A 224072-nucleotide genomic window follows, 5' to 3' on the forward strand; every position below is an offset into this window, starting at 1 on the left:
CTGGATTGCTTCGCTTCGCTCGCAATGACGAGCATAACCAGCCAGCGAAAGCCACCCCATGTCCGTCCGCATCGTCGACGTCCGCGAGATCACCAAGCCGATCTCCTCGCCGATCCGCAACGCCTATATCGACTTCACCAAGATGACGACGAGCCTGGTTGCGGTCGTCACCGACGTGGTGCGCGACGGCAAGCGCGTCGTCGGCTACGGCTTCAACTCCAACGGCCGCTACGGGCAGGGCGGCCTGATCCGCGAGCGCTTTGCTTCGCGCATCACGGAAGCCGATCCGAAGTCGCTCTTGAATGCCGCCGGCGACAATCTCGACCCCGACAAGGTCTGGTCCGCGATGATGACCAACGAGAAGCCAGGCGGACACGGCGAGCGCTCGGTCGCGGTCGGCACCATCGACATGGCGGTGTGGGATGCGGTGGCGAAGATCGCGGGAAAGCCGCTGTTTCGTTTGCTCGCCGAACGCCACGGCGTCAAAGCCAATCCGCGCGTGTTCGTCTACGCCGCCGGCGGCTATTACTATCCCGGCAAGGATCTCTCGATGCTGCGCGCCGAGATGCGCGGCTATCTCGATCGCGGCTACAACGTCGTCAAGATGAAGATCGGCGGCGCGTCGATCGAAGACGATCGCACCCGCATCGAGGCGGTGTTGAAGGAGATCGGCAAGGACGCGCAGCTCGCGGTCGACGCCAACGGCCGCTTCAATCTCGAGACCGGCATCGCCTACGCCAAGATGCTGCGCGACTATCCCTTGTTCTGGTACGAGGAGGTCGGCGATCCCCTCGACTACGCGCTGCAGGCAGCACTCGCCGAATTCTATCCGGGCCCGATGGCCACAGGCGAAAACCTGTTCAGCCACCAGGACGCCCGCAATCTGATCCGCTACGGCGGCATGCGCCCCGACCGCGACTGGCTGCAATTCGACTGCGCGCTGTCCTATGGCCTGTGCGAATACCAGCGCACGCTGAAAGTACTGAAGACGCACGGCTGGTCGCCCAGCCGCTGCATCCCCCACGGCGGCCACCAGATGTCGCTCAACATCGCGGCGGGGTTGGGTCTCGGCGGCAACGAAAGCTATCCCGACCTGTTTCAGCCCTACGGTGGCTTCCCAGATGGCGTGCGCGTCGAGAACGGCCACATCACCATGCCGGATCTCCCCGGCATCGGTTTCGAAGGCAAGTCGGATCTTTACAAGGAAATGAAGGCGCTGGCGGAGTAGCGCCTGGACCTCGCCAAGCCTTCCACGGTCATGCTCCGCGAAGGCGGAGCATCCAGTACGCCGCGGCGGATGTAGCGGCAGCGAGCTCTTCAACGCCGGCCGCTGGAATACCGGATCGTCCGCCTTCGCGGACGATGACAGCGGTGTATGCGCCCTACGACAACCGCATATCCAGCAGCCGTCGCCCTTCGCCCTTCAGCAGCTTCTTCACCGCGCTCGACGCCACGACCTCGCCGTCATTGGCATAGGCCTCGTGGTTCTTCTCGATGTCGTCGAGGCGGTAGAGGTAGTTGACCATGACGCCGGCCGACTCGCGCACGCCCTTCGGCGAGAGGTCACCGAGCCAGTTGATGCGTTCGAGCCGGGCGCCGTTGCCGAGATGGAAGCGGGCGACGGAATCGATCAGCTTGCCCTTCGGCGTGCGCGCCTTCAGGAAGTAATGCGCCGCAAGCGGCTCGATCACGGCGCGCAGCAACGTGGTCGTCTCGGGGTTCTCGAACCATTTGGGATCGTCGAGGCGCTTCAGGACCTCGCGATCCTCGTCCGTCAGCGGCAGGTCCTTGTCCTGCTTCACCCACTGCATGAAGCCGGGCACCGGCGATAGCGTCACGAAGGTGTCGAGCTTCGGCAGTTCGCGGCGCAACTCCTCGACCACCTGCTTGATCAGGAAGCTGCCGAACGAGATGCCGCCGAGCCCGCGCTGGGTGTTGGAGATCGAATAGAACACGGCGGTGCGGGCGCGCTCGATCGGCAGGTGCTGGCGATCGACGGCGAGCAGCGGTTGAATCGCGCCGGGGATCGTCTCGGTCAGCGCCACCTCCACGAAGATCAGGGGTTCGTCGACCATGGCGGGATGGAAGAAGGCATAGCAGCGGCGATCGACCGGATCGAGGCGGCGGCGCAAATCGTCCCAGTCGCTGATCTCATGAACCGCTTCGTAACGGATGATCTTTTCGAGGATGTTGGCCGGCGTCGACCAGTCAATCCGGCGCAGCACGAGAAACCCCCTGTTGAACCACGAAGACAGCAGATGCGAGACGTCGCGATCGAGCGCGGCGAAATCGGTGTGGCCTTTCATCATGCCGAGCAGGTCCGCACGCATGGCGACGAGATCGCCGGTACCGCCGGGCGCACGGTTGAGGCGGCGGATCAATTCCTGCCGGCGCGGCTCCGAGGCGAAATGCAGTGCGCTTGCGTCCTCGTCGCTCGGCTTGGCGCGCCACTTCTCGATCGCTTTGGACAGGCGCTCGCGATCCGGGCCGAAATCGCGCACCAGTCCGTCGAAGAAGGCGCGGCGTCCCGCCTCATCCAGCTCCCGGTAGATGTCGAGCACCTCACGCGCGATGGCAATGCCCGATGCCTCGCCCCGGCCCGACAGCAGCGCATCGCAAAGCTCGATCAGCCCATCGGCATCCCGTCTGGAGCCGGCGGAATCGCCGCGACGAAGCAGCGTGCGTCCGCGCTCGGAGATGGTGGCGAGCAGGTCGGAGAAAAAGGCGTTGGCCATCGGGACTTTCGGATCAAGATTGTGCGTTGCGGTAGCTTACACGCGATTTGGGCGGAAGCCGATCACAATCCAGCGGAGGAAATGCGGCAACTTTAGTCGGGCCGTGCGTTTGGAGAATGGCGGCATGCCGTGGCGCGGCGTCGCGTTCGGCCACTGGTGTCATGCCCCGCGCAGGCGGGGCATCAGGTACGCTGCGGCCCATCGGTCAATCACAGTCGCTTCGGAGTCCTGGATCGCCCGGTCAAGCCGGGCGATGACACCGAGTGTGTGGCAAACTCCGTCGGCGTCCGCCCCGTCACCTGACGGAACGCGGCCGAGAACGCCGGCACGCTGGCGTAACCGAGTTGGGTCGCGAGCTGCTTGACCGACACGCCGGCATCCGTCGACAAGCGCTGGATCGCGGCCGCGATCCTGGCGCGCTGGCACCAGCTCTTGAAGCTCAGCTGCGTCTCCGTCGAGAACAGCCGCGACAGCGTGCGCGCGGAGGTTCCGACCTCGCGCGCCAGCGTGTCGATGTCGTGCAGGCCGGTGGGATCGTCGAGCACGATCATGGCGGCGCGGCGGCAGCGCGGCTCGTGCGGCAGCGGCACGAAGGTCGCGGAATCCTCAGCCTGGTGCAATTCCAGCATGACGAGCCGCACCAAGAGCTCGGTGCGCTCTTCGGTGTTGCGGGCGTCGAACAGCGCGAGGATCGCCTGGTTGAGCAGCGGCGACACCCGCACCACGAATTCCCGGGTCAGGCCGTCATAGCGCTGCTCGCGCTTCAGCCAGGACAGGTCGAAATACAGCGTGCGCATCTCGATGTCGGCGAGCAGGTCGATGGCGTGCTCGAGGCCGGCCGGCACCCATACGGCGCGGTCCGGCGGCACCAGCCAGCGGCCGCCGGGCGTCGTCACCTGCATGGTGCCCCTGGCCGCATAGATCAGCTGCGCCTCGCGGTGCAAATGCGGATCGATCCGCATGCCCCTGGGATAGTCGCGCGCAACCAGGTGGACGCCCGCGGGCGAACGGTGGTTGCTCCGGACCTCCCGCAGGGTTGGCGTTTCCAAGGTTGGCCTTTCCAAGACAGTCATTGGCAGCATCCCGTCATGGGGAGGAGATATAACTCATTTCGGAGCAGGAGAGGATTCGGGAAATGAACAGCCCCAGCCGGGTCATCGGTTTCGTCAACGCAGGCCATTTCATCGACCATTATGCGATGCTGATCTTCGCCGCCGCCGTCATCATCATGGGGCCGGCGCTCGGCATGGCCTATTCGGAACTTTTGCCTTATGCGACGCCCGGCTTCGTGGCTTTCGGGGCGGGCTCGCTGCTCACCGGCTGGCTCGGGGACCGCTGGAGCCGCCGCCACATGATGCTGATCTTCTTCGTCGGCATCGGTGCGTCCATGATCTCGGTCGGCCTGGTGCAGACCCCGGCGCAACTCGGCGCAGCGCTGCTCGCGATCGGCATCTTTGCCTCCATCTACCATCCCGTCGGTACCGCCATGATCGTGTCCTATGCCGACCGGCTCGGCCGCGAGATGGGCATCAACGGCGTCTGGGGCAATCTCGGCGTGGCCTCCTCGGCGCTGGTGACAGGCGTGATCGGCCAGTATTTCGGCTGGCGGTTTGCCTTCGTCGTGCCCGGCATAGTCACCATCCTGATCGGCATCGCCTTTGCGATGCTGGTCGTGCACGAGGACCGCAAGGGTTCGAAGCAGGCGGCGGCGCAGGCGCGGGTGGCCAAGCAGGACATGTGGCGCGTGGTGCTGTCGCTGCTGATCGTGGTGATCGCGATCTCCACGACGTTCAACGCCGTCACCGTGGCCCTGCCGAAGCTGTTTGCGGAGCGGCTGGCGGATCTGACCAGCAGTCCGGCGCTGCTCGGAATCATCGCGGCCTGCGTCTACGTGTTCGGTGCCATGACGCAGTACACGATCGGCCGTCTGCTCGACCGCTACTCGCTCAAGACGGTGGCGCTGCCGCTGTCCTTCATGCTGGCGCCGTTCCTGTATCTGGCCGCCAGCCTGAACAATCTGCCGCTGATCCTGGTCTCGATCGGCATCGTCATGGGCGCGTTCGGGCAGGTTACGGTCAACGACGCCATGGTCGGCAAATACACCAGCGAGGAATGGCGCTCGCGCGCCTATGCGGTGCGCTATTTCATCGGCTTCACCGCCGCCGGCGCCTCGGTCGGCCTGGTCGCCTGGCTCTACGAGCAGGGCGGCTTCGTCACGATGCTGCACGCCTTCGCAGCGCTCTGCCTGCTGGCCATCGCAGCCGCCATCATCCTGCCGCGCGAGATCCGGACGCCGCAGCCGGCGTGAGGTCCTGTCATTCCGGGGCGCGCGTAAGCGCGAACCCGGCATCCATCGGGCGGCAGAGACTGCAGAGAAATGGATTCCGGGCTCGTCGCTGCGCGACGCCCCGGATGACAGGAGACTGAGCGGCACGTCACGCACGCCGCCGATCATGAACTCTACCCCTGTTTTGCCCGACGACGCAAATTGCTTCGCCAAAGCCGAAATTTTCTCAAGCCTTTTCAACGCCGTCGCTACTGTGCATGGGGTTGTTTTCGCACTTTTTGCCTTGGCGCCGGTCGCTCGGCCGAAGAGCGGGAACTCCCCGTGGCTCCGGCGGTTTCTCTCCCCAGTCGCTCCCCGGCACCCTGCTGGCTGGAGATGCAGGGGAAAAGCCACCTCGATGCCATCGCGCCTGCTCCGATCCGTCGGCCTCGTTCTCGCGGCGCTTGTCTTCACCACCATTGCGGCTAGTGCGGAGGCTGGCAAAGCGTCCGGCCCGTCCGAATTCCTGCTGATCGTGCAGATCGTGCTGCTGATCGCGGTCGGCCGCGGCCTCGGCGAGATCATGCAGCGGATCGGCCAGCCCTCGGTGATCGGCGAATTGCTCGCCGGCATCATCCTGGGCCCGTCGTTGTTCGGCTGGATCTGGCCGGAGGCGCAGCACGCGATTTTCCCCAAAACGCCCGAGCAGAAGGCGATGATCGACGGCATCGCGCAGGTGGGCATCCTGTTGCTCCTGTTGCTGACGGGCATGGAGACCGACCTCAAGCTGGTGAAGAAGGTCGGCAAGGCGGCGATATCGATTTCGATCGCCGGCATCCTCGTGCCGTTCGCGTGCGGCTTCGCGCTCGGCGAATTCCTGCCTGACGCGCTGCTCCCCAACCCGCAGGCCCGGCTGGTCGCCTCGCTGTTCATGGGCACGGCGCTGTCGATCTCTTCGGTGAAGATCGTCGCCGTCGTCGTGCGCGAGATGAACTTCATGCGCCGCAATGTCGGCCAGATCATTATCGCAACTGCCATCATCGACGACACCATCGGCTGGATCATCATCGCAGTCATCTTCAGCCTCGCCTCGCACGGCACGCTCGACATCGCTGCGGTCGCCAAGGCGGTGCTCGGGACACTGGCCTTTCTCGCCGTCAGTTTCACCGTGGGGCGCTGGCTGGTGTTCCAGCTGATCCGCTGGGCCAACGACACGCTCGTCAGCACCGCCCCCGTCATCACCGTGATCCTGCTGCTCATGGGCGGCATGGCGCTGGTCACGCATCTGATCGGCGTGCACACCGTGCTCGGAGCCTTCGTGGCCGGCATCCTGGTCGGGGAGTCCCCGATCCTGACGCGGCAGATCGACGAGCGCCTGCGCGGATTGATCTCGAGCTTCTTCATGCCGGTATTCTTCGGCCTTGCCGGACTGAGCGCCGATCTCTCGGCGCTCCGCGACCCCTATCTGCTGGGGCTGACCGCACTGCTCGTTCTGATTGCCAGCGTCGGGAAATTTGGCGGCGCCTTCGTCGGCGGCACCGTCGGAGGCCTGAACACGAGGGAATCGCTCGCGCTGGCCAGCGGGATGAATGCGCGCGGCTCGACCGAGGTGATCATCGCGACCATCGGCCTCACCATGGGAGTGCTCAGCCAGAACCTGTTCACGATGATCGTGACCATGGCGATCGTGACGACCATGGCGATGCCGCCGATGCTGCGCGCAGCGCTCGCCAGATTGCCGATGAACGAGGAGGAGAAGGAACGGCTCGAGCGCGAGGAGTTCGAGAAGCGCGGCTTCGTCGCCAATCTCGAACGTTTCCTGCTGGCGGTGGACGAGAGCGTCAACGCAACCTTCGCAGCCCACATCGCAGGTCTCATCGCGGGCATGCGCGGACTGCCGCTCACGGTGCTGCATATCGGGAGCCGCGTGAAAGAGCAGGGCGACGAGGACAGCCACGAGGCGGTGGTGAAGAAGGCTGCCGAGAAGGTGGCGGCGGATGGAGACAAGGATGCAGGCAGCGTCGACGTCACCACCCGGGTTCGGAAGGCCGCGCTCAGCGAGGCGATCGGAGACGAGGCAAAGAAGGGATTCGATCTCCTGGTGGTCGGCGTCGACAAGGTCACTGCCACCAAGGATCGTTTCGACCGGAGCATCGAGGACATCGCGGCGGAGTTCGATGGCTCGCTCGCAATCGTGGCGGTTAAAGGCAAGCATCTGAAGCAGCCGAAGCCTGACGCCCTCAACATCCTCGTTCCGGTTTCCGGGAGCAGTGTGTCCAAGCGCGGCGCCGAAGTCGCCGTCGCGCTGGCGCAGGCTGGATCGGGCTCGCTTCGCGTGATCTATGTGGCGACGACGCGCGACAAGGGTGCGCAGCGCGGCGCTTCCCGAGGCCTCAGTCAGGAGGAGGGCATCCTGAAGGATACCAGCGACCTCGCGGCCCGCTACGAGGTCGACATCACCACGACCTTGCGCGTCAACCGGGCGCCCGAGGCTGCGATCCTCCGCGAGATCGACACGACCGACGTCGACCTCGTGATCATGGGCGTCGACCGGATCCAGGCCGATCATTTGTCCTTTGGCGGAGTCGCCGACGCCGTGCTGCGGCAGTCGAAAGCCTCCGTGCTGTTGGTGTCCAGCGGCGAAACGCGGAAGGCTTCTGCGGAGAAAGCCTAAGGCTTCACCTCAGCCACCGCCTCAGGCTTCGGCGCCTTCTTCGAGGCGCGCCAGTTTTCGAACCGCTGCACCACCACGAAGAAGGCCGGCACGAACAGCACCGCCAGGCAGGTCGAGGCGAGCATGCCCGAGAACACCGTGATACCGATCGATTTGCGGGCGCTGGCGCCGGCGCCGGTCGCGAGCACCAGCGGCACAACGCCGAGGATGAACGCAAAGGACGTCATCAGGATCGGCCGGAACCGCGCCCGCGCCGCCTCGATTGCGGATTCCAAAACCGGCTTGCCGTCGCGGCCATGCAGCTCGAGCCCGACCTCGACGATCAGGATCGCGTTCTTGGCCGACAGCGCGATCAGCAAGATCAGGCCGATCTGGCAATACAGGTTGTTGTCGATCTTGAGCCCGGAGAGGATCAGCATCGGCCCGAGCAGCGACAGCGGCACGGCGAGGATCACCGAGATCGGCGCGTACCAGCTCTCATACTGGCCGGCGAGCACGAGATAGACCAGCAGCATGGCGAGCCCGAACACCCAGTAGATCTGGTTCGAGACCGCCTTCTCCTGATAGGACATCGCGGTCCATTCATAGCCGGTGCCAGGCGGCAGCGTCTTGTCGGCGATCTCCTCCATCAGCTTCAGCGATTGGCCGGACGAATAGCCCTGCGCCGGCAGGCCGATCACGGTCGAGGACGGATAGAGATTGTAGAGGCTGATCAGCGACGGCCCCGTGGCCGGCGTGATCTTGGCGACGGTGCCGATCGGGATCATGTCGCCGTTCGAGTTGCGCACCATCATGTTGGCGATGTCGCGCTCGGTGACGCGGAAGGCAGGATCGGCTTGGGTGTAGACCTGGAACACGCGGCCGAACTTGTTGAACTGGTTGACATAGGACGAGCCGAGATAGGTCGACAGCGCCGAGAACACCTGGTCCGTCGTCACGTGCAGCGTCTGGGTCTTGACCCGGTCGATCTCGACGTTGAACTGCGGCACCGACGAGCGGAACGAGGACTGAACGCGCTGCAGCGCGCTTTGGCTCTGGCCGTTCGAGACCATCGCCCCTGTGATCGCCTGCAGCTTGGCGAAATCGCTGTTGCCGTCGCGCAGCTCGACCTGCATCGAGAAGCCGGCGGCGTTGCCGATGCCCTGGATCGGGGGCGGCGGCAGCACGATGGTGCGAGCCTCCATGATGGTCGCGAGCTTGTCGTTGAGGCCATAGACCAGCGAACGCAGATCCTCGCCCGGCCCTTTGCGCGCGTCCCAGTCCTTCAGGATGATGTAGGCAACGCCGGCATTGGCAAGGCTGGCGCTGTTGTCGAGTGCGGAGATGCCGGCGATGGTGATGACCTGCTGAACGCCGGGTGTCTCCTTGATGATCTCGCTGGCCCGGTCGAGCACGGCTTGCGTCCGCTCCAGCGCGGCGCCGTCCGGCAGCTGCACGGCGGCGATCAGATAGCCCTGGTCCTCGATCGGCAGGAAGCCCGTCGGCACCCGCGAGAGGCCATAGCCGCTGGCTCCGATGACCAGCAGCGCGAACGAGACGGAGATGGTGGCGTGCCGGCACAGGAAGGTAATCAGCCTTGTATAGCCGCGCTCGACCTTGTCATAGACCGCGTTGAAGCCGCGATAGAAGAAATTGCGCTGCTCCGGCGGCACCGTCGGCCTCAGCCACAGCGCGCATTGCGTCGGTTTCAGCGTCGCCGCGTTGATGGCGGACAGCAGCGCGGTCGCCGCGATCACCAGCGCGAATTGCGAATAGATGCGCCCGGTCAGCCCGGCGAGGAACGAGGCCGGCAGGAACACCGAGATCAGCACCAGCGTGATGCCGACGATCGGCGCGAACAGCTGGTCCATCGCCTTGATCGCTGCATCGTGGCCGTTCATGCCCTGCTCGATGTTGTGCGCGGCGCCTTCCACCACGACGATGGCATCATCGACCACAATGCCGATCGCCAGCACGATCGCAAACAGCGTCGACATGTTGATGGTGAAGCCGAGTGCCGCCATCGCGGCGAAGGCGCCGATGATGGTGACAGGCACTGTGGTCGCCGGCACCAGCATCGCGCGCCAGTCCTGCAGGAACACCAGGATCACGACCAGCACCAGCAGGCCGGCCTCGATCAGCGTCATGTAGACCTCGTGCACCGAGGCCTCGACGAACTTGGTGGTGTCGAACGGGGTGTCGTATTTGATGCCTTCGGGGAAGCGCTTGGCGAGGTCCGCCATCTTCTTCTCGACGGCCTGCTCGACCTGGAGCGCGTTGGCGCCAGGCGACTGGAATACGCCGATGCCGACGGCTGGCTGCTTGTTGAGCGAGAAGATCTGGCTGTAGGTCTGGGCGCCCAGCTCGACCCAGCCGACGTCGCGGACGCGCGTGACGTCGCCGCTGCTGCCCGACTTGACGATGATGTTCTCGAACTGGCTGGTGTCGTCGAGCCGTCCATTGACGTTGAGCGTGTACTGGAACGCCTGGCCTGGCGGCGTCGGCGGCGCACCGACCTGGCCGGCTGCGACCTGCTGGCTCTGCTGCTGGATCGCGTTGATGACGTCCTGCGGCACGAGGCCGCGGACCTGCAGCTTGTTGGGATCGAGCCAGACCCGCATCGAATACTGGCCGGCACCGAACACCGTGACGTTGCCGACGCCGGGCAGACGCGAGAGCTCGTCGCGGATGTTGATCGTGGCGTAGTTGCTCAGATAGAGGCTGTCGAATTTTGAGTCCGGCGAGGTCAGCGTCACGAACAGCAGGATTGATGTCGACCGCTTTTGCACGGTGACGCCTTGGTTCTGCACGGCGCTTGGCAATTGCGACAGCGCGCTGGAGACGCGGTTCTGCACCAGCACCTGCGCGAAGTTGAGGTCGGTGCCGATCTTGAAGGTCACGGTCAGCGTATAGGTGCCGTCGGAGCCGCTGTAGGACTGCATGTAGAGCATGTCCTCGACGCCGTTGACCTGCTGCTCGATCGGCAGCGCGACGGTGTCGATCACAGTCTTGGCGCTGGCGCCGGGATAGCGGGTGGTGACCTGCACGGTCGGCGGCACCACATCTGGATATTGCGCGATGGCGAGATTGAACAGCGCGACGCCACCGATCAGGATCATCAAGAGCGCGATGACGTTCGAGAGGACCGGCCGCTCGATGAAGAACTTCGAGATCATGGCTGCGGCCCCTTACTTGTTCGAGGCTTGCGGCTGCTCGATCTTCGTCACCTGCGGATCGATCTTCTGACCCGGGATCACCCGCAGAAGCCCCGCGATGACGACGCGGTCCTCCACCTTGAGGCCGCCTTCGATGACGCGCAGCCCATTGTCGACCGGGCCGATCTGCACCTTGCGCTGCTCGACGACGTTGTCGCCGTTGACCACCAGCAGATAGCGGCCGCCCTGGTCGCTGCCGAGCGCGGTATCAGGGACGAGCAGCGCGGTCTTCTCCTGGTCGAAGGGCACGCGGACCCTGACGAAATAGCCGGGCAGCAGCACCCGCTTGTCGTTGGGCATGAGGCCGCGCACCGCCAGCGTGCCGGTCGATTGATTGAGGGTCGGCGCGACGTAGTCGAGATGGCCCTCGTGCGGATAGCCGGCTTCGGTTTGGAGGCCGATCTGGATTGGGAACTGCTTGAGGTTGGCCGGCGTCAATCCCCGGCGGTTCGCTTCGGCGCGAATGCGCAGCACGTCCTGCTCGTTGACGGTGAAGTTCACGTAGATCGGATCCATCGCGACGATGGTCGCGAGCTGGGTCGGCGAGGAGACGCCGACGAGCTCGCCGATCGAGACCATGTGGGCGCTGACGATGCCGTCGAACGGTGCCGTAACCTTGGTGTACCCGTAATTGACCTCGGCGAGCTTGGTGTTGGCCTGCGCCTGCTGCAGATTGGCCTGGGCGTTGTCGCGCGCCGAGGTGGAATTTTCGAGTGTGGCCTGCGAGACCGCCTGGCGCTGCACCAGCTCGGCCTGGCGCTTGTAATCGGCTTCCGACTGCCGGAGCGAGGCCTGTGCGCCGGCCTCGGCCGCCTGCGCCTGCTCGAGCTTGAGCTTATAGGTCTCCGGCTCGATCGTGAACAGCTGGGCGCCCTGCTTGACGAAGGTGCCGTCCTGATAGTCGATCGATTGCAGGAAGCCTTGCACCCGCGCGACGAGGTCGACGCTCTTGACCGGCGCGGTGTTGCCGGTGGCCTCGATGTAGCGCGTCACGGCGCGCTGCACCGGCGTTGCCACGTCCACCTTGGGCGGCGGCGGTGCCACGAACGTGTTCTTGTCCTCGCAGCCCGCCAGCGCGACCATGGCCGCAGCGGCGGCCAGAGTATTCCGCCCGGCCAGTCTCCACGCTCCATTGCGCCGCGCCGGAGAGGCGGGATTCGATGAGGTCATTCGGTAGCCCCCGAGTATCGTCTGTCGGTGCGGCAGGCTATCAACAAATGTCCGGCCGTGGAACACCATAGCCATGGCAGTCTCCGGCCTTGCGCTGCACAGGGTGGTGTGGCCTTTGACAGAATTTTGTCATGACAAATCGCTTTTCACTGGGCGCACGATCGACCACAATTGTCTCAAAGGCCGCATGAGCCAGCCGGGAAAAGCCAAGAAGAAAAGGTGAGGAGACCATGAGATGCCAACGTCCCTTCAGTCGGCCCTTGTCGGCCTCGGTCTCGCAGCGATGGTCGCCATGCCGGCGCTAGCGGACGGCTTGAAGGACGAGATCGCACCGACCGGCAGACTGCGGGTCGCGATCGCCATCAGCCCCGCAGGCGGGGCGTTCTGGTCGACCAAGACCGAAGCTGGCTATGCCGGCGTCCCCGTCGATCTCGGCAAGGCGATGGCCGCACAGCTCGGCGTCCCCGTCGAATATGTCGCGCACCAGAATTCCGGGCAGATCACCGATGCGGCCGGCAAAGGCACTTGGGACGTCACTTGGCTGCCCAAAGATCCCGAGCGTGAGACCAGGATGATGTTCGGCCCGATCTACGAGGTCGCGGATGCCACCTACATCGTCAAGCCCGGCTCGAACGTCACCAGTTTTGCGACGCTCGACCGACCAGGCATCAAGGTGGCCGCCGTCAACGCCACGACCACCATGCGCGGTGCCATCGCGCATCTGAAGCATGCCGAGGTCACGGGCTATCAGACCTATGACGAGATCTTCGGGCTGCTCAGGAGCGGCGAGATCGACGCTTTCGCATTGTCGCGCGATCAGCTCAACAAGATGGCCCGGAAGATTCCAGGGACAAAGGTGCTGGACGAGACGTTCAAGAAGACGGTGACCGCCGTCGCCGTCCCGCTCGGCCACCAGCAGGCATTGACCTTCGTCACAAAGTTCATGACGGACGCGACGACGAACGGCACGCTGCGCAAGGCCTATGACGATAATGGCCTGAAGGACACGCCGATCCGGACAGAGTAGGCTTGAGTGGGGCGAGACGCGCGATCGGTCGCCTTGTCTTTTACTGTCATCCGCAGGATCGCTTCGCCCGGACGAGAGTTCTCCTTGTCTCGGACTGGATGTGATCCAAGATCGACTTCCTCTCGTTCTAGTCACCGAGGGAAGCTGTCCTATGAACCAGACGTCGCTTGCGAAGATCTGCCAGGAAATGGCCGGCCGGGTGCTCGAGCTTCAGCGTGGCCTCAACACACCTGAGCGGCGGTTGGAATTGGCCGATGAATTTCAAGCTACGATCGAAAAATACCTCGCGTTCGAAAAGCGAAAGAACCGTTTTTCGGTGCGTAAAGACAGATAGCGCTGCCTCTGCCAAATCTGGGTTCCGAAATGTTCGGCACGCCGGCGCCGTGCTTCATTGATTTATTTCGGCTTTTCGCTCTGAAAGTTTAGAGCTGGGAGGAACTCTCGTGGCCTAACGTCCAGTATGTCCGTGTTTTCACGGTTACAGCGAAGCGCCGCTCAATGGTGTCTAGTTGTTATGGCATTTCAGCCCAAGGGGACCAGACATGAAAAAAATAATGCTTGCCGGTGTCGCAGTGGCGGCACTGGCGTTGAGTACCCAGGCTCACGCCGCTGATATGGCGGCAAGGCCCTACGTTAAAGCGCCGCCGCCCGCGGTCGCGGCGGTTTACGATTGGAGCGGCTTCTACATCGGCGGCAACGGGGGATACGGCACCAGCCGCAACTGCTGGGACTTCGTGAGCTTCGCAGGTGTGCCCGCTGCGGCAAGCGAGGGATGTCACGATGCAGACGGCGCCGTCGCGGGCGGTCAGGTTGGATATCGCTGGCAGTCGGCGTCCTGGGTGTTCGGATTGGAGGCGCAGGGTGATTGGGCCGACTTGAACGGATCGCGGGTGTCGTCGCCTGCCTTCGTGTTCGCGCCGGGCGACCTCACCATCAATTCCCGGGTGCGTGCCTTCGGTCTTTTCACGGGCCAAGTCGGTTGGGCTTGGAACAACATGCTGCTCTATGCGAAGGGCGGCGCGGCCGTGGTGGATAGTCGCTACACCCACACCTTCACGGCAACCAATGCGTTGATCAACTCCAGCAGCGACACGCGGTGGGGAGCTACCGTCGGCGCCGGCGTGGAGTACGGTTTCGCTCCCAATTGGTCGGTTGGCGTGGAATATGATCACATCTTCCTCGATCGTCGGACTCTGGGCTTTGCGGCCGCCCCTGCCGGGGTTGCCACGACCAACAGCATCGGTCAGGACCTCGATATCGTCACTGCGCGCATCAACTATCGCTTCGGCGGGCCGGGCTTGTCGCGTTACTGAGGACCACTGGTCCGGCCGCGGATTTGTCATCATTGATCCCGGCGACGTGAAAATGGGGAGGAGGGCGACCGGTCAAGCCGGTCGCCCTTCGCACGAACGGCCATGGCAAACCGGCAAGATTCCATGGCGCGATACTACCGCCCCCTGATCTCCGCGTATTTCGCCATCGCTTTCTCGAACTTGCGGTTGAACAGCCACATCGCCGCGAGGATCTCGCGGTAGCTGGCCGAGGTTTTCGCCCGGTCGGCCTGTCCAAACGCAAAGATGCTGTTGTTGCGCAGGTGCTTCATGACCGTGGGGCTCGAGACCCCATAGTTCAGGAGATCACCCGACTTCAGCGCCGCGCGCGTCGGCGTCGGCACGATCTGGATCAGCTCGAACAGCTTCATCTGGTCGATCGGGTCAGGCAGCGTCTTCACGATTCCAGGAATCTCGCGGAACACATCCGCATGCGCGTTCATCAAGCCGTCGCGCACGTTGGTCCAGTGGTTGAAGCGGAGATCGGTGCCGCGGGCCCGGGCCTCCTCCTTCTCGTCGCGCGCGCTCAAGGCCGGATCGATCGCGACGATATCGCCCTTGATGGCCTGCCATTTCCTGTAGCCGTTGCGGTCTTCGGAGGGCCCGGTCTGGAAGCTGCCCATATAGGTGTTCGAGCGGCCGTTGCGGGCGTTCTGCTTGCCGTTGGTCTCGGCAAAGAACAGCCCGAGGCTGATGCGCCCCGCGGCTGCTGCGTGGTCAGGCGCAAGTCCCTTGGCGCGCGCGATCACCGTGGCGAGATCGACGACGTCCTTGAACGGCGTCGCCGAATTCTGCGCATTGGCCGGCGGCGCCTCCATGACGTCGAACAACTTCGAATATTCGTCGATCAGGGGCTCGATCTCGGCGTCGAAATAGGCCGGCGGAATCTCGAACTTGTTGGGCCGCCCGATCCGCGACGGAATGGCATCGGTGAGATCCTTGTAAGTGCTGATCACGGCGACGCGGGCGAGATAGAGCGCCTGCCCGGGCAGGTTCGGCAGCGGCTGCTTCGCCTCGAGCTGGCGCCGCCGCTCGGCGAGGACCGACTTGAAGTCGGCGAGCGCCCGCTCATAGGCGGCGAGCGCCTCGGATTGCTTCGGTGTAAGTGCGCGCTGTTGTGCGACGGCGGGCCCCGCGACGAAGAAGGCAACAGCCGCGAAGATTGCGAGACATCTGGATCCCATGGCTGTTCCTGTCGATTCGATGGCCAGGGAGATCGTAAGCGTCAGAGGCAAGGGCTGGCGAGATGCAAATCCCGCTCAGCCGGAATTCTTATGCCGCCCGGTACTCCGGCGCCGTCGCCAGGAATTTCGCATAGGCGTCCGCATCCGGCGGCTGGAAGTGTCCTTTGAGCCCGCCGCGCTTCTGGTTCTTCGCACCGATGTCGGCCATCAGCTCGTCGAAATGGCGGTAGTGATAGGGCGCGACGCAGAGGCCGCCATAGACGCCAGCGGCCGGCCGTTCGACGCGCTTGAAGTGCAGCATCATCTCGATGTTGTCGTGCATCTGACGCGCCGTCGGCTGGTTGGCGAGCTGGCCGTCGGCATAGCGAACCAGCCAGTTGGCAGCGAGGTCGGCGCAGAGCACGGTGCAGAACGAGGAGTTGAAGCCGACGAAGCCGAGCTCGGGCAAATCAGGATTGGCGATCAGGCGGTAGAGCCGGTACTGCCCGTCAGCATCGACCAGCTTCTGCTTGTAGGCCTCGGGCAGGAACGGAACGCCGAGCTTGTAGCCGATCGCGAGTACCGCGACGTCCGCGCCCACGCGCTCGCCGCCGCTCATCACGATACTGTCGCCGTCATAATGGTCGAACGTGCCAAACACGGCCCTGATGCGGCCGTCGGCGACCATCGGATAGAAGCCGGGCGTTGCGATCGGCACCGAGCAGTTGACGCCGTCCTCGATCCGCTCCTTCGGCCCCCTGTTGCAGCGGCCGAGCTTGAGCTGCGCCTTCAGCAGGCTCTCCAGCCCGCGCCAGTTCGCCCACACCAGCGGCGCGGCGATGCGATACGCGAGCCGTCCCATCGCGCTGATGCCCCAGCCCGGAAACATCTCCTCCTGCGCGCGGATGTAGAGGATGCGCTTGAAGTTCACGAGGCCGCCGATGAAATAGGGGATGCGCCAGACCGGCTCGCGCATCACGATGGTCACCTCGCGCGCGCCCGATTTCACCGCGTTCACCGCGATGTCGGTCGCGGACTTCGAACCGCCGAGCACGACGATGCGGCGTCCTTTCGCCAGCGTGGGATCTCCGTATTTCGAGGAATGCAGCATCTGGCCGCCCTGTGCGACAAACCCGTCCTCGCCCGGGCAATGCAGCTCGCGCGGCTCGTTGAATTGGCCGGTGCAGACCGCGACGAAATCGAAATCCACGCTCGTGCTCGTGCCGTCCTTGGCCTTCAGCGCCAGCGTCCAGCCCGGCTTGCCGTCGGCGCGCCGCGCCATGCCGGCGACCTCGGTGCCCAGGCGCAGCATGCGGTCGAGACCAAAGCTCCTGGCGTAGTCGGCGAGATAGGCGTGAACCTGCGGCCCGGTCGGCCATTCCGGATAGGCCTCCGGCATGGCGCGGTCGGTGTAGCGATAGAGCTCCTTGGGACTCTGGGTCTGCACGTCGGGGTAGGAGCGCGCCGGCTCCCAGACGCCGCCGAGATCGCCACTGCGCTCGACGATGGTGACGCGATGGCCGCGGCCGGAGAACGCCTTGGCGGCGGCAAGGCCGGAGACGCCGGCGCCGATCACGCAGACATGCTTGGGGCTGACCATGGGATTGCTCGCAATCGATGTGTGTGTTTCGCGCGCAAGCGGCCTCGTTCGGCCGCAAGGTGCGGCCGGCGGTGCTGCGAGCCGATGAATGGAGAGGAGGCTAGTCGTTGGCCTCGGGCGGCAGGAAATCGACCTCGTGCAGCGCCGAGATGCGCACGACCTCGGCAGGGTCGGTCAGATTGTGCAGTTGCTCGAACAGCGCCTCGAGCTTCTGCATCGGCGAGACCCAGAACAGCGCGCGGGCCGGCTTGTCGGACTTGTTGAAATAGCCGTGCGGAATGCCGCGCGGCAGGCGCACGAGATCGCCGGCGTGAGCCTTGACCCAGACGCCGTCGAGCTTGAGGTCGAGCGTGCCTTCCTGCACCAGGATGAACTCGTCCTGGGTCGGATGGATGTGAACCGGCACGAACTGGCCGGGATCGCTGTTGGTCTCGAACGCGAAGGTGGAGTCGGTGACGGCCTTGGGGAAATAGACCTGGCCCAGAATGTTCCAGCTCTTGCCGCCATAGCCCGTGCCGTTAGCGGTAATGCCTTTTTCGAGTGCAGTCATCGCATGCTCCCATTGGATTCCGGCGAGGTTGGAGCTTCGGCCATCAAAGGGGCGCCTGTCTATCCGCTAAACGAATCCGCGAAGAGCCTGCTGCCGTGCAGCATGACGATTTTGCCGACGCCGCCCTTTCCGGATCCGGGGGATTATTATAGGCTTAAAGCAATTCCGTGACGCGAAGCGTGGTCGACCATGTCCGCAGCCGTGCTGGAAATGAGCGCAAGGACTCCCGCGGCGGAACGGCTCGCGGATTTCGCCCGCGTCACCACCGACGATGTCGACGAGGCGGCCGAGCAGATCGGACGCATCTTCTGTCCGCACGATCTCAAGCCGGCACGGCTGCGCGCCTCCGGCTTCTCCGCCCGGCACAATTGCGCCGGCTTCGACGGCTTCTCCATCAATTACGTGGCCTATGGCGGATCGGTCGGCATCGATCCCGGCTGCCTCGAGCGCTTCTTCCTGGTGCAAGTCCCACTCGCGGGCACGGCCTGTATTCGCGCCGGGACGACCGGGCTCGAGGCGGTGCCGGGGCGGACAGCGTCGCTGCTGTCGCCGACGATCCCGACGCGGATGATGTGGCGCGACTGCGCGCAGGCGATCCTGCTGTTCGACCGCCGCATGGTCGAGCAGCGCGCCGCGGCGCTGTCGGGCAGGGTGTCGGGCACGGTCGAGTTCGGTCCAATGATCGATTTGGACGCGCCGGGCGGGCGGGCTCTGCGAACCAGCCTCGCCGAGCTGATGATGCTTGCCGAGCGTCTCGGCCCTTCCGGCCGGCTGTCGGCGGTCGCGATGGCCGATTGGCGGGAGCTGCTGCTCGATCGCTTGCTCAACGGCCAGCGCCATGGCCTGTCGGATGCTATTCAAACGTTCTCCGGGCAGGCCGAGCGGCTGCCGCGCGCGCTCCGCACGGCGCGCGACCATCTTGCCGACAATGCCGGCGAGCCGCTCGACCTGGCGCAGCTCGCCTGCGCCTCCGGCATCGGCATCCGCGCGCTGCAGCTCGGCTTCCGCCGTCACTTCGGCCTGTCGATCTCGCAGATGCTGCTCGATATGCGTCTCGCCGGGCTCCACGCCCGCCTCGCGCAAGGATCGCCCGACACCTCCATCACCGACATCGCCTTCGATCTCGGCTTCACCCATCTCGGCCGCATGGCCGGCGCCTATCGCGAAAAATTCGGCGAGACACCCTCGGCGACGCTGCGGCGGCGGATGAGCTGAGGAGCTAGCTTTTCCAGATGATAAGCGCCGAAGGTTGGAGCTAGATTATACAGATCATCTAAACATTGTCGCTTGGTTCACGTCGCCCCAGCAATATTGACCGTCGCAGTCCTTGAACTTGTCGTTGATTGACCATTCGAGCATGCCACCTCGTGTCGGGATCCTGACAGTTACGTTCCGCTTTTCATCCCACAATGTCAGAAATTGCGGCGTAAAGTTTGTCTCTGTGTATTTATACATAATGGAGTTATCCCGCAGGAGCTTTTCCTGCCAGACACCGTTCGGCAGTCGCTCTATGGTGCTTTTCGGAAGATCATAGCGCTTGATGGAATCGAGGAATTTCTTTGAACCCGTGTCTTCTGCAATTGATATCTGCAGTGGCCATCCGAAGAGGATCGACGACATGATCGATGTCGCTCCCAAGATGAGAGCGACGGTCGCAAACCACGATAAAACCTTCACTTGAAGCTGCGCATTCTGGGCAAGAGGATTGGTGCTGGCTATTGTGGTCGTTCCAATTTCCAAGTTGACCACGATGAACATCAACAAGATGAAGAATAACAGGCCAGCCATCGCGTAACCGGCAACTTCGGGGACTATGGACAGCGCGGCCGTAGTCGCCACCGCGACCAGACCACTTGCTCCTAGTGCCCACTTATAGGTGTTCGGCGTTTGCTCCTTAAATTGTTGCATGTTCGTCTGGCTATTTTGGTCAGCGACGCTCGTCATGGGCTGATCCTTGAATGATGCTGAATAAAAATTTGGATTCTATAAGGGGTGGCATCCGAAATAGTAGATTGGCGCCATACAATATTCAGGGCGCTCGCAAAGGTTGCAAGAGAAAAATCGTGAATAGGCAGGCGCCGATACGCTTCGGGACCGTGGGCGGAAATTTATGTCTTTCTCGGCTTCCTCGTGCCGTCGTCCTCCGCCGCCTGCCTGCGCAGGAACGCCTCGACATCCGCCTGCACCGAATAGGGCGTCGGGATGGCGTCGCCTGCGGAATCCACCGCCGTGTCGAGGCAGCGGCGCAGCATGCGGGCGAGTTCGGCCTTGCGATAGGGCTTTCGGAGCAGCGGTGCGCCCATGGTGGCGCGGCCCTGCGTGTGCAGCGAATCGTAGGCGTAGCCCGAGGTGAACAGCACGCGCAGTGACGGCCGCGTCGCCACCATCTGTTCGGCGAGCTCGCGTCCGTTCATGCCGCCGGCCATCACGATGTCGGTGAAGAGCAGGTCGAACGGCGTGCCTTCGGCCGCAATCGCGAGCGCCTCGGTCGCATTGGCGGCCGGGATGACCTTGTAGCCGAGGCCTTCGAGCTGGACCATGACGTAGTTGCGGACGTCGCGGTCGTCCTCGACGCAGAGCACGGTTTCCTTGCCCCCCACGATCTTGCGGTCGTCATAGCCGGTCGGGCGCAGAGCGCTCACCTCCGCCTTCGGCAAATAGAGTGTGAAGATGGTGCCGCGTCCTTCTTCGGACGCGACCTTGATGCCGCCGCCGGACTGCTTGACGAAGCCGAACACCATGCTGAGCCCGAGCCCCGTACCCTTGCCGACCTCCTTCGTCGAGAAGAACGGATCGAAGATCCGCTCCAGGATGGTCTGGGGAATGCCGCTGCCGCTATCGGCGATCTCGATCTCGACATAGTCGCCGGCATAGCCGGCGCCGACCGCGACCGCCTCGCGCACGCCGAACACGACGTTGCGTGTCGTGAAGGTCAGTCTGCCGCCGTCCAGCATCGCGTCGCGGGCGTTGATGGCGAGGTTGAGCAGTGCCGAGCTCAGCTGACCGCGGTCGGCGTAGGCGAGCCAGACGTTGCGGTCGAGCCGGGTGACGATCTCGATCTTCTTGTCGAAGGTCGCCAGCAGCAGTTTTGCGAGCTCTTCGAGCAATTGGTTGACGTCGATCTCGGCCGGCTGCAGCGCCTGCTTGCGGGCAAAGGACAACAGGCTCGACGTCAGCGCGGCGCCGCGATCGGCGGCCTCGCTGATCAGCTTGGTGATGGTCGCAAGCGGCGGGTTGTCCCTGACGGCGTCGGCGAGGATCTCGATCGTGCCTGTGATCACCGTGAGCATGTTGTTGAATTCATGAGCGATGCCGCCGGTGAGCTGCCCGACCGCCTCCATCTTCTGGGACTGCACCAACTGCTCCTCGGCCGCGCGCTTCCGGGTGATGTCCCTGACGAAGGTGTTGACGATGACGCGTCCGCCCAGCCGCAACACCGTGCTGGACGCCTCGGCCAGGATCTGGTCGCCGTTCCTGTGGATCAGGTTGAGCTCGAAGCGCAGGCCGGAAGGTGCGTCCGACAACTCCGGAACCAACCGCGCCATGCGCTGCCTCAAGGCGGGACGCAGCGGCCCGGCGACGATGAGATCGACGACGTCGGCGCCGAGCGCCTCCTGGCGCGTCCATCCGGTCAGGGCTTCGGCCTGAAAGCTCCACTCCAGCACGGCGCCGCTGTCGTCGATCTGAATGAAGGCATCGAGCGCTGTCTTGATGACAGCTTGCATCATCTGTGCGGTGTCGCTGCGGGCCTGCGCCAGTTCGGCCGATTGCGTGGCGGCGCGCTTGTCCTCCGACCGCTCGATCGCGCGTATGCAGAGCCGCACGAGCACAATTGCAACGGCGGCGCTTGCGATGAAGGCCGCGACCTGGGCAATGCCGAACCCGGGTCCGGACACGGCATAGGAGGCGAAGAGGGCCGCTGCGGTCACGACGACCTGTGCAGCCATCGCGAGTGTCAGAAGCCCCCTGGGTCTCATGGTCTCCTACCAACGACGTCCGGTACGGACCCCCATGTCCGCCCGGCAGACGACTCCGGTCTCACGTGAGCTACAGATTCAATGGGGCGGCGTCGAGGGTAAATCCGGCGGTACCGGGCGGCAGCGATTCAACCTGCGGGCGAGTCGGTCTGGCGCAGCGTCGTCACCCAGATCGCGCGCGCGACCTGCTGGGTCGGGTTGTCGAACATGTGCGGCACGGTGCTGGGAAAGCGGAAACTGTCGCCGGCTTCCAGCACATGGGCCTGGTTGTCGAGCCACAGCCGCAGGCTGCCGGAGAGGATGTAGCCCGCTTTCTCGCCGGTGTGCTGCAGGAAGTCGGTGCCGGAGGAGGCGCCCGGATTGAGCGTGAGCTCGTAGAGCTCGAGCTGGCCTTTGTCCGCCGGCGTCAGCGCTTCCTTGACCACGCCGCTGGCAGTGAGCCGCAGCAGCCGCCGGCTGTTCTTGCGCACGATATAGCGTTGCACGTCGGCGGGATCGCTGGTCTCGAAGAAGTAAGAGATGGGAACGTCGAGCGCGATGCTGAGCAGGCGCAGCGTGCGGATCGAGGGCATGGCGCGCGCGCGTTCGAGCTGGCTGATCATGCCGTTGGAGAGGCCGGTCCTGGTGGCGACATCCTGGATCGAAAGCCCGGCGCGCTGGCGCAGCAGCCGCACGGTCTCGCCGAGGCGCTGGTCGACCGTATCGTCGGCCTCGATCGTCGGGGCGTCCTTCGCACCGTTGGTATCGCCGCGACCATCCATGCCGCTCTCCCATGCATCATCATGGCCCGGGCCAGATCGGTCCAGGGCTTTAGTCGGAGTGAAAACGTCGTGCATCCTAGCAATGTGATTGACAGCTGTATTTAGTCATGATGAACTTTTGAAGCAAAAATTTAGAAGCACTAAAGCCCACTCCTGTCCCTTTGCCGGGGTTTTCGGGGGCGCGGGAGACGGTGCCGCGTGCGACAACGGAGAGTGGTCATGGCAGACGACACCGGCAAGTTCGGCGTTGGGGCACTGCATCTCGGCATTCCGAATCGCCGACAATTCTTTCAGCTCGGCGCTGGCGCCGCCGCAGGATGGAGCCTTTCAGGCAGCGCCTTTGCGCAGACCGAGCGTCCCTCCAATCCGCCGGACAAGCCGCGCGGACAGGTGATTGCGGCGCTGTCGCAGGAGCCGACCGTCTTTCATCCGCTGATGCCTGGCATCGAGGTCGACCAGGGCATCTGGTGGCAGGTGTTTTCGCCGCTCTGGTACATCGAGCCCGACGGCAAATTCGTACCCGACCTCGCGCGCGAAGTCCCGACCATCGAGAATGGCGGACTGTCGGCCGACGGCCTGACCTGGAAGCTCAAGCTGCGCAGCGACGTGAAGTGGCACGACGGCACGCCGTTCACGGCCGAGGACGTCAAGTTCTCGCTGGAGTTGATCAACAATCCCGATTTCCGCGTGCGCAACCGCGTCGGCCATAGTCTCGTCAAGGACATCAAGGTCGTCGCGCCCGACGAGATCCACTGGCGGATGGAAGCGCCCTATTCGCCCTACATGTCGATCCTGTCGCTCACCTTCATCGTGCCCAAGCACATCCTGGAGAAGCTGTCGGATCCGAATGCCTCGCCGTTCCACAATGCGCCCATCGGCACCGGGCCGTTCCGCTGGGGCGAGCGCGTGCCCGGCGACCACATCCAGTTGAACGCCCATGCCGGCTATCACGGCAAGGGACCGTACGTCGAACGCGTGGTCTTCAAATACATTCCGGATCTCACCGTCCTCTACACCCAGTTCCGCACCGGGCAGGTCGACTACACCGGCCTGCAAGGCATCCTGCCGAACTTCGTGCAGGAAGCGAAGACGCTGAAGGGCCGCAAGATATTCGTCTCCTCGACGTCGTCGGTCGAGCACATCGCGCCCAATCTGGAGTTCGGCCCCTTCGCCGACCGGACGGTGCGCGAGGCGCTCTATCTCGCCATCAACAAGCAGGCGATCATCGACGCGCTGAATTACGGCCTGCCGACGCAGACCGAGAGCTGCGTGCCGCAGCAGGCCTGGTCGTTCCAGCAGGGGCTGCCGCAGCACAAATACGATCCCGCCAAGGCCAACACGTTGCTCGATGCGGCGGGGTGGACGCGCGGCTCCGGCGGCGTGCGCGAGAAAGGCGGCGTCAAGCTCGAATTCACCAATTCGACGACCTCGGGCAATGCGGTTCGCGAGCAGACCCAGCAGCTCCTGATCCAGGACTGGCGCGCGATCGGCGCTGCGATGCGCGTCAACAACATGCCGGCTGCGGTGATCTGGGGCGACTTCTGGCAGCAGTCGAAGTTCAATTCGGTGATCGTTGGTGTGAACTTCATGCTAGGCAGCGATCCCGACGTGACGCCCCGCTTCGGCTCCGGCGCGATTCCCGCCAAGGGCGGCCGCGGCTATAACACCTATCAGTATAAGAGCCCCGAAGCCGATCGCCTGCTGGCCGAAGGCGCCAGGCAGTTCGATATCGCGCAGCGCAAGACCATCTATGGCGATCTGCAGAAACTGATCCGCAACGACCTTGCGATCCTGCCGCTGTTCCAGGGCTTCATCGCCGAGGGCGTGAAGGAGGGGCTGCAAGGCTTCCGACCCAACATCAACACCTCCAGCAACTGCTGGAACATCCGCGAATGGTATTGGGCCTGATGCACAGGGTTCGCTGGGCAGCCTGAGATGGCCCGATACGTCGTCAACCGCCTGGCACAGGCGATCATGCTGCTGGTGATCGTGTCCGCGATCGGCTTCGCCATCCTGCATCTGGCCCCGGGCGGGCCGCTGTCGCAATTCGCGGCCTCCGCGCAGATGACGCAGGAGGATCTCGACCGCGTCACCAAACAGCTTGGGCTGGATCGGCCGCTTCCGGTCCAGTATCTCGACTGGTTCGGCCGCATGTTGAAGGGCGATTGGGGCAAGTCCTATCGCGACGGCGAGGCGGTGCTGGCGGTGATCTCCTCGCATCTCGGCGCCACGCTCGAGCTGATGGCGACGGCGACGATCATCGCGGTGCTGCTGGGATGCTGGATCGGTATCCTTGGCGCGCTGAGGCGATACTCGCTGTTCGACACGCTCGCGACCGTCGGCGCCATGATCGCGCTGTCGATCCCGACCTTCTGGTTCGGCCTCGTCACCATCTACGTGTTCTCGGTCAAGCTCGGCTGGCTGCCGGCCGGCAACCGGCAGACCGTCGGCGACGGCTCCTTCCTCGACCTGCTGCATCATCTGATCGCGCCGGCGATGGTGTTGGCGCTGGTCGAGACCGCGATGTGGGGCCGCTTCATGCGTTCCTCGATGCTCGAGGTCATCAACCAGGACTACATCCGCACCGCGCGCGCCAAGGGCATACCGGAATGGCGTATCCTCACCGTGCACGCGTTGCGTAACGCGCTGCTGCCGATGATCACCGTCGCGGGCCTGCAGTTTCCGACGCTGCTCGGCGGCGCGCTGGTGGCCGAGACCGTGTTCACCTGGCCCGGCATGGGGCGGCTGTTCCTCGATTCCATCGGCTATCGCGACTATCCCGTGGTGATGGGCATCCTGATGTTCTCGGCGACGATGGTGCTGATCGGCTCGCTGCTCGCCGACATCCTCTATGCCGTCGTCGATCCGCGCATCCGGGTGGGCTAGGCGATGGCGACCGCAACCCTCTCCACCGTCCAGCTCGCGCCCGGCCAGGCGGCCTGGCGGCGTTTCCGCCGGCATCGTCTGGCGCTTGCCGGCGCCGTCATCATTCTGGTGCTGGTGCTCGGCTCGGCGTTCGGCCCGTATCTGCTGCCGTTCGACGACACCTATATCGACATCATGAAGCGGTTCGCGCCGCCGCTCTCCGGCGCGCACATCCTCGGCACCGACGAGCTCGGCCGCGACGTGCTGGCGCGGCTGATGATGGGTGGACGCGTCTCGCTATCAATCGGCATCGTCGCGATGGTGATGGCGATGGCTGTCGGCATCGTCGTTGGCGCTTTTGCCGGCTTCTATGGCGGCGTGGTCGGCGCGGTGCTGATGCGGCTCGTCGATGCCGTCCTGTGCTTCCCGACCATCTTCCTGCTGCTGGCGCTGGCAGCGCTCACCGAGCCCGGTCTCGTCACCACCACCGTGCTGATCGCGGCGACGGCCTGGATGGCCGTAGCCCGCGTCGTCGCGGCCCAGGTCCGTTCGCTGCGCGAACGCGAATTTGCCGTCGCCGCACTCGCCTTCGGCTCGTCGAACCTGCGCATCATGTTCCGCGAACTGGTGCCCAACGCGATCGCGCCGATCGTGGTGGCGGCAACGCTGAACGTGGCGAAAGCGATCCTGCTGGAATCCTACGTCAGCTATCTCGGCTACGGCATCCAGCCGCCGGCGGCGAGCTGGGGCAACATGCTCAACAACGCGCAGATCTATCTCACCAGCGCGCCGTGGCTCGCGATCGCGCCGGGTCTCGCCATCACGCTGGCGGTGACCAGCTTCAACTTCCTCGGCGACGGGCTGCGTGATGCGCTCGATCCGCGCATGAACATCCCGTGATCTGTAAACTCATGACGAGCAAAGTCTCGGTCGAACTGAACTCCAGGAGTGCCCATGTCCCCGCCGCTCAACCGTATAAACAGCGACGAACGCCTGCCGACACAGATGGATGTCGTCGTCATCGGCGGCGGCGTGATCGGCGTCTCCGCGGCCTATCATCTGGCAAAGAAGGGCCTCTCCGTCGCATTGGTCGAGAAGGGCCATGTCGGCGGCGAGCAGTCGAGCCGCAACTGGGGCTGGTGCCGTCAGCAGGGCCGCGCGCGCGAGGAGATTCCGCTGGCGCGCGAGGCGCTGCGGCTGTGGGAAGACATGCAGAACGACGCCGGCGTCGATGCCGGCTTCCGCCGCACCGGCGTGCTGTTTCTGACCAAGAACAAGGACGAGCTTGCGAGCTGGGAGCGCTGGGCCGCGGTCGCGCGTGAGATGCAGGTGCACTCCACCGTGCTGACGCCGGCCGAGGTCGCCGAGCGGATGCCGGGCAATACCGACACATGGGTCGGCGGGCTGCACACGCCGAGTGACGGCCGGGCCGAACCGTCGATGGCGGTGCCCGCGCTCGCCACCGCCGCGCGAAAGCACGGCGTCACCATCCATCAGGGCTGCGCCGCGCGCGGGCTGGAGACGACGGGCGGGAAGGTCAGCGCCGTCGTCACCGAGAAGGGCACCATCCGCACGCAGTCCGTGCTGCTGTCGGGCGGCGCGTGGTCGTCGCTGTTCTGCCGCCGTCACGGCATCGAGCTGCCGATCGGTCTCGTCAACGCCACCGCGTGCCGGACCACGCCGGGTCCGGAGATCACCTCGGGTGCGCTCGGCACCGACTTCTACTGCATCCGCCGTCGCCTCGACGGCGGCTTCACGCTGGCGCTGCGCAACCGCGGCACTGTCGAGCTGTCGCCCGATCTGTTCCGTTATGCGCGCACCTTCTGGCCGACCTATCTTCATCGCAAGAACGGATTGAAGCTGTCGCTCGGCAAGTCTTTCCTCGACCAGATCATGCGCGGCACCAGTTGGAGTTTCGACAAGCCGTCGCCATTCGAGACCGAGCGCGTGCGCGATCCCGCGCCCGACATGTCGCTGGTCAACGCTGCGCTGGCGTCGCTGATCAAGGCCAATCCCGAACTCAAGGACATCGAGATCGCGGAAGCCTGGGGCGGCACCATCGACTGCACGCCGGACACGATCCCGGTGATCTCGCCGATCGATGCGCTGCCCGGCTTCTTCCTCGCCACCGGTTTCTCCGGCCACGGCTTTGGCATCGGCCCCGCCGCCGGCAAGCTTGCTGCCGACATCGTCACCGGCGCGACGCCGCTGGTCGATCCCGAGCCCTACAGCCACAAGCGCATGATCGACGGCCGGCGGCTCGCGCCGGTCAGCCCGTTCTGAGGGCCGCATGACGGTTCTCTACAAGGCCAACATGGTTCGCGGTGCCGAGTGGGCGCGCTTCTTCGCGGAGCGCGCACCCGACGTCCCGTTCCGGCTCTGGCCTGACATCGGCGATGCCGCCGATGTGCGCTACCTCGTCGCATGGGTGCCGCCGGACGACATCGCGACGACGTTCCCCAATCTCGAACTGGTCTTCTCGGTCGGCGCCGGCGTCGATCAGTTCGACGCCACGAAAGTTCCGGCGCACATTCCGCTGGTCCGCATGCTGGAGCCCGGCATCGCCGAGACCATGGTGGAGTACGTCACCATGGTCGTGCTGGCCCTGCATCGCGACCTCCTGCACTTCATCGATCAGCAGAAGCAGCAGCTCTGGCGCGAGATCCGGATCACGCCGGCGAAACGGCGGGGTGTCGGCGTCATGGGGCTCGGCCAGCTCGGCCAGGCCGTGCTCGAACGCCTCAAGGCGTTCGGCTTCCCGCTTCTGGGGTGGAATCGCTCGCCGCGCGACATCGCGGGAGTGACCTGTTACGCTGGCCCTGACACCTTGCCGGATTTCCTGGCGCAAAGCGACATTCTGGTTTGCCTCTTGCCGCTGACCGACGAGACGCGCGGGATCCTCAACGCCGATTTGTTCGCACGCCTGCCGCGCGGTGCGTCCCTCGTCAATGTCGGCCGCGGCCCGCATCTCGTCGAGGCCGATTTCCTTGCGGCGCTCGACAGCGGTGCGTTGTCAGGCGCCGTGCTTGATGTCGCCGATCCTGAACCGCTGCCTGAGGGACATCCGTTCTGGAGCCACCCGCGCATCCTGCTGACGCCGCACAATGCCAGCATGACGACGCCGGACACGGCCGTCGATTTCGTGCTCGACGTCATCGACCGTCACCGCCGCGGCGAGGAGCTGCCGGGGCGTGTCGATCGTAGTCGCGGCTATTGAGGTCGAGATGATGGTCGTAACATCGGTGCAGCCCCGGGCTCCTCTTACCTCTCCCGCTTGCGGGGGAGGTCGGCGCGAAGCGCCGGATGGGGGCTCTCTCCTCTTGGCGGCCCTCGCTCGTGGAGGCACCCCCACCCCAGCCCTCCCCCGCAAGCGGGAGAGGGGGCGCACCGTCTTTGCGGCAAGGGTCGGGCACTTTTCATGAGCAACGGCGCAACCAAGCCCGACCAGACCCAAAACCACGCCCAAGACCGCGCGTCGGTGCTGTCGGTCTCCGGCCTCACCACGTCCTTCATGCTGGAACGGCAATGGCTTCCCGTCGTCCGCAACGTCTCCTTCGACGTTGCTCCCCGTGAAACCGTTGCGATCGTCGGCGAGTCCGGCTCCGGCAAGAGCGTCACTGCGCTGTCGATCATGCGGCTCATTCCGAAGGAGATCGGCCGCGTCGAGGGCCGCATCATGCTTGCCGGCCGCGACCTGCTGGCGCTGCCGGAAGCGAGCATGACGGACATTCGCGGCAACGATGTTGCGATGATCCTCCAGGAGCCGATGACGAGCCTCAATCCGGTGCTCACCATCGGCTTCCAGATTGCGGAAGCATTGATCCAGCATCGCGGCCTGTCGCGGGCGGCGGCGGAGGCCGAGGCCATCCGGCTGCTCGATCGTGTCCGTATCCCCGCGGCCCAGTCGCGCTTCCACGAGCATCCGCATCGCTTCTCCGGCGGTATGCGCCAGCGCGTGATGATCGCGATGGCGCTCGCCTGCAGACCAAAACTCCTGATCGCCGACGAGCCGACCACCGCGCTCGACGTCACCATCCAGGCCCAGATCCTGGAACTGCTGAAGGAGCTTCAGCAGGAGGAGGGGATGGCGATCCTCTTCATCACCCACGACATGGGCGTGGTCGCCGAGATCGCCGACCGGACTGTCGTGATGTATGGCGGGCAGGCGGTAGAGCTCGATGCGACCTCACGCATCTTTGCCGCGCCCTCGCATCCCTACACACGCGCGTTGCTCGCCGCCGTGCCGCGCTTGGGCTCGATGGACGGACGGGCGCGGCCGATGCGCTTTCCCATCGTCGACAAGGTGACGGGGACCTCGGACGAGCCGACGGAGACGCCCGATACGGTCTCGCCGGCCGAGCGACCGCTGCTCGAAGTCGCAAACCTCACCACACGCTTTCCGATCCGCTCGGGCCTGTTCGGCAGGGTCTCGGGCCGGGTCCATGCGGTCGAGAACGTCTCCTTCACCTTGCGCGCCGGCGAGACGCTGGCGCTGGTCGGCGAGTCCGGTTGCGGCAAGTCGACCACCGGCCGTTCCATTCTCAAACTGACGGAGCCCGACAGCGGGACCGTCCTGATCGACGGCCAGGACGTGCTGGCGATGTCCGGCCGCACCTTGCGTGACGTCCGCAAGCAGATGCAGATCGTCTTTCAGGATCCGTTCGCAAGCCTCAATCCGCGCATGTCGATAGGCACGGCGATCGCGGCACCCCTGCTGGCCAACGGGCTCGCCTCGGCGTCGCAGGCCCGGGACAAGGTCGCTGACCTCCTCGTCCGCGTTGGTCTCGCCGCCGACATGGCCGCGCGCTTTCCGCATGAATTCTCCGGCGGCCAGCGCCAGCGCATCTGCATCGCCCGGGCGCTCGCGCTTGGGCCGAAGCTGATCGTCGCGGACGAGGCGGTCTCCGCGCTCGACGTCTCGGTCAAGGCGCAAGTCGTCAACCTGATGCTCGATCTTCAAGCCAGCATGGGGCTCGCCTATCTCTTCATCTCCCACGACATCGCGGTGGTCGAGCGCATGAGCCACCGCGTCGCCGTGATGTATCTCGGCGAGATCGTCGAGATCGGACCGCGCGTGGCCGTGTTCGGCAATCCGCAGCACCCTTATACTAAGAAGCTGATGGCCGCCGTGCCGGTGCCGGATCCGGCGCGTCGCGCCACGAAGCGCGAGGTCGCATACGACGAAATCAGAAGCCCGGTGCGTGCGCCCAACTACCAGCCGCCGGTGCGGCAATATCGTGAAGTCTCGCCCGGCCACGTCGTGCAGGTCTGGGGCGAGGAATGGTCGGCCTGAGGCGCCTCACGAATTGACGTGCACGAAATCCCGCAGCAGCGGATAGATCTCGTTATTCCAGCGCTTGCCTGAGAACACGCCGTAATGGCCGACGCCGGCCTGCATGTGGTGGACGCGGCGATAGGCGCGCACGCCGGTGCAGAGGTCTTGTGCCGCCAGAGTCTGGCCGATCGAGCAGATGTCGTCCTTCTCCCCTTCGACCGTCATCAGACCCATCCGGCCGACGGCCCGGGTGTTCACGGGACGCCCGCGGTGCATCAGCTTGCCTTGCGGCAGGAGATGCTCCTGGAAGACGTCGCGCACGGTCTCGATGTAGAATTCGGCCGGAAGGTCCATCACGGCGAAATATTCGTCGTAGAAGGTCTTGATGGTCGCAGCCTTGTCCTTCTCGCCCTTGGCGATGTGGTTGGCGAGATCCATGTGCTGCTTGATGTGGCGCTCGAGATTCATCGAGACGAAGGCGGTGAGCTGCACGAAGCCGGGATAGACTTTCCGCAAGGCGCCGCGGCATTGCATCGGCACGTAGTTGATCAGGTTCTGCTCGAACCATTCGATCGGCTTGCTTTTGGCGAAGTCGTTGACCTTGGTCGGCTGGATCCGCGTGTCGATCGGCCCCGCCATCAGCGTCAGCGTCGCCGGGCGCGCGGGATGATTGTCCTCGCACATGATCGCGGCGGCCGCGAGCGCCGACACCGAGGGCTGGCAGATCGCCACCATGTGCGGGCGCGGGCCGAGCTGCCCGAGGAAATCGATCAGGTGCTCGGTGTAGTCGTCGAGCCCGAAACGGCCTTCACTGCGCGGAATGTCGCGCGGATTGTGCCAGTCGGTGATGTAGACGTCGTGGTCCTGCAGCAGCGTCTTCACAGTGCCGCGCAGCAGCGTGGCGAAATGGCCCGACATCGGCGCCACCAGCAGCATGCGCGGCTGCTCCGACACGCCCTCTTTCCTGAAATGCAGCAGCGAGCCGAACGGTGTCGCGTAGGCGATCTCCTCGGTGACGGCGATTTCGCGATTGCCCACCGTCACGCTGTCGATGCCGTAGGCCGGGCGATGATAGGTGAGGGTGGAGCGCGAGATCAGCTCCAGCGCCGCCGAGAGCCGGTTGACGACCTGGCCCGGCACGCCCTCGGGCACCAGATTGAGGAATTTGAGCGCGGAAGACGCCCCGGCCCGCCATGGCGCGGTCAGGTCCATATGGTTCTGAAAGGCCTGATAATACATCGACATCATACTGAAATGCCCACCTTCCCCTGCTGTCATGCAATATCGACGCCAGACGGGAGCCAGATCGCCCCCGAAAATTGGCACGTCGCTTGCTGCTCATTTCGCAGAAAGTACGGGTCACGGGCGCACGCGCGAGCCGGGCGGGGTGCAGGTCACAGGGAAGGGCCGATATGGCGAAGGCGACACTGACCATCAGCAGCAAGAACTATTCGTCCTGGTCGCTGCGTGGCTGGCTGCTGACGAAATTCTCCGGGCTCGATTTCGAGGAAATCGTCACCGCGCCGGATGATGCGTCGGCGCGCGCCGAAATCCTCCTGCTGTCGTCGTCGATCCTGGTGCCGTGCCTGCGCCACGACGGCGCCACGGTGTGGGATACGCTGGCGATCGCCGAATATCTCAACGAGGTGATGCCGTCAGCCGGACTGCTGCCAGATGACCGCGTGCAGCGCGCGCATTGCCGCTCGATCTGCGGCGAAATCCACTCCGGCTTCACCACCTTGCGCGCCTCGCTGCCCGTCAATCTGAAGGGCCATTTTCCCTGCTTCAAGATCTGGTCGCGCGCGCAGGCCGACATCGACCGGGTCTGGTCGATCTGGCGCGACTGCCTGGAGATGTCGGGCGGCCCGTTCCTGTTCGGCGAGCGGCGCACCATGGCGGATGCGATGTACGCGCCGGTGGTGACGCGTTTCGTAACCTATGACGTCAAGCTCGAGCCGCAGCTGAAGGCCTATGCCGATACCATCATGGCGATGCCCGAGATGAAGGAATGGATCGCCGCGGCGCGGGAAGAGCCGGCCGAGATCGAGGAACTCGAGGTCGAATATTAGGCAGGCATTCCATGGCCCTGCCTGTTTCGGGGGCGGGGACCGGCTACAGCGGCTCCGGCGCCCATGCCCTTGTCGCGATTAACCTTTGGCGCCCGTGTTCGGCCCGCACGCTGCACAGATATTGTACGCGCCGACAGAGCTACATCGACATCTAGCCGTGAACAGCTGCGTACGCGGCCGTTCGGCTGATTCGGACGTGATTCGTTCGAGCCGCGTTCCGAAGGTTAAGGCGGAGCGCGGCCCCGTTGCATTTTGAAACAGATGCAGGCGTCAGGCCGCCCCGCGCTGCCTCACGCGCGGCAGGCGCCAACCGATGACGGTCGCTTCGACCGCGATACCGGCCTCGTGGTTCTGCCATCGTCCCTCGACGTAACGGCAGGCGAACGGCAGCTGGTACGTTCCGCTGTGGTCCTCGCACAGCACTTCCAGTGCGAGGCCCGGCGGTGGTTCTCCGGCGCCGTCGAATTCCGCCAGACGTCTATCGCGCGTTGCCATTCCAAAAATCTCCCCTAAACAAAGCCGCGGAAAGAGCGCCCACTTCTTCCGCGCGCGGATCATCGTTCCCCGTCCAAGGGAACGATACAAGCTCAACGCGAGAATGCGGTACGAGTGTGGTAGCCTTTGGTGACTGTGCGCAAACAGCGCACATTGCCGTGATCATTGGATGAGGAACCTGCATGCTGCTTCGAAACGCCGGCCTTTGTTTCGCGATGTTACTGCTCGCAACGCTGGCGAATGCGCCGACGCACGCGCAGGACGTGCCCGGCATCGAGATCTGCACGGTCGAGAAGACCATGGAGCGGCGCACCAGCTGTCTGCAAAGCAATGTCGACTTCCTGCAGAAGACGATCACCAAGCTCACGCTCGACCATCAGCAGAAGCTGGACGCGGCCAACCGCCAGATCGACGCGCTGAAGACGAGCCTTGCCGGCCTGCAGAAGACGCTTGGCGATCTCCAGGCCGCGCAAGTGAAGACGACCGAGGACCTGAAGAAGAAGCAGGACGCGCCGCCGGCGAAGGACGCGAAATAAGCGCGCCGGTCACGTCACGCGATATCGGTCCATCACCTCTCGATCGGGCTCGTAGCCGAGCCCCACACCCGAGGGCACCGCGACATGGCCGGTGGAATCGCTATCCGCGCGGCCGCCCCAGAGGCAGGCTTCGCGTTTCAGATAGAACAGTTCGACGAGACCATCGTCGCGCGTCGCCAGCAGATGCAGCGTCGCGAGCAGGCCCGGGCCGAAATACGGCGAGTGCGGCACGATCTTGACGCCGAGCCGGTCGGCGAGCGCTGCGACCTTCACGAATTCCGTGATGCCGCCGACCTTGATCACCGACGGCTGGGCGTGGCTCACCGCGCCGGCCTCCATCATCTGGCGGAATTGATACTCCGTGCAGGCATTCTCGCCGGCGGCGATCCCGAGCCCGCCTTTGCTGCGCACCTCGGCGAGCGCGTCGAAGTCTTCCGGCGGCCACACCGGCTCCTCCAGAAACATCGGCCGCGCGTCGCGGCAGGTCATCGCGAACGCGATCGCCTGCTCGGCCGTCAGGGGGCAGTTCATGTCGACCATCAGCGGAATGGCCGGCCCGATCGCCTCCCGCGCGGCGAATACCGCAGGCGCCGTGGTCTCGTGCAGCTTGATCGCGCCATAGCCGAGCGCGAGCGCCTTCTTGCATTCGCCGGCGATGTTCTCGGGCGAGCCGATCCGCAGCAGGCTCGCATAGGCGGGAATGGCCGTGCGCCTGGTCTCGCCGAGCAGGCGATGCAGGGGCACGCCCTCGACCTTGGCGGCAAGGTCCCAGAGCGCGATGTCGAGCCCCGAAATCGCGAACATGGTGATGCCGTAGCGGCCGAACAGATGCAGGTTGCGCTGGATCTGCTCCATCACGGCGGGGATGCCGGCCGCATCGGGCACCTTCAGCCCGCGGGCCTGCGGTGCGATCATCTCCGCGACGGCGCTGCGCGTGGTGCGCGGGCAGACATAGGCGAACGCGTCGCCCCAGCCGGTCAGTCCGGCATCGGTGGTGACCTCGACCAGCACCATGTCGAGCGCGGAGATCGCGGACGCGCCCTGACGGAAGCTCGCGACACCGGCATCATAGGGGATGCGGATATGATGCGCACGCACATCGGTGATTTCCATGGCGCGGTTCCTCCGGGCTTTCTGGTGAGCGGTTCTGCGGAGTGTAGCCACGAACGCCGGCTCGTTGCCAGTGGCCGTTCAGGCGCGGTCTTGTCGCGGCGCCGAAAGAATGCGCGCAACGCTGGCATACCATCCCGCTTGCTTGGCAAGCCGAGGCGACTTTGCCATAACCGCAGGCAAATCTTGCGTGTGGGGCCCGTGCCGGACATCCCGTGCAAGTCATAACAAGCAGCTGGGAGGGTCCCACAATGTCCAACGTTCGCGTTCTCGCCACCGACCTCGAATTTCCCGAAGGGCCGGTCGTGATGCCTGACGGTTCGGTGGTGCTGGTGGAAATTCGCGGCCAGCGCCTGACGCGCGTTTATCCCGACGGCCGCAAGGAGATCGTCGCGAAGATTCCTGGCGGCCCGAATGGCGCGGCGCTCGGCCCCGACGGCAAGATCTACATCTGCAACAATGGCGGCTTCTCCTGGATCCCGACCCGCAACATGATCATGCCGGGTCCGCAGCCCGACGATTATCTCGGCGGCTCGATCCAGCGCGTCGATCTGCAATCCGGCAAGGTCGAGACCGTCGTTACCAAATGCGGCGAGCACGATCTGCGCGGGCCGAACGATCTGGTGTTCGACAAGCAGGGTGGCCTGTGGTTCTCCGATCTCGGCAAGCGCCGCCATCGCGAGATGGACGTCGGCGGCATGTACTATCTCAAGCCCGGTATGAACGAACTGGTCGAGGTCGTGCACGGCATCCTGCCGGCCAACGGCATCGGGCTGTCGCCGGATGAGAATACCGTCTACATCGCGGAGACGCCGACGGGCCGGCTCTGGGCCTACGAGCTCTCGGCGCCCGGCACGCTGAAGCCGCGCGACGTGATCTATCGCGGCGAGCGGGGAAAACCGATCTGCGGCCTCGGCGGCTACCAGATGTTCGACTCGCTCGCGGTGGAAGCGAACGGCAATGTTTGCGTCGCCACCCTCGTTTCCGGCTGCATTTCGGTGATCGCGCCCGACGGCACGCTGGTCGAGCAGGTCCCGACCGGCGACCGCGTCACCACGAACATCGCCTTCGGCGGCCCCGAGTTGAAGACCGCCTACATCACGTTGTCAGGCAAAGGCGAGCTGGTCGCTATGGACTGGCCGCGCGGTGGATTGCCGCTCAATTTCCTGAACAAGTAAACGGTGCTAGTGACCGTCATTGCGAGCGAAGCGAAGCAATCCAGGAATGCGTCCGCGGTGACCGTCTGGATTGCTTCGTCGCTCCAGTGCAAAATTGCCCTGCAATTTTGTCACGAGCTCCTCGCAATGACAAAAGAGAGAGTCCCGAATGCCCTGGCCTGATCCCATCACCCTGCGTGGACAGCACGCCCGTCTCGAGCCGTTGTCGCAGCAGCATTACGACGGGCTGGTCGAGGCTGTGAAGGACGGCGAGATCCACAAGATCTGGTACACCCTGATCCCGACGCCGGAGAACGTGGCCAAGGAGATCGACCGCCGCCTGGGCCTGCAGGCCGCGGGCTCGATGCTGCCGTTCACCGTGTTCGACGCCGGCGGCAAGATCGTGGGACAGACCACCTACATGAACATCGATGCCGCCAACCGGCGCGTCGAGATCGGCTCGACCTGGTACGGCAAGAGCGCGCAGCGCGGCCCGCTCAACACCCAGTGCAAGCTGCTGCTGCTCACCCATGCCTTCGAGACGCTGAACTGCATCGCGGTGGAATTCCGCACCCACTTCTTCAATCATCAGAGCCGCAATGCCATCGAGCGCCTGGGCGCCAAGCAGGACGGCATCCTGCGCAGCCATCAGGTCGCGCCGAACGGTACGCTGCGCGACACCGTGGTCTACAGCATCACCGCGGCCGAATGGCCGACGGTGCGGACGCATCTCGAATATCAACTCAACGAAAAGCCGCGCTGAGCGGCGGCCGAGGCACCATGGACAGATTCGATTATGTGATCATCGGCGCCGGCTCTGCCGGTTGCGTGCTCACCAGCCGGCTGAGCGAAGACCCCTCAACCAGCGTCTGCGTGCTGGAAGCGGGGCCCTCCGACTGGCATCCCTACATCCATCTGCCGGCGGGCTTCATCAAGACCTTCCACATGAAGAGCATCAACTGGGCCTACCAGCAGGAGCCGGGGCCCTGGACCGGCGGGCGCAGCATCTACGCGCCGCGCGGCAAGACGCTCGGCGGCTCCTCCTCGATCAACGGCCACATCTACAACCGCGGCCAGCGGATGGATTTCGACACCTGGGCGCAGATGGGCAATCGCGGCTGGGGCTATGCCGACGTGCTGCCCTACTTCAAGCGGCTGGAGAAGCGGGTCGGCGAGGGCGACGACACGTTCCGCGGCCGTGACGGCAAGCTCACGGTCACCACCATGGATTGGCGCGATCCGCTGTGCGAAGCCTTCATGGAAGGCGCGGTGTCGCTCGGCATTCCCCGCAATCCCGATTACAACGGCGCCATACAAGAGGGCGTCTCCTACTGCCAGCGCACCATCGACAAGGGCTTGCGCGTTTCCGGCTCGACCGCGTTCCTGAAGCCGGCGATGAAGCGGCCAAACGTGCATGTGCACACCCACGCGCATGCGACCGAGATCATCTTCGAAGGCAAGCGCGCCGTTGGCGTCCGCTACACCAAGGGCGGACGTGGCGGCACGCCGATCGAGGTGCGCGCCAACAAGGAAGTCATCCTGTCCGGCGGCACCTACAACTCGCCGCAGCTGCTTCAGCTCTCCGGCATCGGCTCGCCCGATCTGTTGCAGCAACACGGTATCGCCGTGCGTCACGCGCTGCCGGTCGGCGAGGGCCTGCAGGACCATTACGCCCCGCGCACGGTGGCGCGGGTCAAGGACATCAAGACCATCAACGAGCTTCGCCGCGGCGTCTCGCTCTGGATCGAGGCGCTGAAATGGGCGACCGCGCGCCGCGGCCTGCTGTCGCTGTCGCCGACCATGGTCTATTGCTTCTGGCATTCGGGCGAGAGCGCCGACTCATCCGACCTGCAGCTCACCTTCACGCCCGCGTCCTACAAGGAAGGCGTGCAGGGCCAGCTCGAGGACGAGCCCGGCATGACGGTGGCGTCCTGGCAGCAGCGCCCGGAGAGCCGCGGCTATGTCCGTATCCGTTCCAGCGATCCGTTCGCGCCGCCGATCATCCAGACCAACTATCTCGACGCCGAGCTCGATCGCCGCGTCATTGTCGGCGGCATGAAGCTCGCGCGCCGTCTTTTGAAGTCCGCGCCGCTGTCGCCCTATTACGCCTACGAGGATTTCCCCGGCCCCAACATCAACACCGACGACGAGTTTTTGGCCGCGGCCACCGAGCGCGGCACCACCACCTTCCACCCCGGCTGCACCTGCCGCATGGGCCCGGCGGATTCGAGCTGGGCTGTGGTCGATGACCAACTCCGCGTCCACGGCCTCGAAGGCCTCCGCGTCATCGACGCCTCGGTGATGCCACGCATGATCTCGGCGAACCTCAACGCGTCAACGATGATGATCGCCGACCGCGCCTCGGACCTGATCCGCGGCAAGCAGCCGATGGAAGCCGCGCGCATTCCGGACGCTGCGGTGGCGTGAGGTTTCGTAGGGTGGGTTAGCTGCGCGATTGCGCGAAGCGCAACTCGCGCGGCGTAACCCACCGCTTCTGCCGATGCGGAAACGAAAGAGGTGGGTTACGCTGACGCTAACCCACCCTACGGCCACTGATGGACAGACTGCAAATGCAACCAGGCGCCGAGCGGCAGTCAGTTGGTCAGATTGCTATCTGCGGCCTCGTCTTTGCCCGCACGGCTATTCCGGTTGGCCTGCTACTGCGCGAAGGCTGGCGCGATTAGACGCTCTTCGCCGGCCTCTGGGTGGTCATGTACTTCCTGGGCGGGATCGGATGGTTTCCTCGGGGTACACCAGTTCGAAAGGCATTTTCGTATGGCGTGCTTGTTGGCACCGTACTGCCGGCTCTGGAGTGGATGTTGACGCTGCGAGGCTCGTGACCCGTCGGGCAAAACACCCCGCACCCCGTCAACCCCTCCCTGCAAAAATATTCCACTTTACCGAAATTCGGAATTGCGGCATACATCGACGCAGCCCGGCCCGACGAAGAGGGGCGGTTCGCGAGTCGTTCGAAACGCGGGCCGGGTTGCGGTGGACGCAGCAGCGTCGGCACGAGAGGTGCGGGCAGGGCGGGTAGCCCCTGTGAGTCCGCGGCCGCGTGAAGACGAACGGCGCTGTTGCGTACGGCAAAACCGTGTGGTCCTGGCCGTCGTTGCCACGGTCAAGCCTGTCGCGGAGATGTGCGCGAGCCCAACCGGGCGGACGGCATCGGCAATTCGCGGGGCGAGGGAGGCCAGAAGGAAAGTTCGGCTCCCGGGAGATCACGGCATAAGCCGTCCGACCATCGCGCAGGGAAGGCCGGGCGTTCGGCCACACCTGTATGCTGCTGTGCGGTTTTTGTTGCGTGTGCTTTGCGCAGCAGACCGCGGGTGCCGGTCGGCGCCCGGCCTTCCCTGCGCCCTCTTTCACAAGAGGACGTGCAAGTTGAAGCAGAGCTCGGGCGCAATGCGCCGCGAGAATGCGAAGGTGCGTCCGCGATTTATGAGCGTCGGGCCAAACACTGCTCTCGTGCCCCGGACGCAGCGCAGCGCTCTCGCGGTGCGCTGCAGAGCCGGAGCCCATGTCTCCGAGCAATCAGTGTCGCCTTCTGGTCCCGGCTCCGCGCCGCAGCGTTGCACGCTGCAGCGCGTCCGGGGCACGAGAAGCCTACACTTCCCGTCGGCTCAAGAACGCCAGCCGCTCGAACAGATGCACGTCCTGCTCGTTCTTGAGCAGCGCGCCGTGCAGCGGCGGGATCAGTTTGCGCGGGTCGCGCTCACGCAACTGCTCCACGCTCATGTCCTCGTTGAGCAGCAGCTTGAGCCAGTCCAGAAGCTCCGAGGTAGACGGCTTCTTCTTCAGCCCGGGCACTTCGCGCACCTCGAAGAAGATGCGCAGCGCTTCCTCGACGAGGCGCTTCTTGATGCCGGGGAAGTGGACGTCGACGATGCGGCCCATCGTATCGGCGTCGGGGAACTTGATGTAGTGGAAGAAGCAGCGGCGGAGAAAAGCGTCCGGCAGCTCCTTCTCGTTGTTGGAGGTGATCATCATGATCGGGCGCTGCTTGGCCTTGATCGTCTCGCCGGTCTCGTAGACATGGAATTCCATGCGGTCGAGCTCGAGCAGCAGGTCGTTCGGGAATTCGATGTCGGCCTTGTCGATCTCGTCGATCAGGAGCACCGGGCGCTGCTCGGCCGCGAAGGCTTCCCACAGCTTGCCGCGCTTGATGTAGTTCTTGATGTCGGACACGCGCGCATCGCCGAGTTGGCTGTCGCGCAGACGCGACACCGCGTCGTATTCGTAGAGGCCCTGCTGCGCCTTGGTGGTGGACTTGATGTGCCAGGTCAGCAGCGGCGCGTTCAGAGCCTTCGCCACTTCCTCGGCCAGCACCGTCTTGCCGGTGCCGGGCTCGCCCTTGATGAGCAGCGGGCGCTCCAGCACGATCGAGGCATTGACGGCGACCTTGAGATCGTCGGTCGCAACATAGTCCTTGGTGCCGGTAAATTTCATTGCGTGTCCTTGGGTAATCGTCGGCGCGAGGTGCGGCCCCGGTCGCGACAAGCGAACGGCCGCGCACGGCGGCCGTTCCTGGTTCGGTCAGGCTTTCAGACCCGTTTTATCAGCGAAAGGATGACGAGCACAATCACCGCGCCGATGGTGGCGTCCACGATGGCGCCGACCGTGCCAGTTGCCAGCTGGATGTGCAGCTGGGGCAACACCCAGCTTGCGACCAGCGCGCCGATGATGCCGACGACGATGTTGCCGATCAGTCCAAATCCCGCCCCGTGGACAATCTTGCCCGCAAGCCAGCCTGCGATCGCGCCAATGATGAGCGCTGCGACAATTCCCATTGCAAACGTCCCCAAAACAACCCCGTGAAGGCCCCAATTCTAGAGCAAAAAGCTTCCCGGTCCAGCGCCCCGCGGCGGTCTCCGCCCCTTGACGTTCGTCCCCCGACGGGCAATCTGTCACCCATGTTCCTGCAATTCTTCACTTCTCTGCGCGATGCGCAGGTCCCCGTGACGCTGCGCGAATACCTCACGCTGGTCGAGGCGCTCGACGCCGATCTGGCGGATTATTCGGTCGAGAATTTCTACTATCTGTCGCGCACCGCGCTGGTGAAGGACGAGCGCAACCTCGACAAGTTCGACCGCGTCTTCGGCACGGTGTTCAAGGGGCTGGAAAACCTGCTCGACGCCATGGAGAAGGCGGAGATCCCCGAGGAGTGGCTGAAGAAGCTCGCCGAAAAATACCTGACGGAAGAAGAGAAGAAGCAGATCGAGGCCATGGGCTGGGACAAGCTCATGGAGACCTTGAAGAAGCGCCTCGAGGAGCAGAAAGGGCGGCACCAGGGCGGCTCGAAATGGATCGGCACCGCCGGCACCTCGCCGTTCGGCGCCCACGGCTACAATCCCGAGGGCGTGCGCATCGGCCAGGAGAAGAACCGCAACAACCGCGCCGTGAAGGTGTGGGACAAGCGCGAGTTCAAGGATCTCGACGGCAATGTCGAGCTCGGCATCCGCAACATCAAGGTGGCGCTGCGCCGCCTGCGCAAGTTTGCGCGCACCGGCGCGCCGGACGAACTCGATCTCGACACCACCATCCGCGAGACCGCCAATCACGGCTATCTCGACGTCCACATGCGCCCCGAGCGGCGCAATGCGGTGAAGCTGCTCGTGTTCTTCGACATCGGGGGCTCCATGGACATGCATATCGAGCAGGTCGAGGAGTTGTTCTCGGCGGCGAAGAGCGAGTTCAAGCACATGGAGTATTTCTACTTCCACAACTGCCTCTATGAAGGCGTGTGGAAGCAGAACAAGCGCCGCTTCACCGACCGCACCCCGACCTGGGACGTGCTGCATAAGTATCCGCACGACTACAAGATCGTGTTCGTCGGCGACGCCTCGATGTCGCCTTACGAGATCATGGTGCCCGGCGGCTCGGTCGAGCACGTCAACGAGGAGCCGGGCTCGGTCTGGCTCGACCGCATCATCCGCACCTATCCGCATGCGGTGTGGCTGAACCCGGTCGCACAGAAGCACTGGGATTATTCGGAATCCACCACCATCATCAAACGCATCTTCGCGAACCGGATGTATCCGATCACGATTGAAGGGCTGGAAGGTGCGATGAAGGAATTGACGCACTAGCTTATGACCAGCCCGGTGCGATCGGCAACGGAAGTGCGCTCCCTGTCCCGCTTGCGGGGGAGGGCTGGGGAGGGGGTGTCGCCGCGGGCGACGCTCCCCAAGAGGAGAGAGCCCCCACCCGCGTCGCTTCGCGCCGCGACCTCCCCCGCAAGCGGGAGAGGTTAGACCGAGTATGCGGCGAGTGAGTGCCGTACCAACAGCCATAAAATAACGAGGGAGAACCATATGCCCCAAAACATCACCCGCGGCATCAAGGCGCTGATCGACGAGGCCAATGCCGAGATCGAGACGCTCAACGCCAAGGACGCCATCGAGATCTCCAAGAACGGCGACGTCGTCATCGTCGACATTCGCGACCCCCGCGAGATCGAGCGCGACGGCCGCATCCCCGGCGCGTTCGCCTGCACCCGCGGCATGCTGGAATTCTGGATCGATCCGGAGAGCCCCTATGCCAAGCCGGTGTTCCAGGAGGACAAGAAGTTCGTGTTCCACTGCGCCGGGGGCTTACGCTCCGCGCTCGCGGCCAAGACCGCGCAGGACATGGGCCTCAAGCCGGTCGCCCACATCGCCGGCGGCTACGCCGCCTGGCGCGATGCCGGCGGGCCGACTGAACAGTGGGTGCCGAAGAAGAAGGGGTGAAACTTGTCACACGCGGGCTTGACCCGCGTGTCCATCATCTCAAGAAGGATGGATTGCCGGGTCAAGCCCGGCAATGACGATTGGAGAGTACAGAAGCATGACCACCGCCACCGACCCCCTCGTCTCCACCGAATGGCTCGCCGCCCATATCAACGACGCCAACGTCAAGGTCCTCGACGCCAGCTTCAAGCTCCCTGGCGTGCTGCCGCTGCCGAAGGACGATTATCTCGCCGCGCATCTGCCGGGCGCCGCGTTCTTCGACGTCGATGCGGTGTCGGACCATTCCAACCCGCTGCCGCACATGTATCCGAGCGCCGAGCAGTTCGGCCGTGACATCGGCAATCTCGGGATCTCCAACGCCGACACCGTCGTGCTCTACGATGCCGGCGGCTGGGTCGCAGCGCCGCGCGCGTGGTGGATGTTCCTGGCCTTCGGCCATAACAACGTGCGCATCCTCAACGGCGGCTTGAAGAAGTGGCGCGCCGAAGGGCGAGCGGTCGAAGCCGGCGAGGTGAAGCCGAAACCCGCGAGCTTCAAGGCGAACTATGATTCAAAGCGCGTGCGCAGCATGCAACAGCTGATCGCCAACGTCGAAAGCCGTGCCGAGCAGGTGATCGACGCCCGCGCCGCCGACCGCTTCGAGGGCCGCGCGCCCGAGCCGCGGGCGGGAATCCGCTCCGGTCACATCCCCGGCGCCCGCAACGTGCCCTACAATCAACTGTTCGACCCCGCGACCGGCGAGATGAAGCCGCTCGAGGATCTGCGCGCTGCCTTCACCAGTGCCGGCGTCAAGCTCGATGCGCCGATCGTGACGAGCTGCGGCTCGGGCGTGTCGGCCGGCGTGCTGACGCTCGCACTGTATCGCCTGGGGATCACCGACACCGCGCTCTATGACGGCTCCTGGTCGGAATGGGGCCAGGAGGGCGGCCCGGCCATCGCGACCGGGGCGGCGTAAACGCAGTAGCTAAGACGACGGTGCGCCCCCTCGCCCCGCTTGCGGGGAGAGGGTTGGGTGAGGGGGAGTCTTCACGGGGACGGTGACAGTGGGAATCGCGGAGAGTCCCCCTCACCCGTAATCCGCGCTTGGCGCGAATTCCGGCCTCTCCCCGCAAGCGGGGAGAGGCGAAGGAGGCGCGTCACCGCGTGCGCGGGGCGGTCGTCGCGAAGGTCTGTGGCTGGCCGAACGGATCGAGCTGCTGTTGCAACTGCTGAGGCGGCGGACGTCGCACCACGCGATGCCGCTTCTTGGCCTTCGCTTTGCGCTTGGTCGCCTTGTCGGCCTTGCTATCGGGCTTGCTCTCAGCCTTGCTCTCAGCCTTGGCCTTCGCCGGCGCATCCTTCACGGCCGTCGTCGCCGGCTCGTTCAGAGCGGCCAGCCTGGCCGAGGCGACGTCGAGTGCGGACGAGGTTAGCGCCGCACTGTCCGCCGGCGCCGGCTCGCCGACGGTCGCGGCGGGCTCGGGTGCGGGGATCGACGCCGTGGTGTCGGCCGGGGTGAGCGTATCGGCGGGTGCCGGCGCGGCGGCCTCTGTCGCCATCTCGGAGTTGGCGGGTTCGGCGCCCGGGACGTCGGCCGGAGGTGTGGCAGCCGGAGGCTGAGCCTCGGTCGTCAGCGCGGCGATCTGCTCGGGCTCGCTTCCGGGCAGTCCAATGGTCGGCACCTGGTCTCGTAGTGACGGCTCGGGCTCGGCCGCTTCCGGCTCCGCGCGCAAGACCGCGAGCACCGGCTCGGGAGCTTGCGCGAACATCCGCTCCTGCGGGCCGTTCCGCCAGGAGGGGTTGCTGACATACTGCTCGTGGCTCGCCCGCAGCAGTGCGGCGGCGCCCAGACCGAACACCAGGATGGAGGTTGAGAGCAGGATCGCGGCAAACAGGAAGCGAAAGCCGGGAAGCATCGAAGGATTGCGAATTTCCGCCCCGGCGGCGAAGTAGCCAGGGCCCATGAGCCATCTGAACGCGGTGACGGTACTGCTTTGCCGCGTTCGCCACGCGGGGATCGGGAATTCAAATGGGTGGCGAATCAGGCTGATTCGAACATACCGCAACGATTCCGAGCCGTTCCCTTAAATTCGGAGGCGAAGACTGCGGCAATTGACGGCATGAGTTGATTTCCCGCTCCGTGATGCAACGGGGCAACGGTAGTCTTGCGGGATCACAAATCGGCAAGTCCTGCGCAAATAAGCCTGATATGTCTTGAATGTGCCGCTATCTTCGGCCATCTGGCCGTTGTCGGTCCTGACGGGCCCGGGGACACTGCAAGAGCGATGATGATCAAACATTTTCTGACGATATGCGCTGCCGCAACAGTCGCTGCGGCGGGAACCTCGCTCGCACAGGCTCAGAGCTATCCGGTCCAGCAGGCGCCGAGCTACGGCGCCCCGGCTGAATATCGGCCCGGCGACCGCGCGCCGAATTTCGACGCGCTGGACGATGACGACGATGCGATGCCGCACACGTCGCTGCCGCCGCCCGGCCCGGCCGACGATCCGCGCTATGGCCGCCCGGTCGGCGCTCCCCCGGTCTACTCGGCCGCGCCGCCGCAGGGTCCGGTGATGTCGCCGGATGATCCGCGTTATGGCCGCCCGGCTGGCGCTCCGCCGGTCTATTCGGCCGCGCCGCCGCAGGGTCCCGTGATGTCGCCCGACGATCCCCGCTACGGCCGCCCCGCCGGTCCGCCGCCGGTGATCTACGCCAATCGGCCGGGCCAGCAGGGACAGGCTCCCGCCGGTGACGGCCTTCGTCCGCCGGAAGCCGTTGGTGGTCCCGCCGCGACCGGAACGGTTCAGGCCGGGCAGCCGCCTGTCGGTGCCGATGGCCGGCCGATGACGATGGCCGCGCTGCCCCCCGAGGAGCAGCCCGATGCTGCGCCGGTGCAGTTGCCGCCGAACCTGCGCCGCCAGGAGGTTTCGTTCCAGACCAAGGAGCCAGCCGGCACCCTCGTGGTCGATACGCCTAACACCTATCTCTACTACGTGCTCGGAGGCGGCCGTGCGATCCGCTACGGCGTCCGCGTCGGCCGCGACGGCTTCACCTGGACCGGCGTCCAGAAGATCACCCGCAAGGCCGAGTGGCCGGATTGGCATCCGCCGACAGAGATGATCGAGCGCCAGCCCTATCTGCCGCGCTTCATGGCAGGCGGCCCCGGCAATCCGCTCGGCGCCCGCGCGATGTATCTCGGCTCGACGGTCTATCGCATTCACGGCACCAACCAGCCATCGACCATCGGCAAGTTCGTCTCGTCCGGCTGCATCGGCATGCTGAACGAGGACGTCTCGGACCTGTTCGATCGCGTCAAGGTCGGCACCCGCGTGGTGGTGATGCCGGGTGGCCCGCCGCCGGGAACGGCGACCGCTTCCGCTGCGCCGGCGCCGGGCGCTGCTCCCGGTCCCGCTCCGATGGCCGCTCAGGCCGGCCCGGTCCCGGGCACGCAGCCGACCGTGGTGCCGCCGCTGCCCGCGCCGGTCACCGTGCGCTGAGCGTCGACCGACAATTCAGAATTGCGAAGGGCGTGCCACCGGCGCGCCCTTCCTCGTTTCAGGCCAGCTTGCGCGGCAGCTCACCGCCTCCGGTGAAGGCGTCGATCGCCTCGACCATCTGGCCGTAATGGATGCGCAGGCCGTCCTCGGTGGCGTAGCCGAGATGCGGCGTCAGCACGAGATTGTCGAGCTTGCGGAAGGGATGGTCGACCGGCAGCGGCTCGACTGCGAACACATCGATGCCGGCGCCCGCGATCTTGCGCTGCTGCAACGCTTCCAGCAGCGCCTGCTCGTCCACGATCGGCCCGCGCGCGGTGTTGACGAGAAAGGCTGTCGGCTTCATCCGCGCCAGATCGGCAGCGCCGACCAGCCCGCGCGAGCGCTCGCTCAGCACCACATGAATGGTGACGATATCGGCCTTGGCGAACAGCTCCTCCTTGGTGGCATATCCGACCCCGGCAGCCTCGCATTTCGCCGGCGTGAGGTTCGGGCTCCAGGCGATCACGTTCATGCCGAACGCCTTGGCGATCCCGGCCATCCTGCTGCCGAGCTTGCCGAGCCCGACGATGCCGAGCGTCATGCCCTCGATCTCGACGCCGGCAAAGGTCTGCCAAGGCTCGCCGGCATGCATGCGCGCGTTCTCGCGGCCGATGCCGCGGGTCAGCTCCAGGATCAGGCCCATGGTAAGCGGCGCCGTTGGATCGCGCGAATATTGCGTGCCTGCGACGGTGATGCCGCGCGCCTTCGCGGCTTCCATGTCGATCGCGGCATTGCGCATGCCTGAGGTGAGCAGCAGCTTCAGCTTGGGCAGCTTGTCGAACAGGCTCGTCGGGAATGCCGTCCGCTCGCGCATCGCGCAGATGATGTCGAAATCGGCCAGCGCGCTGGCCGCGGCCTGCCCGGAGGCGAAGGGATGGCTGAACACGGTGACATCGAGGCGGTCGGACAGTTTCTGCCAGTCAGCGACGTCGAGCGCGAGGTTGAAATAGTCGTCGAGAATTGCACAGCGCAGCCGGCTCATCGGTGGTCATCCATAGCGAGAGGGGACGGCGCTGGGCGCGCGCCATCGTCGAAACCAGGCCATGGTTGCGCGCAATCAGGACAGCGCGCAAGCCGCTCGCGCCTTCAAAACTCCGATAGCAGGAGATGGGCTCAGAGGTCGCGGGGCTTCAGGCGGAACGGCGCGTTCATGCCGTGCTTGGCGCGCCAGGCGGGGCCGGGGCCGCGCATGTAGTGCAGTTCGGGCCGGTAGGGATTGAAGGCGGTGGCGAAGAAGCGCTTGAAGAACCCCTTGATCTCCGAGCCGAGCGCAGAGGAGCTGCCGGCTTCGGCCGGAACAGGGAGTGAATGGGTGTCGATCAGAGCCATGACGCTGTCTCGCTATGCTCTCGCTTGTTCTGAGCGGGTGGCGCTGTTGCCGCGCGAGACCGAGCATTCGGCCTGATTGATTAAAAGATGGTTTCAATTGTCCGGATCTGGCCCGGATGGTGTCCGTTCCGTATTCATCCGTGGTGAACGGACGGAAAACATTGCCCTTTGGGGGCGGGATCGCTACATCGGCGGCAGCAAATCTCCTCAAATTGAAGGTGTCACGGGACCCATGGCGCGCCAGTTCATCTATTTCATGCAGGGCCTGACCAAGAGCTACCCGACCCGCAAGGTGCTCGATAACATCCATCTGTCGTTCTACCCGGACGCCAAGATCGGCGTGCTCGGCGTCAACGGCTCGGGCAAGTCGACGCTGCTCAAGATCATGGCTGGCCTCGACAAGGAATATAACGGCGAGGCCTGGGTCGCCCAGGGCGCCCGGGTCGGCTATCTCGAGCAGGAGCCGCATCTCGATCCGGCACTCAACGTGCGCGAGAACGTCATGCTGGGCGTCGCCAAGCAGAAGGCCATCCTCGATCGCTACAACGAGCTGGCGATGAACTATTCCGAGGAAACCGCCGACGAGATGACCAAGCTGCAGGACGAGATCGAGGCCCAGGGCCTCTGGGATCTCGACAGCAAGGTCGACCAGGCCATGGACGCGCTGCGCTGCCCGCCTGACGATGCCGACGTCACGAAGCTCTCCGGCGGCGAGCGCCGCCGCGTCGCGCTGTGCAAGCTGCTGCTCGACCAGCCAGAGCTGCTGCTGCTCGACGAACCGACCAACCATCTCGATGCGGAATCCGTGTCGTGGCTGGAAGGTCATCTGCGTAACTATCCCGGCGCGATCCTGATCGTCACCCACGATCGCTACTTCCTCGACAACGTCACGAGCTGGATTCTCGAACTCGACCGCGGCAAGGGCATTCCCTACGAAGGCAACTACTCGTCCTGGCTGGTGCAGAAGCAGAAGCGGCTGGAGCAGGAGGGCCGCGAGGACGCCGCGCACCAGAAGACGCTCGCGCGCGAGCAGGAATGGGTCGCCTCGTCGCCGAAAGCACGGCAGGCCAAGTCCAAGGCGCGCTACCAGCGCTACGAGGATCTGCTCAAGCAGGCGAGCGAGAAGCAGACCCAGACCGCGCAGATCATCATTCCCGTCGCCGAGCGGCTCGGCGCCAACGTGGTCGACTTCGAAGGTCTCAGCAAAGGTTTTGGCGATCGCCTCCTGATCGACAATCTCACCTTCAAGCTGCCGCCCGGCGGCATCGTCGGTGTGATCGGACCGAACGGCGCCGGCAAGACCACGCTGTTCAAGATGATTACCAAGCAGGAGCAGCCGGATTCAGGCACCATCACGGTCGGCGAGACCGTGCATCTCGGCTATGTCGACCAGTCGCGCGATGCGCTCGACGGCAACAAGAACGTGTGGGAAGAGATTTCCGGCGGCAACGAGCTGATCCTGCTCGGCAAGAAGGAAGTGAACTCGCGCGGCTATTGCTCGGCGTTCAACTTCAAGGGCGCCGACCAGCAGAAGAAGGTTGGCGCGCTCTCGGGCGGTGAACGCAATCGCGTACATCTCGCCAAGATGCTGAAGTCGGGTTCGAACGTTCTGCTACTCGACGAACCGACCAACGACCTCGACGTCGACACGCTGCGCGCGCTCGAAGAGGCGCTGGAGGATTTCGCCGGGTGCGCCGTCATCATCAGCCATGATCGCTGGTTCCTCGACCGTATCGCGACCCACATCCTGGCCTTCGAAGGCGACAGCCATGTCGAATGGTTCGAAGGTAACTTCCAGGATTACGAGAAGGACAAGATGCGCCGGCTCGGCCAGGACAGCGTCATTCCGCACCGCGTGAAGTACAAGAAGCTGACGCGGTGATGTCGGCATGATGCGGCGGGCGCTCATCGCTGCGGTGATCGTGGTCGCCTGCGGCTGGTCGTCCGCCCGCGCGGCCGATGCCGCCTTCACGCAGTTCATCGCCTCGCTCTGGCCGGAGGCGGAGGCTGAAGGCGTCTCGCGCAAGACGTTCGACGAACAGACGCGCGGGCTCGAGCCGGATTACAAGCTGCCTGACCTGATCCTGCCCGGCCGCCCCGCGCTAGGTGCGCCTTCGCAGGCCGAGTTCGTGCAGGTGCCGGCCGACTACGTCAAGGAAGCCTCGATCGCGCGGCTTGCCGGCGAGGGGCAACGGCTGCTGCAGAAATATCGCGCGTCGCTGAGCGAGATCGAGAACAAGTCCGGCGTGCCCGCGACCGTGATGCTCGCAATCTGGGGCCGCGAGACCGACTATGGCCGCTACACGCTACCTTACGATTTGGTTCGCGTGCTGGCGACGCAGGCCTATGTCGGGCGCCGCAAGGATCAATACCGCACCGAGTTCATCCTCGCGCTGAAGATCCTCAGTGAGGGCGTGGTGACGCGCAAGGACATGCGCTCGTCCTGGGCAGGTGCCACAGGGCTCACGCAGTTCCTGCCATCCGAATATTACAAGCACGGCGTCGATTTCGATCGGGATGGACGCATCGACATCTGGCATTCGGTGCCGGATGCGTTGGCCTCGGCCGCGCAACAGCTCGTCAACAAGGGCTGGCAGAGCGGCGTGCGCTGGGCCTACGAGGTGCAGGCGCCGGCTAAAGTCGATTGCACCACCGGCGTGCCGGAGGTGACGAAGCCGATCGGACAGTGGCTGCGCGAAGGTTTCGTGCCGGTGCGCGGTCAGAAGCTCAGCGCCACCGAACAGGCGCAGCCGGCCTCGCTGCTGCAGCCGGAGGGCATCTACGGCCCGTCATTCCTGACCACGAAGAACTACTTCGTCATCAAGGAATACAATTTCTCCGACCTCTATGTGCTGTTCGTCGGGCACCTGGCCGACCGCATGACGAGCCCGCTGCCGTTCGCAATGCCCTGGGCGGCCTCGAAGCAATTGCGCACGAAAGACGTCGAGACGATGCAGCGTGGGCTTACGCGCGCCGGGCTCTACAAGGACAAGATCGACGGCAAGGCCGGCATGCAGACGCGCGCCGCGCTCGGCGCCTATCAGAAGTCGGCGGGCCTCAAGGTCGACTGCTGGCCGAGCGAAGAGGTGCTGCGCGCGATCCAGGCGGCGCGATAGCGCGAGAGCAAAGAAAAAGCCCGGCCGAGATGCTCGGCCGGGCTTCGATCGCGACGCTCACGAGCGCCGGTGCGATCGGATCAGTAGCAGACGCGAACCGGGCGAACGACCCAGCCGTAGCCGTCCCAATAACGCTGACGCTGCCAGTAGCAGGGCGGGGGCGGCGGGCCGGGCTCGGCGACGTAAACCGGGCCGCCATAGGCGGGCCGGCTCGACGCGATGGCGCCGCCGACGATCGCGCCGCCGATCAGGCCGGCCGCGATACCGGCGCCGATGTTGTCACCGGCTTTCGCCGGCGGGGTTGCTGTCACCAGCGAACCGGCGACCGTCGCAACCGTGAGGGCGGCAACCAAAGTCTTCTTCATGCTCTTGGCTCTCCTGGGAGATGGGTTCCTCTTGTTAGAGGCGCCCGGGTTTCAAAGGTTCACACACGCTGGTGGAATTGGCCGTGCAGCTAGGAAGCGCGCAATTGGTCAACCCACGGTAAACGCACACGGAGCTGTGACGAGAAAAAGCGGTCTTTTTCGGGCTCTGAGATGAACGGCGCATCCGTAGTGAACCGGTCCAGAGCTGCGCGTCGCGGTGAACCGGTTCGAGGCGCGTTAGCCGCAGACCCGAACGCGGCGGACGCGCCAGGCATAGCCGTCCCAGAAGCGATGCTTCTGCCAGACGCAGCCGCCGCCGTAATAGCCGTCGGCGACATAGCCGGGCGCCGGCGCATAGTAGCGGGGCGGGTAATAGCCCGGCTCGTAATAGCCGGGGCCGGGTCCGTAATAATACGGAGAGGCCAGCGCGCCGCCGACAATGGCGCCGCCGATGATGCCGGCCGCCACGCCGGCCGCGACGCCACGCTGCGCATGGGCCGGTGTTCCGGCCGAAAGGGCCATGGTGGCGACGGCGGCGACCGCCAGGAGCGACTTCTTCATTGGCTTGACCTTTCGTACAAACACGCGGGAACGCTTTGGGGCAGAGTTCCATACTTCGTTTGAATGATCAATGAACGGCGCCTTTGCCGGGCGCGACCAATCGATATCGGTCGCAGCTCGGCTTGGAGACGATGATGGGTAGCGCGATGGTCAATGCATTGATTGCCGCCGGGGTCGTGTCCGCGATCGGCTACGGACTGGTCGCCCATCTCCAGAACCGCGGCCAGCGGCGCTCCCGCGCGGGGGCGGGCGGCGATGGCAGCAGCGGCGGCGCCACCTCTTCGGGGAGCAATGACGGCTTCTCACTGGGAAGCTGGTTTTCCAGTGACAGTTCGGGCAACGCGACCGACAACGGCAGCTGTTCCAGCAGCGATAGTGGCGGCGATTGCGGAGGCGGCGGCGACGGTGGGGGAGGCGGCGGCGATTAGATCTCCTCCAATCTTGATCCAGCGCAACACTGAAATTTAGAGCCGTTCTAGGCTGCTTCGGGGCCAGTTTGGAATAGCTTCAAATACCGCTTTTTCCTTTTGCATCCGGCCGGCCCGTTAAATATCGATGATGACGCATCACCGAAGGGCCTGCCGGTTCCATGATCGTTTGTTCCTGTAACGTGCTGAGCGATGACGATATCCGCGCCGCCGTCGCCGAGTCCGACGACGCCGTGCGCCATGCCAAGCAGGTCTATGGATGCCTGGGCTGCAGCGCCGAATGCGGTCGCTGCGCCCGGACGATCAAGACCATCATCGACGAAGCCCTCGGCCCCTGCGCTCAATCCTGCTGCTCGGGCTGCCCGCATAACCACACCGTGGCTGCCAATGATGAGGCGGCTGAGCCCGCCCAGTTCGCCCTCGCGGCCTGTTGAATCTTCCGCCAGCCATGGCTGAGCTTTTCCCCGGCTGCGTCTGTGTAGCCAGTTGCCCTCATTCGTAAACTGACTTAGAAGCGTTCTAAATTCGGTTAGTGCCGATTTGGACTGCAAGAGCTGGAGTGAACCATGCAGGGCGACGCAAAAGTCATCGACTATCTCAACAAGTCACTGCGTCACGAACTGACTGCGATCAACCAGTACTGGCTGCACTACCGCTTCCTCGACAATTGGGGCCTCCTCGACATGGCCAAGGTCTGGCGCAAGGAGTCCATCGAGGAGATGGAGCATGCCGACAAGCTCACCGCGCGCATCCTGTTCTTGGACGGCTTTCCGAACATGCAGGTGCTCGATCCCTTGCGCATCGGCCAGAACGTCAAGGAAATCATCGAGTGCGACCTCGCCGCCGAGATGAGCGCGCGTGCGCTCTACCAGGAAGCGGCGACCTACTGCCACGGCGTCAAGGACTACGTCACGCGTGACCTGTTCGAGAAGCTGATGAGCGACGAGGAGCACCACATCGACTTCCTCGAAACCCAGCTCGACCTGATCGGCCGCATCGGCCTCGAACTCTACACCCAGAAGCATGTTGGCGGGCTCGAGGGCGAGGGGCACTAAGCTCCGGCCCGCTCCCTCCATTCCTCATGGCCGGGCTAGACCCGGCCATCTACGTGTTGCCGCACAACGAAGACGTGGATGCCCGGGCCTTCGCCTCGCCGAAGCCGCTTCGGCCGCGCAGGCGGGACAAGCCCTGGCATGAAGTCGTGCGCGGGACGACGCCCCACCTACAACTGCGTCTTGTAGATCTCTTCCACGGCCTCCTGGCTCGCGGGCTCTCCAAGCCCGGTCTGTTCGTGAACGACCGTGACGATGCTGGGCATCACCGAACGCTCCACTTTCTCGGGCGACCATAGCTTCGAGCGCATCAGCGCCTTGCCGCAGTGGAAATAGACCTCGCTGACGGCGACATTCAGCACCGCGCGCGGCGGCTTGCCGAATTCGACCATTGCGGCGAGCAGATCCGAATCGGCCGACAGCGTGCCGCGTCCGCCGACGCGTAGAGTCTCGTCGATCCCGGGCACGAAGAACAACAGATGCACGAAGCCCGAGCCTTCGACGACGTTGCGAAAACTGTCGATCCGGTTGTTGCCGGAGCGGTCCGGCATCAACAACTGGTTGGGGCCGGCGACGTGGACGAAGCCGATGCCGCCGCCGCGTGGCGAGGCATCGACGCTGCCGTCCGCGCCCGACGTCGCGAGCACGCAGAACGGCGACATCTCGATGAACTTCTTCGCATGCGCATCGATCGCGGGCCGCGCTTTCGCGATCACACGCGGGCTTGGCTCGGCATAGATCGTGGCGAGGTCTTCGGCGCGAAGCTGGGTCACGAAGGTCTCCTTGATTGACGCGCCGAGACTATCATTCTCCGGCCGCCCCGCTATCCCCTTTGTCGCCGCCATGGCCATGCGATCACGTCGGCGCAGTAGAGTGCCCACCAGATCAGCACGGGCTGAAGCATCAGGCGCGGTCCATGGTAAAGCCAGCTGTTGGGGATGGGCGGAAGGTCGATGCCCTCCAGCGCGTGCTTGATGTTCGCCGGCCAAACGCAAAGCGCATAGAGCGCCAGGGCCACGCCTGCCCACCGGCGCAGTGGCGTCGTCAGCAATGCGATCGAGCCCGCGATTTCACAAACGCCGGCAACGAGAATGACCTCTATCGGGAACGGAACCCAGGACGGCGTGATCGCGAGAAACTTGGCGGGGATGGCCAGATGCGCAAACCCGGCAGCGATATAGAGTGCGGCAAGAGCGAAGCGCATCACCGCGCGCCTGCGGTCGGGTTCGGACGCCATTCCTCGAACTAGCACGCGCGGAACGAGGACGCCATCGTGCGCTAGACTGCGTCCGCCGGCACGAAGCAACTGATGATGATGGCGCCACGGTGGTGGACATACCACACCACGGCCTGGCCGACCGGATTGCCGCGATCGCGGATGATGGCGCGTTCGGGAACCTCCATCCATTGTCCTTCGATCGGCACCCAATAGGCGCCGCCGCGCACGTCGTAGTCGGTACGATGCCCGTCGGAGACGTCGCAGCAGGGAACGCCGTTTGGCGCGATGACGCTCTTGAACCATGCGCGGATGTCGGGCGGGACGTGGTCGTATTGACCGTTGTCGAAAGCGAGTGCGGCGCTGGTCAGCGCCGTCATCGCGACCAGCCAGACGCACAGTGCGAGCCTGTGCATGCGATCCCTCCTCGTCGCGTCCTGCTATTCGCGCGCGCGTCTTGCCCGCGTCGATTCCATCGTTGACGCGATTAAGCCCGAGCTGTCGGCGCATTGCATGCCCAAATAATATGCGGCTCCGAGGCGCCGCACATGATGCGATGCAAAATCAGCGGCGTGCCGATTCGATCATTCGCTGCGGCGTGCTCTCCAGCAATTGCCGGACCTGCTCGCTGTAGAATTTCGCATTGCCGGTGGTGCCGTGGCCGCGCGTCTCGGCGCTCGCCGGGATCAAATAGAGGCGGCCGTTCTTGACCCGCTTCATGGCCGCGTCCGTGATGCCGGTCTCGGGCGGGTTGCGCTCGTCGTCGGCGGAATTGATCAGCAGCAGCGATGCTTCGATGGCTTCGAGCTTATCGCCAGCATTGTAGTCGTGCGAGGATTCCCACTGGTAGACGAAGTCGTTGGCGTCCGCCGTGATCGGCGTCGCCAGCCGTTCATCGACGATCTTGTCGGCCTTGGCCGCGGTCGGCGCCTGCGATTGATAGGCCAGCGTGCCGCCGATGCTGGCGATGCCATAGGCGGTGGCTGCGTATTTCATCATGCGCGGCTGGCTGGTGTAATTGCCGCCATTGTAGTCGGGATCGTTGCGGATGGTGTCGAGCATGATCCGCCGCATCATCCAGTTGCGCGAGGCCATCTCGGTCGGCTGCGAGGCCATCGGGACCAGCGCGTCCATCGCGGTCGGATACTTCTCGCCCCATAGCCAGGTGTGCATGCCGCCCATCGAATTGCCGATCACAAGCCGCAGATGCTTGACGCCGAGGCCTTCCGTCACCAGGCGATACTGCGCCTCGACCATGTCGTCGTAATTGTATTTCGGGAAACCCGTCTTCATCCCGTCGGAGGGCTTCGACGATTTGCCGTGGCCGATGCCATCAGGAAGGATGTAATATTTGGTGGCATCGAGCGGCTGACCCGGACCGAACATCTCGCCACCGAATGTCGGTCCCAGCATGCCGGTGCCGGAGCCGCCGGTGCCATGCAGCACCAGCACCGGTTGGCCTGAGGGCTCGCCGACCGTGGTGTAGTGCAGCTTCAGCTCCGGCATGGTCTCGCCGGTGTGAAGCTTGAAGTCCCTGGCGATCCAGTCGCCCTGCCTGAGTGCCGGATAATCGGCGGCGAAGACCGGCGTCGAAAAGGTCAGGACGACAGCTGACAGTACGGCGTAGCAAGCCCTCATGTTTCTCTCCCCAGTGCGGCTCATGGTCGGCGGCCGCGTTGCGGCGGAACTTAGCAGAACTGCGCGGACGGATGTAGGATTTTGGCTCCGTCGATCGTCTTCAAGGAAACATCCGGAGGAGGCCCCTGCATGTGCCGCAACATCAAGACGCTGTTCAACTTCGAGCCGCCGGCGACGGAGGATGAGATCCACGCCAGCGCGCTCCAGTTCGTGCGAAAGCTGTCCGGCTTCAACAAGCCGTCGCAGGCCAACGAGGCGGCGTTCGACCGCGCAGTGGCCGAGGTCTCGCAGGCCGCGCGAAATCTCCTGACCTCGCTGCACACCCATGCGCCGGCGCGCGACCGCGAGGTCGAGGCGGAAAGGGCCAGGGAGCGCTCGCGGCTGCGATTTGGCTAAGGGGCTGCAGCTTCGCGTTTCTGTGATTTGGCTCACGGAATGAGGCGCCACGCTCTGCGATGATGGCTTCCGGGGTTTTTGACAGCCCGGAGCAGGACCATGAGCCGCCCCCTTCTTCCCTTGAAAGCAGGTGCCATCGTCTTCACGCTGCTATGGACCGCGTGGATGATGTGGTGGAGCGGCTCGTTCTCGAGCGCGAACGTGGTGATCCTGGCCTTGTGCGGCGCAGCGGTCGGCTATCTCTGGTATCGCGCCATGCGCTGGCAGTTCGAGCGCATGGGCATGCTGCCGCACAAGGACGATTCCACCAGGGCGTCTTGATCCTCCAGCGCGTCCCGTACGCGCTGCAGCGCGTCGAAGCCACTAATCCTTGTGGCCGTGCTTCTTCTTTTTCTTCTTCTTCCTTTGCTCGTCGCCTTCGGCGTCGTCGCTCTCGCCGTCGAGCATTTCCTCGTCGGTCTCCCGCACCGCGGCTTCCAGCGCGGCGCGCTCGGCGGCCTCCAGTGCCTCGCGTTCGGCGGCGTCGCGCTCGCGCTTGCGGCGGCGCTCGTCCCAGGCGTCGAACAGCTGCTCGAGCCACGGCAGCACCTGTTCGATCGAGGGCAATTGACCGGCCGGCCCCGCCTCGCCGCGCGGGCCTTGCGGCCCCGCCGGCCCCTGCGGTCCGGCAGGTCCTTGCGCTCCGGCAGGACCCTGCGCGCCGGCGGCGCCGCGCGGGCCAACCTCGCCCTGCTTGCCTTGCGGACCGGGCTTGCCCTGAGGTCCTGCCTTTCCGATCGGCCCCGGTTTGCCCTGCGGCCCCGGCTTGCCGCGCGCGCCATCGGGTCCGCGTCGGCCCGGATGACCCTGCGGTCCCGGCCGTCCCGGCTCGCCCTGCCGTCCGCGCGGACCCTGAGGTCCCTGCCGCTTCTGTTCGTCTGCCACGCCGCTGCTCCCTTGACCGGAAGCAAGCTACTTAGCGGCGTTTGACGACAGCAGCAATTCCGCCGGGACAGCTCACCACGCTTGATCAACATGAATCGGCGGCATGCGCCGCTGTGTCATCGATGGTGCGGCCAGCTGCTGCGATGGTCGCGCTTGCGGTCATCATCGGCGGACTGATTCAGCGGCGCGTCCTCGAACGCTAATCCTGATAGGCGGGCACGTCGATGCCGGACGCCGCGTAGATCCTGATCTTGTTGCGCAGCGTGCGCACCGACAGGCCGAGCACGCGCGATGCGCGGGTGCGGTTGCCGTCGCAGCGCGCGAGCGTCTGGAGCACGAGCTCGCGCTCGACCTCGTCGACGGTGGCGCCGATCAGCAGCGGCACGATCTGGTGAGGGGCGAGGAATTGTGCGCCCGGTTCGGACGCGGCGACATGAACAGTGGTCATCGACATACTCCCCGATCAACGCCCGCTGCCACCGTTGGAAGCGGATCGAGAACAAACGACCCCCAAGCCGTAGATCTACGGTGCGCGGCTTTGGTTAACGAGAGGTTAACCAAAGCCGATCGCACCAGATGACCTCGGGAAAGCCGCGAAGCCGCCGCGATTGGCGGCGGCTCAGTGATGGCCCTCACACCGTGCGGTAGCCGCCGTCCACCATCACGATCGTTCCCGTGACATAGGCCGACAGATCCGAGGCCAGGAAGATCGCGGGACCCACGATATCCTCGGGCTTGCCGGTGCGCGCCAGCGGGGTGTGGTCGACGAAGGCCTGCACCAGCGCCGGATTGGTCGCGCGCACATTGGCGTTGATGTTGGTCTCGATGAAACCCGGCCCGATCGCGTTGACGCGCACGCCTTCCTTGCCGAGCTCGGCCGCGAGCGCCTTGGTGAAGCCGAGCACGCCGTGCTTCGAGGTCGTATAGGCCGCCGAGCTCGGCGTGCGCAGATGCACGAAGGACTGGATCGAGCCGATGTTGACGATGCGGCCTTTGCTCGCGCGCAAGGGTGCGAGGAAGGCCTGCGTCACGTTGAAGACGCCGTTGAGGTTGAGCGAGATGATGTCGTTCCAGTCCTTCGCCACCGTCTCGGTCTCGGCGGTGAAGGCGTTGCGGCGGGTGATGCCGGCATTGTTGACGAGGATCGAGACCTGCCCGACCTTGTCGGCGACTTGGCTGGCCAGCGCGAAGCAATCCTCGCGCCTGACCACGTCGAGCGCAAAACTCTCGGCCTTGCCGCCCGCCTTGTGGATCTCCTGGGCCGCCTCCGCGACGGTGTCGGCGTTGACGTCGAGCAGCACCATTTGCGCGCCCTCGCGGGCATAGCCGGCGGCGATCGCGCGGCCGATGCCGGAGCCGGCCCCGGTGACGACGGCGATATGGTTTGCGAGCAATGCCATGACATATTCCTCCCGATTTCGTTTCGAAGTTTCACGAAACGCTAACTCGAAATTAAGGGGTCGGAAACGGCGGCCTTGGCATACTGATCTTCATTGCTAAACGTTGCGCGCATGATGGAACGGCTCGACAACCGGCTCGACTCCTGGAAACCCGCCCTCGAACGCCTGCGGTCGGCGCATTCGGCCGATTGGGCCGAGGCGGGGCGGCTCGTGGCCGAGATCGCGCGGATGAGCCCGGATGCCACGCTGCGCCAGGCGGCCGAGCAGGCGCTTCCGGTGCTGCGCCAGGCGGTCGACAATGACGATCACGGCGTCACGCTGGCGGCCCAGCGCCGTCTCGGCGTGGTGCTCGAAGTCGTTCATGATCTGACCGCGCCGCGCTTCGGCCGCCGCAACGCCACGCCGAAGCAACTATCCAGCGAGGATCGCGCCCGCAAGGTGCTCGGCCTGCCGCTTTCGGTGCAGCTCACCTGCGAGGACATCAACCAGGCCTATCGCCGCGCCGCCAAGGGCATGCATCCCGACCGCGGCGGCAGCGCTCAAGCCTTCATCGACCTCGCCGCCGCACGCGACCTCCTGATCCATCCCGGCGCGCATAGGGACGCGTGAGAGCGTCTCGGCTGCTCACGTAGCGATGTCGTAGGGTGGGCAAAGGCGCGAAGTGTCGTGCCTACCATCTTCGTGGTGGATGGAATTGGTGGGCACGCTTCGCGTCGCCCACCCTACGGCCTTCGCTCATCCGGGCTACGAAAACAAACGGGCAAGGACGCATGCCCGCGTCCTTGCCCGCTCTTCGTCCGCCGATCGATTATTTCACCACTTGCAATGGCCGTACTTCAGCGCGGCATCCTTCAATCCGAGTGCGTCGATGAAGGTCGGCACGGTTGCGCTGGCGCGATGATAGCCGGCCGGCCACGGCGTGGTCGGGATGCTCTCGTCCCAGATCTGGCACAGGCCGGTGTCCTGCCAGCGGATCAGGTGATAGCTGGCCTGTGCAGGGCTCGCCGCGACGAAGGCGGTGACGGCAAGGCCGGCGGCAGCGCACAGCACGGAAATACGACGCATGATCAGCTCCTCAAATGAATGATGTGATGCGCCTCCCGGCAATCACGGGGAGGGCTTGGTGCCGGACGCTTGGGGATGCGCGCCGGACAAGATGTGAGTAGTTCCGCGTGCTGATCAGGTTCAAAGCGCGCGGACGGGAAATGGCTGATCTCGGCCGGAAAACGTGCGGTCCCGCAGAAAGAAGAAGGCGGGCCGCTCGCGCGACCCGCCTTCGAAATCCGGTTCGTTGCGAAAGCTCAGAGCGTGCAGCGACGCTCGGCGCGCAGCTTGATCTGGACGTCGGAAGCGGCCTGGAAGGTCGGGAGCGGCTTGCTGACGACCTTGTAGGTCGACACGCCAAACTGGAACGGCTTGTACTTCAGGTCTTCGTTCCAGACCTGGCAGATGCCGGTGTTGTCCCAGCGGATCACGTAATAGCCGACGGCCGCCGAGGCCGGCACGGCGAAGACGGAGGTGGCGATGCCGGCAACGGCACAGAGGGCGAGAACGCGACGCATGAAATATCTCCTTGAGGGACGTACGATCTCAAAATTCGTGCGGTAAAAGCAGGTCCTTGGCAAGCCGGGGAGCTGCCGTTCACGGACATGTCAGCTGTTCCCCGGGCATTTGGTTGGGCCGCGTGCCCGACAAGCCACACGCGAAGGTCGCTCACTTCGCCAGCGAGGCCACCGCCTCGATCTCGATTAGCATCTTCGGATCGGGCAGGGCCTGCACCACGCAGGTCGTGCGCGCAGGGTAAGGCGGCGGGCCGAAGGCGCCGGCGTAGAGCGCATTCATGGCGGCGACGTCGGCGGCGCGGGTCAGGAGCACGTTGACCTTGGCGAGGTCGCGGAAGGTGGCGCCGGCCTCGTCCAGCACGCGCTTGATGTTGACGACGACATTGGCGAACTGCGCCTCGAAACTCCCGGGCAGCGCACCGTTGGCGTCGAAGCCGGGAATGCCGGAGACGAACAGGAGATCGCCGACGCGCGTCGCAAACGACAGCGGCGGCGCCTTGACGTGCGGCGGGGGCGCGAAATGCTGGATCGGCATGGGATCACCTCGAACAGTGTTCTCGTGGTCCATGAGCGTAGCGGCAGGCGAGGGGGGCTCAAACCAAAAAATGCGAAAACAACCCCATGCACAGTAGGGATGATGCGGAAATCATTGAGCTTTTAGGATTCGGAAATCGAGAAAAACTCACGTTGCTCCGTCGGGCAAAACAGGGGCAGAATGAGATCATGGCTACGTTGTGTGTGCGGCCCTGATCTCTGCTGTCATGCTCCGGCTTGACCGGGCGATGACTGGGGGATGCTAAGTCCGCGACCCACGTCCTCCGCCCCATCATGTTGCCGCCCCGATCCATCCTGTACATTCGCTGCGTCTGATTCGAATCCTCCCCTTAAAAAAATAGCCCCCGGAGACACCCATGACGTTCGCATCCACTTGTCGCGCCGCGCTGGTCGCCATCGCCGCCCTGGCCGGCCTCTCGACCTCGGCGCTGGCCGACGGCGGCACCGTGGTGCTGACCATCTACAAGGCGGGCTGGATCATCGGCGGCTCCGGCGGCTCGGGCACGCTGAACTTCCGCGGCCGTTCCTATGCGCTGTCGACCGGCGGACTCGATTACGGCCTGGTGTTCGGCGGTTCCAAGACCGTGCTGCGCGGCCGCGTCTCCAACATCAACCGTCCCTCCGACGTTGCCGGCGTCTACGGCGCCGCCGGAGCCGGCCTCGCGATCGGCCGCGGCGCCCGCGCCATCGTGCTCTCCAACCAGAAGGGCGCCGTGCTGGAGCTGTCGGGCACCCAGACCGGCCTGATGGCGAATGCGGATCTGAGCGGGCTTGCGATCACGATGCGGTAGCGCAGGTCGCGTAGGGTGGGCAATGGCGCGCAAGCGCCGTGCCCACCATCGGTGCCAGTACGACACGAAACAGTTGGTGGGCACGCTTCGCTTTGCCACCCTACGAGATACGAAGCCCGGACTACGATCCACTCACCGCCGCGTGAATCCGCTCGCAATGCGCGACTAGATTTGCGTGCGCGTCGACGAAGGCCTTCAGCGGGGTCGGGATCGGAAAGTAGTAGATGTTGGCGATGAAGCCGTAGATGCCGGCATCGGCGCTGGTAGGCCGCTCGCGGTGCACGAAGCCTGTCGCCGGCACGATCTCGGCCAGCACCTGCAAATCGGCGAGCCCTCGCGCGTAGGCCTGATCGGGCGTGTAGCGGCCGATGCCCTGATAATGATAGCGCTGTGAATTGTACGCCTTCGCCTTCTCGAATCCTTCCGCATCGATCTGCGGATGCTGCGCGATGAAGCCGTCGCGGAACGCCGGATAGAAGCGCTCGTCCTTCCAGCGCGAATACGACATCACCCAATAGAGGTCGTCGAGCATGCGCGTGACGAAATGATTGGTCCGCCTCTGCTGCTCAGTTAGCGCCGCATCGATGGTGAGACGATATTTTGCGATCGCATGCGCGATGATGGTCTCGCTGTCGCCGATGGTCTCGCCGTCGTCGACGACGTAAGGCAGCTGCCCCCGCGGCGCGGCGGAAGCATCGAAGACGTGTTCATGCACGAATGGCACGCCGGCGAGCTTCAGGAACGCGTAGACCTTGAGGCCGTAGCCGTTGTTGTCGGCGACGCCGAACAGTTCGGGATAGGAGTAGAGGGTCAGCATGGGACGCTCCTCTGCGCTGGGGGCAGCATGCAGGGGAGCCGTGGCGGACGCAATGAGGGAGTGCCCTACGAACGAGACGCCGCGGTGAACACCGCCAGTTGCGCATCGAACGCCCGCCTGAACGCCGGCCGCGCCTCGCCGCGGGCGGCATAGGCGGAAAGATCAGGATATTCGTCGAGCAGGCCCGATATGTGCAGCCGGCGCAGCACCGTCACCATCATCAGATCGCCGGCGCTGAACGCGCCGTCGAGCCAGTCGGCACCGCCGAGGCGGCGGGACAATTCGCCGAGCCTGGTACGGACGCGATCCCCGAGCATGGCCAGGCGCTCCGCGAACCAGCTCCTGTCGCGCTCGAACATCGTGGCCATCCCGAGCTCGACGATCGGCGGCTCCAGCGTGTTCAGCGCGGCGAACATCCACGCGATCGCGCGGCTCCTGGCGTTGGCGTCGTCAGGCAGCAGCCCGGCATGGCGTTCCGCGAGATGCAGCACGATCGCGCCGGACTCGAACAGGGCGAGGTCGCCGTCCTCATAGGTCGGAATCTGCCCGAATGGATGCACGGCGAGATGGGCGGGCTGTTTCATCTCGGCGAATGAAACGAGGCGGACATCGTAAGGCTGCCCCACCTCTTCGAGCGCCCAGCGCACCCGCATGTCGCGGGCCTGCCCCCTGCCGCGGTCGGGCGAGTTTGCGAAGGCGGTGATGGTGGGGATCATCGGGGGCTCCATTCGTCGTCATTGCGAGCGTAGCGAAGCAATCCAGACTACCACCGAGGAGACGGTCTGGATTGCTTCGTCGCAAGGGCTCCTCGCAATGACGGGGTTGCGGCCGCGTGCCGCTCGATTTCGCATTTGCCTTCGAAGGACGAATGGCCGGCGCGGGTTCCGACAGCAGGGGCCGTAAAAAATTCGGCGACCGTGTCGGAACACCGTTCTGCCGCACGTCCTTGGAGCGATGATGCGGCAGTCGCGCGTCCCGCCCGAGGCAAAAGGATCAAAGTCCATGACGTCAATCACGCCGTTTCTCTGGTTCGACAACAACGTTCCGGAGGCTGTCGCCTTCTACAAATCGGTGTTTCCCAACGCGGAGGTCGAGACTGTCAGCGACTTCATGGCGGTATTCGAACTCGAAGGCCAGCGCTTCAACGCGCTCAACGGCGGGCCGCAATACAAGTTCAACGAAGCGGTGTCGTTCTTCATCAGCGTGGAGACGCAAGCGGAAGTCGATTATTTTTGGAGCCGGTTGATTGCGGACGGCGGTGAAGAGTCCCGCTGCGGCTGGCTCAAGGACAAGTTCGGCCTGTCCTGGCAGGTGGTGCCATCGGCGCTCGGCCGCTATCTCGGCGACGCCGATCGAGCCAAGGCGAACCGCGTCATGCAGGCGATGATGGGGATGCGGAAGATCGTGATTGCGGACCTCGACAAGGCTATGCGAGGTGAGGGAATGACGGTGCCGTAGGGTGCAAAGGCGCGCCCCTCGCGCGCCGTGCCCACGCACTGCCGGGAATTACGGACAAATCGTGGGCACGGCGCTGACGCGCCTTTGCCCACCCTACAAGGCAATCCACGCCGCCAACTCGCGCCACGGCTGGATCGTCCAGTGCCCGGACGCCGCGCCCGACGGCGACGGCAGAACGAATATCTCCGGTAGGCTTGCATCGCGCGGCTGCCGCCCCAGCGCGATCGCTGACGACGGCCGGCCGTAAAACAAGCTCGCCGCCTTCTTGCTCGTGAACGCAATCGTCCGCGGCTGGTACTTCTCCATCTTCGCCCTGAAGCCAGCCACGTCGATCGTCTCCGCCGCGATCTGGTGATCCATCCCGGCGCCGGTCTTGGAGAGATCGGTGAAGCCGATCCCGAACTCGATCAGCGCTGCGAACTCGCCCGGCTGATAGCGCCGCGGCGTGATCCCGGCCTCATGCAGCGCGCGCCAGAAGCGATTGCCGGGATGGGCATAGTAGTGCTCGAGCTCGGCCGATCGCGTCGAGGCGGCGGTGCCGACGAAAACGAGGCGGAGGTCGGGGCGGAACTGGTCGGGGAGGCGGTGGGGGGTGGGCAAGAGCAAATCAGACGTTTTTGGCGTCGCGTCGGCGACCACGATTAATTGGCCTTGTGAAAGGAAGTGCGATGCAGCCCAATTGCTGCCTCTGGTCTTCCCTTTTCTCCAGACTTCGTCCTTCCGGGTTCAGTAAGCCTTCGATTAAGTGGTTTAGGGGCTTGTCCTTGGCGTTGATCCGCGATCGCTCAAGAACAACGTGGTAACGCTCACCGGACCGAGCCAAGGCCAAGGCAGCCAAATCGACATACTTATTCTGCATCCCTTGGATTGCTTGCGGAGCAGGCTTTCAAATATCAACGATCTGAAGAGAACGGATCCCCATTCCATCAGTTCTGCTCATGCGGCGGTCATAATACTCGATGTCTTCATCGATGATCTTTTGCAAAATGGGGAAACGAAAAAGGCTCAAGCCATCTTGATGAGCTTGTTCTACGTCATTCGGGACCGGAATTTGGGGCGGCCGTCGCAGACAAAATTTCAAGTTGATCCCTTGTCGATACTGTTAAAGTATCGACTAGACCTTCGCTTGGACAACAGATGGCGGTCCCACCAGCTAGCTAATGCAATCAGTCGCCTTCGAAAGAAGATGGATCTAAATGCCTAGCGGAAGGGCGATCCGCCGCCCTTCCGACGTGCAATCCAAATCGCAATTCAACTCGTTTACAGCACCCGATTACTCTCCTTCACCTTCTCCGCATCCAGATACACGCTTGAGCCCATCTCCTTGAACTTCGCGCTCATCTGCTTCATGCCATCCTCAGCCGTCCCGCTCATCGACATCCCCACCGCCGCCGGATCGTTCAGCGTCGCCGCGTAATCCCGCACGTCCTGCGTGATCTTCATCGAGCAGAACTTTGGGCCGCACATCGAGCAGAAATGGGCGACCTTGTGGGCTTCCTTCGGCAGGGTCTCGTCGTGGAAGTTTTTCGCGGTCTCGGGGTCGAGGCCGAGGTTGAACTGGTCGCTCCAGCGGAAGTCGAAGCGGGCGCGGGACAGCGCGTCGTCGCGCAGTTGGGCGGCGGGGTGGCCCTTGGCGAGATCGGAGGCGTGGGCGGCGATCTTGTAGGTGATGACGCCGACCTTGACGTCGTTGCGATCGGGCAGGCCGAGATGCTCCTTCGGCGTGACGTAGCAGAGCATGGCGCAGCCGAACCAGCCGATCATGGCCGCGCCGATGCCCGAGGTGATGTGGTCATAGCCCGGCGCGATGTCGGTGGTCAGCGGTCCAAGCGTGTAAAACGGCGCTTCGCCGCACTCCTTGAGCTGCTTGTCCATGTTGATCTTGATCTTGTGCATCGGCACGTGGCCGGGGCCTTCGATCATGACCTGGCAGCCCTTGTCCCACGCGATCTTGGTGAGCTCGCCGAGCGTCTCCAACTCGGCGAACTGTGCGCGGTCGTTGGCATCCGCGATCGAGCCCGGACGCAGGCCGTCGCCGAGCGAGAACGAGACGTCATACTTGCGCATGAGGTCGCAGATCTCGTCGAAATGCGTATAGAGGAAGCTTTCCTTGTGATGCGCCAGGCACCACTTCGCCATGATCGAGCCGCCGCGGCTGACGATGCCGGTGACGCGGCTGGCGGTGAGGTGGATGTATTGCAAGCGCACGCCGGCGTGGATGGTGAAGTAGTCGACGCCCTGTTCGCACTGCTCGATCAACGTGTCCTTGTAAAGCTCCCAAGTCAGCTTGACCGGATCGCCGTTGCACTTCTCCAGCGCCTGGTAGATCGGCACGGTGCCGATCGGCACCGGCGAGTTGCGCAGGATCCATTCGCGGGTGGTGTGGATGTTGCGGCCCGTGGAGAGGTCCATCACGGTATCGGCGCCCCAGCGGATCGCCCACACCATCTTCTCGACCTCTTCCTCGACCGACGACGTCACCGCGGAGTTGCCGATGTTGGCGTTGATCTTGGTCAGGAAGTTGCGGCCGATGATCATCGGCTCGAGTTCACTGTGGTTGATGTTGCAGGGGATGATGGCGCGGCCGCGCGCAATCTCGTCGCGGACGAACTCCGGCGTGATGAAGGCGGGCACCGCGGCGCCGAAGCTTTCGCCGTCGGCGAGCGCTGCTTCCGCGCGCTCGAGCTGCTGCTTGCGGCCGAGGTTTTCGCGGGCGGCGACGTAGATCATCTCCTTGGTGATGACGCCGGCGCGGGCGAATTCGAGCTGGGTGATCTTGTGGCCGTCGAGGCCGCGCAGCGGCTGGTGATAGGCGCTGAACGCGCGCGCGGCTTTGTCGGTGGAGAGGTTGCCGTTGTCCTCAGGCTTGACCTGGCGGCCCTGATATTCCTCGACGCCGCCGCGCTCCAGCACCCAGGCCTGACGGTTGCGGGGCAGGCCGGCGTTGACGTCGATCGTCACGGACGGATCGGTGTAAGGGCCGGAGGTGTCGTACACCGGCAGGTTCGGCTCGCCGGCGCCCTCGGAGAGGATGATCTCGCGCAAAGGCACGCGCAGATCGGGCGCGGCGTCGGGGGATGCGAAGATCTTTCGCGAGGAGGGAAGCGGGCCGGTGGTGACGGCGGGGACGGTTTTGTCGGGGTTGGAGCGGATGTTCATGGGAATCCTCCGGTTTAATTCGTTGATGTCGCTGAGCGTGCGTCGATAACAGGTGTCATCCCCGCGAAGGCGGGGATCCAGTACTCCGAGGCGGTGCGGCATGAATCGAGGAGCTGCGGCGTACTGGATCGCCCGGTCAAGCCGGGCGATGACAGCGAGGGTGGGGTGGGAGCGAGGCGCATCATGCCACAGCCTTCGACTCACCGAGCCATTGCCGCACGCGGGCATCGGGGTCGGCATTCTGGGTGACGTCGCTGACCACCGCGATCGAATCCGCGCCCGCCGCAAAAATCTCCGCGGCGTGCTCGAACTTGATGCCGCCGATCGCGACCAGCGGGATGGTGCCGATGCGCTTCTTCCACTCCGTGATCTTCGGAATGCCCTGCGGCTCGAAGCGCATCGATTTGAGCGTGGTGAAGAAGATCGGGCCTAGCGCGACGTAGTCGGGCTTGGCCGCGAGCGCGGTTTCAAGCTCGGCATCGTCATGGGTGGAGATGCCGAGCGAGAGGCCGGCCTCGCGGATGGCCTCGAGGTCGGCATCGGCAAGGTCCTCCTGGCCGAGATGCAGATATTTTGCGTCGGCGACGATCGCTGCGCGCCAGTAGTCGTTCACGACCAGCCTGGCTTGCGAGCCCTTCGTGATCGCCAGCGCGTCGCTGACGATCTGCAGCGCGTCGGCGTCGTTGAGTTCTTTCGCGCGCAGCTGGATGGTGCCGACGCCGAGCTTGGTCAGGCGCTCGACCCAGGCCAGGCTGTCGACGACGGGATAGAAGCGATCAGGATACGGCATGCCAGAAAGGTGTCCCAACGACAGGGGTGGAAGGGGAGGCGAAGTCGCGGGCGTTCATCAGCCCGGCTTCGTATGCAGTGCGGCCGGCCTCGACACCGAGGCGGAAGGCGTTGGCCATTGCGATCGGGTCCGCGGCCTTGGCGATTGCGGTGTTGAGCAGCACGGCATCAAAGCCGAGCTCGAGTGCCTCGGCGGCGTGGCTGGGGGCGCCGAGGCCGGCGTCGACCACCAGCGTGACATCGGGCAGTCGCTCGCGCAGCAGCTTCAACGCGTCGCGATTGGTGATGCCCTTGGCGCTGCCGATCGGAGCGGCCCACGGCATCACCACCTTGCAGCCGGCATCGACCAGGCGGTTCGCGACCGAGAGATCCTCGGTGCAATAGGGGAATACGTCAAAGCCGTCCTTGATCAAGATGCCGGCGGCTTCGACCAGGCCGACAACATCGGGCTGCAGCGTGTCGTTGTCGGCGATGACCTCGAGCTTGATCCAGCTCGTGCCGAACAATTCGCGCGCCAGCTTGGCGGTGGTCACGGCCTCGCGCACGCTGCGGCAGCCGGCGGTGTTCGGCAGCACGGTGACGTCGAGCTCGCGGATCAGCTTCCAGAACGCATCGCCGGTCTTGCCGCCGGCGGATTCGCGCCGCAGCGATACCGTGACGATGTTGGAGCCGGACGCGCGGATCGCGTCCTGCATGATCGCGGGAGACGGGTAGAGCGCGCTGCCGATCAGCAGGCGGGAGGCGAAGGTCTTGCCGTAGAAGGTCACCATGTGGGAGGTGTCTCCTTAGAGGTAGCTGTCATCCCCGCGAAGGCGGGGATCCAGTACGCCGCGGCCGTGCGGCAGGAACCGAGACGCTGCGGCGTACTGGATCGCCCGGTCAAGCCGGGCGATGACAGCGGAGAGTGTGGAGAGAGCACCATCCTCACCCTCCCTGCCGCGGCGTGATGATCTCGATTTCGTCGCCGGCCTTCAGGCTCGTCTCGGCCCAGCGGCTTTTCGGCACGACGTCGTAATTGAGCGCGATGGCGAAATGGGTGCCCTCGTAGTCGAGCTCGGAGAGCAACGCGTCCACGCTGGCCGCATTGATTTCGCGCTGCTCGCCGTTGACGATCACGCGCATCGCATCACCTCGTTGTCGATCTGGCCGCGCTCGACAAAGGCCAGCGTCAGCTCGGCGAGGGCCGGCGCGATCAGGAAGCCGTGGCGGTAGAGGCCGTTGACGGAGATCGTGCTGCCGCGAATGCCGATGCGCGGAAGGTTGTCGGGAAAAGCGGGACGAAGGCCCGAGCCGAATTCGACGATGCGGGCCTCGCCGAACGCCGGATGCACCGTGTAGGCGGCGCCCAGGAGTTCGAGCGCGGAGCGGACGCTGACGCCGCTGTCCTCGGTCTCGATCGAGGTCGCGCCCAGCATGAACAGATTGTCCTCGCGCGGGATCACGTAGAGCGGCCAGCGCGGATGCATCAGCCGCACCGGGCGGGCCAGCTGCACTTCGGCTGTCTCGATCAGGATCATCTCGCCCTTGACGCCGCGAAGCTCGGGTTGTTCCTCGCGGGCGCCGAGGCCGCGGCAGTCGATCACGATGCCGTCGGTATCCCCAGCGAGATCGCTCACGGTGACGTCGCTCGAGAATTTGATGGTGCCGCCGGCGGCGCGGATGCGATCATGCAACTGCGGCAGCACGCGGCGCGGCTCGACATGGCCCTCCGCCGGGAAGAACAGCGCATCGCGAAAGCGGCCCTCCAGCGATGGCTCGAGTGCGGCGAGGCCTGCCGCATCGAGCCGGCGGTGCTCCTCGGTCATGCGGGCAAAACGCTCGAAATCGTTGCGCTCGCGCGGATGTGCCACGACCAGCGAGCCGTTGAACGGCGTGTCGGGCAATTCGCGCCGCCAGAGGTCGAGCGAGCGCAGCCCGAGGCGGCTGATGATGGGTTCGGCGACCTCGGCCTCGCAATAGGGCGCGAGCATGCCGCCGGCCCAATGGCTGGTGGCGTCCGTCATCGCCTCGTCACCGCGCTCGTGCAGGGTCACGGCATGGCCGGCCTGCGCGAACAGCAGGGCCTGCCAGGCTCCCGCAATGCCTGCGCCGATGATGGATACCGGAGACTCCGGTCGCTTGGTCGTTTGCAACATCCCTGTCCCTTCGCCGGCATGACCCGGATCAGGTTCAAAGGGTCACCGCGGTCCTGGGCGGTATTGCCCATTTAGCGGTATCTCAGCTCCTCCTCGGAGCACCCCTCGGAACAGGTCTAATGTAGGACAGTGGGGGCTAGTGTCAACGCGTTACAGACGGAACCCACCGCCCGTGCCCCGGACGCGATGCAGCGCGCCGCCTCTTGGCGGCGTGATGCGTCGCAGAGCCGGGGCCCGTTTTTGCGTCGGATAGGCTGGGTCCCGGCTCTGCGCAGCAACGCTACGCGTCGCAGCGCGTCCGGGACACGCGAGCTTACTGCGCCGCCTGCGCCCGCGCATTGCGGACACGTTGGGCCATTTTCCGGTGCGGGACGTTGCCGAACATCGGTTGCGGATTGCCGTTCGACTCGAGCCAAGGTTGACCCATGGTGTCGCCCATGTTGGCGACCTGCACCGTCTCCTGCCGCTGGCGCTTGGCGGCGTAGTAATAACCGCCGGCGAAATAGCGCACGGCCCGGGCGTGGTCGCCGTTGGCGGCGCGATAGGCGCCGGCGAGGTATTTCACGGCATAGGTGAGGTTGGCGTTGGGATCGCGCAGGCCAGCGGCATCGCCGGTGTAGCCGACCCCGCGGGCGGTCGCGAGCTTGATCTGCATCAGCCCGATGGTGCCGCCACGGCCGACCAGGTGCGGCTGATAACGGCTCTCCCGCATGATGACGCGGTGCACCAGCGCTTCCGGCACGCCGTTGGCGCGGGCATGGGCCGCGACCATCTCGGCATAGTCCGCTTCACCCGCGAAGGCCGCCTGCGGCAACGTCAATCCGGCCGCGAGCAGCGCGGCAATGCGTAAAAATTTCATCAGATATTCCTGAGGTCCTATGAAGTGACCTGCGCCCGATGGCCGATAGGCCAGTCGAACGCGGCGATGATATGACCAAACGCCGCCGTTAACGATTTGGCGGCGCCGAGCCGTTGTTACGACTCAATGCCGGGCTACGGGTTCCCTCAGGCGGATGCCCGCTCGCGGCAGCAAGGCTGTCTAGTCGCGCGAGCCCGCGAAAGCGAGTAGGAAGCGGCAGCAAATCGGGAGAGGTGCCATGACAAAAGCAATCCTCAGAGAGACCCCCAGGCAAAACCCCTGTGCCCAATGCGGCACGCCGATCCCGCGGCCCGACTGGATCGAGCCGGGCGAAGGGCGCGTGTCCTATATCTGGACCTGCCACGCCTGCAATTATCGCTTCGAGGCCGTGGCGATCTTCGACGAGGTCGCCGTCGAGCGCCCGCCGCTCGCGGCGTGAATTAGGCCGCCAGCCGCGGCTGCTGCCAGAGCGGCAATTGCATCCGCACGATCAGTCCGTGCGGCTCGCGGTCGTGCAGCGACAGCTCGCCGCCATGGGCGAGTGCGATGGCGCGCGCGATCGACAAGCCAAGCCCGAAGCCGGTGGACTCGTCCATGGTGCGCGCATCGTCGCCGCGCACGAACGGCTCCAGCATCTCCTGCTTGCGCGCGTCCGAAATGCCCGGGCCGTCGTCCTCGACGTCGATGACGAGCATGGTGCCCGATATGTCGAGGCGGATCGTCACCTCGGCGCCGAAGCGCACCGCGTTCTCGACGAGATTGGTGATGCCGCGATGCAGATCGTCGGGCCGCGCGGCGGCGGTCGCGGACGCCGGCCCATCGTAATGCACGACATGGCCCATGTCGCCGAACTGGTCGGCTATGAGCTGCAGCGTGCTGGCGATGTCGACCAGCGTCACCGCCTCGACTTTGCGGTCGTTGCGCAGCAGCGACAGCACACTTTCCAGCATCGATCGCATCTGGTCGAGATCGATCAGCATGCGCTTGCGGTTGCCTTCGTCCTCGATGAACTCGGCGCGCAGGCGCAGCCGCGTGATCGGCGTGCGCAGATCGTGGCTGATCGCGGCCAGCATCCGGGTGCGGTCCGACATCAGCCGCGCGATCCGCTCGTGCATGCGGTTGAGCGCGCGCGCCACCGAACGGATCTCCTCGGGGCCTCGCTCCGGCAGCGGCTCCGCTCCGCCGTCGACGCTGAAATTCTCGGCGGCCTTGGCGAAGGACGATAGCGGCGCCGCCAGCGCGCGCGCCGCCCACAGCCCGAGCACGCTGACGCAGATGAAAGCGGTCATCAACGCCATCAGCCACGGGCCGCCCCAGAACCATGGCCGCGGCCCGCCCTCGACGCGTCCGGCGATCATGGTGCCGTCGGGCAACTCGACGCCGACGCGCGATCCTGCAACGCTCGGGGTCAGAAGCACCGCCTTGTAGTCGCGCCCGAGATGACGGCGCATCCCGTGCAGGTGCGGGTTGTCGCTCTCCTCGACGCTTGCGGTGCCGGGCGCGAGTACTTCGATGCCGAGCTTGGGGAAGGCGCGGGCGAGATCGGCGACGAGGCGCGGACGTTCGCCGGCCTCGGCCGAACCGAGCAGCAGCGCGGCATCGGCCAGCTGATGCGCGCCGTCCGGCGGCGTGTCGGAGCGGTCCGGCCGGCTGATTAGGAACGCGGTGGTGACGACGAGATGGAGCGCGACGGTCGAAGCCAGCACCAGCGCGGCGATCTGCCCGCCGATCCCCTTGAGGTGGAAGAACCCGAACGACTTCATCGTCGGCGCCCCCGTCAACTGCTCAGGGGCGCCGCAACCGCTTCATTGCCTGCCGTCAGAGGGCTCGCAGCCTGCGTTCTCGGCGTGAACAGATAGCCGCCGGAGCGGACCGTCTTGATGAGGATGGGATCGGCGGGATTGGGCTCGATCTTGCGGCGGATGCGGCTGACCAGCACGTCGATGGACCGTTCGAACGATCCGGTGTTGCGCCCTTGGGTGAGGTCGAGCAGGCTGTCTCGCGACAGCACGCGGCCGGGCCGTTCGCAGAACGTGCGCAACAGATCGAATTCGGCGCTGGTCACCGCGACGCGCGCGCCTTCGGGATTGCGCAGCTCGCGCAGCCGCAGGTCGATGTGCCAGCCCTCGAAGGTGAGCGTGGAGACGCCTTCGATCGAGCTTGCCGCTCGAGCTGCGGCCTGCCTGCGCAGCACCGCGTTGATACGGGCGAGCAGCTCGCGCGGGTTGAACGGTTTCGGCAAATAGTCGTCCGCGCCCATTTCGAGGCCGACGATACGGTCGACGTCCTCGCCGCGCGCGGTCAGCATGATGATGGGCGTCTGTGCCTCGGCCCGCACCTTGCGGCACAGGCTGAGACCGTCTTCGCCGGGCAGCATGACGTCGAGGATGATCAGGTCGATGCGGTGATCAGCCATGGCGCGCGACATCTCGCGGCCGTCGCCCACGGCGGTGACGTTGCAGGCGTTGTTGCGCAGGTACTTCGCAATCAACGTCCGGGTTTCGCGGTCGTCTTCGACGACCAGGATGTTGGGATTGGGAATGGCCATGCGCTTTGTTTGTCCAAGATTCGGGCCAAATGGCGAAGATTTTTGTTTCGGACTGTTTCTGTCTGGCTTTCCGCAACAAGCGGCAATCGCCGGGTTGCCGAGCGGCAAGGTCTCGTTAAGGCCGTTAACCATACCGTGGCGTGGTCCGCGACGAAACCCGCAAGATTCACGGAGCCATCATGACCTCGATTTCGGCGGCCTCCGCCGGCAACCACCAGTCGCCGCTGCAGAGGCTGCAGCAGGAATTGCAATCGGAAGTGTCCGCAGGCACGATCTCGTCGTCGGACCAGTCGGCGCTCTCGACGGCACTGACCGACATCGACACCGCACTCCAGCAGAGCCGGTCGAGCGACCAGTCGAGGGGCACGCGCCCCTCCAAGGACGAGATGCAGTCGAAGATCGACGACCTCATCTCGAACCAGGTGTCGAACGGGACGCTGACCTCGGACCAGGCCGAGGAGCTGAAGAATGTGTTTCAGTCCGCCTTCGCGAGCGGTCCGGGCGGGGCGGGCGGCCCCGGTGGTGCAGGCGGACCTCCGCCCGGTCCGCCGCCGGACGACAGCTCTTCGGATTCGGCGTCGTCCACGGACTCGACCGGCAGCACGTCGACCGATGCCACCACCGCCGAGATCCTCCAGCAGTTTCTCCAGGCGCTGCAGCAGTCGCAATCGTCGAGCTCGTCCTACGGCGCCAACGGCGACTCGTCCGGCAATTCCGACTTCTCCGCGCTTCTGATCGACTACAAGAGCTGACCCTGAGCGGCGCGGGGCGGTGCGGGTCCTCGCCGCGATCGTGCTTCACCCATAGTGCATGATTGCCGGTGGGGAACCGTGCGCCGCAAATGTTCCTGGGTGACGCAGGAACAGTTCTGGCAAAATTGGCGCATTCGCGAATCGCGCGACGAAATTGCGGCGCGCACGGAACTGCGGGTGGTCATCGCTGTTTTCTCAACACGAGTTTTTTGAGAAGGAGAGGACAATATGATGAAATCGATCGCCGCCGGTCTTGCCGGCACTGCCCTGCTTGCTACCGTTGCGTTCGCACAATCGCCGACCGCGACCACCGACAAGACCCCCACCGCTGCCACCACCGCCACGACGACCACCACGACGGCGTCGGGCCAGTGGCGCACCTCGAAGATGGACGGCCTGAAGGTCTACAACGACGCCAACGAGAACATCGGCACGATCAGCGACCTCCTGATGGACAAGAGCGGCGACATCAAGATCGCCGTGATCGGTGTCGGCGGCTTCCTCGGCTTGGGCGAACATCTGGTCGCCGTGCCCTACGAGAAGCTGAAGTTCGTCAACGAGGCCGTGGCTTCGACAACCACCACCAAGCCGGCGACCACGACCACCACGACGGGCGCCGCGACCGGCACTGAAAAGACCACGACGATGGCCCCGGCCGCTTCGACCACGGCGACGACCTCGAAGTGGTACCCGGACCACGCCGTGTTCAACGCCACCAAGGACGAGCTGAAGAACATGCCCGAGTTCAAGTACTCCGAGTAATGCGGCTCACCTAACTGTCTAAGCGAAGCGCGCCCGGTTCTCACCGGGCGCGCTGTCGTGTCTTTTCTGACCTTGCCCGCTCGTCACCGCTCAGTGCGTCACCAGCGGACAGCCGCCCTTGTCGAGCGGACGGAACGCCTCGTCGCCGGGCACGGTAGCAATCAGCTTGTAGAGGTCCCACTCGCCCTTGGACTCCTCGGGCTTCTTCACCTCGAACAGATACATGTCGTGGACCATGCGGCCGTCGATGCGGATCTTGCCGTTCTTGGCGAAGAAGTCGTTGACCGGCGTGGCGCGCATTTGCGCCATCACCTTCGGCGCCTCGTCGGTCTTGATGGCGTCGATCGCCTTCAGATAGTGCATGGTCGCCGAATAGAGCCCGGCCTGGATCATGGTCGGCATGTGGCCGACCTTCTCGTTGAAGCGCTTGGAGAAGGCGCGGGTCTCTTCGTTCATGTCCCAGTAGAACGCGTCGGTGACGATCAGGCCTTGCGTCGCCTTGATGCCGAGCGAGTGCGTGTCGGTGATCTCCTGCAGCAGCGCGATCATCTTCTGGCCGCCCTGCACCAGGCCGAACTCGGATGCCTGCTTCAGCGCATTGGTGGTGTCGCCGCCGGCATTGGCGAGCGCGACCACCTTGGCCTTGGAGGCCTGGGCCTGCAGCAGGAATGAGGAGAAGTCCGACGAATTGAGCGGATGGCGGACCTCGCCGAGCACCTTCCCGCCGCTTTCCTTGACCACGTTGGCGGCGTCGCGCTGCAGCGCCATGCCGAAGGCGTAGTCGGCGGTGACGAAGAACCAGGTGTCCTCGCCGCGCTTGACCATCGCCTTGCCGGCGACGTTCGACAGCGCATAGGTGTCGTAAGTCCAGTGCACCGTGTTGGGCGAGCAGGCGGTGCCGGTGATGTCGGACGAGCCGCCGCCGGAATTGATGTTGATCTTGTTCTTCTCGCGCGTCAGCGCGGAGACCGGCAGCGCCACCGAGGACGTCGGCACGTCGAAGATCGCATCGACCTTGTCGTTGTCGTACCAGTTGCGAGCGATATTGACGCCGACATCGGGCTTGTTCTGGTGATCGGCGGCGACCACCTGCACGGGCTTGCCCGCAACCTTGGCGCCGTAATCGGCGACCGCCATCTCGACGGCGGCGAGCGACCCCTTGCCGGTCGCGTCCGCATAGAGGCTCGACATGTCCGTCAGCACGCCGATCTTGACGACATCGTCGGAAATCTGCGCCTGCGCGGCGCCGGATGTGGCGGCGAGGGCAAGGCCGGCCGCGACGGTGGCGATGAGTTTTTGCATGGTTGTTCTTCTCCCTGTGTGTTGTTGTTTGGGCTTTGTTGCGGGGACTGTTCTAGCGACAAACGGTCGCGGGGGCAAAGCCAAGGAAGGGTGAGGAGGAATGAGAAATAAGTAGGGGTATCTGTCGTCAATCCGGCGCGCGCCCTGACGCGCATTTGCGCATCCGAGTATCCATTCATCCACTGTCGCTGCGGCCCGATTCCGGGCTCGCGCTGCGCGCGCCCCGGAATGACAGGGGGGCCAATCAGGCGCTGGTGCCCTTCAGCCGCTCGTTGCGTCGGCGCAGGCCTTCCAGCGTCGCGAGGAGGATCACCGACACCGTCGTCAGGATCACCGCCGCTGCGGTGATGGTCGGGCTGATGTTCTCGCGGATGCCGCTGAACATCTCGCGCGGCAGGGTGCGTTGTTCCGGACCTGCCATGAACAGCACGATCACGACCTCGTCGAAGCTGGTCGCGAAGGCGAACAGCGCGCCCGAGGCTAGGCCGGGCAGGATCAGCGGCAGGATCACGCGGCGGAAGGCGTAGATTGGCGAGGCGCCGAGCGAGGCGGCGGCGCGCGCCAGATTGGTGTCGAAGCTCTGCAGGGTCGCGCCGACCGTGATCACCACGAAGGGCGTCGCCAGTGCGGTATGGGCCAGGATCAGGCCGAGATAGCTGCCGGTGAGTCCGATCGGCGCGAAGAAGAAATACAGGCCGACCGCGGTGATGACGCCGGGCACGACCACTGGGGACAGCACGAACGCGAGCACGAGCGGCTTGAACCGGCTCTTCCATTGCGCCAGCCCCAGCGCGGCCAGCGTGCCGAGCACCATGGACAGCGCCGTCGAAGCGACGCCGATGATCATGCTGTTCTTCAGCGCATTCATCCAGCGCGGCGAATTGATGAAGTCGTCGTACCAGCGCAACGACAGGCCTGGTAGCGGATAGGTCAGATACGAGCCCGAGCTGAAGGACAGCGGCATGATCGCCAGGATCGGGGTGATCAGGAAGATGAACACCAGCGTGGAGACGGCGATGGTCGCGGTCCACGCGATGCGCTGGCTGGGCGTTCGGAGGGAAGCATTGTCGGTCAATTCTTCATCCCTCCCGTGACCTGCTGCCCCTGCACCAGCTTGCCGTAGACGAGTGCCAGCAGAAGGGTGGCCAGCAGCAGCACCGCCCCGAGCGCTGAAGCAAGTCCCCAATTGGCTGTTTCGGTGGTGTAGAGCGCGATGAAGTAGCTGATCATCTGGTCGGCAGCGCCGCCGACGAGTGCGGGTGTGATGTAATAGCCGAGTGCCAGGATGAAGACGAGCAGGCTTCCCGCGCCGATGCCGGGGAGCGTCTGCGGCAGATAGATCCTTAGGAAAGCGGTCAGGGGCGGCGCGCCGAGCGAGGCGGCGGCGCGCATGTAGGCAGGCGAGATCGCCTTCATGCTGCTGTAGAGCGGCAGGATCATGAATGGCAGCAGCACGTGGGTCATCGCCACGCAGACGCCGAAGCGGTTGTAGATCAGGCGCAGCGGCTGGTCGATGATGCCGAGCCACAGCAGGCTGTCGTTGACGACGCCCTTGCTCTGCAACAGCACGATCCAGGCGCAGGTGCGGACCAGCAGCGACGTCCAGAACGGCAGCAGGACGAAGATCATCAGCAGGTTCGATCTGGCAGGCGGCAGCGTCGCCAGCAAATAGGCCACCGGAAAGCCAAGCATCAGGCAGAGAACGGTGACGCTGAGGCTGATGACGAAGGTGCGGGTGAAAACCTCCCGGTAGATGGCCTGGTCCGGCGGTGCTGCGATGATCGCGCCGTCGACGTTCCGCGTCAGGTCGAGCGCGGACAGAAGGTAGAAGCCGGTGAGGGGACCGCCGGCGTCCTTGATCGTCGTCCAGGTCGCGCGTTCGCGCCAGGCCGCATTGATCTTGCCAAGCGTCTCCTTCGCGGCTCCTCGCTCGGGCGCGGCCTTCAGGTTGCGTGCCGTGCTGGTCAGGATCGTGCGAAAGCCGTTCAGCGCGTAGTTCAGCCGCTTGGCCGCGGTCGCGATGGTGCCGGCGGCGCGCGCCGCCAAAATGTCGCTTGCGAGCGCCGCAAAGGCGTCTTCATTCGGCAGGTCCTTGCCGTCCCAATCAGCGAGAGCCGCAACCGTTTGCGGCAGAACCTGACGCACCTCCCGGTCATCGACCGCGCGCCACAGCATGCCGGCGATGGGACCTGCGAAGGTGAAGAGCAGGAAGACGAGGAGCGGCAGCACCAGCGCCAATGCCTTGACCTGGCGGGCGCGCTCCGCACGCCTCAATCGGCGCTTGAGCGGCACTTCTGTCCGGGCGTCGGCGCCGGTCAGGGACGCGTCCGTCATGCTTTGAGCCGTGCGGGGCCGCGCGCTACCTTGCGGCCCATTTGTTGAAGCGCTCGGTCAGGCGGTCGATGTTCTCGAGCCAGAAGCCGACGTTGATCTCGACCGCGTTCTTGATGTTGTCGGGGGCCGTCGGCAGGTCCTTCAGAAAGGCCGGTGCGATCAGAGCGGCTGCGCCCTTGTTCGAGGTGCCGTAGGCGATATTCTCCGACAGTTTCGATTGGTTCTCCGCCTTGCCGGCGAAGTCCAGGAACTTGTAGGCGGCGTCCTTGTTCGGGCTGCCCTTGAGGATGACCCAGCTGTCGAGCGTGAACAGCGCACCGTCCCACACCATGCCGAAATTCTTCTTCTCGTTCTTGTTGGCGGTGTCGATGCGGCCGTTGTAGACCGAGGTCATCGTCACCTCGCCGGAGGCGAGCAGTTGTGGCGGCTGGGCGCCGGCCTTCCACCAGACGATGTCGCCCTTGATGGTGTCGAGCTTCTTGAAGGCGCGCTCGATGCCCTCGTCGGTCGCCAGCACCTTGTAGACGTCCTTCGGCGCGACGCCATCGGCCATCAGCGCGATCTCGAGCGTGGTCTTCGGGCCCTGACGCAGGGCGCGCTTGCCCGGAATCTTTTTGGTGTCGAAGAAGTCGGCCCAGCCTTTCGGGGCCTCCTTCAGCTTGTCCTTGTCGTAACCGAGAACGAAGTCGTAGAGGATGGCGCCGACGCCGCAAGGATTGACAGACGGCGGGATGTAGGCGGCCTCACCTCCGATCCTGGTGTAGTCCAGCTTCTCGAACAGGCCTTCCTCGCAGCCGACTGCGAGTTCGTCGCTCTCGACCTGGACGACGTCCCAGGTGGCGGCGCCGCCTTGCACTTTGGCACGCAGCACTCCGACGCCGCCGTCCCAGGACTCGTCGTTCATGGCAATTCCGGCCGCCTTCTTGAACGGCTCGAAATAGACCTTCTTCTGGGCATCCTGATAGGCCCCGCCCCACGACACGATGGTGAGATCACGCGCCTGCGCGACCGTAGCCAGCGCGGCGCTGGCGGCGAAGGCCGCGGTGAAACCCAGAGCAATCTTGCCAATCTTGCGCTTCAGCATGGTCCTTGTTCCTTCTTCATATGAGTTGCGTTGATGTTGATCGCCGGATCAGACCGGATCGAGAGCAAGGCAGTCCTCGGGGCGAAAGGTGACGAATACGTCTGCACCATGTGTCAGGCTGTCATGCGCGCCCGGCTGAAGCTTGACCATGAACTCGGCATTCCCCGAGACATCGAGCACGGCCAGCGCGTGGTCGCCGAGATAGATGGTGTTCTGCACCGTGGCCGGCAGGCGGTTCGGTCCGTCACTGGAGGCGCCGCCCGGAACGATGGTGATCCGCTCCGGCCGTACCGACAGGGAGGTCGATGTGCCCGCGCCTGACACATTGACCGTCCGTGCGGTGACGGCCCCGCCGCCGGCCAGCGCGACGCGGCAATAATCCTTGTCGACCGTCTCGACGGTGCCTGAGAGCACGTTGTTCTCGCCGATGAAATGGGCGACGAAGCTGTTCACCGGATGCTCATACAGCGCGGCGGGCTTGTCGATCTGATGCACGATGCCGTTGTTGAACACGGCGATGCGGTCCGACATCGTGAGCGCTTCACTCTGATCGTGGGTCACGTAGACGACGGTGATGCCCATCGTCTCGTGCAATTGCTTGATCTCCAACTGCATCTGCTCCCGCAGGCGTTTGTCCAGGGCGCCGAGCGGCTCGTCCATCAGCACGAGTTGCGGATTGAAGACCAGTGCGCGGGCCAATGCCACGCGCTGCTGCTGGCCGCCGGACAGCTGCCCCGGCCGCCGGTGCGCCATTGTCTCCATCTTGATCATGCGCAGCGCTGCATTGACGCGCTCCTGCGCGTCCGCCTTGCCGATCTTGCGAACCGACAACGGGAAGGCGATGTTCTCCGCGATCGTCAGGTGCGGAAACAGGGCATAGTTCTGGAACACCATGCCTATATCGCGCTTGTGCGGGGGCATGTTCTTGATCGGCCGGCCTGCGAGGTAGATCTCGCCTTGGGTCGGAACCTCGAAGCCGGCCAGCATCATCAGCGTGGTCGTCTTGCCCGAGCCCGACGGGCCGAGCAGGGTGATGAACTCGCCCTTCCTGATGTCGAGATCGAGGTTCTTCACCACGAGATGCTCGCCATCATAGGTCTTCTGAATGCCGGAAAAGCGCACCAGTGCCGGCGCAGGCGTGACCATGCCGGCTTCCATGTTGACCTCGCGTTACCCACTATCGTGCTGTCAGCACCTCATTCGAGGTTGCGAGGATCAGCTTAGCACCCTCCGATCAGAATGCCAGCGGCGCAACCGATCGAGAGGCACCCAGCCGCGGCGAGTGAAGGCGAGCTACATCCCCGACAGCTTGCTCACAAACACATTCAGCGAGCCGCCGGCTTCCGCGACCACGCGCAGCGTCTTGGAATCGAAGGCGATGTCGGCCAGCGTCAGGCTGTCGATTTTGGCGTCGACCTTGACGCCGTCCTCGCTTTTCTGGAAGTCTGCGATGACGCCAGCGATCTTCTCGCGCGCGTTGGCGGCGATCGGCTTCAGGTCAAGCGAGGCCCTCTGCAGCAGTGCCTGCTGCATCTGCGGCACCGCCGCGCGCGCCGCCGCGCCGAGCAGTCCGAAGGCCGCTTCGGACTCGACCGCTAGCTGGATGTCGGTGAGCCGCAGCGTCTGCTGCGCCTGGTCGAGCACGGGCCGGCCCCAGATGTGCACGGTCGCCTCGGCGCCGAGACCGAGCCAGCTCTTCTTTTCCTTGGCGCGCACCAGCAGCGAGATCAGCAGGCGCTCGCCCGACGGGACCACGTTGACGCTCTTGACCGTGACATCGACGGGGCCGGAGCCGTCCTCGGGATAGGTGCGGCCAACCATCTGCGCGGCGATCAGCTTGTTGATCTCGGTGAAGGGCACGTCGATGGGCACGCCAATGTTCACGCCGGTGCCGCTCGGCGGCACAATCGAGATCTTGTCGGGGAACGGGCAGTCCGGCTTGGTCTGCGTCGACGTCACGCGCGTCTCCGCTTCCAGGCCCATCAGCAGCGTCACGGCCTGGGCATCGACCCGCGGCTGCGCGGCGATGGCACGGATCGGCTTCATCTCCAGCCAGAGCGGCGGCAGTGCGGCCGAGGCGCCCGAGCCCTGCAGCGGGATCGAGCGGCAGGCCTTGGCCCATTGCTGCTTGGCGTTCTCGCGCAGGCCCGGATCGTTGCGGATCCGCTCGGAGACGATGTTGATCTGCTCGCCGACATTCTTGTCGATCAGCGGCTTCACCTGTGCCGGCACGTTGACCTTGGCGCCGGCGACGTTGAGGTTGGTGTCGCCGAGATTGACCTGGGCGCCGAGATTGGGCTCGAGATGCCAGTTGGCCGCGAGCTTCGGGCGCGAGGTGACGACGACGTTGCCCCTGATCTCGGCGCTGGCGTTCAAATTCTTGATGTTGACGGCGCCGATCCGTTTCGCCGCGTCACCGCCGAGCACGCTGCCGAGCGCGTCGCCGAGCGCGCCGGTGGCTTTCGAGGACAGCGAGCCCGTGACGTTCAGCTTGCCGTTGAGCGGCGTCGAGATCGTCAGCACGTCCCTGTCGCCGGCAGCCGCCATCGGTCCGCGCACGGCGGTCCAGCCGATGTCGGCGTTCTCCAGGATCTGCGAGATCGGGTTGTCGGCCTTCCCGGCGAAATTGCGCGGCGCGGCCTTCTCGGCCTGGTCGCGGATCGCCGACAGCGCGATGGCGACCGGCGCGATCACGATCGAGCTCTTCGACGCCGGCGGCAGCGGAGGCAATTGCGCCACGGGTGGTGCCGAATTCGTCGCGCGCGGCGACAGCAGATCCATCGCCTTCAAGCTGATGAAGAACGACGCCGCGAGCACCGCGACGGCGATCATGATGGTCTTCAGATTCAACGTCAGTCGCATCGATCCCCCAGGCCGCCCCGGCAGGAATTCTACAGGGCAGGCGCGGAGGGCGCTAGAGCGTAACCGTGGGGTGGAATTGGGGCGAATGGGTTAACGGCACGACCGATCGTTGCTGCGCATTCAGACCATCGTCAGGTCTAGCCTTGCCGGGGACGGCGGACCGCTCTCACATTGCCGTTAGCACCGCCGCCGCAGAAGAAGCGATCGCCGCCGTCGGATTCCAACCCTGACACCATGGTCCCGGCAGGCAGGTCGAGCTGCTCGAGCACTTTGCCGGTTTCCGGGTCGATCCGCCTGATATCGCTGTCCTCGCCTTCCCAGGTGCCGTGCCAGAGTTCGCCGTCGACCCAGGTCACCCCGGTCACGAAGCGCTTGCTCTCGATGGTGCGAAGGACCTTTCCCGTATCAGGATCGACCTGGTGGATCTTGCGCTCGCGATATTGCCCGACCCACAGCGAGCCTTCGGCCCAGGCCAAGCCGGAATCGCCACCGCCGCCCGGCGCCGGAATGCTGGTGAGCACCTTGCCTGAGGCGGCGTCGATCTTCTGGATGCGATCCTCGGCGATCTGGAACAGGTGCCGGCCGTCGAACGCGGTGCCCGCATGGGCCGCGACTTCGAGGGAGCGCGCGACCTTGCCGCTCTCCGGATCGACCGCATTCAGTTTGTCGCCGGACGCGAACCAGACATGGGTGCCGTCATAGGTCACGCCATGCACGGCCTCGACGCCGGCAAAAGGTCCGTACTCCCTGACGATCTCGGCGGCTGAACGCTTCATGTGCTCGCTCCCTGTGATGTGCTCCTACCTTACGTCTTCAGAAGCGGTCCCGGGAGTAACAAGCCTGTCGGGAAACCCGGGACGGGCGGCATCATCCAGCGCCGCGCCCGCCCATGCCCGAACGACTGCACCTTTTTCGATCGCGCCAGCTCGTCGAGGGCCCGCTGCACCGTGCGCGCGCTGGTCCCGAGCGCTAGCGCGAGCGCCGAGCTCGACCATGGCTCGCCGTCGGAGAGGAAGGCGAGGACAGCCGCGTGCTTCTCCTCGACTGGCCGCGCCAGCACCAGGACCTGTCGCGTCTTGCGCGGCGTCAGGGCAAAACCCTGCTTCGTCGCGGCCACATCGGCGAGTGGCCTGAGCTTGGCGCGGAGCCGGCCGATCTCCACCCGCAGGCGCGCTCGGTGCGATTCATCGACGTGTCTCGCCCGAAACGCCGCTGCCATCAGCGCCTCGCGCGTGACGTCCGTGGGCCAAGCCTGCGCCAGGATGCGGGCGAGCGCGAACAGCACCGGGCGGGTCCCGAGCGATACGATCTTGTCCCGCCTGCGCACCGCATGATGGAAGGCGTCCACGACCAGTGCGTCCGAAGCCGCGAGCTCCTCGACCTGCTCCAGCAGCAACGGACGTTCGTCGCCACGCGTGATCAGGCGCGCTGCCGGCGTATCGAGCACGCGGTTCGTGCTCTCGACCTCCGCTGTAAGCCCGGGGATGCCTGCCAGGCTCGCTGCGCGAGCCGCCCGGGCAAGCGCCGCGCGCGCATCTTTGGTTCTGAGCCGCCGGATTGCGATGCCGGCGACCACGAGCTCACGGATGACCTGCGGGGCAGGCGGCAGCGGGGAGGGGCCGAGCTCGGCGAGGATACGCTCGGCTTCGTCGAGCCGTCCCACGAGAAGGAGGCGGCGCGCCTCGATGTGGCCTGCGTGCGTAGCATTGGCGACATCGCCGTGCTTTTCGAGCGTCGTCCGTGCCGCCGCGAGCATTTTCGCCGGCCAGCTCAGGTCGCGCGAGACCAGTGCAATCTCGGCTTCGGCCACCACGCATCTCGCGCGCGCCACCGCCTCGCGCGGACCGAACGCGCGCGCCGCGCTGCGCAGCAGCGTCTTCGCCTTTGCGAGGTCGCCGAGCTGCGCCATCGCGATGCCGCGCAGCGCCAGCGACGGCGCGTCGTTGCGCAGCGCGACGCGGTTCAGCGCGCCGAGCGGATCGCCGGCCTCGAGCGCACGTGCTGCGGCATTGATCAGCGACTCCATGTCAATCCCGCCACACTTGTTACTCTCACCGCGCAACTGCGAGGTGCCAGAATTCGTTGGCAGGACGTCGAGCAAGAGGTTTGGAGAGCCATGATGACATCAATAGACAACGCCGGGACGAACGGACAGGCCGCCATGCAGACGCCGCCGGTGGTGTCGCTGCAGGACTGGGAGGCCGCCCGTCAGCAACTGCTGGTGAATGAAAAGGCGCATACCCGTGCCCGCGACGCGCTCGCCGCCGAGCGCCGGCGCATGCCGTGGATGGAAGTTGCCAAAACCTATGCGTTCGGGGGGCCCGGCGGCAAGGTCAGCCTGATCGACCTGTTCCAGGGGCGACGGCAGCTGATCGTGTACCGCGCCTTCTTCGAGCCCGGCGTGTTCGGCTGGCCCGATCATGCCTGTCGCGGCTGCTCGATGGTGGCCGACCAGGTCGCCCATGTCTCGCATCTGAATGCCCGCGACACCACGCTGGTGTTTGCCTCGCGGGCGCGGCAGGCCGACATCAGTAGGCTGAAGAAGCGGATGGGCTGGACCATGCCGTGGGTCACGATCACCGACAGCTTCGACGCCGATTTCGGCGTTGACGAATGGCACGGCACGAACGTGTTCTACCATGACGGGACGCGAATCTTTCGCACCTATTTCGTCAAGAGCCGCGGCGACGAGCAGATGGGCGGCACCTGGAACTATCTCGATATCACCCCGCTCGGCCGCCAGGAGGTATGGGAGGATTCGCCGAAGGGCTATCCGCAGACACCGACCTACAAATGGTGGAACTGGCACGACAGCTATACGGAAGGTGCTGCGCCCGACCAAAAATGGGTTGAGATCTCCGATGCCGGCGAGAAGGCCTTTCGCGAGGAGGCAGCGGAAGGGCGTGACTAGTCCCGTCAGCATAACTGCCGGCGCTGGCCGCGACGGCGTGGCGGCGGCGCGCCGTCTCGCCGGGTGGCTTGGTCTGGCCGCCTCGCCGACCTTTGCGATGATGGCGCTGCTGACGGCCGTGGTCGGGAGTGGGCCGGCGGACATGCTGTGCGCCGGGCAGGGCTCTCTGCTCGGCGGCATGGTGCCGATGTATCTTCTGATGAGCGCGTTTCACTCGGCCGCGTGGCTGCGGGTGATCGCGGAGCGGCTGCCGTCGGAATGAACGCCCCATCCTTCGAGACGCGCGCAAGGGCGCGCTCCTCAAGGAGCCCGCTGAAGGCGGGCGTCTCGAGGATGCACCGCGATTTCCAACGCAAGTCAAAGCGTTGCGTCAGGGCCGCTATTGCCCGCCCGCCGCCTGCAGATATGCCACCACCTTCGCCGCCTCCTCTGCCGAGATGCCGCCATAGGGCTGCATCTTGTTGCCGGACACCACCTCGTCGGGCTTGACCATGAAGCGCGTGAGCTTGTCCTGGTCCCAGACGAAACCGGCATCCTTCATTGCGGACGAGTAATTGTAGTCCGGCAGCGAGCCGGCCTTGCGTCCAAGGATCTTGTCGAGGTTGGGGCCAAGGCGGTTGTCGCCTTCCTTCACGGAATGGCAGGTGCGGCAGGAATTGTTGAAGGCTTGGTGGGCCGACTCGTCGCCCGCAGGCTGCTGCGCGCGCGAGGAGGGGGTGGAGAGAAGCAGTGTTACCGCTCCGGTGGCCGCGATCGTGCGCAGCCATGAACTTCGTGGCGTCGGCAGGCGTGATTGCATCTGCGCCTCTATCGGAGTTCGCGCCGCAACACGCGAGCGCACCGGGATGTCGAGGGCAAACGGAAACGGCCCCGGTAGGTTCCGGGGCCGTTTGCGTCACAATGTCCTGTCGCGTTAGCGCGTCGCAGTTCCGAGCTCGGCTCTCCGTTCCGTCATCGGCAGCACGATCACCTTGGTGCCGACGTTGACGCGGGAATAGAGGTCGGAAACGTCCTCATTGGTCAAGCGGATGCAGCCGGAGGAGACGCGCTTGCCGATCGTGTCGGGGGCGTTGGTGCCGTGGATGCGGTAGATGGTGCCGCCGAGATACATGGCGCGGGCGCCGAGCGGATTGCCGGGGCCACCGGCCATGTGGCGCGGCAGATAGGGCTGGCGGGCGATCATTTCCGGCGGCGGAGTCCAGGCCGGCCACTCGGCCTTTCTGGTGACGGACTGGGTGCCCGACCAGGTGAAACCATCGCGGCCGACGCCGATGCCGTAGCGCAGCGCCTGGCCGTTGCCGAGCACGTAATAAAGATAGGTGTTGGGCGTGTCGATGATGATGGTGCCCGGCGCCTCGCGCGTCGCGTAGGAGACGGTCTGGCGGCGGAAGCGCGCCGGCATCTCCACGGCGTCCTGATCTTCGGACGGCTCGGTCTGATAGGTCGGCGCCTGGTAGGGCTGGTAGGGCTGGAGCGGCTGCGGCGCAGCGAACGGCGGCAGCGGCTGGAAGAAGGGGAAGAGCTGCACCGGCGCGGCCTTGGCTGCACCCGCGAATGCGATTGCGGAGACCGCGACTGCGCCAAAAGCAACGGCGCGCGAAAAAATCCTGAACGTGTCCAGATTGAACATGTGATCGCCCCTGTTTGCTCGGTGGTCTCGGCCACCGCGGCACCATTGCGGTGCTCCGTTGCCTGGATCACTAACGGCAAAACGTTTCGGGACATTTGCGCGGAAAACCGAAAACGGTTTCGTCGCGGAAAGGATTGTTTCATGACAGTTTCGTGGCCGCAGGCGCTCGTTGACGAACAAAACGGTGGGCCGACACTTCTGTGACGTCACACGCCTGAAATATCCTTCGTTGATGGTCGGAAACCGAGAATCATCAAACTCTCGGGATTTTCCGATGCGGGTATTAATCGCGACTGACGCCTGGCATCCCCAGGTTAACGGTGTGGTCCGCACCCTGACCTCGCTGGCGAATGCCGCCAAGGCGCTGGATGTCGAGATCGACTTCCTGACGCCGGACGGCTTTCCGTCCTGGCCGTTGCCGACCTATCCGGGCCTTCGCATCGCGCTGCCGAGCGGAAAGGAGATCGCGCGGCGGATCGAGAAGGCGGCGCCGGACGCGCTGCACATCGCGACCGAAGGCCCGATCGGCTGGGCGGCGCGGGCCTATTGCCGCCGCAACCGGCTCGCCTTCACCACCTCCTATACGACGCGCTTTCCCGAATATGTCGCGGTGCGGACCGGCATCCCCGCGGCCGTCGGCTATGTCGTGCTGCGCCACTTCCACGATGCCGCCGCGATGACCATGGTGGCGACGCCCTCGCTGCGGCAGGAACTCGCCGAGCGCGGCTTCAAGCGGCTCGGCTTCTGGACGCGCGGCGTCGATACCGAGCAGTTCCATCCCGACGATCCCGCCAGCCTCGATCTGCCGGGCCCGATCTTCATGACCATGGGCCGGGTCGCGGTCGAGAAGAATCTCGAAGCGTTTCTTTCGCTCGATCTGCCCGGCACCAAGGTCGTCGTCGGCGATGGCCCGCAGAAGACGGCGCTCGAGAAGAAATATCCGGATGCGGTCTTCCTCGGCGAGAAGAAGGGCGCCGATCTCACCGCGCATCTCGCCGCCGCTGACGTGTTCGTGTTTCCGAGCCTGACCGATACGTTCGGCGTGGTGCAGCTGGAGGCGCTGGCCTGCGGCACGCCGGTCGCGGCGTTCCCCGTGACGGGGCCCAAGGATGTGATCGCCGGTCATCCGATCGGTGCGATCGACCACGATCTGCGGTCCGCGTGCCTGCGCGCGCTCACCATCTCGCGCGAGACCTGCCGCAACTTCGCGCTGGAGCGCTCCTGGGAAAACAGCGCGCGCCAGTTCGTCGGCAACCTCACCTCACTTCAGCCCAGCCGCGTCTTGCGCGCCACGCCTCGGGTGGCGCGGCGGCCGGTGCGCGGCTGATCCATTCTTTGACCCACAGCGAGAACCTCATCGATGGCTAAGATCATGAACCTTGACGGCACCCAGCAGCTCGATCTCACCCGTGGCACGGTCGAGCAGGCTTACGATCGCTGGGCGCCCGTCTACGATCTCGTGTTCGGCGGCGTGTTCGCCAAGGGCCGGCAGGCTGCGATCGCGGCCACCAATAAGATCGGCGGCCGCGTGCTCGAGGTCGGCGTCGGCACCGGCATCTCGCTGCCGCTCTATGCGCCCAACCTGCGCATCTTCGGCACCGACATCTCGGAAGCGATGCTGGACAAGGCGCGCCAGCGCGTCGCCGAGGGCAAGCTGAAGAACGTCGAAGGCCTCGCGGTGATGGACGCCGAGAAGCTCGAATTCCCCGACAACTCCTTCGACGTCGTGATGGCGCAATATGTCGTCACCGCCGTACCGAACCCGGAAGAGGCGCTCGACGAATTCGCCCGCGTGCTGCGTCCGGGCGGCGAGCTGATCATCCTCACCCGCGTCAGCGCCGATGCGGGCATGCGCCGCTTCATCGAGCAGAAGCTGCAGCCGGTGGTTCGTCCGCTCGGCTTCCGGACCGCCGAGTTCGCCTGGTCGCGCTATGCCAAATGGCTGGCCGGCGCCCATGGCATGGAGCTCGCCGAGCGCCGCCTGATTCCGCCGCTCGGTCATTTCTCGCTGGTGCGCTGCCGCAAGGTCGACGTCGCGAAAGCGGCGTGAGCTGAAGCTTGCGCCTCGCATGCGCATCGCGCCGCTGCGCATCGTTACATGACAAAATGATGATGTCACACGGCCTACATCGAATCCCCGTAATCCCGTACCCGAAAGCATTTTGGGGGAGAGCATGATCAAGAATTATCTCGAACAGCTGCGGATCCAGCGCTGGGACGACCATCGCTACTATCACCACAGCCGCATCAATCAGAGCTTGCACTTCATCAGCGCGCTCAGCTTTCTCTTTGCCTATGTCTGGCTGTTCATCGATCCCGTCGTCTCCGCGCTGGTCGGATGGCTGGTCTCAATGACCTCGCGCCAGGCCGGTCATTTCTTCTTCGAGCCACACACGTACGATCACGTCAACCAGGCGACCCACGAGTACAAGGAAGAGATCAAGGTCGGTTACAATCTGCAGCGCAAGGTGGTGCTGATGGCGATCTGGGCACTGTCGCCGCTGGTGTTGATCGCCGATCCCACGCTGTTCGGCCTGTTCACGCCCTGGGCAAGTGCGACCGACTTCATGCGTCAGGTTGCCAAGATCTGGCTCGTGGTCGGCGGCGGCGGTCTGCTGTTCCGCACCGTGCACCTGTTCTTCATCCGCGACGTCGAGACCGGCCTCGTCTGGATGACCAAGATCCTGACCGACCCCTTCCACGATCTGATGCTGTATCGCAGCGCGCCGCTCGCCTTGATGCGCGGCGAACTGATGGATCCCGGCCTGCACCTCAACCCCGAGCACACGCTGGGCCTCATCGGCGAGCCCACGCTCGAAGAGCAGCACGCCTGAGCGCATTGCGCAGAGCCAACACTCCGATGTCTGATCGTTACGTCATGCCCGGGCTTGTCCCGGGCATCCACGTCTCGGGGCCGTCGTGTGGAAACACGTGGATGGCCGGGACAAGCCCGGCCATTACGGCGTTGGCGAAGAAAGCTTCAGCGCCCAAAGCGCTTGGCCAGCATCTCTTTCAGGATCTGCCGCTTGATGTTCTTGTTGGTGAGCACGCCGTCGTGCCACCAGAAGCCGTCGGCTTTCATCTTTTCGGCGGCGCGGACGAAGCGGTCGGCGACTTCGGTGAAGTCGGCGTCGGTGTAGTTGAGGCTGAAGATCAGCCGTCCCGTGCCGACCCAGCTCAGCTCCAGGCCTTCGGCGCGCAGGTAAAATTGCAGCATCCAGTTGTAGCGGGACGGTTTAGTGTATTGCACCGTCCAGATCGACGAGAAGTTTGCGAACCGCACCGGCAGGCCGGCATCGGTCATCATCTGGTTGAGCCTCTCGGCGCGGCCGTTCCAGGTTTCCTCCAGTCCGTCATAGACAGCGCGGAAATTCGGGCTGGCGAGCCGGCTCAAAAACTCGTCCATCGCCGTCATGACGTAGGGGTGCGAGTTGAAGGTGCCGCGGGCAAAGCAGATGTCGGCGGGACGATCGTCGCGGAAGCGGCGCATCAATTCCTTCTTGCCGCAGACGACGCCGACCGGCAGGCCGCCGGCGAGGCTCTTGCCGTAGGTGACCATGTCGGCCTTGACGCCGAAATATTCCTGGGCGCCGCCGGCGGCGAGACGGAAGCCGACGAAGACTTCGTCGAAGATCAGCACGATGCCGCGCTCGGTGCAGACGTCGCGCAGCCTCGCGAGCCATTCGGTGTAGGCCGCGCGATCGAAGTGGCCGCGGCGGGACGAGTCCACCAGCGAGGAATCACCGGGCGCGTTGCCGTTCGGATGCAGGCCTTGCAGCGGGTTGACCAGCACGCAGGCGATGTCGCGGCGCGTGCGCAGCACGTGCAGCGTCTTCTCCGACATCTCGGCGAGGGTGTAGGTCTCGTGCGCGGCAATCGGATTGCCGACGCCGGGCTGCACGTCGCCCCACCAGCCGTGATAGGCGCCGGCGAAGCGAACCAGATGCGTGCGCTTGGTGTGGTAGCGCGCCAGCCGCACCGCCTGCATCACGGCTTCGGTGCCGGACATGTGGAACGAGACTTCGTCGAGGCCGGAAATCCGGCAGAGCCGCTGCACGTTCTCGAGGATAACGGGATGATAGGGGCCGAGCACGGGACCCAGCGCATGCGCGCGCTTCTCGGCGCCCTCGATGCACTCCTTGTAGAAGTCGTTGCCGAAGATGTTGACGCCGTAGGACCCCGTGAGATCGTACGACGTGTTGCCGTCGACATCGGTGACGGTGACGCCGCTCGAGGAGTCCACGAAGGTCGAGGTGCCCAGATGCTCGCGGACGAGGCGCGAGAACTGGAACGGCACGCGATAGGTCTCGGTGAAGTGCAGGTCGGAAATCTTTTCCGCCGCTTCCTTCGTCATCGCGCGGCCCTTGGGGTAGCGCTGGGCGTAAAGCCTGGCGAGGCGGAAGAAGGCATTCTTGCGCTGCGCCACCACATCATCAGGCGCGCCGTCGCAGCTGAAATATCTGTCGCCTTCGAACTCGTAGAACGGCAGCAGCTTTGCCACCCGCCGCGACATCTTGGAGTGCCCGGCGAGCGAGCGGTGCTTGGCGCGGGACAGTTCGACCCGCGCCTTGATCTTCGGGAAGACGGCGGCAGCAGACACTGCGGCGGCCACGGACATCGAGAGAATCGGGAGTGTCGTTTCCATGACAACAAGCGCTAATACTGTGAGCTGACAGATTCATGACAGTCAAAGCCCTCATCGCCTCTTTCACCCAGCAGGAAGACCTCAACTTCCTGTTGACCAACCGCATCCCCCGCGCGGCCCTGACCCGCTTCATGGGCTGGTTCTCCAAGGTCGAGAACCCGCTGGTGCGGGACGCCTCGATCGCGCTGTGGAAGCTGTTCTCCGACCTCGATCTGTCGGAGGCGCGGAAAGATCATTTCACGAGCCTGCACGATTGCTTCACCCGGGAGCTCAAGCCGGGCCTGCGTCCCTTTGATCCGGATCCGTCCGTCGTCGCCAGTCCGTCGGACGGCATCGTCGGCGCGCATGGCCGGATCGCCGACACCGAGCTTTTTCAGGTCAAGGGAGCGCCCTATTCGCTGCTCGACCTGCTCGGAGATTCCGCGCTGGTTGACCAGCACCGCAACGGCTCCTTCGTCACACTGCGGCTGACCTCGAGCATGTATCACCGTTTCCATGCGCCCTACGACGCGCATATCGAGCGGGTCACGCTGATCAATGGCGACGTCTGGAACGTCAACCCGATCGCCTTGAAGCGGGTCGAGCGTCTGTTCTGCAAGAACGAGCGCGCGGTGATCCGGACGCGTCTGTCGACCGGCGAAGCCGTGACGCTGGTGCCGGTCGCCGCGATCTTGGTCGCGAGCATCCGGCTGCACTTCCTCGACATGGTGCTGAACGCGCAGACCCGCGGCCCGGTCAATTTTCCCTGCGACGTCGACGTGAGCAAAGGCGAGGAGCTCGGTTGGTTCGAGCACGGCTCGACCATCATCATCCTCGCGCCCGGCGATTTCACCTTCTGCGACGCCATTGCCGAGGGGACACGCATCCGCGCCGGTCAAGCGCTGTTGAAGCGAAACTAGCCTTCAATCCGCCGTCCCCGCAGCCTATATCCTCAGTGGGGATGACAGATCGATACGGATTCAGGTGATGGCGCGGGCGCCGGTCATGGCGGCGGGTGGTATTGTGCTGCGGCGTGGTGCGCCGCCGCTGATCGCGGTCGTGCGCCAGCGCAAGCGCAACGAATGGGTTTTGCCCAAGGGCAAGCTCGACAACGGCGAAACGCCGAAACAGGCTGCGCACCGCGAGGTGCTCGAGGAGACCGGGCATGACGTCGCCATCCATGAATTCCTGGGCACGCTGGTCTACCAGTCCGGCGGGCGGTCCAAGGTCGTGCATTTCTGGCGCATGGAAGCCGAGGGTGGTCCGGTCCACAAGCTGATGAACGACATCAAGGCGGTCGACTGGCTGACGCTCGACGACGCGCTTGCGCGCCTGTCGCGTGAGTATGAGCGCGTGTTCCTGACGCAGATCGGCCCGATCGCGCTTGCAGCAGCGCGGCTGGCGTCGTCCCCCGAAACCGAGCCGACGCCGACGCTTGCGGCCGACGATATCGACGCAACGCTGCAGACTTTGACGCCGGCCGAAGCCGCCTCCGTCGACGAGATGCGGCATGGTCTGCTGCAGAAGGTGAAGGCTTGGCTGCGCGGCGAGGCGTGAGTTTTCTTCAGGTGACTCTGCTTGCGGGTTTGGAAACATCCACGAGTTGGTATGATTCGTGGGAGCCTTAGCTCTCTCGGTCGTCATTGAGAGCACCGCGAAGCAATCCAGAGTCCCTCTGCGGAAAGATTCTGGATTGCTTCGCTGTGCTCTCAATGACGGAGGAGAGAGCGGAGCGCGCGACGTCGACCTTCAAGGGGTGAGGAGCGGCACTATCACCGCCGCTCCTTCTCCTTCTGTGGCGGCGCCGGCCTGCGCGGCGCGGCGGGGCGTGGTGTGGCGGGGAGGCGCTGCTGGAAGCCGCCTGGTCGCTGTACGCCCGGCTGTTGAGCCGCGGGCGGTTGGCCCGGCTGCAATCCGCTGCGCGGAGTTTGTGGCTGTGGCGTCGTAGCCGGCTGCGGCGGCAGGGTCCCGCGGGGTTGCACGTTAGGCTGGCCGGTGCGTGACGGCGGCGTCTGCGGCGCGCCGCCGGGCGGCGTGCCTGGTCCGGTGCGCGGGACGCCTGCCGGTTGTCCTGCGCCTTGCTGCTGACCGCGTTGCCGTTGGCCCTGTTGCTGCTGACCCTGGCCTGCACGCGGTGTGTCCGGTTGCACGGCGCCGCCTTGTCCTTGCCGTTGCGGCGGCTGGGCGCCCGGCTGCGATCCTTGCCGGCCCGGCGTGCCCGGTTGCTGCTGACCCGGACGGTTGTTCTGGCCGGGCTGTCCGTTCGGCCGCTGCGGCTGTCCCGGCGCCACGTTCGGCCGCAATTGCTGTTGCTGCGGCGGCTGAGCCGGCCGCGGAATGCGGCTGATCGCGGTCGGATTGGCGCGGCGGAAGTCGCGCTGCTCGGTGACGATTTGGCGGCCCGTGGTCTGCGCCAGATGCACCTGGCCGACGAAACCGCGGTCGCGCGCGATCTGCTGCGCGGGAATCGTGATCGGCACCGCGGCGAAGCGCATGATTCCGGCAGTGGCCGCGCCGGGCCGGATCGCAAAGCCGCTCGCGCCTTGCGTCAGCGCGCCGAGCCGCGTGCCGCTGCTGCGGTCGTCGACGTCGATGTGGCCGACGCGGCCGTCCGCATCGGGATAGAGCTTGATGTTGACGTTGCGCGAGCTGCTCGCCGCCGCGCCTTCAGGCACGTCGACGACGCCGGTGGTGCCGCGGATGCCGAGCGTCGCGGTCGGTGTCGTGATCTTCATGTCGCCGGTCTTCGCCACGGCAGCCGCGACGAAGGCGACCGTGCCTTTGCCGACGTCGAAGATCGCGGAGTTCTGCTTGCCGCCGTCCTCGTAGACATAATTGTCGATGGTGATCTTCGAAGAGGCGGAGAGATTGAACGTGGTGGCGTCGTCGAAGGTGATGCCGAGCGAGGAGTTCGACGAGGTCTGCACCACGTCGTTGAGATAGATGTCGTCGCGCACGCGCAGCGGATAGGAATTCCTGTCGCGGATCACGGTCGCGATCCCCGTGACGGTCGCAACGTTGCCGATCGGCTCGACGGCGGCGGGTTGTGCGTCCGCGGCAGGCGCTGGCGAGGCCGAGGGCGTCGGGGAGGGGGAGGGAGCCGGCTGGGCTTGTGGCTGTGTCTGCGCGAGCTCGATTACCTCGGATGCGCAAGCCATGCTGCTGCCTGCCAGCGGCAAAACCGGCAGCATGAGCGCGAACACGAAGCGGCGCCAAGCCAGCATTGATGTCACGAAGAAGTCCCGGTGAGAACGCGAGGCGAGATCGGCCGATTTCAGCCGGGGGGACCTGAATGGCGGATGAACATCAGTCGCATGAAGGAGGGCCTGACATTGAAACGGAGAGCTGTAGAAGCTTGAGGCGAGCTATCCCCACGGCGTCATGGCCGGGCTTGTCCCGGCCATCCCCGTCTTAATCGCGGAACGTGGATGCCCGGGACAGGCCCGGGCATGACGAAGATTTGTGCGTGTATTGGAGATGACGCCTTCGGCCTCAGCTCACGCGCTTCCAGGTCTGGCCGCCGCAGAACATGCCGCCGAAGGCGCAGCCCTGCACGCGCATCGCATTCGGACCCTTCATCGCGATGGTCGAGTCGTAATTGCGGCCGGAATCGGGATCGTGGATGCGGCCGCTCCACTTCGAGCCCTCGGGCTTCATGTTGATCAGGATGCGCTGATTGGTCTTCTCGGCGTAGCCGCAGAGGTTGACGCCGCACTGCTCGACGCGAACGTTGCCCTTGTTCTCTTCGGTTGCCCAGACACCGATCGGTGTATTGGCGACGACCACAGGCGCGGTGGCGACCGGAGCCGGAGCGGGAGCAACGGCGACGGGAGCGGGCGCAGCGACGGGGGCAGGAGCCGCAACGGGCGCCGGCTGCGTGGTGTCGAAGCCGACCGACGGCGCGGCGGCAGCCGTTGTCGCCGGAGCGGCAGGAGCAACCGCGGGGGCGGTCGCCTGGACCGGCGCCTGCTGCACGGGCGGCTGCTGCACAGGAGCCGGTGCGGGCTGCGCGGTCGTCGTCGCAGGAGCCGGCGTATTGTCGATGTCATCGTCCTTGGAGCCGCCAAGGCCCTTGAGGTTGATGTTGTTCAGCTTGATCGGCTTGTCCGACAGGCCTGGTGCGACGATGGTCACGCAGTTGAGCGAAGCGCAGTTGCGCGGCGTCTCGATGCGGATGTGCTGGCCTTCGATCTGGAACGAGATCGTGTTGCCGCCGGCGTGGGCGGTAGCGGTCGATGCCAGAAAGAGCGTGGTGGCGGCGATGGCGAGCTTGTTCATGACAACCTCCGAAAATGGCGCGGTCCCGATATGGACTGGTGTCGCCGGTGGATGAAACGTGGTTCGACCCTACGTCGGACCGGTCGGGCCTTCCGTGATGGATGTCACAAGGGGTTGCCTCCGCTGGGTGAGGCAGCGCACATTCCGCCACCGTGCATCCCGCGTAATCTCGTCGCGACACAGAGGGGAGGGGTCGATGACGCGTCTTGTGACTTCGCTTGGCATCGTGATCGCATTGATGGCGAGTGCGCCGGCGGCCCAGGCCGGCTCCTACTCCTTCTCGATCGGCGGTCACCGGTTCCATGTCGACGCACCGCGCAATTGCCGGTCCAGTTCCTGTGTTTCGATCTCTGGTCGCAGCCTGCGAATGACGGAAGATGTCGGCACGGCCCCGCCGCCCGCGCCCGTCGTGCAGGCGCCGCAACCGATCGCTCCGGTCAGTCCAGCGCAAGCGACTGTCGCCGCTCCGCCAGCGGCGCCGCCGGCCCCCGTCCTTGCCGCCACGACTTCGCAGCCCGTTTTGCCTCCGCCAGCGCCGAGACCCGAGGCGTCAAGGATTGAACAGCCGAGCCCCAATCCGCCGCGGGTTGATTTGCAACGCGTCGATACGTCGAAGATTGTTATGCTCGATCCGCCGCGGATGGAGCCGCCTGTCGCTGCTCCGAAGCCCGAGATCAAGCAGGGCACGACCATCGCACAACGCAGCGACGAGGAGCCGGCTTATTCGCCGCTCGGCGAATGGGAGAGCACCGGTGCCAAGGGCACCGTTCGCATCGAACGCTGTGGACCTGCGCTTTGCGGTTTCGCGCTCACGGAAGCCTCCGACCGGGGTGAGAGTGTACTCGTCAACATGAAGCCGAAGACGCACGACGTCTGGACCGGCAGCATCTACAGCCGCTCCAGCGGCAGCACCTATTACGGCCGGATGACGTTGACGTCTTCCGGCAAGCTCCGCGTCGAAGCCTGTGCGATCGGCCGCTTCTGGTGCTCTGGCAATGACTGGACGCGGGTCGAGGAGCAGCGGGAGCAGTTGGTCACGACCTCGCGCCAATGGAATGGAGCGCGGTCGTAGCTCCGCGCAGGTCTTGGCGGCATTTAGTCGATCGTCGTTGCTAGATCATGCCGAGCACGATGGCGCCGACGAAGGCCATGGCGAGGTACGCGGTGACTACGCTCAGTCTCCCGGCGAACGTCATGAGGTCGCTTCCTCCATCCGCGCCGCTCTGCGCGAGGGCATGGTTAACAGAGAGTCTCCCCGCGAAAAAGTCAGCCTCGCTGTCGCTCGGTCCTGCCGGCGTTTAAGCGCTCGCGGGCCCGTATGGTTAAAGAACCCTGAAATCAACGTGTTGAAGAGTCTTTAAGTAAATTCACCGAACGTGCGTGCATGACGCGCGGAGTTCGTTTGTATCTCGTCGGCTCCATCGTCCTTGTTTCGCTAGCGGGTTGCGGACGCGGCTTCTTCCAGGCCGAACGCGAACCTTGGCGGGCCGAGGCTGAAGCCGCTTGCCTGAAATCGGGCGCGGTGAAGGAGGGGCCGGACCTCGTCCGCATCGACCCGATCTCCGGGCCGGGCATGTGCGGCGCCGAGTTTCCGCTCAAGGTCGCCGCCATCGGCGAGGCCTCGAGCAGCTACGGCTTTGCCGACGAGGAACTGCGACCGCCGGGCAGCGTCGGCGGCCAGCCGCGCTGGCCGGTGACACAGCCGCGGTCGAATTATCCGGCATCGTCCTATCCGCAACGGTCGAACTATCCTGAAACCGCAGTGCGGCAGCCCGCCGGCTATGGTGCATCGTCGGGGCCGGTTTCGCTGAACGCGCCCGGCGTGGCGGCGCAGGAGGACGAGATCGACCTGCCGCCCGATGGCACCGATGCCGCGGGCGCGGCGCGCTACATGAATTCGCCGAGCTATCCGGCGCGACCGGCGCCTTACTCGCAGGCTCCTGCGCAGCAGCCGCCGCCGCGCCTTGGTCCGGCGCAGGGCAATCCCGTCACGGCCGTCGGTCCGGTCGCGATCAAGCCGACCGCGACGCTCGCCTGTCCGATCGTGTCTGAACTCGACCGCTGGCTCGCCGACACGGTGCAGCCGTCTGCGATGCGCTGGTTCGGCGTCCGCGTCGCCGAGATCAAGCAGATCTCCGCCTATTCATGCCGCGGCATGAACGGCAATCCGCATTCACACATCTCCGAACACGCCTTTGGCAACGCGCTCGACATTGCCGCCTTCGTGCTCGCCGACGGCCGTCGCGTCACCGTGAAGGACGGCTGGCGGGGCATGCCGGAGGAGCAGGGATTCCTGCGCGACGTGCAGTCCGGCGCGTGCGCGCATTTCACCACGGTGCTGGCGCCGGGCTCCAACGTCTATCACTACGACCACATCCACGTTGATCTGATGCGACGAGCCAGCCGCCGCCTGATCTGCCAGCCCGCCGCCGTTTCCGGGGAAGAGATCGCCGGGCGCGCGCAGTCGCGCCGCCCCTATGCGAATGCGCACGAACCGTCAGTCACCGGCTCGCTCGGCGCGCGCAAGAGCGCGACGCGCAAGCGCGAGGAAGACGACTACGCCGACGATTAGGCGGCATGCTTGCCGGGCTACGATCTAGGTCGGCTTCGTCGGTGCGGGAACAAGCCCCATGCAGAGCTGCACTTCGCCCGGGACGCTGTAGGCGCGCATGATGTGGCGGCTGTCACGCAGGCCGGACGCCTCACGCTGCACCACGAACATCCAGAGCGCCTGGCCGGCCTCCATCACCAGCTTGCGCCTCGCCGTTTGCTTTGAGGTCGGCAGCTCCGAGAGTGCATGGGCAGCGTCGAACTCGCGCAAGCGTGTCAGCGCCTGTTCGAGTGTGCGGCCCATCCGTCCAAGCGCCGAGGCCTGCTCCTGAACGATTTCGTAGTGGAGGATATCGACGGGCGGGCGGAGGTCACGGGACATGGCCGCAAATATAGTGCGGCCCCACCCGTCCGCGCAACGCGCAGCTACTTCGCCCGATACGCTGCCAGGAACATCCGCGTCGCACTATTGACCACCTCGGTCATGCGCTCCTCCGACGGCGCGGGCGCGGCCTGGAAGACGAACGGCAGGAAGAGGGACGCCTTGCACAGTTCCATGAACTGTGAGGCGGCAAGGTCGCAATCGTCGATCTCGAGATTGCCGGAACCAACGCGGGCCTGGAGATAGGCGGAGAGGCGGTTGATGCTTTTGTCGAGCACGCGCGCATAGTAGCGGCGGCCGACATCCGGCATGCGTTCGGCGATCGCCATCACGGTGCGGATCGCCGATCCGCCACCGGGCCGGCAGACCAGGTGAAGGTAGGCGAGACCGAACTCCTTCAGCGTGGTCTCGGCATCGCGCGCGGGATCGAAATTGAACACGACCTGGCCGTGCTGAAGCGCTTCCTGTTCGAGGATGGCTTCGAACAGCGCGCATTTGTCGGCGAAGTAGACGTAGAGCGTGCCCTTGGAGACCTGCGCGGCGCGCGCGATCTCGCCCATGCTGGCGCCGTCGAAGCCGAGATCCATGAATACTTTGCGGGCGCCGTCCAGGATCTGGCGACGCTTGGAGCCGTCCTCCTCCTGGATGACGTGCAGATGATCGCGGCCGGCTACAACCATTGGTTCAGGGTCTCGGAAGGTTTTCGAGTCGGGTCTGCGGCCATGAAACCCAAATATAGGATTCTCGTCATTAGGGTCCGGCCGGGAATATTATGTATATTGACCGAACCGTTCGGTCAATGATATTTGATTGGCGAGAGGGAACAGGCCGCACGCCGGCCGTCTCCTTGCTCGCGCTATTTTTGGGGAGGCCTTTATGGCCGTATCGAGAGACCAGGCTGCGCGCGTCCTTCGCCAGGAAACGGTAGAGGATCACGCGGATGGTAGCGCCGCGATCGAGAACGCTGTGCCCCTTGCCGAGCAATTGCGCTCTCATTCGGCCGAGGAAGCCAAGCGCCGCACCGCCGAGGCGCCGGAGAAACCCGTGACCGACAAGCCGGCCGCACCAGCGCCCAACGCACCGGCCGCCGGAGCTCCCAAATCCGGCAAACGCAAATTCGTCCTGATGGGCGTCGGCCTCGTGCTGGCGCTCGCAGCCGCGAGCTATGCCGGCTACTACACGCTGGTCGGACGCTTCTATATCTCCACCGACGACGCCTATGTCCGCGCCAACAACACCATGCTGGGTGCGCGCGTTGCCGGCCACATCGCCTCGATCCTCGCGGGCGACAACACGACCGTGCGCGCCGGCGACATCGTCTTCCGCATCGACGATGGCGACTACAAGATCGCGGTCGATGCCGCCGCGACCAGGATCGCGACCCAGCAGGCTACCATCGACCGTATCGGCCGCCAGGTCGCCGCGCTCGACAGCCAGGTTGCGCAGGCCAAGGCGCAACTCGTCTCGGCCGAAGCGGGCCTCAAGCGCGCCGATCTCGATTATGAGCGCCAGCAGGCGCTGAGCAACAAGGGCTTTGCTTCGCGCGCCACCTTCGAAAGCTCGGAAGCCGGACGCGACCAGGGCGCCGCTGCGGTCAAGGCCGCGCAGGCCGCCTACGACGTTGCAAACAGCAACGTCGACGTCGCCAAGGCACAGCAGGCCGAAGCGCAGGCCCAGCTCGCCGAGCTCAAGACCACGCTCGCCAAGGCGGAGCGCGACCTCGGCTTCACCGCGGTGCGCGCACCGGTCGACGGCACGTTCTCGAACCGTCTGGTCAGTGCCGGCGACTTCGTCGCGGTCGGTCAGCGTCTCGGCAATGTCGTGCCGCTCGACAACGTCTATATCGACGCGAACTTCAAGGAAACACAGCTCAGGCGCATCCGTCCCGGCCAGCCGGTGACGATCAAGGTGGATGCCTACGGCATGCGCAAGTTCAACGGTGTCGTCGACAGCATCGCGGCGGGCGCGGGCTCGGTGTTCACACTGCTGCCGCCCGACAACGCCACCGGCAATTTCACCAAGATCGTGCAGCGCGTACCGGTCCGCATCCGTGTGCCGAAATCGGTGGCGAAGCAGAACCTGCTCCGAGCCGGCATGTCGGTCTATGCGACGGTCGACACCAACAAGGGCGCGGCCGACGCCGACAGCGAGATCGATCTCGACGATCCCACCACGGTCCATCCGCAATAAGCGCGCTCTCGAGCGCCGCGAGGTCAGACCATGGCGAACGCCACCACCGCCTCACCCGATATGATGGCGAACCCCGCTTCGGATCGCATTGCGCCGAAGCGGCTGTTCGCCTTCATCATCATGGTGTTCGGGATGTTCATGTCGATCCTGGACATTCAGATCGTCTCGGCATCCCTCAGCGAAATCCAGGCCGGCCTGTCGGCAAGCTCCAGCGAAGTCGCCTGGGTCCAGACTGCCTATCTGATCGCCGAAGTCATCGCGATTCCGCTGTCGGGGTTCCTGTCGCGCGCCTTCGGCACGCGGCTGTTGTTCGCGATTTCGGCGGCGGGCTTCACCGCATCGAGCCTGCTGTGCGGCTTTGCCACCACCATCGAGGAGATGATCCTCTGGCGTGCGCTGCAAGGTTTCCTGGGCGCCGGCATGATCCCGACGGTGTTCGCCTCGGCCTACACCGTATTCCCGCGCTCCAAATTCCACATCGTCGGTCCCATCATCGGTCTCGTCGCGACGCTGGCACCGACCATCGGGCCCACGGTCGGCGGCTACATTACCGACCTGATGTCGTGGAACTGGCTGTTCTTCATCAACGTCGTACCCGGCATCGGCATCACCATCGGCGTGCTGGCGCTCGTCGACTTCGACGAGCCGCATTTCGAACTGCTCGACCGGTTCGACTGGTGGGGCCTGACATTCATGGCCGGATTCCTCGGCACGCTGGAATATGTGCTGGAGGAAGGTCCGCTTCATGAATGGATGCAGGACACGTCCGTTGCGATCTGCGCCTGGATCTGCGCGATCTCGGCGATCGCCTTCTTCTGGCGCGTGTTCACGGCGGCCGAGCCGATCGTGAATTTGCGCACATTCTCAAACCGCAATTTCGCAATCGGCTGCGTGCTGCAGTTCTGCATCGGCATCGGTCTCTACGGCCTGACCTACATCTATCCGCGCTACCTCGCCGAGGTGCGCGGCTACAGCGCGCTGATGATCGGCGAGACCATGTTCGTCTCCGGAATAACCATGTTCCTGGTCGCGCCGCTGGTCGGCCGGCTCATGGTGAAGGTCGACATGCGCTACATGATCGCGTTCGGGCTGATCGTGTTCGCGATCGGCTCCTACCAGATGACCTGGATCACCCGCGACTACGATTTCTACGAGCTGCTGGTGCCGCAGATCCTGCGCGGCATAGGCATGATGTTCGCGATGGTGCCGACCAACAACATCGCGCTCGGCACGCTGGCGCCGGAGCGCGTCAAGAACGCCTCGGGCCTGTTCAACCTGATGCGCAACCTCGGCGGCGCCGTCGGCCTCGCAGTCATCAACACCGTGCTCAACGACCGCACTGATTTGCACATCACCCGCCTCCAGGAGCGCGTGACCTGGGGCAATGCGACTGCGACCGAAACGCTGACCATGTTCATGCAGAAGTTCCAGGGGCTCGGCGATTCCACGCTGATGGCGATGAAGCAGCTCTCCCAGCTGGTGCATCGCCAGGCCGTGGTGATGAGCTTCGGCGACGCCTTCTTCTTGCTGACGCTGTTCTATCTCGGCCTCACCCTGCTGGTGACGCTGCTGAACAAGCCGGCCTCGATGACCGGCGGCGGCGACGCGCACTGATGGTGCTTCGCGTGACGTCCTTCGTTCGAAGGAGCGAACCAAATTGCAACACTCGTCCGTGATCTCGCGCGGGCCCCGTTGCAAACTGCAAAACGCACATCTATAAAGCGCGCCTCATTCATTCGAACCGGGGAGAGATTTGCATGATTTCGTCGCATTCGCAGATCGTACGCCCGCGCTCGATGATCGCCTGGTTCGGGATGTACACGGCCTGCTAGAGGCCTCTTCCGCCAGCTTCGATTGGACCCGGGTTTAGACCACGCGTTCCGATCGCTTCTATTCCCAAGTCAAAAGTCAACTTTAGGTGACGCCGTCTCGGCCCTCGTGGCCGCTCGGCGTCCGTCGATGGAGCCGGCCCGCCGAGCGGCCGGATGATGTCATGACCATTTCGTCAAAAAAGCCCGCGGCGATCCGCCTGGTGCTGCCCTTCGTGTTCCGGCATTGGCTGAAGCAGCCGGGACGGGGCCTGATCGTGGCCGGCGGCTTGCTGGGTGCCACCATCGCCGACCTGTTCATGCCGGTCTTCTCGGGTCGGCTGGTCGATGCGCTGACGCGCGGCCCGTCCGATCCCGATGCGCGGCATGCCGCCCTGATTGCCTTCGGCGCCATCGTGGCGTTGGGCGCCGCGTCCGTGGTGCTGCGGCTGACAGGGCTGCAGGCGATCGTGCCGTTCACGCTCAAGACCATGTCGGACGTCGCGCAGGAAGCCTTTACGCGCGTGCAGCGCTTCTCCACCGATTGGCACGCAAACTCCTTCGCGGGCTCGACCGTGCGCAAGATCACGCGCGGCATGTGGGCGCTCGACCTGCTCAACGACACCATCCTGATGGCGCTCGCGCCGTCGCTTCTGGTGTTGATCGGCTCGGTGATCCTGATCGGATTGCATTGGGTCTCGTTGGGCGCCGTCATCGCGCTCGGCGCGATCTTCTACGTCACCATCACCGTGGTCTTCTCGACGCGCTACATCGCGCCGGCTGCCCGCGTTTCCAATGCATGGGATACCAAGGTCGGCGGTACGCTGGCGGACGCTCTCACCTGCAATCCGGTGGTGAAATCCTTTGGCGCCGAGTTACGCGAGGATGCGCGGCTGGCGCGTGTCGTAAGTCGCTGGCGCATGCGGGTGCGTCGGACTTGGTTGCGTTACAACTACACCGCCATGGCGCAGCTGACACTGCTGCTGTGCTTGCGCGCGTCCGTCATCGGCGGCTCGGTGCTTTTGTGGATGTACGGGCACGCCTCGCCCGGCGACGTTACCTACGTGCTGACCAGCTACTACATCATCCACGCCTATTTGCGAGACGTCGGCATGCACATCAACAACCTTCAGCGCTCGGTCAACGACATGGACGAGCTGGTGGCGATCCATGCCGAGCCGATCGGCATCGCCGATGCGGCCGTTGCGCGGCCGATCGCGATCGAGGGCGGCGAGATCGTGTTCGAGGACGTGACGTTCCACTATGGCGGCCATCGCGCGCCGCTCTACGACGGGCTGTCGGTGACGATCCGGGCCGGTGAACGTGTCGGCCTGGTCGGCCGCTCCGGCTCCGGCAAGACCACCTTCATCAAGCTGGTGCAGCGGCTCTACGACGTCACCGGCGGTCGCGTGCTGATCGACGGGCAGGACATCGCATTGGCCACACAGCAATCGCTGCGCAGCCAGATCGCGATCGTGCAGCAGGACCCGATCCTGTTCCACCGTTCGCTGGCCGAAAACATCGCCTATGGCCGTCCCGGGGCCAGCTTCGAGGCGATCGAGCACGCGGCGCGGTTGGCCAACGCGCACGACTTCATTCTGCGCCTGCCGAAGGGTTACGGCACGCTGGTCGGCGAGCGCGGCGTGAAACTGTCGGGCGGCGAGCGGCAGCGGGTGGCGTTGGCGCGCGCTTTCCTGGCGGACGCGCCGGTGCTGATCCTGGACGAGGCGACTTCGAGCCTCGATTCGGAATCGGAGGCGCTGATCCAGGAGGCGATGGAGCGCCTGATGAAGGGCCGCACGTCGATCGTGATTGCGCACCGGCTGTCGACGGTGCGCAGCCTCGATCGCATCCTGGTGTTCGACCGCGGCGAGATCGTCGAGCAGGGCACCCATGCCACGCTCGCGGGCAAGCCGGGAGGCATCTATCGCGGCTTGTTCGAGCGCCAGGTGATGGAGCTCGGGCACGCCGCAGCGGCGGAGTGAGGCGGGCGGCTGCGGGACGAAACTCCCGCAGCCACGTCGCCCATGATTCGCCAAGGCATGCGTCAAGGATGGAATGAGATGAAAGACCTGACGAACGGCTCCATCGTGAGACACATCCTCGTCATGACGCCGCCCATCATGGCCGGCATGATCTCGATCATGATCTGCCAGCTGGTCGATCTGTATTTCGTGTCGGGATTGGGCGATGCCGCCGTCGCGGGTGTCGCTGCGGCCGGCAATGCCGGCTTTCTCGTCAACGGGCTGATGCAGGTGCTCGGCGTCGGCACGGTCGCGCTGATGGCGCATGCCGTGGGACGCAAGGACCGGGCTGACGCCAATCTGATCTTCAACCAGGCGGTCGCGCTGTCGGTGCTGTTCGGCCTGTTGACGCTGGTCGCGGGAGCGGTGCTGTCGCGCCTTTATATGCGTTCAATCGCTGCGGATCAGGCCACGATCAAGGCGGGGACCGTTTACCTGCTGTGGTTCATGCCGGCGCTCGCTCTGGAGTTCGTCATGCAAGTAATTGCGTCCGCGCTCCGCGCGACCGGCATCGTGCGCCCCGCCATGTTGGTGCGGGTCGTCGCGGTCGTCATCAACATCGCGCTGGCGCCGGTGCTGATCTCGGGCTGGGGCACCGGCTACGCGCTCGGCGTCGCCGGTGCCGGACTGGCGAGTTCGATTGCGGTGGCCATCGGCGCTCTGATGTTGCTGGTGTATTTCCGCAAGGTCGAGCGCTATGTCGCTTTCAATCCTGCGCAATGGCGTCCGCAGCCGCACCATTTGAAACGCATTCTCAACGTCGGCCTGCCCGCCGGCGGCGAGTTCGCGATGATGTTCATCTTCATGGCGGTTGTCTATTACGTGCTGCGTGATTTCGGCCCGGCGGCGCAGGCCGGCTTCGGCATCGGGCAGCGCGTGCTCGGCCTGATCAACATGCCGGCGCTTGCGGTCGGGCTGGCGGCCGGGCCGATTGCCGGCCAGAACGTCGGCGCAGCCAACGCTGCGCGCGTGCGGGAGACTTTCGTCAAGGCCGCTTTGATCGTCACGATCGTGATGACCGGCTTCATGACTCTCGCGCAAGTGAAGCCGGAGCTTCTGCTCGCCGGATTCTCGAACGACCGCGAGACGATGGAGATCGCCTATCTGTTCCTGCGGATCATCTCGTTCAACGTGGTGGCGCAGGGGCTGATCTTCACCTGCTCGAGCATGTTCCAGGCCCTCGGCAACACCAGGCCGGTGCTTTGGAGTTCAGCGACGCGGGTGTTCACCTACTCGCTGCCGGCGATCTGGCTCTCGACGCGGCCGGGCTTTCGCATGGAGTACGTCTGGTATTTGTCGGTCGCGGCGACAATGTTGCAGGCGGGCTTGAGCCTGTGGCTGCTGCACCGCGAGTTCGGGAAGCGCCTGACTACGTCGCCGAAGGAGAATCCGCCAGAGCAGGAGAGCGCCGAACCCATTGCGCCTCTCGCCCGCGAGCCTGCGTAACGGTAGCTTGTTCCATCCTGGTCGCTCCGGCTAATTTGCCGGGCTGTGAGGTTGGTGGCTGCAGAAGGGCCAATGACCGGAGTGACGAACGAGCCGCAGGCGGCGTCATGGCTCTCCGCGATCTGGGCGGCGCGCTATCGCACGCCGGCCCGCTTCGTCGCGCTGATCGCGCTGCTGCTGCCGTGGACCACGACCGGGCTGATTTTCGCGCTCATACCCTGGCTGATCGCCTTCGCCTTCCTCGATCTGCGGGCATTTCCGCGCTCGCTGCTTCGCCCGGTCTGCCTGCTGCCGATTGCGCTGGTCACGCTCGCCGCCATCGGCACGCTCTGGTCGGATGCGCCATGGCCGGACCGGATCCACGCGATCGGGCCGTCGGCGAAGCTGCTGGTCATCCCGCTCCTGATTTACCAGTTCGAGCGTTGGCCGTACGGCCATTGGGTGTTTTTCGCCTTCCTCGCGTCCTGCGCCGCGTTGATGCTCTATTCCTTTGCCGTCGCCACCGACCCCGCACTCTCGCTGAAGCTCTATTTGTCGCGCGGGCCCTACAGGGTCGAAAGCGGGATCGCGGTGCGCAACTATATCGACCAGAGTCAGGAATTCGCGCTCTGTGCGGTCGCGCTGATCTATCCGATCGTGTCGCTGCTGCGACAACCCCACATCGGCATCGCGGCGCTGTTCGCGGCACTTGCGATCGGGTTCCTCGCCAACATGATCTTTGTCGTGGTGTCGCGTACGGCGCTGGTGACGCTGCCGATCCTGGTGGTGGTGTTCGCGTTCCTGTATCTGCGCCTGCGCGCGGCGCTGCTCGCGGCAGGCGCGATGGCGCTGGCGGCCGTGCTGCTCTTTGGCGTGTCGCCGCATCTGCGCACGACTGTTGCGAAATTTCAGGCCGATTATGAGGCGAGCGAGGATGGCCAGGTCAGCGGCATGGGGGCACGGCTGGAATATTGGCGAAAGTCGCTGGGCTTCATCGCTGATGCACCACTGGTCGGTCACGGCACCGGCGCGATCCGCAGCCTATTTGCAAACGCGGCCGTCGATGCACGCGACGACCCGCTGCGCGGCGAAATCGTCGGCGATCCGCACAATCAGACCCTGAGCGTGGCCGTGCAGTGGGGCGTCGTCGGTGTCCTGATCCTCTACGGGCTATGGTTTGCGCACCTGTCGATGTTTCGCGGCGAGGGGCTGGCCTGCTGGATCGGCCTGCTGGTCGTGGTGCAGAACATGCTGACCTCGCTGCTCAACACCCATCTGTTTGATTTCACGCCCGGCTGGATCTATGTACTCGGCGTCGGTGTCGCCGGCGGCATGGCGCTCGCAGGAGGGCGTAAGAGCTAGAGCGCGCCGAGACTGTTCCAGACGAGAGTCAGGCCCGACAGGAACAGCAGGCCGAGCACGACGTCGCCGAAATGCTTGTCGTTCAGCGCGTGATAAACGCGCGCGCCGGCCCAGGCGCCGATCAGCGTGCCTGGAAAGGCGACGGCTGCGAGCCAGATCACCTTGAACTCCACGATGCCGGACACGGTCTGCATCACGAGCGCGGCCGCGAGCACGATGAAATTGAAGAGCTGGAAGATGCCGCGCCGCTCATGCTTGTTCCAGCCGCGGATGTTGGCCCAGAGGATCGGCAGCGGCCCGGACAATCCGGCGAGGCCGCCGAGAATGCCGCCGGCAAAGCCGATCGCGCCGTCGGCGAGGCGGCCGCCGAATTTGATCGCGAGCGGCCTCTTGTTCAGATAGAGCGCGCTCGAGAAGACCAGAATTAAAATGCCGACGCTCAGCTTGAACACCTTCGGATCGGCGGAGGCGATCAACATGGTGCCGAGCGGCACGCCGATCAATCCCCCGATCAGGAACGGCCACACCAGCGACAGGTCGAAGCTCTTCCACATCGACGGCAGCGTCGAAGTCTGCGCGATCACCGAGCAGATCAGCACCAGCGGTACCGCGAGCGAGGGCGGCAGCACGTAGAGCCAGATCCCGAGCGCCATCAGCGCCGTGCCGAATCCGGCGAGGCCCGAGACGAAGCCGCCGGCCAATGCGCCGAACAGCAGCAGCGCGTAAGTGGACGTTTCCAACCGATGATCCCTGCAGCAATGGGCGATCCCGAACTGTTGATCGCCACTGCCCGCATAGCACGGCTTCGGCGGTGGAGGTCAATTTCAAAACCGCACGCAAGCGTGATCTCCGGGATCAGTCAGGGACGGGCGTTCGCGGAAGACGCGCCTACATGATGGCCGTACTTCAATCCGGGGGCATGCCAACGCCAATCGATGCGCTCGCCTGTCCGGAACCAGAGGACGGAGAAGAACGATGTCCCGTACGAAGATTGCCGTTGCGGCCGCGCTGTTGTCGGCGGCTTCCTTGATGCCGACCATGGCGCAGGCGCAGTTTTCCGAACCTGCGGCCTATCAGGCCGCCCATCCCGATCGCGACGTGCTCAATGGCGGCCAGCTCACCCCGGCGGGGCGCGCGGCCCGCGGTGAGACGGTGGCGCCGAGCGAGGCCTATGCAGCCTATCCATCAGGTGTGACGCCCGTCGTCCGCCCGCGCCATCGCCGTCATCATTAGGTTTTACTAAACGATCTGCCTTGTGTCGGCGGGCCTGTGCAGCGCGCCGACCAGGATGCGCAGCGCTTCTGTCAATTCGGCCCTGTTGCGCGCGGCACCCAGTGAGACGCGTGCCGCGTTGGGCGGCGTTCCGTCGACGGTGAAGGCATCGCCGGCGACGACCGCGAGGCCATCGCGCAAGAGATGGCCGGCGACGTCGGGCCGATTCTCAGGCAGTCGCAGCCAGAGATGATGCGCGGCGGGTTTTGCCAGAAACTGAAATCCCTTCAGGGCGCGCTGGGCGAGCTGCTGGCGGCCGACAGCTTCATTGCGGATCGCAGTGATGATGCGATCGGCGATGCCGGTCTCGATCCAGTGCGTCACCAGCGCGACCATCAACGGCGCCGGCATCTGCACGGTCGCCTGCAGGCAGGTCCGCATGTCCTGCTGCGCGGCGTTGTCGGGCGTCACGAGATATGCAACGCGCAGCGCAGGTGCGATGCATTTTGACAACGTGGTTGCGAGATAAGTCCGCTCCGGAATGAGATTCGCGATCGGCGAGGCCGCACGGTCGAGCAGGCCATAGGCGTCATCCTCGATCAGCACCGTGTCGGCATCGCGGACGATCTTTGCAATCGCGTTGCGCCGCTCGGCCGACAGCGTCGCCGTGGTCGGATTGTGCATCGTCGGAATGAGATAGACGGCCTTCGGATTGTGCGTGCGGCATGCTTTGGCCAGCGCATCGGGCAGGATGCCGCCGTCATCCATGGCGACGCTCACGAGTTTGACGCCGAGCTGTGCCGCGGCTGCCTTGATGCCGGGAAAGGTGAGAGCTTCGGTCAGCACGACGTCGCCGGGCCAAGCAAGGTGCGCGAGCAGGTTGAACAGGATGGTCTGCGCCCCGGGAAAGATCACGAGCCTGTCGGCATGTGCGTGGGGCACGCGGGTGCGCATCCAGCGCGCCGCGACCTCGCGCTCGTGGGCACTGCCGCCGGCCGGCTGGTAATTCAGGAAGGCAGTCAGGCCCGATTGCGCGCGCAGGGCCTCCATGCCGGCGATGATGCGTTCGTCGAGCTGCGCCTCCAGCGGATGCGGCGGCACGTTCATCGACAGGTCGATCGCGACCGGATGCGGCAGGTCGACAGCACGGCGCGCGCTGGTCTCCGACACGAACGATCCCTGGCCGACGCGCGCTTCCATGATGCCGCGTCGGCGCGCCTCGGTGTAGGCGCGCGTCACCGTGGTGAGGTTGACGCCGAGCGCCTTTGCCAGCGCGCGCTGCGTCGGCAATTGCTGGCCGCGCACCAGCCGGCCGGCGCCGATGTCGGCTTCCATGGCCTCGACGATGCGCTGATAGCGCGGCCCTGACAGCTCCGAGATTGTCGGGGTCCAATCCATGCAATTTAGCCCCAAATCCTTTGAATGTATGGATGCGGCATATTATTGTATGGATCAGTGAAAAGGAAGGTGCTGTCATGGCAACCGGTTCGATCTCTCTGGCGAAGGCAATGTGGCGCGGTTTCCGGGGTAAGTGCCCGAACTGCGGCGACGGCCATCTGTTCGGCCGTTTCCTGAAGGTCACGGGTGCTTGCGACCATTGCGGCGAAGATCTGTCCCACCAGCGCGCCGACGACTTTCCCGCCTATCTCGTGATTGTCGTGGTCGGCCACCTCGTGGTGCCGGCGATCCTCGCGGTCGAGACCGCCTATGCGCCGGCGGTCTGGCTGCAACTGGCAGTGTGGTTGCCGGTGACGTTGTTCGCTTCGCTCGCGCTGCTGCAGCCGACCAAGGGCGCCATCGTCGGGCTGCAATGGCAGATCGGCATGCACGGTTTCGAAGTGAGCAAGCAGCGGCGCGAGGCCGCCGAGCTCGCGCCCGTGCTGGTGAAAGCGGACACGCGTGCCGCCTGAGGCGGGACGACATTGAGGCGTTGCTGACAATGGTGAGGGGTTCGATGCGGTCGGCATCGAACCCCTCGTTGCTTGCTGAGCAAGGCGCGTTTTCTTGACGCGAACCGGAAACCCACTTCGCACGAAAACGCTTTAGAATATCAGCCGGCCTGTAAGCCGGGTTCTGTAAGGCACCGTCTGCTTGCGCGAACGATACGTGACGGCCATTCCTCTGGGACCATGTTTGCACATGGCCTCGAGCAACCTACCCGGACGGCGGGCCTGACATCGCCCCGCGGCGTTATCGCTTCCGCGAACAGCCCGCTACGCCGTCCCTATTCGGTTTTGCTCCCGGTGGGGTTTGCCATGCCGGCTCCGTTGCCGGACCCGCGGTGCGCTCTTACCGCACCTTTTCACCCTTACCCTGCGAAGCCCGAAGGCGAAGCAGGGCGGTTCGTTCTCTGTGGCACTTTCCCTGGGGTCACCCCCGCCGGACGTTATCCGGCACCGTATGTCAAGGGAGCCCGGACTTTCCTCCCCGGCGGCCTTTCGACCGTTGCCGGAGCAGCCGTCCGGCCGACTGACGGGGGTAGGCATGGGCATTTGTGACGGTTTCGTCAAGCCGAGATCGTCGCGCGCGCGACCTGCGAATAACTTATCCTGAAGATGTCGTTTGGAGCGTGAGCCGTTCGACTGGATGTCGGTGATCCCCCAACAACTGGAGTTGAACAATGCAATATCTGATGATGATCTACCAGAACGAGGTCGAATACGCGAAGAACGACGCCGCCACGGCCCAGAAGCTGATGGCCGAATACCAGACCTTTACCCAAGGCATCATCCAGAGCGGCAATTTCAAGGCCGGCGATAGGCTGCGGCCGACCACGACCGCGACGACGGTACGTGTGCGCGACGGCAAGACGCTGACGACCGACGGGCCGTTTGCGGAGACCCGCGAGCAGCTTGGTGGCTACTATCTGATCGAGGCCAAGGATCTGAACGCCGCGATCGAGATCGCGGCGCGGATTCCGAGCGCGAGGATCGGCTCGATCGAGGTGCGGCCGATCTGGGTCTACGACAAGTAAAGCCTGGCCCGCGCATCGACACATGACCCCTTCCGAGATCGACAAGATCTTCCGTGACGAGGCGGGGCGGGCGCTGGCCACGCTGATCCGCCTCGTCGGCGATTTCGATCTGGCCGAGGACGCGCTTCAGGATGCTTTTGCCGTTGCGCTGGAACGCTGGGCGGCGTGCGCGGCCCCCGACAATCCACGCGCCTGGCTGGTCAATGTCGCCAGGAACAAGGCGATCGATCGCGTCAGGCGCCAGGCCGTCTTCCGCGGCAAGCAGCAGGAGCTCCTGCACGAGATCGAGCTCAACGCGCAAGCGGCCGACGAGCCGCCGGCAGTGCTCGACGACGACATGCTGCGGCTGATCTTCACCTGTTGCCATCCGGCCTTCGCGGCCGAGGTTCAGGTCGCGCTGACGCTGCGCACGGTCTGCGGACTGTCGACCGCCCAGGTCGCGCGCGCCTTTCTCGTCGGCGAGGAAGCGATGGCGCAGCGGCTGGTCCGCGCCAAGCAGAAGATCAGGCTCGCTGGCATCCCCTACGAGGTGCCCGAGCGCGACGCGCTGGCGCCGCGGCTCGATGGCGTGCTCGCGGTGATCTATCTGGTCTTCACCGAGGGCTATGTCGCGACCGAGGGTGCGGATCTGATGCGGCCCGATCTTGCGATTGAGGCCATCCGGCTCGGCCGCTTGCTCGATCGGCTGATGCCGGACCGCGGCGGCATCAAGGGCTTGCTGGCCCTGATGTTGCTGCACGATGCGCGCCGCGCCGGACGCGAGACGTCGGCCGGCGATATCGTGCTGCTCGAGGAACAGGACCGCACGCTATGGGATCGCGCTCAGATCGAGGAAGGCTTGCGTCTGGTCGAAGATGCGCTGCGCGTCCCCGGCCGGCCGCAGCCTTATGCCGTGCAGGCCGCGATCGCCGCGCTGCATGCGCGTGCAACGAGCTTTAAGCTGACCGACTGGCGGCAGATCGCCGGGCTCTACGAGGTTTTGCTGCGCATCGCTCCCTCCCCGGTGATCGAGCTCAACCACGCTGCTGCCTTGTCGATGGTCGACGGGCCGGCACGTGCGCTCGATCTCGTCGATGCGGTCAGCGCCCGAGGCGGGCTGCGCGGCTATGAGCTGTTGCCCGCAGTACGCGCCGATCTGTTGCGGCGGTTGGGGCGCAAGGATGAAGCGTGCGAGGCGTATCGCGCGGCGACGGAAGCGACACAACTGGAGCCGTTGCGGCGGCTCTATGCGCGGCGGGTGAGGGAGATGGGGTAGGAGCTACAAACTCCGTCATTGCGACGAAGCAATCCAGACTGTTCCCATGGAGGCAGTCTGGATTGCTTCGCTTCGTTCGTAATGACGGGGCAGCCATCGCCGTCACTTCGATGCGACGGCCGTGCCCTCTGCCGGCAAGCTCGCCAGCAGCGCCTGCAACGTCGACAACGTTGAATGGTCCGCGACACCATCCAGCCGTGCCGGCCGGAAATGGCGCTGGAAGGCGGTGACGACTTCCATGGTCGCGGCGTCGTATTTGCCGTTCAGCGGCACGCCGTAGCCGTATCTGGCGAGCGCCTGCTGCAGGCTCAGCACCTCGTCGCTGATGGTGCCGAGCATCAGGGTCTCGCCGCGCACGATCGGGGCGGGCGTGACCCAGTGACCGACGCCGGAATTGGCCAGCGAGTGCCACGGAAACTTTTCGCCGGGGTCCTTCTTGCGCGCGGGCGCGACGTCGGAATGGCCGAGCACCCGGTGGGCCGGCACCTTGCGGCGAAGCATGATGCCGCGGCACAGTGCGATCACGGCGGCGATCTGGCGCAGCGGATATTCCGGATAGCCCCAGTCATGGCCGCGATTGATGATCTCGACGCCGATCGAGCAGGAATTGATGTCGTCCTCGCCGGCCCAGGACGAGACGCCGGCATGCCAGGCGCGCTTGACCTCCGACACGCATTGCACGATGCGGCCGTCCTCCAGCACGACGTAATGCGCCGAGACTTCGGTCCCTGCCGTGCACAGCCGCGCCAGCGCGCCCTCGACATCGGGCATGCCGGTGTAGTGCAGCACGATCATATCGGGCTGCCGCGCCTTGTTGCGCTCGCCATAGTTCGGCGAGGGGATGATGTCGGACACGATCGAGGAATCCGGCTCGAACGCCCTCATGCTCGCCGCGGCCTTGGGAACCGGGAGAACGCGTTGACGCTTCGAATCAGAACCAGACGGTGTGGACGAACCGGACGGCGGCATGGACAAACCAAGGTGGGGCGGAGAGTGGGCCAAGCCCTTCTCTTTACTATTCCTTTACCCTCCACCGTGCGCAATCGCGCGGCGCGGTTAACGGATGCATTTTGGCGCACTGTGTGGATGAAGCATCACCGCCTCATCAGCTTTTCGACTTGTGAGCAGCCGAGCAACGCTTTCTTAACGCTAAGGGTCGTTACTGAGGGATGAAGAGCCGACCCGCGTCCGGAGGCGGCCAAAGCGTATTTTGGCTCGAAATCCCATGGCTGCCCGACAAATTCCGCTGGGAACACTCGGTTTGCGGTCCGGGACGATCGGGCTCGGTAACCATACTGGACTGGGGCATTGTCGTGGAACCGCCGCGACGCGGAATGATTCGAGGCGTTATGGGCTTGTTCGTCCCCGATCTCGCTCGGACGTCAGGGGCCGTCGGCATGCTTTGGGTCACAAGGCTTGGCGCATGAGCTCGGCTCCGCATATCCCCGTTCTCGGTCGCGAAGCCGTCGACCACCTCGCCCCACGCGCGGGCGGTATCTATGTCGACGCCACCTTCGGCGCCGGCGGCTACAGCCGCGCCATTCTCGACGTGCCGGGAACCCGGCTTATCGCCATTGACCGCGACCGCACCGCAATCGCCGCAGGTGCCGAACTGGTCGAACGGTCCGCGGGCCGGCTGACGCTGGTCGAGGACCGATTCTCCAATCTCGCCGAGGTCTGCGCCGCGCAAGGCGTGGACGCCGTGGACGGCGTCGTGATGGATGTCGGGGTGTCCTCGATGCAGCTCGACCAGGCCGGCCGCGGTTTCTCGTTCCGCCTCGACGGCCCGCTCGACATGCGGATGGGGCAGGCGGGGCCGACCGCCGCCGACGTGATCGCGCGTGCGTCCGAAGGTGATCTCGCCGACGTCATCTACCAGCTCGGCGAGGAACGGCAGTCGCGCCGCATCGCCCGCGCCGTCGTGGCCGACCGGCAGGAGACGCCGTTCACGACCACATGCGCGCTGGCTGATCTCATCGGCAGGATCGTGCGCTCCAAGCCCGGCGACATCCATCCGGCAACGCGCACGTTCCAGGCCCTGCGCATCCTCGTCAACGAAGAGCTCGACGAACTTCAGGCCGCGCTTGCTGCGGCAGAGCGCGTGCTCAAGCCTGGCGGCCGCCTCGTCGTGGTCTCGTTCCATTCGCTGGAAGACCGCATCGTCAAGAATTTCCTCTCCGAGCGTTCGAAGACGGGCGGCGGCTCGCGGCATCTGCCGGAAGTGGCTCAAGTTCCACCGAGCTTCCAGCTTCTCACGCGGCGGCCCGTGGTCGCCGGCGACGACGAGGTCGCGCAAAATCCCCGCGCGCGCTCCGCCAAGCTTCGCGCGGCCGAGCGCACCTCGGCGCCCGCGCATGACGAGGGCGAACCATCGTCCTGGCCAAGACTCTCCGACGTGATGAGGGGAGGCTAGCGGATGCGCATCATCCACCTCCTCGTCATCGGCGCGCTCATCTTTGCGGCGGCCTATGTCTACCGGATCAAGATGGACTCCACGGCGCGCACCGAGAAGGTGTTGCGGCTGCATGCGGAGATCCGCGAACAGCGCGACGCGATCGCCTCGCTGCGATCCGAATGGGCCAAGCTCGATGCGCCGCTTCGCCTGCAAGGCCTGTCCGACCGGCATCTGCAGCTCAAGCCGGTCACCGGCACGCAGTATGATTCGCTGAAGAACCTGCCGGAGCGTCCGCCGCGGATGTTCCGACCGGGCGAGCCCGACCCGATCGGGGCGATGCTCAACACCATCGAAGCCGCGAGCGATCCTGACAATGTGACGGGCTCCGTGCCTCAGCCCGAGGACAAGCAATGAGCGCTGCGACTCCGGCCAAGCCTACGGAACCCTGGCGCCAGCGGCTGATCCGCAGCCTGCTCTACGGGCGCAACGTCGACCGCGCCGCGAAGGCGCGCGCGCGCGTGGGCCTTGCCATACTCGCCTTCGCCTCGGTCTACGCCCTGATCGGCGGCCGTCTCGTGATGTTTGCGATCGGCGCCGATGCGCACGGCGCACGCCGCGCCGCGGCGCAGGAGGTGGTGGCGACAGCACGGCCCGACATTGTCGACCGCAACGGCGCCATCCTTGCGACCGACGTCAAGGCGGCGAGCCTGTTCGGCGAACCGCGCCGCATCATCGACAAGGACGAGGCGATCGAGCTTCTCACCGCGACCGTGCCGGATCTCGACGAGGCCGAGGTGCGCGAGCGCCTGAGGACGCGCAAGGGCTTCGTCTGGCTCAAGCGCGAGGTTACGGCGAACCAGCAGCAGGCCATCCACAAGCTCGGCATTCCCGGCATCGGCTTCCTGCGCGAGAACAAGCGCGTCTATCCGACCGGCAACGAAGTTGCCCACCTCATCGGTCTCGTCAACATCGACAACCAGGGCATCGCCGGCATCGAGAAGTGGCTCGACAATCAAGGTCTCGCCGATCTCCACCGTGCGGGCTTTGCTACAGACCGGCCGCAAAAGCCGATTGAGCTCTCGGTCGATCTGCGCGTCGAGCATGCGCTCCGCGACGAATTGCTGAAGGCCAAGGACAAGTTCCACGCCAAAGCCGCGTCCGGCATCGTCTCCAACGTGAAGACCGGCGAAATCGTCGCAATGGTCTCTCTGCCGGACTTCGATCCGAACAACCCGAAGGAAGCGCACGACCCCGACCGTATCAACCGCCTGACCACCGGCGTCTACGAGATGGGCTCGACCTTCAAGGCATTCACGCTGGCGATGGCGCTCGATTCCGGAAAGATCAACCTGAACACGATGTGGGACGCGCGAGGAAACCTGCACTACGGCAAGTTCACCATCCACGACAGCCATCCGCTCGGGCGTTTCATCAACACCAAGGAAGTCTTCACCTACTCGTCCAACATCGGCGCGGCGCGGATCGCGCTGGGGCAGGGCGTGGAGGCGCACAAGGCGTTCCTCGCCAAGATGGGACAACTGACGCGTCTTCGCACCGAGCTGCCGGAGAGCGCGGCGCCGCTGATCCCGCGGCGCTGGAGCGAGCTCAACACCGTCACCGCCGCGTTCGGCCAGGGCCTGTCCGTGGCGCCCCTGCAGGCCGTGATGGGCATCAACGCCCTGGTGAACGGCGGCTATCTGATTCCGCCGACCTTCATGAAGCGCACGCCGGAAGAAGCGACGGCATTGGCCAAGCGGGTCGTCAGAACGGACACCAGCGACAAGATGCGGTATCTCATGCGGCTCAACGCCGAGATCGGTACTGCCAAGACCGCAGACGTCAAAGGTTATTACGTCGGCGGCAAGACAGGCACGTCCGAGAAGGTCATCAACGGCCGCTACGCCAAGAAGCGCGTGCTCAATTCGTTCACCGCGATTCTGCCCTGCGATGATCCGAAATATCACGTCCTGATCATGCTGGACGAGCCGCAGGCGCTGCCCGAAACGCACGGTTTCATCACGTCCGGCTGGAACGCGGTGCCCACCGGCGGCAAGGTGATCGAGCGAATCGCGCCGCTTCTGGGGCTCGAGCCGCGGTTCGACCTGCCGCCTGCGGACCGCCTTATTCTTGCGGCATCCCGGACAACCCAGTAATCAATCGGGTGGGCCGTAGCCGCTGCTGAGTCGGGGATTTCCCTCGAAATTCGGCTCTCCGGTACGGCGACTGGAAGTCCATGAAGCTGCGCGACCTCTTAGGCCAAGACGCCGCGATCGAGCCCGCAATCGCGGCGCTCGAGGCGACGGGCCTTGCGCTCGACAGCCGCGTGGTCAAGGCCGGCGATCTCTTCTTCGCACTCGCGGGCAGCAAGACCGACGGGGCGCGCTTCATCGATGCCGCGGTGGCCGCGGGCGCCGTGGCTGTCGTCGGTGACCATGCACCGACCGGCAGCAAGGTGCCGTTCATCACCGTCGCCAATCCGCGCCGCGCGCTGGCGCTGGCCGCGGCGAGATTCTTCCCTTCGCAGCCCGCGACCATCGCCGCGGTGACCGGCACCAGCGGCAAGACCTCGGTCGCGGCCTTCACGCGTCAGATCTGGGAGCGGCTGGGCCATGCCTCCGCCAGCATCGGCACCATCGGCCTCGTCTCGCCCAAACGTACAGTCTATGGCTCACTGACGACGCCGGATCCGATCGCTCTGCATCGACAGTTGGATGAGATCGTGCGCGACGGGGTGACGCATCTCGCCTTCGAAGCATCGTCGCACGGGCTCGATCAGTATCGCCTCGACGGCGTGCGCGTCTCCGCCGGAGGCTTCACCAATCTCTCGCGCGACCACATGGATTATCATCCGACCGTCGCGCATTATCTTGCGGCAAAGCTTCGTCTGTTCCGCGAGCTCATCCAACCCGGAGGCGCGGCGTTGATCTCGGCCGATCATGATTGCTCGGCGCAGGTGATCGAAGCGGCGACATCGCGCGGCCTGCGCGTGATGGCGGTCGGCCGCAACGGCGACGGGGCCGGCGAGGGCATCCGTCTTGGCGGAGCCACCGTGGAAGGTTTTTCACAAGTCCTTGAGCTCGAGCATTGCGGCAGGCGGTATGCGATCCGGCTGCCGCTGGTCGGCGAGTTCCAGATCGAGAACGCGCTGGTGTCGGCCGGCCTTGCGATCGGTACCGGCAGCGACGCAGCCGATGTGTTCGCGAGCCTGGAGCATCTCGAAGGCGCCAAGGGCCGGCTCGAGCGCGTCGGCGAGCGCAACGGCGCGCCGATCTTCGTCGATTATGCGCACAAGCCCGATGCGCTCGCGAAGGCGCTGCAGGCGCTGCGGCCCTATGCGAAACGAAAGCTGGTCGTCGTGTTCGGCGCCGGTGGTGACCGCGATGCCGGCAAGCGTCCGATCATGGGCGAGATCGCGGCCGAGAATGCCGATCGCGTCATCATCACCGACGACAATCCGCGCAGCGAGAAGCCCGAAACCATTCGCGCCGAAATACTCGCAACCGCGAAGGGCGCCCGCGAGATCGGCGACCGTGCCACGGCAATCCGAACCGCGATCGGGGAACTTCAGGAAGGCGATGCACTGCTCGTCGCCGGCAAGGGCCACGAGACCGGGCAAATCGTCGGCGGCGAGGTTCTGCCCTTCAGTGATCACGAGGCGGTCGCCGCCGCATTAGCGTCAGGGGTTGCATGAGCGCGCCGATATGGACGGTTGCCGAAGTGGCGCGCGCGCTGGGCGCGGACGGATCATTCCCGGACACCCCGATCAATTTCGTCACCCAGGACAGTCGCTTGGTGAAACCAGGCAGCCTGTTCGTGGCGCTGAGCGGCACGCCGAGCGGCGGCTTCGTCTCGGCCTTCGCCAGCGCGCGCGACGGCTGGGAGTTCGCGGACAAAGCGGAAGCCTCGGGCGCGGTCGCGATGATCGTGCCGCACGAGATCGCGGGCATCCGGATTCCGCAGATCGTCGTCAAGGACACGCTGATCGACGGCCTCTGGGGCCTCGCCCGCGCCGCCCGCGCCCGGTTCCATGGACCTGTGATCGGGCTTACCGGCAGCGCGGGCAAGACCAGCACCAAGGAATTCCTGGCGGCCTATCCGAACGCCTATGCCAGTCCGTCGAGCTTCAACAATTTCTGGGGCGTGCCGCTGACGCTGTGCAATGCGCGCACCGATGCCAGCCTCTGGGTTGTCGAGATGGGCATGAACCAGAAGGGCGAGATCGCGCGGCTCAGCGAATTGACCCGGCCGACGGTAGCGCTGGTCGTCAACGTCCAGCCCGTGCATCTGGAGAAGCTCGGCTCGCTCGAAGCCATCCGCCGCGAGAAGGTCTCGATCGCCCTCGGCCTGCCCGAGGACGGCGTGCTGGTGCTTCCAGCCGGGCTCAAGGCGTCGGAATGGAAAGGCAAGGTGGTGCGCTTCGGCGAACATGCCGAGGTGCACGAGGTCGCGCACGCGCCGCATGGCGAGAGCTGGCAGGTCGTGGCCATGATCGGCAAGAAAGAGATCGCCTTCAGCCTGACGCCGGGGGCGCCGCATCGCGTGCAGAATGCGCTGGCGGCGCTTGCCGCCGTCCGTGCCGCGAACCTCGATGCATCGACGCTCGCCATCAAGCTCGACCGGGTCGGCATCATGACCGGCCGTGGGGTCGAGCAGGCTGTCGGCGGCATCACCGTGATCGACGACAGTTTCAACGGCAATCCGGCCAGCGTGGCCGCTGCGCTGCAAAGCCTGCAGGCGCGTCACATGAACGGCGGCCGCCGCATTGCGGTGCTCGGCGACATGCTGGAGCTGGGCGATGACGCGCCGGACTATCACACCGGCCTTGCCAAGCATCTCGACGGGATCGACGGCGTCTACTGCGTCGGCCCTCTGATGCGCCATCTCTATGACGTGCTCCCGGCCGGCATGGGCCTCGGCTGGCACGACGATCCCGCCACGCTGAAGCCGAGTGAGGTCGCGAACCTGCTGAAGGCAGGCGACGTCGTGGTTGTCAAGGGCAGCAAGAAGATGTTCTGGGTCAACAAGTTTGTACCGGGCCTGATGGCCGCCTTGCAGGCAAAGGCGTAAACTGCTTGGAAGCGCTGTTCCCGAATCCCACCCTTTGCGGCGCGCCGCCGTCCGGTTTCCCAGAGGTCGCGCGATAGGACCCGTCTGAATGTTTTACTGGCTGATCGACCTTTCCAACACATTTACGGGCCTCGGTGCCGTTCGCACCTTCTTGAACGTGTTCCGCTACATCACGTTCCGCACCGGTGGCGCCGTCGTCACCGGCGCGCTGTTCGTGTTCCTGTTCGGGCCCTGGATCATCGATCACTTGCGCATCCGCCAGGGCAAGGGCCAGCCGATCCGGGCCGACGGTCCGCAATCGCATCTCGCCAAGAAGGGCACGCCCACGATGGGCGGGCTGATGATCCTGTCCGGCCTCACGGTCGGCACGGTGCTGTGGGCCAATCCGCTCAATCCCTATGTCTGGATCGTGCTGGCGGTGACGCTCGGCTTCGGCTTCGTCGGCTTCTATGACGACTACCTCAAGGTGACCAAGCAGACCACGACCGGCTTCGGCAGCAAGCTGCGCCTGTTGATCGAGGCGGCGATCGCGCTGGTGGCGTGCTACGCGCTGGTGCGGTTGAACCGGGATCCCGCATCGACCGCGCTGACGATTCCCTTCCTGAAGGACACCGTGCTGCATTTCGGCTGGTTCTTCGTCATCTTCGGCGCCTTCGTCATCGTCGGCTCCGGCAACGCGGTGAACCTCACCGATGGTCTCGACGGCCTCGCCATTGTTCCCGTGATGATCGCGACCGCGAGCTTTGCGATGATCGCCTATCTCGCCGGCAACGCGGTGTTCGCCGAATATCTGCAGATCAAATATGTCGCCGGCACCGGCGAGCTCGCGGTGCTCTGCGGCGCGCTGTTGGGCGCCGGCCTCGGCTTCCTCTGGTTCAACGCGCCGCCGGCCTCGATCTTCATGGGCGACACCGGCTCGCTCGCGCTCGGCGGCATGCTCGGCGCCATCGCGGTCGCGGTGAAGCACGAGATCGTGCTCGCGGTGATCGGCGGCCTGTTCGTGCTGGAGGCGGTCTCCGTCATCGTGCAGGTGGTATCGTTCAAGCTCACCGGCAAGCGGATATTCCGGATGGCGCCGATCCATCATCATTTCGAGCAGCTTGGCTGGACCGAGCCGCAGATCGTGATCCGCTTCTGGATCATCTCGGTGATGCTGGCGCTCGCCGGCCTGTCCACGCTGAAGCTGCGGTGATCCTCGATGATCCCCGTCACGTCCTTTGCCGGCAAGACCGTCGCGGTGTTCGGCCTCGGCGGCTCGGGGCTTGCCTCCTGCCACGCGCTGAAGGCCGGTGGTGCCGAGGTGATCGCCGCGGACGACAATGCCGAGAATGTCGCCAAGGCCGTACAGGCCGGCTTCATCACCGCCGATCTGCGCAATGTGTCCTGGGCGAATTTTGCAGCACTCGTGCTCGCGCCCGGCGTGCCGCTCACCCATCCGGCGCCGCACTGGAGCGTGCTGAAGGCGCGCGAGGCAGGCGTCGAGGTGATCGGCGACATCGAGCTGTTCTGCCGTGAGCGCCGCCGCCACGCACCCAACGCGCCGTTCGTCGCCATCACCGGCACCAACGGCAAATCGACCACGACGGCGCTGATCGCGCATCTCACCAAGTTCGCGGGCTACGATACCCAGATGGGCGGCAATATCGGCACCGCGATCCTGTCGCTGGAGCCGCCGCGCATGGGCCGCGTCCACGTCATCGAGATGTCGTCCTACCAGATCGACCTCACGCCTTCGCTGGATCCCTCCGTCGGCATTCTGCTGAACGTCAGCGAGGACCACATCGATCGCCACGGCACCATCGAGCACTATGCCGCGGTGAAGGAGCGCCTGGTGGCCGGCGTGCAGGACGGCGGCACTGCGATCATCGGCGTCGACGACGGTTTTTGCCGCGACATCGCCGACCGGCTCGATCGCGCCGGCAAGACCGTGGTGCGCATCTCCGTCAAGAATCCGCTGGCCTCAGGTCTCCATGTCGAGCACGGCAATATCGTGCGCACCTCGGGCGGTGCCCGCAGTGAAGTCGCCGCACTCGGCGGCATCGGCTCGCTGCGCGGCCTGCACAACGCACAGAACGCGGCTTGCGCGGCGGCCGCCGCGCTCGCGATGGGCATCAGCCTGGAAGTGCTGCAGAACGGCCTGCGCAGCTTTCCGGGCCTCGCCCATCGCATGGAGCAGGTCGGCCGCCGCGGCAACGTGCTGTTCGTCAACGACTCCAAGGGCACCAACGCCGACGCTACCGCGCACGCGTTGTCGTCCTTTGCCGACATCTTCTGGATCGCCGGCGGCAAGCCCAAGGCCGGCGGCATCACTGGCCTGACCGGCTTCTTCCCGCGCATCCGCAAGGCCTATCTGATCGGCGAGGCCGCGCAGGAGTTTTCGGGAACGCTCGGCACGGTGGCGCATGAGATCAGCCAAACCCTCGACGTCGCCGTCGAGCACGCCGCGCGCGATGCGGAAGCATCGGGCCTCACCGATGCGGTCGTTCTGTTGTCGCCGGCATGCGCCTCTTTCGACCAGTACCGCAATTTCGAGATCCGCGGCGCCAAGTTCCGCGATCTGGTGCAGGCGCTGCCGGGTGTGAAGCCGGTGGTGTGAGCGTGAACCGGTATCGGGCGCAAGTCTCTCTCAAACTGAAACATCCGACCCGCGATCTTTCGCGTGTGTGCAAGGCTCTTGGATTGGAGCCAAAACACATTTGGAAGATGGGGGATGAACGACGAACCCCGAAGGGAAATCCGCTTGGGGGCAACCGTGACAGCTCTTACTGTTTAATTGAACTTGGGCCTACCTCACGAAAATCATTGGCGAAGAAAATCGAGTCCGCGCTGGGGCGGCTTCAGAGTCACCGAGCGCTGCTACGGAGGCTGTCATCCACGGGTGGGAAGGTAACTTTTTCTGTCGGATGGTTCCTTGACGAACATTCAGGCGAAACATTCAGCGGCGACTCACTGAAGTCGATGGCCCGCCTGCAAATCGGATTAGAGCTGCACGCCTACCTGCCTGATGCGAACGAGCCCCTTAGATCAAAGCCTATCTCGAAAAGATAACGGCCTTCTTAACCACCCGGTAACCAACCTCGGCGACCAATGGACCGACCTCTGTCCGAAAGCGGCCGCCCATGCTCTCCCGTGAAGAACGCACCCCCTTTTCCGAGTGGTGGTGGACCGTCGATAAGCCGCTGATGGGCGCGATCCTGGCGCTGATGCTGACCGGTGTGATCCTGTCGTTGGCGGCGAGTCCGCCGGTTGCGACCCGGATCGGGCTCGATCCCTTCCACTTCTTCAGCCGCCACGTGATGTTCCTGCTCCCGTCGTGCCTCGTGCTGCTCGGGGTGTCCTTCCTGTCGCCGCGCGCGATCCGCCGCTCGGCCCTGATCATCTTCGCGGCGAGCATCATCCTGATCGTGCTGACGCTCGCGATCGGTCCTGAAGTGAAGGGCTCGCGGCGCTGGATCACGCTGCTCGGCGTCAACATCCAGGCCTCCGAAATCGCAAAACCCTCCTTCGTCGTCATCGCCGCCTGGCTGTTCGCGGAATCGACCAAGCGGCCGGAGATGCCGGCGACCTCGATGGCCGTGGTGCTGCTGCTGATGCTGGTCGCGCTGCTGGTGATGGAGCCGGATTTCGGCCAGACCATGCTGATCCTGATGGTGTGGGGCTCGCTGTTCTTCATCGCGGGCATGCGCATGATCTGGGTGTTCGGGCTGGCGGGCCTCGGCGCGGCCGGCCTGTTCAGCGCCTATCTGTTCGTCCCGCACGTGGCGGGGCGCATCAAGCGCTTCATGAATCCGGCCTCCGGCGACACGTTCCAGGTCGATACCGCCATGGAAGCCTTCTACAACGGCGGCTGGTTCGGCCTTGGGCCGGGCGAGGGCATCGCCAAGCGCAGCCTGCCCGACAGTCACACCGACTTCGTGTTCGCGGTCGCCGCCGAAGAGTTCGGCATCATCCTGTGCCTCGCCATGCTGGCGCTGTTCGCCTTCGTCGTGATCCGCACGCTGTCGCGCGCCTATGCCAACGAGGACATGTTCTCGCGCTTTGCGGCGTCCGGACTTGCGATCCTGTTTGGCGTGCAGGCCGCGATCAACATGTCGGTGAACCTCCAGCTGATCCCCGCCAAGGGTATGACGCTGCCGTTCATCTCCTATGGCGGCTCCTCGATCGTGTCACTCGCCTACGGCGTCGGTATGATGCTCGCGCTGACACGGCTGCGCCCGCGCACCGAGGTCGAGGCCAGCGGCCATGCCGACGCAATGCGGAGTTACGCGTAATTTTCGTCATTGCCAGCGTAGCGAAGCAATCCAGAATCCCTCTGCGGGGACAGTCTGGATTGCTTCGCTGCGCTCGCAATGACGGCGGAGGCCTTGTAAAAGGGCACTTATGGACACTTCCCCCCTGATTCTTCTCGCCGCGGGCGGTACCGGCGGTCATCTGTTTCCGGCCGAGGCGCTCGGCGTCGAGCTGATCCGGCGCGGCTTCCGCGTCCGCCTCGTCACCGACGAGCGCGCGCTGCGCTATAGCGGGCTGTTCACCAAGGACATGATCGACGTCGTCGCGAGCGAGACCGCGCGGGGCCGCAATCCGCTCCAGCTCGCCTATGCCGGCCTCACGCTCGCCGCCGGTACGCTCTCTGCCTACAAGTTGATCAAGCGGTTGAAGCCTGTCGCCGTCGTCGGCTTTGGCGGCTATCCGACGCTGCCGCCGCTGGTCGCGGCCAAATTCGCCGGCGTGCCCGGCATTATCCACGACGCCAATGCCGTGCTCGGCCGCGCCAACAGGTTTCTGTCGAGCCGCGTGCGCGCCATCGCGACGTCCTTGCCCGGCGTGCTCGATCGCGATCCCGCACTCTCAGGAAAGACCACGACGGTCGGCACACCGATGCGGCCCGCGGTGCTCGCCGCGGCTGCCATGCCTTATGCCGCGCCCGAGGTGAACGGTCCGCTGCGCCTGCTCGTCGTTGGCGGCAGCCAGGGCGCGCGCATCATGGCTGACATCGTGCCGGGCGCGATCGAGCGGCTCGAGCCTGCCCTGTGGAGCCGGCTGATCCTCACCCAGCAGGTGCGCGACGAGGACATGGCGCGCGTGCGCGCGGTCTACGACAGGCTCAAGATCCAGGTGGAGCTGGCGCCGTTCTTCACCGATTTGCCGGCGCGGCTCGCCTCCAACCATCTCGTGGTATCGCGCTCCGGCGCCGGCACAGTCGCCGAACTCGCGGCAATCGGCCGGCCCTCGATCCTGGTGCCGTTGCCGGGGTCGATCGACCAGGATCAGTTCGCCAATGCCGGCGTGCTGGTCAAGGTCGACGGCGCGATCCGCATCCCGCAGACCGAGTTCAGCTCCGACCGGCTGGCCTCCGAAATTTCCGCCTTCGCCGCCGAGCCCGCGCGCCTCGCCGCCATGGCCGCAGCCGCGAAGGGGGCAGGTCGGCTCGACGCCGCCGAGCGGCTGGCCGATCTCGTGGTCAAAGTCGCGGGAATCTGAGCCGAAGCGGACCGATTTTCGTATTTTTGCCGTCATGGCCGGCCTTGTCACATGAAGTCGGATTTATCCGACTTCGCACTTTCAAAGGGAACGGCGCTCGGTATACCGAGTGCCTATGCATCCACGTCTTGCATGAAGTAGCTTGGGATTCGTGGATGGCCGGGACAAGCCCGGTCATGACGACGGAACCACGGGATAAGCCATGAGACTGCCGCGCGAGATCGGACCCATCCACTTCGTCGGGATCGGCGGGATCGGCATGAGCGGCATCGCCGAGGTGCTGGTCAATCTCGGCTACGCCGTGCAGGGCTCGGACGCTTCCGACAATTACAATCTCGACCGCCTCCGCAAGAAGGGCGCCAAGGTTTCCGTCGGCCACAAGGCCGAGAACGTCGACGGTGCCGAGGTCGTCGTGGTCTCGACCGCGATCAAGCGCGACAATCCGGAATTGATGGCGGCGCGCGAACGTCGCATTCCCGTGGTGCGCCGCGCCGAGATGCTGGCCGAGCTGATGCGGCTGAAGAGCTGCGTCGCGATCGCCGGCACGCACGGCAAGACCACGACGACCACGATGGTCGCAACGCTGCTCGATGCCGGCGGGCTGGATCCCACCGTGATCAACGGCGGCATCATCAACGCCTACGGATCCAACGCGCGGTTAGGGGCCGGCGACTGGATGGTGGTGGAAGCCGACGAGAGCGACGGCACGTTCCTGAAGCTGCCGACCGAGGTCGCGATCGTCACCAATGTCGACCCCGAACATCTCGATCATTTCAAGACCTTCGAGGCCGTGCAGGACGCCTTCCGACATTTCGTCGAGAACCTGCCGTTCTACGGCTTCGCCGTGATGTGCATCGATCATCCCGTGGTGCAGAGCCTGGTCGGCAGGATTGAGGATCGTCGCATCATCACTTACGGCGAGAATCCGCAGGCCGATGCGCGGCTCGTCGACCTGACCGCAGGCGGCGGTGGTTCGAAATTCAAGGTCGTCATCCGCGATAAGGCCGGCACCGAGCATGAGATCGCCGACCTTTCGCTGCCGATGCCCGGCCGTCATAACGCGTCGAACGCGACGGCCGCAATCGCCGTTGCACACGCGCTCGGCGTTTCCGACGATAAGATCCGCAGCGCCATGGCCGGCTTCGGTGGCGTCAAGCGCCGCTTCACCAAGACCGGCGAGTGGAACGGCGTCACCGTCATCGACGATTACGGCCATCACCCCGTCGAGATCGCAGCGGTGCTGAAGGCGGCGCGCGATTCCTACAACGGCAAGGTGATCGCCGTGGTGCAGCCGCATCGCTACACCCGCCTGCAATCGCTGTTCGAGGAATTCTGCACCTGCTTCAACGACGCCGATGCGGTCATCGTCGCCGACGTCTATGCCGCGGGCGAAGCGCCGATCGAAGGCATTGACCGCGACCATTTCGTGACGGGCCTGCGCGCCCATGGCCATCGCGAGGTTGTCCCGTTGCCGGGCGCGACGGAGCTCGCGGGCATCGTCAAGGGATTGGCGAAGTCCGGCGATCTCGTCGTGTGCTTGGGTGCGGGTAACATCACGCAATGGGCGTATGCGCTGCCGGACGAATTGAAGGCGCTGGGGTAGGGCAGTGGGATTTCCCGACATCACGCCCGATCTCAAAGCCGCAATGCCGGACCTTCGTGGCCGCCTGCTCGCCAACCAGTTACTGGCCGAACTGACCTGGTTTCGCGTCGGTGGTCCTGCGCAGGTGCTGTTCACGCCGGCGGATGAGGACGATCTCGCTTATTTCCTCGCGCATCTTGCGCCCGACATTCCCGTCTATGTCGTCGGCGTCGGCTCCAATCTCATTGTGCGCGACGGCGGCATTGCGGGCGTCGTGATCCGCCTGGCACCGCGCGCCTTCGGCGAGACGAGCGCGAGCGGCGACATCGTCACCGCCGGCGCTGCCGCGCTCGACAAGCGCGTGTCGGAAGTGGCGGCGTCCGCCAATATCGGCGGGCTGGAATTCTATTTCGGCATTCCCGGCACCATCGGCGGCGCATTGCGCATGAATGCCGGCGCCAATGGCGGCGAGACCAAGGATGTGCTGGTCGAGGCGCGCGGCGTCGGGCGCGACGGCACGAAGCACGTCTTCTCCAACGCCGACATGAAGTTCGTCTATCGCAACAGCGGCGTCGATTCCTCCATCATCTTCACGTCCGCGCGCTTTCGCGGCGAGATCAGGGACGCGGAGGCGATCCGCGCACGCATGGCGGAGGTGCAGACCCATCGCGAGACCGCGCAGCCGATCCGCGAGAAGACCGGCGGCTCGACCTTCAAGAACCCGCCCGGCCATTCCGCCTGGAAGTTGATCGACGCCGCCGGCTGCCGCGGCTTGCGCGTCGGCGGCGCACAGGTGTCGGAGATGCACTGCAATTTCCTGATCAACATGGGCGATGCCACCGCGCACGATATCGAGACGCTGGGCGAGACCGTGCGTGAACGCGTGAAGGCGAATTCCGGAATTGAGCTACACTGGGAAATCAAGCGGATCGGAATTCCCGGTTAACCTGGACAGGCGACGACAGAACATGCGCATCACCATCCTCTTCGGCGGCACCAACCGCGAGCGTCTGGTTTCGGTCGCCTCGGCCCAGGCCCTGCATCAGGCGTTGCCCGAGGCCGATCTGTGGTGGTGGGACGTCGAGGACAAGGTGCACGCCGTTCAGTCGAAGCAACTGCTCGAACATGCCCGCCCCTTCGAGGACGAGTTCAAGCCCGGCACATCAGGCATCCAGCTGGAGCAGGCGCTCGATCAGGCCAAAGCTGAGGATCGCGTGCTGGTGCTCGGCCTGCATGGCGGGCGCGCCGAGAACGGCGAATTGCAGGTGATGTGCGAAGCGCGCGGCGTACCCTTCACCGGCTCGGGTTCGGCCTCCTCGCATCTGGCCTTCGACAAGATCGCGGCCAAGCATTTCGCCGCGCTCGGCGGGGTGACGCCGCCGGCAAACATTGCGCTCGACAACCTCGACGAGGCCTTCGCCGAATACGGCAGGCTGATCGCAAAGCCGGCCAGGGACGGCTCGAGCTATGGCCTGATCTTCGTCAATGCCAAGCAGGATCTCGTCGCCGTCCGCAACGCGGCCAAGCACGAAGAGTATGTGATCGAGCCCTATATCGCCGGCGTCGAAGCGACCTGCGGCGTGCTGGAGCGTACCGATGGTTCGATCATCTCGCTGCCACCGATCGAGATCATTCCGGGTGAGGGCAATTTCGACTACGCCGCAAAATATCTCCTGAAGTCGACCCAGGAGATCTGCCCCGGGCGCTTCTCACCCGAGATCACCGCTGCGCTGAAGGCGCAGGCGATGCTGGCGCACCGCGCGATGTCCTGCACCGGCTATTCCCGGTCGGACTTCATCGTCTCGGACAGGGGCCTCGTTTATCTCGAAACCAACACGCTGCCCGGATTGACCAAGTCCTCGCTCTACCCCAAGGCGCTGAAAGCCGAGGGCATCGAGTTTGTTGACTTCCTGCGGGGCCTGGTCGAGCTCGCCGGGCGGGGCGTACGAAAATAGTTAGGACTGGTTAACGGCCAAGCGGTCGAAACGGCCCAGTTTGGGGTCCAAAACCGGTAAAATGCCGGACATCGCGGCACAAATGCCTCACATGGCGGGGCAAAAAGCATTCCGCGTTAACGAACTTTACCTTTTGTTTACCAGGACGTCCGAAGGTTAACGCTGGCGGCGCATATGGCGTTTTGGCTGCCGGCGCGCGAGCTGTTGTGGGTGATGTCACCTCCAGCGCACGCTTTAATGGGGAAAGGCTTCATCTGCTGAAGACCAGCACCCGGCCCGGCAAGACCGAGACGTCATGTTCGCCAGGACCCGCGCGATGTCGCGGGCAAACTGTTGACGAGCTCGTGCAATGGATGGAGCAGGAAGCCTCACCCGGTCGCTTTTCAGATCGCTGAGGCCCCAAGCTGACCTGAAGGCGGCCGCTGTCGGAGCGGTCGTGCTTCTGCGCGAGTGGCTGCAGGACAGGCGTGCCGAGCAGCGCGCGGCCGCCAAGGACAAGATCAAGGCCAAGGCCGTCGTCGAGCGCGAGCCGCCGCCGCGCGTGGTCGCGCTGATCGAGCGCTATCTGCCGCGCCGGGTCGGGATCACCATGACCGTGCTGCTGCTGATCGGAAGCTGCAGTTTCGGCATCGTCAAGGGCGGCCATCTCCAGGATTTCATCACCGCAGTCAGCGATGCCCGCAACGCGCTGGCCAATTCCGCCGGCTTCCGCATCACCTCCGTCGTGATCAACGGCCGCAAGCAGCTCAGCCAGGACGAGATCCTGGCGATCGGCGGCGTCAGCGGCCGTTCCTCGCTGCTGTTCCTCGATGCCGACGGCGTGCGCGACAAGCTCAAGGCCAATCCGTGGATTGCGGACGCGACCGTGCTGAAGCTCTATCCGGGCCAGCTGATGATCGAGCTCACCGAGCGCAAGGCGTTCGCGCTGTGGCAGGAGGCCGGCCGGCTCTCCGTCATCGCCGATGACGGCGCCGTGCTCGAGCCCTATGTGTCTCGGCGCTTCCTGTCGCTGCCGCTCGTGGTCGGCAAGGGCGCCGACACCCAGGCCCGCGATTTCCTCGCTCTGCTGGCGCGTTATCCGCAGGTCAATTCGATCACCAAGGCCGCGATCTTCGTCGGCGAGCGCCGCTGGAATTTGAGGCTCAAGGACGGTCTCGACATCCGTCTGCCCGAACAGGACGTCGGCAACGCGCTGGCGATGCTGTCCAAGCTCGACAAGGAGGACAGGCTGTTCTCGCGCGACATCGTCGCCGTCGACATGCGCCTGCCCGATCGCCTGGTGGTGCAGCTGTCCGAGGACGCCGCCAAGGCGCGCGAGGAGCTGTTCAAGGACAAGAAGAAAAAGAAGGCCGGGGATTCCGCATGACCGGTCTCGATCGCACCCAGACGCCTAAGACGCGCCCGATGCCGCACAAGCGCGGCGGCCTCGTCGCCTGCCTCGACATCGGCACCAGCAAGATCGCCTGCATGATCGCGCGGCTGAAGCCGTCGCCGCCGAGCGAGGCGCTGCGCGGCCGCACCCATGCGGTGGAACTGATCGGCTACAGCCAGATCCAGTCGCGCGGCATGAAGGCCGGCGCGGTGATCGATCTCGGCGAATGCGAGCAGGCGGTCCGGCAGGCTGTCGCGCTCGCGGAAAAGATGGCCAAGGTGCGGGTCGAGTCCGTGCTGCTCTCGGTCTCCGGCGGCCGGCTTTCCGGCCAGCTGGTCGAGGCCGCCGCCGACATACGTGGTGGCGCCGTGACCCAGGCCGATGTCAGCCGCGTCACCTCCACCGGCATGCGTCACGCCACCGGCGAGGGCCGCACCGTGCTGCACGCGCTGCCGGTCGGCTACACGCTCGATGGCGTCAAGGGCATCCGCGACCCACGCGGCATGGTTGCCCATCAGTTCGGTGTCGACATGAACGTCGTCACCTGCGACGCCACCGTAGCGCGGAACCTGATGCTGGCGGTGGAACGTTGCCATATCAATGTCGAAGCCATGGCGGCGAGCGCCTATGTCGCCGGATTGTCGGTGCTGACCGACGATGAGGCCGATCTGGGCGCTGCCGTCGTCGAGATGGGCGCCGGCACCACGACGATTGCCGTTTATTCCGGTGGCCGTTTCGTTCATGCGGCGGGTTTTGCGGTCGGCGGGCAACACATCACGATGGATCTGGCGCGCGGACTCTCCGCGACCATTGCCGATGCGGAGCGAATCAAGACGTTATACGGGACCGTCATCACCGGCGGATCGGACTCGCGTGAGCTGATGTCTGTGCCGACAGCCGGTGACGAGCAGGATCTGCCGCAGATCGTCTCCCGCGCCACCATCGCCAACATCGTCAAGCACCGTGCCGAGGAAGTCTTCGAGATGATTCGGGACAAGCTGAAGGATTCGCCCTTCGCCTCAGAGCCCAACGGTCGGGTCGTGCTCTCGGGCGGCGCCTCGCAGCTGACCGGCCTCGCCGAACTCGGCAGCCAGATTCTCGGCCGGCCCGTTCGGGTCGGACGTCCGCTCGGCTTCGGCCGGCTGCCCAACGAGGCGAAGAACGCCGCGTTCGCGGTGCCGGCCGGACTTCTCGTCTACCCGCAATATGTTCACCACGAACATGTCGAACCGCGGCATACGCGGCAGCAGGTCAAGACAGGGACCGGCGGTTATTTCGGAAAGGTCGGACGATGGCTACGCGAGGGCTTCTGATGACCGATTTCCGCAATTCCCGACTTTCACCAACTCCCGCGGCCGCCGGCCGGGGCGAACCCACGCGCACGTGATCGAGAGGCAAACATGACCATCAGCATCAATGTTCCTGATATTCACGAGTTGAAGCCCCGGATCACCGTGTTCGGCGTCGGCGGCGCCGGTGGCAACGCCGTCAACAACATGATCACGGCGGGCCTCCAGGGCGTCGACTTCGTGGTCGCCAACACCGACGCGCAGGCGCTGACGATGTCGAAGGCGCAGCGCATCGTGCAGATGGGCACGGTGGTCACGCAAGGCCTCGGCGCAGGTTCGCAGCCGAACGTCGGCGCGACCGCGGCTGAAGAGGTGATGGACGAGCTGCGCGACCATCTCTCCGGCGCCAACATGGTGTTCGTCACCGCCGGCATGGGCGGCGGCACCGGCACGGGCGCTGCTCCCGTCATCGCGCGGATCGCGCGCGACATGGGCATCCTTACCGTCGGCGTCGTCACCAAGCCGTTCCATTTCGAGGGCGCCCGCCGCATGCGTACGGCCGAGGCCGGCATCGCCGAGTTGCACAAGGTCGTGGATACGCTTCTGATCATCCCGAACCAGAACCTGTTCCGGGTCGCCAACGAGAAGACCACCTTCGCCGACGCCTTCGCGATGGCCGACCAGGTGCTCTATTCCGGCGTTGCCTGCATCACCGACCTGATGGTCAAGGAAGGCCTGATCAACCTCGACTTCGCCGACGTGAGAGCGGTGATGAAGGAGATGGGCAAGGCGATGATGGGCACAGGCGAGGCTTCCGGCGACAAGCGCGCACTGACCGCCGCTGAAGCCGCGATCGCCAACCCGCTGATCGACGACAGCTCGATGAAGGGCGCCAAGGGTCTTCTCATCTCCATCACCGGCGGCAAGGACCTCACGCTGTTCGAGGTTGACGAAGCCGCAACCCGCATCCGCGAGGAGGTCGACCAGGACGCCAACATCATCGTCGGCGCCACCTTCGACGAAGCGCTCGACGGCCTGATCCGCGTTTCCGTCGTTGCCACCGGCATCGAGCAGGCCGCGATCGCCCGCAACAGCCAGGCCACCAGTGCTCCGGTTGCGAACGCGGCGCCGCAGGCGCAGCAGGCTCCCGCAGCTCCGGCCGTCGCCGCCGAAAGCCGTCTTGCCGACCTGACCGCGCGGCTCCGCGCCGACAATCAGCGTATGGCTGAGCGCGCCCAGAAGCTGGAAGGCCAGATTCCGGCTGCGGTCGCTGCCGCGCCGATGGCGCCCCGTCCGAATGTCGAGCGCGCTGCGCTCGCCGCCATCGCCGCCGCCGTCGCGGATGTCCCGCAGGCTCCGGCGCCGATGCAGACCTATGGCGACGTCACCGTGCGCCCGATCGCGCAGAAGCCGACGCTGTTTCCGGAGCCCGACATGGCCCCGGTCGCGATGCAGGAGCCGATGACGCCGGAAAACTTCATCCCGCCGCAGGCCGAGCGTGCGCCGGTCCGTGCACCGCGGATGCCGCGCCTCGAGGAGCTGCCGATGCCTGCCCAGGCCGAAATTCGCCAGGCCCGCGGCGAGGTCGAAGACGAGACCCCGCAGAAGACCCGCCTGTCGCTGCTGCAGCGCCTTGCCAATGTCGGTCTCGGCCGTCGTGACGAGGAGAGCGAGCCGCCGGTCGCAGCCCGCACCGCCGGTCCTGCGATGCCACCGCTGCCCGAGCGCCGGCAGCAGAAGACCGTGGCGCAGCAGATCGCGTCGAGCGATCCGGTATCGGAGTATGCCCGTCGCCCCGCGCCGCAGGGGCTGGATATGCATGGCCGTCCCGCGCCTGTTGCGCCGGCGCCACAGGGCGACGACCATCTTGATATCCCGGCCTTCCTGCGGCGGCAGGCGACCTGAGGATTGTTACAATAAGGCTGACGAAAAAAGGTCCCGGCAGCAAGCTTGCCGGGACCTTTCCTTTTGTCCCGCGCATGTCCGGATTGCGCATTCAAGCAACTGATTTTAAATCATTAATTACGTGTTTGGGTGTTCAGTCAAACTGCCGGAAACGACCCAAAACCTCGGCGTAATTTGGTTAAGCCTTGGCGCGAATACGGCAGGTTTGGGGTAACAATCGGTAAAAAAGCGTGAGTTGGCGCTGTTTGAGGCAGTGACTATGGTTTGCCGTGACTTGGGGATACGGATTCGCGAGCGTCGGCAGTGGCCGGCCAAGCGGGTTGAGTATAAGTCGCAGTGGGTCGTAGTGGGGCGGGTTCCTGATGAAATTTAGCCGGCAAACAACGCTTCGTGCGCAAGCCTCCGTGGCAGGCGTGGGCGTTCATTCCGGTCTTCCCGTCACTCTCACCCTTGGGCCTGCGCCTGTCGACGCGGGCTTTGTTTTTGTCCGCACCGGCCTCGAGGGAAGTGATCGCGAAGTTCAGGCTACCGCAGAGCAGGTGATCGCGACCGATTTCGCCACCGTCCTCGGCGATCGCAACGGTCCGCTGGTGTCCACGGCCGAGCACGTGCTTGCTGCACTGCGGGGCATGGGTGTCGACAACGCCACGATCGAGATCGACGGTCCCGAAGTGCCGATCATGGACGGCAGCGCCGCGGCCTTCATTGCGGCGATCGACCAGGCCGGCATCGTGACCCAGCCGGCACAGCGCCGCTTCATCCAGGTTTTGAAGCCGATCTCGGTCAAGATCGGCGATTCCTTCGGCGAGATCAGGCCCTACGCCAACGGGTTCTCCGTCGAGGTCGAGATCGATTTCACCAATCCCGTCATCGGCCAGCAGGCTTACGCCTTCGACCTCAATCCGGAGCGTTTCCGCCGCGAAGTCGGCCGGGCCCGGACCTTCGGTCTGATGTGCGACGTCGCCCGGCTCTGGAGCGCGGGCTATGCCCTCGGCGCCTCCTTCGACAACACCGTCGTGTTCGACGACGAGCGGCTGCTCAACACCGAGGGCCTGCGCTACGCCGATGAATGCGCCCGCCACAAGGTGCTGGACGTGATCGGCGATCTCTCCCTGGCCGGCCTGCCGCTGCTTGGTGCCTATCGCTCGGTGCGTGGCGGCCACAAGCTCAACCATGCTGTCCTGACCGCGCTGCTCGCCGATCGTACCGCCTGGCGGGTCGTCGAGGGCGAGGCGGCCCGTCGGACCACGCGTCCCGTCGGCGAAGTCGGTGGTGGTATTGTCGGCGGCCGGATCGCTGCGGCTTACGGGCCGGACGTGTCCTGAACAGAGCTATCGCCGCGGGCCTCTGGCAGCTGCTTGCCCCCGGGAAACTCCGGGTAACCATGATTGGCTAGCATTGCGGCAAGTTCGCCTTAATCCGGGCGAAATGCCTGCCTATCCGTTTGGTTAAAGATCGCTTTTCGGATACATCGGCGTGGTCGCATGGCAGGCACCACGGTTACATTCGCGCCCATGACGGGGTTCATGGGCCGGCGGCACCGCATCACAGGGCGTCAGGGCTTCAACTCATGTCGGCACAGCGTATGACGCGCGGATATTTCTCGGTCTCGTCGCGAGCCCGTGGGCTGCTTCACGCCGCCACCTTCGTCATGCTCGCGCTGCCGCTGGCCGGCTGCGGCACCGGTTCGCTCTGGGACAAGTTCACCGCCAAGGACGACACCTTCGTCGAGGAGCCCGCCGACAAGATCTACAATGAGGGCCTGTACCTCATGAACGAGAAGAAGGACATGAAGGCGGCGAACAAGAAGTTCGAAGAGGTCGACCGCCAGCATCCTTATTCCGACTGGGCCCGCAAATCGCTGCTGATGTCCGCCTATGCGTCCTACCAGGGCGGCGACTATGACGGCTGCATCGGCGCCGCCACCCGTTACGTCACGCTGCATCCCGGCAGCCCGGACGCGGCCTATGCGCAGTATCTGATCGCGGCCTCCCACTACGACCAGATCCCGGATGTCAGCCGCGACCAGGCCCGCACCGAGAAGTCGATTGCCGCGCTGGAAGAGGTGGTGCGCAAGTATCCGAACTCGGAATACGCGACGTCCGCCAAGGCGAAGATCGAGGGCGCGCGCGACCAGCTTGCCGGCAAGGAAATGAATACCGGCCGCTATTATGCGCAAAAACGCGACTACACGGCGGCGATCAACCGCTACAAGACCGTCGTCACGCAGTACCAGACCACCCGCCACGTCGAGGAGGCGCTGTTTCGGCTGACCGAGGCCTATATGGCGATCGGCATCGTCGGCGAGGCGCAGACCGCGGCGGCTGTGCTTGGGCACAATTTTCCTGACAGCCGCTGGTACAAGGACGCCTATAATCTTGTAAAATCCGGCGGTCTCGAGCCGAGCGAGAATCAGGGGTCCTGGATTAGCAAGACCTTCAAGAAGATGGGCCTCGGCTAGGAAATTTGGTTCCATGCTGGCGCGTCTATCGATCCGCGACATCGTCCTGATCGAACGGCTCGATATCGAATTCACCACCGGCCTCGCGGTTTTGACCGGCGAGACCGGTGCGGGCAAATCCATCCTGCTCGATGCTTTTGCGCTGGCACTCGGCGGCCGCGGCGACGCCGGCCTCGTGCGCCACGGCGTGGAGCAGGGGCAGGTCACTGCCGTGTTCGATGTCCCCAGGGATCACCCCGCGACGAAGATCCTTGCCGAGAATGGCCTGGACGACACGAGTGTCGAAGAGTCTCGCGAGATGATTCTCCGCCGCGTGCAGCTCGCCGACGGCCGCACCCGGGCCTTCATCAACGACCAGTCGATCAGCGTGCAGACGCTGAAGGCGGTTGGCGCCGCCTTGGTCGAGATCCACGGCCAGCATGACGAGCGCGCGCTGGTCGACGCCGCCACCCACCGCCGCCTGCTCGACGCGTTCGCCGGCCTTGAGAAGGACGTCGCCGCGGTCGAAACGCTCTGGGACGCACGCCGCACCGCCAATACTGCGCTGGAGGAGCATCGCGCCGGCATGGAGCGCGCCGCGCGCGAGGCCGACTATCTGCGCCACGCCTCCGCCGAGCTGAAGCAGCTCGCGCCCAAGGACGGCGAGGAGACCTCGCTCGCCAATCGCCGCACCACCATGATGCAGGGCGAGAAGATCGCCTCTGATTTGCGTGAGGCGCAGGAGGCTGTCGGTGGCCACCATTCGCCGGTCTCGACGCTGTCGGCTGCTGTACGCCGGCTGGAACGCCGCGGCGTCAATTCGCCGGCGCTGGTCGAGCCCGCCGTGAAGGCGATCGACGCGGCGATCAACGCGCTGGAGGAGGCCGACCAGCATCTCCAGGCGGCACTCGCCGCGACCGATTTCGATCCGGCCGAGCTCGAACGCATCGAGGAACGCCTGTTCGCACTTCGCGCAGCCTCGCGCAAACATTCGACGCCGGTCGACGGGCTCGCCGCGTTGGCCGCGAAATACGCCGCCGACGTCGTGCTGATCGATGCCGGCGCCTCGCGGCTGAAGAAGCTGGAGCAGGCCGCGATCGAGGCAGATAGCCGCTATGCCGCCGCCGCCAAGAAGCTGTCGCTGGTGCGGCAGAAATCGGCCGAGAAGCTCAACAAGGCGGTCAACGCCGAGCTCGCCCCGCTCAAGCTCGAACGCGCCAAGTTCATGACCCAGGTGGCAACCGACGAGGCAGCTCCAGGCCCGCAAGGCTTCGACCGCGTCGAGTTCTGGGTGCAGACCAATCCGGGCACCAAGCCGGGACCGATGATGAAGGTCGCTTCCGGCGGCGAGCTGTCACGCTTCCTGTTGGCGCTCAAGGTGGTGCTGTCCGACCGCGGCTCGGCGCCGACGCTGGTGTTCGACGAGATCGACACCGGCGTGGGCGGTGCGGTTGCCGATGCCATCGGCGGGCGCCTGGCGCGGCTTGCCGGCAAGGTGCAGGTGATGGCCGTGACCCACGCCCCGCAGGTTGCCGCCCGCGCCGACCTGCATTTGCTGATCTCCAAGGACGCCCTCGACAAGGGCAAGCGTGTCGCCACCCGCGTCAATGCGCTGGCCGCCGACCACCGCCGCGAGGAAATCGCCCGCATGCTGGCCGGCGCCGAAATCACGGCGGAGGCGAGGGCGGCCGCGGACCGGCTGCTCAAGGCGGCGAGCTAGGTTTCGTGTCCCGGACGCGCGCAGCGCGAGCCGGGACGCAGACCGCCTCGTGCTGCACAGCATCCGGGGAACAAACAGCCCAACCTGCCTTTACCCTTCCGCCCGCTCCGTCGTATCCAAAGCATCATGGCCAGAGCAGCAAAATCCAAAGCCACACCGCTTCGCGACGTCGCCGACCTCACCAAGGCCCAGGCCAAGGTCGAGCACATGCGGCTGGCGCTCGCGATCGAGGGACATAACGAGCGCTACTATCAGGAGGACGCGCCCACCGTCACCGACGCCGAGTACGACGCGCTGCGCCAGCGCTTCAACGCCATCGAGAAGCGCTTTCCTGAATTCGTCAGCGCGGACTCGCCCTCACAGAAGGTCGGCGCGGCGCCGTCAGGCCGCTTCAGGAAAGTCGGGCATTCCGTTCCGATGCTGTCGCTCGACAACGCCTTTGCGGAAGAGGACGTGCGCGACTTCGTCGGCCGCATCATGCGCTTCCTCAAGCTCGACGACGACAAGGTCGATTTTTCCGCCGAGCCGAAGATCGACGGCCTCTCGATGTCGCTGCGCTACGAGGGCGGCGAACTGGTGACCGCGGCGACGCGCGGGGACGGTGCGGTCGGCGAGGATGTCACCGCCAACATCCGCACCCTCGAAGACGTGCCGCAGAAACTGGAGGGGCGGAAGATCCCCGACATCTGCGAGGTGCGCGGCGAGGTCTACATGACCAAGAAGGCGTTTCTCGCGCTCAACGAGCGGCAGAAGGCAGCCGGTGACACCATCTTCGCCAATCCGCGCAATTCGGCCGCCGGCTCGCTGCGGCAGAAGGATCCGACCATCACCGCCTCGCGTCCCCTCGGCTTCTTCGCCTATGCCTGGGGCGAGATGAGTGCGATGCCGGCAACGACGCAGAGCGGCATGATCCACTGGTTCGAGCGCTGCGGCTTCAAGACCAATCCGCTGACCCAGCTATGCCACTCCGTCGATGAGCTGATCGCGTTCCACCAGAGCATCGAGGAAGAGCGCGCTGAGCTCGACTACGACATCGACGGCGTCGTCTACAAGGTCGATCGCATCGACTGGCAGGAGCGTCTCGGCTTCGTCTCGCGCACGCCGCGCTGGGCGATCGCGCACAAATTCCCGGCCGAGCGGGCCATGACCGTGCTGCGCGACATCGAGATCCAGGTCGGCCGTACCGGCTCGTTCACGCCGGTCGGCAAGCTGGAGCCGGTCGGCGTCGGCGGCGTGATCGTGCAGAACGTCACGCTGCACAACGAGGACTACATCAAGGGCATCGGCAACAAGGGCGAGGTGCTGCGCGAGGGGCGCGACATCAGGATCGGCGACACCGTCGTGGTCCAGCGCGCCGGCGACGTGATCCCGCAGATCGTCGACGTCGTCCTCGACAAGCGACCGAAGAGCGCCAGGGAATATCACTTCCCGAAGAAGTGCCCGTGCCCGCTGCACACCGACGTCGTGCGTGGCGAGACGGCCGCCGGCGAAGAGGAATCTCGCGCCCGCTGCACCGGCGAGTTCGCCTGCCCCTACCAGAAGATCGAGCACCTGAAACTGTTCGTTTCGCGCCGTGCCTTCGACATCGACGGGCTCGGCGAGAAGCAGCTGCAGTATTTCTTCGACGAGGGATGGGTCAAGGAGCCCGCCGACATCTTCACGCTGGAGAAGCGCAACGCGAAGCTGAAGCTCGAAGAGGTCGAGGGCTACGGCGCGACCTCGGTGCGCAACCTTTTCGGCGCCATCGAGGGGCGCCGCAAGATCGCGCTGGAGCGCTTCATCTATGCGCTCGGCATGCGTCATGTCGGCGAGACAACGGCGCTGGCGCTGGCGCGCGGCTATGGCTCCTGGGACGCCTTCCACGACGCCTGCCTCAAGGTCGCCAAGGGCGACGAGGAGGCGATCGCGGAGATGGATGCGCTCGACCAGATCGGCGACACCGTGATCAAGAGCATCGCGGATTATTTCGGCGAGAGCCACAATCGCGGCATCGTCGAGCGGCTGACCAGGGAGGTCGAGATCGTCGACGCCGAGAAGCCGAAGAGCAATTCGGCGGTCGCCGGCAAGACCGTGGTGTTCACGGGCTCGCTGGAGAAGATGACGCGCGACGAGGCGAAGGCTACGGCCGAACGGCTGGGCGCAAAGGTCTCGGGCTCGGTATCGAAGAAGACCGATCTCGTCGTCGCCGGCCCCGGCGCGGGCTCGAAACTCAAGGATGCCACCAAGCACGGCGTCAAGGTGCTGACCGAGGACGAGTGGTTGGCGCTGATCGGGGAGTGAGGTTCACTTCCGTCATTGCGAGCGCAGCGAAGCAATCCAGAATCGTTCCGCTGTGATAGTCTGGATTGCTTCGCTGCGCTCGCAATGACGGGGAGAGGACGTGCCGCCCCTCACATCATCCCCGTCTCTTCCTCTTCCGCCCGCTCGATCAACGTCTCGCTCACCACCACTTCGCGGCGGGGGACGACGAAGATCATCATGCAGGCGCAGAGCAGCGAGATGGCGAGGACGGCCGAGGTCAGCGGCAGCGTCGTGGCTGAGTGGCCGCCGAGATAGGCGCCGAATTGCGACATCAGCGCGCCGATCCCCTGTTGCAGAAAGCCCATGGCGCCCGACGCCGCGCCGGCGGCTTCGGGGCGGATGCTGATCGCGCCGGCCGCGGAATTCGCCATCACGAAGGCATTGCCGACCATCACGATCATCTGCGTGCCGAACAGCCAGGCGGGAGCTTCGTTCCAGCCGGTGAGGCTCCACAACAGATTCAGGAGGCTGCCGGCGAGTTGGAGCGCGAGCCCGAACCAGATCAGCTTTTCCAGCGAATGCCGCGGCGCGAACCGTACGCAAAGCAGATTGCCGACGAGGTAGGCGAAGCCGGTGGTCGCGAACCAGGCGCCGTATTCGGCGGTGGTCCGGCCCATCTGCGTCACCACGATGTAGGGGCCGCCGCCTGCGAAGGTGAAGATGATCTGCGAGGCCAGCACCTGGCACATCACATAGCCGACGAAGGCGCGGCTCTTGACCAGGATGCCGACGTCGCCTCGGAAGCCGCTGCCGGCGGCGCGGCTGCGCCGTGTCTCCGGCAGCGCGACGGCGATGCCGACGGCGACGACGATCGCAGCGATCGTGACGGCGTAGAAGATCGCGCGCCAGCCGAACGCTGTCTCGATCAGGCCGCCGGTGAGTGGCGACACCATCTGGCCGATCATCAGCGCTGCGACCACGAGGCTGATCATGGAGGCGACGCGGTCGCGCTCGTAGATGTCTCGAATGATGGCGCGGCTGATCACCATGCCGGAGGCGCCGCCGAGCGCCTGGAAAAAGCGCGCGGCGATCAATTGCGGCAGGGTCTCGGCGAAGATGCAGCCGACGCTCGCCACGACCATCAGCGCCAGCCCTCCGAGCAGCACCGGACGCCGCCCGAACCGGTCCGACAGCGGTCCCATGATGAGCTGCGACAGCGCGATGCCAACCATGTAGAGCGACACCGTCATCTGCGCGATCGAGATGTCGCTGCCGAAATTCGTCGCGAGCACCGGCAGCGCCGGAACCAGGATATAGAGCGAAATCGGCGCGATCCCGGTCATCACGACCAGCAACAGCAGCACGCCGCGCGAGGTCGCAAGGTCGCTCGCGCCTTTCGGCGGCTTGCTGATGATGCCGTGCATGCGGGTCCGTCTTTCGAATTCGAATCGACTGTAGCGCGCTCGCGCAAGACGGATATCGGCGTTTCGGAATGCGGCTATACGGATTTTGGGACGGTTAGGATGCTGGGGTGCGGACGCCGGAGTATTCCGGAAGTGTGGTGCGATGCGCGTGCCGCGTCATTGGTGTCATTCCCCGCGAAGGCGGGGAATCCAGTACGCCGCGGCTCTCCGCCTACGATTGCTGCCTCTGGAATACTGGATGCCCCGCTTTCGCGGAGCATGACAGCGGTGGTGAGGAAGCGGCCTTGCGTGGATCGCGTAGCGCCATGCGCGCTACGCGTTCAGCTCCGCCGTAGCCTGATCGAGCCAGGCCTGCGTCGCCTCATCCAGCGCCGGACGCACCTCGGCCCTGACACGCGCGTGGTAGGCATTGAGCCAGCCGAGCTCGTCGCGGCCCAGCATCGCAACGTCGATCAGCCGGCGGTCGATCGGCGCCAAGGTCAGCGTCTCGAACGCGTTCATCGGCTTCTCGGCGCCCTGGATCTCGGCGGCGACCACCAGTTCGAGATTCTCGATGCGGATGCCGAAACCGTCGGTCTTGTAGTAGCCGGGCTCATTGGAGAGGATCATGCCGCGCTTCAGTGGCGTGGTCCCAAGCTTCGAGATCCGAGCCGGCCCCTCGTGCACCGAGAGATAGCTGCCGACGCCGTGACCGGTGCCGTGCTCGAAATCGAGGCCGGCGTCCCAGAGATATTGCCGCGCCAACGTGTCGAGCTGCGCGCCCGTGGCGCCATCCGGAAAGACGGCGCGCGCGATCGCAATATGGCCGCGCAGCACGCGAGTGAAGCGGTCGCGCATCTCGTCGGTCGGCTCGCCCACCGCCATGGTCCGGGTGACGTCCGTGGTACCGTCTTCGTATTGCGCACCGGAATCGATCAACAAGAGGTCGCCGGGCACAATCCGCCGGTTGCTCTTGCGGGTGACGCGATAGTGCACGATGGCACCGTTCGGGCCAGTGCCGGAGATCGTCGGGAACGAGACGTCCTTCAAGGCGCCGGTATCACGGCGGAATGTCTCCAGCGCCTCGACAGCGTCGATCTCGGTGAGCTTGCCGCTTGCGGCCTCGCGGTCGATGAAGGCGAGGAAGCGCGCCAGCGCCACGGCGTCGCGCACATGGGCGGTCTTCGTGCCCTTGATCTCGGTCGCATTCTTGACCGCCTTGAGCAGCGCAATCGGATCGCTGCCGCGCACCGGCTTGCCGCCGGCGCCCGCGATCAACCGGCTGAGCGCATCGGCTGCGGTGGCACTGTCGAGCGCAATCGATCTGCCGCCCTTGGCGAGCGCCATCAGTGTCGGCGCCATCGCATCGGGGGCGCGCACGTCGGCGGACTGCTCGAGATGGTCGCGCGTCAGGTTGGAGAGTTTTCGGTGGTCGATGAAGATGGTCGGCCGTCCCTCCTTCGGCACCAGCGCGTAAGACAGCGGCAGCGGGGTATGGGCGACGTCGGCGCCGCGGATGTTGAAGGTCCAGGCCACCGCGTGGCTGTCCGACAGCAGCAGCGCGTCGGCGCCGAGCTTGCCGATCTCGGCCCTGATCTGCGTTAGCTTCCCGGCTTCGGTGACGCCGGCATTCTGCAGGCTGTGTACGGCGACGGGGGCGAGCGGCGGCTGCGGGCGGTCCTGCCAGATCGCGTCGATGGGATTGCTCTCGACGGCGACCAGCTCGGCGCCGGCCTTGGCGCAGGCGGCCGACAGGCGCTCGGCTGCCGCAAAAGTGTGCAGCCACGGATCGAATCCGAGGCGGTCGCCGGCTTTCAGATGCGCCGACACCCAGCTCTCCGGCGGTGGGTCGATCAGGGATTCCACGGCCCAGGCCTTGGCATCGACCTGCTTGGCGGCCTGAAGCGTGTAGCGGCCGTCGACGAACAGTGCGGCCTCCTGGATCAGCACCACCGCGAGGCCCGCCGAGCCCGTGAAACCGGTCAGCCAGGCCAGCCGTTCTTCCGACGGCGGCACATATTCATTCTGCTGCTGGTCGGCGCGCGGGATCACGAAGCCGGTCAGCTTGCGACGGGCGAGTTCTTCGCGAAGTGCGGCGAGCCGCGCCGTCAATGCGACTCCGGCCTCCGGCTCCTCGAATGTCTGGAAGTGTGCTTCAAACATGGTGGATCACTTTAGGATCATGAGAACGAGTCCGCAATCTGGACGCATTTCGCGCCGCATCTGGCATGGACTGTGCTTGAATGGTTCCATTCGAATTGAGTGGAGTAAAGGATGCAGCAGTTGCGCTTCGTCCGGATAACAGGGAAATTCGAGCAGGTGGTTCATCTCAACGGCGAGGGGACACACGATGCCAGCGTTTACGTTTGAGAAGATTACGCCGCCGGTGCGGCGTGCCCCGACTGCGGCGGCACCGGAAAAGCCGCGCGGCGTCATCAGCCAGATGATCGACCGTATCGCAGAGCGCCGCGCGAGGCGCGCTTTGCGGGATGAGCGCACGCAGCTGCGGGACGAGAAGCCAGCGGAGTAGAGGCATTGATGATCTCTTGGGTGGGCAAAGGCGAAGCGCCGTGCCCACCATCGATCTGCGATTGCAGATGAACTTGGTGGGCACGTTTTCGCTTTGCCCACCCTGCGACGCCTCGCTCACCCCATCTTTCGCAGCAACAGGGTGCTCCACCCCTCGATCCGCAGATGCTTCACCGGAACGAGGCCACGCGCACGATAGGCGGCGATCACGGCGGGGGCCTGGTGCGTCAACAGGCCGGAGAGGATGACGCGTGCGCCGGGCGCGAGATGCCGCGCCATCGGGCCCGCCAACTGCCTGAGTGGGTTGGCGAGGATGTTGGCCAGCACCAGGTCGAACGGGCCGGCCTTTCCGAAATCCGGCGCGGCAAAGCCGGTGGCGCGGATCACCCGGACCTGGTTGCCGACCTCGTTCAGCACCGCGTTCTCGGCCGCTACCCGCACCGACGGCGGGTCGATGTCGGAGGCGAGCACCGCGCGATGCAGGGCTTTCGCCGCCGCGATGCCGAGGACGCCGGTGCCGGTGCCGAGGTCGAGCAGGTTCCGCGGTCGGGAACTCTTCAGGACATGGTCAAGCAGCAGTAAACAGCCACGCGTGGTTCCGTGGTGCCCGGTGCCGAAGGCGAGCGCCGCCTCGATCTCGATGGCGAGCTTGTTCGGCGCCACACGGTCGCGGTCATGGCTGCCGTGCACGACGAAGCGCCCGGCCGGGACCGGGACGAGATCTTCGAGGCTGGCCTTGACCCAGTCCTTGGCTTCGATGGTGTCGAAGGCGAGCGTTGCGGCGATCTCATTTCCCGCCGAATTTACAACGAGTTCGCGCAGCCAGGCTCGGTCCGGCGCCTCGGCGAAATGGAGCGTGACGTCCCATGCTCCGTCCTGCCGCTCGAAGGCTGCAACCGCCGCATCGCCGTCGAAAAATACCTCGGTAAGCACGTCGACGACGCGCCTTGCGTCGGCCTCGCTGCCGATCGAGAAGCAGGCGCGATGGGTAGGAGAGGACTGCATTCAGGGTTCCGTTGAGTTCAATTTTTGGAACTTTCGTTGCCAATTTTCCGCATAAGTTGCGGTTCCCGGATTAACCGGGCTGTAGGTTGTGCCCCGTACATTTTCGGGTGTTGAAACCAACCAACACAGCTTGGAATTGTAACGGAGGCGAGTCTTGAAGAACATTATTCAGAAGTTCTGGTCGGATGAGTCCGGTGCAACGGCGATCGAATACGGTTTGATTGCCGCGGGTATTGCTCTGGCGATCATCACCGTGGTGAACAGCCTGGGCGTCACTCTGAACGACAAGTTCACGTCGATTAGCACCTCCTTGAAGTAATTTCCGCCTCCATTTCCCAGCGGGGGCTGTTTTCTTCAAAGGCTATTTCTGATCACCGCCCGCGAGGGGTTCCCCCCTGGCGGGCGGGGTCGTTTTGGGGCCGACCGTTTCGGTCGATTTCACAGATTGTCCACTGCTTGCCAGGACGCCATCCACACGGTTTTCCAGCGATTGTCCGGCCGATTTTCCACCGGCTTTCCCTAATTCGGTCCCGACCTCCCGGCCCCCATATCGTCGGTGTAACCACAGCCCATTCAACAGCCAGTCCACAGCTCATCCACAGGCCTATCCACGGCTTCCGAACAGCGACCGGTGATCGCTCAAGATCACCTGCGCCGCGTTATGGCCGGGCGCGCCGGTGACGCCGCCGCCGGGATGGGCGCCGGAGCCGCAATGGTAGAGGCCCCTGAGCGGTCCGCGATAATCGGCATGGCCCAGCATCGGCCGTGCCGAGAACAGCTGGTTCAGCGTCAGCGCCCCGTGGAAGATGTCGCCGCCGAGGAGGCCGAACTGCCGTTCGAGGTCGAGCGGGGACAGGATCTGGCGGCCTAGCACGCTCGCCGCAAAACCCGGCGCGTACGTGTCCACCGTCGCGATCATGAGATCGGCGACCTCCTCGCGATGGTCGTCCCACGATCGTCCGTCGGGAAGCTCCGGCGCGACGTGCTGGCAGAACAGGCTGGCGACGTGCTTTCCGGCCGGGGCCAGCGTGTCGTCGAGCGTCGAGGGGATCAGCATCTCGACGACCGGCTCCCGGCTCCAGCCCTGCGCGCGCGCATCGAGCCAGGCGCGGTCCATGTAGCCGAGGCTCGGCGCCAGGATGATGCCGGAGCTGAGATGATCACCTTCGCCCGGCAGCGCCGTGAACGAGGGCAGGCGATCCAGCGCAACGTTCATGCGGAAGGTGCCGGAGCCGTTCTTCCAGTGCCGGATCCGGGCGAGGAAGTCCGCAGAAAGAGCGTCGGCTGCGACCAGCCGCGTGTAGAGCAGCTTTGGATTGACATTGGCCGCGACATATTTGGCGCGGATGGCTGTGCCGTTCTCCAGCACGACGCCGACGGCGCGGTCGCGCTCGACGATGATCTCGCGGACGCCGGCATCGGTTTCGATCACGACGCCGCGGTCGCGTGCCGCGCGCGCCATCGCCTGCGTGATCGCGCCCATGCCGCCGATGGCGTGGCCCCAGACCCCCTTCTTGCCGTTCACCTCGCCGAAGGCATGATGCAGCATCACATAGGCCGAGCCGGCGGCGTAGGGGCTGGCATAATTGCCGACGATGGCATCGAAGCCGAACAGCGCCTTGACCAGATCATGCTCGAAGCGTTCGTCCAGCATCTCGCCGGCGGAGCGGGTGAAGAGATCGAGCAGGCTGCGGCTCTGTTCCAGCGTGAGGCCGCGCAGGATGTTGGCGGTCTTCCAGGCGTTGACGCCTTCGCGGACGGCCGCTGTGCCAAAGCCGTCGACGAGGTTCGGCGGCGCGCGCAGCACGAATTGCCTGAGCACATCGGCGATGTCTTCCAGCTCGCGAGAAAATCCGTCGAGTGCGTCTGCGTCATGCACGCTCAACCGCGCGACGGATGCCTTCGTCCGTCCCTCGCCGGTGAGGAGATAGCTGCCGTCGGGCGCGGGCAGAAAATTCTGGGCGCGCCGTTCGACGATCCGCAGGCCCTGTTCGGCGAGCTTGAGGTCACGGATCACCTGCGGATTGAGCAGACTCACGGTGTAGGCCGCGACCGAATTGCGGAACCCCGGGTGAAACTCCTCCGTGACCGCGGCACCGCCGACCACCTTGCGGCGCTCGACCACGCGCACCCGCAGGCCCGCGCTCGCGAGGTAGGCCGCGCAGGTGAGGCCGTTATGGCCAGCGCCAATGATGAGGACGTCGGTCTCGGTCATGATTTCCCTGGCGTCGTTCCGGGGCGATGCGCAACATTGCGCTTCGCGCACCCCGGTTGACATCTCTATATCAAGCATATCTGGCTGCAACATCACGACGCCCTTTATTGCCCGTTCAGGCGCCTTGTGCTCCATTGCGCGCGCCCGGCGCCCGCCGGGTTTTGAGCCGGAGCTTCCATGGATTCGATCGCGCAACCTGTCGCCACGGAGCAGCCGTCCTCGTCACGCAACCGGCTGCTGCTGACGGTCTACACCGCTGCGATCTTCGTCAGCGCGCTGCTGCTGTTCTCGGTGCAGCCGCTGTTCACGAAGATGGTGCTGCCGCGGCTCGGCGGCTCGCCGGCGGTGTGGTCGGTGGCGATGGTGTTCTTCCAGTCGCTTTTGCTGGCAGGCTACGCCTATGCCCATCTGTTGATGCAGGCGAAGAATCGCATCGTGCCGGTGGCGGTGCATCTGGTGCTGCTGGTGCTGGCCTTCGTCACGCTTCCGCTCGGCATCGCCTCCGCCTATGGCGAGCCGCCGGCTTCGGGCTATGCGTTCTGGCTGCTCGGCCTGTTCGTGGTCTCGATCGGCCTGCCGTTCTTCGCGCTCGCCGCAAACAATCCGCTGCTGCAGGCCTGGTTCGTCCGCACCGGCCATCCCGCCGGACACGACCCCTATTTCCTCTATGCCTCTTCCAACATCGGCAGCTTCCTCGCGCTGCTGTCCTATCCGTTCCTGCTCGAGCCGATGTTCACGCTGCATGCACAGAACCGGCTCTGGACCGGCGGCTATGGCCTGTTGATCCTCCTGATCGCCGCCTGCGGCGTGCTGCTGTTGCGCTCGCCGAAGCTCGCAATGGTCGACGCGCGGAGCGAGGACGCCAATGCGCCGGCGCCTGATATCGTGACGCGGCTGCGCTGGATTTTCCTCGCCGCGGTGCCGTCGGGTCTTCTCATCGCGGTCACCGCGCACATCTCGACCGACGTCGCCGCGGCGCCGCTGCTCTGGGTGCTGCCGCTGTCGCTGTATCTGCTCACCTGGGTCGTGGTGTTTCAGTCGCGGCCGTTGCTGCCGCACAAATGGATGCTGATGCTGCAGCCGGTCGCGATCGCGGGCGTCATCGTCCTGCTCGCCTTCGGCGGCGAGCAGAATTTGCTGCTGACACTCGGCGGCCACCAATTATGCTTCTTCATCATCGCCATGGCCTGTCACGGCGAGTTGGCGCGGACCCGGCCGGCGGCCAGATATCTCACCGGTTTCTACGTCGCGCTGTCGTTCGGCGGCATGGTCGGCGGTCTCTTTGCTGGCCTTCTTGCTCCCTTCACCTTCTCGTGGATCGCCGAATACCCGATCCTGATCGCGGTTGCCGCGCTGTGCCGGCCGTCCACGAACGAGCGTCTTGCAGGTGTCGTCAAATGGTATTGGCTGGTGCTCGCTGCGCTCGCGGTGGCGCTGGTTGCGCCATCCTATACCACTGGCAGCCCCTCGACCTGGCTGGAGGATCACCGCGTCTGGGTCGCCGGCGCCGTGGGCGTGCTCGCCGCGGTGCTCGCACTGGCGCTCAATGCAGGCCGCTGGAAGATCTTCGCCACCGTTGCGCTCGCGCTGGCGTTGATCCGGGTCTATCCGGCGGACGAGGGCCGGGTCACGACGGTGCGCAGCTTCTTCGGCGTGCACAAGATCGTGGTGACGCCCGGCGGCTATTTCCACGTGCTGATGCACGGCACCACCATCCACGGCGCCGAGCGTTTTCGCAACAATGACGGCACGCCGGTCACCGGCCGGCCCGAGCCGATCACCTATTATCACAAGGACGGCGGTATCGGTCAGGCCATCAACGCGATCCGCGAGCGCAAGGGCGCGCCGCTCAAGGTCGCGGCGATCGGCGTCGGATCGGGTACGCTCGCCTGCGCCGCCGAACCTGGCGAGGACTGGAAATTCTTCGAGATCGACCAGTCGATGGTGGATGCCGCGCGTGACCCCAGGAATTTCCGCTACATATCGAGCTGCCTGCCGGACATGAAGCCGGTGATCGGCGATGCGCGCCTCACCTTCGCAAAGGAGCCTGACGGCGCCTACGACCTCATCATCGTCGATGCCTATTCGTCGGATGCGATCCCGATCCATCTTGCCACCGAAGAAGCGATGAAGATCTACAAGGACAAGCTGGCTCCGCACGGTGCCGTGGTGATGCACGTCTCCAACCGGCATCTCGATCTCGAGACCGTCGTGGTCGGCATTGCCGACGCCAACGATCTTAAAAGCTGGGTCTTCAACGAGGATTCCGGACGCGATGGCGATTACATCTTCTCGACCGACGTCGTCATCTCAGCCCGCGAGGAGACCGATGTCGGCAGGCTCGCGTCCTCCAAGGTCTGGGAGCAGACCGAAGCCGACGACAGGGTGCGGGTCTGGACCGACGACTATTCCAACATCCTGGGCGCCTTGTACCGGCGTTTGAAGAATGGGGAGTAGGGCGGCGTGACGACCGTTGCCGTGCCCCGGACGCAGCGCAGCGTTCCCGGCGATGCGAAGCATCGTCCGGTGCGGTGCGCTGCAGAGCCGGGGCCCACGGCGCGCCGTTCTGGGTCCCGGCTCTGCGGAGCAGCGTTGCACGTTGCACCGCGTCCGGGACACGAGGCTGGAGTTACGGTGCGACCGGCGTCCCCGGGGGCAGCGTGATGCCCTTCTCGCCGGCAACCTCGCGCAGCAGGTCGGGCCGGTCGGAAATGATCCCGTCGACGCCGAGTTCGATCATCCGCGCCATGTCTTCGCGCTTGTTGACCGTCCACACCACGACGCGCAATCCGAGCTCGTGGGTTTCCGCGATGAGTGCGCCGGTCACATCGCCGAAATAGGGCGACCAGATCGCACCGCCCGCCGCCTTGATCGTCCGCGGCAGCGAACCGCCGTGATCGGCCGGGCTGAAACCTGCCGTCCAGGGGGTGGCCTTGTCCAGCGCGACTGTCTGGCCCGAGCCGCGCTGCAGCGTCAGGTACACCGTCGGTATCTTCGGTGCCTGCTGCTGGACCAGTTGCAGGGTTCGCCAGTCGAAGGACTGGATCATGACGCGGTCGGTGAATGCTTCGGTCTCGATCAGCCCCAACAGCTTCGCGACAAAGGCTTGCGGATCGAGCGTTTCGTCGGGGTGGTTGGGGGCAATCTTGGTCTCGATGTTGAAGCGCACGCGCGAGTTGCCGGATTTTCGCACCAGCGCAAACAGCTCGTTCAGGGTCGGAATGCGCGTCCCCGGCACGGCGCGCTGGTCCGGGAATTGTTTCGCATAGGCACTGTCCGGCCGGATCTGGCCGACGTCATAGGTTCTGACCTCGTCCAGCCGCAGTTTCACGAAGGGCGTGCCGGGCGGAGTGATGTAGGTCCCGCCGGTGCCGCGTGCGAGATCAGGATTGAGCCCGCGCTCATGCGACACCACGACCTCGCCGTCCGCGGTGACGCCGACATCGAGTTCCAGCGTGTCCACGCCCATCGACAGCGCGTTGGCGAAGGCGGGCAGGGTGTTTTCCGGCAGCAGCGCTCGTCCGCCGCGATGGGCTTCGAGATCAAAAGCCATGTCTAGCGCCTTGGCTTGTCCTGCAATGAGGGCCGAGAGCACGGTCAGGATTGTCGTGATACGTGACGGCATCGGCGATCGCTGCGCTCGTGAAAGCGCGAGCTTATGAAATCTTTGCGCGTTTCGTCCAGTCTCGCCGTTGACGGCGGCCTTGGAAGGCGGAAACTGGCGCCCAAAAAACAACGGTTCAGGGAGCCACTCACATGCGGCTTGTCTTTATCGCAACGATGGCGGTGCTCATGGTCGGACAGGCGGCAGCCAGGGACGTGCTTTCGGGCGCAAGTCTTTATGAAGATGTGGCGCGCTATGCCTCCTTCGGCCTGCACCGCTTCGGCTCTGCGGGCGATCGCGCGACCGCCGACTGGATTGCCGGCGAGATGAAACAGGCGAGTTTGGATGTCAGCTTCCAGCCCGTCGTGCTGGGCCGGCAATACGTCGTCGAGCAGGCCAGCGCCGAGGCTGCGGGCACGAGTGTCGAGGCAACGCCATTCTGGTGGCCACCGCAGGACCGGGCGAGCTTCCGCCTGTCGGCGCCGCTCGCACGCGATGGCGATGTCGCCGGCAAGATCCTCTGGTTGGAGCTGCCATTCGACCGGGGGGCGTATCTGGGGCCGACCCATCGTGCGGCCATCGCGGATGCGGCAGCGAGGAAGCCGGCCGCGATCCTGCTGATGATCGGCAATCCCGCCGATGATCGCTTCGCCTACAATGTCACGCAGGAGGATGCGCCCTGGCCGGTGCCGGTGATCGTGGTCGGAGCCAGATCGAAGGCGCCGTTCGAGCGCGCGCTCGCCTCTGGCGCAGCTGTCAGCTTCGACGTCAAAGGCCATTACGAACGCGATGTCACCGGCCGCAACGTCATCGCCGAGATCGGCGTTGGTCGCGGGCCGACCGTGGTGGTCTTCACGCCGATGACCGGTTGGTATAGCTGCGTCTGCGAGCGTGGTCCCGGCATCGCCAACTTCCTCGCGCTGGCACGCACCGTTGCTGCGGAGAAATGGCCGGCGCATTTCGTCTTCGTCGCCACCGCCGGCCACGAGATCGGCCACGGCGGCATGGAGCTGTTCCTGGCGCACGGAGCGCCGGCGCCGAAGGACACGCTGGCGTGGATTCACTTCGGCTCGTCGAATGCGTGCTACGGCTTTGCAGAAGGTGCGCGTACCGATCGGCCAGAGGAGGAGCGCTATCTCGTGCTCAGCAGATCCGCGGTTGCGTTGACCGATGAGGCCTTTGTCAAGGTGGCGGCCAAACGCCTGGTGACGGAGAAGCAGGCGGTCGGCGAGCTGCGCGATGTGCACGCGGCGGGCTACGCCAACTTCCTCGGCATGGCCGGCCGCCATCGTACTTTCCACACACCCTCGGACGAACTCGCAGGGACCGGGCCCGAGATCCTCGAGCCGGTCGCCCGCGCTTTCGTTGCTGCTTCGCGGAAGATCGTAGAACGCGGCGACGCCGCGTTCCGTTAGCGTCAGTTCTGGTAGTAATAACCGCGCGGCTGGTAAACCTGCCGCGGCTGCGGCTGATAGTAGGTGCCCTGCTGGCCGTAGCCCTGGTCGTAGCTTGGCTGCGGCAATTGCTGATAGGCCTGCGCGCCATAGGGCCGCGTGATCGGGCGCGGCGCCGGATAGCGCGCGCCGGTGTCGCTGCCGTCGGCAGGATAGATGTAATTGTCGTCCTGCGGCATGTAGCGACGGGCGGGCTGCTGCGGCGGCGTCAGGTTCACGGGATCGCCGGTCGTCGCATACTGCTCTTCGACAGGCTGCTGCGGCGCGCGGGCGACTGCACTGTTGGTACGGCCGCGCGGATTGCGCGCTAGCGCGACCTGCGCCGAGCCGGTCAGCGTCACCGTGGTGTTGAGCACGCCTTGCTGCTGTACCAGCGCATAGAGCGTCGAGGCGTTCTGGCGCGACAGCCGCACGCAGCCATGGGACGCCGGCGAGCCGAGACGGCCGACCGAGTCGGTGCCATGAATGGCGTGTCCGACCTTGGTGAAGAAGATCGCGTGCGGCATCGGCGCGTCGTCGAATTCCTTGGAATAGTGATCCTCTTCCATCCGGAAGGTGCGGAACGCGCCGTTCGGCGTCTCGCGCGAGGGGATGCCGGTCGACACCGGCCAGTGATACCGCGCGACGCCGTCGACCGCGACGGTCATCTGCTGATTGTCCTTGTCGACGGTGATCTCGACCTTGGCCTGCGCGCTGCCCGCGCTCAAAAGCATCAGGGAGGTGAAAGCGATGAAAAATGAACGCATCTGGGAACGCATTTGAATCCTGGCCTCCGGCCTGTTCACGCTAGGCGCCGCGGCTCTCCGTCCCCGGCGTGCAATATGCCTGCAATCCGGCTTTCGTTCCAGCGGCCTGCTTGCCCATCGTTAACGTGATGCCCGGCGTAAGCAAGGCCGCTTGGTGGCGGGCAGCGCGCGGCGGCGCTGACATTTTCGCGAGCGGGCGCACCTCCATTGTGGCGTCATTTGTCATGCGGGCGCAACCAATTGGCCCCTTCGGCGTTAGTATAACGCCCATATCTCGGCCAGCGGGACGCGTGGCCGGCTTACCCTTAGGAAATACAATGAATAGAGTTCGTGTGGCCGCCGCTTCGCTGCCGGCCGGTCGTTCTGCCCGTCTGCTCTTCGCAGGCTCCGCTATCCTCCTCGGCCTTACGTGCCTGCCTCAGCTCGGTCACGCCCAGGGTATCGTCCGCGGCGCTCAGGAAGGCTCCTATGAAGGCAACCGTATCGCGGGCCCGGTCGGCGGTGCGGTCGGAGGCGTCGTCGGCGCTGGCGTGGGCGGGGCTGTCGGCGCGGTTGAGGGGGTGTTCGGCATTCCCCATCGCGGTCATCGTCGCTGCCGCGGCTATTATGACGGCTACAATCACTTCCACTGTTACCGGTAACCTGCGTCATTCCGGGGTTCGCGACGTGTCGCGCCCCGGAATGTTAGTTCTTCAGCCGATACCCGGTCCGAAAAATCCACCAGATCACGACGAGACAGATCACCAGGAACGCAAGCGTCATGCCGACGCTGACGGACATGCTGACGTCCGCGATCTCATAGAAGCTCCAGCGGAAGCCGGAGATCAGATAGACGACCGGGTTGAGCAGCGCCACCGTGCGCCAGGTGGGCGGCAGCATGTCGATCGAATAGAAGCTGCCGCCGAGGAATGTCAGCGGCGTCACCACCAGCATCGGGATCATCTGCAGCTTCTCGAAACCGTCGGCCCAGATGCCGATGATGAAGCCGAACAGGCTGAACGTCACGGCCGTCAGCACCAGGAAGGCCAGCATCCAGACCGGATGATGGATATGCAGCGGCACGAACAGCCCGGCCGTCGCCAGGATGATCAGGCCGAGGATGATCGACTTGGTCGCGGCGGCGCCGACATAGCCGAGCACGATCTCGAAATAGGAGATCGGCGCCGACAGGATCTCGTAGATCGTGCCGGTGAATTTCGGGAAGTAGATGCCGAACGAGGCGTTGGCGATGCTCTGGGTCAGCACCGAGAGCATGATCAGACCCGGCACGATGAAGGTGCCGTAGCTGACGCCCTCGACCTGGCTGATGCGCGAGCCGATCGCGGCGCCGAACACCACGAAATAGAGCGAGGTCGAGACGACAGGCGAGACAATGCTTTGCAGCAGCGTGCGCCAGGTGCGCGCCATTTCGAACAGATAGATGGCGCGGACAGCGCGATGGTTCATGGCGTCCTCACGAGGTCGACGAAGATGTCCTCGAGCGACGATTGCGTCGTGTCGAGATCGTTGAAGCGGATGTTGGCGTTGCGGAGGTCGCTGAGCAGGCTGGTGATGCCGGTGCGCTCGCCCTTGGTGTCGTAGTCGTAGACCAGCGTCGCGCCGTTGTCGCAGAGCTCGAGCTCATAGTGACTCAGGCTCTCCGGCAGCGCGTCGAGCTTGCCCTGCAGATGCAACGTAAGCCGCTTCTTGCCGAGCTTCTGCATCAAGCTCGCCTTGTCCTCGATCAGCACGATCTCGCCCTTGTTGATGATGCCGATGCGATCGGCCATCTCCTCGGCTTCCTCGATGTAATGCGTGGTGAGGATGATGGTGACGCCGGATTGCTGCAGCGTGCGCACCACCTCCCACATGCCCTTGCGCAGCTCGACGTCGACGCCCGCGGTGGGCTCGTCCAGGAACAGGATCTGCGGCTCGTGCGACAGCGCCTTGGCAATCATCACACGGCGCTTCATGCCGCCGGACAGCGTGATGATCTTGTTGTCCTTCTTGTCCCAGAGCGAGAGGTCCTTGAGCACTTTCTCGATATGACCGGGGTTCTTCGGCTTGCCGAAAAGGCCGCGGGAGAAGCTCACCGTCGCCCACACGCTCTCGAAGGCGTCGGTATGCAATTCCTGCGGCACCAGGCCGATCAGCGAGCGCGCCTTGCGGTAGGAGTTCTGGATGTTCTCGCCACCGACGAGAACCTGGCCTTCGCTGGGGTTGGCGATGCCGCAGATGATCGAGATCAGCGTGGTCTTGCCGGCGCCATTGGGGCCGAGCAGCGCAAAAATCTCGCCGCGTCTGATATCGAGATTGACGTTCTTGAGCGCCTTGAAGCCGGACCCATAGGTCTTCGACAGGTTGGCGACGGAAATGATGGAGGACATGAGGGCCGGTAGGGCTGGGGAGGGGGCCGGAACCTACCGGGAACGGCGGGTCAGCGGAGCCCTGAGATAGGAATGCCTTTGCCCCGTCGCAATTGGCAACAGAGAAATGGTCTCAAAACAGGCGCTTCGGTGGCATGTTCCAGGCAGGTGTTGCGCGATGGTCACGGGCTGTGGCTAAGATCGACGTTCACGCGGCTCTTTGTTGCGTCTGCGAGCGGGCCGTGGCTACGATTCCGCCCAATCGCAGAGCGTATTGTCCCCAGGGAAAACACCGATGAGACCGAACGGCCGCCACACCGCCGGCGCCAGCCAATTGTCCGCCCTCCGTGTATGGGCGATCTGCCTGCTCGTGCTGTCAACTGTTGCCATCAGCCCGACCACGGCCCGGGCCGCCCCGAGCCAGGCCCAGGTCGCGACGACCCATGTCTATCTGCTCCGCGGCGTGCTCAACATCTTCTCGCTCGGGCTCGACACGATCGGCGCCCGGCTTCAGGCGCAGGGCATCCCGGTGACCGTCGCCAACTTTGTGTCATGGTCCTCGCTGGCCGATGAAGCCGCGGCCGCCTACAGGGCCGGCCGGCTCAAGACCATCGTCCTGGTCGGGCATTCCTCCGGTGCGACCGCGCTGCCCGACATGATCGCGAAACTCAACCGGCTCGGCGTGCCCGTGAAGCTCGCGGTCGGTCTCGATTCCGTGTTCAAGACCAAGCTCTCGACCGGCGCGGAGCGCTACATCAACATCTATATCGGCGACGGTCCCGGCGAGCCGGTGAAGCCTGAAAACGGCTTCCGCGGCAAGCTCGACAATGTCGACGTCCGCGGCACCGGCGTCGGCCACATCTCGATCGACAAGAACGAGGCGATCCAGCGCCGCGTCATTGCAGAGATCGATGCCGCGATCATGCGCTCGCGCGCGCCGGCGGTTTCGGTCGCCGAGCCCGGCGCACCCCGGCAAGCACGCTCGGCGGCGGCGACGGCTCCGGCAAGGAACTGAAGCTCGCCAACCAGCTCGACGTGATTTTTGCAGCCGCAGACCTCAGGTCGGCGGCTGCATTGCTTTACGCCTGTTGCTCGCCATCCAAGAGCGGGCAGTGATCTGTTGCGCTGGAGGTGAAAACCTCGTCCCGCGCTCCTCATCGTCGCGACGCGCTTACTTTCGTCGGAATTATCCAAGCCATCCCGCCCGGGGTTGTGCTTTGGCTGTGACTGCCGAACGCGCCCGGACGAATCATGTGCGATCTCCGGTCGAATGGCTTTGGAATCTTGCGCTGCTTGTCTGGCGCGATCGACTGGGGATGATCATGAAGAGACTTGGTGCGGCCACCCTGATCCTCGCTCTCGGACCGGTGGCGGCGTCGGCCGCGGATCTCGCCTACAAGGCGCGTTCTGCGGCTGTCGATCCCGGTTACAATTGGAGCGGCTTCTATGTCGGCGTGAATGGCGCCTATGCCTGGAATAATTCCGGCGACGTCGCCGTTTCGGGCACGCCCTTGATCTCGGTCTCGCAGCCAGGCGCCGTCCCCTTCGCCGTCGGCGGACTGCGGCCGGAAGGCTATCTCGTCGGCGGACAGGTCGGATGGAATTACCAGTTCGGTGCCGGGCTGGTTGGCATCGAGGCGGATTTCGATTTCGCTGACATCAAGAATTCCCGCAACGTCGATCTCCCCTTGCTCGGACCCAATGTCCGAACTAGCGCGAGCGAGAAGATCGACTTCTTCGGTACGGTGCGCGGCCGTCTCGGCGGAATCGTATCGCAGCGGCTGTTGTTGTTCGTGACGGGAGGTCTCGCTTACGCCAACGTCAAGGACAGCGCCAATATCAACGAACTCTTCAATGCGCCGGTGCCCGCGCGCCAGTTCATCGCGAGCGCCTCGGACCTCCGTTACGGCTGGACCGTGGGCGCAGGTGCTGAGTGGGCCGTCGCCAGGAACTGGACCGTGAAGGGCGAGTACCTCTATTACGCTCTCGGCAGCCGTCTCATCACGGGCCCCCAGACCAATCCTGTCGGCGCCGATTTCGCGACCTACAGCTTCTCGACCCGGGGCAATATCGTGAAGGCGGGCCTGAACTACAAGTTCGATTGGGCCGCGCCCGTCGTCGCGAAATACTGATCCTGCGGGAGACGCGCTGCGGAAGCGGCACGCCCTGTGGCAGCGTCGACGGCGACGGACTTACTTCGTCGCGGGCACCCAGGTCGTGCTGGCCTTGTCGTACTCGAAGCCCGGGGCTTCCTTGAGATTGTCTTGGAGCGTCAGCCACCCTTTGTCGTTCTTTACCGCTGAAAGGCTCAACCGATTGATCGCCTTGCCAACGGGAAAAATAGGCAAAGATTCCGGGCCTTGCTCGGCGTAGGGGAGCGTGCGCGGGAACTCGGCGCGCGATCCGATGTTGTTGCATCATGGCAAAGCGACGAAACGCCGGCCCGATGACAACTCAGCCCGAGCGCGCCTGGGACGGCCGGTCGGTCGCCGAAAGCTGGCCTCCAAAGCAGCGCTGGGCTCGATTGAGTGCGGCTTGGGCCAGTCGGCTGAGGGAACGCGCCCTCAGGATACAACGCACCTTGCTGGCCGGCGGTCGGCAAACCGGTCGCGATGCCTCGGCAAAATAGCGTGATCTGATGGCGTGACGTCAATTGGGGCTATGACGCATGAGAGAATTCCAGTGCCCGTCGTGCCGTCAAGCCGTCTCGTTCGAGCAGACGGAGTGCGCGACCTGTGGCAACCAGTTGACGTTCGATCCCTCGTGCATCGGCATGACGTTGCTGGCTTCCAAACGTCCCTGCAGCAATCGTGACATCATCCGCTGCAACTGGTCGGTCGACGGGGCGGAATCGTACTGTGAGGCCTGCCGTCTGACGCGAACTATCCCGAACCTCGGCAGTGCCAGGAACGTCATGCTGTGGCGACGTGTGGAAGCAGCCAAGCGTCGTCTCCTCTACGACCTCCGGCGACTGCGGCTCCCGCTGGTGTCGCGGAGCGGCGCGAGCGTCGCATTCGACATTCTCTCGGCGGAGACAGCCCCGATATTGACCGGGCACCTGTCGGGCCTGATCACGCTTAACCTTGCTGAAGCCGATGACGTGGAGCGCGAGGCTCGCCGGGTATCGTTTCGCGAGCCCTACAGAACCCTGCTGGGGCACTTTCGCCACGAGATCGGCCACTTCTACTGGGACGGTCTCGTCGACGGCACCAATTTCCGGGCGCCGTTCCGGCTTATCTTCGGCGACGAAACGCAGGACTATCAAGCCGCGCTGCGCAGCTATTACGGCCGCGCCGATCGATCATATGACCGGACAGGCTTCATCAGCGCGTACGCGACGTCACATCCCTGGGAGGACTGGGCCGAAACCTTTGCGCACTTCCTGCACATCCTGTCGACCCTCGATTCGGTGGCAGGCCTGCCGCTGGCCCTGGACGAGCGCGCTCGGCAGACCCTGACGGATCCCTATCTGGAGAGCGACTTCGAGGCCCTGCTGGCGTTGTGGGAGCCTCTCTCCCGTGGCATTAACGAGCTCAACAGGTCGCTCGGTATGAGCGACGCCTACCCGTTCGACATATCGCCGGCCGTGAAAGGCAAGTTGCATCTCGTGCACATGGTGATCAGCGCATTCCGCGATCAGCAGAGGTTGGCGGCGTAGAAGCGGTTTATTCCGGGGACGACGAGCCCTGACCCTTCCCGGCCTGGTGAGTCGTGCAAGACTCCGCCGACCGTGTTCCGGGTTCCCGTGCCCCAAAATCCACCCAATCGGTGGTCACTAAGCACCGGTGGGGCAATCGCCCCTGTGGTGGGACTACTGGACTGATGATTGATCTGAGGCGCCTCGTCGCGCTGGCAGCTGTCGTGCTGCTAGCCCTGAGCACCGGCATGGCCGCTGCCTCACCCGCCAAATCAAAGTCGACTGCGGCCGTCCCCACAGCGCCGCCGCCTCCGCCCTTCGAGCCATTGCCGCCGCCCAAAATCTACCTGTTCCGCGGCGCCATGGGACCGATCTTCTCGACCGGCATGGACCGGCTCAGCGAGAAGCTGACGCAGGCCGGCTTTTCCGCCGACGTCTATGAATTCACCCTGTGCCGGTTCATCGGCAACCGCGTCATCGCCAGCTACAAGGAGAAGGCGGCGCCGATCGTGCTGATCGGCCACTCCATGGGCGGGCTGTGCTCGATCATCATCTCCGAGATGGCGGAAAAGGAAAACATCCCGATCAGCCTCGTCATCGCCATCGACCCTGCGCATGCGACCGGCGACGTGCCGCTCAATGTCGAGCGCTTCATCAACATCTTCCTGTCCGACAGCGTGCTCGGCGGCGGCGACGTCGTCGCGGTCCCCGGCTTTCGCGGCCATTATGCCAGCTACGACCTCAAGGCAAACAGCCGCGTCTCGCACATCAACATCGAAAAGTCCGACGACATCCATCGCCAGATCCTCGAGATGGTGACGCAACTGCCGCGCATTCCGCCACAGACCCAGTCCGGTGCCGTGCCGCTGCGCTATCTGGTGCCCGCGGATACGCTGGTTGAATTGTGGGATAGTGGCGTGCGGGTGCCGGTGCGCCCCGGCGACACCATGGAGAGCATCGCAGCCGCCAATCGCGTGCCGCTGTGGACACTGGCGCAGAGCAACTCGCTTGCAGAGAACGCGCAGCTTACCCCGGGCCAGACCATCATCGTTCCCCGCCACCTGACGCCGCCCGAGCCTGCATCCGCGATGGCGACACCGCAGCCGGTTCCAGCGAAGCGGAAGTAGGCTCTTCACCTCTTCCGCGAGCGCGGAAAAGGAGGGCTACACGTTCGACCCGTTGATTGCGTCGATCACCGCATCCGTCACTTCCTTCGTCGTCGCCTTGCCGCCGACATCGGGCGTGAGCACGCCCGCCGCGCAGACACGCTCGACCGCCGCCATGAGCCTCGAGGCCGCATCCTCTTCGCCGAGATGCTCGAGCATCTGCACGCCGGTCCAGAACGTCGCGACCGGATTTGCGATTCCCTTGCCGGTGATGTCGAAAGCCGAGCCGTGGATCGGCTCGAACATCGAGGGGAAGCGGCGCTGCGGATCGATGTTGCCGGTCGGCGCCACGCCCAGACTCCCCGCAAGTGCGCCGGCGAGGTCGGAGAGGATGTCGGCATGGAGATTGGTCGCCACGATGGTGTCGAGGCTCTTCGGATGCAGCGTCATCCGTACCGTCATGGCGTCGACCAGCATCTTGTCCCAGGTCACATCGGGAAATTCGGTCGCGACCTCGGCCGCGATCTCGTCCCACATCACCATGCCGTGGCGCTGCGCGTTCGACTTGGTCACCACGGTCAGGAATTTGCGTGGACGCGACTGCGCGAGCTGGAACGCATAGCGCATGATGCGGGTGACGCCGACGCGGGTGAAGATCGCGACCTCGGTGCCGACCTCTTCCGGCAGGCCCCTGTGCGCGCGGCCGCCCATGCCGGCATATTCGCCTTCCGAATTCTCGCGCACGATCACCCAGTCGAGATCGCCGACGCCGACATTGCGCAGCGGCGAGGCGACGCCGGGCAGGATCTTGGTCGGGCGCACATTGGCGTATTGGTCGAAGCCCTGGCAGATCGGCAGCCGCAGGCCCCATAGCGTGATGTGATCGGGCACATCAGGGGCGCCGACCGCGCCGAAATAGATCGCGTCGAACTTCTTCAGCTCCGCGAGACCGTCGACCGGCATCATCACGCCGTGCTTCTTGTAATAATCCGAGCCCCAGTCGAACGTCCTGACGTTGAAGGCAAGATCGCCGCTGCGTTTTGCGAGAGCCTCCAGTACCCGGACGCCGGCCGAGATCACCTCGGGGCCGATGCCGTCGGCGGGAATGGCTGCGATCGAATGGGTGCGCATAGGAAATCTCCATGGGACCAGGCCGTGGCGCGCCCAGATGGGGCTGGCGAGCCGAAGCAATTCGCGCTGGCTTATACAGAAAATGATGCGCTATGACATCAGTCGCAGCGAAAAAGCAGGATGCGATGACCGGACAGAAAGCCTCCCACGAGTTGAGGGTTGCCATCGCAGGCCTTGGCTCGATCGGCACCAAGATCGCCACCGCGCTCGATCAGGGCATCGAGGGGCTGACGCTGTCGGCCGTGGCCGTGCGCGATCCCGCCAAGCATCAGGCCTACATCGGCGGTCTGCGTCATCCGCCAAAGATCCTGCCGATCGATCAACTCGGCGAGGTCGCCGATATCGTGGTCGAATGCGCGCCGAGCAGCCAGTTGCGCGCGATCGTCGAGCCTGCGGTGAAGCGCGGCAAGGCCGCGGTCGTCGTCAGCGTCGGTGGCCTCCTCGACAATTTCGATCTCGTCGATCTCGCCCGCACCAATGGCGGCCGGATCATCGTGCCGACCGGCGCGCTGATCGGGTTGGATGCCGTCAATGCGGCGGCGATCGGCACCATTCATTCCGTGAAGATGGTGACGCGCAAGCCGATCGACGGGCTGAAGGGCGCGCCGTTCATCGTGCAGAACAACATCGAGATAGACAATCTGCGCGAGCCGCTCAAACTGTTCGAGGGCAGCGCGCGGGAAGCGGCGAAGGGCTTTCCGGCGAACGTCAATGTCGCCGTTGCGCTGTCGCTGGCGGGCATCGGCCCCGACCGCACCCAGATCCAGGTCTGGGCCGACCCGACCGTGACGCGCAACGTTCACCGCATCGAGGTCGAGGCGGATTCGGCGCGGTTTTCGATGGGCATCGAGAACATCCCGTCGGATAATCCCAAGACCGGGCTGATCACGGCGCTGTCGGTGATCGCGCTACTCCGCAAGCAGCGCGCCACGCTGTGCGTGGGGACGTAACTCTTACGCGCCCGTCACGCGCCAGATCACGTTGCCGACGTCGTCGGCCATCAGCAGTGATTTCTTGTCGGGGCCGATCACGACGCCGACCGGCCGGCCGTAGGATTCCTTCTCGTCCGGGGACAGGAAGCCCGACAGGATGTCGCGACCGGGGCCGGATGGCTTGCCGTTCTCGAACGGGATGAACACCAGCTTGTAGCCGGACAGCGTGCTGCGATTCCACGAGCCGTGCTGGCCGATGACCATGCCGTCGGGGAAACCCGGCAGCGTGCCTGCGGGCATCCAGCACAGGCCGAGTGAGGCGGTGTGACCGCCGAGCGCGTAGTCCGGTTGAATAGCCTTGGCGACCATCGCAGGATCCTGCGGCACGCGGTCGTCCACCGTCTTGCCCCAGTAGCAATAGGGCCAGCCGTAGAAACCGCCGTCGCGCACCGAGGTGAGATAATCCGGCGGCGTCTCGTCGCCGAGCCCGTCGCGCTCGTTGACGACGGTCCAGAGCACACCCGTATTCGGCTCCCACGCCAGCCCGACCGGGTTGCGCAGGCCCGCGCCGAAAATACGGTGCGTACCGGCAACGAGGTCGAGCTCGTAGACCGCGGCGCGGCCCTCCTCGACCTCCATGCCCATCTCGGCGATGTTACTGAGCGAGCCGACGCCGGCATAGAGCTTCTTGCCGTCGGGGCTTGCGAGCAGGCTGCGGGTCCAGTGCCCGCTCGGCTTGAAAGTGGTGAGGCGCTTGCCCGGCGCGGTGATGCGGTCGGCGTTGGCGACGTAAGGAAAGGCCATCACGCCATCGGTGTTGCCGACATAGAAGGTGTCGCCGACCAGCGCCATGCCGAACGGCTGGCTGAGATTTTCCATGAAGGCGCCACGAATTTCCGCGACGCCGTCGCCGTCCTTGTCGCGCAGCAGCGTGATGCGGTCGGCGGACACGCCGAGCGCCGCGGCGCGCCGCATCGTGGCCTGCATCGCATAGTGGAACACGCTGCGCGGTGCGCCCGCGATCTGCGTTGCTTCCGCGATCAGCACGTCGCCATTGGGCAGCACCTCGATCCAGCGCGGATGGTCGAGCCCGGTCGCGAACGCGTTGACCTTGAGCCCGGGCGTGACGGTCGGCTTCTGGCCCTCACTCCAGCCGCGTGCGGTCGGCATCTTCAAGGTCGGGATCGCGCCTTGCGGCTTCGCCTCGGGAATGGCGGGTTTTTCTCCCCAGGCCGGCGCAGGCACGGTGCCCGACAGCTTGCGCCATTGCAGCGCGATGCCGCCGAGAAGCGCAACGAACTGCGCAAAGATGCTGGAGAAGGTCATGCGGAGGGCCCCTGTTTTGGCGCGCATCCAACTGGTTGACGGGGCAGACGTCAACCTGTGTGGGGCGCCGGCCGGGCCTATTCCCGTGGAATGGCAGCCGATCGATTTTGCATGGGCCGAACGTCGATGGCCGTTGCCCGGAGATCAGCCTCGGATCTGCCGCTCCAGCTGCCGTGCCACGCGAAAATCATCGAGGTGCTGGATGTTCGGAGCCAGCGCGGCCTCCTTGGACAGCAGATGATAGACCCGCGCCACTGTGCGCTGCTTCTGCTTCGGCCGCCCGCGTGGCAGCGCCCGCGCCTTGCGGATGGCGGCGATCGCGTGCTCGCGGAAATAATCGTAGGCGTCCGACATGGCTCGATGCTCTGCGGCTAATTGCATGCGTCGAATAGGTAACGAGCTGGCGGAGCGGCGGTTCCTGTCGGCGGATCGTGCGCTCGTGCCCCGAACGCAGTGCAGCGCGCCTTTTGCCGTGCGCTGCAGTGCCGGGGTCAATCTTATCGGCACGCATAAGCCGCGCTATCTGGGTCCCGGCTCTGCGCAGCAGCGTTGCACGCTGCAGCGCGTCCGGGGCACGAGACTGAGGCGAGCTGCTACGCCTTCACCGCGGCGACAGGAACGGGATGATCATCGGCACCCGGCGGCAATAGGCGCCATAGGCGTCTTCGCCGAGCTCCTTGGAGAGGAACACCTCTTCCATCCGGCCCTTTTGCCACATGCCGAGCGAGATCAGGATCGCGCCGAGGATCGTCGTTACGAGGCCGATTGCGATGCCGGTGACGAGCATGCCGAAGATCAGGCCGGTGTAGATCGGGTGACGCACGATGCCGTAGGGACCGGTGTCGATGACGCGGTGGTCTTCCTTGTGGGTGATGGTGTTCGACCAGAATTTTCCGAGATGCAGCCGGCCCCACCAGGCGAAGGCGATGCCGGCGGCCGAGAGGATTGCGGCGATGGTGATACCGGTGTTGCCGAGCACCCAAAGCGGTTTCCAACCCAGGAGCTGTGCAACCCACGGCGTGTACAGGATGCCGCCGATCAGGATCGGCAGACGATAGCGCTGCGACTCCAGCGTCATGACCTGCTTCTTGGTCCGCCCCTGCCAGAACGAGGCGCCGACCCAGCTGGCGAGAAAGGCGAGCCAGACCAGGGCCAGGATTTCGGTCGGCCAGGCCGTGGTCCAGCCACCCCAGGCGACGGAGAGAAGCTTGCTGAAATCGAAGGACATGAAGGTTCTTTGCGTTGGGCGGCGGCTTTAGCTCGCGCGCGAGGAGAGCGCGTGATGCTCGAGGGCCCCGGAGGGCTGCTGACCGTTGCGGGCGAGCAGATGGGTGATGGTTTCGCGCAGCACGGGCTCGATCGGACGTGGTGAATAGCCGAGCTCGGTGCGCGCCTTGTCGATCGAGAGGTCGCTGGCGGCGAGCGCGATGCGCACGCCCTCGGCGGTGCCGTTGGGCGGCCTGCGCGTGAAATGGTCGGCGATGTATTCCAGCATGATCGCGGAGAGTTCGGCGATTCTGCCGGGCACGACGATCGGATATTGCCGGCGGCCGCTCATCGCCGACATCATCCGCAGGATGTTGCCGAGCGGGACGCAGTCGCCACCGAGGATATAGCGCTGGCCGATGCGGCCTCGCTCCATGGTCAGCACGAGGCCCATGGCGACGTCGCGGACATCGACGAGGTTGACCAGGAAGTTGAGATGCGGCTGCACCTTCTTCTGGAGGAAGTACCACAGCATCGCCGTCGGCGGCGTCAGATTGTGGTCGGCCGCGCCGATCGGCATGGTCGGCGTGCCGATCACGAGCGGAAAGCCGCTGGCCGCCGCTTTCGCGGCATGATGCTCGGCGAGCGACTTCGACCGCGTATAGGCACCCGGCATTGCGTCAGCCGGCTGCAGCGCCTCTTCGGCGGCAACGCCCTTGAGATCGGTATAGGGGAAAAGGATCGATTCCGTCGAGCAGTGCAAGAAGCGCGACACGCCGCGCTTCATCGCGGCTGCGAGCACCACCTCGGTACCGCGGAAATTGACGTCGTGAAAGTCCTGCTTGTGGGCGACCCACATGCCGGGCAGGCCGGCGAGATGATAAACCTGATCGACCCCGGCGACCGCGGCATCGACCGCGGCGCCGTCCAGCACCGAACCCTGGACGTGCTCGACGTCCGCGTTCGCTGCGGCCGGCGCACGGACATCGAGAACGCGCACCCGCTGCCCACGGGCGCGGAGCGCTTCTACGAGGTGATGTCCGATGAAGCCACTGCCACCGGTAACCAGAACGAGAGCCATGCAGAAGGTTGCTATTTCGCTTCGAGAGCTATCGGGTTGAAAGGGAATTGGCCGGAAGAGGCGCCAGAATCGCGGCAAGGTCGCGACGGAAGCCCAGTGCAATGAATAATTTTGCCATTACGAACATCGGTCCGAGCAAAAGGTGCGACGGAAAAGTGAACAACGAGGCTTCGCGGCCCTCGAAAACCTTGTGGCCGATGGCCTGCGCGGCGAGTCCGAGCACCACCAGCGCGGCAAAAATCGCCCACATCGTCACGGTACTGACTTGCGCCGCAACGGTGGCCGCAACCGAAAATAGCACGATCGAGACCGCCAGAATCCCGATCCCCAGCGCCACATCGAGCAGTAGCCAATAAATCAGGACCGGCAAGGCCAGAATCACGGCGAGGCTGACGTCAAAACCGAACAGCGGCAGCCGGACCAGCGTCAGCGGCATCACGGCGCCGGTGAACAACAGCAGTATGCCGACCACATGCATCGCCGTGTTCCGGGGGTCGCGATGGTAGTCGACATAAACGGCAAGTTGGCGCTGGAAATAGCCACCCATTTCGGTCTCATGCAACTCGGGGTCGGGAAGGGCGAACAGTGGCTATAGCACCGGACCGGGCGGTGCACAAACCGCCGCCAATGTCGCGCGCGAAACAATCAGCGCGCCTGGGACAGACCACAAAACGATCGGGACTTCAAAGGGTTCCCGCAGATGCAAAGTTGCGTTCGCTCAGCGCTTCTTGGCGGGCTTTTTCGCCGCAGGTGCGGGCGCCGCAGCCGGACGCGCAGGTGCGTCCTCGGGCACCTTGGCATAGGTCAGGATTTGCAACTGGCCGTTGACGGCCGCGGTCGGCTTGGCCCGGTCGAGAAACTGCTCCTCGCCGAGGCCGATCGGATGCAGCCGCTTGGTCGAGATCTTGAACGTGTTCACCAGCACGTCGCGGATCGCGTCGGCGCGCCGCTGGCTCAGGATCGCGTTGGCCTCCCGCGTCTTCGAGTTGGATTCGACGTGGCCGACGATCAGGAACGTGTAGGGCAGCAGCGACGAATGAACCAGCGCGTCCGCAATGCGGCCGACGGTTTGGTAGGAGGCCGGCTGGATGATCGGCGTGTCGGCATCGAACTGGATCTGCGCGCTGAAGGTGGGCAGCTTGGCGAGGTCAGGCGCGATCAGCGGCCGGTTCACCGGACCCGGATCGTTCTTGATCCTGGTCTTGGCGCGCTCCATCACCTGCTGCTTCAGCGCGGGAAGGTCGACCTCCGCGGCTTCTTCGAAATGGTTGAGCTTGCCGACGATGTCGTCGCGGGTCGGCGCCGCAGTCTGGGCGCCGGCCGCGCCCGCAAGCAAAGCAAGGCCGAGCACGACCGCAGCTCCGGCAATGAAGAGCCTGCTCGCGCGCATCAGCGGTACCCCGCGTCGTCGACGGCCTTCAGGCAGTTGTTGCTGATGCCCTTGGGCGTCGAAACCAGGCAGGGGACCGACTTGCTGGTCTCCTTGGTCGAGCCGCCGCAGACCTTGACGATCTCGCGCTGGCAGGCGTTCGCCACCGTGACGCGCGCGGCGACGCGCTTCTGGATGGCGTCGAACGCGCCGAGATAGTCGCTCGCGCACTGCTGGGACAGCACGTCGCGGTTGCGCGACAGGCACTCCTTCAGGCGGGTCGAATCCGGGTTGACGCCGCGGCAATTGGCGACGATTTCCGCGCCGCAGCTTTTGGCCAGCAGCCCGATCGAATCGCCAAAGCTCATGGTCTCCGCCGCCGCAAGCGACGGCATCCCCAATGCCAGCAAGATCAGTGTGATGCCTCGGACCATGGGCGCATCTGATACGGGGAAGTTCGCGATGGTCAAGACCTGTTCGGGCGAGAACTGTCGAGAGTTCGGCCGGTGCGGCGAACAGTCCTCACTGGTCGGCGTCGTCGCGGGGCGGCCATTCGATCAGGGCGACCGTCAGTTTGCTGAGGTCGTCGGCGAACTCAGGGTCGGCCTTGAGCTCGTCCAGCGTGCGCGGTGGGGGAAGCTGCCGGCCGTCCGCGATCAGCTCCTGCGCATAGAAGGCGAGCGCCTCGGGTGCACTTTCCAGGGCCTCCTCGACATCGTCACCGCCGGAAATGCAGCCGGGGAGGTCCGGAAACCACAGGCTGACGGCGTCGGGATCGGTGTCCTCGATGATGGCAACATACAGAGCCATGTCGTGGCTCACGCCCGCTGCACGAAACTGTCCACGACCTTCTTCTCGCCGGCCTTGTCGAAGTGGATCGTGAGCTTGTTACCGTCGATCTTGGTGACGTGGCCGTAACCGAATTTCTGGTGGAAGACGCGGTCGGACAGCGAGAAGTCCGAGGTCGTGCCGGTCGATTTGGCGACCAGCTCGCCCTCGATGGTCATCGGACCGCGGCGGCGTGAGGAGAAGCTGCCGAAGTCGGGGCCCGACGACGCGGAGGACGAGAACGTCGCGGACTCTTCCTCGAAGCCGCTCCCTCCGCCGCCGTTGCGGCCGCCACCCCGATTGCGGTTGGCTTGCGCGCGCTGCCAGCCCGGCGTCGAATAAGTCGAGCCGAAGGCTTCCATGTCGTCGAAGCGCGAGGCGCCGTAACCGCCAGTGCCGCCCCAGGCCGAGCCGCCCTTGGATTCGGTGATCTCGACATTGGCCGCCGACAGCTCATCGAGGAAGCGCGAGGGGATCGTGGTCGACCAGGTGCCGTGGATGCGGCGGTTGGTGGCGAAATAAATCATGGCGCGACGGCGGGCGCGGGTCAGGCCGACATGGCCGAGCCGGCGCTCTTCCTCCAGCCCCGCGCGGCCCTGTTCGTCCAGCGTGCGCTGGCTCGGGAAAAGACCCTCTTCCCAGCCCGGCAGGAAAACGTTGTCGAATTCGAGTCCCTTGGCCGAGTGCAGCGTCATCAGCGATACCGCGTCTTCGTCGGCGCCGCTGTCACGGTCCATCACCAGCGAGATGTGCTCGAGGAAGCCTTGCAGGTTCTCGAACTCCTCCATCGAGCGCACCAGCTCCTTCAGGTTCTCCAGCCGGCCCGCGGCGTCAGCCGAACGGTCCTTCTGCCACATCTCGGTATAGCCGCTCTCGTCGAGCACGATCTGGGCGAGGTCGGTGTGCGCGGTGACCTCGCGCTGGGCCCGCCAGCGGTCGAACTGGGCGACGACCTCGCGCAGACTTCCGCGCGCTTTCGGCTTCAGCTCGTCGGTCTCGACCACGGCACGCGCCGCATCGAACAAGGGAATGCGGCGCTTGCGGGCGTGGTCGTGCAGCATCTGCACGGTGGCATCGCCAAGTCCCCGCTTGGGCACGTTGACGATGCGCTCGAAGGCGAGGTCGTCGGCCGGCGAGTTGATGACGCGCAAGTACGCCAGCGCGTCGCGGATTTCGGCGCGCTCGTAAAAGCGCGGGCCGCCGATGACGCGATAGGGCAGGCCGAGCGTGACGAAGCGGTCTTCGAACTCGCGCATCTGATAGGAGGCGCGCACCAGAATGGCGACCTCATTGAGCTTCTCGCCCTTGCGCTGGATCTGCTCGATCTCCTCGCCGATGCCGCGGGCTTCCTCTTCCGAATCCCACGAGCCCGTCACGGTGACCTTCTCGCCGTCCTGGTCCTCGGTGCGCAGCGTCTTGCCGAGCCGGCCTTCATTGTGTGCGATCAGATGCGAGGCGGCGGCTAGGATGTGGCCGGTCGAGCGGTAGTTGCGCTCGAGGCGAATGACCTTGGCGCCAGGGAAGTCATGGTCGAAGCGCAGGATGTTGTCGACCTCGGCGCCGCGCCAGCCATAGATCGACTGGTCGTCGTCGCCAACGCAGCAGATGTTCTTGACGTGAGGCTTGTTGTTCGCATCGGGCAGCGCAACATCACTATGCTCGTCATCGCCGGGCCCATGCGAAGCGTCGAGACCCGGTGATCCACCGTCTGAAGACGCAATGGATTGCCGGGGCAAGCCCGGCAATGACGGGTTGGAAGACGGCGCCTGCGACAGCAGCCGCAGCCACAGATATTGCGCGACGTTGGTGTCCTGATATTCGTCGACCAGGATGAATTTGAAGCGCTGCTGGTACTGCCGCAGAATATCCGGGTGCTCGCGGAAGATGCGGATGTCCTCGAGCAGCAGATCGCCGAAATCGGCCGCATTCAAAATCTTCAGCCGCTCCTGATAGCTCGCATACAGCTTCCCGCCCTTGCCGTTGGCAAAGATCGCGGCTTCTCCGGCCGGCACCTGCGACGGCGTCAGGCCGCGGTTCTTCCAGCCGTCGATCAGGCCGGCGAGCATGCGTGCCGGCCAGCGCTTGTCGTCGATGTTGTCGGCCTGCAGCAGTTGCTTCAGCAGCCGCACCTGGTCGTCGGTGTCCAGCACGGTGAAGTTCGACTTGAGCTGCGCCAGCTCGGCATGGGTTCGCAGGATACGGCCGCCGATGGAGTGGAAGGTGCCGAGCCAAGGCATGCCCTCGACGGCGTGGCCGAGCATCTGGCCGAGCCGGTGCTTCATCTCGCGCGCGGCCTTGTTGGTGAAGGTCACCGACAGGATCTCGGCGGGGCGGGCGCGGCCCTGGCTCAGGATATGGGCGATCCGCGTCGTCAGCACGCGCGTCTTGCCGGTGCCGGCGCCGGCCAGCACCAGGACCGGGCCGTCCAGTGTCTCCACGGCCTCGCGCTGCTCGGGATTAAGCCCGGACAGATATTTCGGGCCCACCGAGGCGCGCGCACGTGCGGCGATGCCGCCGGCTGCGGGCTGGTGGTCGGGTACGGTCTGGGTCGTGATTTTGCTCGGCTCGGTCATGCGAATCATTGGCCCCACGATGGCACCGCGGGGTGGCGGAAGGGAGCCTTCTAACAGGGATCGATGCCTATATGGGGCCGCGGAACGAGGTTTTCCACGTGCACGGCGAGCCAATTTGTTCCGGGGGCCCTTGCGAATTTCCGCGCCGTGCTGGCCGGAACAATTGTTCCAGCGTCGAGATTGTTTGGGCAGGTGGTGCGGCCCGCCGCGCCAGAGCAAACATCAAGACGAGGGTTTTACCATGCTTGGCTGGGTTGTGACATTTCTGGTTATCGCATTGATCGCCGGCATCTTGGGCTTCGGCGGCATCGCCGGCGCTTCGATCGAGATCGCCAAGATCATCTTCTTCATCGCGATCGTTCTATTCTTGGTCTCGGCCGTGGTCGGCCTGGCCCGCGGCCGCAACAGGGTTTGATCGCGATCATGCGAGCGCGCGCGAGCCTAACGTGACGGGCTCGCGCCACTTCGCTTCCAACAGGCGTCAACGCCTCGTGATGACGACCTCCAGATACTCGCTGGGTACGACCATGCTGCCATCTTGGGCCTTGTTCGCGGATGCGATGAGCCGCAACAGATCCTGCGTCAGGCTTGCCTGTTGATTGGCATCCAGGGCCGCATAGGCCTTCAGGACGGGGCCATAAAAGGTCTTGAACACTTCGAGGAAGTGCTCTGGCGAGCGATACCGGAAGGTGAATTGCCGATTTTCGGCCCGTATCTCGGCCGCGCCGGCGGCAAATAGTCGTTCCAGATGTGGACGGGTGCCCCACAGCGCCGGCGACAATGCGCCGGATGGCGGCGGCAGATACTTGCCGAGCGTCTTGAATACCTGTCCGATGAAACCGTCCGGCCTCCAGTTGGCGAGCCCGATTTTGCCGCCGCTCCGGCACACCCGCAGCATCTCACCTGCCGCCTTGGCGTGATCGGGCGTGAACATCACGCCGAAGGTGGACACCACCGCATCGAAGGTCCCGTCGGCAAAGCTCAATTGCTCTGCATCCGCTTCCTTGAATTCGATCGCGAGGCCATCGGCTATCGCGCGGGCGCGCGCACGATCGAGCAGGGCTGGAACGTAGTCGGTCGAGATGACATGGCACCAACGGCGCGCAGCGGCCAGCGAAGCGTTGCCGTTGCCGGCGGCGACGTCGAGAACCGACTGTCCGGCGCGGATATCCATCGCCTCGCACAGCTCTTCGCCGACGATCTGAAGCGTGGTGCCGACGACGGCGTAGTCGCCTGACGACCAGGCGCCCTGCTGCCGGGTCTTTAGGGCCGCGAGATCGATCGCGGGGGCCTGGGCGGTTGCGGAAATGGTCATGATCGGGATCCTTTTCAGTGTTCGCGATCCTGCACCCGCAGGAATTTGAGCGGCGCGAATAGGCCTGCGCGTGCTGGTCCCAGGGAACTTGGCCGCGAAGGTCCTTGCGGACTATCCGTTTCGCGACAGGACTATCCGCATCCGTGAACTTTTCGTCCGGAAGCAAGACCACTTTCTGAAGGAGGCTGACGCGATGACTGGAAGCGATGATCGCCCATCGGGTCCGCTCCCGCGCAGCGTGCGGACCGCTCTGGATGCGATGTCCAACACCAGCGAGCGCCGCTGGACCGTCGCCGAACTCGCCGTGCTCGCGGGCGTATCGGGTCGTACCCTGCAGCGGCATTGCAGGACGTTTCTCGGCAAATCGCCGCAGGAGATCATGCGCGACCGGAGCTTTGACTGCGCGCGGCGCGAGTTTTTGCGCGGGCGGCCCGAAACGCGGGTGATGGACGTGGCCCTGCGCTGCGGATTCACCCACTTCGGCCGATTCTCGATCGGATATCGGCACAGATTCGGTGAAACACCGTCCGAGACGATTAGCCGCCAGGTGCGTCTTGCGGACGGGTTGAAGTCGAGGTGGCAGGGGGGCAGGACCTCGTGGGATGAGCCCATGATCCATCTTGGCCCGATCGAGGCCGATTCCTCCATTCGGCCTCGGGTGGACGATATCGCCGACGAGATTGCTGTCGCCATGATGCGGATCGGGATGCCGGTTGCGGCCGAGCCGCGTTCGGCGCGCTATCAGCTGGTCGGAGCGGTGAGGGGGACCGGCCGCGGCCAGCGGCTCCTGCTCCGTCTGATCGACCGGCACGGCGGCCGTCAGATCTGGGCGCATCGCATCGACGATCCTGTTGGTGCGTCAGCCGACATCGAACGATTGGCCGCTGGCGTGGTCGGCGCCTTGCAGCCCGGCCTGCGTGCGGCCGAAATCGACCAGGTGCTGGTCCGACCGCTGGCCGAACTCGGCCCTCGCGAACTTGCCCTGCGCGCAATGCCGGGTGTGCTCTCGCTCGACGAAGCCGGAAATGCCCGCGCGCTGGAACTGCTGGAACGCGCTCTGGCGTGCGACCCATCGCACGCGCTCTCCGCTGCGCTTGCGGCCTGGGTCCATGCTCAGCGGGTGGTCTACCACTTCACCGCAGACATTCGGGAAGACCGGGCGCGAGGCCTGGAATTGGCCCGGCGGGCACAAACCCGTTCCTCCGATCCGACCGTCCTCGCGGTGGTCGGAACAGCGCTGACCCTGCTCGACAAACTCGACGGCGCGGCACTCGTAATCCAGAAGGCGCTGGCGGCCAATGGCGCCTCCGCCTGGGCGTGGAGTCGCAGCGGATGGCTCGACGTCTACCGGGGCGATTCAGACTCGGCGATCGAACGCTTCAAGATCGCCCTCGACCTGGCGCCGCAGGATCCTCTCGCCTTCAACAGCACCATCGGGATCGGCTGTGCCTATTTCTATGCCGGCAACTATGCCGCCGCAGCGCGCTGGCAGGCGCGGGGCCTGGCTGAGCATCCGTCGGCAGCCTGGGTGCACCGGACATTGTGTCCCGCCTATGTCCTGACCGGTGCGCGCCCGGAAGCCGGCCGAAGCCTTGGAGCGCTGCGATCGAGCTATCCCGACCTCACCCTGTCGCAAGTGCAGCTCGGCATGCCGCCCCTGCAGCAGACCTATCGGGATCTCATTCTCGAAGCGCTCTCGGAGGCCGGCCTGCCCGATTAGCGCGGGACTTTCACCCAAGCTTGGCCGGCATCGCGATGCTGCGCCCGATACCTTCCGGCCGCGGCGCCGCACCATGCGCCTTGCGCACGGCCTGGATCCGCTCGCGGATATCGGGCGGGAACGGCGCCACCTTGCGCGCCGTCATGTCCATGTGCAGCGACATGTTCTCGGAGGTCGCCGACAGCCAGCCCTCGGTCGCATGCCGCATCTCCTCGAACGTGTGCAGGCGTTTGTCGTCGGCCTCCAGCAGCCAGACCCAGACCTGCACGGGATCGCCGAGGTGGATTTCGCGCAAATACCGCACGTGGCATTCGGCAGTGAAGGTCGAACCGCCGCGCTCCTTCATGTAAGCCGGCCCGATGCCGAGTTCGGTCCAGAGCTGGTCGATCGCGCGGTCGAACATCACGTTGTAATAGGCCATGTTGAGATGGCCGTTATAGTCGATCCATTGCGGCTCGATCTGCATGATCGAGGCGCGGAACGGTTCGGCCTTCGGCGCGGAGGCGGCAGTCTCGGGCATCGTTTCCTTCCAGCTATGCGTCCGGTCGCTTGACTTGACCGGCTTTATGTCCTTTGCCACGGTTCTTCTGTCGGGAGGAATTCGTGGGCACCACCATCACCAATAATCCGCCGCGGCCGGAGCCGAAAGCCCTCGCGAGCGCACTGGAGCAGCTTGCCGCACGCTTCGGCAACCGCCTCATCACCTCGCAGGCCGTCCGCGAGCAGCACGGCCATACCACCACCTGGATTCCCAACCAGCCGCCGGACGGCGTGGTGATGGCGCAGGAGACCGCGGACATCCAGGATGTCGTGCGGATCTGCGCCAAAAATCACGTCCCCGTCATTGCCTTCGGCACCGGTACCTCGCTCGAGGGCCAGGTCAACGCACCCGCCGGCGGTATCTCGATCGACCTGCGCGACATGAATAAGGTGCTCGCGGTTCATGCCGAGGACCTCGACTGCGTGATCCAGCCCGGCGTCACCCGCAAGGCGCTGAACGAGCATCTGCGCGACCAGGGCCTGTTCTTCCCGATCGATCCCGGCGCCGATGCCTCGCTCGGCGGCATGGCCTCGACCCGCGCCTCCGGCACCAATGCGGTGCGCTACGGCACCATGCGCGATAGCGTGCTGGCGCTGAAGGTGGTGCGAGGCGACGGCGAGATCATCACGACCGGCACGCGCGCCAAGAAGTCATCGGCGGGCTACGACCTGACGCATCTGTTCGTCGGCGCCGAAGGCACGCTCGGCATCATCTCCGAATTGACCATCCGCCTGCGCGGCATCCCCGAGACCATCGCGGCCGGCGCGGTGTCGTTCGGGAGCGTGCATGGGGCCTGTCAGGCCGTGATCCTGGCGATCCAGACCGGCATTCCCGTGGCGCGCATCGAGTTGCTTAACGCCGCACAGGTGAAGGCCTGCAATGCCTATTCGAAGTTGACGCTGCCGGAGACGCCGCTGCTGTTGATGGAATTCCACGGCAGCGAGATCGAAGTCGCCGAGCAGTCCAAGGCCTTCGGCGAGATCGCCAGGGATTGCGGCGGCGGCGATTTCTCGTGGACCACCAAGCCGGAAGACCGCACGAAACTGTGGCAGGCGCGGCATGACGCCTATTGGTCGGTGAAGGCGCTGCGGCCCGGCGACAGCATCGGCGTGGTCGCGACCGATGTCTGCGTGCCGATCTCGCGGCTCGCCGATTGCGTCGGCGAGACCGAGGAAGATCTCAAACGGCTCAACTTGCTGTCGCCGATCGTCGGCCATGTCGGCGACGGTAATTTCCACTGCTCTCTCGTGTGCGACACCAACGACGCCGCCGAGATGGCGCGCGGCGAGGAGTTCATGCATCGCCTGGTCGAGCGCGCGCAAGCGATGGACGGTACCTGCACCGGCGAGCACGGCATCGGCCAGGGCAAGCAGAAATATCTCGAGGCCGAGCTCGGGCCTGAGGCGCTCGATGCGATGCGGGCGCTGAAGAAGGCGCTCGATCCGCTCAACATCTTCAACCCCGGCAAGATCGTGCCGGAGGCGTAGCGCGCAGGCCGAGCGCCGTTTATGCTCGCTCCATCGGCTACGGAGCGGGCAATGCGCTGGTTCGCGCGAAAGACGCGACGGGACATCTGGGACGAAGCGATCGAAGCCCCACTCGGCGACATCGATGCCGCCGAGCGCATCCGCGCGATCTGCGATGCCGCGGCCCCGAGCGCCACACATGCTGCGCAGGGCGACAAGCGCGAGGGCGAGCGCTACGAGCGCGCGGCCAAGGTCGCGATGGAAATCGCGATGAAGATCTCGGATGGACTGATGCGCGACGATGGCGTTCACCGCATCGTCGATCTCTGCATGACGGCCGACGACCTCAAGACTGCACAGATCCTGTTCCGCGCGATCCATGCCAGCTGGATTCGCGAGACGATCCAGCGGGATCACCCGACGCTGATATCGTAAGGGGCGACCGTCGCTAATCGGGAGGTGCGCTCCCTCCCCCGCTTGCGGGGGAGGGTTGGGGAGAGGGTATCTCCGCAACGGGACAGCCCCCTAGAAGAGAAAGCCCTCACCCGGCGATCTCTGCCGCAAGCGGGCGAGGTGCACCGAGACCGCGGCACGACCGGTTCGACTCAAAAACCCGCTGACTCTATTTTGCCAACTTCCGTACCGCTTCATCCACACTATAGAAGACGTGCTCGCGGGGCAGGGCGTCGAACAGCCTGAAGCGCTCGAACGCATCCTGCGCACGCACCGATTCCAGTCGTGCCAGAGCCACCGTGACGCCTTGCTCGCCGCACACCTTGAAGACATCCAGCAGGATCTGCGCAGCGGTGAAGTCGATCTCGACCATGCCGCTCGCCTCCAACACCAGCAGTTGCGGTGTCGTCGCGAGCACCTTGGTCACGTCGCTGCGAAAACCCGGCGCGTTGAGGAAGGACAGCGGCGCCTGCAGTCCAATCACGGCCACGCCTTCGACGCGCTCGCCGGAGATGTGCGGATGCGCCGGCCACCAGATCGTCGTGCCGGGGACGCGCTCGAACTCGACCAGCCGCGCGCGCGTCGTGCTCCAAATGCCGTGCAACAGCGACAGCACGATGCAGAGGAACGCGCCCTGCTGGATCGGCAGCACGATGATCAGAGCGGCGGTGGCGACGATCAGCAGGAATTCGCTGAACGACTGGCGGTAGATCGTCACGATCTGCCTGAAGCGGATGATGCGTAGCGCCACGAACAGCAGGATGCCGCCGAGGGCCGCATCCGGCACGTGTTGCAGCAGTCCGGTGCCGAATGCGAGCAGCACCAGCACGATGGCCGCGGCCGCAAGGCCCGCGAGCTGTGATTGCCCTCCAGTCTCGGCGACGATGCCGGTGCGCGGCGGGCTCGCATTGACCGGAAAGGCGCCGAACAGGCCAGCGATCACGCTGCCGGCGCCGGCCCCGAGGAAGTCGCGGTCGACATCGGCGGGTGTGTCGGGATCGGACGGGAACGACTGCGTCGTCGCCGCGGTCTGCACCATCACCACGATCGTGATGACGAAGGCGAGCGGCACGAGGCGCACCCACAGCTCCGGTGCCAGTTCGGGAAAGGTCGGCCGAGGTAGCGTGCCCGGCACCTGACCGACGACGTTGACGCCCTTGCTTTCCAGGCCGAGCGCAATCGTGGCCAGCGTCGCGGCGACGAGCCCGATCAGTGCGCCCGGAATTTTCGCGCTGATCGTCTCGAAGACGAAGACCAAGGCCAGCACACCGAATCCGATGCACAGCGTGAATGGGTTGCTGAGGCCGATCTCGCTTGCGAGCACGCCGATGCGATCGAGCGTCGGTCCGCTCGGCGATTGCAACCCGAGCACGCCCGGCAATTGCGAGACGATGATATGGACGGAAATGCCGGCGAGGAAGCCCACCATGACCGGCACCGACAAGAGGTTTGCGATCACGCCGAGGCGAAAGGCCCCGCCGGCCAGCATCATGGCGCCGACCATCAGCGCCAGCGCAATCGCGACGCCCTGATACTCAGGCGTCCCGGCGGCGGCCAGCGCCGCGAGCCCGCCGGCGAAGATCGGCGTGATCGTGGAATCGGCGCCGCAGGACAGGAAGCGGTTGCCGCCTAGCAGTGCGAAGCCGAGCGAACCCGCCATGAATGCGAAGAAGCCGATCTGCGGCGCGAAGCCGCCGAGCCGAGCCGTGGCCATCTGCTCGGGAATCGCAATCGCGGCCAGCGTCAGTCCCGCCATGAGGTCGCCAGGCAGGGAATAGGATGCGAGCGAGCGGAAGAGCGGCCAGGCGTGCTTGGCGTGCGGCATCGATGTGAGATCCCCGGAAATGCTGGTGTCAGTCGATCAGACTACAGCATTTCCGGAAGTGCGTGTCCCGGACGCGGTGCGGAACGAAGTGCCGCTCCGCAGAGCCGGGACCCATCATGCCGCGCAATACGTCGCCGCACGGGCCCCGGATCTGCAGCGAACCGCAAGAGCGCTGCGTTCGGGGCACGAGAGTTGCGGATACCTCAGTACCTGCTGCGGTAATTGTCGCCACGTGTCGGCCCCCCGTAGCCGCCACCGCCGTAGCCGCCGCGGCCCATGCCGATTCCAATCCCGATGCCGACACCCACGGATGCGGGCGGCGGTGGCGGCGGGGCGCGCTCGTAGACGATCACTTCCTCGGGCGGCGGCCGGCGCGTTTTGGGAGGCGTCTCGACCACCTTGCGCTTCGCTGGGGTGTCGTCGACGCGCTTCTTGATCACGGGCGCGACCGATGGGTTGACTGGCGTCGCCGGCGGCACCGAACACGGGCAGGTCGGAGCGGTCGCAACCGCGACCGGGGTCGTCGCGGCGGCGACAGGCACGCCATAATTGCGGTTCTGCACCCGCAGCAGCATCCGGCGTGCGGTTGCGGCGAGGTCGCTGTTATCCCAATTGTCGAGATAGGCCTCGAACGAGGCGCGGGTGTTGATCGCGGTGGCGCGCTCCCAGGCCAGCATCTGCCGCCGCCGCTCCAGCACCGTGCGCAGGCGCGGCGTGCGGGTATCCTGTGCGTACAACTCGACATAGGCCTGATAGGCCGGCACGGTGTCGTCGGTGATGACGAGTTCATAGGCGACCGGCGCGGGCTTGCCCCGCAACTCCTTGCGCCAGTCTTCGAGGCTTCGCGTACTGCCGGCGAGCGCCATCGCCGATGCGCCGGGAAGAGCCGGCGTGCTGCCGCTGCTCTCGCCGAAGAACTTGAAGTCGGTGGTCAGCGACGAGCTTTCCCAAGGGATCTGCCGTCCGTCGGTCGATTGCGCGACGGCGACGCGGATGCGCTTGAACACCTCCTCGATCGGCAGATTGGGCTGCTTGGCAACGGTCAGCGCCGCCGCGGTGTAGGGGCTGTCGATGCCGTTGCCGTCCTCGGCTTCCGCGCCGGGCGAGGTCGAATAGGAAATGAAGGAGCCGGGCGCGCCGGCCTTGGTGTCGACGATCGCAAGCCCGTGGCCAGCGCCGCTCAGCGCCGGGAACGGGTTGTTGCGGCAGGCGTCGAGCATAAAGATGCGCGCCCGCGTTGGCAGGGCGCCGAGCGTGTTGAGCATGTCGTTCAGCCGCACGCCCTGGAGCGGAATGTCGGCCTCGCGCTTGGGATCGAGATCAACGGGAACGAGATAGTTCTCGCCGTCGATCTGCAGCCCGTGGCCGGCATAGAACACCAGTGCCACCGTGTCGGCGCCGCTGGCGCTGACCTTGCCGGCGAAATCCGAGATCGCCGCCCGCATCTCGTTCTGTGCCAGGTTGGAGGCCGTGGTGACGGTGAAGCCGGCATTGCCGAGCATCTCGGTCATGCCCTTGGCGTCGTTGGCAGCGTTGGGCAGTTCCGGCACGGTGCGATAGGCGGATTGGCCGATCACCAGCGCGAGCCGGGCTTCGGCCGCGGCCTCCGTCGGTGCCAAAAATTGGGTGAGGGCCAGAAGGCCCGAGCCAAGAAACAAACGGGAAAAGGCAGGAAGGCGCATGGTGTCAGCTCCATCGGCAATGGGCGCGACGATGCCAGCTTTCTTAAGGTCTCGCCATGCGTCCGTCTGTGCGCTGGGTCACGCTTGCACTGCGGTAAATGGGCTGGTGTTTGCTGGAGCCGGCAGGCATCGGTGTGGATGCATCCATGCCAATTGCGCATTGATCCATGCTCCCATTGGATTGATAGCGGCCCTGCGCGGCAGCCCACATCGCGCGGCGGGGCGTCAGGCCTCTCCTCTCCGCAAATCCTCGGTGAATGCCGTCGTTCAACAGCACTTCTCGGGTTGCTGCGCGTCCCACGCGCTGCTGTGCGCCTGCAAGCCCTACGCTTGCCTGTGCCGTCGCTTTGGCCATACAGTCCCCGCAACAGGCCACGGCAACGACCGCGGCGAACAAAAAATAATGTGGGAGAGACCGCACCATGACCATCGTGCCCGTGAACCGTCGCGCGTTCATCAAGTCATCGACGGCGGTCACCGCCGGACTCGTGCTCTCTCCCGCCATCATCGGCCGTGCCGAAGCCGCGACGCTGAAGCTGAAATGCTCCTCCTCGCTGCCGAACGATCCCAAATTCGCCAATGGCCGCGTCTATTACGACAACCTCGTCAAGAATTTGAAGGGCAATGGGCTCGGCGAGCAGATCGAGGTCGCGTTCTTCCCCGACAACCAGCTCGGCCAGGAGATCGACGTCATCAATTCGGTGAAGCTCGGCGTCATCGATCTCATGGTGTCGGGATCATCCATCTCGGCCAATCTGGTGCCGCTGGTCGGCACCTACGATCTCGGCTTCCTGTTCTCGAGCTTCCCGCAGCAGACCAAGGCGTTCGACGCCGGTGCGGCCAAGCCGATCGAGGATGCCCTGCTCAAGGGCGGCAACATCCGTATCATCGCCTGGGCCTATAATTTCGGCTCCCGCAGCGTGCTGGCGAAGAAGCCGGTCAAGACGCCGGAGGATCTCGCCGGCCTCAAGATCAGGACGCTGCCCAATCCCGTCATCACGGAATGCCTGCGCTTGATGGGCGCCGCCGCGACGCCGCTGGCGTTCGGCGAGATCTACACGGCGTTGCAGGCCGGCGTGCTTGACGGTCTGGAGCACGATCCGCCGACGATCCTCGCCAGCAAGTTCTTCGAGACGGCGAAATTTTACGCCCTGACGCAGCATAATTTCTCGCCGCTCGCGATCTACTTCAGCGACATGACCTACAACCGCATGGATCCGAAGCTGCGCGAGGGCTTTCTCGATGCTGCGAAGAAAGCCGCAGCCGACACGCGGGCCCACGGGCTTGCGGTCGAGAAGGAGGCGCTGGCGGCTTTGACCGAGAAGGGCGTGACGGTGGCCGAATGCGACCGCGAGGCGTTCAAGAAACGCGTCGCTCCGCAGACCGAGAACTTCATCAAGGCACGGCCGGAATCCAAGGCCGTCATCGACATCATTCGCGCAACGCAGGCCTGATATGGCGATGGCCGGCGCCGTACCTCTCCCGGGCGAACGCCACGGGAGCATTGCTCTTTTTCTTCGACTCAGCGACGCGATCGCGGCCGTCCTGCTCGCCGCCGATCTCGTGGTGGTCTGCGCCTCCGTGCTGCTGCGTTTCTTTTTCAACGCACCGGTCGAATGGTCCGATGACGTTGCGCGCGGGCTGATGGTCGGCTCGGCCTTCTTCGGAGCGGCGAGCGCGCTCGCGCGCGGCGAGAATGTCGGTGTTTCCTTCTTCAGGGATCTTCTGCCGTTGCGGCTGCGCGCCTTGGTCGACGCCGCGAGCGCGCTGCTCGTCGTCCTGATCTCCGGCTATGTCGCCTACAACGCCATCAAGCTGGGTTCGCTCACCGCGGGCCAGACCACCGGCTCGGGCTTGCCGCTGGAATTGACCTTCTATCCGATGGGCGTCGGTGCGCTGTTCATGACGGTGTTCGCGATCGACCAGCTCTGCGCACGGCCGTTTCCCGATATCGTCAGGGGGCTCATCTCGATCATCGTCGTCACCGGCCTCTATCTCGCTTGGGATTATCTGTCGCCGTCCTCGGTGCCGTCGGCGGGCACGCTGATGCTGGTCGGCTTCTTCGTGACGCTGTTCGGCGGATTGCCAATCGGCTTCGCGCTGGCGCTCGCCGCGCTCATCTTCATCTGGGTCGAGGGCGCGCTGCCGGGCGTCATCTTCGCCCAGCAGATGGCGCGCGGTATCGACAATTTCGTGCTGCTCGCGATCCCCTTCTTCATCCTCGTCGGCTACCTCATGGAAGCCAACGGCATGTCGGTGCGGCTGATCGAGCTGCTGCAGCGCGGGGTGGGGCGCATGCGCGGCGGGCTGAACGTCGTGATGGTCGCATCGATGGTGCTATTCTCGGGCATCTCGGGCTCGAAGATGGCCGACGTCGCCGCGGTCGGCTCGGTGCTGATCCCGGCGGCGCGCCGCTCGAAGCAAAATCCTGGCGGCGCGGTGGCGCTGCTTGCGGCCTCCGCGGTGATGGCGGAGACCATCCCGCCTTGCATCAATTTGATCATTCTCGGCTTCGTGGCCAATCTTTCGATTGGCGGACTGTTCGTAGCCGGCCTGTTGCCGGCGGCGTTGATGGCGGCTGCGCTGATCGCCGTGTCCGTCATCTTCGGCAAGCGGCCGGACAAGGTGGAGGAGGTCGAGCCACAGATGCCGGTCTCGGGCCTATGGAGCGGCGCGATCGCCTCGTTCGGCCTGATCTTCATGATCTTCTTCGGCTTCAAGAGCGGCTTTGCCACCGCGACCGAGATCTCGGCCTTCGCGGTGGCCTACGCGCTCGTCGTCGGCAGCGTGGTGTTCCGCGAGCTCAGCTTCAAATCGGCGACACGCAGCTTCGTGCAGGCCGCGACGCGCGCCGGTCTGGTGCTGTTCATCGTCGCCGCAGCGCAGTCGCTCGCGTTCACGCTGACCCTGCAGCAGGTGCCGCATGCGGTCGGCGATTTCATGCTGGGGTTGTCGAAGACGTCAGGCGTCTGGCTCTTCATTCTGCTTGCGATCGCGGTGCTGATCGTGATGGGTTCGGTGCTGGAGGGCGCGGCCGCGCTGATCATCTTCGGGCCACTGCTGTTGCCGGTCGCGGTGCAGCTCGGCGTCGATCCCCTGCATTTCGGCGTCGTGCTGGTCATCGCCATGGGCATCGGCCTGTTCGCGCCGCCGCTCGGGCTCGGGCTCTACGGCGCTTGCCTGATCGGCAATGTGCCGATCGAGCAGACGGTGAAGCCGATCATGGGGTATCTCGGCCTGTTGTTTCTCTGCCTGCTCGTCATCGCCTTCGTGCCATGGCTCTCGACTGCGCTGCCGCGGGCATTTGGCTACTGAAGGAGTTTTGTCGTGAAGGTCCTCCTCGCGCACACGCCGGAGATGCGGCGCAATTACTACGGCGATCGCAGCCTGAACGGTCTGCGCGCGGCCGCCGAGGTGATCCTGCACGAGCGCGATGAAACCCTGGACGCGGCCAGCCTCGTGCGCGCTGCCAAGGATGCCGACATCATCGTCGCCGATCGCATGACGGAAGGTCGCGGCGAGATCTTTGCGCAATTGCCGCGCCTGCGGGCCTTCGTCCGCTGTGCCGTCGATATCCGCAACGTCGATGTGGACGCGGCCTCGGAGGCCGGCGTGCTCGTGACCCGCGCCGGGCCTGGCTTCGTGCAGGCCGTCGCCGAGCTCGCGCTCGGCTTCATGGTCGATCTCTCCCGCGGCGTCTCGCGGGCGACCGCGGACTACCAGGCCGGCCGCAAACCTGAGGCGCGGATGGGCCGCCAGCTTGCCGGCAGCAAAATAGGTATCATCGGTTACGGCAGCATCGGCCGCTATCTCGCCGAGGTCGCAAAAGTGCTGCGCATGGAGGTGCTGGTCTCCGATCCCTTCGCCACCGTCGGCGACACCATCAGGCAGTTCGGTCTCGACGAGCTTCTCGCCACGTCGGACTACGTCGTCTGCCTCGCGATCGCCAACGAGCAGACCGAGAATCTGATCGGCGAGGCGGCGCTGGCGCGCATGCAGAAGCATGCGGTCTTCGTCAATCTCTCGCGCGGCAATCTCGTTGATGAGGCGGCGCTGGCACGCGCGCTGCTGGAGCATCGTATTGCCGGTGCGGCGATGGATGTTGGCCGCGCGCCCGACCAGATGCCGACGCCCGAGCTGGCGAAGCTTCCCAACGTCATCGCGACGCCGCATGTCGGCGGGCTGACTCCGCAGGCGATCGAATATCAGTCGCTGGAAACCGTGCGGCAGGTCGAGGCCATCGTCAAAGGCGAGGTCCCGCCGGGAGCGGTGAACGCCGACCGCTGGACGCGGCGACCGTGACGCGTCCCTAAAGCCGGTCCACCGGCCTGAACGTCCCGTCCTTCTGGATCACCGTCAAAAACACCTTCGGTGGCGTGTCGATCATGCGCATGCCGACGGTGACGGCGGTGCCGCTGATGTCGAAGCGGCCGACATCGTTGATGGCGCGGAGCAAATTTGCGCGCGTCGGGTTCGGCCCGGCTTTCTCCAGCGCCTTGGCCGCGAGGCGGCCGGAGAGATAGCCTTCCAGCGACACGAAGTCCGGTGTCAGCGTCGGATCGAACGCCTTCTGCGCATCCTGGTAGTCGGCGACGAGCTTGAGCGAGCGATCCCAGGGAAACGGCACGACCTGCGAGACGATGACGCCTTCGCCCTCGGGGCCGAGCTCCCTGGCCAGCGCGTTGGCGCCGACGAAGGAGATGTTGACGAAGGTGGGATGGAAGCCGCTGCGGTGCGCGAGCTTGATGAACTCGGCGCAGGGCCCATAGGTCCCGACCATCACGATGGCCTCGGGTTCGGCCCGCTTGATCATTCGCCAGGCGGCCGCGACCGCGCGGGTGTTGCGTTCGAAAGTGCCTTCGGCAGCGAGCTCGAGGCCGCGTTTGGCGAGCGCGCGCTTGACGCCGGTCAGGCCGTCGCGGCCGAAGGAATCGTCCTGGTAGAAGATGCCGATGCGGGTGAAGTGGCGATCCTCGGTGAGGTGCTTGATCCAAGCCTCGGCCTCCGCACCATAGCTCGCGCGGATGTTGACGACGTTTGCAAGTTCGAGGTCGCGCAGGAATTCGGCGCCGCTGAACGGGCCGATGAAGGGAACGTTCCTGGCGCTGGTGATCGGAATTGTCGCCATCGCGGTCGGCGTGCCCACCGCGCCGATCAGCGCGAACACCTTGTCGTCCTCGATCAGGTGCAGCGTCTGCGCCACCGAATGGTCGGGGTCGTAGCCGTCATCGCGGCTGATGAGCTGAAGCTTGCGGCCGTGGACCCCGCCTTTGGCGTTGATCTCGGTGAAGGCCGCGACGATGCCTTGTCGCATGCGCTGTCCGAGCGCGGAGGAGGGGCCCTCCAGCGCGGCGGCCTGGCCGAACAGGATCGCATCCTCGCTGACGCCGGCCTCGTCGGCGCTCGCCGGGAGCATCGCTGCGGCCAGCAATGCGATGGTCAAGGCGACATATGTCGCGGATCGCGATGGTGTCATGAGAATGGTCGCCGGATGCTGGACGCGGTTGCAGGAACGATAGGTCTGCGAGGCTGAACAGGACGCTAACTCCGCGCCGCGCGCACGGTCCGTAAGACTGCGGGGAAAATCGGCAACTTGTTTCCACAATGCCGGATCATTCGGAGACTTCATTAACTAATCCACGCATTGCGGAATGCTCGGGTTCCAAAATTGTGCAGTTCTTAACCGCGGTCTTGTTCCGATAGCGGCGCCGGTGCCTCAACCAGAGGTTCGGTTCGTCGCAGACAGGGGACGGCGGCTTCAAGATGGGCGATCGCGATCGGCACGATCAGGATCGGAAGGGGATGACCGGATGGTGGCGTGCCGCGCCGCTGCTCGGGCTGTATCGTCCTGCGCTCGTCGCCGTCGGCGTCGGTCTTCTGTTCTCGGTCGCGGGCGCGGCCGCCGTGGCGCGGTGGGAAGATCGCGTCAACAGGATCGAGTTCGAGAACGCGGCCGAAACCGAAGCGATCGTCATGCAGAACGGCATGGGCGAATACATCTCGAGGCTCGTCGCGCTGCGCACGCTGTTCGAATCGACCAACGACGAAGTCTCCCGCAACGAATTCGAGACCTTCAGCGCCCGCCTGTTCGAGCGCCATCCCGGCATGCTGCGCATCGCCTGGCTGCCGCGCGTCAACCGCAAGGAGCGCGCCGAATACGAGACCGCGGCGATCACGGACGGCGTGTCCGGCTATCGGATCAAATCGCTCCAGGGCGAGAGCTTCGCGACGGCGCCGCAAAGCGACGAATATTTTCCGGTGTTCTACTCGACCCAGCCGAAGACCTCGCCGGTCTACGGCATGGATTACGCCACCGTCCCGGAGCGCCGCGCCGTTCTCGAGCGTGCGCGCGACGACGACAAGGTCGCGGCCATTCGCACCCGCCTGTTCGAACCGCGGGAGGGAGGGCGGCTGCCCGACGTCCTGGTTGCCATTCCCGTCTACGCCAAGGGGACGTCGCGCCAGACTGTCGTGGACCGGCGTCGCAATCTGGCCGGCTTTGTGGTCGGCATCTTCGACCTGCCGCTGCTGATTCAGGCCGTTCGCGTCACCACCGGGGCAAGCCCCGCGGTCAGCATGAACGTCTACCCGCCCTTCACGGCGCAGATCGCCAGCTTGGAGCAGATGCTGCCGGATTATTCCTCGGCCGCCTCGGCGCCACAGTCGATGCGGGACGTCGCGCGGACGCTACACTGGTCGGGCAGTCTCAAGATCGGCGATACCGATTGGCAGGTGCGGGCGGTTCCGACCGCCGGCGGTCCGCTGGAGACGACCTATGATCGCGCGTGCGCGGTGCTGATCGTCGGCTTGTTGCTGACGCTGTCGCTGTCGACCTATCTCATGCTTGCGAGCCGCAATTCGCGACGCCTGTCGCTGGCCAACCGGCGGGTGCTCGAACTCGCCCAGACCGACATCCTGACCGGACTGCCGAATCGCGCCTTCTTCCTCGCCCGGCTCGACGAGCTCAATGGGCGGCTGGAAGACGGTGGGCCGACCTTCTCGATCCTGATGCTCGACCTCGACCGCTTCAAGAACGTCAACGATTCTCTGGGTCACGGTGCCGGCGACGCGCTGCTCCGCCAGGTGGGGCAGCGGCTGAAATCTGCCGTGCGCGCCGGCGACGTGCTGGCGCGGCTCGGCGGCGACGAATTCGCCGTCATCCAGGAGGGATGCCAGGATCAGCGCGCCTGCTCGACGGAGCTGGCGGCGCGGATCGCCAAGCTCTTGACCGAACCATTCCTGCTGCCCGGTCACCGCGTCGAGATCGGCACCAGCATCGGCATCGCCATCGCACCGGATCACGGCCGCGATCAGGAGCAGCTTCTGAAGAAAGCGGACCTTGCGCTCTATCGTTCGAAATCGGCGGGCCGCAACTGTTTCACCATCTACGACGAGGCGATGTCGGCCGAGCTGGAGGCCCGCAACACGCTGGAGGGGGATCTGCGCGACGCCATCGCGCAGTGCCAGCTCGAGGTGCATTACCAGCCGTTCGTCGACGCGCTGAGCGGCGCGCGGCGCGGCTTCGAGGCGCTGGTGCGCTGGCGGCATCCGACACGCGGGTTGATTCCGCCGGATCAGTTCATTCCGCTTGCGGAGGAGACCGGGCTTATCGTGCCGCTCGGCGAATTCGTGCTACGGCGCGCCTGCGCCGACGCTGCTGGCTGGCCATCGGATCTCGCGGTCGCGGTCAACCTGTCGCCGATCCAGTTCAAGGAGGCCGAGCTGTTCGACATGATCTGCGCGGCGCTCGCCGATTCCGGCCTGCCGCCCCAGCGGCTGGAGATCGAGATCACGGAATCCGTGCTGCTGGAGCGCGGGGTCGAGAACCACGCCTTCATGCAGCGGTTGAAGCAGCTCGGCATCGAGCTCGCGCTCGACGATTTCGGCACCGGCTATTCCTCGCTCAGCTATCTGACGGCGTTTCCGTTCGACAAGATCAAGATCGACAAGTCGTTCATCCGAAACCTCACCCATCAGCCGCGCAGCTCCGCCATCATCTCCGCGATCGTGACGCTGGCGCGCGGGCTGGACATGTCGGTCACCGCCGAGGGCGTCGAGACTCGCGAGGAGTTCGAGCGGCTGAAGGCGCTCGGCGTCAATTTCGCGCAAGGCTATCTGTTCGGCCGCCCGCAGCCGATCGAGCGGATCCTGTTCGATGCGCCGCCAACCCCTCACGGCGCGACGCCGCCTGAGCGCGTCCTGGTGCATCTCGGCCGACGGGCAGGCGCGGAATTCGCTTGACCCGGGCATTCCCGGATGGTCGGTAGGATCGTCCAGGGATGAAACAAACAAACATGCGGCTTCCGTTCTTCTACGGCTGGGTCGTGGTCGCCGTGACCTTCGTCACCATGGCCATCGGCGTCAACGCGCGCACGGCCTTTTCACTGTTCTTTCCTCCCATCATTTCTGAATTCGGCTGGGAGCGCGGCGTCACCGCGGGCGCGTTCTCCTTCGGCTTCGTGGTGTCGGGTTTCGTCAGCCCGCTGATCGGCCGCCTGATGGACCGCGCGGGCCCACGCGCGGTGATGGAGCTCGGCGTGGTGCTGATGGGCGGCGGGTTGCTGCTTGCGCCGCTCACCAGCGAGCCCTGGCATCTCTATGTCACCATCGGCGTCATGGTCGGTGCCGGCTCGGTATGTCTCGGTTATTCCGGCCAGTCGCTGTTCCTGCCGAACTGGTTCATCCGTAAGCGCGGCTTCGCCATCGGCATCGCTTTCGCCGGTGTCGGCATAGGCTCGGTGACGTTGCTGCCATGGGTGCAGCACATGATCGAGCAGACCGGCTGGCGCACCGCCTGCACCGCGATGGGCCTGCTCATCCTCGTCGTGCTGGCGCCGGTCAATCTGCTGCTGCACAAGCGCCCGCAGGACATCGGCCTCGAGCCGGACGGCGATGCCGTCCCGGCCGCGGGCGCGGCGCAGCCGATCTCCAACGTCGTCGATCCCGTCTGGGTCGGGACCGACTGGACGCTGAGACGGGCGATGGCGACCGCGCGATTCTGGTGGATCGCGCTCGGCTATTTCTGCGGCCTGTACATCTGGTACGCGGTACAGGTGCACCAGACCAAGTTCCTGCTCGACATCGGATTCAGTCCCGGCGTCGCAGTGTGGGCGCTCGGCATGGTCAGCCTGCTCGGCATTCCCGGCCAGATCCTGCTCGGTCATGTCTCGGACCGGATCGGGCGGGAATGGGTATGGGCGATCAGTTGCGCCGGCTTTGTGATCTGCTTTGCGGCGCTGATGGCGCTGAAGTTCCAGCCATCGCTGTGGCTGGTCTATGTGATGGTGTTCGCGCAAGGTGCTCTTGGCTACGGCCTCACCTCGATCATGGGCGCGGTGGTGTTCGAGATTTTCCAGGGCAAGCATCAGGGCAGCATCTTCGGCACGATCATGCTGGCGGCGCTGGCGGGCGGTGCGGCCGGACCGTGGGTGACGGGCTTCCTCTTCGATCGCGCCGGTGACTACACGCTTGCCTTCGCCGTGGCGATGATCATAAGCGGCTTGTCGGCGGTCTCGATCTGGCAGGCGGCACCGCGCAAGGTGCGGGCGGTGGCGGGCCGTCTGCACAGGCTCCAGGCGGAAACCGGTGCGGAATAGGCTCCGCACGCATCAGATACCGTCGTCGTTTTTTGTCGCTCGTTAAGCATGTCGCGTCTTGGCCCGAGGCCGTTGGGCGGCGAAAACGTCTTGGACACCATCGGAGCGTTAGCGTCGGCCGATTGCCGTATTTTCCCGATGTCGCCGGGTCAAACGATGTCCGCCTTCGATCGTCTCATTGAAAGTCCGGACGTGCTTCGAGCCGCTCTCGAACGCGCCGACGACGGCGTCGTCATCGTCGACGACGCGCATCGCATCACGCATTTCAACGCCGCCGCGGAGCGCATCTGGAAGCTGCCGCGCACCGACGTGCTGGGTCGCGATGTCGAAATTCTCTCTCTCAAGGGTTTTCAGCCCGATCCGGTGACCGATCTCCGGGACGAGATCAGTCTCGTGCGCCGTGACGGCAGCCGCATCAGGGCGGCTATCGCGCTCTCTTCCGTGAAAATCGGCGGCGCGGATCATTACATCGTGTTTGCACGGGACGTCACCGGGGAGGCCGAGCGCCGCGTCAGGATCGGACTTCTCCACGCCGTCTCCGACCAGACCAACCGGGCGGTGATCATCAGCGACACCGAGCAGAACATCGTCTACGTCAATTCCGCCTTCACGACGTTGTTCGGTTACACCAACGCGGAGGCCGAGGGGCGTCGCGCAGGCGCGCTGATTGCCGGCCGGCACACCGATCGCAGGGCCATCGCCAGGCTCATCAGGGGCCTGAGGCATGGCGGCCGCCGCGGCGAGGCCGAAGTGCTGGCGTACGACAAGGACGGCGAAGAGATCTGGGTCAGCGCCCGGATCGATGCCTTCCGCGACACGAAGGGCCGGGTCAAGCACATCTTCGCGCTGATCGAGGACATCACCGAGAGCAAGCAGCTGCGGTCGCTGCAGCAGCTCATCATGAGTTCGCTCGCGGACGAAGTGCCGATCACCGACATCGCCGACAGGCTGTGCCGTCGCGTCGAGGAGATCGCGCCCGATGTCGTCTGCTCGCTGCTCCACGTCGATGCCGCTGGTCTCATTCATCCGCTCGGCGGCCCCAGCCTTCCCGAGGACTATTCCCGCGCGCTTGACGGCATTGCTATCGGCCCCAATGTCGGCTCCTGCGGCACCGCCGCCTTCTACGGCAAGCCAGTGCTGGCCGAGGATCTCGACACCGATCCGCGCTGGCAGCCCTACAAGGCAATGCCGCTCGCGATCGGCTTGCGCGCTTGCTGGTCGACGCCGATCAAGGCCAAGGACGGGCGGGTCATCGCGACCTTCGCCTTTTACTTCCACGAACCGCGCGCGCCGAGCAAATGGCACCGGCGCATCGTCGATGCCTGCGTCAATCTCGGCGCCTTTGCGATCGAACGCAAGGAAGCGCGCGCCGAGATCGCGCGGCTCGCCTACCACGACATCCTGACCGGCCTGCCGAACCGCGCGCAGCTGCGAAATTTGATCACGACGGCGATCGATGCCTGCCCGCACGGTAGTCATGTCGCGCTGGCCTTCCTCGACGTTGATCATTTCAAGGACGTCAATGACACGCTCGGCCACGCCGCCGGCGACGAGCTGCTGATCCAGCTCGCCCAGCGCCTGCGCGAACAGATCGGAGCCGAGGACATGCTGGGACGTCTCGGTGGCGACGAATTCGTCATCCTGCTACCGCAGCGTGACGCCGAGGCCGCCGATCGCGTCGCGTCCGAAATCACCGAAGCGCTTGCGGCCCCTTTGCGGATCGGCTCGAAGCTGATGCCGATGTCGGTCAGCATCGGCATCAGCCTCTATCCCGATCATGCCACCGACATCGACACGCTGATGCAGCAGGCCGACGCCGCCATGTACATGGCCAAGCAGGCGGGGCGCTCGACCCATCGCATCTTCAGCGCGGAGATGAACGGGCTCACCGAGCAGCGCCTGGCCTTGATCGCAGCGCTCCGCCGCGCCATCGCGGAGGGAACGTTGACCCTCAGCTACCAGCCGCAGATCCGCAGCTGCGATGGCGCGATCCACGGCGTCGAGGCGCTGGCGCGCTGGCACGATGCGTTGCTCGGCGACGTCTCGCCGGCAAAATTCATCCCGCTCGCGGAGGAGTGCGGCCTGATCGAACAGATCGGCCTGTGGTCGGTGCGCGAGGCCTGCCGGCAGATGGCGAGCTGGCGCCGCGCCGGACTGGACATTCCCTGCGTATCGGTCAATCTGTCGCCGATCAATTTCCGCAACGTCACGCTGGCTGCGCGGCTCAAGGACGTCCTTGCCGAATACGATCTGCCGGCGGACGCCTTGATGCTGGAAATCACCGAAGGCGCCTTCATGCATGACAGCGTCGCGGCGCTGGAGACGATGAACGCGATCCGCGAGCTCGGCGTCGGCCTCTCGGTCGACGATTTCGGCACCGGTTATTCCAGTCTCAGCCGTCTTGCGCATCTGCCGATCCGCGAATTGAAGATCGACCGCAGTTTCATGCGCGACATCGAGCGTGACGCCGGCGCGGTTGCAATCGCCACTGCGGTGGTGCGTGTCGGCCAGGGCCTTGGCATGACCGTGGTCGCCGAAGGCGTCGAAACCGAGGGCCAGCGCAACACCCTGGCCGAACTCGGCTGCAACGTCGTGCAAGGTTTCCTCTACGCCCCCGCACTTCCCCCCGTCGCCTTCGAGCGCTGGCTGATCGAACACTGCGCCGAGCAGGCGAGGGCGATGCTGGGGCGGCTCGACGTTGCTGCAGTGGGGAGTGACGCCGGGAGGCGGTCGGCGTAGGGACAGCGTCAAAAAAGAGGGTGCGAACCCGCTCATGCGGTGAGTCGCACCCCGGTTCGGCTCTAACCCGACGAGCGGTCAGTAGTCCCAGAAGGCTGGCACCCAGCGAAAGTGGTCGCCGTCGACCGCCACCCGCCCGATTGACGGGAACGGCATGTGCGTGGCGACGAGGAGCTCTCCGTTCGCTGCCAGCTCCCGCAGAAGACGGACCCGGACACGGGCCGCCTCTTCGGGGTCATGCTCGAAGCCGTTGAACCAATCGGGGTGGTCGAACCCGACAGTGAACACGGCATCGCCCGCGAATGTCAGCCGATCGTCGCCGGATGCCAGGCGGACCACGCTATGCCCGGGGGTGTGGCCGCCAGTGCGCGTGACCACCACGCCCGGCGCCACCACATGCTCGTCCTCGAAGGTACGCAGCTGGTTGTGATATTCCTTCGCGAACCGCTTGGCGGTTGCCCGAAGCGCGTCCGGGAATCCCGGCGGCATCGAGACGTGGGAGAAATCGGGCGCCTCCCAGAACTTGACCTCGGCAGCTGCGACGTGGATGCGCAGGTCCGGCCGCAGCCGCTCCCTCACCTCGTCGACGAGCAGCCCGCCAATGTGGTCCATGTGCATATGCGTCAGCACCACGTCGGTCACGGACTCGAGATCGATACCGGCGGCTTCCAGTCGCTTGCTCAACTGGCCGGCGCGCGGCAAGTGCAGGTCGGGGTCGGATCCCAGTCCGGCGTCGACGAGGATGGTCTGGTCGCCGCTGCGCACCACGACCACGTTCAGCGCCCAATCGAAGGCATCCGGCGGCAGGAACATGTCCTTCAGCCACGCCGCGCGTACGGCCGGGTCGGCGTTGTGGGCCAGCATCGCGCCCGGCAGCATAAGCACGCCGTCGCTGATCACCATCACGTCGATCTCGCCGATCTTCAGCGCGTAGCGCGAAGGAACCAGCTCTTGAGCCCCCGGTCCGCCGGGGCGTGTGGTGTTGTGCAGGTTCATGTTCGTCTCCTCAGTGTTACGGATCGTCTGGTTCATCTTGAAAGCTCCTTCGTTTTGTCTTGACGCGGTTCTATGCACTGCGAAGGATCAGCGTATTTCCTGAAGCGGTGGTGCTTTGTCCGATCCTGCTCCAAGCCGGCGCGCGCTTTCACAATTGCACGATGAGCCGGTGATGCCCCTGAGGGAGCATTGAACAACGATCACGCGAGAAGCGTCCAAGCCCGTTGTAATTGCTTGCTAAAAGCAGTCTAAGACGAAAGGCGCGGCGGACCGTCACACGGCTGTCGCTCGGACGCGCTGGTCTGGACCGTCGCTTGGCGATGTCGGATAATCGGGCGTGATTTGGCGATGGCGCCGCGCTCCCAAGTCTCCTCTCACGCGAGATTCATGTCCATGGCACACGCAGCTGCCTTCGCGCAGAACGTCGAACGGTTTCTGCATCTGAAAGATGAGCCGCCAACGCTGGTCACGCGTTCGCTGCGTAGCGCTGAGCTCGCCGTCACCGAAACGCGGGATGACCATCCCATGCCGCGTCTTTCCGATTCGATGCCCTCGGAGGACGCTTATCTCGTTGGCCTGAAATTCCGCGATTTCGCCGATTGCGAGTGCTGGGAGCGCGGCCGCTGCGTGATCAAGCGCGATATCCAGGCCGGCGCGACCTATCTGTACGACCTGAAACGCGATCCGCGCTACGTGATCGACAAGCCGTTCCATTCCCTGTTGTTCTATCTGCCTCGTTCGGCTTTGGACGACATGGCGAGGCAAGGCGGCGCGCCACGGATCGGCGAACTCGCCTATCAGCCGGGCGTCGGCCACGACGATACGACGATCCGCCATCTCGGCGGCTCGTTCCTGGCGGCGTTGCGGCAGCCTGATGAGGTCAACCAGCTCTTCATCGACCACATGATGCTCGCGCTCACCGCCCATGTTGCGACGACCTACGGCGGATTGCGGAGCGCCACCGAGCCGGCGCGCGGCGGCCTTGCCCCATGGCAGGTCAAGCGTGCTTGCGAACGGCTGGAATCCGATCTCCGCGGAAAGCTGTCACTGGACAAGATCGCAGCCGAATTCGATCTCTCCGTCAGTCACTTTTCGCGTGCATTTCGCATCTCCACCGGCCTGCCGCCGCACCAATGGCTGCTGCGCCAGCGTGTGGACACGGCCAAGCAATTGATGACGGTGCGCGACCTGCCGCTGGCAGAGATTGCGATCTCGGCCGGGTTCGCCAATCAAAGCCACTTCACCCGGGTATTCTCCTCGATCGTCGGCGTCAGCCCGGGAATGTGGCGCCGCGAGGCGCGGGGCGCGTCGGAGAGCGAAATCTGATCACGCGCCCAAGCGCCGTTCCAAGAGCCGTTCCAAGAGCCTGTGCGCTCGCTGTTCGGCTCAACGGCGTCCTGCCTGAGAGATGGCATAGGCGGCGCTGCGCGCTGCAAACATCTCGTCCGGCGGGTGGCCGATGCCTTCGGCGAGATTGGCCGGATTGAACGCGGACCCGTCGCACGCCTCGTCTGATTGCGTGCCCGTTATCACGATCGTTCCGAGGCGTATCGCTTCGCGCGCATCCTCGTCGGGCCAACGGCTGGTCACGTCCATCACGGGGTCCCCGGGCTGGTCCAGCAGCGCCATCACGCTGAACCTGACATCGCGTGCCCCGATCCGGGCTTCGAGCTCGTCGCGCGGAAAGCCGGTGGACTCGGCCGTGGCCGCGTCGGCGGGCGGCCTGCTTTCTTCGCCGACCGGCGCGACCTTGAATTTGATGAACCGTGTCTCGCCCTTTGCGTTCGTCGCAGGAAAGGCGTGCACCCCCCAATAGGTCGTGCACGCAAGGCTCGCGGGCGGCGGATGCACGGCAAGGTAGCTCGCCTGACGCAGCGTTTCGGGATTGGCGGCGGAGAATGCCTCGACCTGCGCGGTGTCAGGCTTGCCGTCCGGTCCCGGCATGCGCGCCTGGAGGAACGCCAGCATCTGGTCGAGCGTTCTGGCGAAATGAACCGGGGCGCTCTGGGTGAAGATCTCGGAGCGCTGATCCCCGCTGCCGAGCCGGAAGCTGAAGCCGCGCAGCGAGCTTCCGCCAATGTCCACGGCGTTCGGGGCGCAGCCGTCGGCCGCGAACCGCGCCAGCACCCGGGATGGCCTGGTGAAGCTGCGGGATTTGGTGATCTCTTCGGCTTGATGCGACGGGGTGTAGGTACCGCGAACGCATTGGCCCCAGGAAAAACTCGCGCGCGCCCCTGGCGGAAGCCCGGCAACCGCCTTCAGGGCATCGACAAGAGTCGTCGGCGTGACAGCGCCGCTGGGGAACTGAGACAGGACGAAACCCCGGGTTCGAACGATGGCGCTCGTTTGTGGCGCAGGGCGGATCGAGCTTCTTTCCCAAAGCGGGCGTGCCTTGCCCGATCCTGCGACAAATCGTGATCCGCTTGCTCGTGGCCCCGTCGCGTCTAATCCGACGCCAGCCCCGTCCTCCGCCGCAAATCCGTGATCGCGCGCAGAAAGCTGTCCGCCGGCGTCGTCTCCGGATCGATCAGCCGGTGCAGACGAAAGCCGTCTTCCAGCGCCAGCACGACGGAGGCCATCCAGGGCGGGTTCAGATTGTCGCCTCTGCCGTTGCTCTTCAACGTCGCCTCGACGATGTCGGCAACAAGCTTGCGCCGCGCGCGCAGGCGTTTGGCGAGTTCGGGGCGGCGCCTCTCGGCGCGTGCGACGAACAGGATCATCTCTATGTGCAGCAGCGGTGCGCGGCCGAGCGGATCCTGCCGGCTGCGGTCCATCGTCTTCAGCGCGGCAATGAAATCGTCGAGATTGTCGTGCTGCGCGAGGATGTCGAGGTTGCGCCGGATCGACTGCTCGACATGGTCCTCGAGCATCGCGATGATCAGTTCGTCCTTGCTCTTGAAGTTGGAATAGAACGCGCCGCGGGTGAAGCCTGCCGCCGCTGCGATCGCCTCGATGCTGGCGCCGCCGATGCCGTCCTGCTCGAACACGCGCGCGGCGGCCTCGAACAATTTGTCGCGCGTGTCGTCCCTGGTCGGTCTGGTTCTCACCCTTGACATCGAACCAGGTTAGGGCAGAATGCAACTCGATACAACAATGTATCGAGTTGATAAAATCAGGGATGGTTACGCCGGGCAGTGGGGCTGCGATCGGCGTATTCGTGTCATCGGCAACCGATTTGAGGTCACCATGAACGAGCACGTGCAAGGCGCCGGCGGCGGACCGCTGTTCAACCCGCTTTCGCCGGACTTCATCCGCGACCCCTATCCGCACTATGACCGGCTGCGCACGATCGATCCGGTCCACCTGACGCCGTTCGGCCAATTCGTCACCAGTCGCCACGCCGACGTCAGCCTCGTGATGCGCGACAAGCGCTTCGGCAAGGATTTCGTCGAGCGCTCGACGCGCCGCTATGGCGAGAAGATCATGGACGAGCCGGTGTTCCGCAGCATGAGCCATTGGATGCTGCAAGCCGATCCGCCCGACCATACCCGCCTGCGCGGCCTCGTCGTGAAGGCCTTCACCGCACGCCGGGTCGAGGATATGCGGCCGCGCATCCAGGCGATCGTCGACCAGGCCATCGATGCCGTGATCGAGCGCGGCCACATGGACCTGATCGAGGATTTCGCCTTCCGCCTGCCGGTGACCATCATCTGCGAGATGCTCGGCATTCCCGAGGACCATCGGGAGGTCTTCTACAAGAGCTCGCGCGACGGCGGGCGGCTGCTCGACCCCGTGCCCCTCACTCCGGAGGAGATCAAGAAGGGCAACGAGGGCAACCTGATGGCGCAGATGTATTTCCAGCAGCTGTTCGAGCTGCGCCGCCGCAGCCCCGGGGACGATCTCACCACCCAGCTGGTGCAGGCCGAGGAGGACGGCAACAAGCTCACCAACGAGGAGCTGACCGCCAACATCATCCTCTTGTTCGGCGCCGGCCACGAGACCACGGTGAACCTGATCGGCAACGGCCTCTTGGCGCTCCACCGCAATCCGGACCAGCTTGCGCTGCTCAAGGCCCGGCCCGAACTGATGGAAGGCGCGATCGAGGAATTCTTGCGTTACGATTCCTCGGTCCAGATGACCGGCCGGGTCGCGCTGGAGGATATCGACGATCTCGGCGGCAAGAGGATCCCCAAGGGCGAGAGCGTGCTGTGCCTGCTCGGCTCGGCCAACCGCGATCCCGCGGTCTACCCTGATCGGCCGGACCGCCTGGATGTCACCCGCCAGAATGTGAAGCCGTTGTCGTTCGGCGGCGGCATCCATTTCTGCCTGGGTGCCCAATTGGCGCGCATCGAGGCCGAGATCGCCATTGCCACGCTGCTGCGGCGGCTGCCTGATCTGCGCATCGACGACGTCGAAAACCCGGAATGGCGGCCGACCTTCGTGCTGCGCGGCCTGAAGCGGCTGCCGGCGAGCTGGTAGGCGGCCCGGCGTTAACCTCCGCGCGCAACAGTCGCTGTGACTTCGCCACACTTCCCCCTATATAAGGGGCTGTTCCGGCGCGCCTGAAACCTTTCTGGTCAAGGTTTGGCCCGGGTGCCGGCTTGGCCGAGGGGAGACCCGTGCAGACGACGCTGCTCGGATTGGCGATTGCCTTCATCATTGCGCTGCTGGCCGCGCTGATCGGGCCTTACTACGTCGACTGGAACCAGTTCAGGCCCCAGTTCGAGGCGGAGGCCGGTAAGATCATCGGCGTGCCGGTGCGGGTCGCGGGCGAGCTCGACGCGCGGCTGCTGCCGGCGCCGACGCTGCGGCTGCGCCAGGTCACCTTCGGCGGCAACAACGATCTCGGCCGCCTGCGCGCCGACAAGCTCGACGTCGAGTTCAGCCTCAGCTCCCTGATGCGCGGCGAATGGCGCGCCACCGAGCTTTCGGTGGGCGGCATGGCGGTCGATCTCGGCCTCGATGCGAGGGGACGGGTCGACTTGCCCTCCACCGCGAGCGGCACCTTCAATCTGGCCTCGCTCGCCATCGAGCGGCTGAATCTCACCGGCCGTATTGCGCTCCACGATGCCGCCAGCCGCTCGACGCTGGAGCTGAACGACATCGCCTTCTCCGGCGACGTCCGCTCGCTCGCGGGCTCGGTGCGTGGCGACGGCCGTTTCACCGCCAATGGAGTGCGCTATCCCTTTCGCATCTCCTCCGGCCCGAGCGCCGACGGCAGCGCCACCCGTCTTCACCTCAACATCGATCCCGGCGAGCGCGCCATCCTCGCCGACCTCGAAGGCGTGCTCGCCTTCGACAATCGCCTGCCGAAATTCGACGGTGCCCTGACGCTGGCCGTGCCGGCGGTCAAGAAGGCGGGCGAGAGCGGTCCAACGCCGTGGAAGCTCACGACCAAGCTCAAGGCGGACCCGGCCGGCGCGAAGTTCGAACAGATCGACGCGAGCTTCGGCGCCGAAGACAATGCGCTGAAGCTCGGCGGCGTCGGCGACATCAGGTTCGGCGCCTCGCCACTGCTGCGCGCGGTGCTGTCGGCGCGCCAGGTCGATGCCGACAGGCTTGCGGGCAAGGACGATTCCGAGCCGCTCCGAATCCTGCCGGCGCTGCGGGCGGGGTTGGCTGCCATTCCGCAGGCGCCGATCCCGGCGCAGATCGAATTCAACTCCGACCAGATCATGCTCGGCGGCCGTCCGCTGCAGAACATCGCGGCAGAGCTGCAGACCGATGGACGGACCTGGACCTTCCAGCGGCTCGAGCTGCGCGCCCCCGGCATGACGCAGCTTTCGCTCAACGGAGCAACACCGGGCGCCGACAGTTTCAGCGGCCGTCTCAGCGTCGAATCCTCCGATCCCGACGCGCTTGTGGCCTGGCTCCAGGGCCGCAACGAGATCACCCGCCGCAGCACGCGGCCGCTGCGCCTCGCCGGCGACGTGACGATCGCCGCCAACCATCTCGCAATCGACAGGCTGAAGGCCGACATCGAAGGCGGCGCGGTCGAGGGCCGCGTCGCCTTCGTGCAGACAGGCGCGAGCAAGGGGTCGCGGATCGACGCCGAGCTGAAGGCCGACCGGCTCGACCTCGATGCCGCCGCCAGTTTCGTCCGCGCGCTCGCGGGGCCGCAGGGCGAATGGCCGGAAGAGGCAAAGCTCTCGCTCGATATCGGCCGCGCGATCTCCGCCGGCCAGGAGCTGCGGCCGTTCGCGGCCAAGCTCGGTTACGGCCCCGCATCGCTGTCGCTGGAGCAACTGCGCTTCGGCCAGGCCAGCGGCGTGACCACCGAGGCGAGCGGCAGCTTCGACCGCAGCAAAGCCACCGGCAAGCTCGCGCTGAAATCCTCGGCCAATTCGCTGCGCGAACTCACCGCTTTGATCGAGCCGTTTGCGCCTGCGGTGCGGGCCCGCTTTGATGCCATGCCGTCATTACCAGGAGCGACCCGCCTCAAGCTCGATCTCAGCCTCGACAGGAATGCCGAGCATGCCGATCGCAGCAACGCCCGCGCCGTGCTCGATCTCGACGCGCCGCAACTCAAGGCGACCGCGACGCTCGCCGCGCAGATGCCGGCGGCGGCCGTCAATGGCATCGAGATCGACAAATTGCGCGCCAGCGACTTCACCCTGGACACGAAACTGTCGGCGCCGCAGGCCGGCGCGTTGCTGGCGCTGCTCGGGCTCGATCGCGTGGTGGCCGCAGGCGAGGGCGCTTCGCAATTCGAAGGCAAGCTGACAGGTGCATGGCGGCGGCCGTTGCAATTGAACGCAAAGCTCAGCGGCGGCGGGCTGGATGCCGATGCGCATGGCAGCGTCGAATTGTCGGAGCCGAAAGCCAACGTGAACCTGCGCGTGCGCAACGCCAATCTGGCGCCGCTGTTCGGGACCAGCCCGGCCGACAAATCGATGCAGGCCGTCAGCCTGTCCTCACGTGTGGGGCTATCGGGCAACCGCCTGACTTTCGACGATCTCGACGGCAATGCGGCCGGCTCGCATTTGCGCGGTCATCTGGCGGTGACGCTGGATCCGGAGAAGAGCGTCGACGGCGAAGTCGGCCTCGATACGGTCGATCTCGTGCCGGCGCTCGCTGTGGCGATCGGCGCCGCCGGGCATGAGTCCGGCGCGCCGCTGAGCGCGGGGTTGTTGGGCGGCTGGCGCGGCCGCATCGCCTTCCAGGCGCTGCGCGGGATGTTGCCCGGCGGCATCGAGCTGCGCCCGTTCGGCGGCACGATCCGGAGCGACGGCCAGTCGCTCGCGCTCGACGCGCTGAAAGGCAGCCTCGGTGGCGGCGAAATGTCGGCGAGCTTCGACGCACGCAACGGCGCCAACGGCCTCACGTTGAACACGCGCATCGAGCTGAACAATGTCGATGCGGCGGCGCTGCGCTATCGCGATCTCGCGCTGCCGAAGGGGCGCGCCTCGGTGCAGATGGCGCTGACCAGCCAGGGCCGCAGCGTCGCGGCGCTCACCGGCGCGCTCGCCGGCAACGGCACGGTGACGCTGGACTCTGCGGAAATCGGCGGCCTCAATCCGCGTGCTTTCGAGATCGCGATCCGCGCCAGCGACGGCGGCCAGGTCAGTGACGATAATCGCCTGCGCCAGCTCGTCGAGCCCGCACTCGCCGCCGCGCCGATCGCAGTCGCCTCGGCGCAGATCCCGTTCACGATCCGCGACGGACGCTTGCGCGTCGGCGCGACGCCGCTGGAAGCGAAGAACGCCCGCGCCATCGTCTCCGGCGGCTACGACATTCCTGCCGACCAGGCCGACATCCGCGCCAGCCTGACGCCGATCATGACCGGGCTCTCCGGCGCCCCGCCGGAGATCCAGCTGTTCGCGGCGGGCCCTCCCGACAAGCTCAATCGCACCATCGACCTCGCGCCGCTGTCGTCATGGCTGGCGGTGCGCACCATCGACCGCGAGACGCGCAGGCTCGACGCCATCGAGCGCGGCGAGCCGCCGCCTGCAACCGCGGCGCTGCCGACGCTGGTGTCTCCTGATGCTGCTCCGGAGCAGGCGCCGGTCAATGTGCCGCTGCCCGGCCAAGATCCGCGCCGCGCACCGCCGAAGCCGAAAGCCGCGCCGACGCCGAGGGCCCCGCAAGCGGCGCCTGCCGCGCCAAGCCCGCCGCTTGCCAGTCAACAGCTTGCGCCGCTGCCGCCCGCCATCGACGTGAAGCCGGCCCCGGGTCCCGCGCCCGCCAAGCCAAGGCCGAAGCCGCCGTTGGTCCTGACGCCGCAGAATCCGTAAGCGAGTTGGTTTGCGCGAGTTGGGCCGCGGGGCTCTTAACCTCTCCCGCTTGCGGGAGAGGTCGCGCCGGAGGCGCGGGTGAGGGCTCTTTCGTCTTGGGGACTGTCCCGTCGTCGAGACACCCTCTTCCCAGCCCTTTCCCGCAAGCGGGCGAGGGAGCGCACCGTCTTCCTTCTCTCGCGGTAAACCCATTCCCTCGCATTTGAATGAATTTTGCCCGGCAAAACTGATCTGCCGACTTTACTGGATTCTCGCGTTTGTTCCCTAGTCTCGGTTTCAAGAGGAATTCGGCGTCGCGCCAAGACAGGCGGGACGGCTCGCCAAAAGAACTGCCAAGAATTGGGGTTATCGAAATGAACGGGGCGAAGACGCTTCTACAGGATCTGGACGACGCGATCGCGCGCGGCTCCGACGAGAGCCGGGCGAAGGCGTTGTGGCATGCGACCGACATTCTGATCACCGGCCGCTACAGCGACGACGAGATCAGCATGTTCGGCGAGGTCATCGGCCGGCTCGCCGACGAGATCGAGGTCGCCGCGCGCGCGCAGCTGTCGGAGCTGATGTCGGGGTGCGATCAAGCTCCGCTCAACGTCATCGAGAAGCTGGCATTCGACGACGAGATCGCGGTCGCCGGTCCCGTGCTACGCGACTCCGATCGTCTCGACGAGAAGGTGCTGGTCGAGAGCGCCATGACCAAGGGCCAGTCGCATCTGCTGGCGATCGCCCAGCGCAAATCGATCGGCGAGGCCGTCACCGACGTGCTGGTCAAGCGCGGCGATCAGGAGGTCGTGACGTCGGTTGCCAGGAACGAGGGCGCGCGCTTCTCCGGCTCGGGCCTCTTGCACATGGTCCGCCGCGCCGAGGGCGATTCGATCCTTGCCGAGCAGCTCGGTCTGCGCAAGGACGTGCCGCGCCACATCTTCCAGCAGTTGATCTCGAAGGCGTCGGAAGACGTCCGCCGCCGGCTCGAGACGGAGCGGCCCGAAATGATGGCGCAGATCCAGAGCTCGGTGACCGAGGTCACCGGCGATCTTCAGTCCAAGTTCGGCCCGTCCTCGCGCAGTTATTTCGTCGCCAAGCGCGTGGTGACGACGCAATATCGCCAGGGCAACCTCAACCAGGATTCGATCTCGAACTATGCGCGCCAGCACCGCTTCGACGAGGTGCAGATCGGGCTGTCGCTGCTGTCGGCGCTGCCGGTCGACGTGATCGAGCGCGCGATGATGGACCGCAACCGCGAGATGATTCTGGTGCTGTGCAAGGCGCTCGACTTCTCCTGGGACACGACCATGTCGCTGCTGTTCCTCGGCGCCAAGGATCATCTGATCACGGCGCGCGAGCTACACGACAACGAGCGTGATTTCGGCCGGCTCAAGATCGAGACCTCGCGCAGCGTCTTGAAGTTCTACCAGTCGCGCAAGACCGCTGCCGATTCCGCCTCAGGCGGCCGTCAGCCCGAGCTTCAGGTCCATTGAACAGGTGCGCTGAGCATCGTCCCGGAATTCAAAGGGGAGTATTTGCAATGTTGCCTCAATTCGGCACTGCGGTTCGCAAGACCAAGGGCCTCACCGCCGAGACCAGCGGGTCGGCTCCGGAGCGGGCCACGGTCGATGCCGCCTGGCTCGTGCTGGAAGCCGCCAACGACCTCGGCGACCACGCCGCGATCGACGCCTGCCGCCGCGTCCTAGACGCGGAGCTGAACGGCACGGTGGCCGGCAGCGCGGACATCGATCTCGTGCTGGGATATTTCCGGTAAGGGGTTTTGTAGGGGGCAAAGGCGCAATTGCGCCGTGCTCACCATTGATCCCCGCTCGTCGCAAGCTGTGGGCATGCTGCGCTTCGCTCATACTGAGAGCAGCGAGTGTGCTCGCCGCTCTATTTTTTCACCGCCGGATGCGGTACATCACACCATCAATGCCATCACGTTTCGTGCGCTTTTCGAGAAGGTAGTTCAACTTCTCCAGCACGCGGCGAGACGCGCCGTTCTCGACATAGACGAGGCGATCAGGGACGGCAGCATGAGCCGTGACATCCCGGTCTTCGTCAACGCGGTCGCGGTTTCGCTGGCAAGTCCCCGGCCCCAGAATTCGCGTTTGAACGCGTGGAAAATCTCGATCTCGTCCGCGTCGTCGACCAGGATATGGCGGATGCCCGCGCGTCCGGCAAACGCGCCGTCTGTCGTTCGCAGCACCCACAGGCCGAAGCCGTGCTGGTCCCAATGGGCCATGTTGACGCCGAGGTAAGCCTTCGTTGTCTCCGCCGAACGTACACCGCCGAGATAGCGTGAGACGTCGGGATCCTGATGCAGCGCGACGAGGTCGGCAAGGTGACTTTCGTTCAGCCTCTCGGCGGTCAGTCGGTCTGTGACGAAGTGGTCCGTGGAATCAGACAGCTGCTTCAACGTTGGTTGCGATCTCGCGTGCGATGCCATCGTGCGTCAGATATCCCCCGATTGGGCCATCCCGCGAACGAGGCGACCGATCCCTCATGGCTTCTAACACAACCTAACGGGCAATTTTCGCAGCGTTCGGTCAAAGTCATCCAATGAAAGCCGACGAAATTTCCAAAAGGCACGACGACCTACGGGAGACATTATGACGTCCAAGACATCAAGCGAAAGGTTGCCACCATCCGCGGACGTTTCTCGCCGCGGCTTTGTGGGCGGTCTGTCAGCGGGCCTGCTGGGTGTCGCTGCGAGCGAGGTAGCTCGGGCAGAGACACTGGCCGACGTCCCTGATCGCGCGCCAGGCGCCGATCTCAGCGCGCACAGCGAGCGCTCCCGTTTCGCCAGGCTCGACCGCATTCCCGAGGCGACACCGGGCAAGCGCAACGTCGATCCGAGCGATGCCATCAACTCCAAGACGCCGCACCAGAAGCTGGTCGGCAATATCACGCCGACCGATCTGCATTACGAGCGCAGCCATTCCGGAGTTCCCGACATCGATCCCGCGCAGCACCGGCTGCTCGTTCACGGCATGGTGCAGAAGCCACTGGTCTTCAGCGTCGAAGACCTGAAGCGGATGCCCTCGGTCACCCGCATCGTGTTCATCGAATGCACCGGCAATGGATGGGAAAACTGGAAAAAGGCCGACCCGGATCTGACGGTGCAGAACACGCATGGCCTCGTCAGCACCAACGAGTGGACCGGCGTGCCCCTGAAATTCCTGATCGATCTCGTCGCGAAGGACAAGGGATCGACCTGGATGCTGGCGGAGGGCGGAGACGGTGCAGGCGTCGACCGCAGCATCCCGCTCACCGAGGAAATCGTGAACGAGGCTTTCATCGCCTATGGACAGAACGGCGAGCCGCTGCGACCCGCGCACGGCTTTCCGATGCGACTGGTGATGCCTGGCTTCGAGGGCAACCTCAACATCAAGTGGCTGCGCCGCCTCAAATTCGGCAACGCGCCGTGGATGACGCGTTGGGAGACGGCGCGTTACACGCAGTTGCTCGCGAACGGCAAGGCGCGGCAATTCCAACTGAGGATGGAGACCAATTCGGTCATCACGCAGCCGTCCGGGATGATGCAGATTCAGCCGGGCTATAACCGCATCTCGGGCCTTGCCTGGAGCGGTCACGGGAAGATTGCCAAGGTCGAGGTCTCGACCGACGGCGCCCGGACGTGGAAGCAGGCGCAATTGGCTCAGCCGGTATTGTCCAAGGCGCAGGTGCGTTTCCAGATGGATTGGGACTGGGACGGCAAGCCGACCAGGATTGTCAGCCGCTCGACCGACGAGCAGGGCAACGCGCAGCCGGACCGGCAGTCGTTCATCGCCGCCATGGGGACCAATGCCCTGTTTCACTACAATGCCCAGCAGACCTGGAGCATCGATGACGCCGGGAGGGTTCGCAATGTTCTCGCATGACAAGATGTTTCTCGCGGGCATCCTCACATTCGGCCTGCTCGCCGGACCCGCGCTGGCGATCGACTTCGGCCGTCCGGCGACGCCTGCCGAGATCAAGCTGTGGGACATCGACGTCGGCCCGGATGGCAAGGGCCTGCCCGACGGCAGCGGCACGGCCGTGCAGGGCAAGCAGATCTTCGCTGACAATTGCGCGGCCTGTCACGGCGACAACGGCCAGGGCGGCATCAAGGATCGTCTGGCCGGGGGACAGGGCACGCTTGCCTCGAACATGCCCGTCAAGACCGTCGGCAGCTTCTGGCCCTATGCGACGACCTTGTTCGACTACATCCATCGCGCGATGCCCTATCCGACCCCGGGCTCGCTCAGCACCGAAGAGACCTATGCCGTCACCGCCTACATCCTGAGCCTCAACGGCATCGTTCCCGCCGACGGCAAGGTGGACAAGGAAAGTCTCGCGAAAATCAGGATGCCCAATCGCGACGGCTTCGTTCCACAACCGGAATTCGATCCCGCCAAGCTGTTCCGCAGGAAGTGAGCGGGCGATGAAGCTCTCGATATTGATCAGGATCCTCGTTCTGATCGCAGCGACATGTTCATGGGAGACACAGGCAATGGCCGCAGACGGACTCATCACCATCAAGAGCAGTTTCGGGCCCGAGGAAACGATGAAACGGCTGGAGACGGAAGTGAAGGCCAAGGGCCTCACCGTGTTCGCCCATGTCGATCATGCAGCCGGTGCCGCCGCGGTCGGCCTGCCGCTGAGGCCGACCGATCTCCTCATCTTCGGCAACGCCAAGGGTGGCACGCCGTTGATGCAACAGGCGCAGACCGTCGGCATCGACCTGCCGCTGAAGGCGCTGGTCTGGCAGGACGAGCAAGGCACGACCTGGCTGTCTTACAACGACCCCGCTTTTCTCTCCGGGCGTCATGGCGTCGGCGAGCCGGCGAAGCCTGCCGTCACGGCGATGACGGGCGCTCTGCATGCCATCGCGACCAAGGCCACCGCACCGTAAGCGTGAGCGGCGTCTGCGTGAGGAGGGATTCATGAACAGCACTGACGAACAAGCGGCGTCATCCGTGTCGCAAGGTAGCAACCTCGCCAGATGGCTGGTCATCGCGGCGTTGTGCGCGATGCTCGTCGCGGCGTGCGTCCTCGGCTATCTCGGCTGGACCAGCACCGACACCAGCGTTCCTGCGTCGGGCTATGTCGCGCTGGTGCTGGGTGTCGTGTTCTCGCTGGTGGTCGGGGTCGGTCTGATGGCGCTGGTGTTCTACAGCAGCCGCAAAGGCTATGACGAGCCCGCCGTGCTGATCGAAGAGCCGGAGAGCGATCCGGACGATGGACAGGCCCGCTCGCGCTGACGGGAAAGGTCTACGCGGCTGTGAACAACGAAGTCCCTGGAAACCGCGTCGTGATGTTTTTCGCCGCTCAAGCTGTCTCTCGTTGCCGCAGGCGTCCGATCCAGATCGTGAGCCGGCCGCAGTCCGGGTCTTCCACCACATGGTCGACGACGTCAAAACCGTTGCTGTCAAGCAATTGGCGATATTCCGCCGGGGCGAGACTGGCATGGTAGAGCGGCTCACGCTCGAACGTTCCGATGGCTTCTCCAGCCGATGGACCGCTCGTGAACATCAGCGCTGCACCATCGGCGGCGTGCCGAGCAAAGACCGGAAACATCTGGCGCTGTTGCTCGGGAGCCAGATGGAAAAAGCTGTTCCAGGCGAGCAGGCCATGGAATGCCTCGTTCAGTTCCAGAAATCGCATGTCCGAAACACGCCAGGTCGCGCCGGGGAGATGCCTCTTTGCGATGTCGATCATTTCCGGAGCGGCATCGATGCCGGTGACGTCACACCTGGCCTCGAGCAGATAGCGCGCGATTGGCTCGCCGGTGCCGCAACCGATATCGAGCACCCTGGCCCTCGCAGGCAAATGCGCGATGAAACGGTCGAGCCATTTTCGTTCCGTCAGATCTCGTCCGCGCAGGCGCGCCCACGCGGTGGCGTGTCGGCGATACAATCCAATGATGTTGTCCGCATCAGAGTTCATTTTCGTTCCGCCTGACGCAGCCGCTCGCGACACAGGCGGCGGTCGCTCGCGGGCCGTCGTCGCTGTTTTGGGCGACGGGTCAATCGGATTGCCGTCGATCCCCCATGACGCGCCCCACAAGCCATTGATTTTACAGGCCCCGTCTACTGTGCATGGGGTTGTTTTCGCATTTTTGGTGGGAGGGGCTGCTAGCCGGCGCCGAGCGCGACCGCGACATTGTAGGTCACGAAGCTCGCGGCATAGGCCAGCACCAGCATGTAGCTGAAGGTCACGGCCATCCAGGTCCAGCTTCCGGTCTCGCGCCGGATCACGGCGAGCGTCGAGGCGCATTGCGGGGCGAAGATGTACCAGGCCAACATCGATAGCGCGGTGGCGAGCGACCATTTCGTCGCCAGCACCTGGCCGATCTGCTCGGCCGCTTCCTTGCCGCCCTCGATCGCATAGACGGTGCCGAGTGCTGCGACCGCGACCTCGCGCGCCGCCATGCCCGGGATCAGCGCGACCGCGATCTGCCAGTTGAAGCCGACCGGGGCGAGCAGCGGTTCGAGCGCCTTGCCGATGATCGCAGCCAGGCTGAAGTCGATCGCCGGCTCGGTGGCGCCGGCCGGCGGCTGCGGGAAAGAGGCCAAGAACCAGATCAGCACCATCATCGAGAAGATCGTGGTGCCGGCGCGCACCAGGAACATCTTGGCGCGGGTATAGACGCCGATCGCGATCGATTTCAGCCGCGGCATCTTGTAGTCCGGCAGCTCCAGCATGAACGGCGCCGGCGCATAGTCGCGCAGCATGAAGAACTTGATCAGGAACGAGACGGCAAGCGCGCTGGCGATGCCGGTGGCGTAGAGGCCGAACATCACGAGGCCCTGCAGATTGATGAAGCCCCAGACGTCCTTCGCCGGAATGAAGGCGGAGATGATCAGCGTGTAGACCGGAATGCGCGCCGAGCAGGTCATCAGCGGCGCGATCAGGATCGTGGTCAGCCGGTCGCGCTTGTTGTCGATCACGCGCGTCGCCATGATGCCGGGAATGGCGCAGGCAAAGCTCGACAGCAGCGGGATGAAGGCGCGGCCGTGCAGGCCGGCGCCGCCCATGATGCGGTCCATCAGGAACGCGGCGCGCGCCATGTAGCCGAAATCTTCCAGCAGCAGGATGAACAGGAAGATGATGATGATCTGCGGCAGGAACACGATGACGCTGCCGACGCCGGAGATCACGCCGTTCTGGAGGAAGCTCTGCAGCAGGCCGGCGGGCAGGGTGGCGTGAACGAATTCGCCGAGCGTATCGAAGCCCGAATTGAGCAGCTCCATCAGCGGCTGTGCCCAGGCGAACACCGCCTGGAACATCACGAACAGGATCAACGCGAGCACGATGAGGCCGCCGACCGGATGCAGCACGATCCCGTCGATCCGCGCGGTCCAGGTGTCCGGACGGCTCGGCAGGCTGACGCAGTCTGCGATGATGCGATCGGCCTCGCGCTGGGTCGCGCGCAGCTCGGCGACGCTGAGCGCGCGCCAGCTGTTCGCCTCAGCCTCGGCGGCGAGCTTGGCCGAGATCTCGTCGGTCAGCTTCAGGAGGTCGGCGGTGCCGCCCTTGCGCACCGCGATCGAGGTGACCACGGGCAGTCCGAGCTCCTTGGCGAGCCGCTCGACGTCGACGGTGATGCCGCGGCGGGCCGCGATGTCGAACATGTTGAGCACGAGGACCATCGGCCGCCCGGTGCGCTTCAGCTCCAGCAGCAGGCGGATGGTCAGCCGCAGATTGGTCGAATCGGCCACGCACAGCACGAGATCGGGCACGGCTTCGCCTGAGGCCTTGCCGAGCACGAAGTCGCGGGTGATCTCCTCGTCCGGGCTGCGGCCGCGCAGCGAATAGGTGCCGGGCAGGTCGACCAGCGAGACCTGGCGTCCCAGGGGGGTGACGAAGAAGCCTTCCTTGCGCTCGACGGTGACGCCCGGATAGTTCGCGACCTTCTGCCGGCTGCCGGTCAGGGCATTGAACAGCGAGGTCTTGCCGCTGTTCGGCGTGCCCACCAGGGCGAGATGCAGCAGGGGTAATTCCATGGAATCACTGGTCCGGGATCAGAGGTCCGGTCGCTGTCTAGGCGACGATGATGGCCATGGCCTCGCGGCGGCGGACCGCAATCGTGATGCTGTCGACCCGCACGGCGATAGGGTCGCGCCCGACCAGCCCTTCGTGCAGGATCTCGACCCGGGCGCCCTCGACGAAGCCGAGCTCGATCAGACGGCTCTCGAGCTCGATGTCGGAGAGCGCCGAGCCCGCCTCCCGAGCTGAAAGATGCTGGATGACGCCGGTATAGCCGCGATGGGCCAGACCCAGCGGCATATGCGGGCGCGTGTCATTGGTGTCGGTCATGCCCTGTATTTTCAACGCAAGGCATTGAGGTCAAGCGCGCGTGCTCGCTGAAACCGCACCTTAGAGCGATTATAAAGTGCGGGAGGCGGAGCGCCGTCGAAGGCGCCCCGGCGGCTACTGGGCCGGGACTTTGTCCGGCTGGGGAGCCATGGCCCGGCTCTTGAAGTAGTCCAGGACGAACAGGCGGATCGCCGACGACAGATTGCCCTGTTGGCGGTTGTTGTCGATCTCGCCGACCAGCTCGGACAACGTCATGTTGCGCAGGCCGGAGATCTCTTTCATGCCGTTCCAGAACGCCTCTTCCAGGCTGACGCTGGTTTTGTGCCCGGCGACGACGATCGACCGTTTCACGACGGGCGACTTCATGGCTGCTCCTCGCGATCGATCTGATGCTGGTCCAACTGATGCTGGTCCAGGTGCGCCTTCGCCTTGTCCGCGCGCGCCTCCTCCGACGACCGTTCCGCCTTCGTGCGGCCGAACTTCGTCCGATTGGCGTCCGCCTGCTTCGCCGAGGCTTCCCGCTCGGCGCGCTTCCTGAAGCGATTGAGGTTGATGACGTTCCCCATGCCGTGTCTCCATCATCCGATCCTTTCCAGGCAGGATGAAACAATCAGAAACAGGGTGCAGCGCTGCGCCCCAAAAGACTTGATCGCCATTCGCTTGTCCTCGTCAATCGGCCGCTTAGGCCATCAAACGATGAATTTGGCCCCCGTCGAGGGGAGGAAGGGCCTGCGTAGCACGCCGTCCTGCCGGAACATTGACGGTAATCAAATCCCGCCCCCAAAGCCGCACATTTCTGGGGCGCCCAGCGTCCGTATCATTACGGAGGGCTATCGGAATTCGGTGTTTTACCCCGGGCTGGTCATCTTCTCGGGGCGCACCAGGCGGTCGAACTCGTCGGCCGAGACGAAGCCGAGCCGCAGCGCCTCCTCCTTCAACGTGGTGCCGTTGGCATGGGCGGTCTTGGCCACCTTGGCGGCGTTGTCGTAGCCGATCTTCGGGGCGAGCGCCGTCACCAGCATCAGCGAACGCTGCATCAGCTCGCTTATTCGCTGCTCGTCGGCACGGATGCCGCTGACGCAATGCTCGGTGAAGGACCGCGCGGCATCCGCCATCAGGCGGATCGAGTGCAGCATGTTGTAGGCGAGCACGGGCTTGTAGACGTTGAGCTCGAAATGGCCCTGGCTGCCGGCCACCGTGATCGCAGTATGATTGCCGAACACCTGGCAGCACACCATGGTCATCGCCTCGCACTGGGTCGGATTGACCTTGCCCGGCATGATCGAGGAGCCCGGCTCGTTCTCCGGCAGGATGAGCTCGCCCAGCCCTGAGCGCGGGCCTGATCCCAAGAGGCGAATGTCGTTGGCGATCTTGAACAGGCCGGTCGCCACCGAATTGATGGCGCCGTGCACCAGCACATAGGCATCGTTCGAGGCCAGCGCCTCGAATTTGTTGGCAGCGCTGGTGAAGGGAAGCTTCGTGATCGCGGCAACGTGCTTTGCGAACAGTTTGGCAAAGCGCGGCTTGGAGTTGAGGCCGGTGCCGACGGCGGTGCCGCCCTGCGCCAGCGGGTGAAGATCCTTCACGGCCAACTTGAGCCGGGCGATGCCGCTCTCGACCTGCGCCGCATAGCCGGAGAATTCCTGGCCGAGCGTCAATGGCGTCGCATCCTGGGTATGGGTGCGGCCGATCTTCACGATCTTTGAAAACGCCTTCTCCTTCTTGCGCAGCGCGCGGAGCAGCTCGCCGAGGGCCGGTACGAGATCGGCAGTGATGCGGCTGGCGGCCGCGATGTGCATGGCCGTGGGAAAAGAGTCGTTCGACGACTGGCTCATGTTGACGTGGTCGTTGGGATGCACCGGCTTCTTGGCGCCGAGCTCGCCGCCGAGCAGTTCGTTGGCGCGGTTGGCGATCACCTCGTTGAGGTTCATGTTGCTCTGCGTGCCGGAGCCGGTCTGCCACACCACGAGCGGGAAATGGTCATCGAGCTTGCCGTCGATCACCTCGCGCGCGGCGCGGATGATGGCATTGGCGCGTCGCTGGTCGAGCAGGCCGAGCTCGAGGTTGGACTGCGCGGCCGCGAGCTTGACGATGCCGAGCGCGTGCACGAGCGAGATCGGCATGCGATCGGTGCCGATGCGGAAATTCTGGCGCGAGCGTTCGGTCTGCGCGCCCCAATAGCGATCGGCGGGGACCTCGATGGGACCGAAACTGTCGGTCTCGATGCGGGTGGCGGGGCGGGCGGTGTTCGCGCGGGCGGCTTTGGCCATGAGCACATCCATTCTGCCGCGCGAAACGCCGCGCGGCTCTTCATGTGCTTCTCTATATAGGGAGTTCGGCCGCGTGCGACGGGCTCGAGCCCAACCTAGATCATTTCTTGCGGAAACGATCGAGCCGAACCACTTCGGCGCCGCCCTGGTTCGGCGGGGTCGGCTCTTCCGGGGTCTCAGCCTTTTCCGTGGCGACGGGCACAGCTACGGCCGAAGGGGCAGGGGCGGCCGGCAGATTCTCCGGCGCGACCTCGGCGACATCCGAGGTGTCGAATTGCAGGCCGAACTTCACGGACGGATCGAGGAAGCTCTTGATGGCGCTGAACGGCACGATCAGCCGCTCCGGAATGCCGCCGAAGGACAGCCCGACCTCGAAGCGGTCCTCGAGCACGGTCAGATCCCAGAATTGATGCTGCAGGATGATCGTCATTTCTTCCGGATATTGCGCCAGCAGCCGCGACGACAGCTTCACGCCCTCGGCCTTCGACACGAAGGTGATGAAGAAATGATGCTCGCCCGGCAGGCCCTGGGCGGCGGCATCGGTCAGCACCTTCCGCAGCACGCCGCGCAACGCGTCGCGGGCCAGCACATCGTAACGGATATGATCGGTCGCCATGATGGTCCTGTTGCATCCCGAAGCCGGACCGTGCCGATCCGACTCGCCAAGCCGCAATAGTACCGCGCCTGACGGGTCAGCAGGAGTCCCCGCCGAGGAAGAAATCAAGAGTAAAGTGGAGGCTTCTGTTGCCAGGTGCCTCCGAACCCCGCCTAACGGAGCTTAACCCGTTAGGACTTCAGAATGGTCTTTCAAACTGCGTTACGCAGCCTGAGCAACCGGAGCAAAGTTGTCGTTGGCAACTATTGCATAGCCCGATAACGGCGGAACAATACCGGGAAAAAGTTCGCCCTTTACGCCCTCGTCGATCCTATTTCGCCCCCGCCAAAACCCGCCTTTCGGCAGGCTGAAGCCCGAAGACCGGTGGGCTTTGGTGGAGGCGCCGGGTACCGCCCCCGGGTCCGAATGGTTTATTGCGACGACCGTTTATTTCCATAGCCGGCGAACCGGCACCCCCAATATAGGGGGCAAACGTTTCGAAAAACAGGGGTTTCGAGTGCTCAAGGTGCGGTTCCCTTTGGATAGGCTCCGAACCGACGCGGGCCTGACCTTGGCCGCGGTGCGAGCCTCGTTCTAAGCTCCTGACATGTCCTCGGATTCAGCGCCGGCCGTGCAAGAGCCGGATTTCGCCCCCGCTCCACCCGGCCTGCTCGCACTGTTTCTGGCCTTCGCCAGAATGTCGCTGGCCGGTTTCGGTGGAGTTCTGGTGTTCGCCCGGCGGGCCATCGTCGAGCAGCATCGCTGGATGACGGCGGATGAGTTCAACGAGACCTTTGCGCTCTGCCATTTCCTGCCCGGGCCCAACATCGTCAATCTGTCGATGGTGTTCGGGTCGCGGCTGCGCGGCATCGCCGGCGGGGCTGCCGCCTTTGCGGGGCTGTTGCTGCCGCCGACCCTGATCATGACGGTGCTCGCGATCGCCTATGCCCGCTTTGGCGACCTCGACGTCCTGCGCCGCAGCCTCGCCGGCATCTCTTGCGCCGCGGTCGGCCTGTTGATCGCGGTGGTGTTCCGCATGATGACGCCGCTGCTGAAGCGGACGGACCCCCTCGCGCTGATCTTGATGGCCGGCGTATTCCTCGCCATCGGCGTGCTCCGCCTGCCGCTTCCGGCGGTGCTGCTGGTCGCGATTCCCCTCAGCATCGGCGCCACTTTTTTCCTGCGGCGGAAAGTAGCAGCATGAAGCCTGAGAATCCGATCTGGGCACTGATCTCGACCTTTGGACTGATGTCGCTATTCGCGGTCGGCGGCGCCGCGGCGGCGGTGCCCGAGATGCACCGCATCGCGGTCGAGGTGCATCACTGGATGACCGACAAGCAGTTCACCGACGCCTATGCGATCGCGCAGCTCTCGCCAGGTCCAAACGTGCTTATCGTGACGTTAATCGGCTATGCCGTCGCCGGCATCCCCGGCGCATTGGCGGCGACGCTGGCGATGTGTCTGCCGACGGCGCTGCTTGCCTATTATGTCAGCCGGCTCCTGAATCGGCCCAGCCAATCGCGCTGGCCCGGCCTGATTCAGGCTGCACTGGTTCCGCTCTCGATCGGATTGATGGGGGCGAGTGCCCTGATCCTGGCCCAGTCGACCGATCGCACAATTGCTGCAGTGCTTCTGACCGCGACGGTTGCAGTCATCGCCACCGTCTCGCGCGTCAATCCACTCTGGCTCCTGCTCGCCGGGGGAGTGTTGGGTTTTGCTGGCATTGTGTGATGAAAATCGCTAGGCAGTGGAGCGGGCGAGGGGAACAACTTCCAAGCCGATTAGAACAACAGTGCTCGTGACTTAAGGGTCGCGGAGGAGACATGCATGGCCGATACGATGGGCCAGTCGGCGACAGCCACCCGAAACACATCGATGGCGCTCGGCTTCTGTCTGCTGGCAATTGCGCCGCAGATTTTCGAATTCATCTGGTCGATAGGGACGATTTTCGGTTGGGGCGCGGGCCGCGGCCCGGCCACGGTCGTGATCAACCACGCCACCGCGTTGCTTGGCGGTGCGCCCGGTGCGTTGATCGGAGCGGCCAGCGGTGACACCAAGAAGGCATCATCCGATGTGCTGCTGGCGCTGATCTACTCCTATCCGATCTTTGCGGTGGCGATCCTCACCCTGTTCATGACCATCCGGTCGGCGCAGGACTATGTCGGCGGTGTCATTCTGATGGCGTTGGGGCTGTTCGCGCTGTGGGCTTCGAGCGATCTGCAGGGCATGCGCGGCTTTTCCTTTGGTGCCGGCACCGCACCGCGGATGTTCGGCGGGTTGCTGGTAGCCTTGTCCGCCGCCATTGCCCTGACCGGTCTTTTGACCGATGGGCCGGGGATGTCCCATTATTCATGGCGCGGGCCGCTGTTCGTAATGGCCTCGATCCTGTTCTTCGCGCTGGCGATCCGACCGCTCGGCGTCGTGGTGTCAGCCTTCGTCAGCTTCATGATTGCGGCGACAGGATCGCATGAGACGCGCTGGGTGGAGGCGGCCATCGTCGGCGCCTGCCTGACGCTCGGTTGTGCCGTGCTTTTCCCATATGTGCTCGGGCTGCCGATGCCGATGTTCCCGCGTTTTCTGGTCCAGTGAGGGCGTAATGGATCTCTTTGCCAACCTCGCTCACGGCTTCGCCGTCGCGTTCTCCCCGATCAACCTCCTGATGTGCTTGATCGGGGCCCTCGTCGGTACGCTGGTCGGTGTTCTCCCGGGCATCGGCACCATTGCCACGGTTGCAATGCTGCTGCCGATCACCTTTGGTTTGCCTCCGGTCGGCGCGCTGATCATGCTCGCCGGCATCTATTACGGCGCCCAGTATGGCGGCTCGACCACGTCGATCCTGGTCAACATACCAGGTGAGGCGACATCGGTCGTCACCGCTATCGACGGTCACCAGATGGCCAAGCAGGGCCGCGCCGGCCCGGCGCTGGCGATTGCGGCGATCGGCTCGTTCTTCGCCGGCTGCGTTGCGACCGTGCTCATTGCCGTGCTCGGCGCGCCGCTCACCAAGCTGGCGCTGGCGTTCGGTCCGGCCGAATATTTCTCGCTGATGGTGCTCGGCCTGATCTTTGCGGTGGTGCTGGCCAAGGGCTCGGTGCTGAAGGCGATCGCGATGATCGTGTTCGGCCTGCTGCTCTCGATGGTCGGCTCGGACATCGAGACCGGCGCGTCGCGCATGGCCTTCAACATTCCGGAACTCGCCGACGGTCTCGGCTTTGCTACGGTCGCGATGGGCGTGTTCGGTTTTGCGGAGATCATCCGCAACCTCGATGCCGGCGCCGAGATGAATCGCGACCTCGTGCAGCAGAAGATCACCGGCCTGATGCCGACTAGGAAGGACCTGAAGGACTCGGCGCCCGCGATCCTGCGCGGCACCGCGCTCGGCTCGATCCTCGGCATTCTGCCGGGCGGCGGCGCGGTGATCGCGTCGTTTGCGGCCTACACGCTCGAGAAGAAGCTCGCCAAGGACCCGTCGCGGTTCGGTCGCGGCGCGATCGAGGGCGTGGCGGGGCCGGAAAGCGCCAACAATGCGGCGGCGCAGACGTCTTTCATTCCGCTGTTGACGCTCGGCATCCCGCCGAACGCGGTGATGGCGCTGATGGTCGGTGCGATGACCATTCACGGCATCGTGCCGGGCCCGCAGGTGATGCAGAAGCAGCCCGACCTCGTCTGGGGCATGATCGCCTCGATGTGGATCGGCAATCTGATGCTGATCATCATCAATCTCCCGCTGGTCGGAATCTGGGTCCGGCTGCTCCGCGTGCCGTACCGGCTGATGTTCCCCTCGATCGTGATCTTCTGCGCGATCGGCATCTACTCGGTGAACAACGCGCCGGTCGACGTCATTCTTGCCGGCGTGTTCGGTCTCGTCGGCTACTGGCTGATCAAGCATGATTTCGAGCCGGCGCCGCTGCTGCTCGGCATGGTGCTCGGACCGCTGATGGAAGAGAACCTGCGCCGCGCGCTGCTGATCTCGCGCGGCGACTGGAGTGTGTTCCTGACGCGTCCGCTGTCGGCGGTGCTGCTCGCGATCGCAGCGGGCCTGCTGCTGCTGACGGTGTTGCCGGCGCTGCGGTCGAAGCGTGACGAGGTGTTCACCGAATCCGAGAACTGAGGGCGCCTGCGTCGGCGCGCCGCATGCGGAAGTCGGATCGACTTGTGTTACGGCTTCATGAAATGAAAATGCCGGCCGTTGGGCCGGCATTTTGTTTGGTATCCAATTGTTTGTGTCCAAGGGACCGATACGGGGATCGACATGACCTTCATTCGCGCGCTCACGGGCGCCTGTGCCGCAGCGCTTGCGTCGCTATCCGCTTTCGTTGCACCGGCGGAGGCGCAGACCTATCCGACCCGCAGCATCACCATGATCGTGCCGTTCGCGGCCGGCGGACCGACCGACGTGATCTCGCGCATCGTCACCGGGCATATGGCGCAGACGCTGGGCCAGAGCATCATCATCGAGAACGTGGTCGGCGCCGGCGGCACCACCGCCACCACGCGCGCCGCGCGCGCGGCCAATGACGGCTACACGCTGATCACCGGGCATATGGGCACGCATGCCGCATCGGTGCCTCTCTATCCCAAGCTCGCCTATCATCCCGAGAAGGACTTCGAGCCGATCGCGCTGCTCGCAGGCACCCCGATCCTGATCCTCGCGCGCAAGGACTTTCCGCCGAAGGATTTGAAGGAGTTCGTGGCCTATGTGAAGGCCAACGCCGAGAAGGTGAACGCTGCCCATGCCGGAATCGGCTCGGTCTCGCACGTCTCCTGCGAGCTCCTGCACTCGATCCTCGACATCAAGCCGGTCGGCGTGCCTTTCAACGGCACGGGGCCTGCGATGAACGCGCTGGTGGCGGGGCAGGTCGATTACATGTGCGACCAGATCGTCAACGCCGTGCCGCAGATCAATGCCGGCACCATCAAGGCCTATGCGATCGCAACGCCGGAGCGCAATCCGTCGCTGCCTAACGTGCCGACCACGGCGGAAGCGGGGCTGCCGAAATTCCAGGCCCAGGCCTGGAACGCGATGTTTGCGCCGAAGGGAACTTCGCCGGCGATCCTGGCCAGCCTGAACGCTGCAGCCAGCAAGGCGCTCGACGACGAGACCGTGAAGAAGCGCCTGCTCGAGCTCGGCAGCGTCATCCCGGGCCCTGCCGAGCGGACGCCGGAGGCCCTGGCGGCCCTCGTCAAGAACGAGATCGCGAAGTGGACCCCGGTGCTCAAGCCGGCAACTTAGCCAGCACTTTCAAGTCGATAGGTAAGGGACGGGACGCAAGTTCCGCCCCTTGTCGTTTGCGGCGGGATGCTCATTTTTCCGGGTATAATCGGTACAGGCAGCGAATCGCTGCTGTCGTATCGCAAGAGGCGCCGTTAAGTTCGCCGCCTCCCCAAAGGCCCAGTCGCACATGCACCAGTATCAGGACCTGCTCGAGCGGATTCTTTCAGACGGCGCCGAGAAGACCGATCGGACCGGTACCGGCACGCTCTCGGTGTTCGGCCATCAGATGCGCTTCAATCTGTCGGCCGGCTTCCCGATGCTGACGACCAAGCGGCTGCCGCTGAAGGCGATCATCCACGAGCTGTTGTGGTTTCTGAAGGGCGACACCAACATCAAATATCTGCGCGACAATGGCGTCACCATCTGGGACGAGTGGGCCGACGCCAATGGCGACCTTGGCCCGGTCTACGGGCATCAGTGGCGCTCCTGGCCAACGCCTGAAGGCGGCAGCATCGACCAGATCGCCAAGGTCATCGACATGATCAAGCGCACCCCGGATTCGCGCCGGCTGATCGTCACCGCGTGGAATCCGGCCGATGTCGACAAGATGGCGCTGCCGCCCTGCCATCTGCTGTTCCAGTTCTATGTCGCCAACGGCAAGCTGTCGTGCCAGCTCTATCAGCGTTCGGCCGACGTCTTCCTCGGCGTTCCCTTCAACATCGCCTCCTACGCGCTGCTGACCATGATGGTGGCCCAGGTCACCGGCCTGAAGCCCGGCGACTTCGTGCATTCGTTCGGCGACACGCACCTTTATTCCAACCATCTGGAGCAGGCGCGACTTCAACTGACACGTGCCCCGCGTCCGCTGCCGGTGATGCGGATCAATCCCGAGGTGAAGGACATCTTCTCCTTCCGCTATGAGGATTTCGAACTCGTCGGCTACGATCCGCATCCGCATATCAAGGCGGAAGTCGCGGTCTAGGCCGATGTCGCTCAACATCCGACGTGTGCGCCCGGGCGAAGCCGGGCTCGTTCTTGCTTTCATCCGCGAGCTCGCCGACTACGAAAAGCTCTCGCACGAGGTGGAGGCGACCGAGGCCGACATCGCTGACGCACTGTTCGGCGAGCGACCGCAACTCTATTGCGCGATCGCCGAGTGGAACGGCGAGCCGGTCGGCTTCGCGGTGTGGTTTGCGAATTTCTCCACCTTCAGCGGCCGCCATGGCATCTATCTCGAAGATCTCCACGTGCGGCCGTCGCATCGGGGCAGGGGCCTCGGCAAGGCGCTGCTGGTCTATCTCGCCAAGGAATGCGTCGACAACGGCTGGTCCCGCCTGCAATGGGCGGTGCTCGACTGGAACGCGCCGTCGATCGCGTTCTACAAGTCGCTTGGCGCGGTCATGATGGACGACTGGACGCTGTGCCGCGTCACCGGGCCGGCGCTGACGCGGCTTGCCGGGAGTGCGCCTTGATGGAGATTGTCTTCGTCGTCGCGATCGCGGAGAACGGCGTCATCGGCGCCGGCAATGCGATGCCGTGGCGATTGAAATCCGACATGGCGCGCTTCAAGGCGCTGACCATCGGCAAGCCCGTGATCATGGGCCGCAAGACCTTCGAATCCCTGCCTCGCCGGCCGCTGCCGGGCCGCACCAACATCGTGATTACGCGTGATGCGGATTATCGCGCCAATGGCGCCATCGTCACGACATCGGCCGCGGATGCGGGCGCGGTTGCGCGCGGCGACGCCCTGCGGCGTTCGGTCACTGAGATCGCGGTGATCGGCGGCGCCGAAATCTTTCGGCAATGGCTCGATCGCGCCGATCGCCTCGAAATCACCGAAGTCCATGCGCGGCCCGACGGCGACACGCATTTCGACATCAACAAGGCGGAATGGGATGAGGTCGCACGCGTCCGCCATCCTGCCGGAGGCGAGGACAGCGCCGAATACTCCTATGTGACATATCGTCGGCGGCGCGGCCATTAACCGCTTTCTTCAATGTTTACATTGACTTTTTCGTGCCCGAGCATAGCTCGGAAGACGGTCACCGCTGCGTTGTAAGGGACTTGCCTGTCCCCTATAAAGCGGACCGGACAATGCGGGCGGGGGCAATTCCACCCTGCCGAGGAGAGCGTCGAATGCCGTGGAAGAATCAGGGCGGTGGCCCATGGGGCTCGGGTCCGAAGGGACCATGGGGCTCAGGCCCGCAACCGGTCGGGCCGAGGCCGCCGGATCTGGAAGACCTTCTGCGGCGCGGCCAGGACCGCCTCCAGCAGATCATGCCGGGAGGCTATTTCTCCGGCATCGGCATCACGCTGGTGGTGCTGCTGATCGCCGCGTTCTGGTTGTTGTCGGGCTTCTTCCGCGTGCAGTCCGAAGAGCTTGGCGTCGTGCTGCGCTTCGGCAAGCACGTCCGCACCGTGCAGCCAGGCCTGAACTATCATCTGCCCTATCCGATCGAGACCGTGCTGCTGCCGAAGGCGCTGCGCGTCAACACCATCTCGATCGGCATGACGCTGATCGACGACCCGGCGCGTCGCGGCCGTTCCATTCGGGACGTGCCCGAAGAGAGTCTGATGCTGACCGGTGACGAGAACATCGTGGATGTCGATTTCACCGTGCTCTGGCGCATCAAGCCGGACGGCGTCGGCGACTTCCTCTTCAACATCCAGAATCCCGAGGGCACCGTGAAGGCGGTCGCCGAGAGCTCGATGCGCGAGGTGATCGGCCGCTCGCAGATCCAGCCGATCCTGACCGGTGCGCGCAACGTCACCGAACAGGGCGTGCAGGAGCTGATCCAGAAGACTTTGGACAGCTACGGTGCCGGTATTCAGATCAGCCAGGTGCAGATGCAGAAGGTCGACCCGCCGGCGCAGGTGATCGACGCCTTCCGCGACGTCCAGGCCGCGCGCGCCAATCTCGAGCAGTTGCAGAACGAGGCGCAGACTTATGCCAACCAGGTGGTACCGCAGGCGCGCGGTCGCTCGGCGCAGATTCTGCAGGCCGCCGAAGGCTACAAGGAGCAGGCGGTCGCCGAGGCCAAGGGCCAGAGCGCTCGCTTCCTGAAGGTTTACGAGGAATACAAGAAGGCGCCCGACGTGACGCGTGAACGAATCTATCTGGAGACGATGGAGCGCGTTCTCGGCGGCTCGGAGAAGCTCATCTATGACGGCGGCCAGTCCGGCCAGGGCGTCGTGCCCTATCTGCCGCTCAGTGAGCTGACGGCCAAGCGGCCGCCTACCACCGGTCAGCCCTCGAGCGGAGGCAGCCGATGAGGTCCCCGGTTACAGGTATCGTCACGCTGCTCGCCCTCCTGCTCGTCGTGATCGTCGGCTACATGTCGCTGTTCACGGTGCAGCAGACCGAGCAGACCATCGTGCTGCAATTCGGCCGGCCCGTCGACGTCGTCACCGCTCCCGGCCTGCATTTCAAGGCGCCGTGGAACTCGGTGATCAACATCGACAAGCGGATCCTCGATCTCGAGAACCCGTCGCAGGAAGCGATCGCTTCCGACCAGAAGCGGCTCGTTGTCGACGCTTTCGCACGCTACCGCATCAAGGACGCGCTGCGCTTCTATCAGAGCATCGGCTCGATCCAGGCCGCCAACATCCAGCTCACCACGCTCCTGAACGCGGCGCTACGCCGCGTGCTCGGCGAGGTCACCTTCATCAACGTGGTGCGCGACGACCGCGAGAAGCTGATGCAGCGCATCCGCGACCAGCTCGACCGCGAGGCCGACGGCTACGGCATCCAGGTCGTCGACGTCCGGATCCGCCGCGCCGACCTGCCGGAGCAGAACAGCCAGGCAGTCTACCAGCGCATGAAGACCGAGCGTGAGCGCGAAGCCGCCGAGTTCCGCGCCCAGGGCGGACAGAAGGCCCAGGAGATCAAGTCCAAGGCCGATCGTGAGGCAACCGTCATCGTTGCCGAGGCGAATTCGCAGGCCGAGCAGACCCGGGGTGCGGGCGATGCCGAGCGCAACCGGCTGTTCGCCGAAGCTTACAGCAAGGATGCCGACTTCTTCGCCTTCTACCGGTCGATGACGGCTTACGAGAACGGGCTGCGCTCGAACGACACCCGCTTCCTGCTGCGGCCGGACTCGGATTTCTTCCGGTACTTCAGTAACCCGTCCGGCAAGATGGCGACCGAGACGCCGGCGAAGCCGTAAGCTAGACACAGGGCGGCGCATATCGCCGCCCTTCGTCCAGACAAGAACGACATACCGGGAGGTTCCGATCCGATGAGGTCCATTGCGTTCACCGATTTCCTCATCGGTTTGGGCATCCTGTTCGTGCTGGAAGGCTTGATGTTCGCGGCCAGTCCCAACTGGATGCGCAAGGCCATGAAGAGCGCCATCGCCACGCCCGACAACATCCTGCGCGCGGTCGGGATCGGTTCGGCCGTCGCCGGCTTGGTCCTGATCTGGGTGATGCGCCGCCCCATTTAGGCGTCTCGCCAACGCCAAAGTGAAGGCGAAGGACCGGTTTTCGCCGTATTATAGGGGTCCTGAGGCCCGCTAAGCTCCGCGCTTGCGCCGTTTCCCCGTCAAGCGCAGTCTGGCGCCGAATCCCTCTCTCTGGAGATCACAATGACCGCTGCCGCTCTTGCTCCGTCCCGCTCGCGACTTGGTGTGCGAATTGGGCTGGCCGCGTTCGCCGTCGCTGCTTTCAGCGCGCTCGGCACGCCGGCCCATGCGCGCGGACCGGAGGGCATCGCCGACGTCGCCGAGAAGGTGATCGACGCGGTCGTCAACATCTCGACCTCGCAGACCGTCGAGGCCAAGGGCGGCGGCGGCAACGCCATGCCGCAATTGCCGCCCGGCTCGCCCTTCGAGGAGTTCTTCGACGACTTCTTCAAGAACCGCAAGGGTCCGGGCGGCGGCAAGGGCGGTGAAAACAGCCCGGCGCCGCGCAAGACCAACTCGCTCGGAAGCGGCTTCATCATCGACACGTCAGGCGTCGTCGTCACCAACAATCACGTCATCGCCGACGCCGACGAGATCAACGTCATCCTCAACGACGGCACCAAGATCAAGGCCGAACTGGTCGGCGTCGACAAGAAGACCGATCTTGCGGTGCTGAAGTTCAAACCGACCAAGCCGCTGATCGCGGTGAAGTTCGGCGATAGCGACAAGCTGCGTCTCGGCGACTGGGTGGTCGCGATCGGCAACCCGTTCAGCCTGGGCGGCACGGTGACGGCCGGCATCGTCTCGGCCAAGAACCGCGACATCTCCTCGGGTCCCTATGACAGCTACATCCAGACCGACGCCTCCATCAACCGCGGCAATTCCGGTGGTCCGCTGTTCAACCTCGATGGCGACGTCATCGGCGTCAACACGCTGATCATCTCGCCCTCGGGCGGCTCGATCGGTATCGGTTTTGCCGTGCCGTCGAAGACGGTCGCAGGCGTCGTCGACCAGCTCCGTCAGTTCGGCGAGCTGCGCCGCGGCTGGCTGGGAGTGCGGATCCAGGGCGTTACCGACGAGATCGCCGAGAGCCTCAGCATCAAGCCGGCGCGCGGTGCGCTGGTTGCGGGCGTCGACGACAAGGGTCCCGCCAAGCCGGCCGGCATCGAGCCGGGCGACGTCGTCGTCAAGTTCGACGGCAAGGACGTCAAGGATCCGAAGGACCTGTCCCGCGTCGTCGCCGATACGGCGGTCGGCAAGGAGGTCGACGTCGTCGTCATCCGCAAGGGCAAGGAAGAAACCAAGAAGGTCACGCTCGGCCGTCTCCAGGATCCCGACAAGGTGCAGGCCGCGGTGAAGACCGACGAGCCCGCGCCCGAGAAGCCGGTGACGCAGAAGGCGCTGGGCCTCGACCTTGCGGCGCTGAACAAGGATCTGCGCACCCGCTACAAGATCAAGGACAGCGTCAAGGGCGTGGTCGTCACCAATGTCGACGCCAATTCCGACGCCGCCGAAAAGCGCCTCTCCGCCGGCGACGTCATCGTCGAGGTCGCGCAGGAGGCTGTCTCCAGCGGCGCCGACATCCAGAAGCGGGTCGATCAGCTCAAGAAGGACGGCAAGAAGTCGGTGCTGCTGCTGGTCTCGAATGCCGACGGCGAGCTGCGCTTCGTGGCGCTGAGCGTGCAGTAGTTTCGGGCGCGGTCCCGTAGGGTGGGGAAAGCGAAAGCGTGCCCACCGTCTTTCCACCGCCGCAGCAAGAATGGTGGGCACGGCGCAAGGGCGCCTTTGCCCACCCTACGGCTGCGGAGCGCGGCGAGAGAGGCTACCCCTCCACGAACTCGT

At 65.0% G+C, this 224072-nt stretch carries 206 protein-coding genes, 2 other RNA genes, 2 pseudogenes and 1 riboswitch (1 of these 211 running past the window's edge); of the genes and pseudogenes, 114 read left to right on the top strand and 96 right to left on the bottom strand.

Annotated elements, in window-relative coordinates; all coding sequences use genetic code 11:
• The first annotated feature begins 58 nt into the window (after window positions 1-58).
• Complete coding sequence (tarD, locus tag C7G42_RS08995; protein WP_106948561.1) at window positions 59-1228, top strand: D(-)-tartrate dehydratase; 1170 nt, start codon at window positions 59-61, stop codon at window positions 1226-1228.
• Between the two features lie 154 nt (window positions 1229-1382).
• On the opposite strand, the gene C7G42_RS09000 is transcribed toward tarD, so the two are convergent.
• Window positions 1383-2735, bottom strand: a complete 1353-nt coding sequence (locus C7G42_RS09000; protein ID WP_106948562.1) for a malonyl-CoA decarboxylase — start codon at window positions 2733-2735, stop codon at window positions 1383-1385.
• 209 nt (window positions 2736-2944) lie between these two features.
• Window positions 2945-3817 (bottom strand): AraC family transcriptional regulator, encoded by an 873-nt coding sequence (locus tag C7G42_RS09005; RefSeq protein WP_106948563.1) that lies wholly within the window; start codon window positions 3815-3817, stop codon window positions 2945-2947.
• A 53-nt stretch (window positions 3818-3870) separates the two neighbouring features.
• On the opposite strand from C7G42_RS09005, the gene C7G42_RS09010 reads away from it, so the two are divergent.
• A complete protein-coding gene (locus C7G42_RS09010; protein ID WP_106948564.1) occupies window positions 3871-5043 on the top strand; it encodes an MFS transporter in 1173 nt (390 codons plus the stop codon).
• A 376-nt stretch (window positions 5044-5419) separates the two neighbouring features.
• Entirely contained in the window at window positions 5420-7675 is a 2256-nt protein-coding gene (locus C7G42_RS09015; RefSeq protein WP_106948565.1) for a cation:proton antiporter domain-containing protein, read from the top strand.
• Here C7G42_RS09015 and C7G42_RS09020 read toward each other — a convergent pair.
• Together C7G42_RS09020 and C7G42_RS09025 are read right to left on the bottom strand one after the other, a co-directional pair.
• A complete protein-coding gene (locus C7G42_RS09020; RefSeq protein WP_106948566.1) occupies window positions 7672-10830 on the bottom strand; it encodes an efflux RND transporter permease subunit in 3159 nt (1052 codons plus the stop codon). The two genes, C7G42_RS09015 and C7G42_RS09020, sit on opposite strands and share 4 nt — an antisense overlap.
• Before the next feature lie 12 nt (window positions 10831-10842).
• Window positions 10843-12039, bottom strand: coding sequence for an efflux RND transporter periplasmic adaptor subunit (locus C7G42_RS09025; RefSeq protein ID WP_199580725.1), 1197 nt, complete (start codon window positions 12037-12039; stop codon window positions 10843-10845).
• 235 nt (window positions 12040-12274) lie between these two features.
• Here C7G42_RS09025 and C7G42_RS09030 point away from each other — a divergent pair, with 235 nt between their 5' ends.
• The 3 genes from C7G42_RS09030 (at window position 12275) to C7G42_RS09040 (ending at window position 14379) form a co-directional block, all read left to right on the top strand.
• A complete protein-coding gene (locus C7G42_RS09030) occupies window positions 12275-13066 on the top strand; it encodes an ABC transporter substrate-binding protein (RefSeq protein WP_106948567.1) in 792 nt (263 codons plus the stop codon).
• Between the two features lie 151 nt (window positions 13067-13217).
• Window positions 13218-13400 carry a hypothetical protein gene (locus C7G42_RS09035; protein ID WP_106948568.1) on the top strand — a complete coding sequence of 61 codons (183 nt, stop codon included), beginning with the start codon at window positions 13218-13220 and terminating at the stop codon, window positions 13398-13400.
• A gap of 208 nt (window positions 13401-13608) precedes the next feature.
• Entirely contained in the window at window positions 13609-14379 is a 771-nt protein-coding gene (locus tag C7G42_RS09040; RefSeq protein WP_106948569.1) for an outer membrane protein, read from the top strand.
• 134 nt (window positions 14380-14513) lie between these two features.
• On the opposite strand, the gene C7G42_RS09045 is transcribed toward C7G42_RS09040, so the two are convergent.
• From C7G42_RS09045 to C7G42_RS09055, 3 genes are all read right to left on the bottom strand, one after another.
• The gene (locus tag C7G42_RS09045) at window positions 14514-15581 is read right to left on the bottom strand and encodes a hypothetical protein (protein WP_106948570.1); all 1068 of its coding nucleotides are present in this window, start codon (window positions 15579-15581) and stop codon (window positions 14514-14516) included.
• 88 nt (window positions 15582-15669) lie between these two features.
• Window positions 15670-17160, bottom strand: a complete 1491-nt coding sequence (locus tag C7G42_RS09050) for a flavin-containing monooxygenase (protein WP_106948571.1) — start codon at window positions 17158-17160, stop codon at window positions 15670-15672.
• A gap of 100 nt (window positions 17161-17260) precedes the next feature.
• Entirely contained in the window at window positions 17261-17710 is a 450-nt protein-coding gene (locus tag C7G42_RS09055; RefSeq protein WP_106948572.1) for a cupin domain-containing protein, read from the bottom strand.
• 189 nt (window positions 17711-17899) lie between these two features.
• Here C7G42_RS09055 and C7G42_RS09060 point away from each other — a divergent pair, with 189 nt between their 5' ends.
• Complete coding sequence (locus tag C7G42_RS09060; RefSeq protein WP_106948573.1) at window positions 17900-18925, top strand: AraC family transcriptional regulator; 1026 nt, start codon at window positions 17900-17902, stop codon at window positions 18923-18925.
• 54 nt (window positions 18926-18979) lie between these two features.
• Here C7G42_RS09060 and C7G42_RS09065 read toward each other — a convergent pair whose 3' ends face one another.
• From C7G42_RS09065 to C7G42_RS09075, 3 genes are all read right to left on the bottom strand, one after another.
• Window positions 18980-19654 carry a hypothetical protein gene (locus C7G42_RS09065; RefSeq protein ID WP_106948574.1) on the bottom strand — a complete coding sequence of 225 codons (675 nt, stop codon included), beginning with the start codon at window positions 19652-19654 and terminating at the stop codon, window positions 18980-18982.
• 164 nt (window positions 19655-19818) lie between these two features.
• Window positions 19819-21687: an ATP-binding protein gene (locus tag C7G42_RS09070; RefSeq protein WP_106948575.1), complete on the bottom strand. Its 1869-nt coding sequence runs from the start codon at window positions 21685-21687 to the stop codon at window positions 19819-19821.
• Window positions 21688-21815: 128 nt separating this feature from the next.
• On the bottom strand, window positions 21816-22448 hold the full coding sequence (locus tag C7G42_RS09075; RefSeq protein WP_106948576.1) for a cupin domain-containing protein: 633 nt from the start codon (window positions 22446-22448) through the stop codon (window positions 21816-21818).
• Between the two features lie 219 nt (window positions 22449-22667).
• Here C7G42_RS09075 and C7G42_RS09080 point away from each other — a divergent pair, with 219 nt between their 5' ends.
• The 6 genes from C7G42_RS09080 to C7G42_RS09105 all read left to right on the top strand — a co-directional run bounded on the left by C7G42_RS09080 (window position 22668) and on the right by C7G42_RS09105 (window position 30606).
• Window positions 22668-24356: a peptide ABC transporter substrate-binding protein gene (locus C7G42_RS09080; protein ID WP_106948577.1), complete on the top strand. Its 1689-nt coding sequence runs from the start codon at window positions 22668-22670 to the stop codon at window positions 24354-24356.
• A gap of 27 nt (window positions 24357-24383) precedes the next feature.
• Window positions 24384-25334: an ABC transporter permease gene (locus tag C7G42_RS09085; protein ID WP_106948578.1), complete on the top strand. Its 951-nt coding sequence runs from the start codon at window positions 24384-24386 to the stop codon at window positions 25332-25334.
• Window positions 25335-25337: 3 nt separating this feature from the next.
• On the top strand, window positions 25338-26213 hold the full coding sequence (locus C7G42_RS09090) for an ABC transporter permease (RefSeq protein WP_106948579.1): 876 nt from the start codon (window positions 25338-25340) through the stop codon (window positions 26211-26213).
• Between the two features lie 54 nt (window positions 26214-26267).
• Window positions 26268-27596 (top strand): NAD(P)/FAD-dependent oxidoreductase, encoded by a 1329-nt coding sequence (locus C7G42_RS09095; RefSeq protein ID WP_106948580.1) that lies wholly within the window; start codon window positions 26268-26270, stop codon window positions 27594-27596.
• Window positions 27597-27603: 7 nt separating this feature from the next.
• On the top strand, window positions 27604-28530 hold the full coding sequence (locus C7G42_RS09100) for a 2-hydroxyacid dehydrogenase (protein WP_106948581.1): 927 nt from the start codon (window positions 27604-27606) through the stop codon (window positions 28528-28530).
• 201 nt (window positions 28531-28731) lie between these two features.
• Window positions 28732-30606 (top strand): ABC transporter ATP-binding protein, encoded by a 1875-nt coding sequence (locus C7G42_RS09105; protein ID WP_106948582.1) that lies wholly within the window; start codon window positions 28732-28734, stop codon window positions 30604-30606.
• Window positions 30607-30612: 6 nt separating this feature from the next.
• Here the strand turns inward: C7G42_RS09105 and C7G42_RS09110 are convergent, their stop codons facing one another.
• Complete coding sequence (locus C7G42_RS09110; RefSeq protein WP_106948583.1) at window positions 30613-31836, bottom strand: polyhydroxyalkanoate depolymerase; 1224 nt, start codon at window positions 31834-31836, stop codon at window positions 30613-30615.
• Window positions 31837-32000: 164 nt separating this feature from the next.
• On the opposite strand from C7G42_RS09110, the gene C7G42_RS09115 reads away from it, so the two are divergent.
• Window positions 32001-32657, top strand: coding sequence for a glutathione S-transferase family protein (locus C7G42_RS09115; protein WP_106948584.1), 657 nt, complete (start codon window positions 32001-32003; stop codon window positions 32655-32657).
• A gap of 270 nt (window positions 32658-32927) precedes the next feature.
• On the opposite strand, the gene C7G42_RS09120 is transcribed toward C7G42_RS09115, so the two are convergent.
• Window positions 32928-33152, bottom strand: coding sequence for a hypothetical protein (locus tag C7G42_RS09120; RefSeq protein WP_018318578.1), 225 nt, complete (start codon window positions 33150-33152; stop codon window positions 32928-32930).
• Window positions 33153-33334: 182 nt separating this feature from the next.
• Between C7G42_RS09120 and C7G42_RS09125 the strand changes: the two genes are divergently transcribed.
• A complete protein-coding gene (locus C7G42_RS09125; protein WP_106948585.1) occupies window positions 33335-33688 on the top strand; it encodes a hypothetical protein in 354 nt (117 codons plus the stop codon).
• Between the two features lie 9 nt (window positions 33689-33697).
• Here C7G42_RS09125 and C7G42_RS09130 read toward each other — a convergent pair whose 3' ends face one another.
• Window positions 33698-34801 carry a mandelate racemase/muconate lactonizing enzyme family protein gene (locus C7G42_RS09130; protein WP_106948586.1) on the bottom strand — a complete coding sequence of 368 codons (1104 nt, stop codon included), beginning with the start codon at window positions 34799-34801 and terminating at the stop codon, window positions 33698-33700.
• Window positions 34802-35049: 248 nt separating this feature from the next.
• Between C7G42_RS09130 and C7G42_RS09135 the strand changes: the two genes are divergently transcribed.
• The 3 genes from C7G42_RS09135 to C7G42_RS09145 all read left to right on the top strand — a co-directional run bounded on the left by C7G42_RS09135 (window position 35050) and on the right by C7G42_RS09145 (window position 38382).
• On the top strand, window positions 35050-35976 hold the full coding sequence (locus tag C7G42_RS09135) for an SMP-30/gluconolactonase/LRE family protein (protein ID WP_106948587.1): 927 nt from the start codon (window positions 35050-35052) through the stop codon (window positions 35974-35976).
• A 148-nt stretch (window positions 35977-36124) separates the two neighbouring features.
• Window positions 36125-36718 carry a GNAT family N-acetyltransferase gene (locus C7G42_RS09140; protein WP_106948588.1) on the top strand — a complete coding sequence of 198 codons (594 nt, stop codon included), beginning with the start codon at window positions 36125-36127 and terminating at the stop codon, window positions 36716-36718.
• Window positions 36719-36735: 17 nt separating this feature from the next.
• On the top strand, window positions 36736-38382 hold the full coding sequence (locus C7G42_RS09145) for a GMC family oxidoreductase (protein WP_106948589.1): 1647 nt from the start codon (window positions 36736-36738) through the stop codon (window positions 38380-38382).
• A 1179-nt stretch (window positions 38383-39561) separates the two neighbouring features.
• Here C7G42_RS09145 and C7G42_RS09160 read toward each other — a convergent pair.
• A complete protein-coding gene (locus tag C7G42_RS09160; RefSeq protein WP_106948590.1) occupies window positions 39562-40404 on the bottom strand; it encodes an AAA family ATPase in 843 nt (280 codons plus the stop codon).
• Window positions 40405-40499: 95 nt separating this feature from the next.
• The gene (locus tag C7G42_RS09165; protein WP_018318587.1) at window positions 40500-40745 is read right to left on the bottom strand and encodes a GlsB/YeaQ/YmgE family stress response membrane protein; all 246 of its coding nucleotides are present in this window, start codon (window positions 40743-40745) and stop codon (window positions 40500-40502) included.
• Window positions 40746-40868: 123 nt separating this feature from the next.
• Between C7G42_RS09165 and C7G42_RS09170 the strand changes: the two genes are divergently transcribed.
• The 3 genes from C7G42_RS09170 (at window position 40869) to sseA (ending at window position 43638) form a co-directional block, all read left to right on the top strand.
• Window positions 40869-42044: a vWA domain-containing protein gene (locus tag C7G42_RS09170; RefSeq protein ID WP_106948591.1), complete on the top strand. Its 1176-nt coding sequence runs from the start codon at window positions 40869-40871 to the stop codon at window positions 42042-42044.
• 225 nt (window positions 42045-42269) lie between these two features.
• Window positions 42270-42683 (top strand): rhodanese-like domain-containing protein, encoded by a 414-nt coding sequence (locus C7G42_RS09175; protein ID WP_106948592.1) that lies wholly within the window; start codon window positions 42270-42272, stop codon window positions 42681-42683.
• Window positions 42684-42780: 97 nt separating this feature from the next.
• Window positions 42781-43638, top strand: coding sequence for a 3-mercaptopyruvate sulfurtransferase (gene sseA / locus C7G42_RS09180; protein ID WP_106948593.1), 858 nt, complete (start codon window positions 42781-42783; stop codon window positions 43636-43638).
• A gap of 181 nt (window positions 43639-43819) precedes the next feature.
• Here sseA and C7G42_RS09185 read toward each other — a convergent pair whose 3' ends face one another.
• Window positions 43820-44626 (bottom strand): hypothetical protein, encoded by an 807-nt coding sequence (locus tag C7G42_RS09185; RefSeq protein ID WP_106948594.1) that lies wholly within the window; start codon window positions 44624-44626, stop codon window positions 43820-43822.
• A gap of 324 nt (window positions 44627-44950) precedes the next feature.
• Between C7G42_RS09185 and C7G42_RS09190 the strand changes: the two genes are divergently transcribed.
• On the top strand, window positions 44951-46159 hold the full coding sequence (locus tag C7G42_RS09190; protein ID WP_199580727.1) for a L,D-transpeptidase family protein: 1209 nt from the start codon (window positions 44951-44953) through the stop codon (window positions 46157-46159).
• A gap of 58 nt (window positions 46160-46217) precedes the next feature.
• On the opposite strand, the gene C7G42_RS09195 is transcribed toward C7G42_RS09190, so the two are convergent.
• Both C7G42_RS09195 and C7G42_RS09200 read right to left on the bottom strand, forming a co-directional pair.
• Window positions 46218-47180 (bottom strand): D-2-hydroxyacid dehydrogenase family protein, encoded by a 963-nt coding sequence (locus tag C7G42_RS09195; protein ID WP_106948596.1) that lies wholly within the window; start codon window positions 47178-47180, stop codon window positions 46218-46220.
• A 131-nt stretch (window positions 47181-47311) separates the two neighbouring features.
• Window positions 47312-47527, bottom strand: a complete 216-nt coding sequence (locus C7G42_RS09200) for a hypothetical protein (protein WP_094977266.1) — start codon at window positions 47525-47527, stop codon at window positions 47312-47314.
• 232 nt (window positions 47528-47759) lie between these two features.
• Between C7G42_RS09200 and ettA the strand changes: the two genes are divergently transcribed.
• Together ettA and C7G42_RS09210 are read left to right on the top strand one after the other, a co-directional pair.
• Window positions 47760-49409: an energy-dependent translational throttle protein EttA gene (gene ettA, locus C7G42_RS09205; protein WP_106948597.1), complete on the top strand. Its 1650-nt coding sequence runs from the start codon at window positions 47760-47762 to the stop codon at window positions 49407-49409.
• A 7-nt stretch (window positions 49410-49416) separates the two neighbouring features.
• Entirely contained in the window at window positions 49417-50643 is a 1227-nt protein-coding gene (locus tag C7G42_RS09210; protein ID WP_106948598.1) for a lytic murein transglycosylase, read from the top strand.
• An 80-nt stretch (window positions 50644-50723) separates the two neighbouring features.
• On the opposite strand, the gene C7G42_RS09215 is transcribed toward C7G42_RS09210, so the two are convergent.
• Entirely contained in the window at window positions 50724-51008 is a 285-nt protein-coding gene (locus C7G42_RS09215; RefSeq protein WP_028179902.1) for a hypothetical protein, read from the bottom strand.
• 237 nt (window positions 51009-51245) lie between these two features.
• Window positions 51246-51569, bottom strand: coding sequence for a hypothetical protein (locus C7G42_RS09220; RefSeq protein ID WP_106948599.1), 324 nt, complete (start codon window positions 51567-51569; stop codon window positions 51246-51248).
• Between the two features lie 131 nt (window positions 51570-51700).
• Here C7G42_RS09220 and C7G42_RS09225 point away from each other — a divergent pair, with 131 nt between their 5' ends.
• The 3 genes from C7G42_RS09225 to bfr all read left to right on the top strand — a co-directional run bounded on the left by C7G42_RS09225 (window position 51701) and on the right by bfr (window position 53052).
• Window positions 51701-51997 carry a hypothetical protein gene (locus tag C7G42_RS09225; RefSeq protein WP_106948912.1) on the top strand — a complete coding sequence of 99 codons (297 nt, stop codon included), beginning with the start codon at window positions 51701-51703 and terminating at the stop codon, window positions 51995-51997.
• A gap of 161 nt (window positions 51998-52158) precedes the next feature.
• Window positions 52159-52431, top strand: a complete 273-nt coding sequence (locus tag C7G42_RS09230) for a (2Fe-2S)-binding protein (protein WP_094893810.1) — start codon at window positions 52159-52161, stop codon at window positions 52429-52431.
• A 132-nt stretch (window positions 52432-52563) separates the two neighbouring features.
• Entirely contained in the window at window positions 52564-53052 is a 489-nt protein-coding gene (gene bfr, locus C7G42_RS09235; RefSeq protein ID WP_027529403.1) for a bacterioferritin, read from the top strand.
• A gap of 167 nt (window positions 53053-53219) precedes the next feature.
• Here bfr and C7G42_RS09240 read toward each other — a convergent pair whose 3' ends face one another.
• From C7G42_RS09240 to C7G42_RS09255, 4 genes are all read right to left on the bottom strand, one after another.
• The gene (locus tag C7G42_RS09240) at window positions 53220-53822 is read right to left on the bottom strand and encodes an MSMEG_1061 family FMN-dependent PPOX-type flavoprotein (protein WP_106948600.1); all 603 of its coding nucleotides are present in this window, start codon (window positions 53820-53822) and stop codon (window positions 53220-53222) included.
• A gap of 50 nt (window positions 53823-53872) precedes the next feature.
• Window positions 53873-54286, bottom strand: a complete 414-nt coding sequence (locus C7G42_RS09245; RefSeq protein ID WP_106948601.1) for a DoxX family protein — start codon at window positions 54284-54286, stop codon at window positions 53873-53875.
• 41 nt (window positions 54287-54327) lie between these two features.
• Window positions 54328-54681 carry a hypothetical protein gene (locus C7G42_RS09250; protein ID WP_106948602.1) on the bottom strand — a complete coding sequence of 118 codons (354 nt, stop codon included), beginning with the start codon at window positions 54679-54681 and terminating at the stop codon, window positions 54328-54330.
• A gap of 148 nt (window positions 54682-54829) precedes the next feature.
• Window positions 54830-55903, bottom strand: coding sequence for an alpha/beta fold hydrolase (locus C7G42_RS09255; RefSeq protein WP_106948603.1), 1074 nt, complete (start codon window positions 55901-55903; stop codon window positions 54830-54832).
• A 129-nt stretch (window positions 55904-56032) separates the two neighbouring features.
• On the opposite strand from C7G42_RS09255, the gene C7G42_RS09260 reads away from it, so the two are divergent.
• Both C7G42_RS09260 and C7G42_RS09265 read left to right on the top strand, forming a co-directional pair.
• Window positions 56033-56299 (top strand): DUF2277 domain-containing protein, encoded by a 267-nt coding sequence (locus tag C7G42_RS09260; protein WP_018318604.1) that lies wholly within the window; start codon window positions 56033-56035, stop codon window positions 56297-56299.
• Between the two features lie 99 nt (window positions 56300-56398).
• The gene (locus C7G42_RS09265) at window positions 56399-56620 is read left to right on the top strand and encodes a hypothetical protein (protein WP_106948604.1); all 222 of its coding nucleotides are present in this window, start codon (window positions 56399-56401) and stop codon (window positions 56618-56620) included.
• A 42-nt stretch (window positions 56621-56662) separates the two neighbouring features.
• Here C7G42_RS09265 and C7G42_RS09270 read toward each other — a convergent pair whose 3' ends face one another.
• The 3 genes from C7G42_RS09270 to C7G42_RS09280 all read right to left on the bottom strand — a co-directional run bounded on the left by C7G42_RS09270 (window position 56663) and on the right by C7G42_RS09280 (window position 58623).
• The gene (locus C7G42_RS09270) at window positions 56663-57223 is read right to left on the bottom strand and encodes a collagen-like domain-containing protein (RefSeq protein ID WP_106948605.1); all 561 of its coding nucleotides are present in this window, start codon (window positions 57221-57223) and stop codon (window positions 56663-56665) included.
• A 199-nt stretch (window positions 57224-57422) separates the two neighbouring features.
• Entirely contained in the window at window positions 57423-57671 is a 249-nt protein-coding gene (locus C7G42_RS09275) for a helix-turn-helix domain-containing protein (RefSeq protein WP_094977837.1), read from the bottom strand.
• 184 nt (window positions 57672-57855) lie between these two features.
• Window positions 57856-58623, bottom strand: coding sequence for an SDR family NAD(P)-dependent oxidoreductase (locus C7G42_RS09280; protein ID WP_106948606.1), 768 nt, complete (start codon window positions 58621-58623; stop codon window positions 57856-57858).
• Window positions 58624-58734: 111 nt separating this feature from the next.
• Between C7G42_RS09280 and C7G42_RS09285 the strand changes: the two genes are divergently transcribed.
• Window positions 58735-59232, top strand: a complete 498-nt coding sequence (locus C7G42_RS09285; protein ID WP_106948607.1) for a molecular chaperone DnaJ — start codon at window positions 58735-58737, stop codon at window positions 59230-59232.
• A 204-nt stretch (window positions 59233-59436) separates the two neighbouring features.
• Here the strand turns inward: C7G42_RS09285 and C7G42_RS09290 are convergent, their stop codons facing one another.
• From C7G42_RS09290 to C7G42_RS09300, 3 genes are all read right to left on the bottom strand, one after another.
• Window positions 59437-59688 (bottom strand): hypothetical protein, encoded by a 252-nt coding sequence (locus C7G42_RS09290; protein WP_106948608.1) that lies wholly within the window; start codon window positions 59686-59688, stop codon window positions 59437-59439.
• A gap of 236 nt (window positions 59689-59924) precedes the next feature.
• Entirely contained in the window at window positions 59925-60185 is a 261-nt protein-coding gene (locus C7G42_RS35205; protein ID WP_199580729.1) for a hypothetical protein, read from the bottom strand.
• 151 nt (window positions 60186-60336) lie between these two features.
• Window positions 60337-60720, bottom strand: coding sequence for a RidA family protein (locus C7G42_RS09300; RefSeq protein ID WP_106948609.1), 384 nt, complete (start codon window positions 60718-60720; stop codon window positions 60337-60339).
• Window positions 60721-61096: 376 nt separating this feature from the next.
• Between C7G42_RS09300 and C7G42_RS09305 the strand changes: the two genes are divergently transcribed.
• Window positions 61097-61531: a hypothetical protein gene (locus C7G42_RS09305; protein ID WP_106948610.1), complete on the top strand. Its 435-nt coding sequence runs from the start codon at window positions 61097-61099 to the stop codon at window positions 61529-61531.
• 121 nt (window positions 61532-61652) lie between these two features.
• On the opposite strand, the gene C7G42_RS09310 is transcribed toward C7G42_RS09305, so the two are convergent.
• Window positions 61653-62348 (bottom strand): glutathione S-transferase family protein, encoded by a 696-nt coding sequence (locus tag C7G42_RS09310; RefSeq protein WP_106948611.1) that lies wholly within the window; start codon window positions 62346-62348, stop codon window positions 61653-61655.
• 65 nt (window positions 62349-62413) lie between these two features.
• Window positions 62414-63064, bottom strand: a complete 651-nt coding sequence (locus tag C7G42_RS09315; protein ID WP_199580731.1) for a glutathione S-transferase family protein — start codon at window positions 63062-63064, stop codon at window positions 62414-62416.
• Between the two features lie 286 nt (window positions 63065-63350).
• Here C7G42_RS09315 and C7G42_RS09320 point away from each other — a divergent pair, with 286 nt between their 5' ends.
• Window positions 63351-63806: a VOC family protein gene (locus tag C7G42_RS09320; protein ID WP_106948913.1), complete on the top strand. Its 456-nt coding sequence runs from the start codon at window positions 63351-63353 to the stop codon at window positions 63804-63806.
• A gap of 93 nt (window positions 63807-63899) precedes the next feature.
• On the opposite strand, the gene C7G42_RS09325 is transcribed toward C7G42_RS09320, so the two are convergent.
• From C7G42_RS09325 to C7G42_RS09355, 7 genes are all read right to left on the bottom strand, one after another.
• Window positions 63900-64445, bottom strand: coding sequence for a mismatch-specific DNA-glycosylase (locus C7G42_RS09325; RefSeq protein ID WP_502694189.1), 546 nt, complete (start codon window positions 64443-64445; stop codon window positions 63900-63902).
• A 621-nt stretch (window positions 64446-65066) separates the two neighbouring features.
• Entirely contained in the window at window positions 65067-66965 is a 1899-nt protein-coding gene (gene thiC / locus C7G42_RS09330; RefSeq protein WP_106948614.1) for a phosphomethylpyrimidine synthase ThiC, read from the bottom strand.
• A gap of 181 nt (window positions 66966-67146) precedes the next feature.
• The gene (locus tag C7G42_RS09335; RefSeq protein WP_106948615.1) at window positions 67147-67755 is read right to left on the bottom strand and encodes a thiamine phosphate synthase; all 609 of its coding nucleotides are present in this window, start codon (window positions 67753-67755) and stop codon (window positions 67147-67149) included.
• Window positions 67742-68524, bottom strand: a complete 783-nt coding sequence (locus C7G42_RS09340; RefSeq protein ID WP_106948616.1) for a thiazole synthase — start codon at window positions 68522-68524, stop codon at window positions 67742-67744. Before C7G42_RS09340 ends, C7G42_RS09335 begins: the two co-directional genes overlap by 14 nt.
• Before the next feature lie 154 nt (window positions 68525-68678).
• Window positions 68679-68876, bottom strand: a complete 198-nt coding sequence (thiS, locus tag C7G42_RS09345) for a sulfur carrier protein ThiS (protein WP_094977290.1) — start codon at window positions 68874-68876, stop codon at window positions 68679-68681.
• The gene (locus C7G42_RS09350) at window positions 68867-69889 is read right to left on the bottom strand and encodes an FAD-dependent oxidoreductase (protein ID WP_106948617.1); all 1023 of its coding nucleotides are present in this window, start codon (window positions 69887-69889) and stop codon (window positions 68867-68869) included. Before C7G42_RS09350 ends, thiS begins: the two co-directional genes overlap by 10 nt.
• Window positions 69877-70005, bottom strand: a riboswitch (TPP riboswitch). It overlaps the preceding gene by 13 nt.
• A 197-nt stretch (window positions 70006-70202) precedes the next feature.
• Window positions 70203-70748 (bottom strand): lytic transglycosylase domain-containing protein, encoded by a 546-nt coding sequence (locus tag C7G42_RS09355; protein WP_106948618.1) that lies wholly within the window; start codon window positions 70746-70748, stop codon window positions 70203-70205.
• A 238-nt stretch (window positions 70749-70986) separates the two neighbouring features.
• Here C7G42_RS09355 and C7G42_RS09360 point away from each other — a divergent pair, with 238 nt between their 5' ends.
• Window positions 70987-71187, top strand: coding sequence for a hypothetical protein (locus tag C7G42_RS09360; protein ID WP_106948619.1), 201 nt, complete (start codon window positions 70987-70989; stop codon window positions 71185-71187).
• A 1-nt stretch (window position 71188) separates the two neighbouring features.
• Here the strand turns inward: C7G42_RS09360 and C7G42_RS09365 are convergent, their stop codons facing one another.
• A complete protein-coding gene (locus C7G42_RS09365; RefSeq protein WP_106948620.1) occupies window positions 71189-72511 on the bottom strand; it encodes an ATP-binding protein in 1323 nt (440 codons plus the stop codon).
• A 14-nt stretch (window positions 72512-72525) separates the two neighbouring features.
• Entirely contained in the window at window positions 72526-73296 is a 771-nt protein-coding gene (locus C7G42_RS09370; protein ID WP_106948621.1) for a response regulator, read from the bottom strand.
• A gap of 179 nt (window positions 73297-73475) precedes the next feature.
• Between C7G42_RS09370 and C7G42_RS09375 the strand changes: the two genes are divergently transcribed.
• Both C7G42_RS09375 and C7G42_RS09380 read left to right on the top strand, forming a co-directional pair.
• Window positions 73476-74048: a hypothetical protein gene (locus C7G42_RS09375; RefSeq protein ID WP_106948914.1), complete on the top strand. Its 573-nt coding sequence runs from the start codon at window positions 73476-73478 to the stop codon at window positions 74046-74048.
• A 228-nt stretch (window positions 74049-74276) separates the two neighbouring features.
• The gene (locus tag C7G42_RS09380) at window positions 74277-74810 is read left to right on the top strand and encodes a PRC-barrel domain-containing protein (protein ID WP_106948622.1); all 534 of its coding nucleotides are present in this window, start codon (window positions 74277-74279) and stop codon (window positions 74808-74810) included.
• A gap of 90 nt (window positions 74811-74900) precedes the next feature.
• Here C7G42_RS09380 and C7G42_RS09385 read toward each other — a convergent pair whose 3' ends face one another.
• From C7G42_RS09385 to C7G42_RS09420, 8 genes are all read right to left on the bottom strand, one after another.
• The gene (locus tag C7G42_RS09385) at window positions 74901-76112 is read right to left on the bottom strand and encodes an ABC transporter substrate-binding protein (protein ID WP_106948623.1); all 1212 of its coding nucleotides are present in this window, start codon (window positions 76110-76112) and stop codon (window positions 74901-74903) included.
• A gap of 244 nt (window positions 76113-76356) precedes the next feature.
• A complete protein-coding gene (locus C7G42_RS09390) occupies window positions 76357-77187 on the bottom strand; it encodes an ABC transporter permease (protein WP_199580733.1) in 831 nt (276 codons plus the stop codon).
• Window positions 77184-78446 (bottom strand): ABC transporter permease, encoded by a 1263-nt coding sequence (locus C7G42_RS09395; protein ID WP_106948624.1) that lies wholly within the window; start codon window positions 78444-78446, stop codon window positions 77184-77186. Before C7G42_RS09395 ends, C7G42_RS09390 begins: the two co-directional genes overlap by 4 nt.
• Window positions 78447-78471: 25 nt before the next feature.
• Complete coding sequence (locus C7G42_RS09400) at window positions 78472-79530, bottom strand: ABC transporter substrate-binding protein (RefSeq protein WP_106948625.1); 1059 nt, start codon at window positions 79528-79530, stop codon at window positions 78472-78474.
• 48 nt (window positions 79531-79578) lie between these two features.
• Window positions 79579-80688 (bottom strand): ABC transporter ATP-binding protein, encoded by a 1110-nt coding sequence (locus C7G42_RS09405; RefSeq protein ID WP_106948626.1) that lies wholly within the window; start codon window positions 80686-80688, stop codon window positions 79579-79581.
• A gap of 135 nt (window positions 80689-80823) precedes the next feature.
• Window positions 80824-82392 (bottom strand): DUF4403 family protein, encoded by a 1569-nt coding sequence (locus C7G42_RS09410; RefSeq protein ID WP_106948627.1) that lies wholly within the window; start codon window positions 82390-82392, stop codon window positions 80824-80826.
• Between the two features lie 137 nt (window positions 82393-82529).
• Window positions 82530-83168 carry a Vgb family protein gene (locus C7G42_RS09415; RefSeq protein ID WP_106948628.1) on the bottom strand — a complete coding sequence of 213 codons (639 nt, stop codon included), beginning with the start codon at window positions 83166-83168 and terminating at the stop codon, window positions 82530-82532.
• Window positions 83169-83197: 29 nt separating this feature from the next.
• A complete protein-coding gene (locus C7G42_RS09420) occupies window positions 83198-84418 on the bottom strand; it encodes a helix-turn-helix domain-containing protein (protein ID WP_106948629.1) in 1221 nt (406 codons plus the stop codon).
• A 90-nt stretch (window positions 84419-84508) separates the two neighbouring features.
• On the opposite strand from C7G42_RS09420, the gene C7G42_RS09425 reads away from it, so the two are divergent.
• On the top strand, window positions 84509-85303 hold the full coding sequence (locus tag C7G42_RS09425) for a DUF899 domain-containing protein (RefSeq protein WP_106948630.1): 795 nt from the start codon (window positions 84509-84511) through the stop codon (window positions 85301-85303).
• Window positions 85296-85565: a hypothetical protein gene (locus C7G42_RS09430; RefSeq protein WP_106948631.1), complete on the top strand. Its 270-nt coding sequence runs from the start codon at window positions 85296-85298 to the stop codon at window positions 85563-85565. The genes C7G42_RS09425 and C7G42_RS09430 overlap by 8 nt, the downstream gene beginning before the upstream one ends.
• A gap of 117 nt (window positions 85566-85682) precedes the next feature.
• Here C7G42_RS09430 and C7G42_RS09435 read toward each other — a convergent pair whose 3' ends face one another.
• Window positions 85683-86102 (bottom strand): c-type cytochrome, encoded by a 420-nt coding sequence (locus C7G42_RS09435; protein WP_199580734.1) that lies wholly within the window; start codon window positions 86100-86102, stop codon window positions 85683-85685.
• A 114-nt stretch (window positions 86103-86216) separates the two neighbouring features.
• Window positions 86217-86933, bottom strand: a complete 717-nt coding sequence (locus C7G42_RS09440; RefSeq protein WP_106948632.1) for a L,D-transpeptidase — start codon at window positions 86931-86933, stop codon at window positions 86217-86219.
• Between the two features lie 274 nt (window positions 86934-87207).
• Here C7G42_RS09440 and C7G42_RS09445 point away from each other — a divergent pair, with 274 nt between their 5' ends.
• From C7G42_RS09445 to C7G42_RS09455, 3 genes are all read left to right on the top strand, one after another.
• Window positions 87208-88260 carry a glycosyltransferase family 4 protein gene (locus C7G42_RS09445; protein WP_199580736.1) on the top strand — a complete coding sequence of 351 codons (1053 nt, stop codon included), beginning with the start codon at window positions 87208-87210 and terminating at the stop codon, window positions 88258-88260.
• Between the two features lie 33 nt (window positions 88261-88293).
• Window positions 88294-88983 carry a class I SAM-dependent methyltransferase gene (locus C7G42_RS09450; protein WP_106948634.1) on the top strand — a complete coding sequence of 230 codons (690 nt, stop codon included), beginning with the start codon at window positions 88294-88296 and terminating at the stop codon, window positions 88981-88983.
• A gap of 124 nt (window positions 88984-89107) precedes the next feature.
• Window positions 89108-89767 carry a hypothetical protein gene (locus C7G42_RS09455; protein WP_106948635.1) on the top strand — a complete coding sequence of 220 codons (660 nt, stop codon included), beginning with the start codon at window positions 89108-89110 and terminating at the stop codon, window positions 89765-89767.
• 146 nt (window positions 89768-89913) lie between these two features.
• On the opposite strand, the gene C7G42_RS09460 is transcribed toward C7G42_RS09455, so the two are convergent.
• Complete coding sequence (locus tag C7G42_RS09460; RefSeq protein ID WP_106948636.1) at window positions 89914-91578, bottom strand: aminotransferase class III-fold pyridoxal phosphate-dependent enzyme; 1665 nt, start codon at window positions 91576-91578, stop codon at window positions 89914-89916.
• A gap of 35 nt (window positions 91579-91613) precedes the next feature.
• Between C7G42_RS09460 and asd the strand changes: the two genes are divergently transcribed.
• Both asd and C7G42_RS09470 read left to right on the top strand, forming a co-directional pair.
• A complete protein-coding gene (gene asd / locus C7G42_RS09465) occupies window positions 91614-92477 on the top strand; it encodes an archaetidylserine decarboxylase (RefSeq protein ID WP_106948637.1) in 864 nt (287 codons plus the stop codon).
• 67 nt (window positions 92478-92544) lie between these two features.
• Window positions 92545-93114 carry an NUDIX hydrolase gene (locus tag C7G42_RS09470; RefSeq protein ID WP_106948638.1) on the top strand — a complete coding sequence of 190 codons (570 nt, stop codon included), beginning with the start codon at window positions 92545-92547 and terminating at the stop codon, window positions 93112-93114.
• A 215-nt stretch (window positions 93115-93329) separates the two neighbouring features.
• Here C7G42_RS09470 and C7G42_RS09475 read toward each other — a convergent pair whose 3' ends face one another.
• A complete protein-coding gene (locus tag C7G42_RS09475; protein ID WP_199580813.1) occupies window positions 93330-94781 on the bottom strand; it encodes a FecR family protein in 1452 nt (483 codons plus the stop codon).
• Between the two features lie 268 nt (window positions 94782-95049).
• Window positions 95050-95835 (bottom strand): DUF2147 domain-containing protein, encoded by a 786-nt coding sequence (locus tag C7G42_RS09480; RefSeq protein ID WP_106948640.1) that lies wholly within the window; start codon window positions 95833-95835, stop codon window positions 95050-95052.
• 622 nt (window positions 95836-96457) lie between these two features.
• Here C7G42_RS09480 and C7G42_RS35740 point away from each other — a divergent pair.
• Both C7G42_RS35740 and C7G42_RS09490 read left to right on the top strand, forming a co-directional pair.
• Complete coding sequence (locus C7G42_RS35740) at window positions 96458-96907, top strand: DUF2147 domain-containing protein (protein ID WP_245427587.1); 450 nt, start codon at window positions 96458-96460, stop codon at window positions 96905-96907.
• Between the two features lie 312 nt (window positions 96908-97219).
• Complete coding sequence (locus C7G42_RS09490; RefSeq protein WP_106948642.1) at window positions 97220-98407, top strand: extensin-like domain-containing protein; 1188 nt, start codon at window positions 97220-97222, stop codon at window positions 98405-98407.
• A 24-nt stretch (window positions 98408-98431) separates the two neighbouring features.
• Here the strand turns inward: C7G42_RS09490 and C7G42_RS09495 are convergent, their stop codons facing one another.
• Both C7G42_RS09495 and C7G42_RS09500 read right to left on the bottom strand, forming a co-directional pair.
• Window positions 98432-98767: a DUF6665 family protein gene (locus C7G42_RS09495; RefSeq protein ID WP_106948643.1), complete on the bottom strand. Its 336-nt coding sequence runs from the start codon at window positions 98765-98767 to the stop codon at window positions 98432-98434.
• Between the two features lie 44 nt (window positions 98768-98811).
• Window positions 98812-99447 (bottom strand): TetR/AcrR family transcriptional regulator, encoded by a 636-nt coding sequence (locus C7G42_RS09500; protein WP_106948644.1) that lies wholly within the window; start codon window positions 99445-99447, stop codon window positions 98812-98814.
• Window positions 99448-99643: 196 nt separating this feature from the next.
• Between C7G42_RS09500 and C7G42_RS09505 the strand changes: the two genes are divergently transcribed.
• The 5 genes from C7G42_RS09505 (at window position 99644) to C7G42_RS09525 (ending at window position 107576) form a co-directional block, all read left to right on the top strand.
• Complete coding sequence (locus tag C7G42_RS09505; protein ID WP_106948645.1) at window positions 99644-100957, top strand: HlyD family secretion protein; 1314 nt, start codon at window positions 99644-99646, stop codon at window positions 100955-100957.
• Between the two features lie 30 nt (window positions 100958-100987).
• On the top strand, window positions 100988-102571 hold the full coding sequence (locus C7G42_RS09510; RefSeq protein WP_106948646.1) for a DHA2 family efflux MFS transporter permease subunit: 1584 nt from the start codon (window positions 100988-100990) through the stop codon (window positions 102569-102571).
• A gap of 379 nt (window positions 102572-102950) precedes the next feature.
• The gene (locus tag C7G42_RS09515; protein ID WP_106948647.1) at window positions 102951-104750 is read left to right on the top strand and encodes an ABC transporter ATP-binding protein; all 1800 of its coding nucleotides are present in this window, start codon (window positions 102951-102953) and stop codon (window positions 104748-104750) included.
• 78 nt (window positions 104751-104828) lie between these two features.
• Window positions 104829-106235, top strand: a complete 1407-nt coding sequence (locus C7G42_RS09520; protein ID WP_106948648.1) for an MATE family efflux transporter — start codon at window positions 104829-104831, stop codon at window positions 106233-106235.
• Between the two features lie 72 nt (window positions 106236-106307).
• On the top strand, window positions 106308-107576 hold the full coding sequence (locus C7G42_RS09525; RefSeq protein WP_106948649.1) for an O-antigen ligase family protein: 1269 nt from the start codon (window positions 106308-106310) through the stop codon (window positions 107574-107576).
• Here C7G42_RS09525 and C7G42_RS09530 read toward each other — a convergent pair.
• Window positions 107573-108316, bottom strand: coding sequence for a sulfite exporter TauE/SafE family protein (locus tag C7G42_RS09530; protein WP_106948650.1), 744 nt, complete (start codon window positions 108314-108316; stop codon window positions 107573-107575). The genes C7G42_RS09525 and C7G42_RS09530 overlap by 4 nt on opposite strands.
• A gap of 235 nt (window positions 108317-108551) precedes the next feature.
• Between C7G42_RS09530 and C7G42_RS09535 the strand changes: the two genes are divergently transcribed.
• Entirely contained in the window at window positions 108552-108809 is a 258-nt protein-coding gene (locus tag C7G42_RS09535; RefSeq protein WP_106948651.1) for a hypothetical protein, read from the top strand.
• A 6-nt stretch (window positions 108810-108815) separates the two neighbouring features.
• On the opposite strand, the gene C7G42_RS09540 is transcribed toward C7G42_RS09535, so the two are convergent.
• Window positions 108816-110186, bottom strand: coding sequence for an aminotransferase-like domain-containing protein (locus C7G42_RS09540; RefSeq protein ID WP_199580738.1), 1371 nt, complete (start codon window positions 110184-110186; stop codon window positions 108816-108818).
• 77 nt (window positions 110187-110263) lie between these two features.
• Here C7G42_RS09540 and C7G42_RS09545 point away from each other — a divergent pair, with 77 nt between their 5' ends.
• Complete coding sequence (locus tag C7G42_RS09545) at window positions 110264-110698, top strand: DUF983 domain-containing protein (RefSeq protein ID WP_106948653.1); 435 nt, start codon at window positions 110264-110266, stop codon at window positions 110696-110698.
• A 136-nt stretch (window positions 110699-110834) separates the two neighbouring features.
• Here C7G42_RS09545 and rnpB read toward each other — a convergent pair.
• Window positions 110835-111261, bottom strand: an RNA gene (rnpB, locus tag C7G42_RS09550) — RNase P RNA component class A.
• 147 nt (window positions 111262-111408) lie between these two features.
• Between rnpB and C7G42_RS09555 the strand changes: the two genes are divergently transcribed.
• Window positions 111409-111762: a YciI family protein gene (locus C7G42_RS09555; protein WP_106948654.1), complete on the top strand. Its 354-nt coding sequence runs from the start codon at window positions 111409-111411 to the stop codon at window positions 111760-111762.
• Between the two features lie 22 nt (window positions 111763-111784).
• On the top strand, window positions 111785-113017 hold the full coding sequence (locus C7G42_RS09560) for an RNA polymerase sigma factor (protein WP_106948655.1): 1233 nt from the start codon (window positions 111785-111787) through the stop codon (window positions 113015-113017).
• Window positions 113018-113119: 102 nt separating this feature from the next.
• On the opposite strand, the gene C7G42_RS09565 is transcribed toward C7G42_RS09560, so the two are convergent.
• Window positions 113120-113902 (bottom strand): N-acetylmuramoyl-L-alanine amidase, encoded by a 783-nt coding sequence (locus C7G42_RS09565; protein WP_106948656.1) that lies wholly within the window; start codon window positions 113900-113902, stop codon window positions 113120-113122.
• 538 nt (window positions 113903-114440) lie between these two features.
• On the opposite strand from C7G42_RS09565, the gene rsmH reads away from it, so the two are divergent.
• From rsmH to ligA, 20 genes are all read left to right on the top strand, one after another.
• The gene (gene rsmH, locus C7G42_RS09570; RefSeq protein WP_199580740.1) at window positions 114441-115430 is read left to right on the top strand and encodes a 16S rRNA (cytosine(1402)-N(4))-methyltransferase RsmH; all 990 of its coding nucleotides are present in this window, start codon (window positions 114441-114443) and stop codon (window positions 115428-115430) included.
• Between the two features lie 3 nt (window positions 115431-115433).
• Window positions 115434-115826, top strand: a complete 393-nt coding sequence (gene ftsL, locus C7G42_RS09575) for a cell division protein FtsL (protein WP_106948658.1) — start codon at window positions 115434-115436, stop codon at window positions 115824-115826.
• Window positions 115823-117565, top strand: a complete 1743-nt coding sequence (locus C7G42_RS09580) for a peptidoglycan D,D-transpeptidase FtsI family protein (RefSeq protein ID WP_106948659.1) — start codon at window positions 115823-115825, stop codon at window positions 117563-117565. The genes ftsL and C7G42_RS09580 overlap by 4 nt, the downstream gene beginning before the upstream one ends.
• Window positions 117566-117645: 80 nt before the next feature.
• Window positions 117646-119103, top strand: coding sequence for a UDP-N-acetylmuramoyl-L-alanyl-D-glutamate--2,6-diaminopimelate ligase (locus C7G42_RS09585; RefSeq protein ID WP_106948660.1), 1458 nt, complete (start codon window positions 117646-117648; stop codon window positions 119101-119103).
• The gene (locus tag C7G42_RS09590; protein WP_106948661.1) at window positions 119100-120479 is read left to right on the top strand and encodes a UDP-N-acetylmuramoyl-tripeptide--D-alanyl-D-alanine ligase; all 1380 of its coding nucleotides are present in this window, start codon (window positions 119100-119102) and stop codon (window positions 120477-120479) included. Before C7G42_RS09585 ends, C7G42_RS09590 begins: the two co-directional genes overlap by 4 nt.
• An 88-nt stretch (window positions 120480-120567) precedes the next feature.
• Window positions 120568-121671, top strand: a complete 1104-nt coding sequence (mraY, locus tag C7G42_RS09595; RefSeq protein WP_106948662.1) for a phospho-N-acetylmuramoyl-pentapeptide-transferase — start codon at window positions 120568-120570, stop codon at window positions 121669-121671.
• Window positions 121672-121677: 6 nt separating this feature from the next.
• Window positions 121678-123075: a UDP-N-acetylmuramoyl-L-alanine--D-glutamate ligase gene (gene murD, locus C7G42_RS09600; RefSeq protein WP_106948663.1), complete on the top strand. Its 1398-nt coding sequence runs from the start codon at window positions 121678-121680 to the stop codon at window positions 123073-123075.
• Window positions 122979-123527: a DUF4279 domain-containing protein gene (locus C7G42_RS36305; RefSeq protein WP_106948917.1), complete on the top strand. Its 549-nt coding sequence runs from the start codon at window positions 122979-122981 to the stop codon at window positions 123525-123527. Before murD ends, C7G42_RS36305 begins: the two co-directional genes overlap by 97 nt.
• A gap of 71 nt (window positions 123528-123598) precedes the next feature.
• Window positions 123599-124750 (top strand): putative lipid II flippase FtsW, encoded by a 1152-nt coding sequence (gene ftsW, locus C7G42_RS09610; protein WP_106948664.1) that lies wholly within the window; start codon window positions 123599-123601, stop codon window positions 124748-124750.
• A gap of 109 nt (window positions 124751-124859) precedes the next feature.
• The gene (gene murG, locus C7G42_RS09615) at window positions 124860-125960 is read left to right on the top strand and encodes an undecaprenyldiphospho-muramoylpentapeptide beta-N-acetylglucosaminyltransferase (RefSeq protein WP_106948665.1); all 1101 of its coding nucleotides are present in this window, start codon (window positions 124860-124862) and stop codon (window positions 125958-125960) included.
• Between the two features lie 202 nt (window positions 125961-126162).
• Window positions 126163-127563 (top strand): UDP-N-acetylmuramate--L-alanine ligase, encoded by a 1401-nt coding sequence (gene murC / locus C7G42_RS09620; RefSeq protein ID WP_106948666.1) that lies wholly within the window; start codon window positions 126163-126165, stop codon window positions 127561-127563.
• A 4-nt stretch (window positions 127564-127567) separates the two neighbouring features.
• Window positions 127568-128488, top strand: coding sequence for a UDP-N-acetylmuramate dehydrogenase (murB, locus tag C7G42_RS09625; protein ID WP_106948667.1), 921 nt, complete (start codon window positions 127568-127570; stop codon window positions 128486-128488).
• A 22-nt stretch (window positions 128489-128510) separates the two neighbouring features.
• On the top strand, window positions 128511-129497 hold the full coding sequence (locus C7G42_RS09630) for a D-alanine--D-alanine ligase family protein (RefSeq protein WP_106948668.1): 987 nt from the start codon (window positions 128511-128513) through the stop codon (window positions 129495-129497).
• Between the two features lie 349 nt (window positions 129498-129846).
• Window positions 129847-130863, top strand: a complete 1017-nt coding sequence (locus C7G42_RS09635; RefSeq protein WP_106948669.1) for a cell division protein FtsQ/DivIB — start codon at window positions 129847-129849, stop codon at window positions 130861-130863.
• Entirely contained in the window at window positions 130860-132182 is a 1323-nt protein-coding gene (ftsA, locus tag C7G42_RS09640; protein ID WP_106948670.1) for a cell division protein FtsA, read from the top strand. Before C7G42_RS09635 ends, ftsA begins: the two co-directional genes overlap by 4 nt.
• An 87-nt stretch (window positions 132183-132269) precedes the next feature.
• Window positions 132270-134063: a cell division protein FtsZ gene (ftsZ, locus tag C7G42_RS09645; protein WP_106948671.1), complete on the top strand. Its 1794-nt coding sequence runs from the start codon at window positions 132270-132272 to the stop codon at window positions 134061-134063.
• 362 nt (window positions 134064-134425) lie between these two features.
• Window positions 134426-135388 carry a UDP-3-O-acyl-N-acetylglucosamine deacetylase gene (lpxC, locus tag C7G42_RS09650; protein ID WP_106948672.1) on the top strand — a complete coding sequence of 321 codons (963 nt, stop codon included), beginning with the start codon at window positions 134426-134428 and terminating at the stop codon, window positions 135386-135388.
• A 245-nt stretch (window positions 135389-135633) separates the two neighbouring features.
• Complete coding sequence (locus tag C7G42_RS09655) at window positions 135634-136524, top strand: outer membrane protein assembly factor BamD (RefSeq protein ID WP_106948673.1); 891 nt, start codon at window positions 135634-135636, stop codon at window positions 136522-136524.
• A 13-nt stretch (window positions 136525-136537) separates the two neighbouring features.
• Window positions 136538-138223, top strand: coding sequence for a DNA repair protein RecN (gene recN / locus C7G42_RS09660; RefSeq protein ID WP_106948674.1), 1686 nt, complete (start codon window positions 136538-136540; stop codon window positions 138221-138223).
• A 126-nt stretch (window positions 138224-138349) separates the two neighbouring features.
• A complete protein-coding gene (gene ligA, locus C7G42_RS09665) occupies window positions 138350-140503 on the top strand; it encodes an NAD-dependent DNA ligase LigA (RefSeq protein WP_199580742.1) in 2154 nt (717 codons plus the stop codon).
• Window positions 140504-140613: 110 nt separating this feature from the next.
• Here the strand turns inward: ligA and C7G42_RS09670 are convergent, their stop codons facing one another.
• Window positions 140614-141888: a multidrug effflux MFS transporter gene (locus tag C7G42_RS09670; RefSeq protein ID WP_106948676.1), complete on the bottom strand. Its 1275-nt coding sequence runs from the start codon at window positions 141886-141888 to the stop codon at window positions 140614-140616.
• A 312-nt stretch (window positions 141889-142200) separates the two neighbouring features.
• Complete coding sequence (locus tag C7G42_RS09675; RefSeq protein WP_106948677.1) at window positions 142201-144030, bottom strand: aminopeptidase P family protein; 1830 nt, start codon at window positions 144028-144030, stop codon at window positions 142201-142203.
• Window positions 144031-144217: 187 nt separating this feature from the next.
• Here C7G42_RS09675 and C7G42_RS09680 point away from each other — a divergent pair, with 187 nt between their 5' ends.
• On the top strand, window positions 144218-144397 hold the full coding sequence (locus C7G42_RS09680) for a hypothetical protein (RefSeq protein WP_106948678.1): 180 nt from the start codon (window positions 144218-144220) through the stop codon (window positions 144395-144397).
• Window positions 144398-144513: 116 nt separating this feature from the next.
• On the opposite strand, the gene C7G42_RS09685 is transcribed toward C7G42_RS09680, so the two are convergent.
• Entirely contained in the window at window positions 144514-145401 is an 888-nt protein-coding gene (locus tag C7G42_RS09685; protein WP_106948679.1) for a 50S ribosomal protein L11 methyltransferase, read from the bottom strand.
• Window positions 145402-145555: 154 nt separating this feature from the next.
• Here C7G42_RS09685 and C7G42_RS09690 point away from each other — a divergent pair, with 154 nt between their 5' ends.
• Window positions 145556-145720: a Flp family type IVb pilin gene (locus C7G42_RS09690; RefSeq protein ID WP_199580743.1), complete on the top strand. Its 165-nt coding sequence runs from the start codon at window positions 145556-145558 to the stop codon at window positions 145718-145720.
• A 285-nt stretch (window positions 145721-146005) separates the two neighbouring features.
• On the opposite strand, the gene C7G42_RS09695 is transcribed toward C7G42_RS09690, so the two are convergent.
• Window positions 146006-147616 (bottom strand): phytoene desaturase family protein, encoded by a 1611-nt coding sequence (locus C7G42_RS09695; RefSeq protein WP_106948680.1) that lies wholly within the window; start codon window positions 147614-147616, stop codon window positions 146006-146008.
• 177 nt (window positions 147617-147793) lie between these two features.
• On the opposite strand from C7G42_RS09695, the gene C7G42_RS09700 reads away from it, so the two are divergent.
• The gene (locus C7G42_RS09700; RefSeq protein WP_106948681.1) at window positions 147794-150073 is read left to right on the top strand and encodes a spermidine synthase; all 2280 of its coding nucleotides are present in this window, start codon (window positions 147794-147796) and stop codon (window positions 150071-150073) included.
• 172 nt (window positions 150074-150245) lie between these two features.
• Here C7G42_RS09700 and C7G42_RS09705 read toward each other — a convergent pair whose 3' ends face one another.
• Window positions 150246-151241 carry a glycerophosphodiester phosphodiesterase gene (locus C7G42_RS09705; RefSeq protein WP_106948682.1) on the bottom strand — a complete coding sequence of 332 codons (996 nt, stop codon included), beginning with the start codon at window positions 151239-151241 and terminating at the stop codon, window positions 150246-150248.
• A gap of 131 nt (window positions 151242-151372) precedes the next feature.
• On the opposite strand from C7G42_RS09705, the gene C7G42_RS09710 reads away from it, so the two are divergent.
• Window positions 151373-152635, top strand: coding sequence for a hypothetical protein (locus C7G42_RS09710; RefSeq protein WP_106948683.1), 1263 nt, complete (start codon window positions 151373-151375; stop codon window positions 152633-152635).
• Between the two features lie 2 nt (window positions 152636-152637).
• Here C7G42_RS09710 and C7G42_RS09715 read toward each other — a convergent pair whose 3' ends face one another.
• Window positions 152638-153432, bottom strand: coding sequence for a L,D-transpeptidase (locus tag C7G42_RS09715; RefSeq protein WP_199580745.1), 795 nt, complete (start codon window positions 153430-153432; stop codon window positions 152638-152640).
• Window positions 153433-153737: 305 nt separating this feature from the next.
• Here C7G42_RS09715 and C7G42_RS09725 point away from each other — a divergent pair, with 305 nt between their 5' ends.
• A complete protein-coding gene (locus C7G42_RS09725) occupies window positions 153738-154061 on the top strand; it encodes a hypothetical protein (protein ID WP_106948685.1) in 324 nt (107 codons plus the stop codon).
• A gap of 43 nt (window positions 154062-154104) precedes the next feature.
• Here the strand turns inward: C7G42_RS09725 and C7G42_RS09730 are convergent, their stop codons facing one another.
• Window positions 154105-154866, bottom strand: coding sequence for an ABC transporter permease (locus C7G42_RS09730; RefSeq protein WP_106948686.1), 762 nt, complete (start codon window positions 154864-154866; stop codon window positions 154105-154107).
• Window positions 154863-155786: an ABC transporter ATP-binding protein gene (locus C7G42_RS09735; protein ID WP_106948687.1), complete on the bottom strand. Its 924-nt coding sequence runs from the start codon at window positions 155784-155786 to the stop codon at window positions 154863-154865. The genes C7G42_RS09730 and C7G42_RS09735 overlap by 4 nt, the downstream gene beginning before the upstream one ends.
• 274 nt (window positions 155787-156060) lie before the next feature.
• Between C7G42_RS09735 and C7G42_RS09740 the strand changes: the two genes are divergently transcribed.
• From C7G42_RS09740 to C7G42_RS09755, 4 genes are all read left to right on the top strand, one after another.
• A complete protein-coding gene (locus C7G42_RS09740; protein ID WP_106948688.1) occupies window positions 156061-156780 on the top strand; it encodes a hypothetical protein in 720 nt (239 codons plus the stop codon).
• 307 nt (window positions 156781-157087) lie between these two features.
• Window positions 157088-157897 carry an outer membrane protein gene (locus tag C7G42_RS09745; RefSeq protein ID WP_158537581.1) on the top strand — a complete coding sequence of 270 codons (810 nt, stop codon included), beginning with the start codon at window positions 157088-157090 and terminating at the stop codon, window positions 157895-157897.
• 536 nt (window positions 157898-158433) lie between these two features.
• A complete protein-coding gene (locus tag C7G42_RS09750) occupies window positions 158434-159423 on the top strand; it encodes a zinc-binding metallopeptidase family protein (protein ID WP_106948690.1) in 990 nt (329 codons plus the stop codon).
• 164 nt (window positions 159424-159587) lie between these two features.
• On the top strand, window positions 159588-160529 hold the full coding sequence (locus tag C7G42_RS09755) for a LysM peptidoglycan-binding domain-containing protein (RefSeq protein ID WP_106948691.1): 942 nt from the start codon (window positions 159588-159590) through the stop codon (window positions 160527-160529).
• A 36-nt stretch (window positions 160530-160565) separates the two neighbouring features.
• Here C7G42_RS09755 and C7G42_RS09760 read toward each other — a convergent pair whose 3' ends face one another.
• Entirely contained in the window at window positions 160566-161639 is a 1074-nt protein-coding gene (locus tag C7G42_RS09760; RefSeq protein WP_106948692.1) for a tartrate dehydrogenase, read from the bottom strand.
• Window positions 161640-161764: 125 nt separating this feature from the next.
• Between C7G42_RS09760 and C7G42_RS09765 the strand changes: the two genes are divergently transcribed.
• The gene (locus C7G42_RS09765; protein WP_106948919.1) at window positions 161765-162589 is read left to right on the top strand and encodes an aspartate dehydrogenase; all 825 of its coding nucleotides are present in this window, start codon (window positions 161765-161767) and stop codon (window positions 162587-162589) included.
• 3 nt (window positions 162590-162592) lie between these two features.
• On the opposite strand, the gene C7G42_RS09770 is transcribed toward C7G42_RS09765, so the two are convergent.
• The 9 genes from C7G42_RS09770 to C7G42_RS09805 all read right to left on the bottom strand — a co-directional run bounded on the left by C7G42_RS09770 (window position 162593) and on the right by C7G42_RS09805 (window position 170963).
• Window positions 162593-163897: a PQQ-dependent sugar dehydrogenase gene (locus C7G42_RS09770; protein ID WP_106948693.1), complete on the bottom strand. Its 1305-nt coding sequence runs from the start codon at window positions 163895-163897 to the stop codon at window positions 162593-162595.
• A 144-nt stretch (window positions 163898-164041) separates the two neighbouring features.
• A complete protein-coding gene (locus C7G42_RS09775; RefSeq protein WP_094977372.1) occupies window positions 164042-164251 on the bottom strand; it encodes a hypothetical protein in 210 nt (69 codons plus the stop codon).
• Between the two features lie 247 nt (window positions 164252-164498).
• A complete protein-coding gene (locus tag C7G42_RS09780; protein WP_106948694.1) occupies window positions 164499-165125 on the bottom strand; it encodes a methyltransferase family protein in 627 nt (208 codons plus the stop codon).
• A gap of 27 nt (window positions 165126-165152) precedes the next feature.
• Window positions 165153-166184, bottom strand: a complete 1032-nt coding sequence (locus C7G42_RS09785) for an NAD-dependent epimerase/dehydratase family protein (protein ID WP_106948695.1) — start codon at window positions 166182-166184, stop codon at window positions 165153-165155.
• Window positions 166185-166212: 28 nt separating this feature from the next.
• Entirely contained in the window at window positions 166213-166731 is a 519-nt protein-coding gene (locus C7G42_RS09790; RefSeq protein ID WP_106948696.1) for an Mpo1 family 2-hydroxy fatty acid dioxygenase, read from the bottom strand.
• Window positions 166732-166902: 171 nt separating this feature from the next.
• The gene (locus tag C7G42_RS35210; RefSeq protein WP_199580747.1) at window positions 166903-167574 is read right to left on the bottom strand and encodes an OmpA family protein; all 672 of its coding nucleotides are present in this window, start codon (window positions 167572-167574) and stop codon (window positions 166903-166905) included.
• Window positions 167574-167987, bottom strand: a complete 414-nt coding sequence (locus C7G42_RS35215) for a hypothetical protein (RefSeq protein ID WP_199580749.1) — start codon at window positions 167985-167987, stop codon at window positions 167574-167576. The genes C7G42_RS35210 and C7G42_RS35215 overlap by 1 nt, the downstream gene beginning before the upstream one ends.
• Before the next feature lie 88 nt (window positions 167988-168075).
• Window positions 168076-168363, bottom strand: a complete 288-nt coding sequence (locus C7G42_RS09800; RefSeq protein WP_106948698.1) for a type II toxin-antitoxin system HicB family antitoxin — start codon at window positions 168361-168363, stop codon at window positions 168076-168078.
• 8 nt (window positions 168364-168371) lie between these two features.
• A complete protein-coding gene (locus tag C7G42_RS09805) occupies window positions 168372-170963 on the bottom strand; it encodes an ATP-dependent helicase (protein ID WP_106948699.1) in 2592 nt (863 codons plus the stop codon).
• Between the two features lie 232 nt (window positions 170964-171195).
• Here C7G42_RS09805 and C7G42_RS09810 point away from each other — a divergent pair, with 232 nt between their 5' ends.
• Window positions 171196-171369: a DUF1328 domain-containing protein gene (locus C7G42_RS09810; protein ID WP_106948700.1), complete on the top strand. Its 174-nt coding sequence runs from the start codon at window positions 171196-171198 to the stop codon at window positions 171367-171369.
• 66 nt (window positions 171370-171435) lie between these two features.
• Here C7G42_RS09810 and C7G42_RS09815 read toward each other — a convergent pair whose 3' ends face one another.
• Complete coding sequence (locus tag C7G42_RS09815) at window positions 171436-172269, bottom strand: class I SAM-dependent methyltransferase (RefSeq protein ID WP_106948701.1); 834 nt, start codon at window positions 172267-172269, stop codon at window positions 171436-171438.
• Window positions 172270-172357: 88 nt separating this feature from the next.
• Here C7G42_RS09815 and C7G42_RS09820 point away from each other — a divergent pair, with 88 nt between their 5' ends.
• Window positions 172358-173989, top strand: a complete 1632-nt coding sequence (locus C7G42_RS09820) for a helix-turn-helix domain-containing protein (protein ID WP_147250238.1) — start codon at window positions 172358-172360, stop codon at window positions 173987-173989.
• Window positions 173990-173999: 10 nt separating this feature from the next.
• On the opposite strand, the gene C7G42_RS09825 is transcribed toward C7G42_RS09820, so the two are convergent.
• Complete coding sequence (locus C7G42_RS09825) at window positions 174000-174509, bottom strand: thioesterase family protein (RefSeq protein WP_106948920.1); 510 nt, start codon at window positions 174507-174509, stop codon at window positions 174000-174002.
• Between the two features lie 83 nt (window positions 174510-174592).
• On the opposite strand from C7G42_RS09825, the gene C7G42_RS09830 reads away from it, so the two are divergent.
• Together C7G42_RS09830 and C7G42_RS09835 are read left to right on the top strand one after the other, a co-directional pair.
• Window positions 174593-176017, top strand: coding sequence for an FAD-binding oxidoreductase (locus C7G42_RS09830; protein WP_106948703.1), 1425 nt, complete (start codon window positions 174593-174595; stop codon window positions 176015-176017).
• Window positions 176018-176068: 51 nt separating this feature from the next.
• Entirely contained in the window at window positions 176069-176431 is a 363-nt protein-coding gene (locus C7G42_RS09835; RefSeq protein ID WP_199580750.1) for a hypothetical protein, read from the top strand.
• A 187-nt stretch (window positions 176432-176618) separates the two neighbouring features.
• On the opposite strand, the gene C7G42_RS09840 is transcribed toward C7G42_RS09835, so the two are convergent.
• The gene (locus tag C7G42_RS09840) at window positions 176619-178274 is read right to left on the bottom strand and encodes a SulP family inorganic anion transporter (RefSeq protein ID WP_106948705.1); all 1656 of its coding nucleotides are present in this window, start codon (window positions 178272-178274) and stop codon (window positions 176619-176621) included.
• A gap of 203 nt (window positions 178275-178477) precedes the next feature.
• A complete protein-coding gene (locus C7G42_RS09845) occupies window positions 178478-179956 on the bottom strand; it encodes a caspase family protein (RefSeq protein ID WP_106948706.1) in 1479 nt (492 codons plus the stop codon).
• 422 nt (window positions 179957-180378) lie between these two features.
• Between C7G42_RS09845 and C7G42_RS09850 the strand changes: the two genes are divergently transcribed.
• From C7G42_RS09850 to C7G42_RS09860, 3 genes are read left to right on the top strand one after another with little or no spacing between them, the layout of a single operon-like run.
• A complete protein-coding gene (locus C7G42_RS09850; protein WP_106948707.1) occupies window positions 180379-181410 on the top strand; it encodes a TRAP transporter substrate-binding protein in 1032 nt (343 codons plus the stop codon).
• Between the two features lie 7 nt (window positions 181411-181417).
• Window positions 181418-183271, top strand: coding sequence for a TRAP transporter large permease (locus C7G42_RS09855; protein WP_199580752.1), 1854 nt, complete (start codon window positions 181418-181420; stop codon window positions 183269-183271).
• 12 nt (window positions 183272-183283) lie between these two features.
• Complete coding sequence (locus tag C7G42_RS09860) at window positions 183284-184258, top strand: NAD(P)-dependent oxidoreductase (protein WP_106948709.1); 975 nt, start codon at window positions 183284-183286, stop codon at window positions 184256-184258.
• 7 nt (window positions 184259-184265) lie between these two features.
• Here the strand turns inward: C7G42_RS09860 and C7G42_RS09865 are convergent, their stop codons facing one another.
• The gene (locus tag C7G42_RS09865; protein ID WP_106948710.1) at window positions 184266-185432 is read right to left on the bottom strand and encodes an ABC transporter substrate-binding protein; all 1167 of its coding nucleotides are present in this window, start codon (window positions 185430-185432) and stop codon (window positions 184266-184268) included.
• 326 nt (window positions 185433-185758) lie between these two features.
• Here C7G42_RS09865 and C7G42_RS09870 point away from each other — a divergent pair.
• The 3 genes and pseudogenes from C7G42_RS09870 (at window position 185759) to C7G42_RS09880 (ending at window position 192291) form a co-directional block, all read left to right on the top strand.
• Window positions 185759-188148: pseudogene (locus tag C7G42_RS09870) on the top strand (bifunctional diguanylate cyclase/phosphodiesterase).
• A 102-nt stretch (window positions 188149-188250) separates the two neighbouring features.
• The gene (locus C7G42_RS09875; RefSeq protein ID WP_106948921.1) at window positions 188251-189552 is read left to right on the top strand and encodes an MFS transporter; all 1302 of its coding nucleotides are present in this window, start codon (window positions 188251-188253) and stop codon (window positions 189550-189552) included.
• Between the two features lie 138 nt (window positions 189553-189690).
• Window positions 189691-192291 carry an EAL domain-containing protein gene (locus C7G42_RS09880; protein WP_502694190.1) on the top strand — a complete coding sequence of 867 codons (2601 nt, stop codon included), beginning with the start codon at window positions 189691-189693 and terminating at the stop codon, window positions 192289-192291.
• A gap of 78 nt (window positions 192292-192369) precedes the next feature.
• On the opposite strand, the gene C7G42_RS09885 is transcribed toward C7G42_RS09880, so the two are convergent.
• On the bottom strand, window positions 192370-193323 hold the full coding sequence (locus C7G42_RS09885; RefSeq protein WP_106948712.1) for an MBL fold metallo-hydrolase: 954 nt from the start codon (window positions 193321-193323) through the stop codon (window positions 192370-192372).
• Window positions 193324-193680: 357 nt separating this feature from the next.
• Between C7G42_RS09885 and C7G42_RS09890 the strand changes: the two genes are divergently transcribed.
• Entirely contained in the window at window positions 193681-194613 is a 933-nt protein-coding gene (locus tag C7G42_RS09890) for a helix-turn-helix domain-containing protein (RefSeq protein ID WP_106948713.1), read from the top strand.
• Between the two features lie 60 nt (window positions 194614-194673).
• On the opposite strand, the gene C7G42_RS09895 is transcribed toward C7G42_RS09890, so the two are convergent.
• Entirely contained in the window at window positions 194674-195651 is a 978-nt protein-coding gene (locus tag C7G42_RS09895) for a catalase (RefSeq protein WP_502694198.1), read from the bottom strand.
• Window positions 195652-195731: 80 nt separating this feature from the next.
• A complete protein-coding gene (locus tag C7G42_RS09900; RefSeq protein WP_106948714.1) occupies window positions 195732-196343 on the bottom strand; it encodes a TetR/AcrR family transcriptional regulator in 612 nt (203 codons plus the stop codon).
• 130 nt (window positions 196344-196473) lie between these two features.
• Between C7G42_RS09900 and C7G42_RS09905 the strand changes: the two genes are divergently transcribed.
• The 4 genes from C7G42_RS09905 (at window position 196474) to C7G42_RS09920 (ending at window position 203217) form a co-directional block, all read left to right on the top strand.
• Complete coding sequence (locus C7G42_RS09905) at window positions 196474-197706, top strand: cytochrome P450 (RefSeq protein ID WP_106948715.1); 1233 nt, start codon at window positions 196474-196476, stop codon at window positions 197704-197706.
• Window positions 197707-197846: 140 nt separating this feature from the next.
• Window positions 197847-201461, top strand: coding sequence for an AsmA family protein (locus C7G42_RS09910; RefSeq protein ID WP_106948716.1), 3615 nt, complete (start codon window positions 197847-197849; stop codon window positions 201459-201461).
• Window positions 201462-201814: 353 nt separating this feature from the next.
• A complete protein-coding gene (locus C7G42_RS09915; protein WP_106948717.1) occupies window positions 201815-202936 on the top strand; it encodes a DUF2336 domain-containing protein in 1122 nt (373 codons plus the stop codon).
• 47 nt (window positions 202937-202983) lie between these two features.
• On the top strand, window positions 202984-203217 hold the full coding sequence (locus tag C7G42_RS09920) for a hypothetical protein (RefSeq protein ID WP_106948718.1): 234 nt from the start codon (window positions 202984-202986) through the stop codon (window positions 203215-203217).
• A gap of 127 nt (window positions 203218-203344) precedes the next feature.
• Here the strand turns inward: C7G42_RS09920 and C7G42_RS09925 are convergent.
• Window positions 203345-203892, bottom strand: a pseudogene (locus C7G42_RS09925) (GNAT family N-acetyltransferase).
• A gap of 163 nt (window positions 203893-204055) precedes the next feature.
• Here C7G42_RS09925 and soxC point away from each other — a divergent pair.
• The 4 genes from soxC (at window position 204056) to C7G42_RS09945 (ending at window position 206689) form a co-directional block, all read left to right on the top strand.
• Window positions 204056-205327 carry a sulfite dehydrogenase gene (gene soxC / locus C7G42_RS09930; RefSeq protein ID WP_106948719.1) on the top strand — a complete coding sequence of 424 codons (1272 nt, stop codon included), beginning with the start codon at window positions 204056-204058 and terminating at the stop codon, window positions 205325-205327.
• A complete protein-coding gene (locus C7G42_RS09935) occupies window positions 205314-205862 on the top strand; it encodes a c-type cytochrome (RefSeq protein ID WP_106948720.1) in 549 nt (182 codons plus the stop codon). Before soxC ends, C7G42_RS09935 begins: the two co-directional genes overlap by 14 nt.
• A gap of 76 nt (window positions 205863-205938) precedes the next feature.
• Complete coding sequence (locus C7G42_RS09940; protein WP_502694191.1) at window positions 205939-206340, top strand: DUF302 domain-containing protein; 402 nt, start codon at window positions 205939-205941, stop codon at window positions 206338-206340.
• Between the two features lie 31 nt (window positions 206341-206371).
• The gene (locus C7G42_RS09945) at window positions 206372-206689 is read left to right on the top strand and encodes a hypothetical protein (RefSeq protein WP_106948722.1); all 318 of its coding nucleotides are present in this window, start codon (window positions 206372-206374) and stop codon (window positions 206687-206689) included.
• Window positions 206690-206756: 67 nt separating this feature from the next.
• On the opposite strand, the gene C7G42_RS09950 is transcribed toward C7G42_RS09945, so the two are convergent.
• The 8 genes from C7G42_RS09950 to ssrA form a co-directional block, all read right to left on the bottom strand.
• On the bottom strand, window positions 206757-207374 hold the full coding sequence (locus C7G42_RS09950; protein WP_106948723.1) for a class I SAM-dependent methyltransferase: 618 nt from the start codon (window positions 207372-207374) through the stop codon (window positions 206757-206759).
• Window positions 207375-207562: 188 nt separating this feature from the next.
• Window positions 207563-209434: a ferrous iron transporter B gene (gene feoB / locus C7G42_RS09955; RefSeq protein WP_106948724.1), complete on the bottom strand. Its 1872-nt coding sequence runs from the start codon at window positions 209432-209434 to the stop codon at window positions 207563-207565.
• A gap of 37 nt (window positions 209435-209471) precedes the next feature.
• Window positions 209472-209747 (bottom strand): FeoA family protein, encoded by a 276-nt coding sequence (locus C7G42_RS09960; RefSeq protein ID WP_106948725.1) that lies wholly within the window; start codon window positions 209745-209747, stop codon window positions 209472-209474.
• A 114-nt stretch (window positions 209748-209861) separates the two neighbouring features.
• Entirely contained in the window at window positions 209862-210113 is a 252-nt protein-coding gene (locus C7G42_RS09965; RefSeq protein ID WP_063202285.1) for a ribbon-helix-helix domain-containing protein, read from the bottom strand.
• On the bottom strand, window positions 210110-210313 hold the full coding sequence (locus tag C7G42_RS09970; protein ID WP_106948726.1) for a DUF4169 family protein: 204 nt from the start codon (window positions 210311-210313) through the stop codon (window positions 210110-210112). The genes C7G42_RS09965 and C7G42_RS09970 overlap by 4 nt, the downstream gene beginning before the upstream one ends.
• Window positions 210314-210595: 282 nt before the next feature.
• Window positions 210596-212029, bottom strand: coding sequence for a class II fumarate hydratase (gene fumC, locus C7G42_RS09975; RefSeq protein WP_106948727.1), 1434 nt, complete (start codon window positions 212027-212029; stop codon window positions 210596-210598).
• Window positions 212030-212117: 88 nt separating this feature from the next.
• On the bottom strand, window positions 212118-212633 hold the full coding sequence (locus C7G42_RS09980; RefSeq protein WP_106948728.1) for an SspB family protein: 516 nt from the start codon (window positions 212631-212633) through the stop codon (window positions 212118-212120).
• Between the two features lie 114 nt (window positions 212634-212747).
• Window positions 212748-213123, bottom strand: a transfer-messenger RNA (tmRNA) gene (ssrA, locus tag C7G42_RS09985).
• 96 nt (window positions 213124-213219) lie between these two features.
• Between ssrA and C7G42_RS09990 the strand changes: the two genes are divergently transcribed.
• The 12 genes from C7G42_RS09990 to C7G42_RS10045 all read left to right on the top strand — a co-directional run bounded on the left by C7G42_RS09990 (window position 213220) and on the right by C7G42_RS10045 (window position 223919).
• Window positions 213220-213816, top strand: coding sequence for a chromate transporter (locus tag C7G42_RS09990; RefSeq protein WP_106948729.1), 597 nt, complete (start codon window positions 213220-213222; stop codon window positions 213814-213816).
• Window positions 213813-214343: a chromate transporter gene (locus C7G42_RS09995; RefSeq protein WP_106948730.1), complete on the top strand. Its 531-nt coding sequence runs from the start codon at window positions 213813-213815 to the stop codon at window positions 214341-214343. Before C7G42_RS09990 ends, C7G42_RS09995 begins: the two co-directional genes overlap by 4 nt.
• 96 nt (window positions 214344-214439) lie before the next feature.
• Window positions 214440-215201: a tripartite tricarboxylate transporter TctB family protein gene (locus tag C7G42_RS10000; RefSeq protein ID WP_106948731.1), complete on the top strand. Its 762-nt coding sequence runs from the start codon at window positions 214440-214442 to the stop codon at window positions 215199-215201.
• A 7-nt stretch (window positions 215202-215208) separates the two neighbouring features.
• The gene (locus C7G42_RS10005; RefSeq protein WP_106948732.1) at window positions 215209-216723 is read left to right on the top strand and encodes a tripartite tricarboxylate transporter permease; all 1515 of its coding nucleotides are present in this window, start codon (window positions 215209-215211) and stop codon (window positions 216721-216723) included.
• Window positions 216724-216864: 141 nt separating this feature from the next.
• Entirely contained in the window at window positions 216865-217845 is a 981-nt protein-coding gene (locus C7G42_RS10010) for a tripartite tricarboxylate transporter substrate binding protein BugD (protein ID WP_106948733.1), read from the top strand.
• A gap of 169 nt (window positions 217846-218014) precedes the next feature.
• Window positions 218015-218809 carry a thymidylate synthase gene (locus C7G42_RS10015; protein WP_106948734.1) on the top strand — a complete coding sequence of 265 codons (795 nt, stop codon included), beginning with the start codon at window positions 218015-218017 and terminating at the stop codon, window positions 218807-218809.
• 4 nt (window positions 218810-218813) lie between these two features.
• Window positions 218814-219299: a GNAT family N-acetyltransferase gene (locus C7G42_RS10020; RefSeq protein WP_106948735.1), complete on the top strand. Its 486-nt coding sequence runs from the start codon at window positions 218814-218816 to the stop codon at window positions 219297-219299.
• Window positions 219299-219811, top strand: coding sequence for a dihydrofolate reductase (locus C7G42_RS10025; RefSeq protein ID WP_106948736.1), 513 nt, complete (start codon window positions 219299-219301; stop codon window positions 219809-219811). Before C7G42_RS10020 ends, C7G42_RS10025 begins: the two co-directional genes overlap by 1 nt.
• A gap of 152 nt (window positions 219812-219963) precedes the next feature.
• Complete coding sequence (hflK, locus tag C7G42_RS10030; RefSeq protein WP_106948737.1) at window positions 219964-221100, top strand: FtsH protease activity modulator HflK; 1137 nt, start codon at window positions 219964-219966, stop codon at window positions 221098-221100.
• Window positions 221097-221993: a protease modulator HflC gene (gene hflC / locus C7G42_RS10035; protein WP_106948738.1), complete on the top strand. Its 897-nt coding sequence runs from the start codon at window positions 221097-221099 to the stop codon at window positions 221991-221993. The genes hflK and hflC overlap by 4 nt, the downstream gene beginning before the upstream one ends.
• 72 nt (window positions 221994-222065) lie before the next feature.
• Complete coding sequence (locus C7G42_RS10040) at window positions 222066-222272, top strand: DUF2065 domain-containing protein (RefSeq protein ID WP_094893965.1); 207 nt, start codon at window positions 222066-222068, stop codon at window positions 222270-222272.
• A 141-nt stretch (window positions 222273-222413) separates the two neighbouring features.
• The gene (locus C7G42_RS10045; RefSeq protein ID WP_106948739.1) at window positions 222414-223919 is read left to right on the top strand and encodes a Do family serine endopeptidase; all 1506 of its coding nucleotides are present in this window, start codon (window positions 222414-222416) and stop codon (window positions 223917-223919) included.
• 133 nt (window positions 223920-224052) lie between these two features.
• Here the strand turns inward: C7G42_RS10045 and serB are convergent, their stop codons facing one another.
• Window positions 224053-224072: the end of a phosphoserine phosphatase SerB gene (gene serB / locus C7G42_RS10050; protein WP_106948740.1), read on the bottom strand. It continues 886 nt past the right edge of the window; the window shows 20 of its 906 coding nt (coding positions 887-906); the start codon falls outside the window, past its right edge; it ends in the stop codon at window positions 224053-224055.

Origin of the sequence: Bradyrhizobium sp. MOS003, from assembly GCF_003020125.1 — a bacterium.
In the GTDB taxonomy this organism is placed as follows: Bacteria; Pseudomonadota; Alphaproteobacteria; order Rhizobiales; family Xanthobacteraceae; genus Bradyrhizobium.

Excerpts from the sequence above, each read along its gene's own strand:
- tarD (WP_106948561.1), top strand. The coding sequence starts at position 59 with ATGTCCGTCCGCATCGTCGACGTCCGCGAGATCACCAAGCCGATCTCC.
- C7G42_RS09000 (WP_106948562.1), bottom strand. The coding sequence starts at position 2,735 with ATGGCCAACGCCTTTTTCTCCGACCTGCTCGCCACCATCTCCGAGCGC.
- C7G42_RS09005 (WP_106948563.1), bottom strand. The coding sequence starts at position 3,817 with ATGCTGCCAATGACTGTCTTGGAAAGGCCAACCTTGGAAACGCCAACC.
- C7G42_RS09010 (WP_106948564.1), top strand. The coding sequence starts at position 3,871 with ATGAACAGCCCCAGCCGGGTCATCGGTTTCGTCAACGCAGGCCATTTC.
- C7G42_RS09015 (WP_106948565.1), top strand. The coding sequence starts at position 5,420 with ATGCCATCGCGCCTGCTCCGATCCGTCGGCCTCGTTCTCGCGGCGCTT.
- C7G42_RS09020 (WP_106948566.1), bottom strand. The coding sequence starts at position 10,830 with ATGATCTCGAAGTTCTTCATCGAGCGGCCGGTCCTCTCGAACGTCATC.
- C7G42_RS09025 (WP_199580725.1), bottom strand. The coding sequence starts at position 12,039 with ATGACCTCATCGAATCCCGCCTCTCCGGCGCGGCGCAATGGAGCGTGG.
- C7G42_RS09030 (WP_106948567.1), top strand. The coding sequence starts at position 12,275 with ATGCCAACGTCCCTTCAGTCGGCCCTTGTCGGCCTCGGTCTCGCAGCG.
- C7G42_RS09035 (WP_106948568.1), top strand. The coding sequence starts at position 13,218 with ATGAACCAGACGTCGCTTGCGAAGATCTGCCAGGAAATGGCCGGCCGG.
- C7G42_RS09040 (WP_106948569.1), top strand. The coding sequence starts at position 13,609 with ATGAAAAAAATAATGCTTGCCGGTGTCGCAGTGGCGGCACTGGCGTTG.
- C7G42_RS09045 (WP_106948570.1), bottom strand. The coding sequence starts at position 15,581 with ATGGGATCCAGATGTCTCGCAATCTTCGCGGCTGTTGCCTTCTTCGTC.
- C7G42_RS09050 (WP_106948571.1), bottom strand. The coding sequence starts at position 17,160 with ATGGTCAGCCCCAAGCATGTCTGCGTGATCGGCGCCGGCGTCTCCGGC.
- C7G42_RS09055 (WP_106948572.1), bottom strand. The coding sequence starts at position 17,710 with ATGACTGCACTCGAAAAAGGCATTACCGCTAACGGCACGGGCTATGGC.
- C7G42_RS09060 (WP_106948573.1), top strand. The coding sequence starts at position 17,900 with ATGTCCGCAGCCGTGCTGGAAATGAGCGCAAGGACTCCCGCGGCGGAA.
- C7G42_RS09065 (WP_106948574.1), bottom strand. The coding sequence starts at position 19,654 with ATGACGAGCGTCGCTGACCAAAATAGCCAGACGAACATGCAACAATTT.
- C7G42_RS09070 (WP_106948575.1), bottom strand. The coding sequence starts at position 21,687 with ATGAGACCCAGGGGGCTTCTGACACTCGCGATGGCTGCACAGGTCGTC.
- C7G42_RS09075 (WP_106948576.1), bottom strand. The coding sequence starts at position 22,448 with ATGGATGGTCGCGGCGATACCAACGGTGCGAAGGACGCCCCGACGATC.
- C7G42_RS09080 (WP_106948577.1), top strand. The coding sequence starts at position 22,668 with ATGGCAGACGACACCGGCAAGTTCGGCGTTGGGGCACTGCATCTCGGC.
- C7G42_RS09085 (WP_106948578.1), top strand. The coding sequence starts at position 24,384 with ATGGCCCGATACGTCGTCAACCGCCTGGCACAGGCGATCATGCTGCTG.
- C7G42_RS09090 (WP_106948579.1), top strand. The coding sequence starts at position 25,338 with ATGGCGACCGCAACCCTCTCCACCGTCCAGCTCGCGCCCGGCCAGGCG.
- C7G42_RS09095 (WP_106948580.1), top strand. The coding sequence starts at position 26,268 with ATGTCCCCGCCGCTCAACCGTATAAACAGCGACGAACGCCTGCCGACA.
- C7G42_RS09100 (WP_106948581.1), top strand. The coding sequence starts at position 27,604 with ATGACGGTTCTCTACAAGGCCAACATGGTTCGCGGTGCCGAGTGGGCG.
- C7G42_RS09105 (WP_106948582.1), top strand. The coding sequence starts at position 28,732 with ATGAGCAACGGCGCAACCAAGCCCGACCAGACCCAAAACCACGCCCAA.
- C7G42_RS09110 (WP_106948583.1), bottom strand. The coding sequence starts at position 31,836 with ATGATGTCGATGTATTATCAGGCCTTTCAGAACCATATGGACCTGACC.
- C7G42_RS09115 (WP_106948584.1), top strand. The coding sequence starts at position 32,001 with ATGGCGAAGGCGACACTGACCATCAGCAGCAAGAACTATTCGTCCTGG.
- C7G42_RS09120 (WP_018318578.1), bottom strand. The coding sequence starts at position 33,152 with ATGGCAACGCGCGATAGACGTCTGGCGGAATTCGACGGCGCCGGAGAA.
- C7G42_RS09125 (WP_106948585.1), top strand. The coding sequence starts at position 33,335 with ATGCTGCTTCGAAACGCCGGCCTTTGTTTCGCGATGTTACTGCTCGCA.
- C7G42_RS09130 (WP_106948586.1), bottom strand. The coding sequence starts at position 34,801 with ATGGAAATCACCGATGTGCGTGCGCATCATATCCGCATCCCCTATGAT.
- C7G42_RS09135 (WP_106948587.1), top strand. The coding sequence starts at position 35,050 with ATGTCCAACGTTCGCGTTCTCGCCACCGACCTCGAATTTCCCGAAGGG.
- C7G42_RS09140 (WP_106948588.1), top strand. The coding sequence starts at position 36,125 with ATGCCCTGGCCTGATCCCATCACCCTGCGTGGACAGCACGCCCGTCTC.
- C7G42_RS09145 (WP_106948589.1), top strand. The coding sequence starts at position 36,736 with ATGGACAGATTCGATTATGTGATCATCGGCGCCGGCTCTGCCGGTTGC.
- C7G42_RS09160 (WP_106948590.1), bottom strand. The coding sequence starts at position 40,404 with ATGAAATTTACCGGCACCAAGGACTATGTTGCGACCGACGATCTCAAG.
- C7G42_RS09165 (WP_018318587.1), bottom strand. The coding sequence starts at position 40,745 with ATGGGAATTGTCGCAGCGCTCATCATTGGCGCGATCGCAGGCTGGCTT.
- C7G42_RS09170 (WP_106948591.1), top strand. The coding sequence starts at position 40,869 with ATGTTCCTGCAATTCTTCACTTCTCTGCGCGATGCGCAGGTCCCCGTG.
- C7G42_RS09175 (WP_106948592.1), top strand. The coding sequence starts at position 42,270 with ATGCCCCAAAACATCACCCGCGGCATCAAGGCGCTGATCGACGAGGCC.
- sseA (WP_106948593.1), top strand. The coding sequence starts at position 42,781 with ATGACCACCGCCACCGACCCCCTCGTCTCCACCGAATGGCTCGCCGCC.
- C7G42_RS09185 (WP_106948594.1), bottom strand. The coding sequence starts at position 44,626 with ATGGGCCCTGGCTACTTCGCCGCCGGGGCGGAAATTCGCAATCCTTCG.
- C7G42_RS09190 (WP_199580727.1), top strand. The coding sequence starts at position 44,951 with ATGATCAAACATTTTCTGACGATATGCGCTGCCGCAACAGTCGCTGCG.
- C7G42_RS09195 (WP_106948596.1), bottom strand. The coding sequence starts at position 47,180 with ATGAGCCGGCTGCGCTGTGCAATTCTCGACGACTATTTCAACCTCGCG.
- C7G42_RS09200 (WP_094977266.1), bottom strand. The coding sequence starts at position 47,527 with ATGGCTCTGATCGACACCCATTCACTCCCTGTTCCGGCCGAAGCCGGC.
- ettA (WP_106948597.1), top strand. The coding sequence starts at position 47,760 with ATGGCGCGCCAGTTCATCTATTTCATGCAGGGCCTGACCAAGAGCTAC.
- C7G42_RS09210 (WP_106948598.1), top strand. The coding sequence starts at position 49,417 with ATGATGCGGCGGGCGCTCATCGCTGCGGTGATCGTGGTCGCCTGCGGC.
- C7G42_RS09215 (WP_028179902.1), bottom strand. The coding sequence starts at position 51,008 with ATGAAGAAGACTTTGGTTGCCGCCCTCACGGTTGCGACGGTCGCCGGT.
- C7G42_RS09220 (WP_106948599.1), bottom strand. The coding sequence starts at position 51,569 with ATGAAGAAGTCGCTCCTGGCGGTCGCCGCCGTCGCCACCATGGCCCTT.
- C7G42_RS09225 (WP_106948912.1), top strand. The coding sequence starts at position 51,701 with ATGATGGGTAGCGCGATGGTCAATGCATTGATTGCCGCCGGGGTCGTG.
- C7G42_RS09230 (WP_094893810.1), top strand. The coding sequence starts at position 52,159 with ATGATCGTTTGTTCCTGTAACGTGCTGAGCGATGACGATATCCGCGCC.
- bfr (WP_027529403.1), top strand. The coding sequence starts at position 52,564 with ATGCAGGGCGACGCAAAAGTCATCGACTATCTCAACAAGTCACTGCGT.
- C7G42_RS09245 (WP_106948601.1), bottom strand. The coding sequence starts at position 54,286 with ATGGCGTCCGAACCCGACCGCAGGCGCGCGGTGATGCGCTTCGCTCTT.
- C7G42_RS09250 (WP_106948602.1), bottom strand. The coding sequence starts at position 54,681 with ATGCACAGGCTCGCACTGTGCGTCTGGCTGGTCGCGATGACGGCGCTG.
- C7G42_RS09255 (WP_106948603.1), bottom strand. The coding sequence starts at position 55,903 with ATGAGGGCTTGCTACGCCGTACTGTCAGCTGTCGTCCTGACCTTTTCG.
- C7G42_RS09260 (WP_018318604.1), top strand. The coding sequence starts at position 56,033 with ATGTGCCGCAACATCAAGACGCTGTTCAACTTCGAGCCGCCGGCGACG.
- C7G42_RS09265 (WP_106948604.1), top strand. The coding sequence starts at position 56,399 with ATGAGCCGCCCCCTTCTTCCCTTGAAAGCAGGTGCCATCGTCTTCACG.
- C7G42_RS09275 (WP_094977837.1), bottom strand. The coding sequence starts at position 57,671 with ATGACCACTGTTCATGTCGCCGCGTCCGAACCGGGCGCACAATTCCTC.
- C7G42_RS09280 (WP_106948606.1), bottom strand. The coding sequence starts at position 58,623 with ATGGCATTGCTCGCAAACCATATCGCCGTCGTCACCGGGGCCGGCTCC.
- C7G42_RS09285 (WP_106948607.1), top strand. The coding sequence starts at position 58,735 with ATGATGGAACGGCTCGACAACCGGCTCGACTCCTGGAAACCCGCCCTC.
- C7G42_RS09290 (WP_106948608.1), bottom strand. The coding sequence starts at position 59,688 with ATGCGTCGTATTTCCGTGCTGTGCGCTGCCGCCGGCCTTGCCGTCACC.
- C7G42_RS35205 (WP_199580729.1), bottom strand. The coding sequence starts at position 60,185 with ATGCGTCGCGTTCTCGCCCTCTGTGCCGTTGCCGGCATCGCCACCTCC.
- C7G42_RS09300 (WP_106948609.1), bottom strand. The coding sequence starts at position 60,720 with ATGCCGATCCAGCATTTCGCGCCCCCGCCGCACGTCAAGGCGCCGCCG.
- C7G42_RS09305 (WP_106948610.1), top strand. The coding sequence starts at position 61,097 with ATGACGTTCGCATCCACTTGTCGCGCCGCGCTGGTCGCCATCGCCGCC.
- C7G42_RS09310 (WP_106948611.1), bottom strand. The coding sequence starts at position 62,348 with ATGCTGACCCTCTACTCCTATCCCGAACTGTTCGGCGTCGCCGACAAC.
- C7G42_RS09315 (WP_199580731.1), bottom strand. The coding sequence starts at position 63,064 with ATGATCCCCACCATCACCGCCTTCGCAAACTCGCCCGACCGCGGCAGG.
- C7G42_RS09320 (WP_106948913.1), top strand. The coding sequence starts at position 63,351 with ATGACGTCAATCACGCCGTTTCTCTGGTTCGACAACAACGTTCCGGAG.
- thiC (WP_106948614.1), bottom strand. The coding sequence starts at position 66,965 with ATGAACATCCGCTCCAACCCCGACAAAACCGTCCCCGCCGTCACCACC.
- C7G42_RS09335 (WP_106948615.1), bottom strand. The coding sequence starts at position 67,755 with ATGCCGTATCCTGATCGCTTCTATCCCGTCGTCGACAGCCTGGCCTGG.
- C7G42_RS09340 (WP_106948616.1), bottom strand. The coding sequence starts at position 68,524 with ATGGTGACCTTCTACGGCAAGACCTTCGCCTCCCGCCTGCTGATCGGC.
- thiS (WP_094977290.1), bottom strand. The coding sequence starts at position 68,876 with ATGCGCGTGATCGTCAACGGCGAGCAGCGCGAAATCAATGCGGCCAGC.
- C7G42_RS09350 (WP_106948617.1), bottom strand. The coding sequence starts at position 69,889 with ATGTTGCAAACGACCAAGCGACCGGAGTCTCCGGTATCCATCATCGGC.
- C7G42_RS09355 (WP_106948618.1), bottom strand. The coding sequence starts at position 70,748 with ATGAAATTTTTACGCATTGCCGCGCTGCTCGCGGCCGGATTGACGTTG.
- C7G42_RS09360 (WP_106948619.1), top strand. The coding sequence starts at position 70,987 with ATGACAAAAGCAATCCTCAGAGAGACCCCCAGGCAAAACCCCTGTGCC.
- C7G42_RS09365 (WP_106948620.1), bottom strand. The coding sequence starts at position 72,511 with ATGAAGTCGTTCGGGTTCTTCCACCTCAAGGGGATCGGCGGGCAGATC.
- C7G42_RS09370 (WP_106948621.1), bottom strand. The coding sequence starts at position 73,296 with ATGGCCATTCCCAATCCCAACATCCTGGTCGTCGAAGACGACCGCGAA.
- C7G42_RS09375 (WP_106948914.1), top strand. The coding sequence starts at position 73,476 with ATGACCTCGATTTCGGCGGCCTCCGCCGGCAACCACCAGTCGCCGCTG.
- C7G42_RS09380 (WP_106948622.1), top strand. The coding sequence starts at position 74,277 with ATGATGAAATCGATCGCCGCCGGTCTTGCCGGCACTGCCCTGCTTGCT.
- C7G42_RS09385 (WP_106948623.1), bottom strand. The coding sequence starts at position 76,112 with ATGCAAAAACTCATCGCCACCGTCGCGGCCGGCCTTGCCCTCGCCGCC.
- C7G42_RS09395 (WP_106948624.1), bottom strand. The coding sequence starts at position 78,446 with ATGACGGACGCGTCCCTGACCGGCGCCGACGCCCGGACAGAAGTGCCG.
- C7G42_RS09400 (WP_106948625.1), bottom strand. The coding sequence starts at position 79,530 with ATGCTGAAGCGCAAGATTGGCAAGATTGCTCTGGGTTTCACCGCGGCC.
- C7G42_RS09405 (WP_106948626.1), bottom strand. The coding sequence starts at position 80,688 with ATGGAAGCCGGCATGGTCACGCCTGCGCCGGCACTGGTGCGCTTTTCC.
- C7G42_RS09410 (WP_106948627.1), bottom strand. The coding sequence starts at position 82,392 with ATGCGACTGACGTTGAATCTGAAGACCATCATGATCGCCGTCGCGGTG.
- C7G42_RS09415 (WP_106948628.1), bottom strand. The coding sequence starts at position 83,168 with ATGAAGCGTTCAGCCGCCGAGATCGTCAGGGAGTACGGACCTTTTGCC.
- C7G42_RS09420 (WP_106948629.1), bottom strand. The coding sequence starts at position 84,418 with ATGGAGTCGCTGATCAATGCCGCAGCACGTGCGCTCGAGGCCGGCGAT.
- C7G42_RS09425 (WP_106948630.1), top strand. The coding sequence starts at position 84,509 with ATGATGACATCAATAGACAACGCCGGGACGAACGGACAGGCCGCCATG.
- C7G42_RS09435 (WP_199580734.1), bottom strand. The coding sequence starts at position 86,102 with ATGCAATCACGCCTGCCGACGCCACGAAGTTCATGGCTGCGCACGATC.
- C7G42_RS09440 (WP_106948632.1), bottom strand. The coding sequence starts at position 86,933 with ATGTTCAATCTGGACACGTTCAGGATTTTTTCGCGCGCCGTTGCTTTT.
- C7G42_RS09445 (WP_199580736.1), top strand. The coding sequence starts at position 87,208 with ATGCGGGTATTAATCGCGACTGACGCCTGGCATCCCCAGGTTAACGGT.
- C7G42_RS09450 (WP_106948634.1), top strand. The coding sequence starts at position 88,294 with ATGGCTAAGATCATGAACCTTGACGGCACCCAGCAGCTCGATCTCACC.
- C7G42_RS09455 (WP_106948635.1), top strand. The coding sequence starts at position 89,108 with ATGATCAAGAATTATCTCGAACAGCTGCGGATCCAGCGCTGGGACGAC.
- C7G42_RS09460 (WP_106948636.1), bottom strand. The coding sequence starts at position 91,578 with ATGGAAACGACACTCCCGATTCTCTCGATGTCCGTGGCCGCCGCAGTG.
- asd (WP_106948637.1), top strand. The coding sequence starts at position 91,614 with ATGACAGTCAAAGCCCTCATCGCCTCTTTCACCCAGCAGGAAGACCTC.
- C7G42_RS09470 (WP_106948638.1), top strand. The coding sequence starts at position 92,545 with ATGGCGCGGGCGCCGGTCATGGCGGCGGGTGGTATTGTGCTGCGGCGT.
- C7G42_RS09475 (WP_199580813.1), bottom strand. The coding sequence starts at position 94,781 with ATGCTGGCTTGGCGCCGCTTCGTGTTCGCGCTCATGCTGCCGGTTTTG.
- C7G42_RS09480 (WP_106948640.1), bottom strand. The coding sequence starts at position 95,835 with ATGAACAAGCTCGCCATCGCCGCCACCACGCTCTTTCTGGCATCGACC.
- C7G42_RS35740 (WP_245427587.1), top strand. The coding sequence starts at position 96,458 with ATGCTCGATCCGCCGCGGATGGAGCCGCCTGTCGCTGCTCCGAAGCCC.
- C7G42_RS09490 (WP_106948642.1), top strand. The coding sequence starts at position 97,220 with ATGACGCGCGGAGTTCGTTTGTATCTCGTCGGCTCCATCGTCCTTGTT.
- C7G42_RS09495 (WP_106948643.1), bottom strand. The coding sequence starts at position 98,767 with ATGTCCCGTGACCTCCGCCCGCCCGTCGATATCCTCCACTACGAAATC.
- C7G42_RS09500 (WP_106948644.1), bottom strand. The coding sequence starts at position 99,447 with ATGGTTGTAGCCGGCCGCGATCATCTGCACGTCATCCAGGAGGAGGAC.
- C7G42_RS09505 (WP_106948645.1), top strand. The coding sequence starts at position 99,644 with ATGGCCGTATCGAGAGACCAGGCTGCGCGCGTCCTTCGCCAGGAAACG.
- C7G42_RS09510 (WP_106948646.1), top strand. The coding sequence starts at position 100,988 with ATGGCGAACGCCACCACCGCCTCACCCGATATGATGGCGAACCCCGCT.
- C7G42_RS09515 (WP_106948647.1), top strand. The coding sequence starts at position 102,951 with ATGACCATTTCGTCAAAAAAGCCCGCGGCGATCCGCCTGGTGCTGCCC.
- C7G42_RS09520 (WP_106948648.1), top strand. The coding sequence starts at position 104,829 with ATGAAAGACCTGACGAACGGCTCCATCGTGAGACACATCCTCGTCATG.
- C7G42_RS09525 (WP_106948649.1), top strand. The coding sequence starts at position 106,308 with ATGACCGGAGTGACGAACGAGCCGCAGGCGGCGTCATGGCTCTCCGCG.
- C7G42_RS09535 (WP_106948651.1), top strand. The coding sequence starts at position 108,552 with ATGTCCCGTACGAAGATTGCCGTTGCGGCCGCGCTGTTGTCGGCGGCT.
- C7G42_RS09540 (WP_199580738.1), bottom strand. The coding sequence starts at position 110,186 with ATGGATTGGACCCCGACAATCTCGGAGCTGTCAGGGCCGCGCTATCAG.
- C7G42_RS09545 (WP_106948653.1), top strand. The coding sequence starts at position 110,264 with ATGGCAACCGGTTCGATCTCTCTGGCGAAGGCAATGTGGCGCGGTTTC.
- C7G42_RS09555 (WP_106948654.1), top strand. The coding sequence starts at position 111,409 with ATGCAATATCTGATGATGATCTACCAGAACGAGGTCGAATACGCGAAG.
- C7G42_RS09560 (WP_106948655.1), top strand. The coding sequence starts at position 111,785 with ATGACCCCTTCCGAGATCGACAAGATCTTCCGTGACGAGGCGGGGCGG.
- C7G42_RS09565 (WP_106948656.1), bottom strand. The coding sequence starts at position 113,902 with ATGAGGGCGTTCGAGCCGGATTCCTCGATCGTGTCCGACATCATCCCC.
- rsmH (WP_199580740.1), top strand. The coding sequence starts at position 114,441 with ATGAGCTCGGCTCCGCATATCCCCGTTCTCGGTCGCGAAGCCGTCGAC.
- ftsL (WP_106948658.1), top strand. The coding sequence starts at position 115,434 with ATGCGCATCATCCACCTCCTCGTCATCGGCGCGCTCATCTTTGCGGCG.
- C7G42_RS09580 (WP_106948659.1), top strand. The coding sequence starts at position 115,823 with ATGAGCGCTGCGACTCCGGCCAAGCCTACGGAACCCTGGCGCCAGCGG.
- C7G42_RS09585 (WP_106948660.1), top strand. The coding sequence starts at position 117,646 with ATGAAGCTGCGCGACCTCTTAGGCCAAGACGCCGCGATCGAGCCCGCA.
- C7G42_RS09590 (WP_106948661.1), top strand. The coding sequence starts at position 119,100 with ATGAGCGCGCCGATATGGACGGTTGCCGAAGTGGCGCGCGCGCTGGGC.
- mraY (WP_106948662.1), top strand. The coding sequence starts at position 120,568 with ATGTTTTACTGGCTGATCGACCTTTCCAACACATTTACGGGCCTCGGT.
- murD (WP_106948663.1), top strand. The coding sequence starts at position 121,678 with ATGATCCCCGTCACGTCCTTTGCCGGCAAGACCGTCGCGGTGTTCGGC.
- C7G42_RS36305 (WP_106948917.1), top strand. The coding sequence starts at position 122,979 with ATGCGCCTCTTTCGACCAGTACCGCAATTTCGAGATCCGCGGCGCCAA.
- ftsW (WP_106948664.1), top strand. The coding sequence starts at position 123,599 with ATGCTCTCCCGTGAAGAACGCACCCCCTTTTCCGAGTGGTGGTGGACC.
- murG (WP_106948665.1), top strand. The coding sequence starts at position 124,860 with ATGGACACTTCCCCCCTGATTCTTCTCGCCGCGGGCGGTACCGGCGGT.
- murC (WP_106948666.1), top strand. The coding sequence starts at position 126,163 with ATGAGACTGCCGCGCGAGATCGGACCCATCCACTTCGTCGGGATCGGC.
- C7G42_RS09630 (WP_106948668.1), top strand. The coding sequence starts at position 128,511 with ATGCGCATCACCATCCTCTTCGGCGGCACCAACCGCGAGCGTCTGGTT.
- C7G42_RS09635 (WP_106948669.1), top strand. The coding sequence starts at position 129,847 with ATGGATGGAGCAGGAAGCCTCACCCGGTCGCTTTTCAGATCGCTGAGG.
- ftsA (WP_106948670.1), top strand. The coding sequence starts at position 130,860 with ATGACCGGTCTCGATCGCACCCAGACGCCTAAGACGCGCCCGATGCCG.
- ftsZ (WP_106948671.1), top strand. The coding sequence starts at position 132,270 with ATGACCATCAGCATCAATGTTCCTGATATTCACGAGTTGAAGCCCCGG.
- lpxC (WP_106948672.1), top strand. The coding sequence starts at position 134,426 with ATGAAATTTAGCCGGCAAACAACGCTTCGTGCGCAAGCCTCCGTGGCA.
- C7G42_RS09655 (WP_106948673.1), top strand. The coding sequence starts at position 135,634 with ATGTCGGCACAGCGTATGACGCGCGGATATTTCTCGGTCTCGTCGCGA.
- recN (WP_106948674.1), top strand. The coding sequence starts at position 136,538 with ATGCTGGCGCGTCTATCGATCCGCGACATCGTCCTGATCGAACGGCTC.
- ligA (WP_199580742.1), top strand. The coding sequence starts at position 138,350 with ATGGCCAGAGCAGCAAAATCCAAAGCCACACCGCTTCGCGACGTCGCC.
- C7G42_RS09670 (WP_106948676.1), bottom strand. The coding sequence starts at position 141,888 with ATGCACGGCATCATCAGCAAGCCGCCGAAAGGCGCGAGCGACCTTGCG.
- C7G42_RS09675 (WP_106948677.1), bottom strand. The coding sequence starts at position 144,030 with ATGTTTGAAGCACACTTCCAGACATTCGAGGAGCCGGAGGCCGGAGTC.
- C7G42_RS09680 (WP_106948678.1), top strand. The coding sequence starts at position 144,218 with ATGCCAGCGTTTACGTTTGAGAAGATTACGCCGCCGGTGCGGCGTGCC.
- C7G42_RS09685 (WP_106948679.1), bottom strand. The coding sequence starts at position 145,401 with ATGCAGTCCTCTCCTACCCATCGCGCCTGCTTCTCGATCGGCAGCGAG.
- C7G42_RS09695 (WP_106948680.1), bottom strand. The coding sequence starts at position 147,616 with ATGACCGAGACCGACGTCCTCATCATTGGCGCTGGCCATAACGGCCTC.
- C7G42_RS09700 (WP_106948681.1), top strand. The coding sequence starts at position 147,794 with ATGGATTCGATCGCGCAACCTGTCGCCACGGAGCAGCCGTCCTCGTCA.
- C7G42_RS09705 (WP_106948682.1), bottom strand. The coding sequence starts at position 151,241 with ATGCCGTCACGTATCACGACAATCCTGACCGTGCTCTCGGCCCTCATT.
- C7G42_RS09710 (WP_106948683.1), top strand. The coding sequence starts at position 151,373 with ATGCGGCTTGTCTTTATCGCAACGATGGCGGTGCTCATGGTCGGACAG.
- C7G42_RS09715 (WP_199580745.1), bottom strand. The coding sequence starts at position 153,432 with ATGCGTTCCCAGATGCGTTCATTTTTCATCGCTTTCACCTCCCTGATG.
- C7G42_RS09725 (WP_106948685.1), top strand. The coding sequence starts at position 153,738 with ATGAATAGAGTTCGTGTGGCCGCCGCTTCGCTGCCGGCCGGTCGTTCT.
- C7G42_RS09730 (WP_106948686.1), bottom strand. The coding sequence starts at position 154,866 with ATGAACCATCGCGCTGTCCGCGCCATCTATCTGTTCGAAATGGCGCGC.
- C7G42_RS09735 (WP_106948687.1), bottom strand. The coding sequence starts at position 155,786 with ATGTCCTCCATCATTTCCGTCGCCAACCTGTCGAAGACCTATGGGTCC.
- C7G42_RS09740 (WP_106948688.1), top strand. The coding sequence starts at position 156,061 with ATGAGACCGAACGGCCGCCACACCGCCGGCGCCAGCCAATTGTCCGCC.
- C7G42_RS09745 (WP_158537581.1), top strand. The coding sequence starts at position 157,088 with ATGAAGAGACTTGGTGCGGCCACCCTGATCCTCGCTCTCGGACCGGTG.
- C7G42_RS09750 (WP_106948690.1), top strand. The coding sequence starts at position 158,434 with ATGAGAGAATTCCAGTGCCCGTCGTGCCGTCAAGCCGTCTCGTTCGAG.
- C7G42_RS09755 (WP_106948691.1), top strand. The coding sequence starts at position 159,588 with ATGATTGATCTGAGGCGCCTCGTCGCGCTGGCAGCTGTCGTGCTGCTA.
- C7G42_RS09760 (WP_106948692.1), bottom strand. The coding sequence starts at position 161,639 with ATGCGCACCCATTCGATCGCAGCCATTCCCGCCGACGGCATCGGCCCC.
- C7G42_RS09765 (WP_106948919.1), top strand. The coding sequence starts at position 161,765 with ATGACCGGACAGAAAGCCTCCCACGAGTTGAGGGTTGCCATCGCAGGC.
- C7G42_RS09770 (WP_106948693.1), bottom strand. The coding sequence starts at position 163,897 with ATGACCTTCTCCAGCATCTTTGCGCAGTTCGTTGCGCTTCTCGGCGGC.
- C7G42_RS09775 (WP_094977372.1), bottom strand. The coding sequence starts at position 164,251 with ATGTCGGACGCCTACGATTATTTCCGCGAGCACGCGATCGCCGCCATC.
- C7G42_RS09780 (WP_106948694.1), bottom strand. The coding sequence starts at position 165,125 with ATGTCCTTCGATTTCAGCAAGCTTCTCTCCGTCGCCTGGGGTGGCTGG.
- C7G42_RS09785 (WP_106948695.1), bottom strand. The coding sequence starts at position 166,184 with ATGGCTCTCGTTCTGGTTACCGGTGGCAGTGGCTTCATCGGACATCAC.
- C7G42_RS09790 (WP_106948696.1), bottom strand. The coding sequence starts at position 166,731 with ATGGGTGGCTATTTCCAGCGCCAACTTGCCGTTTATGTCGACTACCAT.
- C7G42_RS35210 (WP_199580747.1), bottom strand. The coding sequence starts at position 167,574 with ATGCGCGCGAGCAGGCTCTTCATTGCCGGAGCTGCGGTCGTGCTCGGC.
- C7G42_RS35215 (WP_199580749.1), bottom strand. The coding sequence starts at position 167,987 with ATGGTCCGAGGCATCACACTGATCTTGCTGGCATTGGGGATGCCGTCG.
- C7G42_RS09800 (WP_106948698.1), bottom strand. The coding sequence starts at position 168,363 with ATGGCTCTGTATGTTGCCATCATCGAGGACACCGATCCCGACGCCGTC.
- C7G42_RS09805 (WP_106948699.1), bottom strand. The coding sequence starts at position 170,963 with ATGATTCGCATGACCGAGCCGAGCAAAATCACGACCCAGACCGTACCC.
- C7G42_RS09810 (WP_106948700.1), top strand. The coding sequence starts at position 171,196 with ATGCTTGGCTGGGTTGTGACATTTCTGGTTATCGCATTGATCGCCGGC.
- C7G42_RS09815 (WP_106948701.1), bottom strand. The coding sequence starts at position 172,269 with ATGACCATTTCCGCAACCGCCCAGGCCCCCGCGATCGATCTCGCGGCC.
- C7G42_RS09825 (WP_106948920.1), bottom strand. The coding sequence starts at position 174,509 with ATGCCCGAGACTGCCGCCTCCGCGCCGAAGGCCGAACCGTTCCGCGCC.
- C7G42_RS09835 (WP_199580750.1), top strand. The coding sequence starts at position 176,069 with ATGCGCTGGTTCGCGCGAAAGACGCGACGGGACATCTGGGACGAAGCG.
- C7G42_RS09840 (WP_106948705.1), bottom strand. The coding sequence starts at position 178,274 with ATGCCGCACGCCAAGCACGCCTGGCCGCTCTTCCGCTCGCTCGCATCC.
- C7G42_RS09845 (WP_106948706.1), bottom strand. The coding sequence starts at position 179,956 with ATGCGCCTTCCTGCCTTTTCCCGTTTGTTTCTTGGCTCGGGCCTTCTG.
- C7G42_RS09850 (WP_106948707.1), top strand. The coding sequence starts at position 180,379 with ATGACCATCGTGCCCGTGAACCGTCGCGCGTTCATCAAGTCATCGACG.
- C7G42_RS09855 (WP_199580752.1), top strand. The coding sequence starts at position 181,418 with ATGGCCGGCGCCGTACCTCTCCCGGGCGAACGCCACGGGAGCATTGCT.
- C7G42_RS09865 (WP_106948710.1), bottom strand. The coding sequence starts at position 185,432 with ATGACACCATCGCGATCCGCGACATATGTCGCCTTGACCATCGCATTG.
- C7G42_RS09875 (WP_106948921.1), top strand. The coding sequence starts at position 188,251 with ATGCGGCTTCCGTTCTTCTACGGCTGGGTCGTGGTCGCCGTGACCTTC.
- C7G42_RS09880 (WP_502694190.1), top strand. The coding sequence starts at position 189,691 with ATGTCGCCGGGTCAAACGATGTCCGCCTTCGATCGTCTCATTGAAAGT.
- C7G42_RS09885 (WP_106948712.1), bottom strand. The coding sequence starts at position 193,323 with ATGAACCAGACGATCCGTAACACTGAGGAGACGAACATGAACCTGCAC.
- C7G42_RS09890 (WP_106948713.1), top strand. The coding sequence starts at position 193,681 with ATGGCACACGCAGCTGCCTTCGCGCAGAACGTCGAACGGTTTCTGCAT.
- C7G42_RS09900 (WP_106948714.1), bottom strand. The coding sequence starts at position 196,343 with ATGTCAAGGGTGAGAACCAGACCGACCAGGGACGACACGCGCGACAAA.
- C7G42_RS09905 (WP_106948715.1), top strand. The coding sequence starts at position 196,474 with ATGAACGAGCACGTGCAAGGCGCCGGCGGCGGACCGCTGTTCAACCCG.
- C7G42_RS09915 (WP_106948717.1), top strand. The coding sequence starts at position 201,815 with ATGAACGGGGCGAAGACGCTTCTACAGGATCTGGACGACGCGATCGCG.
- C7G42_RS09920 (WP_106948718.1), top strand. The coding sequence starts at position 202,984 with ATGTTGCCTCAATTCGGCACTGCGGTTCGCAAGACCAAGGGCCTCACC.
- soxC (WP_106948719.1), top strand. The coding sequence starts at position 204,056 with ATGACGTCCAAGACATCAAGCGAAAGGTTGCCACCATCCGCGGACGTT.
- C7G42_RS09935 (WP_106948720.1), top strand. The coding sequence starts at position 205,314 with ATGTTCTCGCATGACAAGATGTTTCTCGCGGGCATCCTCACATTCGGC.
- C7G42_RS09940 (WP_502694191.1), top strand. The coding sequence starts at position 205,939 with ATGGCCGCAGACGGACTCATCACCATCAAGAGCAGTTTCGGGCCCGAG.
- C7G42_RS09945 (WP_106948722.1), top strand. The coding sequence starts at position 206,372 with ATGAACAGCACTGACGAACAAGCGGCGTCATCCGTGTCGCAAGGTAGC.
- C7G42_RS09950 (WP_106948723.1), bottom strand. The coding sequence starts at position 207,374 with ATGAACTCTGATGCGGACAACATCATTGGATTGTATCGCCGACACGCC.
- feoB (WP_106948724.1), bottom strand. The coding sequence starts at position 209,434 with ATGGAATTACCCCTGCTGCATCTCGCCCTGGTGGGCACGCCGAACAGC.
- C7G42_RS09960 (WP_106948725.1), bottom strand. The coding sequence starts at position 209,747 with ATGACCGACACCAATGACACGCGCCCGCATATGCCGCTGGGTCTGGCC.
- C7G42_RS09965 (WP_063202285.1), bottom strand. The coding sequence starts at position 210,113 with ATGAAGTCGCCCGTCGTGAAACGGTCGATCGTCGTCGCCGGGCACAAA.
- C7G42_RS09970 (WP_106948726.1), bottom strand. The coding sequence starts at position 210,313 with ATGGGGAACGTCATCAACCTCAATCGCTTCAGGAAGCGCGCCGAGCGG.
- fumC (WP_106948727.1), bottom strand. The coding sequence starts at position 212,029 with ATGGATGTGCTCATGGCCAAAGCCGCCCGCGCGAACACCGCCCGCCCC.
- C7G42_RS09980 (WP_106948728.1), bottom strand. The coding sequence starts at position 212,633 with ATGGCGACCGATCATATCCGTTACGATGTGCTGGCCCGCGACGCGTTG.
- C7G42_RS09990 (WP_106948729.1), top strand. The coding sequence starts at position 213,220 with ATGTCCTCGGATTCAGCGCCGGCCGTGCAAGAGCCGGATTTCGCCCCC.
- C7G42_RS09995 (WP_106948730.1), top strand. The coding sequence starts at position 213,813 with ATGAAGCCTGAGAATCCGATCTGGGCACTGATCTCGACCTTTGGACTG.
- C7G42_RS10000 (WP_106948731.1), top strand. The coding sequence starts at position 214,440 with ATGGCCGATACGATGGGCCAGTCGGCGACAGCCACCCGAAACACATCG.
- C7G42_RS10005 (WP_106948732.1), top strand. The coding sequence starts at position 215,209 with ATGGATCTCTTTGCCAACCTCGCTCACGGCTTCGCCGTCGCGTTCTCC.
- C7G42_RS10010 (WP_106948733.1), top strand. The coding sequence starts at position 216,865 with ATGACCTTCATTCGCGCGCTCACGGGCGCCTGTGCCGCAGCGCTTGCG.
- C7G42_RS10015 (WP_106948734.1), top strand. The coding sequence starts at position 218,015 with ATGCACCAGTATCAGGACCTGCTCGAGCGGATTCTTTCAGACGGCGCC.
- C7G42_RS10020 (WP_106948735.1), top strand. The coding sequence starts at position 218,814 with ATGTCGCTCAACATCCGACGTGTGCGCCCGGGCGAAGCCGGGCTCGTT.
- C7G42_RS10025 (WP_106948736.1), top strand. The coding sequence starts at position 219,299 with ATGGAGATTGTCTTCGTCGTCGCGATCGCGGAGAACGGCGTCATCGGC.
- hflK (WP_106948737.1), top strand. The coding sequence starts at position 219,964 with ATGCCGTGGAAGAATCAGGGCGGTGGCCCATGGGGCTCGGGTCCGAAG.
- hflC (WP_106948738.1), top strand. The coding sequence starts at position 221,097 with ATGAGGTCCCCGGTTACAGGTATCGTCACGCTGCTCGCCCTCCTGCTC.
- C7G42_RS10040 (WP_094893965.1), top strand. The coding sequence starts at position 222,066 with ATGAGGTCCATTGCGTTCACCGATTTCCTCATCGGTTTGGGCATCCTG.
- C7G42_RS10045 (WP_106948739.1), top strand. The coding sequence starts at position 222,414 with ATGACCGCTGCCGCTCTTGCTCCGTCCCGCTCGCGACTTGGTGTGCGA.